The sequence below is a fragment of the Rhodococcus sp. BP-160 genome (assembly GCF_019836205.1).
In the GTDB taxonomy this organism is placed as follows: domain Bacteria; phylum Actinomycetota; class Actinomycetes; order Mycobacteriales; family Mycobacteriaceae; genus Rhodococcoides.
This window is the reverse complement of record NZ_JABUEK010000001.1, coordinates 1,024,669-1,253,836: the sequence shown is the minus strand read 5'-3', so window position 1 is coordinate 1,253,836 and position 229,168 is coordinate 1,024,669. Positions and strand designations below refer to the sequence as shown.

Here is a 229,168-nt window from a genome sequence, read left to right as displayed (position 1 = left end):
GTGATCTCGTAGATCCGGCCGGCGTGCGCCGCCGGATTCATCAGACACGCTGCCGCCGAGCGTGCGACGTCCTCCTTCGCGACGGGCGCAAGGTAGCCGTCACCGGTGGCCTGCGACAGGATGCCCGAGGGGACCGCGGGAGCGACGAGGATGTTGCTGACGATCTCTGCGTACAGCGCGTTGCGGAGGAATGTGTACGCGATGCCGGAGTCGCGCAGATCCTGCTCGGTCTGACAGTGATCGATGGCCGAGAGCGCAGGATTGCCCGGCTGCACCCCGCCGACCGAGGTGTAGACGATGTGTTCCACGCCGGCGTGCTGTGCTGCGGCGATCGCGCCGCGGTGCTCGGACACCCGGCGTCCGAGGTTGAGGCCACTGATCAGAAAGAGGACGTCGCCGCCCTCGTATGCCTGTCGGACGGTCTCGGGGTACGCGTAGTCGCTGTGCCTGATCTGCACGGTGTCCGAGGCCAGATCTGCCAGCTTCTCCGGGGTCCGGGTCGTCAGGATCAGTTCCCGGTCGGGGTCCTCGTCGAGGAGTAGACGCGTCACTCTCCGCCCCAGATCGCCCGATGCTCCGCTGATGATGGTTCGACTCATGTGTGCTCCTCGTGGTGTACGGCCCGCCGGCATCTCCGCGCCGACTGTGACGTGCGCTACATACCAACACCGTCACCGGCTGTGGTCCACAGCCAGAATCGTCGGGAAGGCCATGCGTCCGCGGCATCGCGCACTCGATGTGTCCGGTGTATGGACCCGGGTAACTTTGCGACATTGTGAGAACGTGACGGCCGTCTCATGATGGACGAGTCCGACGTGATCGAGGCCACCGAAGCCCGAACGACGTCCTCGAGGGAAAGAGACACGACCATGACTCAGCTTGCCGACACCGATTTCTCCGACCTGCACACCCTGCAGGTCTCCGACGCGGACCTGGTGGCGCGGGCGACCGCGCTGATTCCCCTCATCCGTGAACACGCGGCCGACGCGACGAAGAATCGCAAGGTCTCTCCCGAGGTGATCGACGCGATCGCCGCAGCAGGGCTCTTCCACGTGATGGTTCCCGAGCGACTCGGGGGCCACGGTTCCTCATTCAAGACGGCGTGCGACGTCGTCGCCGAACTGGCACGGGGCGACGGTTCGACAGGATGGGTCACGGCACTGACCCTGATCGCCACCGCGTATGCAAGCACCTTCACCGAGCAGACCCAGCAGGACATCTTCGGTCCGAATCCGGGTGCGCGAATCTGCGGGATCTTCTCCCCGGGCGACAAGAGCGAGAAGGTCGAGGGCGGCTACCTGGTCAGCGGACGCTGGCCCTACGCCTCGGGCTCGTTCGCCGCACAGTGGGCCAGCATCACCATCACCCTGGAGGGTGGTGTCCCCGGGATGGCGCTGATCCCTGCCGAGGCGTTCACCATCGAGCCGTCCTGGTTCGTGGCGGGAATGCAGGGAACGGGCAGCGACACGATCGTGGTCAAGGATCACTTCCTCCCCGAGTACCGGGTCCAGGCGGTTCCGGACATGTTCGCCTCGAAGTTCCGCTCGCCCTTCACCGAGGACACCATCGCGTCAATGCCGTTCAACGCCGTCGCGGCCGGAATCCTCGTCGCCCCCCAGATCGGCCTGGGCCGCCACGCCCTGGAACTGACCCGCGAGAAGCTGCCGAAGAAGCCGGTCGCCTACACCGCGTACGCGCAGGCCAAGGACTCGCCGACCCATCAGCTGAACGTCGCGCGTGCGGCCACCAAACTGCACCTCGCGGAGCTGTTGATCGACTCGATCGCCGCCGAGATCGACGGCGCGGCCGAGAAGGGTGTGCTGCCGGACCCCGAGGCCCTCGCGCGTGTGCGCAACGACACGGGTGTCGTCGCCGAGTTGATCAACGAGGAGATCGACTACCTGCTGACGGCCAACGGCGCGGGCTCGTTCGCCGACGCGAACGTCCTCGGGCGCATCTGGCGTGACAGCGAGACCGCTGCTCGCCACGCTCTGGTGACGCCCGAGATCGGCCGCGAGGCCTACGGCCGTCAACTCCTCGAGAACAACGATCGGACCATCGGGCTCTGAGATGACGGTCATGACGAACGACGACGCGTCGGTGACCCTCGGTCCGGAGGAATATCGCCGGGTCATGGGCCACATCCCGACATCCGTGTCGATCATCACCGCGCGGACACCTGCGGGGCCGGCGGGCATGACGGTGGGCACGTTCACCTCGGTCTCGCTGGAACCGCGTCTGGTCGCGTTCTACGTCGACCTCGCATCCACGACGTGGCCGGTCATCGCCGAGGCGGCACACTTCGGGATCAACGTCCTCGGTGCGCAGTCGCGGGAGATGTGCCGAGCGTTCTCGCGACGTGGCGAGGACAGGTTCGCCGGTGTGGACTGGCGATCCTCGACCCGCGGTGTGCCACTGCTCGAGGGCGCGACCGTCACGGTGGAGTGCGCGCCGTATCGAGTGGACAGGATCGGTGACCATCTGCACGTGGTCGGCAAGGTACTCGAGATCGTCAAGTGTGACTCGGCGGAACCGCTCATCTTCCTGCGCGGCGGTTTCGTCGACATGCCGGCGATCGCCGAGCGGGGGCTTCCGTGATCGCCGAGCACGTCACCCTGACCGTCCGGCCGGGCGCCGGCGACGACCTGAGGGCAGCATTCGAGAGCATCCGGAGCATCCTGCTCGCTGCGGAGGGGTGTTCGGAGGCCACGCTGTCCCGCAGCGTCGACCGCGACGACACGTTCCTTCTGCGCGCCGTCTGGAACCGCCTGGAGGATCACACCGACGTGTTCGCGGCCTCGTCCGCGGGCGCGCAGGTCCGCGAGCTGATCCAACCTCTGTGTGCCGCCGTGCCGGAGGTCGTTCACTACGAGACCTGACCCCCGCGCAAGTTTCACCATCTGGCACCCCTTCCATACTTCACAGCTATGGGAAGGGTGCCAGATTCATATTTGTCAGATGGCCGGACCAGGGAGACACTGTGAAGTACGACATAGTTCGCGCTCCGGCCCCGCCGGAGTCACCCGAACTCCGACCCGAGAAGAGGTATCCCATGATCGACGTCAAGGTCGACTTCGCGCGGTGCGACGCGAACGGCACGTGTGCCGCTCTGATGCCCGACGTGTTCCGGATCGCCGACAACGGGCTGCTCGAGCAGCTCGCCGACACGGTCCCGGACGACCGGGACCAGGACCTCGACGAGGTCATCCTCTGCTGCCCGATGGGAGCGATCTCGCGCGCATGAGTACTTTTCACGCCTTCGACCCCTTCGCTCCGGACTCCCCGGCGCACACCGGGGGAGCCACCGACAGCGGCGCTGTCGTGCACGGTGACTACGGCTATGCGGTCCTGGACTTCGCCACCGCCACCGAGGTGCTCCGCGACAGCCGCTTCGTCAACGCGGCCCTGACCCTCATGGAACAGTTCGGCATCACCGACGGCCCCGTGCACGACTTCCGCGCCAACAGCCTGATCATGGCGGACGGCCCGCGGCACATGCGATTGCGGACCCCGCTCGCGCGCTTCATGGGCCCGTCGACCGTCGAGGACATTCGCTCCGTACTGCGCGACATCATCGCCGAGATCGACCCCGCCACAGGCGCACCGGGTCCGATCGACTTCCATGCCGCCGTCGATCAGAAGATCCCGGCACGCGTGTACTGCCACCTGGCCGGCGCACCCGCAGCGGACGCTCCTCGAGTCGCGAGCCTGTCGGCACGCACTCTGGCTCTGCTGCAACGTGATCCGAGTCTGACATCCTCGATTCTCGAGGCGTACGACGAACTGTTCGACTATCTCCGGGAGCTCATCGCGCGCAAGCGGCGAGACGGCCTCGGAGACGACATGCTCTCGTTCCTCATCCGCCAGGAAGATCTCGGCAAGCTGACCTCGGAGGAGCTCCTGAGTGAGGCGACCGCGATGCTGGAGGCCAGTTCCGTCAACACCGCGCATCAGACGGGCCTCGTCGTGTGGACGCTGCTGCGCGACCGAGCCGCCTGGGCGAGGTTGATCGCGGACAGGTCACTGATCCCGGCCGCGGTCGTGGAGGCGTGCAGGCTCTATCCGCGTCCCGGCATCGTCAGCAAGATCGCCTCGGTCGACATCGATCTCGCGGGCACCACGATTCCCGCCGGCTCGGACGTACACGTGGCCGTCTGGTCCGCCAACCGGGACCCCGAGCGATTCGCCGATCCGAACACGCTCGACCTCGACCGCGAAGCGAGTCCGCCTCTCACGTTCAGCACGGGTCTCCACGGATGCCTGGGGCAGAGCCTCGCCAAGGTGGAGATGGAGGAGGTCGTGCGGTACCTCATCGAGCACCATCCCGACGCGGTGGTCGTGGACGAGGGAACCGAGATCGGCCACGGCGGTGGTCGGTGGTTGGTCGGCTCGCTGGCTGTGGATCTCGATCCGGTCACCGCGTCATGACCGACCACACGCGTTCACTCACCGAACGGCTCGCGGCCCACTGGGCCGGCACGAGCTTCGACGATCTCGCGGTCGATGTCGTGGCGGGGATCAAGGACCACATCCTCGACACACTCGCGATCGGACTCGTCGGCAGCGTCACCCCCGAGGTGCAGGGAGTGATCCGGGCGCTCGAACGATTCACCCCGACGAACGCCGGGTCGACGGTGTGGGGCACCGGCCTACGACTGACTCCCGCGCAGGCGGCGCTCGTGAACGGGACCTCGGCGCACGCTCGGGACTTCGACGACGGAGGCGGAGCCGGACACGCGGGATCGACCGTCCTCCCCGCGGCGATCGCGGCCGCCGAGAGCGCCGGAGCCGACGGACGTGCCCTCCTCACGGCCACCGTCGCGGGGTACGACGTGGGCTACCGCGCTCTGCAGGCCCTCGGCGGATTCGCGCTGCACACCGACCGCGGGTGGCACTCGAGCGGCACCATGGGTTCGCTCGCCGCCGCTGCCGCCGCGGCGACGTGTCTCGGCGCCGACGAGGCCGAGTACACGAACGCGCTCGGGATCGCCGGGTCGTTCACCGGAGGGGTGTGGGCGTTCATCGACGACGGCGCGATGAGCAAGCGGGTGCACCCCGGTAAGGCGGGGGAGACGGGCGTCGACGCGGCGATCCTCGCCGTGGGCGGCGTGACCGGCCCGCATCGACTCTTCGAAGCCCCGTGGGGCGGACTCTTCTCGCTGTACGCGGGAGGTGAGGACGGCACCGAGCGCGCACTGGCGGGGCTCGGAACGGACCTCAACGTCGCAACGTCCTACATCAAGCCGTACGCGTGCTGCCGAGGCTCCCACTCGGCGGTGGACACGGTGAAGGATCTCGTCGCCGCGCGGTCGCTGACCCCCGACGACGTCGAGGCCGTCGTGATCACGGCGGGCACCACGGCAGTGAACATGTTGTCCGTGTACCCGATCGACACGGTGTTCGACGCCCAGTTCAGCCTGCCCTATGCGGTGTCCCTCGCTCTGTGCGGACGTCCGCTGGGACTGGCAGATTACGACCCCCCACGACTGACCGATCCGCAGATCGCCGCGACTTTCGCGAAGATCTCGATGGTCGTCGACGACACGATCGAGATCGAGGACGGCCCTCGACTCGAGCTGCGGCTGCGCAGCGGCGAGGTCGTGACCGTCGACGCGGGCAATCCCACCTTCGCGTTCGGGTCGTCGAAGAACCCGATGAGTCACGCCGACGTCGTGGCGAAGGCCACACTCCTGCTCGAGCCCTTCGGCGGCGATGTCGCGGAACGTCTGGTCGACGCCGTGGAGTCGCTCGACGAGGCGCCCGATCTGTCCGAGCTCCTGTCCGTCCTGGCCGCCGAAAGGGTGCCCACATCATGACCTCGCCCGATTTCGAAGAGCGCACCGAAGTCATCTCGGCCGAACCGGTCGAGTCGATGGCCGCCCTGCTGGACATCGACGTACCGCACGGTCTCGGCGACACCGTGCCCCCCGTCTGGCACTGGCTGTACCTGCTGCCGCGCGACAACCAACGTGACCTGGGGGAGGACGGCCATCCGGTCACCGGGATACCGGCTCCCCCCGCCGGGGGGCGTCGCCGGATGTTCGGTGGCGGGCGGGTGACCACCTTCGGGAGTCTTCGCATCGGTGAGCCGGCGACCAAGGTGACTTCGATCGCGAAGTCCGTCGACAAGGTGGGTCGTACGGGCCCGCTAACGCTCACCACGGTGCTGCAGGAGATCTCGCAGGGAGGGCGCATCGTCGTCCGCGAGGAGCAGGACATCGTGTACCGGGCGGGTGGGTCCGCCCCGCTCCCCACGCCGGCGCCCGCGCAGGAGCCGGTCACCGGTCCGACTCTGTCGTTGGACGTGGACGCGACGCTGCTGTTCCGGTTCTCCGCCCTCACCTACAACGCCCACCGCATCCACTACGACCTCGACTGGTGTCGCCGTGAAGGCTACGACGGACTGGTGATTCACGGACCGCTCCTGGCCTTCATGATGGCCGAGCACATGCGTCGCAGTGGACTGTCGTTGCAGGACAGGACGTTCGGCTACCGGCTGGTGTCGCCCATGACCCGTCCACAGGCGTTCACGGTGGTACCCGGAGAGGACGGGCTCGACAAGGGTGCCGCCGCCCGCAGCGCGGCCGGCATCGTCTGCGCGACGAGCACGGTGACCGAGGTGGGTCCGCGATGAGTACCGACGTACTCGTGGTCGGCGGCTCGGTGGCCGCCGTCCGTGCCGCGGAGGCCATCGCACGGCACGCCCCCGACCTCGCGATCACCGTTCTGAGCGACGAGGAGCATCCGCCCTACGAACGCCCCCCGCTGTCCAAGGTCGGGTTGCGTGACGACCTGGATCTGGCCGCGCTGACCTACCCGTCGGTGGCGGATCTGCGAGGGCGGGGAGTGGAGTTCCGACTCGGCACACGCGCCACGGCCCTCGATGTCGGGGGACGCAGCGTGGAGGTCGTGGACGGGTCGGGGAGGGCGAGCGAGATCGAGTACGGTGCGGTCGTCGTCACGACCGGGTGTGAACCGATCGTCCCACCACTGTTCCGGGATCTGCCGGATGTGTACTCGCTGAGGCGATTCCAGGATGCGGCGGCCCTTCGGCACGCGGTGTCCGATCGCACCCGGTCGGTGGCGGTGATCGGTGCGGGCTTCATCGGTGGTGAGTTCGCCGCCACCCTGGCGAAGGACGGACGTGCTGTCACCATCGTCGATCTGGCCGAGAAGCCGCTCGGCCGCTTCGGTGATCGAGTCGCAGCGGACTACGCGGCGCTGCATCGTGATTCGGGTGTCGGCCTGCAGCTGGGCGACGGCGTGGTGGGGTTCGAGAACACCGCGGAGGGCCGCGTGCTGCGTCTCGGCAGCGGTGCCACCGTGCCCGCGGACGTCGTTCTGCTCGGGATCGGGGTACGGCCCTCGACGGAGTGGCTGGCGTCCTCTGGGGTCGTCCTGAACAACGGTATCGAATGCGATGCTCATCTGCGCGCTGCCGACCGCGTCTATGCGGCCGGTGACGTCGTACGGTGGCCCAACGCCCGGTTCGGCAGCACGATGCGCATCGAGCACTGGACGAACGCGGCCGAGCAGGGGCGCATCGCGGGCATCAATGCCGCCAACAGCGTGACGGGGGCCGATCCGGTGGTCTGCGCCACCGTTCCGTACTTCTGGTCCGATCAGCACGGCACGCGAATCCAGTTCTCCGGCTTCCTCTCCGGTGACGAGGAGATAGTGGAGAGCCCGGGACAGGACGGATCGCTCTACGTCTACCGGTCGGGCGACGTCGTTGCCGGAGTGCTGGCGTTCGAACGTCGAGCCGAGTTCGTCAAGATCCGTGCCCTGTTGAGACGGGAGACGTCATGGGAGACGGTTCAGTCCATGCTTCCGCTCGCGTCCAGTCCCGTGGCCTGACCGGACGCGGTGACACCGCCGCGTCCGTGGGCGACGAGGGTGTCGAGGAACCGGCCCGCGACCGGCGTGATCACGCCGTCGAGTCGCCGCACCACGCCGAGCGGGAGGTCCGGCCACCCGTCCTCGACAGCCACCGCACGCACGCCCGAATGCCGCTCGGCCATCTCCCGACTCAGCACGGACACACCGACACCCGCTGCGACGAGGGTCGCCGCGGTCTCCACCGTGGGCACGGACACCACGGACGTCGGGCTGCCGCCGGCTGTCGCGAAGCGGTCGTCGAGCAACCGGGACAGGCTCCGTGCACCCGGCACCCTGGTGGGCAGGATCCATCGTTCGTCGCGCAGGTCGGCGAGCGAGACCTCGCCGCGATCGGCCAGGCGCGAGGACGGCGGAACGACCAGGGTCAGGGTCGAACGTGCGATGACGGTCGTCGAGAACGCGACGTCGTTGACGGTGGGCAGCGGTTCCTCGGGCAGAACGGGGATCACGGCCAGGTCGAGATATCCGTCGGCGACGTTCTCGAGCAGCGTCCGAGGGTTGGCATCGGCCAATTCCAGTGTGATGCGCGGATGTTCGGCGAGGAAGTGCGCCACCGCAGCGCCGACGACGTGCGACAGGCCGAGGGGTTCGGCGCCGATGCGGAGTTCCCCGTCGAGACCGAGACCCATCGAGCGAAGTGCCGACGCGATGCGCCTCTCCTCGGCGACCAACCGTCTGCCCGCACTCTGGAGGTACCGGCCGGCGTCCGTGAGCGCGATTCCGCGGGCGTGCCGCTCGAACAGTCGGACGTCGAGCTCGGACTCAAGCTTGGTCATGGCGCTGCTCAGCGGCGGCTGCGACAGGTGCAGCGCCCTCGCGGCCTCGGTGATGGACCCGGCTTCGGCGACGGCAAGAAAATACTTGACACTCCGGATGTCCATGCGCCGAGTGTATGGCAACCACGAGGCAATGGCATTGGCCTTCCGAAGCCCCGTGCAGGATCGTGATGGGTGGAGCGACAACGGCATCTGCCGCACGCACAGGGGTCGGGTCGCGAACGAGTACGGAGGAATCGTGCAACATCAACAGCAGGTCATCGTCGCCGGAGCCGGACCCACCGGGCTGCTGACCGCCCTGGGTCTCGCCCAGCAGGGTGTCAGCGTGACCGTCGTCGAACGTGGCTCGGCTCTGCAGGACACCCCCCGCGCGATCGTCTACCACTGGTCGACGCTCGACGGGTTGTCTCGGCTCGGTCTGCTCGACAAGGCAAGTGCCGCAGGTTTCCTGAAGCAGGACTACGCCTACCGCGTGCGAGACACGGGCGAGATCATCCCGTACGGCCTGCAGGCACTGGAGGGAAAGGTGGCGAGGCCCTTCAATCTTCATCTCGGACAGGGAGCGCTCGCCGCGGTCGTCCTGCGCGAGTTGCAGAAGTTCGACAACGCGCGAGTGCTGTTCGATCACCCGATCTCCGGAGTGAAGCAGGACGACGCCGGTGTCACAGTGACGTTCTCCGGGCCCGGCGCGGAGACCGTCCTGTCGGCGCAGTGGCTCGTCGGCGCCGACGGCGCCGGATCGACCGTCCGCCGAGTTCTCGATCTGGGCTTCGACGGGATGACGTGGCCGGAACGCTTCGTCGCCACGAACATTCGCTTCCCGGACGATCGTGAGGGGTGGGCTCAGTCGACGTTCTACGTCGACGACGTCTACGGGGCCATCATCGCGAAGATCGACGAGGACGGCGACCACGGCACCTGGCGTTACACCTACATGGAGGATGCGGCTCTCCCGGCCGACTCCATCGACGACCGTATGCCTGCGTTCCTCTCGGCCGTCTTCGGTCCAGAGGTCGCGGTAGGTATCAAGATCGTCGCGACGTCGCCGTACCGCATGCACCAGCGCGCGGCGTCGTCGTTCCGCGCCGGTCGTGTGCTTCTCGCCGGTGACGCGGCACACGCCACCAACCCCACCGGCGGTCTCGGGCTGACCATGGGACTGTTCGACGCTTACGCACTCATCGAGACGCTCGGTGCCGTCGCACTCGGGCAGGCCGACGACTCGGTGCTCACCGCCTACGCCCGCGAGCGCCGTGCCGCGTTCGTCGAGAAGGCGAGCCCGCGCGCCTCGGCCAACAAGAGGCTGCTGTTCCACTCGTCAGATCCGGTCGCGCGTGATCGCGACCTCGAGATGTTCCGGCGGATGTCGCACGACCGCGAGTTCGCGGCCGAGGTTCTCCGCTTCACGAAGACCCTCGAGAGCCCCTCTCTACTGGCCGACCGGATCGGGCGGCCGGCCCGCGCCGACGAACGAGAGAACGTATTGTGAACGCACTCGACGGACTCACGATCGTGTCGTTGGAGCAGGCCGTGGCTGCCCCCTTCGCGACACGTCAACTCGCTGATCTCGGTGCACGCGTCATCAAGATCGAACGCCCGGGCGTCGGCGACTTCGCCCGCGCGTACGACGAGACGGTGAACGGACTGGCGAGTCACTTCGTCTGGCTCAACCGTTCCAAGGAATCGGTCGCACTCGACCTGAAGACGGACCACGGCCGGGAAGCGTTGCGCAAATTGGTCTCCGGGGCCGATGTCTTCGTCCAGAATCTGGCGCCCGGGGCTGCCGAACGGCTGGGGCTCGGCGCGGCGGAGCTGCGCGCGATCGATCCGCGGCTCATCCACGTCTCGATCTCCGGATACGGCGAAGGGGGTCCCTACTCGTCGAAGAAGGCGTACGACCTGCTCGTGCAGTGCGAGGCCGGTCTGGTGTCCATCACCGGAACCGAGGACGAACCGTCCAAGGTCGGAATCTCCATCGCCGACATCGCGTCCGGGATGTACGCCTACTCGGGTGTGCTGACCGCGGTGATCCGCCGTGAGCGCACCGGCGAGGGAGCCACCATCGAGATCTCGATGCTCGAGGCACTGGCGGAGTGGATGAGCTTCCCGCTCAACTACGCGATGTACGGCGGAACCGCGCCCGGCCGAACGGGTGCGCGGCACGCCGCGATCGCGCCGTACGGCCCGTTCACCTGTGGGGACCGCCACGAGGTCTTTCTCGGCATCCAGAACGAACGCGAGTGGGCCGTCTTCTGCGACCGCATCCTGGGGTTGCCGGGCCTGGCGACGGATCCACGATTCGTACGGAACTCACTCCGGGTCGAGCACAACGCGGAGCTGCGGTCCGAGATCGAGCGGGTGTTCACGGCCTGGTCCGCGGAAGATGTCGCCGAGCTCCTGGAGCGGGCCGGCATCGCCAACGCTCTCCTGCGCACGATGGACGGACTCGCGTCGCATCCTCAGCTCGAGTCGCGAAACCGTTGGCGCACCTACGGGTCCCCGGTCGGTGATCTGCGCGCTCTGATCCCACCGGTCACGATGTCGGGATCGTCGGCTGTGATGGGGCCCGTCCCCTCGGTGGGCCAGCACACCGAGGCGGTCCTCGAGGAGTTCGGGATCACGGCGGTCACCGCGGGCATGCACCGGTGACGACGCGGGTCGCCGCCACGAGCACCCCGGGGCTGATCCGGGACGCGACCACCTTCCTGTTCGTGCCGGGCGATCGCCCGGCACGGTTCGACAAGGCGGCTCGGTCCGGTGCGGACGTGGTGGTACTCGACCTCGAGGACGCCGTGGCACGCGAGAACAAGTCGGCAGCACGAGCAGACGTCGTGCGGTGGCTCGACGGCGGCGGTCGCGGATGTGTGCGGGTGAACTCGGTGGACGACGTCGAGCATGTCGACGACATCGACGGCTTGTCCGAGTCGGTCGGGCTGGTGGGCGTCATGGTGCCCAAGGCGGACGACACCGTCGATTACTGGGACCTCACGCGAAGGCTTCGGTGTCCCGTCGTCGCGCTCGTCGAGTCCGCGGTCGGACTCGACCGGGCACGCGTGATCGCCGCGGACCCGAGCGTGGCCCGCCTCGCGTTCGGGCACCTCGACTATGCGGTCGATCTCGGGTGCGAACCGACCCGCACGGCGATGCTCCACGCCCGGTCCGAACTCGTCCTCGCCTCCCGCATCGCCGGCAAGCCCGGACCCGTGGACGGAGTGACGACAGCACTGGACGACGGCGACGTGCTCGCAGACGATCTTCGCCACGCGGTCGAACTCGGGATGCGCGGGAAGCTCGCGATCCACCCGTCGCAGATCGAGCAGAGCACTCGAGCGTTCCGCCCGGGGGATCGCGAGATCGAGTCCGCTCGGGCGATCGTGCGTGCCGCCGCGGCCGGAGCCGCGGTGCGGGTCGACGGCCACATGGTGGATGCGCCGGTGCTGCTCCGGGCTCGCGCCGTGCTGCGCGCCGCCGGCGTCACCCCCGTCGACTGACCGGCCGACGGCTCCCATGTGCTGCATGTATGGAATCACCTGCGGTGATGCGTCGAGGACATGGGGGCAAGGAAGTTCCTGACCTTGCGACTCGGACCGGTCGAGCACAGGATCGACAGTGATCGGGGTCTCACCGCAATCGGTCACCCGCCCCGTCCTCGTACAAGGAGAGCTCATATGTCTGTCACCGTCGACCGGACCGTCAACCTCGACCGCACGAAGTTCTTCATCGACGGGGTCTGGGCCGACCCCGTTCACCTCGAGTTGCGCGACCAGATCGAGGCGTCCACGGGCGAGCGGATCGGAGTCGCGGCTCTCGGCGGCGAGGCCGACATCGACGTGGCGGTGCGCGCCGCGCGGCGAGCGCTCGACGACGGTCCGTGGGGCCGGACCACCGCTGCCGAGCGAGCGACCGTGATGCGCGCGTTCGCCGATGCGCTCGATGCCCGCGCCGGCGACACCGCGTCACTCGTGAGCCGCGAGAACGGCATGATCCTGGGACTGTCGCAGGCGTTGAACGGCGGAGCCCCCGGTGCCCTTCTGCGGATGTACGCGGACATCGTCGAGAGCCTGCCCCTCGAGGACGTGCGCCCCAGCCAGGCCGGGTCCACGATCGTCCGCCGCGTTCCCGTCGGTGTGGTCGGAGCGATCGCGCCGTGGAACTTCCCGCAGGCCCTCGCGATGTTCAAGATCGCGCCCGCACTCGCGGCCGGATGCACGGTGGTGCTCAAGCCGTCCCCCGAGACGGCCCTCGATTCCTACGTCTTCGCCGATGCCGCGATCGAGGCGGGCCTGCCCGCCGGCGTTCTCAACATCGTGCTCGGCGATCGTGATGCCGGTGCGTCGCTCGTCTCGCACCCGCTGGTGGACAAGATCGCGTTCACCGGGTCCACCGAGGCCGGTCGCTCCATCGCGGCCGAATGCGGACGCCTGCTGCGACGATCCACGCTCGAACTCGGCGGCAAGTCCGCCGCCCTCGTGTTGGACGACGTGAACATCGACACGTTGGTGGCGGGGCTGGACAACTCCTCCTTCCTCAACAACAGCCAGACCTGCACCACGCAGTCGCGCATTCTCATCGCTCGTTCGCGATACGAGGAGGTCGTCGACGCCGTCGCGAACTTTGCCGACTCGTACGTCCTCGGTGATCCTCTGGACCCGGCCGTGACCATGGGGCCGATGGCGACCAGCACACACCGGGACAAGGTGCTCGGGTACATCGACATCGCGAAGGACTCGAACGCACGCCTGGTGACCGGCGGCGGCCGGCCCGAGGGCCTCGACCGGGGCTGGTTCGTGCAGCCGACGGTCTTCGCCGACGTCGACAACTCCGACCGGTTGGCCCGCGAGGAGGTATTCGGTCCGGTGATGGCACTCATGCCGTTCGACGACGACGACGACGCGGTGCGCATCGCGAACGACAGCAACTACGGCCTCGGCGGATCCGTGTGGAGCGCCGACGAGGACCGCGCTCTCGCGGTCGCTCGTCGGGTCCGGACCGGCACGATCGGACTGAACTACTACACCCTCGACCTCGGGGCACCGTTCGGCGGATTCAAGGATTCCGGTCTCGGCCGGGAACTGGGCCCCGAGGGCATCAATGCCTACTTCGAGTACCAGTCCGTCTACGCCTCGACCCGCTACCTCGGCGCATGAGCGACACCGCAGCGACCCCGTCCGAGGTCGTCTCTGCCTACTTCGCGGGTGTCACGGCAGGCGACGCAGCGGCAGTGTCGGCTTTGTTCGCCTCGGATGCAGTGTTGCAGAACGCGACCGGGACGCTCGACGGTGCCGATGCGATCCGGCGGATGTACGAGGGTGGGTTGTCGTCCTCGACGATGGTGCCCTCGCCCCGGCAGTACGTCGTCGACGGCGAGCGCGTCGCGGTCGAGATCGACCTGAAGGCCGACGGCCACGACGTGATCCTCGGCGACTTCTTCACCGTGCGTGGCGGTCTCATCACTCGCCTCGCCATCTACAGCCTCACCCCCGACGGCGGGCGTCTCATGAAGGACGTGGGAGCCGACCCGGCTCGACGGGACACGACACGACAATCAGCACAGGGAGTCTCATGAAGATCGCAGTTTTCGGTCCGCACCGTCGAGTGGGTGTCGTCGTGGACGACGACGTCGTCGACGCCCACGGCGCGTACACCAAGTATCTGGCCGAGAGCACGGACACCCGTCGGCCGAGTGCGCGTGCCGCGCACGAGGTGCCGTCCGACCTGAACTCGTTCATCGAGCAGGGTGACTCCGCACTGGCCGCCGTCCGTGCCGCTCTCGATCATCTCTCGGACTCCGCCGTCCGCACCGGCGCTGCCGGCGAACAGCTCGTGTTCGCGCTCGACTCGGTGCGACTGCATGCACCGATCGAGACACCCTCTCGAATTTTCGCCGCCTTGGCGAACTTCGCCGACCATATGCAGGCCGCAGCGGACAACACGTCCAGCGACTCCGACAAGAGCACGCTGGGCCGGCTCGTGAGCGGTGGGCCCAAGTTCTTCGTCAAGGATCCGCGCGTGGTCTCCGCCGACGGTGACGACCTCCCGTTCCCGCGCCGCACCGACCTCCTCGACTACGAAGCAGAGGTCGCCGTGGTGCTCGGAAGACGAGGAAAGGACATCGCGGCCGACGACTTCGGCTCGTACATCTACGGATACACCCTGGTGAACGACTGGTCCATCCGCGACAACGTGTCGTTCGGTCCGGATTTCCAGTACTCGAAGAACTTCGACGGCTCGGCGACCGTCGGGCCGTGGATCGTCGTCGACGAAGGACTCGATGCTCAGGACATCGCGGTCGAGTCGCGGGTCAACGGTGAGGTCCGGCAGTCCGGCAGCACGAAGTCGATGATCCACTCGTTCGCCGCCCTGGGTGCGTATCTCTCGCGTGACTCCACGCTGTTCCCCGGCGATCTCATCAGCGGCGGAACGCCGAAGGGGACCGCTGTGGACTCCAGCCCCCGAGATGCCGAGGGCAAGTACGAGGACGACAGCGCGTTCCTGAGCCCGGGCGACGTCGTCGAGGTCTCCTCGGACGTGATCGGTTCCGTCACGAACACGATTTCCGGCACACGGACGGGAGTGCAGTGACCATGAGCGCGAAGAAGTACGCCGTCGGCGGGGTCGAGTACGACCGCCCGTTCAAGATCCGCAGGCTCAACCACTTCGGGATCAGCGTGGCCGACACGGGTGAGGCCGTGACCTTCTACCGCGACATCCTCGGATTCGTGGTGGCGGACATGCTGGATCTGAACAAGTACGACCCCGGTCCGTGGCTCGACGGTCTCGCGGACACCCGGATCTACTTCCTCCGCCACAACAGCGACCATCACACCCTGGTGCTCATGCCGCGCCCGTGGGTGGACAAGAACGAGAATTCCGCTCGCCCGGACATCACGGTCAACCAGATCACCTGGCAGGTCGGATCGCTGCGCGAGGTCGTCCAGGCACGCCTGTGGCTCCAGGAGCAGGGCTCGAAGATCGACCGTTACGGCCGCGATCCGGGATCGAACTGGCACACGTACTTTCCCGACCCGACCGGTCACACCAACGAGCTCGAGTACGGTATCGAGCAGGTCGGCTGGGACGGAGTCAGCAAGCCGGAGGCCATGTGGCCGTGGGCGAACGAGCATCCCGAGCTGCCCACACGGTCGGAGGGGACCGAGCTCGACGACGCCGAGGCCGACGGTATCGATCTGACGTCCGGTCACCGCTGGATCGACACACTCCCCAAGACGTACGACGTCGGCGGCGTGTTGCTGTCCCGTCCCTTCAAGCCGGTGCGTATCGGTCCCGTGAGCATCTTCGTCGCCGATATCGATGCGGCGGAGCGCTTCTACACTGAGACGCTCGGGCTCGTGAAGTCCGAGGAGACAGTCGTGGAGGGTCGGCGCGCCGTCTTCCTCCGCGCCAACACCGAGCATCACAGCATCGCTCTGTTCCCGATCGAGACCAGGAGTGAGCTGGGACTGAGCGAGAGCACCACCCTGCTCTCCTTCGGCGTGCAGCTCGGATCCTACGAGCAGCTCCGCGAGGCGAAGACGTTCCTGGAAGCTCGGGGAGCGAAGCTCATCGACCTTCCGCAGCAGATTCATCCGGGTGTCGACTACGCCATCCATGCCGTCGCACCGGACGGTCACGTCATGCAGCTCTACTACTACATGGAACAGGTCGGCTGGGACGGTGCGGTGCGCTCGCCGGAGAGTCGTCGAGTCGTGGAACCGGGCGTGTGGCCCGAGACTCTCGCGCCCATGTCGGACACGTACGGCGGCGAGACGTTCTGGGGACCGCTCGGGTGACCGGCGCCGGAAGTGCGACGTCGGACACCAGAGTCGCGGCCGTGACCGGGGCAGCTCAGGGACTCGGTGCGGAAATCGCGGAACAGCTTGCGCGTGACGGGTTCTCGCTCGTCCTGCTCGACATCCAGTACGAGGGTCTCGCGCAGTCAGCGAAGCACATCGAGACGGTCGTGCCCGGGATCGACATCCTGAGCTGTGCAGTCGACCTCGCCGACGAGGCCGCCGTGAGCGCAGCCTTCTCGGACATCGACGCTCACTTCGGTCGGCTCGACGCGTTGGTCAACACGGCCGGGGGCAGCGGCACTGCGCAGGTCCGCACGCTGGACGACCTCAGTGCGGACGTGTGGAGGAATGTGCTCGACAACAACTTGACCAGCGCATTCCTGTGCTGCCGGGAGGCGGTCCCGCTGATGATCCGTCATGGGTACGGCCGGATCGTCAATTTCTCGTCCGCCGTCGCCAACGGACTCGCCGGGCCGTCCGGCACCGTCGGCGCCCGGTTGCCCTACGCCGCGTCCAAGGCCGCGGTCAACGGTCTCACCAAGCAGCTCGCCAAGGATCTCGGGTCCACCGGAATCACCGTCAACTCCGTGTCGCCGGGTCTGGTGCTGCCCGACGCAGGACGAGTGCGCACGATCTTCGAGGCCTTGTCCGAGGACGCGCAGGCCGCCACCCGGGCCGCCATCCCGGTGGGGCGGACCGGGACAGGCACCGAGATCGCCGCAGCAGTGTCTTATCTGGTGTCCGAGCACGCCGGCTTCACCTCCGGATGCATCCTGGCAATCGACGGGGCGGCATCGTGAGCACCGCGGCACCGCTGGTGTTCGTTCCGGCTCTGGGGTCCGACGAGAGGCTGTGGCAGCCGGTCGCCGACCTCGTGTCCGCCACGACGGAGACCCTCGTCGTTCGGGGCGAGGGCTCGTCCATGGAGGAGATGGCCGACAGTGTCCTGGCTCAGGCACCGGACTCGTTCTACCTGGCCGGTAACTCCATGGGCGGGTACGTGTCACTCGAGATCGCTCTGCGCGGTACCCCCGCGGTGCTGGGACTCGCGTTGCTCAACTCCTCTGCCGTCGCGGCCGACGACGCCCGTCGGCAGAACTCGCTCGGGTTGATCGACATGGTGCGAGGCGGCGGCTTCGACGAGGCGGTCACGCTGATCTCCACCGCGGTGGGCCGGGGGCGTTCGGACGTGTCTGCGCTCGCGGCCGAGATGGCACGCGACCTCGGACCCGACGTGTTCATCGCGCAGCAGACCGCGGTGATGACCAGGCGCGACCGCCGTGCCGAACTCCCGTTCTTGACGGTGCCGACACTCGTGCTGGCGGGAACCGAGGACGCGATCACGCCGCAGGCATGGGGTGGGGAGATCGCCGCCGCCGTCCCCGGCGCCGAACTGACGGTGTTGGACGGAATCGGCCATCTCTCGACCGTGGAGGCGCCGAGCGCCGTGGCCGTTCGGCTCGGTCGGTGGCTGGACTCTCTGCGAACGTCGGCGAGATCGGCGGGGGCTCGATCGTGAAGGCCTTCGATCACCGGACGCCGGCACAACGCGTGTTGTTCGGCCGCGGCGGCGCCGTCGACAACGTCGCCACGGCACTCGACTCGCTGTCCGCGACCCGAGTGTTCGTGATCGCGGATTCGTTCGCGGCCGACCTGGCGGACGGCATCGCCGCTCGTGTGCCGGTGGTCGCGCGAATCGACGGGGTGACCCAGCACGTTCCCGTCGCGGACGGGAACGCCGCTGTCGCCCGAGCGCGGGACGAGGCGGTCGACGCGATCGTCAGCATCGGCGGAGGGTCCGCCACCGGCCTGGCGAAGTTCGTCGCCCGCGACACCTCGATCCCCGTCATCGCGGTCCCGACCACGTTCGCGGGATCCGAGGCGACCGATGTGTGGGGACAGACGGAGGGCGACCGGAAGACGACGGGGTCGGACCCCCGCGTGCTGCCTGTCGCCGTGGTGTACGACGCGATGCTCTTCGCCTCCCTGCCGCGATCGCTCACGTCGGCGTCCGGACTCAACGCCGTCGCCCACGCCGTGGACGGCTTCTGGGCACCGCGAGCCGATCCCATCAACGTCGCGTGGGGAACCGAGGGCCTGCGGGCACTGGTGACGGGACTGCGTGCCACGATCGCCGACGCCGACGATCTCGACGCGCGTGACTCGATGCTCTACGGCGCGTACCTCGCCGCAGTGGCGTTCGCGTCGGCAGGGAGCGGCCTCCATCACAAGATCTGTCACGTTCTCGGTGGTGCGTTCTCGTTGTCCCATGCGGACACCCACGGCGTCGTCCTGCCCTACGTCGTGGACTTCAACGCCGCGAGCGCCCTCGACGCGGCGCGGCGAGTGTCCGACGCACTGGGGGGAGCGCCTGCCGCGCGTGGTCTGTACGACCTGGGACGCGGTCTCGAGGCGGCCAAGTCCCTGCGTGAGTTGGGCATGCCCGAGAGCGGTATCGACCTCGCAGTGGAGAGGGTGCTCCCGTTGGCGCCGCCGTCGAACCCCCGCCCGGTGACCGGGCCGGACCTGCGAACACTGATCACCGCCGCGTGGGCCGGCGAGCCCGTGACACCGCACGACGAGGAGGAGCGGGGATGACCGACACCAGGAACGATCGGCAGAGTGTGTCGAGCGTGCAGGAGACGCGAGAGCAGGCACTCGTCGACACGGTGCTCGCCTCGTTCGACGGCACGCCCGACGACCGGCTCCGGTCGATCATGCACACCGTCGTCCGGCACGTACACGCCGCGGCGCGCGAGCTCCGCCTGACGGAGCCCGAGTGGGAGTCCATGATCAGCTTTCTCACCCGGACCGGGCAGACGTGTACGGACACCCGGCAGGAGTTCATCCTGCTCTCCGACGTGCTCGGCTTGTCCATGCAGGTGATCGGAATGAACAACCCCCCGGTCGCCGATGCCACGGAGGCCACCGTGTTCGGACCATTCTTCGTGGAGAACGCACCGCACATCGACCAGGGCGCGGACATGGCGTTCGGCGCGGAGGGGGAGCCTTGCTGGGTGACCGGCAGCGTGTCGGACACCGAGGGACACCCGATCGCGGGTGCGCGTATCGAGGTGTGGGAAGCCGACGAGGCCGGCAATTACGACGTCCAGTACGACGACGGCCGGACGGCGGCACGGGCACACCTGTTCGCCGACGAGGACGGCCGGTTCCGCTTCTGGGCGCTCACCCCGACTCCCTATCCCATTCCTCACGACGGGCCGGTGGGAGCCATGCTCACCGCGACGAATCGCTCGCCCATGCGAGCCAGCCACCTGCACTTCATGGTGACCGCCCCCGAGCACCGACGTCTGGTCACGCACATCTTCGTCGTCGGGGACGAGATCGGGTGGAAGGATGCCGTGTTCGGAGTCAAGGAGTCCTTGATCAAGTCCTTCGTCCGGCACACCTCCGAGCCGACTCCCGACGGGCGTGTCGTCCCGTCGTGGAGCGATGTGCGCTTCGACATCGTCCTGGCGCCGGCAGAGCAGTAGGAGCGCAGCGCGTCGACAGGCCGATACCCCCGGTTCCGCCGGTGGTATCGGCCTGTTGCGTCACGTACTAGGCGTCCACCTCGACGTCGGCCGTCGCGAAATGGCCGGAGACGTACTCGAGAAACGCTTTCGCCGCGCTCCCGGTGGGCCCGTGATTCCGCGTGACGGCTCCGTAGAAGCGGAAGGCGTTCGCATCGATGATGGGAATGGTGACCGTCGGACTCTCCTGGCCCGCAGGAGGAACCGGAACGATGGCTATCCCGCTCCCGTGTCGTACCAACGCGCGCAAGGTCGACAGTTCGGTCGCCTCGATGCTGATGATGGGGGTGACTCCCGCGTCGTCGAACAACCGGTCCACCACGTGCCGCAAGCCGTAGCTCGGACCCAGGGTGATCATGGGTCGAGTGGCGATCTCGGCGATGGAAATGAAGTCACGCGCGGCGAATTCGTCGTTCTGGGGCACCTCGAGGCACAGAAGCTCACGACCGAGTGGAACCCAGGCCAAGTCCTCGGCGACAGGGCGGGGTGCGACGAACCCGACGTCGATGCGACCGCTACGGACTGCCTCGACGATCGCATCGGCGGCACCACCTTCGAGCTCGAAGGTCGTCAGCGGCGACGCGACGTGGTACTTGTCCAGCAGAGAAGGGATGAGCCACGATCCGAACGAGTGCAGGAACCCCAGCGACACGACGCCACGTTCGGGATCGACGAGCGTTCTGATGCGCTCCTCACCCTGCGTCAACTCTCTCATGGCGCGGACGGCATGTGCGCGATAGATCTCGCCGTACTTGTTGAGGCGCAGTCGATTCTGGTTGCGGTCGAACAGTTTCACGCCGAGCTGTCGCTCGATGCGGGCCAGCGCCCGGGACAGCGTGGGCTGACTCACGTGAAGCTGAGTGGCCGCGTTGGTGACGTTCTCGGTGCGGGCCAGGACGACGAACCACTCGAGTTCACGGACCTCCATGTTCGACAAACCTTCCGTCAGGTATCTCGCCCGAAGGGAGCCAATGCTTGCGACAGCGATTCCGCAGTCCGCGCGTCGACCGTTCCGATACGCACCATGGCCGGAATGGCGTCGGACACCAAGAGGTGACTCGTCATCCGGTCGTCGAGCGGGATCAGGATAACCCCATCGGCCACTCCGGCAGCACCGATATCGGCAACGAGTCCGGAAAGGCCGGCCGGCGTTCCCACGTAGAGATAGTTGGACCGTGCGTCGCGAGGAGCGAGCGCGAGATCCCGGTACGTCACACGTGCTTCACGAGCAGTCGACGCCAGAACGACCTCCACCTCGAGAAGCACCGGGCCACCGTGACCACCCTGCGCGCGACTGTGCCGGTACGCCGCGGTCGCCATCGAGAGATCGACGGCACGCAGACGTCGTACGGAGGAGCCGTCGGCCGTACCGTCCACGGCGACCACGACGGTGCGGTCCCGGTGGGTCGCGGTGCCGTACATGTCGAACAGGGCCTCGTTCTGTGTGGTCGTCATATGTCGAGTGTTCCAGTGATCACAGTCGACGATGCCGTCGGAAATGCAGTACCGGTCATGCGTGAGCGTCATGGTTGTCGGTGTGGCGGGGCCCCATACTGTCTGTCCCCGTTCAGATGTCGAGAAGAAGGGATGTGCCGTTCGCGCGCGAGACACATACCATCATGCAATCGCCGGCGTCCTGTTCGGCACGCGTGAGGACGCTGTCCCGGTGCTGGGGCGCCCCGGCGAGAACCATGGTTTCGCATGTTCCGCACGTGCCCTGCCTGCAGGACGCGGGCACCACCACACCGGCATCCTCCATAACGTCGATCATGGCGCGATCGGCAGGTACGTGCAGGGACATACCGGAGCGAGCGAGCTGCACGTCGAACGGCAGGACCGGTTCGTCGATTTCACGGGGTGTGAACCGCTCCGTGTGAATCGAACCCTCCGGCCATGTCGATGTCACCGCCTCGACGGCGTCGAGGAGGCGACTCGGACCGCAGCAGTACACGAGGGTGTCCTGTCCGGGCGCGGCGAGCACGGCCTCGACGTCCAGGCGTCCGCCCTCGTCCGCGGCGGCGAGTCGGACTCTCGGATCGGGTTCCAGAACATCCGCATACGCCATCGCACATCGTGTGCGGCCGCAGTAGTCGAGTGTCCAGTCCGCTCCCTGCGCGTCGGCGGCCCTCATCATCGGTAGCAGTGGAGTGATGCCGATCCCGCCCGCGACGAAGACGTACCGCTCGGCTCGTGCGAGAGAGAAGTGGTTGCGCGGTGGCGAGATCTCGAGAATCGAGTTCTTCGCGACGCTGTCATGAAGGTGGAGCGAGCCGCCTCGGCCGTCCGACTCCCGCAGGATCGCGACCCGGTACACCTCGGCGTCGTCCGGGTCCCCGCACAACGAATACTGGCGCACCAGATCGGCCGGGAGATGGATGTCGATGTGGGAGCCCGGTGTCCACGTCGGGAGCGGACCGCGGCCGCCGAGCGTCAACTCGACGACGTCCTGCGCGACCGCGCGTCGATCGAGGACGTCGACCTTGATGGTGTCGGCCGACGCCGTAGTCGCCTCGGGCACCATCCAACTCGGGATGCCTGTGCTCATCGAGCGTCGTCCCGACGAGGGAAGCGAGCGGGCAGCGTGGTGACGTAGGCGTAGTCACCACCGGCGAACAGGTATTCGGAAGACCGGGTGTCCAACTCGAGGTCGGGTACTCGACGGAGCAGTTCCTCCAGACACACACGGAGTTCCATCCTGGCCAACGGGGCGCCCGGGCAGGTGTGCAGGCCGGACCCGAACGTCAGGTGCCGGTTCCGTCCGCGGTCGAGTCGGAACTCGGACGGGCACTCGAACATCGACGGATCCCGGTTCGCCGCAGCCCACCCCAGGTAGACGTCGTCGCCCGCCGCGATGTCGACACCGGCTACCGAGGAGTCGACAGTCGCCCGACGGAAGAACCCGAAGAACGGGGGCCGGAGCCGCAAGGCTTCCTCCACCGCGATCGGCACGAGGCTCGGATCCGCGAGGAGCTGCGCCCGCACGTCGGGCCGACCGAAGACCTCGAGAACGAGGCTGCTGATGCCCGACGTGGTCGTGTGGTGACCCGCACCGAGGAAGCCGGTCAGCACGGCGATGTACCCCTCGTCGTCGACGAGTTCTCCGTCCACCTTCGCTGTCGTCAGGTAGGTCAGGAAGTCGTCTCGGGGAGCTTCCTTGCGCTTACCGATCTCGGTCAGCGAGATCTCCGCGAATCGCTGGAGCTTCGCCGGGAACTCGGCGGGGTCACCCAGCGCGCCGAGCATCGCGACCGCACGGTCTCGTACCTCGGGAACCAACTCGTCGTCGATTCCCATCAACCGGCAGATGGCCTCTGCCGGCACCATCTCGGAGAGCCCTGTCACGAGATCTCCACCGTCCTCGGCCACGAGTGCGTCGATGTGTCGGTTCACGTCACGACGAACGAGTGGCTCCATGACCTTGACGACGTGCGGAGTCACCGCCTGATCGAACAGAGCGCGCCAGTCACCGTGTCGAGGCGGATCCATCTCCAACGCGGCGAGGGACTCCCGCGGGAGAATGGGCCGCAGGACCTGGGGCTCCGAGGAGAATCGGCGGTGGTCGGCCGCTGTCGCCCGCACCGTGGCGTGATCGAGCATCAGATGGAAGCCTCCGTGCTCTTCGCTGTGTGCGACGGGGCAGCGCGCTCGCGCGTCGTCGTACACCTTCAGCGCATGGTCCGGTGTCGTGGTGTGAGCGCTTAGGTGACGGACGTCGTTCTCCGACGGCGCAGGCGTGGTGGTCATGCGTTCCCCTCGAGTGAAATCTCTCCCAGCTATCACCGGAAAAGTGTGATCTGCGCTACATATGTCATCATCGGGCCGGGCTGGGGTCCACCACCGGCAATGTTCTGGTCGCTATGCACTGCACGCATCGACGAGGGTGCGAGTCGTGCGCTGCTGCTTCGTCACACTGACGAAGCAGCGTTGCTTCATCGCGCTGTCCTCGGAGACCCGAGTGCTTACGCAGGGGAACGCTTGCGCGACATGACGGAACGAATGAGTTCGACAACGGCCACGATTGCGGCTGTGGAGTCGCCGCTGCGCTGGACCAACGACAGTTGAACGGTCTCATCGACGGCCAGAGGTCTGTAGACCACTCCGTCGAGGCCGAGGTGTCGCACGGCTTCCGGCGCCAGAGCGACTCCGAGTCCTGCGGCGACGGAGACGACCTGAGTGGCCGTTTCGCTGACTTCCACTGTGTGAGGCACGAATCCGGCGCGTGCGCAGGCTGCCATCACACGGTGGTGCATGGTCGAGCGTGACTGGGACGGGTGGGTCAGGAACGTGTCGTCGGCGAGATCGGCGAGGCTCACCTCGGGTTCCTTCGCATGGGGAGACGATGCAGGAAGAACGGCCACCAGCTTCTCCGTCCGCAGTACTTCCAGCTCGACAGCGGGGGCGGGGCGATCGGTGAGTCCCGGACGTATCAGCACGAGGTCGTATGCACCCGTGCCGAGTCCGTCGAGCAATTGTGGTGTGAGCAGTTCCCCGCGCAGCTGCAGGTCGATGTCGGGGAGGTCCTCGCGGACGCGGTGCGCCAGCAGGGGGAGGACGTCGTAGGTGGCGGTCCCGACGAATCCGACGGACACCCGGCCGGTGAACCCGTTGGCGAACGCGCGCATGTCGGAGACCGCGTGGTCCACCGACGAGACGATGCGCTGCGCGTGTTCGGTGAACCGCCGGCCGGCCTCGGTGATCTCGACTCGCCGTGTCGAGCGGTCGAACAGGCGCACTCCCAACTCGGTTTCGAGACCGATGATTTTCTGGGACAACGCCGGCTGGGCTATCTGACTGCGCGCGGCGGCCCGGCCGAAGTGCCGCTCCTCGGCGAGGGTGAGGAACAGTCTCAGAACTCGTGAGTCCACCACCGCAGCATATATCGGTTCAGGCACTCAATCGATCGTGATCAGGTCTTGGACACGATCAGTACGGCGTCCTACGGTGAACCCATGACCACGTCGTCCTTCGTCTACTCCGCCGTCCGGACACCGTTCGGGCGCTTCGGAGGCTCGCTCTCCGGCCATCGCCCCGACGACCTCGCCGCCACCGCCCTGAAAGCCGTGATGGCGAAAGTCCCGTCTCTGCACACGGAGTCGATCGACGACGTCGTGTTCGGGTGCGCCAATCAGGCCGGCGAGGACAACAGGAACGTCGGTCGTATGGCCACGCTCCTGGCCGGGCTGCCGACCAGCGTGCCGGCCACCACGGTCAACAGGCTGTGTGGCTCGTCCCTGGACGCCGCGATCATCGGTTCCCGCGCCATCGACGCGGGCGATGCGGACATCGTCGTCGTCGGTGGCGTCGAGTCGATGACGCGCGCTCCCTGGGTCATGCCGAAGCCCTCGCGGGCGTTCCCCGCCCGCGACGTCACCGCGGTCTCGACCACTCTGGGGTGGCGGCTTATGAACGAGCGCATGCCCGCGGAGTGGACGATCTCGCTCGGCGAGTGCAACGAGCAGCTCGCCGACCGGTTCGGGATCTCGCGGAAGCGCCAGGATAAGTTCGCCGCCCGCTCCCACCGCCTGGCCCGTCAGGGTTGGGAGTCGGGCTTCTACGACGACATCGTGGTGCCTCTCGAGGGACTGGCCCGCGACGAGAGCATCCGCGACGATTCCACCGCCGACTCACTTGCAGGGCTGAAGCCTGCGTTCCGTGCCGACGGGACGATCACCGCCGGCAACGCGTCACCTCTCAACGACGGTGCGTCGGCGTTGCTCCTCGGTTCCGAGCACGCCGATCTGGGAGAACCCCTGGTGCGCATAGCCGGACGAGCGGCCCACGCCTGCGACCCGCAGGACTTCGGGTACGCCCCGGTTGCTGCGGCCGGCCGCGCCCTCGCCCGCGCCGGCATCGGATGGTCCGACGTGTCCGCGGTGGAACTCAACGAAGCCTTCGCGGTGCAGTCGATCGCGTGCGTCGACGCCTGGCTCGCTGACGGACTCACCGACCCGGAGATCGTCAACGCCAAGGGTGGAGCGATCGCCATCGGCCACCCGCTCGGCGCTTCCGGGGCACGCATTCTCGGCACGCTCGCTCACCGGTTGGTCGAGTCCCGTGAACGGTGGGGTGTCGCGGCCATCTGCATCGGCGTCGGCCAAGCCTTGGCTGTCGTCGTCGAGAACGTCCGGGAGGTTCACTGATGGTGCAGATCTGCGACTCCGCGTTGGACGCCGTCAGCGAGATCGCCGACGGAAGCACTGTGCTGGTAGGCGGTTTCGGTATGGCGGGGATGCCGGTCCGGTTGATCGACGCCCTCATCGAGCAAGGCGCCACGGACCTGACCGTAGTGTCGAACAATGCGGGTAACGGGGACACCGGCCTCGCGGCACTGCTGGCTGCCGGGCGCGTGCGGAAGGTGATCTGCTCGTTTCCGCGGCAGTCCGACTCGTGGGTGTTCGACGGTCTCTATCGTGCGGGCGCCATCACCCTGGAGGTCGTTCCCCAGGGGACATTGGCCGAGCGTCTTCGCGCCGCGGGCGCCGGCATCGGAGCCTTCTACTGCCCCACCGCCGTCGAAACTCCGCTCGCCGACGGCAAGGAACAGCGCGAGATCGACGGTCGGCAGTACATCCTGGAGTATCCGTTGGCAGGTGACGTGGCTCTTATCGGTGCGTACCGGTCCGATGGCATGGGCAACCTGGTCTACCGCAAGACCGCCCGAAACTTCGGTCCGGTGATGGCGACCGCAGCGCGGACCACTATCGCCCAGGTGAGCGAGATCGTCCCTACCGGTGACCTCGATCCCGAGAACGTCGTCACTCCCAGTATCTACATCGACAAGGTGGTCGCCGTATGACCGGTCCGCTCTCGACCTCCGCGATGGCCGCTCTGGTCGCCGCCGACATCGCACCCGGCTCGTTCGTCAACCTCGGAATCGGTCTGCCCACGTCCGTCGCCGATCACCTCGCCGGCGACTCGGGGGTGGTCCTGCACACCGAGAACGGGATGCTCAACATGGGCCCGGCGGCCACCGGCGACGACATCGACCCGGACCTCACCAACGCCGGCAAAGCGCCCGTCACCGAGCTCCCCGGCTCGGCGTACTTTCATCACGCCGATTCCTTCGCCATGATGCGCGGCGGGCACCTCGACGTGTGTGTGCTCGGTGCGTTCCAGGTGTCGGTGACCGGTGACCTCGCCAATTGGCACACCGGTGCGCCGGACGCCATCCCCGCGGTCGGTGGGGCGATGGATCTTGCGATCGGCGCCAAGCAGGTGTTCGTGATGATGTCCCTTTTTGCGAAGGACGGAACCTCGAAACTCGTCGAGCGGTGCAGCTACCCGCTGACCGGAGTCGGATGCGTCTCGCGCATCTACACCGACCTCGCTGTCTTCGACGTCGGTGCGTCCGGAGTGACTGTGCGCGAGACGTTTGGAATCACGAGTGACGAGTTGTCGCAACGTGTGGGTCTGGCACTGCGGCGTACGTGAGGGCGAGTCGAGCGCGGGTGCAGTTCGCGGCGGGCGCCGGGCACTCAGGTTCCTTCGGAAGGGCCCATCGCAAGCCTGCGACGACCGGTGCCGACGAACTATCGACTCCACGCACACCGACATTCGCGACGGCCGAGCATCTGTGGCGTCGAGTGCGTTCTGGTGTTTGCAGTGTCTTCAATTGCCGCTTGACGAGATAGCATGTGTCACAGTCAGATTAGAACTGACGCCGTGCCCAACGGAAGGTCTCGGTGTCACGAGAGTGTCACAAGTCGGGACGGACGGGGGTGGACCGCGGCGGACGCCGATGGACGAACGTGCAGTTCAGGGCGCATTTCGTGAGTCCAGGTGAATCCACCTGATCCGGTCGTCGAAGCCTTGTAAGCGAAAGGTCGTCAGTTCAATCCTGACAGGAGGCTCTCGAATGCCCTGACCAGTAGGAATGCTTCGATTCCTCGACGCCGGCTCTGCTGTGGCGGATGCCACCGCCGTCATCACCGACTTCGGCTTCACAGCAGCGGAGGCGGGCGTACTGATGCCACTGGCGATAAGTGGCTACTGCACCGAGCATCTGCCGACCTGAGCCGCGCCACGCTTCGACCGACCCGACACGGCCCTCGTGAACGCGGTCGAGCGCACGGCGCGACGCCGCCGGCGCACAACCTGCTCGTCACGTCCACTGATGCACCGAGCTCACAGGGTCACAGCACTGACTGCGGCGCCGGTCCAACTCCCGGCGTACCCGCGTTCGACACCGACATGACCTCGTCCGACGGGGCATTGCGCGCCACCGCTGATCGCCTGTCTCGCTGCAGTCGCTCGTACAGTTCGACGAGCAACTCCGAGGACATCTCTGCATAGTTCATGTGACCGCCGCACCTCTATCGAGAGGGCGACTGTCGATCGGTCGTGCAGTACTCCCGAGTACTCGCCCGGGATGCCGCCACGGCGGGCGGGTGCGGGTCGAATCTGCGCCGCAGCGCGCACGTCGTCGCCGGAGTGAGGTCCTCATTCACGTGTGGTGAATCCGGTGGCGTACCCGGCCTGTGTCACTGCCGTCTTCCGGCTGATCGTCGATACTGCGTGCGGACGTGTGACACTGTGTCGGTTCGAGGCGTGAAAACCGCGCGGCAGGTTCGCAAGTCCGGGGAGGAGATTTCTGTGCCCTGGGATTCGCACGACGAGGCGAAACCGTCGTACGTCATCGTGGTCGGCGGCTCGGCAGGCGGACTGGACGCGCTCACCGCGATGCTCGGCGCGGTCGAGGTGGGCCTGGGTTGGTGTGTCGTCGTCGCGCAACACTCGGCACCGACAGGCACGAGCGAGCTCGCCCACCTTCTGGACCGCGCGAGCGCACTGCACGTGGTCGAGGCGGCCGACGGTGACGACCTGCGCCCGGACACCGTGTTCGTCGCCCCACCGGGTCACGACATCGCGGTCCGCGAACGAAGCATCTCGATCGTCGTCCCCGATCTGAACACGCGTCCCTGGCCGAGCATCGACCGCTTGTTCGTGTCCGCGGCGCAGGCGTTCGAGGATCGATCGGTGGCGGTCGTGTTGTCCGGCACGGGGAGCGATGGAGCGTCGGGGGTCGAGGCCATCGAGTCGGCGGGTGGCGTCGTGGCGGTGCAGGAGCGGGCGAGCGCCGCGTTCGACTCGATGCCGTCGGCGTCGTTCGCCACCGGGTCGGTGGACATCGAGGAAGCAGCTGCGGACATCCCGGGCGCGCTCGAACGGTTTCTCCGCGGCACTCCGCCCGACTCCCCGCCGTCCGAGGTCATCGGCACGGGCGTGGTCGACGACGTCGTGGCCGCGTTGTACGAGCAGAGTGGCCTCGATTTCTCGGGTTACAAGACCTCGACGCTGCAACGGCAGATCACCCGCCGCCAGCGCTTGTCGGCCATTGCCGAGATCGCGCTCTATCTCCAGCATCTCCGGCAGTCGCCGACCGAGGCCTCGGCGCTGGCCCGCGCCCTGCTGGTCACGGTCACCGCGTTCTTCCGAGACCAGGGCGTGTGGGACGGGCTGCGCGAGCATCTGGACGCGGTCGTCTCCGCGTCGGAGGGTGGTCAGGTCCGGATGTGGGTACCTGGATGCGCCACCGGACAAGAGGCGTACACCCTCGCCGTACTCGTCGCGGAAGCCCTGGCCGTACCGGATGTCGAACTGCCGCAACGGTTGAAGATCTTCGCCACCGATCTGGACGAGCGCGCACTGACGATCGCTCGGGTCGGGCGATACCCGATCGGCGAGCGGAATGCGTTGCCGGAGTATGCACGAGTGCGATGGACCCGTGATCTCGAGGGGGAGTTCGAGATCTCCCCAGTCTTACGGGAGTGCATTGTCTTCGCTCGACACAACGTGGCTTTCGATCCCCCGTTTCCCGATCTGAACATGATCTCGTTGCGCAACACGTTGATCTACTTTCAACCCCGGTTGCAGGAGCGGGCTCTGCAGCTGTGTCAGTTCGCTCTCAATCCCGGGGGACTGCTGCTGCTCGGGCAGAGTGAACGCGTACCGCGCACCGACGACGCCTTCGTCTCCGTCGACGCCGAGCGCAGACTGTATCGGCGACGGCAGAGTCCACGTGCCCTCGGCCTGCCGCTGAGCGGCATCGGGCACCCGGCCCGCGGGGCGAAGGTCGTCGATCGTGGAGACGTCTCACCGCGCTCGACAGCCGTCGGCGACCACTTCTACAGCGACATCGTCAAGGCGGTGGCGCCGTCGGCGCTGATCGTCGACGACCGAGCGGTACTCGTGGAGGTCATCGGCGACGTCACACCGTGGGTCGCCGTGAGCGAGGGGGTCCACAGCGGGCACGTCGTCGATCTGGTGAAGGACGACTACCGCGCGGCGGTGCGCGCGATGCTCAGTCAGCTCCGTTTCAGTGCGCCGCGCACGGTGACTCGGTCGATACGCAGCGACCGGGAGTCCGTTCGGATCTCGGTCACTCGCATCGACACCGCTGAAGGGAGGTCCGGTGCGGGCGCGATAATCGCCTTCCAGGCCGAGGCCGAGGCCGATTCGCGGCCCGAGAACACACCCGATGCCGACGTCGATGCGCCACCGGTGGAGGTGCGCGTCGAGCTCGACACCGTGTACGACGCGCTGCAGGCGACTGTGGAGGACCTCAGCGCATCCAACGAGGAACTGCAGGCCCTCAACGAGGAGTTGCAAGCCTCCTCCGAGGAACTGCAGGCATCATCGGAGGAGGTTCAGGCCTCGAACGAGGAACTCGAGGCGACCAACGAGGAACTCGTCACCCTCAATCAGGAACTCGCTGTCCGCGGCGCGGAACTGACCCGCGCGAACACCGACCTGGAGAATATTCAGAGCTCTCTGACGAACGGGCTCGTGCTGCTCGACCGGGATCTCCGCGTCACCCGGTACACCGCCCTGGCGGTGCGCTTGTTCTCTCTGATCCCCTCGGACGTGGGGCGCGAGCTGTCCGCGATACCGACCACCATCGCGATGCCCGGTCTGACCGACCTGCTCCTGCAGACTCTGGCGGGGGACTCGAAGATTCTCGAGTCGGGCGGCGACGGACGGGATCTACTGGTCCAGACCCAGCCGTACCGTGGGGACCACGAGGAGATTCTCGGCGTGATCGTCGTGGTCATCGACGTCACCGACATCACCGCCGAGCGCCGCGCCCGCGAACGCGCGCTGGCCAACCTCCAAGTCATTACCGACTCGGTCCGCGAGACGGTGTGGCAACGGGACTCGTCCGGGGCGTTGACGTTGCTCACCCGCCGGGTCGAGGAGATGTACGGGCTCGATCGGGCCAGGGTCCTCGCCGACCCGTCGCTGTTGCTGATCGCCGTGCACCCCGCCGATCGCGACCGTGTGGCCGCCGTGTCCGCGTCCGCGTCCCCTGACTGGCAGCTTCGCTACCGCATCGTTCGCCCGGACGGCACCGTCCGATGGATCGACGAATCGGCCGCTCGAATACAACCACCGGACGGATCGCCTCCGCTGCGCGTGGGGACCGCACTCGACGTCACCGAACAGCACGAACTCACCGAACAACTCGAGCGCCGCACCGAACTCGTGTCCGCCATGTTCGACTCGAGCTCGCTCGGACTACTCCTCGTCGACAGCGACGGGCGAATCGAGCGGAGCAGCCCCGCGATCGAGGCGATGACCGGACATCCAGCAGACGCGCTGACCGGCCGCATGGTACTCAGCGTCCTTCCGCCGGACGACCGTGCGCTCGACGACGACGACACACAGAGCCGCCGGGTACTGCACGCGGACGGGCACAGCACACCGGCGACGATCGAGATCCTCCGGAAGGCCGGCAACGGCCGCACCGTGGTGGTCGTTCACGACAGTTCCCGGCTACGCCATCTGAGTGCAGAGTTGGCCGCACGCGAGCAGTTCGACCACCAGACCGGGCTGCTCAACCGAGCGTTCTTCCGGGCGCAGGCCATGGAGATGGTCACGGCGGAGGGTGCTGCGTCCGCTGTGCTGTGGATCGACCTCGACGGATTCAAGGAGGTCAACGACCGACTCGGCCACCGGAACGGTGACCTCGTTCTCGGTGTCATCGCGACCAGACTCCAGCGCGCCGCGCGCACCGATCAGCTCGTCGGCAGATTCGGTGGCGACGAGTTCGCGATGCTCGTGACCGGGGCCGACGACCTCGACACGCTGGACGGCCTCGTCCATCGAGTGCTCGCTGCCGTTCGTGAACCTGTCGTCATCGACGACGTCACCGCATTCGTCTCCGCCTCGATCGGAGTCGCCGTGCAGCCGGTCGACGGGACCACCGTCGACGACCTGCTCCACAACGCCGACGTCGCGATGTACTCGGCGAAACAGAACGGTCGAGATCGGGCGGTCTACTTCACGGCCGAGATGGACCACGACGCCGATGTCAGAGCGACCATCCGCCACCAGCTCGCATCCGCGGTCAGAGCGCACGAATTCGAACTGCACTATCAACCCATCCGGTCCATCTCCACGGGTGCGACAGTGATGGTCGAGGCCCTCATGCGGTGGCGGCGAGACGGTGAACTGGTCACCGCGAGCGAGTTCATCACCCTTGCGACCGAGACCGGTCAACTGCGCGCCCTCGGGCACCTCGCCCTCGACTGTCTCATCGACGACGTCGCGGCCCTGTACCGGCAATTCGGTGTCGACCACCCGCGAGTCGCGTTGAATCTCTCCGTCACCGAGCTCCGAGAACGCGCGCTGATGGACAGGCTGCTGTCCTGGCACCCGGACGCCGGCTTCGACAGGATCGTCATCGAGGTCACCGAGCACGTGACCCTGATACCCGGTGATCGCGCTTTCGGTGCGCTGACGTTGCTGCAGAGACTCGGAGCGACGATCAGCATCGACGACTTCGGTACCGGGTACTCGAACCTGGAGCTGCTCGGGCGACTGAGACCAGGAATCATCAAGATCGACCGCACCCTCACCGAACGTGCCGCCGAAGACGTTCGCGGCGAGCGGATCCTCGACGCAGCCGTGCGGCTCGCCCATGCACTCGAGGCCACCGCGGTCATCGAGGGCGTTGGTGATGCGAGGCTGTCCGCCGTCGCCGCCGCGACCGGTGCCGAGCTGGCGCAGGGGTACTACCACGGTCACCCCATGCCCTTGCTGGACCTGATCGAGACGATCCGTGACGGCGGATGAAAGATCGCATACAGCAGTCGCTTTCGGTCCAGCCGCATGTAGCACCAGCGAGGCGTCAGCCGGCCGTGTGACACCGGGGACTCAGAGGTCGTCGAGTGCTACTCAGGTGGGTTCTGGGCGCCCGACCGCGTGCTGCCGCATCCACCGCGGCGTTACCGGTGGTCGGCGACATCCTCTATTTGCACGTCACCGAGTCGAGCCAATGGGCGAAGCGTGATGCGCAGAAGTACGGCTCGGCTTTCGGACGGAACGTATCCGGCACCCGCGTGACGTACGTGTCGGGTCCCGTGGAGGTTGCGGCGGTGAACGACGAGACGATCTGGGCACAGTCGAAGGTACTGCCGATACCACCCGCGCGGGACCGGCCGATCGTGTGATCGTCCCCGCGTCAGCCCATCGACTCGGCGGATGCCGGGCCCCACGACGCCAACATCGGAAGTGCCCGAGCAGTAGACGACTCGGGCTCGACGGTGTAGATGATCAAGCGTTGCTCCGGATCGAGGGGCGACACAAGAGATTCGATGCCGAACGAGAGACGGCCGACCACGGGATGAGCGATCTTCTTGTCGACGGACGTGCGATCCGCTACGCCGTGATCATTCCACCACCGGGCGAAGTCTCCACTTGCCAGACGTAATTCGTCGACCAGAACCGTCAATCGGGCGTCCGCGACGTGGCGTCCGACCTCGTAACGCATCGCACCCACCGCGGCCGACGCGTAATCGGACCAGTTGACGATTCGTTCCCTCGCACGCTGATCCAAGAAGAGCCAGCGCACCAACACGGCGCCCGCGTCTATCTCTGCCCCCAGGACTGCCCGCGCCAGCGTGTTGCACGCCAGGATCTCCGAGCGGCGCCCGAGGACGAGCGCAGGAACGTGGTCCATGATGGTCAGCACCCGGAGAAGACCAGGATCGGGACGCTGCGCAGACTCCCACGCACTCGAGCGTTTCCGGCGAAGCGGAGCGGCGAGATTCCGGAGGTGTGCGTCCTCGATCTCGTCGAGGCGCAAGGCCCGGCTCAAGGCGTCGACGATGTCGTCGGTGACCGTGTGCTGGCGACCCTGCTCCAACCGGCTGTAGTGGTCGGGGCTCAGTCCCGCGAGCACCGCGAGCTCCTCCTTGCGCAGGCCCGGAACGCGCCGCGGACCGGGAAACGGCGCAATCCCCGCTGTTGCCGGCGTGAGTGCGTCACGTCGGGACCGGAGGAACGCTCCGAGTGCGGATCTGTCTGCTGGCACCCTGCCGAGACTACGGAGACATCCCGGACACTGCCTGGTCACGGCGTGACCAGGCAGTGCTCGCCCTGGTGCGTCACGTGATCGCACTGTGGACTGGCCGTCATGAGCAACCCATCGAATCTGTCCGACCGCACCGCCGTCGTCACCGGCTCGACGAGCGGAATAGGCGCCGCTACCGCCCGCGAACTCGCGGCCCGTGGCGCTCGCGTCGTGATCACCGGGCGCGACGCCGAACGTGGTGCGCATCTGGTCGCCGAGATCGAAGGCGCCGGCGGATCCGCCGCGTTCGTGAACGGCGATCTCGCCGCGTCACCTGCCGACCTGCGTGCGCTGGCCGCCGCGTGGACCACCGCTCTCGACGGGCGGGTCGACATCCTGGTGCACAACGCGGCACTCTGCCCCGCCGTCGACACCGTGTCCCTCACCGACGCCGATCTGGCAGCGACACTTGCCGTCAACGTCCGGGCACCGCATGTTCTCACCGCAGCCCTGGCGCCGGCAATGGCCGAACGAGGCACCGGCGCGATCGTGGTCATCGGGTCGTGGATGGCCACGGTGGGCCATGCATTCGTCGGCCTGTATTCCGCCACGAAAGCGGCCGAAGCGCAGCTCGCTCGAAGCTGGGCCGCCGAGTTCGGACCGCAAGGGGTGCGAGTGAACACTGTTGCGCCGGGCGCCACGCGCACTCCGATCAACGACTCGAGTAGCGACGTCATCAGTCAGATGACGGCCGGCATTCCGGCCCAACGTCCGGGTAGGCCGGAAGAGATCGCGTCGGCCATCGCGTGGATGGTCTCGGATGAGGCGGCTTACCTGCACGGGGCGACGATTCCGGTGGACGGTGGCATCACCGCAACCCGTTAGGCGGCGGTGGCTGAGGTTCTCGTGGAGTGCACCTTTGCAGTTCGCCGAGTGACCCGCCGCGCACGGCTACTGTCGGACCGGTGACCTCGACGTGGACGACCGCAGACATCCCGGATCAGACGGGGCGGCGTTTCGTCGTGACCGGCGCCAACAGTGGCTTGGGTGCGGCCACGGCCCGAGCCCTGGGTGCTCGTGGGGCGGAGGTGGTACTCGCGTGTCGCAATACCGACAGGGGAGAGGATGTCGCCCGCGAGATCGGGCCGACTGCGACCGTTCGCGAGCTCGATCTCGCCGATCTGGCCTCCGTGAGACGCTTCGCCGACGCAACCGAGCCCTTCGACGTCCTGATCAACAACGCCGGTGTGATGGCGCTGCCGCAGAAGAAGACGGCCGACGGTTTCGAGATGCAGTTCGGGACCAATCACCTCGGCCATTTCGCGTTGACCGGACTGCTCGTCGACCGCATCTCCGACCGGATAGTCACGCTCTCCAGTCTCGCGCACACGAGCGGACACATCTCGATCGACGACCCCAACTTCGAGCACCGCCGCTACAGTCGCTGGGCTGCCTACGGCCAGTCCAAGTTGGCGAATCTGTTGTTCGCGTACAAGCTTCAGCGGCGCCTGTCGGAAGCGCGCTCCTCGGTCGTCTCCGTCGCGGCGCATCCCGGTATCTCGTCCACGAACCTGGCGTCCCATACCGAATCCGCCCTGGACAAGATTTTCTCGTTGGGAGCGGGCGTCATCGGTCAGAGCTCGAACATGGGAGCATTGCCGCAGCTGTACGCGGCGACGGTCGCCGGCGTCGAGGGAGGCTCGTACATCGGACCCGACGGGTTCCGGGAGATGCGTGGACATCCGACAGTCGTCTCGTCCAGTAAACGTTCGCGCGACTTGAAGCTCGCGACCGCCCTGTGGAATCTGTCCGAGCAGCTGACCGGGGTGAGCTACACGAGCCTGCGCCGGGACCCGCCCATTGCCTGAGGGTTCCACTGCCTGGGGGAGCACGCTGCCGAGATGCTGTTCACAGGCAGTCGCGTCACAGCGGAGACCGGCTTCCCGTCGGACTGTCCACGGGCGCCCGGTCACCTGTGACAACTGCCGACATGCCGCTCGATGTGACGAGTTGTCACAACGTGTTCGTCACTCGTTCGATGGACTCGGGTGGTCAGGGGTGGACTGTGCGCATGAATATCCACGACGGTCGGTGGACCTCCGGAGACTTCCGTGGACGGACACCGCTCGCGTCACGTCGACGTCGGAGGCGTGGAGCGTGCTGACTGCGCCCCGCACAGTCCACCGCTCGCCTCGGGAATCCCGCCTCTTCACTCCTTCTGCATGTTGTCGTGTCGCTGGCGTTGTCTGGTTCCGTAGGCGGCTTCCTTGACTGCGTCGTCGTCTTCGAGGCCGGATCCGAGGGCGCCGCCGATGGTGGCGATCGAGGCGAGGAGCCAGCTGAGTTCGAGGTAGTCGGCGACGGTCGCGCTGTGCCCGAGGGTGGAGGACAGGACGTGCGCTCGGAGGGAGAGCCAGGCGGTGAAGAGCAGCAGACCGAACAGGGCGATGTGGAGGACGACGACGCCGATGGTCAGGGTGATGACGGTCGCAGTGTTGTAGAGCCTCGAGCGTTCGCGGTTCTGGTCGGATTCGGGCCGTTCCCACAGTTCGTGGTCGATGACGAGCCAGAGGATGAGCGCCACCGTCGACAGGATCGTCGCCGCACAGAGGCGCCATCCGCCCATGGTGTCGGCGAACGACCAGATGGTGCTGGTGGACAACGCGAATGCGCCGGTGGCGAAGGCGCCGACGAGCACCTTGGACAGGCCGGTGACCAGCCGCCAGGGCCGGTTGGCTCGCACCATTCCCGAGAGCAGCCGGAGCCTGCGCAGTCCCTTCGGTGCGAGGTACCGGGTGCCGGTCTCGTGCTGTTCGGAGGGGAATCGTCTCGTGCCGCTCGTCGGTGCGAGTTCGGGTTCGCCGAGGATGCGTGCGAGGGCGAGTTCGACGATGGTGGTGACGCGTCGAGCGAGGTCGATGGCGCCGACGGCGGCGATGGAGATCAGCGCGAACGCGTGATCGGCGCTGACCTCGCCGATCACGGGGACGGTGTTGTCGCGGCGGGGGAGGTCGGTGAGGTAGACGACGATGTCCTCGTGGTCGGAGTCGGTGTCGACGGTGTCGATCACGTCGTCGAGCGAGGCGTGTTCGTCGGATACGAGGGGTTGTCGGCGCACGGTGGTGGTCCATCGGCGGGGCGGTGATCCTCGTTCGGTGAGGCGTTGGGGTAGGTGGTCTGCGAGGTACTCGGCGAGATCGGCGGGTTTGCCGGGGTCGGCGATGAGCAGTACCGATACGCCGTCTCCCGGTGGACGGGTGGGTCCTTCTCGGTGTGGGTCGTGGTCTGTCATCGCCCGGTGCTACCCGGTCGATCGACCGATAAATGTGACGACTGGCCGTCCGTGGTGGCTTTTCGCCAAGGCCGAGGTGCACGTGCAAATATCGAGCGGGCGGAGAACGCCGACACGGTCGACCTTGGGTGAGAACGCAGATTTCCGGCGCCGGGGATCTCGGAGCGCCCGAGGTGACACTGCGCGTCACACTTGTCGTTCGCGATGCGATCCTGTGGTCGAGGGCTGACCGATCGCGAGATGCGCGGCGTGCAGTGCCGCCATCACCACCGTTTCGTGCGGGCCGACCGAGGGGATGCTCGGGAACATCGACGAGTCCATCACGTGGAGGCCGTCGATTCCGTGCACGGCGCAGTGGTCGTCGACCACGGAGAGCGGATCGGTGCCCATGCGGGCACTGCAGCACATGTGCGCCGACGTTCCGAGCCTGTCCACCAAGCGCTCCGCGCGAGCACTCTCGACCACGCCGAACGACGACGCGAGCGTTCGAGCCAGAGCGACGCCGGCCTGCAGTCCGGCTCTGTCTCGTGGTGAAGTGAGGTAGCGGTATTCGATTCGCGGCGCGGCGAATGGGTCGGCCGACACCGGCGAGATGCGTCCGCGCGAGTCGGGTCGCATGACAGCAACACCCAGCACCGGATTCATCGGCGGCAGCCCGGATATCAACTGGTCGAAAGATGCTGTGTAAGGGCGGATCTCCACATCGCCGACGTGCAGGACGACGTCGAGAGCGCGGGTTCGCCCGCCGGACGGAGGTCGAAGCGGAACGTACGGCACCGTCACCTCCGGGTGATCACGAAACCCCACTCCCACGCCGGGCAGCGCATGGTGCACGTCCACGCCCACGTTCCGGAGCACTGCGGGGTCGCCGATGCCTGAATGCATCAGAAGCAGTGGTGTTCTCACCGCACCCGCGGTCAGGATGATCGTGTCCGCCCGGAGGACGAAGTGCCCGTCGTCGTCGGTGCCCGTGACGCCGACCGCGCGTGTCCCCTCGAGAAGTACCCGCGCGACACGGGTGCGCGGTCGCACGTCGACGAGATGGCGTACTGGCGCCAGATACGCGTGTGCCGTGGTGACGCGGTAGCCGTCCCGAACATTCGAGGGCACGGCCATCCACGCATCGGTGCCTTTCTCGGCTCGGCTGACACACGAGAACCCGGCTGACGAGCATGCTCGGGCGAAGGCTCGGCCGATCTCCGAGTCGATACTCGCCGTGGGCACCATGTGCCGCTCGACGTCGTCGTAACGGCGCCGGACCATGGGCCAGGACCATGTCGTCCGCGGCCAGGCGTCGAAGTCGGCAGAGGGGGCGCGGACAAAGTACGCACCGTTGACGGCGCCGCTTCCCCCGAGGACTCTGCCTCTGGCCATGAATCCTGTCCGACCGGCGGAGAGCTCGACCTCGAACGTGTCCACCCGCTCCGATTCGGGCCCGATAGGCAGCTGCGTCGCAGAGCGCAGATCCTCGGCGTCGATGTCGGACTTCCCGGCTTCGAGAAGTGCGACGGTGGCCCCCGCCGCAGCGATTGTCGCTGCGACAACGCATCCCGCACTACCGCCCCCGACGACGACGACGTCGAACGAGTCACCGGTGGTCACAGTCGGCCGTGCGTGTCGGGAGCCCACGATCGAACGGCTGCGGCGAGGGAGTCCCGCATCGATGCCACGAGCGAAGCGCCCTCGGCGGCGCTCGCACCCCGAGGGTCGCCCAGAACACCGTTGCTGGTGATCGCGCTCATCCCCAGGGTGCGTAGGCGCGGAAGCAACGAGGCGATCGGGGCGGTGATTCCCACCTCCACAGCAGACTCGTCGACCAGGTTCGGTGCGAGATGCATCATGAGGGACGTTTCCGTACGACCGGCGTGGGCATCGCCGCCGGCGACCGCGCAGGGAAACCATGCGACATCTCGGCCCTCGTATCGCAGGAGACCGACCGCGGAGACGAGGGACGACAGGTTGCCACCGTGGCCATTGACGAACACCACTCGATCGGCCCATCGGCAGATGGATCGGCCGTACTCGACGAGGACAGCGGTCAGTGCTTCGACTCCGAGAGAGACCGTGCCGGCGTAGCCCTCATGTTCGCCGCTGGCCCCATAGGCCAGGGCAGGGGCGAGAAAGGCGTCATCGAGAGACCCCGCGACTGCTGCGGCGACGCGGGTGTCGGTGTCCAAGGGGAGATGCGGGCCGTGTTGCTCCAGCGACCCCACCGGCACCGCCACCAACCGAGCCCCGACTGTCTCGCGCGAGCGCATCGCTCCCAGGTTCGAGGACTGAGCGGGCCTCGACGACGACACGCTGAACCGCCCTACCGTCAGGACGACCGACGTGCGGAGGTCAGCACGGTGGTGGCAGCATCGGACACTGTCGGCGCGGGCACGCTCTCGCCCAGCCGGCGAGTGAAGCCGTCCGGAACGACGATGTCTTGCGGGGTCAGGTCGTGGATCGAACTCTTGCCCATGCCGAGCAGCGCGCTGTCTGTGCCCATACGCAGCACATCCAGAACGTTCTCCACACCGGCCTGCCCGTTCGCGGCGAGCCCCCACAGATAGGCGCGGCCGATCATCACTGCGCGGGCACCGAGGGCGACGGCTTTGACGACATCGCTGCCGCGGCGGATTCCGCCGTCGAGTAGTACCTCGATCTCGTCGCCCACGGCCTCGGCGACGGCGGGCAGCATACGGATGGTGGCCGGTGTGCCGTCGAGGTTGTTGCCGCCGTGGTTGGAGACGGAGATCGCGGAGAAACCGGCGTCGACGGCTCGGTGGGCGTCGTCGATGCGGGAGATGCCCTTGAGCATGAACGGGCCGTCCCACTGCGCACGGAGCCAGGCGATGTCGTCCCAGGACGGCGGTGGAGTCTGTTGCCACATGCCGTACGCGCCGAAGAACGTGGGTAGCTGAGGTGCGCCGGCGGGCAGGATGTTCGGCGTCGTCAGGTCTGGAACTCTGCCGGTTCGTGCGAACTTGTACAGCCAGGCGGGACGGAGAATGCCCTCGGGTGCGAACTTGACCATGGCCGCGAGATTCATCTTCTCCGGAATGGCGGGGCTGCCCCAGTCGCGCCCGTAGGAGAACGACCAGTCGAGGGTGAGGATCATCCCCACCGCCCCGGCAGCTTTCGCCCGTTCCATGCGGGCGACCATCTCATCGCGGGTGCCGAGCCAGTAGACCTGGAAGAGTGTCTGCGGGTTGGCCGCCGCCACGTCCTCGACCGACTTCGATGCGAACGAGGACAGGCCGATGGCGGTGCCACGTGCCGCCGCCGCACGAGCCACGGCAACCTCACCGTCGGGGTCGACCGCCTGAACTCCCGTCGGCGAGATGATGACAGGCATGGAGATGTGCTGCCCCATCACCGTTGTCGACTGATCACGCTCGTGACAATGTCCGGCGACACTGGGTGCGAATCCGAGTTCGCCGAAGGCCGCGAGATTGTCGTCGTAGGTGCTGCCGCGTTCGGAGCCGGCGATCAGTGCGGAGTACACCGATGCCGGGAGTCGCTTCTTCGCTCGTCTCTGAGCTTCGGCGACAGTCTCCATCCAGGCGGGTCGTGACCAGGGGGTGCGCATGGTGTCAGTCCTTCTCTCGGGGCATTCCCGCAAGGGGGCTCTCGTCACACAGTTTCGGAGCCGGTCGGCCTCCGCCCTCCACGAGGGCGGGTGCGCCGTCGCGGCGGGTGAGCAGCGTCAACGGAATCGACGCTTTCGGGGTGGACCGCTTCCCGGTGCGTGAGTGGTCGACGCTCGATTTCGGGACGGTGCCGCGGTCGGCGGCGAGCGCGGATTCGCCGTAGCCCTGGACGCATTCGGGGTCGGGGCCGTCCATGGGCAGTCCGGTGAAGAACTTCGCGGCCATGCATCCGCCGCGGCAGGCGTCGAAGTGCGCGCACTTGGTGCAGGCGCCGCTAGTCTGCGGTAAGCGCAGTTCCTGGAACAGTTCCGAGGTCTGCCAGACGGCCTGGAAGCCGCCCATGTCGGGGGTGGCGTCGCGGACGATGTTGCCGGCGAGGAACTGTTCGTGGATGGCGAAGGGGCAGGCGTAGACGTCGCCGATCGGGTCGATCAGGCACACCACTCGTCCTGCGCCGCACAGGTTGAGCCCCGGCAGGGCGTCGCCGAAGGCGGAGAGGTGGAAGAAGGAGTCGCCGGTGAGCACACCGTCGCCGTTGGCGACGAGCCAGTCGTAGAGTTCGCGCTGTTGTCCGGCGGTGGGGTGCAGGTCGTCCCAGACGTCGGCGCCGCGACCGGACGGGCGCAGGCGGGTGATGCGCAGGGTGGCGTCGTAGGCGTCGGCGAGGGCCTTGAACTCGTCGAGCTGGGAGACGTTGTGCCGGGTGACGACGACAGAGATCTTCGCGTCCCGGAACCCGGCGTCCTTCAGGTTCTTCAGGGCGCGGACGGCCATGTCGAACGAGCCGGGGCCGCGGACGGCGTCGTTGACCTCGGCGGTGGCGCCGTCGATGGAGATCTGCACGTCGACGTAGTCGGACGCGGCGAGCCTCGCGGCGACCTTCTCGTCGATCTTGACGCCGTTGGTGGAGAACTTCACGCCCACCTGGTGGGCGGTGGCGTAGTCGACGAGTTCCCAGAAGTCGGATCGGACGGTCGGTTCACCGCCGCCGATGTTGACGTAGAAAACCTGCATCTTCTGCAGTTCGTCGATGATCGACTTGCACTGCTCGGTGGACAGTTCCCGGGGGTCGCGCCGCCCGGAGGAGGACAGGCAGTGCACGCAGGAGAGGTTGCAGGCATAGGTGAGCTCCCACGTCAGGCAGATGGGGGCGTCGAGCCCGAGTTCGAATTGGTCGACCAGGCGGCCTACCGGTTGCTCGGGGCGGGCGAGAGTGGAGGTCATGCCGGGCCTTCCTTCACGTGAGTGGGAACGATCATCGTCGAGTCCGCGAGAGCGGCGAGTGCCTGCGCGTAGCGCGGCATCGCTGATTCCTCGATTCCCATGGCCGACATCGCGGATCGTGCATCCGGATGCGATGACAGCGAGGTGACCAGTGACACGATGACGGTGTTCTTGAGGAACGAGAGCTTGCGGGTCCCGAAGTGATACAGCAACGCCCCGAACGGTTCCGGGCGCAACGCGACCTGAGGATTGAGCTGCCACGCCAGGGCCAGGTCCACCGTTCGGGGCGATGCAGCGAGCACGTCGGTCACGGCCGACTCAGTAGACGCCGCACATGCCGTCGATGGAGACTTCCTCCACCAACGACTCCTGAACCAATGGCTCCTGCTGCGACGTGTCTGTCGTCTCGGTGGGATCGCTGTGAGTCATGACGTACCTCCGGTCTCGGGTGTCTCGAACGCGCATTCTCGGGTGAGGTGCGTGAATTCACTGTAGGACCGAGAGAGATTCAGGTGTCCGATGTTCCTCTGTGACAGGCCTGTTGGCGCCCGAGGACTGCCCGATCGGGCAGGTTCGGAACCGGCCGTCACGTCGCGGCGTTCGGCCCTAGGATCGATGCTGTCCCCGACAGATGTGGGAGAGGCCTGTGACCGCGACACTCCAACCATTCGATTCCCTCGCACCGTGTGCGCCCGGTGTGTGGAGGCACGGCAACGTGACCGTCACCCGCTCCGACGATCGGATCGCCGGTGGCATCCATATCGTGCGGAGCGGAGGCGTGCTGGAGGTGCGACACTCCCTGACCGCGGATCGCCTCAGCGATGCGCTGGTCGGCGAGGTCACCGACCGAGTCTCGGCCTCCGGCTCGAGCAGATCGGAGTTCGAAGCGATCATGGTCGGCCTCGTGAGGTCCACCGTCCCCGGCGCGGTCGCGGCCTGGGCCACTTTTTATCGTAATTCGTTGACAGAGTTGACATCCGGTACATCGGACTTTGCACCGATTCATGCCTGCGCTGACGACCTGGTCGACGGCGACAGCGTGCTCGACCTCGGTTCGTGCTTCGGATTCTTTCCCCTGCGGCTCGCTTCTCGTGGCGTGGACGTGATCGCTACGGATCTTCACGGGGGAACCGTGCGTCTGCTCGACGCCATGACGACTGCTCTGGGCCTCGACGTCGCCACCCTGGTGTGCGATGCCGCCTCCGTGCCTGTGCCCGACGCTCACGTCGACACCGTGACGGCGTTGCACCTTCTCGAACACGTCGACCTGAGATCGGGTGACGCGATCGTGCAGGAGGCGCTGCGCGTCGCACGCCGGCGAGTGGTGATCGCGGTGCCGTTCGAAGAGGAAGCCGAACGCTGTCACGGCCATGTCCGCACCTTCGATCTCGCCGCACTGGCATCCGCGGTCTCGCGCAGTGGCGCGCCCTTCGACGTGTTCGAGCACCACGGTGGCTGGGCCGTGCTCGACGCACGCTAGATCAAGCCGCCCTTGCTCGCAGCGTAGACGGCCTCTGCACGGCGACTGACGCCCAATTTGCGCATGATGTTGCTGACGTGGAACTTGACTGTGGTCGCCGAGATGAACAGTTCGGTGCCGATCCTGGTGTTGGACATGCCGTTCGCGAGCAGGCGCAAGACTTCGAGTTCGCGCTCGGTCAGTCTTCCGTCGGGTTCGCCTCCTCGGTTGAGCGACCGCACCACCGCGGAGGCACTGCGGGCGTCGAATGCGGACTCGCCGCGAGACACTGCACGGATGGCTCGCACGAGTTCCGTGGTGTCGACATCCTTGACCACGTAGCCGCGTGCTCCCGCATGAACGGCTTCGACGACGAGTCGCTCGTCGAGGAATGTGGTCAGCACGAGCAGGCCCATGGACGGATGCGACTTCGACAACTTCTTGCACAGGGTCAGACCCTCGTAATCCGAACTGGCAGAAAGCTTGAGATCCATCAGAACCACGTCAGGGGTGAGGTGAGCCGCCGTCGTGGTGGCTTCGTCGAGCGATGCCGCCTCGCCGACGATTCTCAGGTCGGGCTCGCGTTCGAGGACGGAACGCAGACCCTGGCGCAGGATCGCGTGGTCGTCGACGAGAAGGATGGAGGTCATCATGCTCCGATCGGAATCGTTGCGGCGATGCGTATTCCGCCCAGGCGCGACCGTCTGACGTCGAAGGTGCCGTCGAACTCTCTCACGCGCGCAGCCATGTTCACGAGACCGCGGTGTGAGCCGTCGAGGTCGTTGGTCTCCGCGAGTCGCATCACGACGCGGAGATCGCGGGGATCGCCGTCGCCGTCGTCGTCGACTGTCAGCAGTACCGAGTGGTCGCGATACGTGAGGCGGAGTGCGGCGCGGGAGGCGTTCGAATGCACCGCCGAATTGAACAACGCTTCACCGGCGATACGAAGGACCGCATGCTCGAGGTCGCTCGACAACTCGACAGCGTTACCGACGGTGTTGACCTTGACCTGCAATTCGTCCGGCATGTGAACGACAGCGAGTTGATCGAGCATCTCCGGGAGTGACGAGCGATTCGAGTCACCCGCGTGGTTCAGCGCGTAGATCGCAGATCGCAACTGTTCGACTGCACGCCTGGTCAGGTCTTTCGCCAGATCGAGGCGATCTCGACGCTCCGCGTCGGGGATCTCGCTGCGACACACCTCGATCTGCATACCGGCGGAGAGCACTGCCTGGGTGACACTGTCGTGTAGTTCACGGGCGATGCGGTGCCGCTCCTCGTCCACTACCTGGTGGCGCTGAGCCGCGCCGAGCTGTCTCTGCGTGGTCTCCAGTTCAGCGTTACGCACCGCGAGGTCCGCCGCGGTGCGGCGGGCGTTCTGGAACAGGGCCGAGTTCTGCAGCGCCACCGCAGTTTGCGAGGCGAGGATGCTCAGGACGGCCCCGTCGGTGGCATCGAGAGTTCGGTGCTCACCGGTCCACGCGGCGAACGCTCCCACAGCGCCGCCCACCGAATCGATGGGGACGAACGCGTAGTGGGGTTCTATGACGATGCCACCCTGCACCCGCGCTCGGCGGATGTCGTCGAGGCACTCCACCACGTCGTCGGGCAGAGGAGGGCCCTCGACGTCGTCCACGAGAAACGGTGTCGCATCGGGGCCGAGGACCAGTCGGCGAGGGCCGGCGTCCGGAAGTGCGCCGTCCGTGAGGGCGAAGACGACCCAGCGGGCGCTGAGGTGTGCGCGAGCGGCCTCGGCCACTGCACAGATCAAAGTTTCGGGTCCCTCGACCGTGCGGACGAGCGCACGAGACACCAGATCGAGGGCGTGGAAGATCCGTTCGGCCCGTTCGGCGGCTCCCCGGTATTGCGGGTAGTACGTGCTCTTCGACGAGCGCAGGCCGGTGAGGCGGGACAGGTCCGTCACCGGTTCGCGCTGAGTCACAGTGCTTTCCGGAACAGTGCTGCGATGTCGCTCTGAGTGGCCGGCCGCGGATTGGTGGCCATGCAGGCGTCGCGGAGCGAGAACTCCGCGAGGCGCTCGACATCGGCGTCGGTGACGCCGATGCTCCCGAGTGTGCGGGGAACTCCGACGGCCCGCGCCAGGGTCTCGACCCGATCCGCGACCGCGAACGCTGCTTCCGCGGCTGATCCGCGTGCCTCGGGGAGCCCGAGACTCGCGGCGACGGGCACGTACGGCCGACCGTCGGCGCCCGCGTTGAAGCGGATGACATGAGGCAGAAGTATCCCGTTGATGACGCCGTGGGGGAGGTCGAGAAGACCACCCACCTGGTGACTCATCGCGTGCGCGGCTCCGAGGATGGCATTGGTGAACGCGAGTCCACCCTCCAGGCTGGCCTGGGCCATCACGGTGCGCGCGGGAAGCCCGTCGGGGTCTGCGATCGTGTGGGCGAGAGTCTCGATGACGAGAGTGACCGCCCGGAGGGCATGGTGGTCCGTGAGGGGATTGTGGGCGAGCGAGACGAACGCCTCGATCCCGTGTGTCAGGGCATCCAGGCCGGTGGCCGCACTGAGCCATTCCGGCATGGTGGTGAGCAGTCGCGGATCGATGATCGTGATGTCCGGGACCAGTGCACGGCCGAGAATGGTGATCTTGGTGCCACGGTCGGTGTCCGTCACGATGCAGAACTGAGAGACGTCGGCTCCGGTGCCGGCGGTGCTGGGGACCATCACGACAGGCGGGATGGGTGATTCGACCGTGTCGACGCCCTCGTAGTCGAGGATGCGACCGCCGTTCGACGCCAGGATGGCCACGCCCTTCGCCGCGTCCATGACGCTGCCGCCACCGATCGCCACGAGGACGTCGCACCCGCGGTCGCGATAGACGACGTGGCCGGCCGCGATCTCGTGGTCTTTCGGGTTCGGGGTCGGGTCCGCCCACACCACCGGCGACATGCCGCGCTCTCGTAATTCGTTCTCGATCGCCGCGACCCACCCTGCCTCGAGCAGTCCCACGTCGGTCACCAGGAACGGGCGCACTCCTCCCAGTCTCGCGACCGCATGCGCGACCTCGCCGGTGGAACCCACCCCGAAGACGATCTCGGGGGCATGGAACTTGACGACCCGGCCGACGGCATTGACGTCACCCAGCGGCACGTCCAGCCCGGGAACAGTCGGGTCCGTCGATTGCGCCGAGGACGGTGCAGAGAATCCGGACATGTGATCCAGCTTACGGCGCAACGGACTGTCGATACCTGCCCGATCGGGCAGGACCGTCACCGCAGAGCGTTGCCGAGTTCTGGCGCTCGGTCGATGAGTTGCCGGGCATCGCGGGCCACCACGACGCCGTCGCACACGTCCGCGTACTCGCGCATGGAGCACGACGCCTGGTCCCAGTATCGCTCCGATTCCGGGGTGATCCATGCCAGTCGGTGAACCCGGCGTGCTATCTCCTGGAGTTTGTCCACTCCCGCCGGGAGACCGTTGCATCGGCCGTCGCCGACGACGATGACGGACGTCCGTGAGGTGATGAACGAGCCGTGGTGGGTGAGTACCTCGTCGAGCACGCGTCCGTAGTCGCTGCTGGCTTCGAGGTCCAGTTCCGGACTGGACAGCACCGTGGCGAGAGCATCGTCGCCAGTGCTTCGGGCCAACTCGTCCGTGACGTCGACTGGTCGGTCGACGAAGGCCAACACCGAGCATCTGTTGACTCGGTGGCGCATGCTCTGTGCGAGTCGCAGGGTGAATGCGGTGATGGGCCGTACCGACAGGGAGACGTCGGCGAGTACGAGCAGCCGAACCTGTTCCGGAACAGGGGTGCGCACGATCAGGTGGAACGGCACCCCATCGGTCCGCATCCCGGCGCGCACGGTCCTGCGCATGTCGAGTCGGCCGCGACCGTGTTCACGAGGTCGAGGTCTGGGCGCCCCCCTCATCCGGCGGAGTATCTCCCGGCACGCCCCGTCCACGTCGACGCGAGACAGGGCGTTCGGATCGGCCTCCGTCGCGGGTGTCGTACCCCCCGCGCTGTGCGCCAGCGCATCGACGAAGGCTTCGATGGCCTCCGCGAGTCGATCGAGCTGCGTCCGAGTCATCTCGCCCGCGTCGACTGCGTCGCCGTAGACCGCCGCGGGGTCGTAGGCGTCCAGCCAACCCAGAATTCCGTTCGGGTCGTCCCACCGAAGAGTTCCCCGCGACACGACCGCGTCATCGGACGACAACTCACCGACCGTCGCGCTGTCGGCACGGTCCACGTCCACGGTGAACGTGACTCCGCGGCGACCCGACGCGGAGTCGGCGTCCACGGACACCTGAGAGTCGCTGCTCGTGAGGCTCAGGTCGTCGTCGTCCTTGTGCGGATTGAATCCCTGCTCGGCATCGGGCGTGTCGAAGTGTTCGCCCACGTCCGCGGCGCGCTCGTTGAAGTCCGCGTAGCGGGCGGTGGTGTGCTCCTCGCCGGAGACCTCCAGGTCCGTGGGCATACCGCCGGCCACCACCGCCGCGCTCGTTGTGCGTCCCGGCTCGTCGATCGGGAGAACGGGATCGAACAGCGCCGAGAAGGCCAGGTCGAAGCCCTCCTGCTCGTGTGGGTACTTCGCGCACGTGGCGCGCAGTGCCGAGCGCAGAAGCGCTGTGTCGGAGGCTCCGATCAGGCCCAGGACACGCCTCACCTCGATCACCTCCGCGGGTGACGCCGCGACGCCGAATCGGCGGAGGAGCCGGCCGAACACGGCCGACAGAACGTCGAGTACCCGTGCCGGAGTGGCGGACGCGGTCGTCATGTCACGCCTTCTTCCCGACTCCACCACGGTCGCGTCCACCGTGCCCGCGGAAAGCAGCGGTGGTGCTGTTGGGTGGTCGACTGGCGATGCTGGGCGGTGGACCCGAACGGTCGACGGGGTCGTGCGGTGTGGATGGCTGGCGCTGTCGCCGAACGAGTTCGACGTCACTCACGTATTTCAGCAGTGCGGAGGACAGTAGATCCCTCGTGCGCTCGGTGTCGTGTTCTTTCAGGATCATCGCGGCTCGGGCTGCGTCGATGACCTCGGAGACCGACGGGCTCTTGCGCAGGGGGAGTTCCCGCATCGACCGAGCCAGCTCGACGACGTCAGCGACCACGGACTCCTCCACCTCCGGGGCGCGCGAGGAGACGATCTCGCGCTCGACCTCCGCGCTCGGGAAATCGACCGCGAAGTGCAGGCAGCGCCGCTTGAGCGCGGCGGACAGTTCACGAGTGTCGTTGGATGTCAGGATCACCCACGGATCTGTCCGCGCCCGGAATGTCCCGACTTCGGGAATGGTGATCTGCTTCTCCGCCAACACCTCGAGGAGCAGCGCTTCCATCGCTTCCTCTGTGCGGTCGACCTCGTCGATGAGCAGCACCACCGGCTGCTCCGAGAGGATCGCATCGAGGAGGGGTCGGACAGCGAGAAAGCCCTCGGAGTAGAGACCGAAATCCGTGTCGGACAATAAGGCTGACGCTGCGGCGAGATCCGGCGCATCGGCGAGTTCGGCGCCCATGCGGTCCCGCAACATCTGGACGTGCAGCAGTTGCTTCGCGTAGTCCCACTCGTACAGCGCGCGATTGTCGTCGAGACCCTCGTAGCACTGCAGGCGGACCAGCCGACGCCCTCCCGCGAGGGCGAGCGCCTTGGCCAGTTCCGTCTTACCGACGCCGGCCGGACCTTCGAGCAACAACGGTCGATCCAGCGCGATGGCGAGGTGCACCACCACCGACAGGTCGTCGGTCGCGATGTATCCGGTCTCCCGGAGCGATGCGCGCACGTCCGCGGGCGTCGCCAGATCCGAAGTGGTGTCCTGTTGTCGAACGAAGGGTCCGGCCGTGGTCATACTCGTGGTCCTTTCCGTGATCTCGCGAGTGTCAGTACGACTCGTTGATGGAGTGACCGACGACCGGAATCATCGACTCGACCGTGACCTCGCGGGGATTGCCCGGCGTGCACCAGTCGTCCTGGATGTGCTCGGAAATGGCGAGGACGGTCTTCTCGTCTCCGGTGATGACGTCTCCGCGGCCGGTGTACTTGCCCGTGTTCATCCGGTTCTTGTCGTACAGGCGGGTGTTCACCTCTCCGAAGTTGTCCGGGATGCCGACGTCCTTCGACAGTCGAATGGCCGCCTCGACAGCAGCGTCCGCGGCTTGCACGGTGGTGAGGTTGCGGGTGTCGACTCCCAGGGCGCCGGCCAGTTGCGCGTACCTCTCGTACCGGCTCGGCAGGTTGTACTCCCAGACCCGCGGAAGAGCGATGGCGTTGTTGAGTCCGTGGTGGCTGTCGAAGAAGGCGCTCACGGCATGCGAGATGGAGTGCACGATGCCGAGGCCGCCGGAGTTGAAGGCTTGCCCGGCGATGTACTGCGCGTTCATCATTCCTTCGCGGGCCTTCAGGTTCCGAGGCTCGTACACCGCTTCGCGGAGGTTCTTCGCGACCAGTTCGACGGAATACAACGCATTGCCCAGCGACGGCGCGAAGTCCAGCCGGGAGACGAAGGGCTCGCTTCCGTGGGCGAGGACGTCGAAGCCGCAGTACGCGGTGAAGTGCTGCGGGCAGGTGTAGTAGAGCAGCGGGTCGTCGATTGCGACGGTGACGATGGAGGCCTCGTCGAATGCCACCCATTTGTGGGGTTTGTCCATGTCGGAGGTGTCGGTGATGACGTAGGCCCACGAGGTCTCCGAGCCCGTACCCGCCGTCGTGGAGACGGCGATGTGCGGTGGGTTCTCTTTGTTGGTCGACTTGGAGAAGCCCTCGAACTCGTTGATGTTGCGTCCGTCGTGCGCGATGACGACACGTGCGCCCTTGGCTGCATCGTGACTCGAGCCGCCACCGACGGAGATGATGCTGTCGCACTTCTCCTTCTGGTAGAGCGCGGCGGCGTCCATGACGTTGTAGTCCTTGGGGTTGGACTCCACCTTGTCGAACAACACGACCTCGACGCCCTGGTATTCGATCTTCCCGATCAGTTCCTCGATGATCCCCGATCCCCGGAGGCCCGTCGTGACCAGAAGTGATCGCTTGAAGCCCAGGTTCTTGGCCTCGACGCCGATGATGTCGTGTGCGCCGACCCCGAGAAGGGCGCGAGGGAAGGGGTGGAACTCCTTGATCGGGAAGTCCCAGATCTGGTTGAGCTCGATGGCCATGGTCGTCTCCTGTGGTCGGCAACGGTTCGACAGTCGATGTGACTGCAATCACCATCCCTGGGGAGATCGAAGGGCGACGGACTTCCCGCTCGAACTGACCTGTTGCGCGGCGGGACTATCCCTTCGGAGAGGTGGCGATGCTGGCCGAAGCGAGTGCGCACGAGCAATGAAGGCCCTCGCGACGCTCCGCGTGCGCGCTGATGTGCGCTGTGTCAGCAGAACCATGGTGTGGGAGGCACACGCGCGCCCATGGGCCGGGGAAGTCACTCCACGGGCATCACTGGTTCCTGACGCGGTCACGGTGACACGCTGTCGTGTCACACCCGGCGTTTGCCGTATGTAGAGCCGAGTAGCTGAAGGGACTCTGGCTCACCGGCGCCAGTGGCCGAAACCGCCTCTGCCGCCTTGCCCGTCTTGGTCGATCCCCCGTGGACGAGATAGGCTGTCCAGCAAGCTGATACAGATCCAGTGAGAGTGACGCGAAGGTTTGTCGGTGTCACGAGAGTGTCACAAGTCGGGACGGACGGAGGTGGACCGGGGCGGACGCTGATGGACGAACGCACAGCTCAGGCCGATTTTCGTGAGTCCAGGTGAATCCACCTGATCGGGTCGTCGAAGCCTTGTAAGCGAAAGGTCGTCAGTTCAATCCTGACAGGAGGCTCTCGATATGCCTCTGAACTGGACAAACGTCACGAAGTAGCCCTATTGCGCTGCCCGCTTCGGGCCTGTCACTCCGCCCACCGACTCATCGCAGGGGGAGCACCAATGAGCGACAACACCGTGAGACCTGTACGAGCGTCCGATCGCGCGCTGCCGCATCCACCGCGGCGTTACCGGTGGTCGGCGACATCCTCGATTTGCACGTCACCGAGTCCAGCCAGTGGGCGAAGCGAGATGCGCAGGAGTACGGCTCGGCTTTCGGACGAAACGAATTCGGCACCCGCGTGACGTACGTGTCGGGACCCGTGGAGGTTGCGGCGGTGAACGACGAGACGACCTGGGCAAAGTCGAAGGTGCTGCAGATACCACCCGCGGGCGGACCGATCGATCGATCGATTCGTCGTCCGCGCGTCAGCCCATCGACTCGGCAGATGCCGGGCCCCACGACGCCAACATCGGAAGAGCCCGAGCAGTGGACGACTCGGGCTCGACGGTGTAGACGATCAAGCGTTGCTCCGGATCGTGGGGCGACACAAGAGATTCGATGCCGAACGCGAGTCGACCTACCACGGGGTGGGCGATCTTCTTGTCGACGGACGTGCGATCCGCTACGCCGTGATCATTCCACCAATGGGCGAAGTCTTCACTTGCCAGACGTAAATCGTCGATCAGACCCGTCAATCGGGCGTCCGCGACGTGGCGTCCGACCTCGTAGCGCATCGCCCCCACCGCGGCTGACGCGTAATCGGACCAGTTCACGATGCGTTCCCTCGCACGCGAGTCCAGGAAGAGCCAGCGCACCAGTACGGCACCCCTGTCGATCTCCTCGCCGAGGACTGCCCGCGCCAGCGAGTTGCACGCCAGGATTTCGGAGCGGCGCCCGAGGACGAGCGCGGGAACGTGATCCATCGTGGTCAGCACCCGGAGCAGACCAGGATTGGGTCGTTGTGGAGACTCCCACATGCTCGAGCGTTTCCGGCGCATCGGAGCGGCGAGATTTCGCAGGTGTGCGTCCTCGATCTCGTCGAGCCGCAAGGCCCGGCTCAAGGCGTCGACGATGTCGTCGGTGACTGTGTGCTGGCGACCCTGCTCGAGCCGGCTGTAGTGATCGGGGCTCAATCCTGCGAGCACCGCAAGTTCCTCCTTGCGCAGGCCCGGAACGCGCCGCGGTCCGGGGAACGGCGCAATCCCCGCCGTTGCTGGCGTGAGTGCGTCACGTCGTGACCGGAGGAATGCCCCGAGTGCGGATCTGTCTGCTGGCACCCTGCCGAGACTACGGAGACATCCCGGACACTGCCTGGTCACGGCGTGACCAGGCAGTGCTCGCCCTGGTGCGTTACGTGATCGCACTGTGGAGTGGTGGTCATGAGCAACCCATCGAATCTGTCCGACCGCACCGCCGTCGTCACCGGCTCGACGAGCGGAATAGGCGCCGCTACCGCCCGCGAACTCGCGGCCCGTGGCGCTCGCGTCGTGATCACCGGGCGCGACGCCGAACGTGGTGCGCACCTCGTCGCCGAGATCGAAGGCGCCGGCGGATCCGCCGCGTTCGTGAACGGCGATCTCGCCGCGTCACCTACCGATCTGCGTGCGCTGGCCGCCGCGTGGACCACCGCTCTCGACGGGCGGGTCGACATCCTGGTGCACAACGCGGCACTCTGCCCCGCCGTCGACACCGTGTCCCTCACCGACGCCGATCTCGAAGCGACACTTGCCGTCAACGTCCGGGCACCGCATGTTCTCACCGCAGCCCTGGCGCCGGCAATGGCCGAACGAGGCACCGGCGCGATCGTGGTAATCGGGTCGTGGATGGCCACGGTGGGCCATGCATTCGTCGGCCTGTATTCCGCCACGAAAGCTGCCGAAGCTCAGCTCGCTCGAAGCTGGGCCGCCGAGTTCGGACCCCGGGGGGTACGAGTGAACACCGTCGCGCCCGGCGCCACCCGAACCCCGATCAACGACTCCAGTAGCGACGTCATCAGTCAGATGACGGTCGGCATTCCGGCCGGACGTCCGGGTCGGCCGGAAGAGATCGCGTCGGCCATCGCGTGGGTGGTCTCGGATGAGGCGGCTTACCTGCACGGGGCGACGATCCCGGTGGACGGTGGCATCACCGGAACCCGTTAGGCGGCGGTGGCTGAGGTTCTCGGTGGAGTGCACCTTTGCAGTTCGCCGAGTGACCCGCCGCGCACGGCTACTGTCGGACCGGTGACCTCGACGTGGACGACCGCAGACATCCCGGATCAGACGGGGCGGCGTTTCGTCGTGACCGGCGCCAACAGTGGCTTGGGTGCGGCCACGGCCCGAGCCCTGGGTGCTCGTGGGGCGGAGGTGGTACTCGCGTGTCGCAATACCGACAGGGGAGAGGATGTCGCCCGCGAGATCGGGCCGACTGCGACCGTTCGTGAGCTCGATCTCGCCGATCTGGCCTCCGTGAGACGCTTCGCCGACGCGACCGAGCCCTTCGACGTCCTGGTCAACAACGCCGGTGTGATGGCGCTGCCGCAGAAGAGGACGGTCGACGGTTTCGAGATGCAGTTCGGGACCAATCACCTCGGGCATTTCGCGTTGACCGGACTGCTCGTCGACCGCATCTCCGACCGGATCGTCACGCTGTCCAGTCTCGCGCACACGAGCGGAGACATCTCGATCGACGACCCCAACTTCGAGCACCGCCGCTACAGTCGCTGGGCTGCCTACGGCCAGTCCAAGTTGGCGAATCTGTTGTTCGCGTACAAGCTCCAGCGGCGCCTGTCGGAAGCGCGCTCCTCGGTCGTCTCCGTCGCGGCGCATCCCGGTATCTCGTCCACGAACCTGGCGTCCCACACCGAATCTGCCCTCGACAAGATTTTCTCGTTCGGAGCGGGCGTCATCGGTCAGAGCTCGAACATGGGAGCGTTGTCGCAGCTGTACGCGGCGACGGTCGCCGGCGTCGAGGGAGGCTCATACATCGGACCCGACGGGTTCCGGGAGATGCGCGGCCATCCGACAGTCGTCTCGTCCAGTAAGCGTTCGCGCGACTTGAAGCTCGCGACCGCCCTCTGGAATCTGTCCGAGCAGGTGACCGGGGTGAGCTACACGAGCCTGCGCCGGGATCCGCCGATTGCCTGAGGGTTCCACTTCCCCGGGGGAGCACGCTGCCGAGATGCTGTTCACAGGCAGTCGCGTCACAGCGGAGACCGGCTTCGAATCGGACTCGTGAACCGCGTGGTTCCGGCGGACCAGCCAGCACTCCGTGCAGGTCCGCCACGGTCCAGGGGAGTCCAGGCACCTGCGACAACTGCCGAAATGCCGCTCGATGTCACGAGTTGTCACAACGTGTTCGTCACTCGTTCGATGGACTCGGGTGGTCATGGGTGGACTGTGCGCATGAATATCCACGACGGTCGGTGGACCTCCGGAGACTTCTGTGGACGGACACCGCTCGCTTCATGTCGACGTCGGAGGCGTGGAGCGTGCTGACTGCCGCCCCGCACAGTGCACCGCTCGCTTCGGAATTCTCACCTGTTCACTCTTTCTGCGTGTTGTCGTGTCGTTGGCGTTGTCTGGTTCCGTAGGCGGCTTCCTTGACTGCGTCGTCGTCTTCGAGGCCGGATCCGAGGGCGCCGCCGATGGTGGCGATCGAGGCGAGGAGCCAGCTGAGTTCGAGGTAGTCGGCGGTGGTCGCGCTGTGCCCGAGGGTCGAGGACAGGACGTGCGCTCGGAGGGAGAGCCAGGCGGTGAAGAGCAGCAGACCGAACAGGGCGATGTGGAGGACGACGACACCGATGGTCAAGGTGATGACGGTCGCGGTGTTGTACAGCCTGGAGCGTTCGCGTTCCTCGTCGGATTCGGGCCGTTCCCACAGTTCGTGGTCGATGACGAGCCAGAGGATGAGCGCCACCGTCGACAGGATCGTCGCCGCACAGAGGCGCCATCCGCCCATGGTGTCGGCGAACGACCAGATGGTGCTGGTGGACAATGCGAATGCGCCGGTGGCGAAGGCGCCGACGAGCACCTTGGACAGGCCGGTGACCAGCCGCCAGGGCCGGTTGGCTCGCACCATTCCCGAGAGCAGCCGAAGCCTGCGTAGTCCCTTCGGTGCCAGGTACCGGGTACCGTTCTCGTGCTGTTCGGAGGGGAATCGTTTCGCGGCGCTCGTCGGTGCGAGTTCGGGTTCGCCGAGGATGCGTGCAAGGGCGAGTTCGACGACGGTGGTGACGCGTCGCGCGAGGTCGATGCCGCCGACGGCGGCGATGGAGATCAGCGCGAACTTGCGATCGGCGCTGACCTCGCCGATGACGGGGACGGTGTTGTCGCGGCGGGGGAGGTCGGTGAGATAGACGACGATGTCCTCGTGGTCCGAGTCGGTGTCGACGGTGTCGATCACGTCGGTGAGCGAGGCGTGTTCGTCGGAGACGAGGGGTTGTCGGCGCACGGTGGTGGTCCATCGGCGGGGCGGTGATCCTCGTTCGGTGAGGCGTCGGGGTAGGTGGTCCGAGAGGTGCTCGGCGAGGTCTGCGGGTTTGCCGGGGTCGGCGATGAGCAGTACCGATACACCGTCTCCCGGTGGACGGGTGGGTCCTTCTCGGTGTGGGTCGTGGCCTGTCATCGCCCGGTGCTACCCGGTCGAGACAAGTCGAAACGTCCGAAAGACGAGCAGACCGTCAGCTGTCCGACCTCCGCCAGGGAGCTGACCGACGACGTGTGCGATCACCCGCGGGCGACCCGACTGCAGTGACGCCGATCGTCAGCTGACCCCAGGGTCGCAGAGGCTTCGGTGCGGCGAGAATGTTCACTACAGGGGGGTGGTTCCGTGAGCGGCGGGGGCGGGACGCCCGAGGTGATACCCCTGCAGGAGATGGGCGCCGAGACGGCGGACGGTGCGCAGTTCGGCATCGGACTCGACGCCCTCGAACACCACGGTCATGCCGAATTGCTCGGCAAGGGTCACGGTGCCGGCAGCGATGGCTGCACGCAAAGGATCGGTGTCGATGTCGTGGGTGACGAACGCGTCGATCTTGATCATCTCGGGTCGGACGGTGATCACCTGCCGGAGCCCGGACTGCCCGGCGCCGACGTCGTCGAGGGCGATGGCCACACCGGCGCCGCGTAGGTCGTTGACCCGTGTGAGGACGGTGTCGATCTCGTGGATGTGGGTGCGTTCGGAGACCTCGAGGATGATGCGGCGATGTCGGGCGGCGTGGCGCAGCGGCTCGGCGAGCAGAGGGTCGTCGGTGAGCGCGGCGGGGGAGAGGTTCACCGCGAGGAACATTCCCGGCGGGAACGATGCCGCTTCGTTCAGAGCGGAGAGCAGCGCGGCGCCTTCGAGTGCCCCGGACAGTCCGCTCTGCGCTGCGCTGTCGAACCACTCCGCGGGGCACGCGGTTCCGGTGGGGAACCGCGAGAGCGCTTCGTAGCCGACGACGTTCAGGTCTGCGGCGTCGACGATGGGTTGGAACACCATGGTGGGTCCGCCGCGACGTACAAGGTCGCAGATGTCATCAGCGGTGACCGGCCGCTGCTGGGCGCGGCCGGAGCGGCTTCCGTCCCCGTCGAAATCAGTCACCGGGAACGCTTGCTCGCACACGACGCCGCACCGGCCGGCGGAACGAGCACACGTGGACTGCAGCCGGCGGCGCATCGTGTCGGGTCTGAGAGATGAGGACGTGGTACCCCCCATTCGCAGAACGGATGCACCACCCCTGAAAGGGTGACAAGCACAAATTCTGCTGGCCATGCTCGCCGTAGGCATGACGTCCCGTCACGCCGGAAGCGGCACGACGGAACCGGCTACGCACCGGGACGGTGGGGACACGCGTGGTGATTGCCGAGGACGGCTCGGGAACCGACACCCTCCGAGTAGCACCGACGATGCGGCCCTGCTCACGATGCCCATTCCCGGGCAGCGTCGCGGCGACCTCGCCGCCGAGGACCGGGGCGACATATTCGGCCGGCCCCGACTCGTTCAGCATGTCAGCAGTGAAGCAGGCACCCGCGCCAGGCAATGCGCCGGGTCACGACCACTCCTGAGCCTCATGCCCGATTGCACGAAGATCGTCGACTCGCTCAGTTCGGGGGAATGCCGGAGGCGTGCTCATGTGCCACCTGTGAAGTCACCGGACGAGAGGAATGGCGGCCCTCCGGCCCTGCCCGCACGCCGCCTCCGATCTGATGTGCGGGCTCGTACGGATCCCCCAGTGGGACGCGCCGCGATCCTCCCGCGACACCGGGACAGTCGTCACCACGCAGCGAGTTCGCCGGGGGCCGGTCGAGGTCGCCGGCGAATGGTGACCCGCGATCGACATGCACTGGTCGGACCTTTGAGAATCATCCTCTCTCGGTGCGGTCGAGAATCAATCGAGTGGCTTCTCGAGGTGCGTCCCACTGCGGAAAGTGACCGCACCGCTCGAACCAGTGCAGAACGGCATCGGGGAACAGTTCCGATGCGCGTGTGGCTTGCCTCGGCACTGTCACCAGATCTCGTCGTCCCCAACCGATCGTGACCCGCCCGGGCACTGTGCCGGACGGTGCGCCTTCCTGCTTCGGCCCGTGGATGAGGGCGTTCAGAGCGGACCCGGTCGACGGGGAGTCGGCGAGCCCGCGTACGTCGGGCAACACGGTGTCGCGCGAGAGTGCCCATGGCCGCGCGGACAATTGAGCGAGCAGCAGGGTCCTTCCCGCAGGGTTGCCGAGAAGTGCAGGTAGGAAACGCCGCAATATGTTGACAAGGGCTATGGACGGCCGGAGTGTGGCGCCGAAGACAGCACGTTCGCGGTCGCTCCAGAAACCGCCGGGGTCGAGTGCCACGGTGTCGCCGCCGACTCCTCGCCGCGCGAGTTCGAGGACGATTCGACCGCCCATCGACTGACCGGCGGTGGAAATGCCACCTAGATCGTGTTCGCGAATGAAGTCCGCGACGGAGTCGGCGAGAGCAGCGATCGATACTTCGCCCATCAACGGCGGCGTGTCGCCGAACCCCGGTAGGTCAACCGCGATGACGTCACGGTGTTCCGCCAGTTCGTCGATGATCGGGGACCAGGATCGCCATCCGACGCCCAAGCCGTGCACCAGTAACAGCGGGCTGCCATTTCCGAATCTGACATAGTTGAGCGTCATATAGTTGACAGTACGCGAATGCCCGGTCGACGCAGGGGTTCCGGAAGACCGATGGCACCCGCTCGCCCAGTGTCCAATTCAACCTTTCGCCGGGTACCGACTGTTCGGGGCCACGTCACCGAGTTCGCGGCCGAGTCACCTTGGTACGACCGGGACAGCACCACGGTCGGATGGTGGGCGGGTGCGACGGGGTACGCGTTCGCTGATGACCTCGAGATGTCCCGGAGGCGACAGCGCGTCTTCGCGTTGCGGCTCGTCCCGCGGTGAGAACGCAGGTGCGCCGAGGCGGTCGTCATCGGGCTGTCCTGCTGATCGCGTGTGTGCAGCAAGTCCAATTGCAGGTACTTGTGTCGGTCGTCGAGACCGCGTGCGCGAAACAGTCGGTCGGCTTCCTGTGAGGCGGTTCAGACGATAGTCGTCCGGCCCATCACGTCGACGTCCCCGACCGGCCCCGAAATTCGACCACCGTGGACCCCCACCCCAGGCTTCCGACACGTGCGTCGGCACCGAGGGACTCGGCAATCAGCTCGCGCACTTCGGCTTCGGTGCGTCGCCCGGATCCGTACAGGCACAGTCGGACCAAGTCGTCTTCGGTGTCGTGATCGTCGGTGGTCGCCGGGTCGAGCACGTCGGTGACGAGGACGACCCTGCGCGCGGAGGTCGCCAGCATCGACAGCAGCATGAGGGCGTCAGCGTCCGGGTGAGCGTCGATCAGGTCGGCAGCAATCGCGAGGTCCACCGGGGACGCCGACGGGGTGACGTCCCTGGAGTCGATGCACCGCACCGCACCGCGCCGTTCATGGGCCACGTCTGCCAGGTTCCGGCGGTTGCGGTCGGGATGTCCGACGAGCGTGATCTCGAGGTCGGGACGTTCCCGTACGAGGGTGTCGGCGTAGACGCCTGCCCCGTCGCCGTGGAGTGCGACCGTCCGGACTCCGTCGAGATCGACCGCGTCGGGCAGTGCGGGAGCGCGGTAGACAGCGGAGAACGCCGCTTCCTCGTGGAACTCGTCCGCGACACCGGGCTCGGCCATCTTGTCGGCGAAACGATGTGTCGCAGGGGGTGTTCCGGTCCGGATCGTCTCGGTGAGTCCGAGGAGCGACAGTTCGAGACGGGTGTGGATCCTGTCGTCGTGCAGCGACTGGTTGAGAAACGCGTCCTGGTCGGCGAGCAGGGACCCCATCTCGGTGAGGGCGCAACGCTGACCGTCGGTGGTGAGAAAGTCGAGCAGCACGAGGTGCCGCACCAGCTTCGCCGTGGCGCCGGGGTGAGTGCTGCATGCTGCGGCGATCGCGTCGACGGTGTCGGCGCCGCCGTCGACAGCAGCGAACACCCCGAGCGTCACCGCGGTCCTGATCACCAGCGGGGTGGCCAGGTCCGCCATCTCGTGCAGGCGCGCCGCGGCGTCCCTCGCCTGGCCGCTCTCGGCCGGGGACGCGTCCGTTCGTTCCTCGCGTCTACGCCAGTACCCGGCGATCTCGACGAACTTTTTGTCGATCTGCTTGTCCTGCTTCGCCCATCGACGTAGTGGCGTGATGGTCTGTGCTTCGCCGGCCACCCACAGGTACGGCTGCCCGGGTCGCCACGGCGCCGCTCGGACCGCGTCGACGAGCCGGGAGTCGCCTCCGGCTTCGGACCGGTACAGCCAGGTGATGTCGACGTCGGCAGCCGAGCGCAGTTCCTGTCGGTGCGAGCGCTCGGCCACTTCGACGACCACCGTCGCCGGCAGATCAGCGGGCAGTATCTCGAGGCAGCGCGCGATGGCGGGCAGGGCGGTCTCGTCGCCGGCGACGAGCATCCAGTCCACCTCGCGCGGCAGGCTCGCGGAGTGTTTCGGTCCGGCGATCAGCACCGTGTCGCCGGGCTCCACCGTCCGGGACCACGTCGCTGCGAGTCCGCCCTCGTGGGCTGCGAAGTCCAGCACCATCTCTCGCTCGGCCTCGTCGAACCGGCGCACGGTGTAAGTCCGTGCGTACGGGAACGATCCAGCGGGCCAGTCGACGGTGCCGTCGTCCTTATTCCTGGGAACCGGGAATGGCAGGGTCCCGGTGACCGGGTCGACCGGAAGAATCTTGACGTCGTCGTCGAATCCGGTGGTCCGCAGCGGAGGCAGCTCGACACCGTCGCGCACGTGCCGGTCCATCGACGGCCCGCCCACCACGACCCGTCGCATCCCGGGGGTCACGTCCTCCACCCGCAGGACATCGAGTTCTCGCATGCAGATCGGAAAGACCTGAACGTCGCGCACTGTGCCCGCCATAGGAATGAGTACCTCCTGATCCGTTCTCACCGAGTAGCACTGCTACGCGGCGAACGTCTGCTGGATCTGGTCCAGCGTGGCCATGACCCCGTCGTAGTCGGGTCGGTAGCTCGTCGCCGGGAGTTCGTGGACAGTGCTCGCGGCGAAGGCCGGCAACACCGCGTAGGCCGGATCCTGCTTCAGCTGCTCGAGGGTGCGCCCGGCAACCGGGACGACGAACATCACCGGGGCGGTGGCGACGGAACCGAGCAATTCGGGGCTGACGATGAACGAGTCCCCGGAACCGTACAACTCCGGATTCCCGGCCTTGGTGAGAATGTCGTCGGCTTCGAACCGACTTCCGACAACAACGTCGGCAATGCCGCGGTCTGCGGAATGAAGGAGGGTTCATTGGTGCTCAGCGACAGGAAATAGGCGACGGGAGACCCGGGAACGGTGATGGAATCCCTGACATCGGCGACCTTGTCCTCGTATGCCTGCAGGAGAGAGTCGACCTTGTCGCTCTCCCCGGCGGCGTCGGCGACTGCCGCGAGTTCGCCTTGCCAGGTGGTGACCGTGGACGGGATCAGCACGGTGGGTGCGATCGCGGCGAGCTGATCGTAGGCATCATTGGCCAGGATGGCGGAGTAGCCCTGCCCGCCACCGATGATGAGATCAGGTTCGGCCTGCGCAATGGCTTCGATGTTCAGCGATTCCCCCGCCGGCAGTTCCACTGTGCCCCGGGCCTCAGCCTTGTCGGCCCACTGTGGAGGGAAGCCGCCGTCGAGGTTGGTCACACCGAGCAGTCGGGTGTCGGTGATGGCGACGGGCGCGTCGAGTGTGTAGAGGTATCCGGCGAATCCGGCGGAGAGGACCGCGATGCGCTGGGGGTCGGCGGGCACGGTCACCCCTCCTTTGTCGGTGGCGATCACGCGGGTCTCGCTCGGTGTCGGCTCGACAGTTGCAGCGGTGTCGTCGGCGGTCGAACTGCACGCGGACGCGCCGAGGACGACGAGCGCCATCGACGCAGCGGCGACGAGGCGGACGCCTCGCCGGCGAAGGGGGGAGTGCACCATGGCGAATACTTTCGAGAGCACTGTCGTGCGTGTCATGGTTGTGTCGAGGCCGCGATACGCACCTCGTTCCGAGGGCGGGCGTACACGGCGGTCCGCGCGCCGTCGATGTCGTGGACGCGCACCCGGGTATCGAACACGTCGCTCAGGATGTCGTCGTGCATGATCGCGCCGGCGGGCCCGCTGACGACTATCCGGCCGTCCCGCATCGCGACGATGTCGTCCGACCAGGCCGCCGCGAAGTTGATGTCGTGCACCACGAGCACGATCGTGCGCCCCAGTTCGTCGGCCGCGCGTCGGAGATGGCCCATCATCGCCACCGAGTGCTTCATGTCCAGATTGTTCAGCGGCTCGTCGAGCAGGACGTACGGAGTGTCCTGCGCGAGAACCATGGCGACGAACGCCCGCTGGCGTTGACCACCCGACACCTGGTCGAGGTGGCGCCCAGCGAGGGTGTCGAGGTGCAGGAAGTCGAGCGCACGGTCGACGTGTTCGTGATCGTGTGCGCGGAGTCGGCCGCCGCAGTGCGGGAACCGGCCGAACGAGACGAGCTCGCGGATGGTGAGCCGCGCGGTCAGGTGGTTGTCCTGGCGCAGCACCGAGACGATGCGGGCCAAGTCTCTCGTGGCCGTGTGCTGCACCACGGCGTCTCCGATGGTCACGGTTCCGGTGGTCGGCTCGAGCAGTCTGCCCATGATCGAGAGCAGGGTCGACTTGCCCGCTCCGTTGGGCCCGACGACCGAGGTGATGCCACCCTCTGCGATGGTGCCGCTGACCGGTCCGAGCACCGTCTCGCTCTGGTAGGTCTTGGAGACGTCCGAGAACGTGATCACAGTCTGCCTTTCCGGAGGACGACCACGAGGAAGAGCAGTCCACCCGCGAATTCGATGACGACCGTGAGGAAACCGGCCGCGTAGAAGATGTGCTGCATGACGAACTGTCCGACGACGAGCGTGAGCATGCCGAGCAGGAACGCCATCGGCAGCACGTACTGGTGCTTGTAGCTGCCGGTCACCTGATAGGCCATCGTCGCGACGATGAAGCCGAAGAAGGTCATCGGCCCTGCCAGCGCGGTGGAGAACGACACCAGCAGCGCCACCAGAACGAGCACGAGCGTCAGTTCACGCTTGTGGTCGACGCCGATGGTCGTCGCGGAGTCACGGCCGAGCAACAGCGCATCGAGCCGGAAACGTCTGCGCCACAACACTACTCCCACCGCGACGCACACCGTGAACGCGAGGGGAAGCATGTCCGGATCCACCCCGCTGAGGCGACCGAACAGGCGAACGGACAGCAGGTCGTACTCGGTGGGGGAGAGCAGTCGCTGCAGAAACGTCGAGAGGCTGTCGAAGGCCAGTCCCAGGACGACGCCGACGAGCAGCATCGTGAAGAGACTGCCGAGGCGACCGGAGAAGAGCCAGCGATAGAGGACCGTGGCGAACAGGACCATGGTGAGGGTCTGTGCGATCACTTTCGGGGTGCCGTCGGTCCGCGCGATGACGGAGCCGCCGAAGACGTACACCATGACGGTCTGCATCAGCACGTACAGCGAGTCGAAACCGACGATGGACGGAGTGAGCAATCGGTTGTCTGTGACGGTGTGGAAGACGACGGTGCCGAGCCCGTGGGCGAAGGCCGCGACGGCCATGGCGCCCAGCATCGTGGCGCGGCGTTCCACCGCGAACTCGAAGGAACCCCGGACGAACAGGAGAAGGAAGCAGGCGATCGCCCCCGCCAGCACCGCGGAGGCTACGAGAAGTCGTCGGCGCGGACGTGGTCCCGAGTCGGTGCGTACCAGCGTCGGCATCGAGGGTGATTCACGCAAGAACATGACGTCGCTGCCTCACCACGAGAAGGACGAAGACCGCGGCGCCGAGCGCGCCGAGAATCACCGAGGCCGGAATCTCCATGGGCGAGAGCACCGTGCGCCCGATCAGGTCGCAGGCCAGCAGCAGTCCGACGCCCAGCACCGCCACCCACGGGAGGTTCCTCCGTACGTCGTCTCCCAGGACCATGGACACGATGTTCGGCACGATGAGGCCCAGGAACGGGATGAAGCCGACCACCACGCTGGTGACACCGGTGCACACCGCCACCATCGCGACGCCGAGCACGACGGTCGCGTCGTAGTTCAGTCCGACCGTGGTGGCGAGGTCCTTCCCGAGGCCGGCGACGGTGAAGCGGTGCGCGAGCAGGTAGACGAGCACGGCGATGACGACGACGGCCCACAAGGGTTCGTAGAAACCGCGCACGATGCCGCTGAATCCGCCGGATCGCCACGCGGACATGGACTGCAGCAGGTCGAATGTGCCGGCGAGGAAGGTGGTGATCGCGCCGACGACGGCGCCGAGCATGATGCCGACCAGGGGGACCACCAGTTGTTGTTCCAACGAGATTCGACGCAGGACGCCCACGAACAGCATGGTGCCGACGAAGGCGAACGCGGTGGCGATCAGCATCTTCGGCATCGGCCCGAGATTCGGCGCCAGCAACAGGGCCGCGAGAATGCCCAGCCCCGCCCACTGGCTCGTGCCGGCGGTGGTGGGCTCGACGAACTTGTTCTGAGTGATCATCTGCATGACCACGCCGGACACCGCCATGGCGACGCCCGCGAAGATCAACGAGAGGGTCCGCGGGACGCGGGAGATGAGGAACATCTCCCGCGCCACGGGGTCGGTGAGCAGTGTGCCGAGCGATATGTCGAACTCGCCGACGAGCAGCGACGCCGCGACCAGGGCGGCGGTGACCACCGCCGAGCCCAGAAGTGCTGTCCTACGATGCATTCGAGAAGGCATCCGCGAGCTGCTCGTACGTCTCGGCGTACGCCTGGATGCTCTCGCGCGTGTAGAAGTAGGGATCGAGGTAGACGATCTGGTCCTCGGACGCGAACGTGGTGCGGGCGAACGCTTCCTGTGCATCGATCACCGACTTCGCCGGAGCTGCACCGGGTTCGCCGGCCGCGGCGTCGCGGTCCAGCACGATCATCCACTCCGGGTTCGCCGCGGCGACGGCCTCCGGCGCAAGGCCGGAGTCGCCGTGCACGTCGCCGGCCTCACCGGCGAAGACGTCGCGCAGGTTCAGCGGTTCGATGATCCGACCGATCCGTCCGGCACCGTTGTCGATCTTGCCGCCCGAGACGACGGACAGGAACACCGACTGGCCGGTGGTCCGCTCCGCCGCGTTCTCCTCCGCGGCGTCGAGAGCCGCGATGATCTCGGCCGCCTGCTCCTCGCGGTCGAAAACGACGCCGAGAGAGGCGGTCTGGCGCTTCAGCGACTCGACGTAACCACCCTCGGCATCGTCGGACGGCGCGATGTCCAGCGTGGGGGCGATGCGACCGAGTTCGTCGGTGTACTCCGAGAAGCGGTAGCCGCCGATGATGAGATCGGGTTCCGCTTCGTTCACGATCTCCAGGTTCGGCTCCCGGTGCGTCCCCACGTCGAGGATGGCGTCGTCGTCGATCCAGTCCTCGAACCCTTCGTACGGCATGATCGGCTTGGGCAGCGCCACCGGTTCGACGCCGAACGCGCGCAGGGTCTCCAGCGACGTGTTGTCGAGGGCGACGACACGCTGCGGGTTCTGGGGGACCTCGACAGGTCCGGTGGCGGTGTCGATCGAAACGGTGGTGGCGGAGCCCGCGGACGTGGTGTCGTCGGTGCTGCAACTCGCGAGCGCGCTCACCGTGATCACGGTGGCGAGGAGGGCGAGGATCGGGGTTTTCGGGGTCTTCACGAGGCTCCAGAGGGTGTGATGTCTTGACCGAACCTTTACTCGCTGGAGCGTAGCGACTTAGGTAAGGCTATGCAAAATATCTGACCGCGCGGCGACGACGGCCACTGCTTCCAACTCCGTGATCGCGCTGACGACGATCACTGCGTGGCTCCAGCCGTTTTTAACATTGCCGCAGAAGTTCGGTCGTACCCACTCGGCGTGACTCGATCATCGGGCGACGATCGGAACCGGGGCGGCGCCGGCTCACCTCGGCGAGGGGTTTTTGATGGCTCCACCTGCTTGATCCGACGATGTCGGAATCGGCACACTGCAGGAGACCACCTCGCCCCCGGTGCCACCTCCTGCATCCGGGCCACGTCGCACCAGTCCTTATCGCGGTGGCCGCGAGGTACCCCGACGCAGACAGGATCCTGACCATGACCCGAGGAGCGGACCGACGCATCGCACCGATGGCGCCGGAACTGATCGCAGCGTGTTGGACGTCGGCGGGCGATGTCCGCCCCGACGCGCCACACCCTGTGAGTCCGATTCCGATCGCGGACCGGATCACGGCGGTATCCGATGCCGGGTTCGCCGGCATGGGGATCGTCGCCGCGGACCTCGCGGCCATTCGCGACGACATCGGACTACCGGCCCTGCGGAGCATGCTCGACGATTCGCCGTTGAGGTATGTCGAGATCGAACTGCTGGAACGGTGGTGGATCCCCAGAGGAGAGAAGGGAAGCACCCACGACACTCGCGACCTGCTGCTGGAGGCCGCTGAGATCCTCCAGCCGACGCACATCAAGATCGGCTCGGAGAATGCGCCGCCTCGTGACCTGGAACCCGTGGTCGACGCGTTACGCGTATTGAGCCGCGAGGCCGTGGAGCGCGGCACCCGCATCGCCATCGAACCGATGCCGTTCTCGATCATCTCCACCATCCCGGACGGGGCCGACCTCGCCCGCGCCACAGGAGATCCCGCGTGCGGCGTGATCGTCGATGCCTGGCACGTCTTCCGCGCCGGCACCACCCTCGACGAACTGCGATCTTCCCTGACCGGCGACGTCGTGTTCGGTGTGGAACTCGATGATGCCGACGAGCACGTCGTCGGGTCATTGTTCGACGACACGATGGACAACCGTCGACTGTGCGGTGAGGGAGTGTTCGACCTGAACGGACTGATCAGTGTTCTGCGCGAGGTCGGATACGACGGAACCTGGGGTGTCGAGATCTTGTCCCACGACTTCCGGCGCATGCCACTCGATCTCGCCCTCACCCGAGCGCACGAGAGCGCAGTCGCACTGGTGCGTCCCCTGCCATGACGTCCGGTCGGCGAGGACGATCCACTGTCAGATGATCGTGGGGAGTGCACCGCCGTCGGCGCGAACGGCTGAGCCGTTGATGGCCGAGGAGCGAGGACTTGCCAGGAACGTCGTCGCCGAAACATCGGCCCAGCAGGACCGACCGCCGTACGACTGTTCGCGCCACCACGTCAGGCAGACCCGCGAAGCTTCCCCCGTACGACGATGACTCCGACCAGGATCACCAGTGCCGCGACGACGAGCGCCGACGGTCCGCCCCGAGGTAGCGAGGTCAGAACCGGTGTGGCTGCGAACAGCGCGAGACCGAGCGGGGGCAGTGTCATCAGCCCCACCCCCGTCCCGTACCAGAGGCCTTGTCGCTTGTCCCAGTCCGGTCTGGCCTGCACGGCTTCCTCGAAGCGGACGATCGCGATTCCGAGTGGCGTAGCGACGAGGAGCCACACCAGCGGCGACGTCGGTAGTCCCGGTCGACCGAGAAGTGCATCCGTGACCAGAGTGGCACCGAGATAGGCCGGCAGGAACATACTCACCGCCAGAACGACTCCGAGCGTGACATCTGATGGCTCGTCACTTGATGGCGACCCGACAGACGAGGTCGGGTCGGGACTCATGACTCGAGCGTATCGACACCGAGGAGATCGAGGGCGGTGTGCCGCCACCGCGCCGTGCACTGTTGTCAGGACCCAGCGCGGACACATCAGAGTTCTGCGCGAGTGGACCGTTCACCGCGATCCGATCGCCGAGCGTGGTCTGTCGCGCGACGATCGGCGGTCATTCCCCGGTGTCCCCGTCGATGCACTGGCGGAGGAGATCTGCGTGTCCGTTGTGTCGGGCGTACTCCTCGATCAGGTGCAGGTGAATCCAGCGCAGCGAGACCTGCAGGCCATCGACCGTGCCGATCGACAACGCTTCCAGGTCGGTGTTCGCGGCGAGGGCCCGACTCTCCTGGACGGCCCTGTCGTAGGCGGCGAACACCTCCGCGACAGGTGTCGAGTCGAGGCTGTCGAAGTCTCCGTCGGGCTCGGCGTCCGAGTAGTACAGAGGTGGGCGTTCACGGCCGGCGAGCCGTCTGGCGTACCAACTACGTTCGACTTCTGTCAGGTGTCTCACCAAGCCGAGAAGGGACAGAGTGGACGGCGGTATCGACCGCACTGTCAACTGCGTGTCGGTGAGACCGTGGCACTTCCACAGCAGAGTTGCTCGGTGGTAGTCCAACCACGATTCGAGCATGGTCACTTCGTCCGCGACGAACGGCGGTTCCACGCGGTTCACAGGGTCGGTCATGGTCGAACTGTATGTTCGGACACCGACAAGTGGGTTCGACCGACTGGACGCCGCGGATCCAGGTGAGCTGCGCGGGTGGGTCATCCCGAGCGTTCAGTCAGTGGAAAGCGGACTCCGGGTGCTGACGCGCCGTCGAGGACCATGTCGCGCGGACGGTGGTCCCCGTGCCCGAACGATCCACTGTCGACGATGTGCTCAGTGCCGTGATGAGCGGCAGGCCGTTACCCCGAAGAGCGTTGTGCACAGGCAGTTTCCACCGCCCGAGATCAGCGACGGTGACGTCCAGCGCGCCGAGGTCGACCGAGTAGGTGGCGCTGATCTGCATCGTGCCGACACCGTCCGTGTCGAGGTACGCGTGGTCGACGACATTGGCCATCGCTTCGTACACCGCCAGCACCACATCGGCTCTGCGGGCGTCGTCGAACGGCAGGATACGGAGCCATGCGGACAACGCTCTGCGTACGGCGCCGATGCACAGGGCGTCAGCGGGGACAGCTGACATGACGAGGCCCGGGTTCCGGACGCTCGGACCGAGAGTGCTGTCTGCGACACCGTCATGGGTCGCGTTCAGCACGCCCGCCGTGCGACCGTTCAGGACGACACCGCGGCCAGTGCCGCGTCGAGGTCTGGGTGGAGCGAGAGCATCTCGTCCATTCCGACGAGCGTGAGTGGACGGGTGGTCGCAGGCCCGTTCGACACGACAGCGAGCGCGACGAGTGCGCCGAGTCGGCGGTGCGTGTCGATGAGGGCCGTCATGCCGGTGGAAGAGAGAAAATCGACGTCGGTCAGGTCGACGATCACCGCAGAGGGCACGTTGTCAGACAGTGCTCGGTCGAGACCTGCCGTCAGCATGGGCGTGGACTCGAGGTCCAGATCGCCGCGGACCGACACGATGAGTACAGACCCGTTGCGGGCGGCGGTGACCTGGACGGATCGTCGGTCGACGTCCTGCTCGCGTGCGCGATCAAGGGTCACAGCGGTACCGCCACGACCGAGGTGACCGTGCGTTCCGCAAGCACCGACACACGCACGTTCTCTCGTTGCGATTGCTCGACCAGAGCGGCGAAGGCCGCTTCCGCGGTGATACCCCGAACTGCCATGACGATGCCCTTCGCCTGTTCGATGCAAGCCCGGGTCTCCATCGCTCTGCGGAGATTGCCTGACTCTTCCCGAGCGTCCGCGGTGTACCGCGATTCCCACACCGCGACCTCCACGGCGGTCACGAGCACCGTGACCAGCACCTCGTCGATGTCGCTGAAGCCGTGATCGCCGAAGCTGTAGATGTTCAGCGATCCAGCATGTTCGGAATCGACGTCCAGGGGTGCCGACAGGAAGCTGCGCACACCGGCCTCGGAGGCTGCAGCGGCGAAGAGCGGCCATCGCGCCGCAGCATCCTCGACGTGCACGCACACGATGCGCCCGGTCCGGGCGGCTTCGAGGCAAGGCCCCTCGTTCACGCGGTACTGGTCGGCATCGATGTCGCTGACTCGGGAATCCGACCGCGCCGCGGTCTCAGGGTTCGCCGCGTCGTGATGCAGGAGGGTCACCCCGGCCTGTCCGCTCCGGGGATCGCGGCGACCGCCTGTTCGCACAAGCCCTGGAGGAGGATCTCGAACCGACTGTGCGACAGCAGGAGTCCACGAAAGGCGTCCAATGCGTCGAAGGTGTCCGCGGCGAAGTACTGCATCGTGATCGCCGTGCGGACACCACTGGCCGTGCGGGACGACAACGCTCCCGCGATCTCGTCGTCGAAGGCGTTCGCGGCGGCCAGTGCTGCCGCCGTGCTGTGATCGTCCGGGGGCAGGCCGGGCGTGACCGAATCCGTCATGCGGAGTCCTCTGTGGTGCAGTCATGACACCTGTCGACGTGCGCGGAGGACGCTGCGCGGTGATGACTTCACCGGATGCGCCCAACCGTACGCCGCGTGTCGACCCCACACACGGTATGTCGCAACGCGCGACCACTGGACGTCCGGTCGATGCGCGTCCGACGCAGACCGACTAGTGACGTGTGGGTGCGCGGGAGGTGGCACGGCGCAGGAATGCGCGGTCATGACCACGGGACAGTGCGGCCGGTTTGTGAGACCGCCAGACAATGGTTCGGCCGCGCTCTCGGTGGAAGGCCCGAATCTAAAATTCAGGCATGGAGCACCCAGAAGTTCGCCGAAACGGCCTGTCATGACTGCCACAGTGGAGCAGAAAGGCTCTGTCTCCGTCGAGATCGACGGTGCGGTCGCATGGGCCGTGATCAGCAATCCGACCCGTCGCAACGCATTGAGCGCAGCGATGATGCGCGATCTGCACGCGCGACTGCAAGAGCTGGACAAACGCCCCGACATCCGCGCCATCGTGCTGCGCGGGGAAGGTTCGGAGGCATTCGTCTCCGGAGCCGACATCTCGGAGTTCGAATCGCAGCACGGTTCCACCGATGCCAAGCAGGCCGCCGACGACGCCATTGCCGCGTTGTTCTTCGGACTCGCCGCCATGCACACGCCGACCATCGCGATGGTGCACGGCTTCTGCATGGGCGCCGGCGTCGCCGTCGCGCTCACCGCGGACATCCGCATCGCCGATGAGGCGTGCGCGTTCGCGATTCCCGCCGCACGTCTGGGAATCGCATACCCGGTTCCGCCGACGCGCGTGCTGCAACGCATGGTCGGCTCCGGTCACGCCGCCGAGATGCTGTACACCGGCGGTCGCGTCACGGCAGAGACCGCTCTCTCCATCGGTCTCGTGAATCGGGTGGTCCCGAAAGACCAGTTGCACGAGGCCGTGCGCACACTCGCGACGACCATCGCGGCCAATTCACCCATGTCGGTGCGGGCTGCGAAGGTGGCCCTCGCGAGCGACCTCTACCCGGAGATGCTCTCCGAGGCCGAGGCTTTCGTGGCCATGTGCGCCGGCTCGGACGATGCCGTGGAAGGTGGGCGCGCCTTCATGGAGAAGCGGCGACCCAAGTTCACAGGCGTCGTGTCCTGACGCAGTCCTGCAACCACGTTCGGGTTGCGAGAATCATGTGGGCCGGTCGTACCGACTGAACGCATCGGGTCGAGGCGGTACTCGAGGTGCGCTCTGTGGTCACGTTCGCGCTGGCTGTCGGGGAGTCGACCACCGGTTCACTGGAGTTGTACCGCACCCCGCCGGGGGAGCTGACGGTCGTGCAGCACACCACAGCCGCGATGATCGGGTCGGCGTTGGTGGCGGAGGTCGCCGCCACCAGCCCGACCGACGAGGTAGCAGGGCTCGAACACGTCGCTGTGGAGGAGTTTCGCGCATGTAGGTGCACACGGCCATCGGGATGCTCGCTGCCCAGTTCGCTCGCGCGGCGATCGTCGACGTGCCATGGTGGTGAGCATCAGTCGTCGGGGTAGTCGAAGGGTCGTGCCGTTGCCTCCTCTGCCCCAGTTCCAGAGTGCGATCCGCGGTCCGTGGTTGACGTCGGTGTTCGGTGCCGTCCTTCTCGTGTCGCTGCCGGTGATCACCGTGACCGGTCTGCTGTCCTACATCGCGTACGGGCCGCAGTTCGGGCAGGCCCGCCCGGGCGACGTGGGGTGGCTGAGATTGCCCCAGTTCGACTGGCCGACCGATCCGTCATGGATCTACCGGGTGAACCAGGGCCTGCACGTCACGCTCGGCATCGTCATCATTCCGTTGGTGCTCGCGAAGCTGTGGTCGGTGATGCCGAAGCTGGTGCAGTGGCCGCCGGTCCGATCCCCGGCGCAGGCGCTGGAGCGGCTCAGCCTGTTGATGCTCGTCGGTGGTGTGCTGTTCGAGATCGTCACCGGTGTGCTCAACATCCAGTACGACTACGTCTTCGGTTTCGACTTCTACACGGCCCACTACTTTGGGGCATGGGTGTTCATTGCCGGATTCCTCGCGCACGTGGCCGTCAAGGTTAGGGTCATGTGGAGGACGTTGCGGCAGACGTCGCTGTCCGAGGTGCTCCGGGAGCGCAATCGAGCGGCCTGGGTGGAACCGGAGCACGAGCAGAAAGCGCCGGACGGCATCTCTCGGCGCGGGGCCCTTGCACTCGTGGCCGGCGGGAGCGGACTGCTGGCGGCACTCACTATCGGGCAGACCATCGACGGGCCATTGCGATCGACCGCTCTGCTGGTGCCCCGCGGCCGCTCCTACGGCGACGGGCCGAACGACTTCCAGATCAATCGCACGGCGGTCGCAGCGGGAATCGATCCGGCGTCCACCGGGGATTCATGGCGTGTGGAGTTGTCGGGAACGACGAGCGTGGTTCTCGACCGAGCAGCACTCGAGGCGATGGATCAGCACACCGCGGTATTGCCGATCGCGTGCGTCGAGGGGTGGTCGACGACGCAGGAGTGGACCGGGGTGCGCTTGCGGGACCTCGCCGGCCTCGCCGGCGTGACCGACGGCACCGCCACAGTGGCCTCGCTGGAACAGGGAGGTGCGTTCGCGCAGGCGAAGCTGGCGCAGAACCAGGTGTGGCATCCGGATTCGCTTCTCGCGTTGACCGTCAACGGTGCGGCGCTGTCGCTCGACCACGGCTATCCCGCGCGTGTGATCGTTCCGGGCCTTCCCGGTGTCCACAACACCAAGTGGGTGTCGCGTATCGACTTCGCAGGCGGGGCCGATCGATGAGGCGGCTGTACGGGGCAGGCGCGGCTCACGCGGCCGTCATGGTCGTGTCCTTCGTCCTCGCGGGTGCCGCCGTCCTGACTCTCGGGGTGGACGCACTGTGGAACCCGGACAGGTGGTGGCAGTCGATCGCCGTCTGGTTCATCGGCGCGGCGATCCTGCACGACCTGGTTCTGTACCCGCTGTACTCGCTGGCGGATCGGGCGACGCGCCCGACTCGCAACTGGACGGTTCGACAGGTTTCGGTGCGGCAGCACATCCGGGTGCCGGCCCTCGGCGCCGCGCTGACGCTGCTGGTGTTCTTCCCGGGCATCCTGAACACCGACGACACTGCCATCGTGGCGGCCACGGGCCTCAATCGTGACCCGTATCTCGAGCGGTGGCTGTGGGTCGTGGCGGCCATGATCGCGATCAGCGCCGCGGTGTTCGTGGTGCGGGTGCTCGCGGCGGTGAGGCGGCCGTCACCAGCGATGCCACGCGGCCACGATCGGACGGATACACAGGGCGCCTAGGGATCATGCGAAAAGATCTCCGCGAGAACGTTTCACGCCCGCTTCGGTGACGTTCCACCATCGCTGCCACGCAGGTGGCCGCGGGAACTATTGCAGTCGAACACCATCCATGGGCCGTGTCGCGGCGAATGTGGAGTAACCATTACCGACGACAAGGAGCTGCAATGTTCACCATTCGTAAGTCCGTGGCCGCTACCGCGATCGGCGTGATGTCCCTCGTCCCGCTGGCCGCCTGCTCGTCCAGCGACGACGGCGGATCGGCAGCGGCAACGACGTCCAGTTCGTCCTCCGCTGCCGCATCGACGTCCACTCAGCCCGAACCCGCCGCGCAGGTCGATGCTCTGACCGGCGTGGACACCGCCGTTGCGCTCGATACCGGCTTCACGGACGCTCTGACCACGCTCGGGTTGACCCCGGGAACCGTGGGCACGGCGACCCTGGCGGACGGATCACTTCGATTCCCGATCACCGGCGGCAACGTCAAGTACTGGACGCCGGGCACGGTCGATCCGTACGTGCAGGGCTCCATCGACCACGAAGGCAGCGGATTGTCCCTGACCGCCGGCGGCACCACGGTGGAGCTGACCAACTTCGTCATCGATCCGGGCACCTCACTGCTCATGGGTGATGTGACCGTCAACGGAGAGAGCGCCGCCACCGACGCCGTGCTGTTCGATCTCGACGGCCGCACCCTCGAGCCGCTGGCCACCGGCCCGAACAACACCGCGATTCTGCAGGGCACGACCGTGCATATCTCCGAGACCGCCGCCGGCCTGCTGAACGAGACGTTCAAGACCGACGCCGTCACCCCGGGACTGCTGGTGGGAGTCGCCACGATCACCGTCAACACGCAGTAACGAGGCACAGCCTCTTACCCGGCCCACATCGACACCGATGTGGGCCGGATCGTGTCGACGAGTCGGGCGATGGCCCCTGAACGTGGAAAACGACTGAACGCGACGTTTGTCGCCGACGTCCACCGGGAATGGACAATCATCCACATCGAGGAAGTGCCGGACCAGTCGGGGTCTGTAGAAGGGACAAGCGTGACAGCGACTTCGGCGGGCGAGGCCCCTGACAATTTCGATGTTCTGTTCGACACTGCCTCCACCGGTACCGCGTGGTGGGTGCGGCACCGGGACGGCCGACGGAACTTGTTGCCGGTCGGGCGTTGGCTCGGCGGCGAGCACGCAGACGCCGATGACCGCGCAGTGGACGAGACGTTGCTCGCCCTCTGCCGGGGGCGCACGATCGATCTCGCGTGCGGGCCGGGCCGGTTGGTCGAGGAACTGCGGCGACGGGGAGTATCGGCGATGGGTGTGGACACGTCCCCGGCAGCTGTCGCGCTGGTCCGCGAACGTGGTGCCAAAGCCGAGCTGGCCGACATCTTCGACATCGTTCCACACGAAGGGCATTGGGACACAGTGCTTCTCGTCGACGGGAACATCGGCATCGGTGGTGATCCCGGCCGTGTCATCGGTCGTGCGCACGACATCGCGTGCGAGAGCGGGACGGTGCACGTCGAAGTGGCAACGCCCGGAACGGGATTCGTCGCCGAATGTCTGCGTATCGAGAACGACGAGACTGCGGGGCCCTGGTACGACTGGGCGCGAATCGATGCGGACGCGCTGGCGCCACTCGCCGCGGCACGAGGGCTGGTACCGGTCGGTGTGACCGCGATCGCCGGTCGGCACTTCGCTCACTTCGTCAAACCCCCGTACGGTTCGGCCCCCGAGACTTCCGAGTGAGCGGCCCGACCGCGACCGATCGGCGGCGCGGGTGGGTTCCTCGAGTTCCGGAACTGATCGGCGCACTACTTGCGGCTGCATTGGTCGTCGCGGCAGTGGTCGTGGCGCGGCGGGAGAATGCCGTCGTCACTCCGCTGATCGGCGGCATGGGTTTCGACTTCGACGATTTCGCGTCGCTCGCGCCTCTGTTCGGGCGGTGGGGCGCTCATGTGGGGCCGGGGACTCCGGTCGCGGTGATCGTCGGCGTCCTGGTGGTGATCCTCGGCCCGTCCGTGGCGGCACGCATGTCGTGGCGTCCGCTGCTCCTTGTCACCTGGGCGACGACCCTTGTCTGGACCGTCGGTCTGGCTGCGGTCGACGGCTGGCAGAAAGGGTTCGTCGACAAGTTGACGTCCCGCGACGAGTATCTGTCCGAAGTAGGTGGTATCGACGACATCGGTGCCACACTGCGCGGCTTCTCCGACCGGATCATCGACGGCCAGGCGGACTCGTGGGCCACGCACGTCTCCGGGCATCCCCCCGGCGCCATCCTGACGTTCGTGTGGTTGGACCGCATCGGACTCGGGGGAGGCGCGGCCGCCGCATGGTTGTGTGTGATCGTCGGGTCATCGGCCGCCGTCGCCACCGCTGTCGCCGTGGCAGCGCTCGTCGGCCGCGACACCGCCCGACGGTTGATCCCGTTCGCCGTGATCGCCCCCAGCGCGATCTGGATCGGTGTCTCCGCGGACGGATTCTTCACCGGTGTGTCCGCCTGGGGCATCGCCCTCCTGACCGTCGCAGCAGCCGGTCGACGAGCGCGACACGACGTCGCGGCCGTCGCGGCGGGTCTCCTGCTCGGGTTCTCGGTCTACCTCAACTACGGCCTCGCCCTGATGGGACTGCCGGCCCTGGCGGTCCTGATCGCCTCTCGCCGCGTGCGGCCACTGGTACCGGCGATCGGCGGCGCCCTCGTCGTCGCCGGCCTCTTCACCGCGTCGGGCTTCTGGTGGTTCGACGGGTACGTCGCGGTCCAGGAACGGTATTGGCAGGGCATCGCGTCAGCGCGCCCGTTCCAGTACTGGAGTTGGGGCAACATCGCGGCTCTGGTGTGTGCGGTGGGACTCGCGGTGCCCGCTGCGCTGTCCCGCGTGGTGTCACTGCCGCGTGTGCGACGTGCCGAGCCTGTGACTCTGCTCGTGGTGGCCGCTCTGCTGGCGGTGGCTTTCGCGGACCTGAGCAGGCTGAGCAAGGCGGAGACGGAACGCATCTGGCTGCCGTTCCAAGTGTGGATGACGGTTGCCACTGTCGCGATCGGGGACCGCTCGGTGCGCTTCTGGCTGGCAGCGCAAGTCGTGCTGGCACTCGCGATCAACCATCTGACGTACACGAACTGGTGAGCGACCCGTCCCCCCCCCTCGATCGACACGACAAGGAGAAAACGATGCACGTGTTACTCACCGGCGCGGCCGGTTTCATCGGTGAACACATTCACGAAGCACTACTGGCGGCCGACCACGACGTGACGGCTGTCGACGCGTTCCTACCCTCGGCGCACGGCTCGACGCCACTGCACGCGCCGAACGTCACGACGGTCGACGTCCGCGACCCCGGCGCTCTGGACGATGTCATGGCGGGGGTCGATGTGGTGTGTCACCAGGCCGCCGTCGTCGGAGCCGGCGTCAGCACTGCGGACGCACCCGCATACGCCAGCCACAACGACCTGGGTACTGCCGAAGTACTTGCTGCGATGGCCCGAGCCGAGTGTCGGAAGCTGGTTCTGGCGTCATCGATGGTCGTCTACGGCGAAGGTCGCTACCGCTGCCCCGTGCACGGTGTCGTCCGTCCGCGCCCCCGGAACCCGTCGGATCTGCGGAACGGGGTCTTCGATGCGAAGTGCCCGGAGGGTGACGAGCCGGTGACGTGGGAGACGGTGGACGAGGACGCTCCGCTTGAGCCCCGAAGTCTCTATGCAGCAAGCAAACTCGCGCAGGAGAACTATGCACTCGCCTGGTCGCTGGCGACGGGCGGATCGGTCACGGCGCTGCGCTACCACAACGTCTACGGTGACCGAATGCCGCGTGACACACCGTATTCCGGTGTCGCCGCGATGTTCCGCTCATCGCTCGAGAAAGGTGAATCACCGACTGTGTACGAGGACGGTGGGCAGATGCGAGATTTCGTCGATGTCCGGGACGTCGCCGCCGCCAACCTTGCCGCCGTCGAGCACGACGGAGCGGGGTTCGTGGCCTGCAACGTCTGTTCGGGACACCCGATCTCGATCGGTGAGGTGGCCCGCATTCTGTGTCGTGCACACGGCGGCGGCATCGAGCCGAAGGTGACGGGTCAGTTCCGTCCCGGCGACGTGCGGCACATCGTTGCCGGTGCCGATCGGGCCGACGAGATTCTCGGATTCCGAGCTGCCGTCGGTCCGGACGAGGGGCTCACGCGGTTTGCGTCGGCACCGCTTCGGGCGGCATCCGATGGCTCGGCCCCGGTGGTGTGACGATGATCGATCCTTCCGATGTCACGGTCGTACTCCCGTGCCGCAACGAGGCGCAATCTCTTCCCGATGTTCTCGACGCCGTGCCCGACGGCTATCACCGCCTGGTCGTCGACAACGGCTCCACAGACGGCACCGCGGACGTGGCCCGTGCGCACGGGGCGGAGGTGGTCATCGAGGCGATACCCGGATACGGCTCAGCCGTGCACGCCGGAATCACCGCTGCTCGAACGACCGTCGTGGCTGTCATGGACGGGGACGGGTCGATGGACCCTCGCGAACTGCCCGGTCTCGTCGCAGCGCTGGACTCCGCCCAACTCGTCGTCGGTCGGCGCCGCCCGGTGCACCGCAGTGGCTCGCCGTGGCACGCCCGCCTCGGCAACACGGCCATCGCCTGGCGTCTACGCAGACGACTGAAGATCGACGTCCACGACATCGGCGCTCTTCGGGTGGCCCGCCGCGACGATCTGCTCTCGCTCGACGTCCCGGACCGACGCTCCGGCTACCCGCTGCAGCTGTTGGTTCTCGCCGCTCGGGCAGGGTGGACAGTGGTCGAGCACGACATCTCGTACCGCCCGCGGACCGGGGGAGTGTCGAAGGTGTCGGGGTCGGTTCGCGGCACGGTGGTGGCGGTCTGGGATTTTGCGAAGGTGATTCCATGATCGATGCGACGCTGCTCGTCATCGCGAAAGCGCCGGTACCCGGCTTTGCCAAGACTCGACTGATGGCCGCCATGACCGCCGAGGACGCCGCGTCGGTGGCGGCCGCGGCGCTGCTCGACACACTCGCCGCGGCGAGGCAGGCTCCTTTCGCCCGGCGGGTGGTCGCGATGACCGGCGACCTGGCCGAGGCGATGCGCAGCGACGACATTCAGAGGTCACTGGCTGACTTCGACGTCATCGATCAGCGCGGCGACGGCTTCTCGGAACGGTTGATCCACGCGCATCGCGACGCCGCCGGATGCGCTCCCGTCGTGCAGATCGGCATGGACACGCCGCAGGTCGACCCCGCGATGCTGGCCGACATCGGTCGAGCCTTGGAGCCGTCGTCGGCGATCCTGGGCCGTGCCGAGGACGGAGGATGGTGGGTGCTCGGACTGCACGACGCATCCGATGCCCGGGCCCTGCGGGCAGTGGAGATGTCCACCGACCGCACCGGGGACGACACCCGGGACGCCCTGCAGCGCTGCGGCCTCGTCGTCGGTGCAGCACCGACTCTGCGTGACGCCGACGAACTGGTCGATCTGGCCCCCATCTCCCGAGTGTGTCGCCCGGACAGTGAATTCGCCCGATGCGTGGATGCGCTGCCCGTTCCGAGGCCGACGGGGGAGACACTCTGACCGCGACCTCCGGCACCCGGAGTGTGCTGTTCCGCTTCTATCTGGTCGGCGGTGCGAGCGCCGCCGCGTACGTTCTGTTGTTTCTGGTGTTCCGAGTCGTCATGTCGTCCCAGGCCGCGAACGTGCTCGCGCTCCTGGTCTCTGCGCTCGCCAACACCGCGATCAACCGCCGGTTCACCTTCGGAATCCGTGGAACCGATGCGATCGTTCGCCAGTACGTGCAAGGGCTCGTCGTCTTCGCCCTCGGGCTGGCGGTCACCAGCGGCTCGTTGGTACTCCTCCACAGGTGGGTACCCGATGCATCGCGAGCAGTCGAGGTGTCCGTCCTGGTGGCCGCGAACCTCGTGGCCACGGTCGTGCGCTTCGTCGGGTTGCGCCGGGTGTTCACCGAACACCGATCGTGAACGTCGCACGAGCACGTGTCACGACACGTCGACACTGTCGGCCGGGATGATCTGCAGGCTAGAGTCCGCGCCGGGATCACTGCCTGTCACCAACACGTTTCCCGTTCGTGAATCCACGGCGACGGAATTGGCCTGACGAACCGTCGGCAAGTCGACCACGGTCCGCGGCGATGCCGGCTCGGCCACATCGACGACACGAAGGATGTTGCTCTCGGTCAGCGTGATCAGAAGGAGCTTCCGATCGGCGTCGTAGGCGAGCCCGTAAGGATTGCCGGGTGCGTCGATGCGAGCGACCTCGCTGATGTCGGGAGTGATGCGTTCGAGGTATACCGCGCCACCGTCGGTGTCGGCGAAGGCAGCGAGGTCGGCGCCGAGGGATGTCGCATGCGTCAGTTTGGTTCCCAGTGGGGCCTGTGCAACGAGTTCCTGGTCCGGCCCGCTGTAGATCCAGATCCCGTTGCCCTGCACATCTGCGACAGCTGCGTAATTGCCGACGGCTGCAACGCCGCCCGGTTGCACGGGACCGGCGGGGAGAGATGCGGTCACGACACCGTTGCGTACGAAGACGACTCCGCCGCCCATCTCGTTGGTCACGACGGTCGCGCCGTCGGCGGTCACCACGGCATCGTGCGGTTGCCGTCCGACGCCGCGGGTGGTGGAGAGCGTCGCTCCGTTCGCCGGATCGACCAGGAGCAGTTCGTCACTGGACTCGAGGGGCGCGAGTACCGGTCCGTCCGGGCCGGCGAGGGAGAGGTGTCGCGGCGCACCGACCGTCGGCACGAACGATCGCTCGACTCCGGTCGCCGCGTCGAGCAGCCTCAGGCCATCGGGTTCACGCACTGCGGCGACGGCGATGCCGGACGACGTGACGACGATTCCCTCGGGTGCGCCCGGAAGCGGAACGACGGTGCCGATCGGATCCTGCGCTGCGGGCGCCCTAGCCGGTTCGGCGGCGGGTGTCTGCGTCGGCCCGGGTGCAGTGTCGTCGGTGGAACAGCCGGCGACGAGAGCCAGTACCGACAGGGCGACGACGATGCGTTTCACGGTGAACCACCGAACTTGTCTAGTGCGTCCGGATGTTCATCGTGTGCGTACCCAGCACGTTCACGCGGGAAACCCGAGTCGAGCTCCCACGAGCACAGCCGAGCTGGAGTCTGTCGGAATCGGTGCACGGAGCCGGGCTGATAGCGTCGATCGTCTCCACGCTTCATCGCACGAGGGGAACGACGAGACGATGACGGGCACACTCACCTGGCACGACGACATCAGTCCGCAAGCACGCGTTCTGTCGGCGGCGATGAAGGCGGTCCTCAAGCCGACCCTGAGTATGTGGCCGCTCACCGACGGCGGCATCAAGGCCATCGGGCACCTCGATCGCGTCGTCGACCGACTGCCGAAGCCGCCTCGCGTCACTATCGACCAGGTGGTTCTCGGTGGTGTGCCCTGCGAGAAGACGACACATCCTCGGACGGCCACCGGCTCTCTGGCCGGTGCGACGGTTCTCTACTTTCACGGCGGCGGCTTCGTCTTCTGCGGACTGGCGACCCACCGCGGTGCGTGTGCCATGATCGCCGCCCGTGCGGGTGTTCCGGTGTACTCCGTGGAGTACCGGCAGATTCCGTACGGCGGCATCGGTACGTCGATCTTCGATGCCATGGCCGCCTACCGCGCCGCGTCGGCGACGGTGGCCGATCCGTCGAAGATCATCGTGGCGGGAGACTCGGCCGGCGGTTACCTCGCGATGAAGGTCGCCGAACTGGCTGCGCTGGAAGGGTTGACACCACCCGCGGCCGTTCTGGGATTCTCGCCGTTGCTCAATCTGGACCTGAGGAGCCATTCCCGTGCGTTCATGAAGCGGGACGCGTATCTGCCGATGAAACAGGTTCTCGCGCTGGAGGATCGTTGGATGAACGGGCCGGACGCCATCCCGGGCGCAGCGTCTCCGATCGATGCCGATCCATCGGTGTTTCCGCCGGTCTTCCTGTCCTCGGCGCAGTACGAGTTGATGCGCCCGGACGTGGAGGCGATGACGCGCAAGCTCGAGGACGCCGGCCGGATCGTCGAGACCCATGTGTGGCGCGGTCAGGTGCACGCATTTCCCGTGTTGGCAGGCGTACTTCCGGAAGGCCGCGAGACGCTGCGGAGCGCGGTGGACTTCGCTGCACGCCACCTCTGAGCCGTTCAGGCGACTGATTCGAGCGGGTCGTCGCTCCCGCGTGAGCGCACCTGCCCGGCTCGGTTGTCTAATGCCGGCGACGCATCACACGGAGACTGGCCACACTCATCGCGCGCGCCGCGAGCTGCGCGACGATCTCGACAGCGAGAACGTGGTGGATCAGTTGTGGCGTGCGTGTACCACCGGCTGCTGCTCCCTGATCAACCGATCACACCCGACTTCGCCGACCGCCTGATCGACAATCTCTTCGCCGGCATCGGACGCGGCCCGCCCTCGTGAGTACGTGACCCGTCGAGAACCGTTCTGCGCTCACACGGCGCTCACGCCCGCGACGCCAGGTAGTCGTCCACCGTCGTCGGGGCGCGGGAGTCGTCCCCCGTCGCGGCGACGCGTCCTGCAGAGAACGCGCGGTGCATCTCGACCTGCAATCTCGCTGCATCGTCGGAGAATCCGACCTGGAATAGCTGGGTGATCGTCTCCTCGTCGGGGAGCTGCTGGTAGGGGAGATGGCCGATGCCCTGTGCTCGGCCGACCGCGGCGGCGACGTCCATCAGGGTGAGATCGACTGCGGTCCTGATCTCGCGGATGGTGGTGCCCTGGTGGTCGGGTTCCTCGACTGCGTCGGCCGCGGCTGCGCCGACGTCTCCGGCCGCCACCATCGGCAGGGGCACGTCGGGGGCGATGGAGTCCTGGAGTGCCCCGATGTGGCGGAGGTGGGGCAGGACGGGGTCGAGATTGTCGAAGAAGTAGCCGGGTCGGAGAAGGACGAGATCGGTCTCGAGGGCGGTGAGTCGCTGCTCCTGAGCGTGCAGTGCGGTGAGGAATCCGGTCCCGTGCTCGAGTTCGGCGCCCAGGGAACTGAGTGCGACGACGCGTGGCACCCGTGCTCGTCGGAGTGCGTCGGTGATGGAGGACCCGATGTCGTTCATGTGTGCTCGGACGTCGGGTGCCGTGGGGTCGAATGGGACGAGGACGTAGGCCGCGTCCACGCCGGTGAACGCGGTGGTGATGAAGTCGGTGTCGGTCAGGTCGCCCGTGTGCGTGGTGGCAGCCGGGTGTGCGTGGGGCCGTGCGGTGCGCGCGACACGGCGTACTTTCCATCCGCGGCCGAGGAGCGTGTCGGTGAGGCGTCGTCCGGTTCGGCCGGTGGCGCCGAGAACAGTGATGGTTCGTTGTGTGGTCACGATGGTCACGGTGCCGGGTTCGTGGTGGACAATGAATACCGTGGAGTCCACCGTTGATGATCGATCGTCCAGGATGTGGCGCGGTGACGATGCGCTCGGCGACGCCCTGCACTCGCTGCGGATGCGTGGGGTGTTCTACGTTCGATCGGAACTGACGGCTCCCTGGGGTCTCGACATCCCCGCGATGGAGGACTGCCTGTGGTTTCACGCACCGGTGGTGGGATCGTGCCTGCTCGAGCTGCCGGGGACGAAACCTCGGCTGGTGGGCGAAGGTGAGTGCGTGCTGGTCCCGCACGGTCGAGGCCACCGAGTGGTGGACGATCCGTCATCCCCGTCGGTGTCGATGTACGACCCGGAGCCCGAGTGGATCTCGGACCGCTTCATCGTTCTGGAGCACGGCGGCGGGGGCGAGCGGGCCGTGTTGATCTGTGGCGCCGTGAAGTTCGATCATCCGACTGCCCGCTCACTCCTCGACGTGCTGCCCGATGTGCTGGTGGGTGATCGCGGGTCTGCGGTCTCGGCCGCGGTACTGGAACTGCTCGCGAACGAGGCCGCTGCCCGCCGGCCGGGTGGGGAGGCCGTGGTGACGCGGCTGGCCGACATCCTGATCATCGATCTCGTCCGAGCGTGGCTCCGAGAGGAGGGCGCTGAGATCGGCGGCTGGCTGGGGGCGTTGCGCGACAGACAGATCGGTGCCGCGGTCATCGCGATGCATCGGTATCCGGAGCGGCCGTGGACGGTGGCGGATCTGGCTCGGACGGCGGCGATGTCTCGATCCGCCTTCGCCGCGCGCTTCACCGCGCTGGTGGGTGAGGCCCCGGTGGTCCACCTGACCCGTCGGCGCATGCAGCTCGCGGCGGCGGAGCTCGCGAGATCGAACGCCACCATCTCCTCGGTCGCGGCCTCGTTCGGATACGGGTCCGACGCGGCGTTCTCGCGAGCGTTCACCCGCACCATGGGTCGGTCCCCGTCGTCGATGCGGCATTCAGGGTCGGCGTCGTAGGGGCATCCTGTTGTCCGACATCCCCTCACATCGGACGATGACTCGGAGCGGCACGAACGGAGGCTATGCCTCAGCCTTCCGCGCTGCCACACGGTGGGCGGCATCCTGCACGAACCAATAGGCCACCAGGCCGACGTACACGCCGACGAGCCCGCCGGTCACCCGTACGCCGCGCCGACGAGACAGAGACTCCCACGACACAGACATCGCACACCCTCTCACCGAACACGTCACCGATCCGGTGATTGTCCTCCGAACATGCCGATCAGCACAACGGCTGCGGGTGAGGGCGGAACGACCGGTCTGAGTCTCGCTGTCCTGGAGTGCCACCCTCGACCTTTGACGGGCGCCGTGGAGGCTACGCGAGAGTCAGCGCGTCGCGCACGGTCGCAGGCGACCTGCCGAGCAACTGTCCCAGCAGGGGATCGATGCCGGCGAACCAACCGCCGGCTGCAGCGTCGAACATCCCGAGTGTGAAGCGAGCCGCGAATTCCGGCTGTCCCGAAGCGACCCGGGCTGCGATCCAGTCCTCAGGGTCCATCAGGACTCGCCGTACCGTCCGCCCGGCCACGTCGGAAGCGATCGCCGCCACCTCCTCGAAGGTGGGTGCGGACTCGGCGGTCACCGTGACCGGTCCGTCGTACGCGCCGTTCGATGCGATGATCGCCGCCGCAGCCTCCGCCGAATCCGCTCGGGACGTCCACGACACCGGACCGTCGGCCGGAACGGTGATGACGCCGGACTCGCGCCAGGGGCCAGTCGACCAGGCCAGGCTGTGGGCGTAGAAGCCGTTGCGCAGCGAGGTCCACGGCAGGCCGGAACCCGCCAGCAGCCGCTCCGTCGCCGCGTGGTCTCGACCCGGACCGAATGGCGTGTCGTCCGCGGCCCCCTGATGACTCGTGTACAAGATTCGCCCCACGCCCGCGGTGACGGCCGCGTCGATCGCGTTGCGGTGCAGGGAGACTGCGTCGGCCCTCGGATCACTGGACGAGACGAGCAGCAGCTGATCGGCATTCGCGAACGCGTCCGGCAGCGACGCCGGGTCTGCGTAGTCGCCGTGGCGCACCTCGATGCCGAGATCGGCGAAGCGTCGGGCCCTGGACGCGTCTCTGACCGCCACCGCGATCTCCGAAGCGGGGCGATGTCTGAGCAGGTGGTCGACAGTGGCGCCGTTCAGCGCGCCGGTGGCGCCGGTGATGACGATCATGAGTGCCTCAGTTTCGTTGGCATCGCACCGGTGTTATCGATGGAAACATAACGGTATCACGAGACTGTTATCGTTGGAACGTGATCAAGCCGACCAGCACTCGAGACGACGTCCGGGCGCGGATCATCGAGGTCGCGGCCGCCCTGCTGCGCGATCACGGCGTGGCCGCAGTGACCACTCGTGGGGTTGCCGAGGGTGCCGACGTACAGCCCCCGACCATCTATCGACTGTTCGGTGACAAGGACGGTCTCCTGGAATCCGTCGCAGAAGATGTTCTGGCCGAGTTTGTCTCGATGAAGAGACGCATCACCGAGACGGCCGCGTCGCAGGGCGTGGATCCCCTCGTGGACCTGCACGACGGGTGGCTGACGCAGGTCGAGTTCGGCATCGCCAACCCGGAACTGTTCCGGATGATGAACGGCCCGCAGCACCTGACACGATCTCGCGCGGCGCAGGCCGGCATGGACGTCCTCCGGGCTCGGATACACAGGGTCGCCGAGACGGGCCGACTGCGGGTGAGCGAACAACGGGCGCTCGGACTCGTCCAGGCAGCGGGTGTGGGCACGATCTCGGTGCTTCTCGCGACTCCGGCCGAGGACCGCGACGACGAGTTGGCCGACGCGATGTTCGATGCCGTCATGCGGCAGATCCTCACCGACCCGCCCGACCGCGAGCAGGACGACCACGCCGCCGCCGCGGTCGCTTTTCGTGCGATCACGCCGGCGTTGGACACGTTGAGCGCCGCCGAGCGCGCGGTCATGGTCGAGTGGCTCGATCGGGTGATCGCCGGACTCTGACACTCGACTCGCCGTTCTCGTCGAGGTCGTTCACGGCGGACTGCACGGACCGCGTGGTTTGCGACAAAGTACGAACAACGACGAGTTCGAGGGGTATCCGTGACACCACTGTTGAACGCTCCTGCACATCGACATCGAGTACCGGTCGAACACCGTGTGCTGGGTCTCGACCGTCGAACGTGGCCGCCGGCGCTCGTCGTGCTCGCTGTGTTCCTGGTCTTCACCGTGGTGGTTCCGCGCATCGACGCTGCCCTCGACTGGGACGACCCCGTTCTGGCAGGGCAGCAGCTTGCACTCACCGACACCCTCGTCTTCACCCCCGTCGCCGGTTACGACGTCGAGTCCGGCTTCCGTGTCGGAGACGGAGGCACGTTCGGCGATGCCACCCTCGCCGGGGCCGGCATCACCTTCCAGGTGTCGACAGACTCGTACGACGGCACTCCCGATCAGCTGCTCGACCAGGTGCAGAAGGTCACGTCCCGGACGGACGACCCCACCTTCCGGGTCGACGGGAACAGGGCCACTCTCACCACGGCGGCCGGCGAGACCGGAGTCGCGCAGCCCTACAACAGCGTGCGAAGCGACGGGGTGATCGCGGCCTTCGTTCTCGGCGGCACAGGGGTCGACATCACTGCCTACGGGCCACCCACCCAGATGACCGCAGCCCTCGACGACGTCCGAGCGATGATCGCGAGCATCCGTACCGTGTACGGGGACGACGCATGAGCACTGTCGACCCCCGCACGTCTCCCGAGACGGTCGGCACGGAAGCTGGTCAGCGCCGAGCGGAAGCAGTCGAGATCTCCGGGTGGGGTGCGAGATTCCACTTCGTGCAGCCCCACAATCTGTCGTTCTGGGTCTACCTCGCGTTGACCGCCATCGGCGCGTTCCAGGCATGGGCCTACTTCGCGCCGAGCGCCGGGTTCTACGCCGAGGCACTCGCCGTCGCGGCGGCGCTGTGTGGGTTGTGCGGACTCGCGTGGTTCGCCTGGTTCCACCACATCGACCGGTGGGAGCGGCAACCAGGCGGGCTCGTGGTCGCTGCCCTCGTGTGGGGCGCTGTTCCGGCAACGTTCGCCTTTGCGATGACCGTCAACACGGCGATGCTCGGCATCTACCCCAAGCTGTTCGGTCAGGAATGGAGCGCGAACTGGGCGGCAGGTGCGACGGCACCGTTCACCGAGGAGGCGACCAAACTCTGTGGTTTCCTGCTCCTGATGAGCCTTGCCCCGCGTCTCATCCGCACCGCGAACGACGGCCTCATCGTCGGAGCGTTCATCGGGCTCGGATTTGCCGTGTTCGAGGACTTCCTCTACGCGGCGAGTTCCACTGCTCGGGCATTCGGCACCGATCCCGTGGGCAACGCGGTGCACATGTCCGTCGTACGCATCGCCGTCAGTTTCGCCTCCCACCCTCTGTTCAGTGCCCTCGTCTGCACCGGAGCCGTGTATCTGATCGGGACGGCAGCGCAACCCCGGCGGGTCGGGCGTGGTGCGGCATTCGTCGTCGCCGGCATGTTCCTCCACTTCACATGGGACGACGCCGGCGGTCTCGGTGGCGGCGGTCTGGGAAACTTCGTGGTGATCCTGGCGTCGGTCGTCATCGGGTTCACGGTGCTGACCATCGCGTTCCGCCGGGCCGCACCGCGTGAGTATCAGTTCGTCCGCGACATCCTCGCCCCGGAAGTCGAGGCCGGTGTCGTCACCGATGCCGAGGTCGACGGTGTGCTGGACACGAAGGCCCGCAAGGCATTCGTGAAGTCCGCGCCCACTCGGAAGGCCCGACGAGCCCGCAAGCATCTGCGTCGCGCCGTTCTGGACCTGGCGCACGACGTCGCCCGCGAGAAGGGGGGAGGACACCGAGTTCGTACGCCACTCTCGCAGCGAGGTCGAGCGGTTACGAGCAGCGGCCGGCTGATCGGCTCGGGCCGGGTGAGATCGGTCGAGTCACCGCAGCGAGCTGGTGAAGCGTCCGTCGAGGCCTGCACGTTTCATGGCGCGCCTGTGCAGAGCATGCGGTGTGGAGGTCTATGTCACCGCCGCGAATCACGTTCGTCGGGGGCCAGGTATCAGCAGGGGAACGCGGTCCACCAGGTCGAGTGCGACATCGGGAGAGGCGCCGTCGAACACGGCGGTGTGGATCCCGCGCATGGCGCCGGTCACGAGTTGCGCTGCCGCGGCCACGTCGGTGTGGCGTTCGATCTGACCGGCATCGGCCGCTCTGTGCAGCAGTTGTTCGATCGCGACGACGAAGTCGGTGTGCCACCCCTCGGCGGTTCCTTCGCTGCGGGGAACACCGATGTTGCGGAACAGCACGTGGGTCGCCGGAGTGTCGTAGATGGTGGCCGCGGCGATGTGCAGGAACGATCGCAGCTGTCCCAGAGGATCGTCCGGCCACGTCGCCTGCTCGGAACGCGTTGCCATGCGGTCGATCAGCGTGGTGGCGGCATCGTTGACGGCTGCGTGGAACAGGTCGCGTTTGGTGGGGAAGTGGTGGAATGCGGTCCGAGCCGCGAGTCCGCAGTGCTGCGCCACGGCCTCCACGGTGATGTCGCCGTAGTCGGAGTGTTCGAGCAGCGTCTGGGTGGCGTGGACGAGCCGAGTCGGCGCCGGCCCCGGGTCGTCCGTGGTGTCGGACGCGGCCCACCGATAGAGAGTGGTCGGGTGGACACCCAGATCAGATGCGACGGCGGTGGGACTCTCTGTTCCCTCGAAGGCACGCTCCACAGCGGCGCGACGGTCGGCCGCAGTGAACTTCGAGGCCCTGGCCATGATCGTGACACTACAGTCCGAGTCGGCCGAGCGGGGACGGCAACTCGGGAGATCAGCGCAGCAACCGCGCCACCGCCGGAAGTAGTACCCGAGGTGGCGTCAACGCTGCCGTGGCGGCCGCGATGGCGTTCCTCCGTCCTGAGATGGCCTGTGGACGTGAGGGTTCTGGCGTCGAGGGCGCGCATCGCGGTGGCGACGACCTCGGCCGGTGACTGGTACGAGCCGGTCGTCGCGGCGGACTCGCCGATGACATCGAAGAACTCGGTGCGCGTCGGCCCCGGGGCGAGTGCGAACACTCGGACACCGTGGCGCCTGGACTCGTACCACAGCGACTGCGTGAAGCTCAGGACGAACGCCTTGGCTGCGGCGTAGACGGCGAGGGTGGGGACGGGTTGGAACGCCGTCGTGCTGGCGACGTTGACGACGGATCCGGTGCCGCGGGAGATCATGTCGGGGAGGAAGGCAGAGCAGATGTCCACCACCGCGGCGACATCGACCGCCAGGAGCCGCGCGAGGTCGTCGGCATCGTTGTCGACGAACGGGCCCTGTACTGCGAAGCCGGCATTGTTGACGACGAGGTCCAGTCTCTCGGGAACCAGGGTCCGCAGTCGACGTCCGGCTGCGGGTTCCGACAGATCATGGGAGACCGTACGGCAGTGGATGCCGTGTGCACGTTCGAGTTCGGCTGCGAGAGCGGTCAACCGGTCCTCCCGTCGTGCCACCAACACCAGGTCGGAGCCGCGCGCGGCCAGGGCTCGGGCGAACTCGGCCCCGATGCCGGAACTCGCTCCGGTCACCATGGACCGCGCTGGTCGGAATGGATCCTGCGAGCGACTCATCCTCGGGAGTCCTTCGACCGATGCCCACGCTCGGAGGCGGACCGGCGGGCGAAATCCTCGTAGGAGGTGGGTTCGCGTCCGAGCAGTGCGGGAAGCACGGTCAGATCACCGGCGGGAAGTCCGTGCCGGTCGTAATGCGACATCATCGTGCGGTACGCCTCGCGCGCATCGTGCGGCCAGTCGTTCATGCCGCGGGGATTGGCGGCCGCGCCGACTCCCCGCACGAGGTGGCTCGCGGAGTGCATTCCGGTCGCCCGGACGGCCTCGACGAGGATCGGTCCCAGCGCGGGCAGGGCGGCTGTCCTGTGTCTGAGCGATGACGGCGGGATGCGGAGAGCAGTCACGCGATGGCCCAACACCGTCGACCAGATCGCCGCCATCTGGTGGCGAGTCAGTTCGACGGTGGACAGGTCGTAGGTACGCCCGGTGTGTGGGTCCGGATCGAGTGCGATGGTGGCGGCCACCTCGGCGACATCGGCGAGGTCGACCACTCCCATGACGCTGTCCGGTGAGACCGGGTACGGCATGACGCCCGCGTGCAGAAGGTCCCACACCTCGAGGTAGTTCTGCATGTAGTGCGACGGTCTCAGGACGGTGGTGGGGATCGCGCTGTCGAGCAGCATCCCCTCCGCGATGTCCTTCTGCCGATGATGGGTCAGCTGGTGCAGTTCGGGGTGGATCACCGAGTGGAACACGGTGTGCTGCAGACCATGTGATGGTCCTGAAGCGATGAGGTGATCGATGATGGGTCGCTCGTCGATGATCTGGGTCGGAGCCGCGTGGTACAGGACGGTCGTGCCGGCGAGGGCCGTGTCGAGTGTCTGCGGGGCTCTCAGATCGCCCACGACGACCTCGGTGGCCCCGTCCCGCCGAGTCGTACGGGCCTGGTCGTCGTTCTTCACCACCGCTCGTATCGGAACACCCCGTGATGCCACCTGTCGGACGAGCAACCGTCCGACACCGCCTGCGGCACTGGTCACTGTGATCATGGAACCCCCTCCGGTCTCCGCACCCGGACTCTCCCACGTGCGTACTGCGAATATTGCATATGCAATGCATATTCTGCAAGGAGTGCGGACTGCTCACGCGTCGCGAGCAACTCCGCTGCTGCTCTCGCTCGGACGTCGGGGCGGTCCCACCGACTTTGTCTGCACCGCGACGGTGCCTCCGCCGGTGGTCAGAGATCGCCGGTCGGCGCGGCGGCGCTGACGGACTCGACGAACTCGGTGGCGATGTCGCGCACCTTGCGATTGAGATGTTGGGAGCGGGTCGACAGCACAGTGAAGGCCGCATCCTCGTCGATGCCACGCAGTGCCATCAGAATGCCCTTGGCCTGTTCGATGGGAGCCCTGTGCACCAGCGCGTCCCGTAGTCCGGCGATGGTTCCGTGTAGTTCGCGGCGACGTCGAGCCCTCTCGAGAGCATCCGCTGTCACTCCCGTGAGCAGCTCGACGAGGCGGTGATCGAGATCGTCGAAACCCTGTGGTGTACGGGCGAACAGGGTCAGCGATCCGACCGGCCGATCGTCGCAGACGATCGGCGCACACAGCATGGTGTTGATGCCGACGCGGCGAGCAGCAGGTCCGAGATGCGGCCATCGATCGTCGTCGACCGTGCAATCGACGACGATGGTGGCGGCCGTGCGAGCCGCGTGCAGACAGGGACCGTCGTCGGCGGAGTACTGCTGGTCGTTGATCGGCGCGATCTCCGTGCTTGAGGCTGCGGCGGTGAAGGTGACATCGCCGATCGACAGCGTGATGCCGCAGTGGTCGGCGGCATCGACGAGGGTGCAGGCGACGTCGGTCAGTCGATCGAGCAGCTCGGCGACGTGGTCGTCGTCGGCGAGTGCGGCAACTGCCCGGACGGCCAGAGCGAGCCGCAGCTCGGGCGGTGTGGGGTCCGACGTGGTCACGGCGCTCTTTCCATCACTGTCTCAGGTCGCGCCGACCGGTGACGGGCCTCGCGAACACGGGAAGTCGGTGCCGACCGCCGTCGGTTTCGACAGTCGAGCACCGAACTCCGGGTGCAGCGGGGCACCTGCGGAGAATTGTGCCCGGTGGGGGACCACCCTGAAACACCGCTCGAAGATCACCATGGAGTCGAGAGAAAATCTCCCCTCACGGAAGGTTGAGTGGCACCGGACAGGGTACGGACACGCACAGACAGCGGCGTCCAGAGTGTGGCGGCTTCCTACTACCTACCTATACAACGGCAGATCGGCCCGTGCGGGGTCACCCTGCGTGGTCGTTCGTACGTGTGTCCGAGGAGCTCCGCGTGGTTCGCAAGGTTGACGTGACGCTGATCGACGACCTGGACGGGATGTCCGCGGACGACACCGTCGTGTTCGGTTACCGGGGAACATGGTTCGAGATCGACCTGTCGTCCGAGAACGCAGCGCAGATCCACGGCCTGCTCACGGAGTGGAGCACCCGAGGACGTCGGTCGGAGGACATCTCGACGGTGCGGCGTCGGACGGCAGCGGACCGCGGCGATCCGCACGTGGGCGCGTGGACATGGTTTCGCCATCGCCGACCGCGGGCGCATCGCCGATTCTGTCGTGGCGGCGTATCGGACGCGAGCACGTCCGCCGTCTCGTGAGGATGCGACCTGCCCCCGTCGTCGCGGACGGGAAAGCTGAACGAGGCGTGCGCGAGTCGATCTGCGAACGCCTGGTGGAGGGATGGACCATGAACGACCCCGGTGACGCGACCGCGTCCGACGTGCCTCGACTCGGCCCGGGGGAGCGGTTGTCGGATTTCGTCGACGTGTGTGTCGGGGTCGCCGGCGCGGACGGTGGCGCGGTGGTCGTGTCGTCCCCGCGTCACCCCGATACGCGACGCGTGCTGCACACCACCGACTCGTCGGCGGAGAGGATCGCCGACCTGCTGTACCTGCACGGCGCGGATGTCGATCTCGTGTCGAGTGACCGTGCGGTGGGCCGGACGATCATCGTGGACGACCGCCACGACGGGGCGCGGTGGCCGTTGCTGATCGACGACCTGGTGGCATTGGATGTCGGGTGGGTGAGGGTGCTCCCACTGGGCGCGGTGGACGCCCCCCTCGGGTGCGTGCAACTGCACCGGCGCTCGGTGTGGAGCGGGCCGTTGCCGGCAGGAACGGACGTCTTGATCGGACACCTGGTGCGGGTCATCGGGCCCGTGGTCGCAGGCGACGCCGCGCTGGCGACCGTGGACGGGGACGAGGCAACCGATCTCACGAGCGTGGCCATCGGCATCCTGGTCGCGCGGCATGCCGTGGCGGTCGATGTCGCGTCGGCGATGTTGCGGGCCGGAGCGGTCACTCGGGAGCATTCGTCGGTGGAGGAGGCGCAGCGCATCATCGCCACCCTCCACGGCCGCGAGGGGCCGTGACACGCGCAGCGCGGCGGCGGCATCATCCTTCCCGAGGGGTCACCCGGCAGTCTCCGCGGCGACGAGTCCGAGTACCAGAGCGGCCGCCAGACCGCCTGCGTACGCGCGGTTCCACAGGCCGCCCGTGTCGGAACCGGCTGCCAGCAGGCCCGGAATCGGCTCGCCGTTCGGTGTCAGAACACGGGCGTCGCCGTCGACTCTGACGCCGTGGAACGGGAAGGTGACGGCCGGGACGGCTTCGATGACGTAGTAAGGCGGTTCGTTCAGCGGGCTCGCATCCAGCGCTCGGCCCGGCACAGGGCCCTCCGCCGACGTGGTGGACTCGTTGAAGTCGGCGATCGCGGCCGCGATGGCGGCTCCGTCGTATCCCCAGTCCTCCGGTAGGTATTCGAGCTCCTCGAGCGTGTCCGCTCGTCCGACCCGACCCCCGCGCTTGCTCGCCAGTGCGAACTTGTCGACGGCCACGGCGCCCTCGACGTACGACGCCAGGACCCAGTCCCGGTGCACGCGAGCGTCCGCCACGAGAAGCCCGCGTGCCTCGCGCCGGTCGAGCAGAGCCATCGTCGTCAGGTGATCACCGAGTGTCTCGTCGACGAAGCGCGTCCCGTCGAGATCGAACAGGAGCGCGTGTTCGCTGTAGTACAGCGACATGTCGACGAAATCGGACGGGTCCGTCAGGGTCACCCCGCTGGGAATCAGGTGCCCGTAGAAGCCGGCGTTCATCGCACCGGCGGCAGCGCCGACGCTCTCGGCGAGTGTCAGGCCCACGCCCGTGCTGTGGGGGTTCGAGCGCAGTTGCATGCGCCCTGCATTCGGATGAACGTGCTTCTCGAGCAGCGCTGCGGACCCTTGGAAACCGCCCGTGGCGAGCACGGTGTGCGCCGCCCGCACGTCCTGTGGTTCCGCGGTGCCGGTCCGGATCACCGCGCCGGTGACGACGCCGTTCTCGAACGTCAGGCTCTCGGTGCACGTGTTCAGAAGGACCGATCCGCCGGACTCGAGGACGATCCGCCTGCACAGATCGACGTACTGGTTGGTGTCGAACTTGTGTCCTCGCCCGAAGGACAGGATTCGCTGCGCATCGCCCACCTCCACACCGGTGTCACGTAACCACTGCACGCCGTCCTGGAACCGGTCCACCAGCAGTCGCCTCAGGGCAGGGTTGCCGTGCGGGTTCTGTGCGTCCATGACGGTGTGATCCGGTGCCGTCCAGACGTATCCGGCATAGCGCGCGGATCCGCCGACATCCGCACCGACCTCCACCACGACGACGGATCTGCCTGCGGACGCGGCGCGGGCTCCGGCGGTCAGACCGGCCATCCCGCCGCCGATGACCAGTACGTCGCACTCGATGTCGTTCATTGCTGTCGGCCTCTCGATCAGAAGTGGTGTCTGCGGGTCACCGTGAGAACGCGCGCAGCCCGGCTGCGGCGAATTCGGCTGTGGCGTGGGCGGCTGCTGCGGCGGTGCCGTCCGTGTCGTCGGAGGTGGCGGCGCGGTGTGCGATGCCTTCGGCGATGACGGCGATCTTGAAGTCGGCGAGGGCGCGGTAGAAGTTCCAGTGGGCGAGGTCGCGTCCGGATACGGCGGCGTAGTGCTGGGCGAGGTCGTCGGCGTCGGGGTAGCGGGGGGAGGTCCAGGCGGCGTCGACGCCGAGGACGGTGTCGAACATGGGTTGCCGGTAGGCGCACATGAGGGCGATGTCGGTGAGGGGGTCGCCGAGGGTGGACATCTCCCAGTCGACGAGTGCGGCAACGGTTCCGGGTTCACCGTGGGTGAGGATGGTGTTGTCGACGCGGTAGTCGTTGTGCACGATGGCGGCGGCGCAGTGGGTGGGGACGGCGTCGGTGAGGGCCCGGTGGAGTCGGTCGATGTCGTTCAGGTCGCGGGTCTTGACGCGGTGCCATTGCCGTCCCCAGGTGGCGACCTGTCGGGCGGTGAATCCGTCGGGTCTGCCGAAGTCGGCGAGTCCGACCTCGTGGTGGTCGACGGCGTGCAGCGCGGCGAGGACACGGACGAGTTCGCTGGTGTTGGCGGCGATGTCGTCGTCGGTGAGGGCGTCGAGGTCGGTGCGGGTGCGCACGACCTGTCCGTGGACGAACTCGACGACGGTCATCGGAGCTCCGAGGGTGGCGCCGTCGGCGTCGAAGGCGACGGCGGTGGCGACGGGGACGTCGGTGCCGGCGAGGGCGCGGGTGACGGTCCACTCGCGGGCCATGTCGTGGGCGGAGGGGGTCAGTCCGCTGACCGGGGGGCGCCGCACGATCCACGAGGTGGTGTCGTCGTGGGCGCGGTAGGTGAGGTTGGACCGTCCTCCGGCGATGCGGTCGACGCGCAGGTGCCCGGTGATGTCGATGCCGTTGTCGCGCAGGAACGTCCCCGGGAGTCGCGCGCTCGCCACCCGATGCTGGACGTGCGGCTGTTCACGAACATGCGCTTCACGGCTGCCAGTGGGGCAGTCACCAGTGCGTTCTTCGCGCTGTTCGGGTTCATCTTCCTCGTCACCCAGTACTTCCAGTCCGTGCGCGGCTTCGGTGCCCTCGAGACCGGCGTGCGCATGCTGCCCGTCGCGGGATCGCTGGCAGTGTTCTCGCTGGTGGGTCCCCGCCTGGCGGTACTGGTCGGTTCCAAGATCGTGGTGGCCGCCGGCCTGGCATCGTTGACGGCTGCGTTCCTGTGGATCTCGCAGATCGACACGGGCACGTCCTACCTGCAGATCGCGGGTCAGATGGTGCTGCTGGGCGCAGGCCTGGGTCTGACGAGTGCCCCTGCGACGGAGGCGATCATGGGAGTCGTTCCGACCGACAAGGCCGGGATGGGATCAGCGGTCAACGATGCCACCCGCGAACTCGGCGGAGCACTCGGTGTCGCCGTGATCGGGTCGGTCGCACTGTCGGTGTACCGGGACGGTCTGAACACGACGCAGTTGCCGACCGTCCTGATGGAACCCGCGCAGGAGTCGGTGGGCGCCGCGCTCGAAGCCGCACGCCAGGCGGCGGACTCGTTGGGTTCCACCGGGGCACTGCTCGGGTCGCAACTGTCCGATCTCGCACGGGAACGCTTCGTCGACGGCTTCACCACCGGCAGTCTCGTCGCCGGGATGGTCACCGCCGTGGCCGGTGTGTTGACGCTGGTCTTTCTCCCCTCGCATCCCCTCCCTCCGCATTCCGACGACGTGTCGCACGATCACCCCGACGTGAGCGTGCGCCGCTGACATACGCTCCATCGGTGCCGACTCTGCGAGCCCTGGAATGCTTCGTGGCCGTCGTCGACGCCGGCTCTGTCACCGCGGGAGCAGCCCAGCTGCATCTGTCGCAGCCCGCGCTCTCCCATCACCTCGCGTCGTTGGAGACGGAGATCGGGAGTCCTCTGCTGGAGCGGCTTCCGCGAGGCGTGCTTCCCACGCCCACCGGCCGTGCCGTTCTCGTCGATGCGCGGATCGCGTTGGCAGCGGCCGAGCGCGTTCTGCGAACCGGACACGCTGCGGCACAGGGTGATGCGGGCCGGCTACGCCTGGGGTGCGCGGAGAGCATGACCGTCCCGATCCTGGCGCCGACGTTGCGCACCTGGACCCGGAAGCATCCGGACATCGGTCTGGATCTGACCGAGTACACCAGCGCCGACGCGATGGCGACGGCGATCACGGACGGCGACCTCGACATCGCAGTGGGGCCGGCGCCGTCGCGCGGGTCCGCAGCGATGACCGAGATCGGGACCGAGGAGATCCTGGTCGTGATTCCGGAAGGTCTCGATCTCGCCGACGAGGACGCCGTCTCCTGGCCGAACCTCGCCGGCAGGCCGATCGTGCACTATCACCCGTCGAACGGCCTTCGTGGATGGTTCGACACCGTGGCTGCGACGCACGGAGTCCAGCTCGACGCTGTCACGCACACTCGACATGCCACGACTGCAGCACAACTCGCTCACGCAGGGTTGGGGGTCGCGCTCGTGCCGGCCGCCGCCGTTCCCGCTCGCTTCGCCGGGATCGTCAAGTCGATGACACCCCCGCTGACGCGGTCGGTCGTCGTGATGGTCGGGGCGACGTCGGACACGCTGACACGGATGTTCGCGGCCGACCTGGTGTCCCGAGGCGTCGCTGCCCGCAGCTTCTGAGCACCTCGGCCCGGCGGCTGTGTTCCCGGACCGGTACCTTCCTCGACGTTCACACTGCCACAGGCGCGGCATCGTGCCATGCTGGACGCGTCATAAGCCGTGAATGTCGGGTTCGTCGCTCGTGACGTGCGCCCGTGGTCGAACCGACCATCGTCCCGCAGACGCCCGAACGGAGTGATGGTGACGATTCCCGCTCGTGTCCTCGCGGACGTCCTCGCGTCCCGCCGCTTCGCGCTGGCGCAGACCGCGTTGGCCAGGCTCAGCGGTCTCGCCGTCTCCGCGGACATGGAGGAGATGACGACGGCCGCGACGTCCACCGCGGCGACCCTGGTGGGGGTGGCGTCCGCGGCGCTCGCGCGGCACGAGAGTCCGGAGGATCCGTTTCTGCGCATCGACGCGGTCACCCATGTGCTGCGCACCGATGTCGAGGTGCGGTCCGGCGCGGGCTCCCTGGCCGGATTCGCTCTGGCGCAAGGTCGATTGACCGTCTGCTCGGACGGCGAGACAGAGACACGATTCGACACGTCCATCATGTCGTCGGTCGGCTTTCGCAGCGGCGCCGCAGTGCCGATCACGACGAGTGCCGGGGTGTGGGGCGCGCTGATCGTGTTCGGGGCGGAACCGAATCTGTTCGACGACACGGACATCGCGTTCCTGTCGGCGGTGGCCGGAGTGTTCTCCGCAGCGCTCGAACGCGTCGACCTCTCGCGGCTTCTCCGGGAACAGACCGATCACGATCCACTCACGGGACTTCCGGACCGCACGCGGGCCTACTCGGCGGTGGGCGATGCGTTGACTCGCGCGCGTGCGCAGGGCGACGAGGTGGCGTTGCTCCTCCTCGACGTCGACGATTTCGCGATCATCAACGACAGCCTCGGACACGACACCGGCGACCGCGCGTTGGTCCGGTTCGCCGAGCGTCTCGTCGCTGCGGTCCGAACGCGGGACGCGGTGTATCGCTTCGGAGGTGACGAGTTTCTCGTCGGCTGCGGGGGCTTCGACGACGCCCGGAACGCCGAGGATCTCGCGTTCCGTGTCACCGCTGCGCTGGCCGCGCCGCCGTCCGCGGCCGATGCCCCCATTCCGATGAGTGCCTCGATAGGTATCGCGGTGTCCGAGCCCGGCGTCACGGTGCGGGAGTTGCTACGGCGCGTCGATCTGGCGCTGCACCGCGCCAAGGACGGCGGCGGCGGAGCGCATGCCGTCTTCGACGCCGAGGACGATCACTACGACGCCGACCGCGTCCGCTCCCTGTCGGTCGACCTGCGGGCTGCCCTGGCCGAGGACGAGTTGACCCTCGCGTACCAACCCTTGGTGCACATCGCGACAGGGGAGGTGGTGTCCGTCGAAGCACTCGCACGCTGGAATCACCCGACGCTCGGGCAGATCGAGCCGTCCGAGTTCGTAGCGGTGGCCGAGCGCACCGGTCTGGCTGCGGTACTGGGGGATTGGGCGCTACGCACTGCGTGCCGCCAGGCGGCGAGATGGCGCATGGACTTCTCGATCACCGTGCGGGTGAACGTCAGCGCGCTTCAGTTGCGAGATCCGGCGTTCCCCGGCCGGGTCGCGTCGGTGCTCCGGGAGACCGGCCTACCGCCACAGGCCCTGGGGCTCGAGGTGACCGAGACGGTGTGGCTCGCCGACACCGGACGCGTCGCCCGGAACCTCACCGCGGTGACCGAGATGGGCGTCGCGCTGCTCCTCGACGACGTCGGCGCCGGTCACAGCAGCCTGGCCTACCTCGAACGGTTTCCGGTGTTCGAGTGCTTCAAGATCGACAAGGGATACATCGACGCACTCGACACCCGGCGGGGCCGCGCGGTCGTCACCGCCATCGTCGCGTTGGCCAAGGCGTACGAGATGACCGTCGTGGGGGAAGGCGTCGAGACCCGCGCGCAACTCGATGCACTCGCCGAGACGGGATGCGATCTGGCGCAGGGGTTCCTGCTCGGCAGACCCGTCGACGCCGAGCGCACCACCGCCGTGCTGGAGCTCCGTGCGCCACGGGCGGAGACGGTTCACGAGGTGTGAACCGTTCACCTCAGTCGTGCTCTGTCTCCGCGTCGGAGCGAGGGCGCGACAGATGCAGATCGTCCTCGCGAACGAGCGCCGTGGCGATGACGCTGATCACCGACGTGCCGACGAGGAAGCCGCACGCGAGCCAGGGTGACCCGCTCGCCGCGGCGATCAGTGCGGTGAGAACGAGAGGCGTCACGCCCGAGGCGTAGATCCCGGAGAACTGGTAGACCACGGACAGGCCGGTGTAGCGGATCTCGGTCGGATACAGGCTCGCGTACAGCGTGCCCTGTGCTCCGTAGAAGGTGGCGTGGACGATGCCGAACACCACGACCAGTCCGAGTCCGAAGAGCCACAGGCTGCCCGTGTCGAAGAGGGCGAACACGGGAAACACGGCCAGCCCGTAGGCCGCGATGCCGGTGATGTACACACGCTTGGCGCCCACCCTGTCCACGAGCACCCCGGACACCGGGATGAGCACCGCCATCACCACTGCCGCCACGGTGACCACGAGCAGGACCGAGACCTTGTCGAACTTCAGTTGTGTCGTCGCGTAGGTGATGGCGAAGACACCCCACGTGTTGAAGGCGGCACCCTCGCCCCATCGCGACAGCAGTCCGAGGACGGTGCTTCGCGCATGGCGCCGTGCGAACACCTCCTTGATCGGTGCGCTCGATCGCTGCTGGAGTTCCGACACCTCGCGGAACGCCGGCGTCTCCTCCACCTTCAGGCGCACGACCAGACCGACGATCACCAGAACGAGACTGACGAGGAACGCGATGCGCCAGCCGTAGGAGAGGAATTGCTCTTCGTCGAAGATCACCTGCAGCAGGGCGAACATTCCGGTGCCCAACGCGAGGCCGAGCGCGAGACCCACCTGCGGGATGCTTCCGAACAATCCACGCCGACGCGCCGGGCTGTGCTCGACGGCCAGAAGCACGGCCCCGGCCCACTCGCCGCCGAGAGCGAAACCCTGTGCGATGCGCAACAGCAACAACAGAATCGGAGCCAGCAGACCGACGTCCTCGGTCGTCGGCAGGACGCCCATCAGGGTGGTCGCCACACCCATGATCAGCATCGACAACGCCAGTGTCTTCTTGCGGCCGATACGGTCTCCGAAGTATCCGAAGACGACTCCACCGATGGGGCGCACCACGAATCCGACGGCGAAGGTGGCGAAAGACAGCATGGTGCCGACGAAGGACGACTGATCCGGGAAGAACAGGCGATTGAACACCACACTCGCCGCCGTGGCGTAGAGGAAGAAGTCGTACCACTCGACGGTGGTGCCGAGGAGGCTCGACGCCACGACCGTGCGAAGGCGCTTGCGCCGGTCGGCATCGGGTTCGTACAAGGCCGCGACGGTGAGGACAGTCATGTCTTCCGACATTGACGTACGTGGTGCCTCGCCGTCACCCCTTGCGCTCGAGGTGATCCGAACGTCTCCCGGGATACGGCACCGCGCGGTCAGTACACCGTCCGGAAACCGCCTATCAGGGTGATGACGTTGCCGTCGGGATCGGTGATCGGCGCGAGTCGAACTCCGTTGGTGGCGTCCGTGGTGTCGCCGACTGTGAGTCCGCGGCCCGCGAGCTCGGTGGTGTGAGCATCGAGGTCGTCGACGGCGAGGTTCGACCGCGTCCGGCCGGCCAGGTCGGCATCGAGGAACACCTGTATCCACGCCCCCGGCACGACCTGCCACTCGATCAGACCCGGCATGGGGTTGTTGTCGGTTCGCGTCCCAGCAGGCGCGTGTACCACTCGCGTGCGACATCGATGTCGTGCACGGGTACGACGGTCAGTACGTGGTCGATCATGGGCTCGTCCTCTCGTCGCGTGTCACTGATGTGGACCTTGGAAAGATCGAGAACTCATCGATGGTGTGGGCGTGACACGCGATCCGGTGCAGCCGGCAGTGCTGTACACGGTTCACTGCACCAGGTCGTGCCGGGTCGCGAGTACGGTCGAACGATCGATGACAGGGAGGCGAACCGGGGTGGCGGACGAATCCGACGTGGCGCAGGCGAGGGTGTTCCTGACGGCGCTCGGCGCCGAGATCGCTGCCGTCACGGTCCAGTTGGAGGATGCTCGTCGGCTCGCCGCCGAGGCCCGGTCTCGAGGGAACGCGCCCCTGGGGGCATGGCACGAGCAGCAGGTCGCGGCGCACAAGAAGATGTTGCGGGAGCTGCACCGTCAGACACACAATCTGCGCACCCGATTCGCAGTGACCTGACCCGCTCCGGCGCATCTGATCCATGCCGAACGGCCCGCAGATGTTCCCCCGCACCATTGATCAGTGGCATCGGCAGCGACAGACCGACATGGTGACGGGATGACGTACGGTCGAGGAGTGAGGACACAATTGGGACGTCTGGACCGTCGCACCCGCACAGCACTCGGCGGGCCCGGGCTCGCGGTGGTCGCGGTTGCAGCGCTCCTCGTCTTCGGCGCCGTGGTCGTCGCACAGACCGTGGACCCTGGTGCGACGGCCGTCGTGGCCGTCCTTGCGCTCGTTGCGCTGGTCATCAATCTCGCAGGGGCCCGTCGGCGATCACGACAGCGCTGACCCACAGGCGTGCGGTCCTCGTCGACCTGACAATGGCCGGGGTGCTACTCGTTCACGTCGACGATCTTGTTCTGGTAAGCCCACACCACTGCTTGCAGGCGTGACCGCACTCCCAACTTCGGAAGCATCCGTGCCAGATGCGATTTGACCGTCGACACCTCGACGAACAACGCCCGAGAGATGTCGTCGTTCGACATGCCCTGGGCGAGCAGGCGCAGGATGTCCTGCTCGCGGTCGGTGAGGATTCCGTCGGCGCGTGCCGTGGTGACGGGTCGTAGCGCTCGTCGGCGTGCGAACTCCTGCATGATCCGCCGCGTCAGCGCCTGGTCCAGGGTGCCCTGTCCGGCGGCGACTCGCCGCACTGCGTCGACGATCACCTCCGGGTCCGCGTCCTTGAGCAGGAAGCCTGAGGCGCCGGCCTCCAGTGCGCCGAACACGTAGTCGTCCAGGTCGAACGTCGTCAGAATCAGTACAGGAGTGGGGTTCTGGACATCCGGGCCGCACAACAACCGCGTCGCCTCGATGCCATCGGTACCTGGCATCCGGATATCGAGGCACGCGATGTCCGGCGCCAGATCTCGGGTCAGGCGTACCGCCTCGGCGCCGTCGGACGCGACTCCGACCACGTCGATGTCCGCTTCGGATCCGAGCAAGGCCGAGAGGCCGGCGCGGACGAGCGGCTGGTCGTCCGCGAGCACGAGTCGAATCACGTGTGCTCCCCATCGTTGTCGGGCTCGCGCGGAAGCTGGAGCGTCACGGTCCATCGCCCGTCGGCGGTAGGGCCGTGGTGCACGTGTCCGCCGACGAGCACGGCGCGTTCGCGCATGCCGATCAATCCGAATCCTTCCTGTCGTGGCGCGGTCCCCGCCGACTGTCGCATCGGGTTGGACACCGTCACCGTCACCGCACTCGGGTCCGCGGCACTGACCTCGACGACACAGGGCGACCCCGGGGCATGCCGCACTGCGTTGGTGAGGGATTCCTGCACCATGCGGAACGCGACCAGCTGAGCCAGTGGCCCGACACGCTCGCCCAGAGCCTCGAGATCCGTCAGACCGACCAGGCGCAGCTCGACGTCCAGACCCGAGGCGCGTCTGCGGCCGACGAGATGGTCGATCGAGCCCAGAGTCTCGACCGAACGCTCCGTGGAGGCAGTGTCCTCGCGCAGCAGGCCGACCAACTGACGCAGATCGTCCAGTACCGCCCGCGCCTGGACACGGATCTCGTCGGCCGATCTCCTGGCCGTGTCCGGATCACTCTCGATCTGGCGCCCGACAGCCGCCGCCATCACGGCTATCCCCGACAGGTGGTGCGCCGCGATGTCGTGGAGTTCCCGCGCCATCGCAGCACGCTCGCCCGCGATGGCGGCGCTCACTCGCGCATCCCGTTCCCCTTCGGCGGCGCGCAATACCCTGGCGTGTGCGACCCGGGCGTCTCGGCGGGCGGCCACCACCGATCCGACGAGAACGGGCAGCCCGATCACGGTGGCCGTCTGCAGTACCGATTGGATCAGCCCGGAGGCGAGGCCCGAACCGTCGAGGGACGTCCGGTTCACGACATCGCTCAGCAGAACCGCCGCGGCGGCCGACACCATCGCGGGCATCGATGTCCGTAGCGACGAGCGCGAGACCATGAGGTACACGGCCACCATCACGGCGAGCGAGGTGACGCTGAACAGTGCGGTCGGCGCGAGGCCCGCGACGAGCAGAGGTGTCACGGCGACGGTGGCGACCACCACCCGTGGATGCCGCGCAGTCCACGCCAGTGCGATCGCCTGACCCGTAAGCACGAGGGCGAGCACCCACCAGGCCCTGCCTCCGACCGGAGACAGGGCCATCGACGGGTCGAGTGGGACGAGGGTCGCCACACCCACGGCAACGGCCCAGCAGACCACACCGACCGCGATGTCCACGCCGCGTCGCGAGCGGGGGAGAGCGATCACGAAAGCGATTGTAGGTGGGCCGGGTTCGTGCGACTCGAGTCCACGCCGAGACGCCCGCGGGTGACGACGACCAGCGCGACCGCAGCCACGCTCGCGGTCACGGCCATCACCTCCATCGCGCGCTGGGTGTCGAGAGTCGGAAACATGTCCGTCCACATGACGGACGCGAACGTGTTGACGCTGACGTGCATGAGCATCGACACGGGCAGGCTCTGACCGGTGCTGTTGAACACCCACGACATGACGACGTTGAAGGCGCAGCAGAAGACGAGGAACACGAGGGGTTCGGTCCAGTGCGCGTCCGGCCACCCACCCCACTCGGTGAAGAACAGCGGAAGGTGCCACGCGCCCCAGAGGGGTCCGAGAATCATCGCTGCACCCAGCGGACCGAATCGTGTCTGCAGGCGAGGGAGTGCGAAATCGCGCCAGCCCGGTTCTTCGGCAAGCCCGGTGGTGATCATCTGCAGGAACAACATAGGTATGTAGGCCATGATCGCGACCGTGGAGGGCGCCGCGATCTGCCCCCCGGAGAACGCCGCGCCTGCGACGATCATGACCGCCGGCACGGAGAGCAGGGCGACCGCATACCAGCGCGCGCTCACACGCCACCGGAACAGACGACCGGCCCACACCCGCAGACCTGCCCGACCGTCCACGACCGCGGTGACCACGAGTGCCGAGAAGATGGGACCCAGGTAGGCGCCGGGCAACATGCCGGTCAGCTGACTGGATCCGAAGACGCTGGGAAATGTGTAGTGCCATACGCCGGTTCCGTTGTGGGACAGAATGTACGGAAGCCAGGCGAGCCAACTCAGCGCATTCGCGAGGGTGAAGAAGCTCAGAAGCGGATACCGGCGAATCAGTCCGCGGAGGCCGACGTGTCCTTCCGTCGGTGGAGAGGTCGTGAGGGTCATGGTGGTGGTCCTTTCGTCCGAGTGCTGTCACTCGAGAACGCTAGGGACCACGCAGTACGACATCGAGAGGCGAAAGGTGGCACCGCCGACATTCATCCGAAAGGTGCAACCGCCGGTTCAGGGTCGTCTCGTCGCCACCGCCGACTCGTTGGTCGCACCCGTAGCCGGCCGACCGGCCAGTGCGCGACCTCGACTCGCTCCGGTGGCTCGTCACCGCTCCGCTGCGTCGACCGCCGTCGCCAAGCCGTCGACGAGAGTCGGGAGGAAGTAGGGAATCGTCAGTGCCGTCGGGCCGATGGCGGCCCCGGCTTCCTGGCCGACGAATCCGGCGACGGCACCTGCCGCCACAGCGGGGATCTGCCGCGACACGTCGGATGACAGGAACTCCCGGAGTGCCGCGTCCGTGTCCACCTGTGTGAAGACGACAGAGGCATCGATTCGGGAGATCTCCTCGGACGACACCGCGGTCGAGAACGTGGAATCACCGGTCGCCAGTTCGGTGACGGACGGATCGGACGTGAATCCCAGGTTCTCGAGCAACTCGACGCGCGGGTCCGAGGGAAGCAGGAGGTAGTAGACGTCCTGCGCCTCGGACACGTAGGCGATGGTTCGGTCTCGGAACTCGGGGTGTCCTGCGCCGGCATCGACGACCTGCTGGTCCAGTTCTGACACGAGTTCCGTTGCCTCGACGCTTTTTCCGAGAACCTCACCGGTGACACCGATCGTGTCTCGCCACGGAGTCGACCAGAGCTCGGACGGCGGTGCGACCACGGGAATGCCGGCCGATGTGACCGCGTCGTACTCGCTCCGAGTGAGGCCGGAATGTGGTGCCAGCAGGACGTCGGGGTCGGCTGCGACGAGCTTCTCGACCGACAGGGGACCCAAAACGTCGTCCAGGAGAGCCGGTGCCTCACCGCCGTTCCGGGCGATCGACTCGGCGATCCACGGGTACGTCAGGTCGTCACCGCCGCCGTACGTGGTCGACGGCATGGCCACCGGCATCACCCCGAGAGCCAGCACGGCATCCGTGGCGCCGGCACCCCAGGTGGCCACGCGGGCGGGTGTCGAGTCGAGGACAGTCTCGCCGTACATGTGCCGCAACGTCTTCGGGAACGACGCATCGGCGGTCGTCGCCGAACCGGGGTCAGCGGGGTCCGACGAGCTGCAGCCGACGAGGTGCGCGGTCACCGCCACGGCGGCGATGAGAACTGTGATCGAGCGTCGCGTCCATCGTGGAACGCTGCCGGGAATACGCATCATGCCTTGATGCTAAGGGTAGGCTGCCCTTATGACGCAATCAACCAGGTCAGGTGCCGGTTCCCCGTCGCCCGACTGAATCGACGATGACCCGTGCCTGCGCCACCGACGAGCGCCCGTGAGAATCAGCGACCGCGCGCAGAAGTGCGGATGCGGCGGATACGGAAAGCTCGTGCCTGGCGGCCATCATTCCGATCGCCGTGTGCACCACGTCGGTGTCGGGGCCGGGCTGTGCACCGTTCTCGGCGGCGAAGTCGGTGGCGCACAGAGTGCCGAGAGAGTGCGCCAGTCGGCCGAGAGGGCCGTCGAGCTCCGTCGACCACCCTCGACCTCTCCAGGTGCGTCGGTGAAGTTGCAAGGTTCCCGACGGTCGGGCGCGGGGGCCCACAGGGAACACCCGTAGCCACCCGACGCCCAGGACGCTCAGGGCGCCGGTCACCTGCGGCCACCGCAGGCGATCGAGTGAATCCTCCACCGCGGCATTGTGGACCGCACCGTCGGCGAGAGCGTCGACGACCGGACCGAGCCCGATTGCCTGGAGTTCCCGTGCGACGCGGGCCGCCGTCGCGTCTGTCACGTGCGCGACATTCTGCACCGACCAGTCGCCGGGCGGGACCAGAACCAGGGCGGCGCCGTCGGCGCCCGTCAGATCGACACAGACATCCACGATGTCGGTGATAATCGACGTGCGAAGCCCGCCGTCGTGGTTCCCCGCGCTCACCATCGAGGGTGGTTGTCCCTTCTGGTTGCGCGAACGACTGCAACGCGCCCACTGGTCATGGTGAACGAGTGGCACCCGGGCCGCCGCGACTCCACACACCGTCCGGCAACTCGTCGACGCCCGAGGTGGCGGCGGATCCGGCCGTAGCCACCGTCACCCTCTCGACGCGTCGTCGGGCACGTCGTCTGTCGTCGTCGGCGCGAACGGCCCTGACGGGCCGAAGGCGATGTCCGCGAAACGCTGTCCCATGACGGCGTGGGCGTCGGTGTCGGGATGCAGGTTGTCCGGAAGTGGGTGGCGCCGTTCGTCGTCCTCGCCGAAGAGCAGCAGTCCGTCGAGGTGGTGGAGGTTCGGGTCGTCCGATCGACTGTCGACGATCTGAGCGAGCGCGTCACGGATCACGCGAAGTGTCAGGCGTCCGAGCGCGATGTCGCCCTCCGTGCCCGTCGCGCGAAATCTCGCGGAGCCGGCGGCGAACGAGTCGGGATCGATCGCCCCGGGTCCCGGAGTGTTCTCGTGGATCGCGCAGTGGATCGGCGAGATCAGCAGCAGCGGTGTGGTCGGGTGCCCGTCGCGGACGGTGTCGAGGAACCCGTGAACTGCGGGAACGAACGAACGAAGGCGCATTGCATCGAGGTTGACGACGTTGATGCCCAGCTTGACGCTGATGACGTCCGCGGGGGAGTCCCGCACGACGCGAGCCATGAACGGATCGACGAAGGCGCTGCCCCCGAAACCCAGGTTGCGCAGCCGAACGCCGGCACGACGGGCCGCGACGACAGGCCAGATGCGCGTGGGGCTCGCGGCGTTGGATCCCTGGCTGATCGAGCTGCCGTGGTGCAGCCACCTCGGTCCGCTCGTCGGCGCCGGGTGCAGAACGGCATCAGCGGACAGCGAGACCAGATCCACCTGTTCGTTGTGGGGGAGCCAGATCTCGACCGTCTTCTCCCCGGCCGGCAGATCGGTGAGGGTGATGCGTTCCGTCGTTCCCGGGTGGACCGTGCTCGTCCCGGTGGTCGGATCGATCTCGACGGTGTCACCGCCCGAGAGCACGTGCGACTGAAGAATCGAGTCGTTCACCACCACGTCGACGGCGCCCCGGTCGCGCATCACACCCCGGTAGGTCATGCGCGTGGTGTGGACCTCGAGGACCATCTGGACGGCGGTCGTGCGCGCGGCGATACGCACTCCGGACGGTTGCGCCTCCATCATCGCGAGCTGCGGGTCCGCATCGCGTTGCCGGACGGCACGGGGGAGCCGGTGTGGGCGCACGCCCCGATCCACGCGTTCGAGCTCGGCTGCACCGAGGACGATGTCGTCGTCGAGTGGTGCGGTGATCATACTTTCCGAGACTACCTAACGGTGTTCAGGGGCTACCTAACGGTGTTCAGGGGCTACCTAACGGTGTTCAGGGGCTACCGAACGGTGTTCAGGACGACCGCGGCGCTCTCGCTCACCGCGGCGTCCTCGTACGGTGCCGAGGCGTCGTTCTTCCGTGTCAGCACCGTCAGTACCAGCGGGGGACGGCCGGGTGGTGTGACGACGGCGATGTCGTTCCGCACGGCCCCGGCGCCACCCGACTTGTCGGCCACCGTCCATCCGCTCGGCGCCCCCGCGCGGACGAGTGCGTCGCCCGTGGCGTTCCCGCTCATCCACTCGGCCAGGGTCGCTGCGTCGGCATCGGTCGACGAGCCGGCACCCCGCAGTGCGGCCAGACTCGTCGTGAACGCGTCGGCGGTGGTGGTGTTTCCGGTGCTGTCGGGTCCGACCGTGTTGAGGCCCGGCTCCACGTCGACGATGTCCGTGACATCGTCGCCGAGTCGGGACAGAGCCGCATCGAGCTCTGCGGGACCGCCGATTTGGTCGAACACGAGGTTGGTCGCCGTGTTGTCGCTCTCCCGCACGGCCGCTTCAGCCAACTCGGCCGCCGTGAGTCCGGTGTCCAGACGTGCCGTGGTCACCGGTGAATATCCCGCGCGCTCGATGTCGGCCGCGGTCCACCTCACGAGGTCGTCCCGAGCGTCCTCAGGGGTTCGTCGCAGGAACTCGGCTGCCAGGAACACCTTCACTGTCGAAGCGAAACCGAAGCGTTCGGCTCCGCGATATCTGATCGTCTCGCCGGTCCCGGTGTTCAGGAGGCTGACACCCACTGTCACGTCGTAGCGCTCCTCGACAGCCTGCAGTCCGGTCGAGACGTCGTCGCGCTCTGCTCGACTCGACGTGGAAGCCGGCGAGACGGGCACACCGCCCGAGGGAGCGCACGCGGTGAGGGCCAGGGCGACGACAGCGAGCGCGACGCGCGGTCGGGCCGCCGTGTGCAGGAGTGCTCGTCTCGTCACGCGAGTGCGAGGAACAGCTTCTCGAGTTCCGCCTCGGTCATGGGTTCCTTGTTGTCGGCGGTGGCACCGGTCATACATTCGCGCAGGCCGGTGGCGACGATCTTGAACCCTGCCCTGTCGAGCGCGCGCGAGACGGCGGCGAGCTGGGTGACGACCTCCTTGCAGTCGCGGCCGTTCTCGATCATCGAGATGACCCCGGTGAGTTGGCCGTTGGCGCGCCGGAGTCGGTTGAGTACCAGTGCGATGCTGTCGTCGTCGCCGACCATGATGAACTCCTGTCAGAACTGCCGTGAGCTGTCGATGGTACCCCCGGGGGCATCAGAGCCTCAGTGTCCGGCTGCCGGTTCGGCGGCGAGCGTGGCGATGGCAGCGCGGAGCTTGATCGCTGCGTCGTGGGCGACGTCGCCGAGCGCCGGCACTCCGGTCGCCTGGACCATGATGTCGGGGTTCATGGCGTCGACGATGATCGCGTCCGCGTTGTCCGGGTCTTCGCGGACGACGACGTTGCAGGGGAGCAGCAGGCCGATCTGTCGCATGACGCCGACGGCGCGGTGGGCCAGGGGTGGGTTGCACGCGCCGAGGATCAGGTAGCGCTCCATGTCCTCACCGAGCTTGGCCTTCAGGGTGGCCTGCATGTCGATCTCGGTGAGCACACCGAAACCCTGCTCTGCCAGCGCGTCTCGCGTGCGCCGGACGGCGGTGTCGAAGTCTGTGTCGGTCAGGGTAGCGGTCAGAGCGATGGTCACGAGTGTCGTCCTTCGGTCGGGGGTGTCAGTGGGAGAAGCTGATGGACGGGAGGGCCTTGCGGAGCCAGGCCGGTGACCACCAGGCGGCGGAGCCGGTCAGGCGCAGCAGGACGGGTAGCAGGATCAACCGGATGAGCACCGCGTCGAGAAGCACGGCGACACCGAGGATGATGCCCATCTCCTTCGGCGGGAGCGGGTCTGCGAGGGCGAAGGTGAAGAACACCGCCACCATCACCGCGGCCGCGGCGAAGATGACCCGTCCGGAGTGGGCGAGACCGTCGATCATCGCCGTCGTCGCGTCGCCGGTGCGCTCGACGTGCTCCTTGGCGGTGGCGAGGAGGAACACGGTGTAGTCCATGGCGATGGCGAAGATCATCGCGAAGAAGAACACCGGTCCCCAGCCGTTCAGGAAGCCCTGCGGAGTGAAGCCGAGCAGCGAGGCGCCGTGCCCGTCCTGGAAGATCAGCTTCGCAACGCCGAACGCGGCGGCGGTGGAGAGCAGGCTGACCGCGGTGCCCAGGAACGCGATCAAGGGTGCCTGCAGTGCGACGAGGAGCAGCACGAACCCGAGGATCAGGATGATCGTGACGACGAGCGGCAGATAGTCGTTCAGGGCCTGCTGCAGGTCGAGGTTCTCCGCGGGTGCGCCGCCGACCAGCGCCGACTCCGGCAGTTCGCCGCGCAGGTCGGCGAGGATGGTGCCCATCGACTCGTCGGAGGGGTCGACCGCCGGAATCGCTTGCAGGAGTGCGTAGCCGGAGCCGTCGGCGGCGGGTTGCGGTGGGGTGACCATGGCGATGCCGGACACCTGCGCCGCGGCGGCGGCCGTGTCTGCGGAGTCGGTGTCAGAGACGACGATCTGCAGTGCGCCGGGGGCTCCGTCGCCGAACTGCTGCTGGACGAGGGCGTAGCCCTGCCGCACGGGCGCGTCCTCGGGGACGACGGAGATCGACGGCATCGCGACCTTCAGGCCGAGAACAGGCAGCGCCAGTGCGACGAGGACGCCGATCGAGGCGAGCGCGAACGGCCACGGGTGCTTGTGCAGGAGAGCGCCCCACGCGGCGAACACCGACGAGCGGTGCTGCTGGCGCTTGGCGTACGGGAGGGACGCGGCGTCGACCTTCGGTCCGAGCGCGCCGAGGGCCGCGGGGAGCAGGGTGAGGGTGGCGAGCAGGACGAAGGTGACGGCGAGCATGATGCCGACGGCCATGGTCCGCACTGCGGGGGCGGGGACGATCAGCACGGCGGACAGGCTGACGAGGACGGTGAGTCCGGACAGGACCACGGCTTTGCCGGCGGTGTCCATGGTCTCGGCGACGGCCGCGCGGGGATCGCGGGAGCGCAGGGCGTCGCGGAAGCGGGCGACGAGGAACAGTGCGTAGTCGATGCCGAGTGCGAGGGCGAACATCATGGCGAAGTTCATGGCCCACACCGAGATCGGGGTGATCTCGTTGAGCAGGACCAGCCCGCCGGCGGAGGCGACGAGACCGGCGATGGTCAAGAGCAGCGGGAGTCCGGCGGCGACGAGCGAGCCGAACGCGAGGACCATGATGGCGAGGGTGACGGGCCAGGAGATGAGTTCGGCCTGGATCATCGCGTCGTGGTTGGCCTTGTTGAAGTCCGACCACAGCGCCGACGCTCCGGTGGGGTAGACCTCGACACCGTCGCCGGAGAGTGCGGTGAGCTGGTCCTTGACGTCGTCGACGGCGGTGACCATCTCGTCGGTGGTGCCGTCGGCGCCGGCGATGAGGATGCCGGTGAGTCCGTCCGGGCTGATCGTCATCCCCGGCTGCGGGGGCACGATCTCACCGAAACGCGGGTCCGCGTTCAGGATGTCGGTCGCGCCGGTGAGCGCGGCGGTCGCTTCCGGGTCGCTCAGCGCACCGGAGTCGCTGTGGACGACGACCTGCACCGCGGCGGAAGAGTTGCCGCCGAAGTGTTCCTCGGCCAGCTCGCGGACCTGCACCGATTCCGATCCGTTCGCCTGCCACCCGGCGCCGGCGAGGGACGAGAACACCGACGGTGCAGCGGATCCGAGGGCGATCAGCAGAATCAGCCAAGTGCCGAAGACCCAGCGGCGGCGGGTGACCATGGCCGCGCCCCACCGGCCGAGGCGGCCGGGGGCGCTGTCGTGGTGGTCGCCGGGCCGGGATTCGGCGACGGTGTCGGACTGGGACACGATGGACTCCTATACGGGTGGGGGTATCTGAGCGGCCTGGATCGGCCATCGTCGAGAAGTGGTGTGAGGGTGTGCTCAGCGGTGGAACTGTGAGCATTCGGCAAGGGGGCCCACAGGACACCCCTTCCGCGTTCGATCCGCTGTACTGCGCACACCGTGTCACATACGAGGGGGGGTATGCAAGTACCCCCTGGGGTATCTGACCGAGGTTGCCGGGTTTCGGTGCGACGACCGCCCGACTTACCCCCAGGGGGTACTCGTCGGTACGCTGGGGCCCGTGTTGCACAGTCTTCGGCAGCGACGTTCGCTGACCCTCGCTGTGCCGATGGCCTGGTGGGCCGTCTCGATCGCACTGGGCGTGGTGCTGATGCACATGGTGGTGCCCGTCCAGACCGCCACGGCCCATGAAGCGATGCCGAACCACCACGCGTCGATGGACGCGGAGGTCCACGCTGACGCCGCCACGCACATCGCGGAGCCCGGTCCGGCGGCGGAGCGACTGCCGTGTCCCGGCGGTCACGACATGATGCATCCGTGCATCGGGACGGTCACCTTGTTCCCGCCGATGTCGGTCCCGATCGGGGCCGTCGAGTGCCTGCCGGCGCTCGATGACGCATCCGACCGTGTCGTCGTGATCGTCGCCCGCGCAGGTCGAGCTCCACCATGGGCGCTGTCCTCGCTGGACGACTCGGTACTTCTGCGGGTGTGACGGGGAGCCCGGGGCAGTGATGCCCCGGCGGATCGCACGTCGATTCAGACCCCTTTTCCGTTCGACACACCTCAGGAGTACGCCCATGCATGTCAAGAACACGACAGTCACCACACTCGCCGCTGCCGCGATCGGAGTCGCCCTCGTCGCCGGTTGTGGCGACGACGGGTCGTCCGCGTCGATGGAGGGCCACTCGATGGGTTCCTCGTCCATGGAGTCCGCGCCGTCTCAGGATCCCGCTGCGGACTTCGCCGACGCCGACGTCGCGTTCGCATCGATGATGTACCCGCACCATGCTCAGGCTGTCGAGATGGCCTCCATGGTCGACGGGCGTTCCACGAACCCGGACGTGGTCACGCTCGCCGACGAGATCGCGGACGCGCAGGGACCCGAGATGGACCAGTTGGCCTCATGGCTGGCGGAGTGGGGTCAGCCGTCTCCGTCGGCAACGCCCGACGACATGCAGGGCATGGACCACGGGTCAGGGAGCGGAATGATGAGTTCGCAGGACATGGCCTCCCTGACGGCCTTGTCCGGCGACGAGTTCGACCAGCGGTGGCTGACGATGATGATCGACCATCATCGAGGTGCGGTCGCCATGGCGGAGACGGAGATCGAAGAGGGCTCGAACGACGACGCGGTCGCGATGGCTCGCACGATCGTCGACACGCAGAACGCCGAGATCGCCAGGATGGAACAACTTCTCGGTTGACCTCCGGCCGACGGCCGCCACTCCGACGGGAGTGCCGGCCGTCGGGTGCGGCCCGTGTCAGATCCGCAGTCGCGCCGCGAGTTCGTCGACGCGCGTGGCGATGTCGTCGCGCACCAGGCGCATCCGCTCGATGCCCTCGATACCTCGCGTCGACGGCTCGTCGGTGTCCCAGTTCAGGTAGGTCGGTCCCTCGACCGGGTCGACGGTCGCCTCGGTGCCGAGGGTGACGACGAAGTCCATCCGGGACATCAGATCCGGATCGATCGGCTTGGGGTGCTCACCGGTGAGATCGACTCCGACCTCACGCAGCGACTCGGCCGACAGAGCATTGACTGCACTGCCGGGGGCAGTCCCGGCGGAATGCACCTCGACATCGTCACCGGCGACCGTGCGCATCAGCCCTGCGGCCATCTGCGACTTGCCGCCGTTCTTCACGCAGACGAACAACACACTCGGCTTGCGGTACATCAGGATTCCTTCGTCTGTCGGGCGGGTGAAAATCGTCTGCGCAGTGCCAGCGAGACGTAGACGAGTCCCACGAGGACGGGGACTTCGATCAGGGGTCCGACGACGCCGGCGAGGGCTTGGCCGGAGGTGGCTCCGTAGGTGGCGATCGCGACGGCAATGGCGAGTTCGAAGTTGTTGCCCGCCGCGGTGAACGCCAGGGTCGTCGTGCGTTCGTAGCCCAGGCCCATGGCGGCGCCGAGGGCGTATCCGCCGCCCCACATCACGGCGAAGTACACCAGCAGCGGGAGCGCGATGCGGACGACGTCCAGGGGCTGGGAGGTGATGCGGTCGCCCTGCAGGGCGAACAGGACGACGATGGTGAACAGCAGTCCGTAGAGCGCCCACGGCCCGATCTTGGGGATGAACGAGGTCTCGTACCAGTCGCGGCCCTTGGCGCGTTCGCCGAAGTACCGGGAGGCGAATCCGGCGATCAACGGGATGCCCAGGAAGATCAGCACGGACTTCGCGATCTGCCACGGTGATGCCTCGATGGTGGTCTGGTCGAGGCCGAGCCAGCCGGGGAGCACGGAGAGGTAGAACCAGCCGAGGACGGCGAACATGATCACCTGGAACACAGAATTGATCGCCACGAGTACGGCTGCGGCTTCGCGGTCGCCGCAGGCGAGGTCGTTCCAGATGATGACCATCGCGATGCAGCGGGCGAGTCCGACGATGATCAGTCCGGTGCGGTACTCCGGTAGGTCGGGGAGGAACAGCCAGGCCAGAGCGAACATCAAGGCGGGGCCCAGGATCCAATTCAGAGCGAGAGAACCGAGCAGGAGCTTCTTGTCACCGGTGACGGTGTCGAGCCGGTCGTAACGCACCTTGGCCAGCACCGGGTACATCATGATCAGCAGGCCGATCGCGATCGGCAGGGAGACGCCGTCGACGGAGATGGACGACAGGGCGTCGTTCATCCCGGGGATCAGTCGTCCGAGCAGGAGCCCGACGACCATCGCGACGCCGATCCACACCGGCAGGAAGCGGTCGAGGGTGGAGAGCTTGCCGACGACGGCGGGGTGGTCGCTGGTGTTCGCCGCGGTGCTCATGCGGTCACCAGCGTCGGGTCGACGGTGGCCATGACGGCCGACAACTGCTGCAGCGCATCGGGAACCACGCGGTAGTAGACCCAGGTTCCACGCCGCTCGGAGCCGAGCAGGCCGGCCTGGCGAAGCACCTTGAGGTGGTGGGAGATGGTCGGCTGCGACAGGTCGAAGGATCCGGAGATGTCGCACACGCACGCCTCACCACCGTCATGACTCGCGATGAGACTGAGCAGGCGCAACCGGACCGGGTCGCCCAGCGCCTTGAACATCGACGCGAGGATGTGCGACTGCTGCTCGGTCAGAGGTTCACGAACCAGGGGCGAGCATCGGACGCCCGTGTCGGGCTCTGACTGATTCGACATTCTTCTATATTGACGGTTGTCGATGGTCTCGGTCAATTCGCACTCTACTCTCCGGTGAGAGTAGAGTTCCGCCCCAGCGGAGGGCCGTGCTCGGCCTCCGGCAGTCCCGCACCGTGAAAGAGGCTCGTCATGTCCCACGCCGGCTCGACCGTCGCCCCACCCGAGGACACCTCGGTGCTGGCCGCGCTGCGCTCACCTCGTCGTCTGAAGACCGAGGTGCTGGCGGGCCTGGTCGTCGCGCTGGCGCTGATCCCGGAGGCGATCTCGTTCTCCATCATCGCCAGTGTCGATCCCCGCGTCGGACTGTTCGCGTCCTTCACGATGGCGGTCACCATCTCGATCGTCGGCGGTCGTCCGGCCATGATCTCCGCCGCCACCGGAGCGATCGCCCTCGTCGTCGCGCCACTGTCACGCGAGTACGGCCTCGACTACCTCATCGCCGCCGTGATCCTCGGTGGCGTCCTGCAGATCGTGCTCAGCGTCGTCGGAGTGGCGAAGCTGATGCGCTTCATTCCGCGCAGCGTGATGGTCGGGTTCGTCAACGCGCTCGCCATCCTCATCTTCACGTCGCAGTTGCCCTACCTCATCGGCGTGCCCGCCCTGGTGTATCCCCTCGTGGCAGTGGGTCTCGTGGTCATGGTGTTCCTTCCCAAGCTGACGACCGTCGTGCCCGCACCGTTGATCGCCATCGTGATGCTCACCGCCGCCACCCTCGTGTTCGCGCTGCAGGTTCCCGATGTCGGCGACGAGGGCGAGCTGCCGTCCTCGCTTCCGACGCTGCTGCTCCCGAACGTGCCGTTCACCCTCGACACCCTGTCGATCATCGCGCCGTTCTCGCTCGCCATCGCACTGGTGGGTCTGCTCGAATCACTCATGACCGCGAAGCTGGTGGACGACATCACCGATTCGCGCTCGAACAAGACCCGCGAGGGTTGGGGCCAGGGTGTCGCCAACCTCGTCACGGGCTTCACCGGCGGCATGGGCGGCTGCGCGATGATCGGCCAGACCATGATCAACGTGAAGGTCTCCGGCGCACGTACCCGGATCTCGACCTTCCTCGCCGGAACGTTCCTGCTGATCCTCGTGGTGGGACTCGGCGACATCGTGGCACTCATCCCGATGGCCGCGTTGGTCGCGGTCATGATCATGGTCTCGGTGGGCACGTTCGACTGGCACAGCATCCGTCCGTCGACCCTGCGGCGCATGCCCAAGAGCGAGACGCTGGTCATGATCGCCACGGTGGCCGTGACCGTCGCGACCCACAACCTGGCCTACGGCGTCGTCGTCGGTGTCGTCACCGCGATGGTGCTCTTCGCGCGGCGGGTCGCGCACCTCACCGAGGTGGTCGACGTGGCACATCCGGACGAGAACACGCGCGTCTACAAGGTGCTGGGAGAGCTGTTCTTCGCCTCCAGCAACGATCTGATCCACCAGTTCGACTACGTCGGTGACCCCGAGAACATCGTCATCGACATGTCGGAGTCCCACATCTGGGACGCCTCCACGGTCGCGACGCTCGATGCCGTCACCACGAAGTACGCGGCGAGGGGCAAGAAGGTCGAGATCGTGGGTCTGAACGCGTCGTCCGTGGAACGACGGGACCGGCTCAGCGGAAACCTCGGCGCAGGACACTGATCGGGCCCGGTCTCCGGGTCGGAACTAGAGTCGACGCACACTCGACGTACGACGAAGGAGCGGGACAGTGGGCGAGAGCATGCAGATCGGTGAGGTCGCCGAGCGCACGGCACTGTCCATTCGCACACTGCGCCACTACGACTCGGTGGGTCTCGTCGTCCCGTCGGCGCGATCGGCCGGCGGATTCCGGCTCTACACCGAGGCCGACGTCGAGCGGTTGTTGGTGATCCGGCGAATGAAGCCGCTGGAGTTCACGCTGGCCGAGATGGGCGAGCTGCTCGCAGCCCTCGACGTCCTCGGGAACGGCGATGCCGACGACGAGGACCGCGCTGCCGCAACACAGTTCGTCGACGAGTGCCACGACAAGGCGCTGGACCGATGCGAGACGTTGCGACGCCATCTTGCCTACGGCGAGGAGTTCGCAGCTCTGCTCGCGGCCCGCAGGCCGGTCACCGAACTCTGAGTCAGCTCTCCTCGCGGCGCTGATACACGTCGGGGATGCCGTCGTGATCGTCGTCGCGAGTCTCCTCCTCGTGGATCAGCTTGTACGCGCGGTTGCGGCTGCGCAGAATCGCGGCGGCGATGCACGCCGAGATCACCGATCCGGTCAGAACTCCGACCTTGACGTGATCGTCTCGCTCGGTGCTCTCACCGAAGGCGAGGTCGCCGATCAACAGCGAGACGGTGAAACCGATGCCGGCGAGAACGGCGACGCCGAACACGTCACGCCACGCGAGTCCGGCATCGAGAGTGGCACGGGTGAAGCGGGACACGAGATACGTGGTGCCCAGCACGCCGATGGTCTTGCCGACCACCAGTCCCGCGACGATGCCGATGGCGATCGGGTCGCCGAGCGCCTCGAAGAAGCCCGACACGCCGCCGACGGTTACGCCGGCGGCGCAGAATGCGAAGAGCGGCACCGCGACACCGGCAGAGAGAGGTCGGATGCGATGTTCGAAGTGTTCGGCCATACCGGGTCCGGCCTCCGGACCGCCGGCGGCGCGGCTGCGGATCACCGGCACCGCGAATCCGAGCAGCACGCCGGCGACCGTGGCGTGAACGCCGGACTCGTGCATGAGAACCCAGGTGACGACCGCGAGGGGAACGAGAATCCACCACGACCGGATCCGTCGCTGCACGGCGACGGCGAAGAGGGCGAGCGGGATCATCGCGGCGCCGAGCGCCACGAAGTTCAGGTCGGCGGTGTAGAAGATCGCGATCACCGTCACCGCGAGGAGATCGTCGACGACGGCCAGCGTGAGCAGAAAGGTGCGCAGGGCGAGCGGTAGGTGCGTGCTGACGACGGCGAGAACGGCGACCGCGAAGGCGATGTCGGTCGCGGTGGGAATAGCCCACCCCAGCAGTGCGCCGTCACCGGTGCGCAGATTGACGACGACGAAGATCAGTGCGGGTACGGCCATGCCGCCGATCGCGGCCGCGATGGGCAGTGCCGCACGCGCCGGGTCGCGGAGGTCGCCGGCGACGAATTCGCGCTTGAGTTCGAGGCCCACGACGAAGAAGAAGATCGCGAGCAGGCCGTCCGCGGCCCATGTGGAGAGAGTGAGATCGAGGTGGAGCGCGGACGGGCCCACTTGTGTCGCCATGAGCGTGTCGTAGGCGGCCGACCACGGGGAGTTGGCCCAGACGAGAGCGATCACCGTGGCGACCAGCAACAGGGCACCCCCGACGGTCTCCTTGCGCAGCACGTCGGTGATGCGCGAGGCTTCGGACCACGACCCCCGCGAGAGCAGACTGCGACGCGTGGGAGGTGGCGAGGATGACGTCATGGGGTGCCCTTCGGTGCTCTGACGATCAGGAGTTGTCGTACGCGGTGGCGTCGGTACGGCGTTGGTGGGCTTCGCCTTCGGCGGAGTCCGCGAACTCGGGGGTGTCGAAGACCTCGCCGCCGAGCGGATCGACCGGCTCGTCGTGCTCCGAGTACTGGACGGCGCCGGTGTCCGGGTCGATCTGAAGTCGGCTCTGCGGTACCGACTGGACCGCGAGCAGCCCGGACGGAGTGGACAGGCCGTCCTTCGACGGGGACAGACCGGCGAACGTGGTGGAGATACCGCCGCGCTCCGGCCGTCTCGCCGGTGTCGTGCCGTCCACGGGCGGTGCATCTCCGGCAGGGGTGATCCGGACATAGGACGGCGTGGTGGCCACCTCGTAGCGGAAGGCCTTGAGGAGTGACACGCACGCCAGCACCATGATGATCGAGAACGGCACCGCGGTCGCGATCGACGCCGTCTGCAAGGCCGTGAGTGATCCGGATCCACCGATCAGCAGCAGAACAGCGGCAGCGACGCCCTCGAGCACGGTCCAGTAGACGCGGGTGATCTTGGGTGTGTCGAGATCACCACCGGTGGAGAGGATGTCGATGACCAGCGAGCCGGAGTCCGAGGAGGTGACGAAGAAGAACACGATCACCGCGATGGCGAGAACGCTCGTGACGGTCGCGAGCGGAAGACCGTCGAGAAGCTGGAACAGGCTCGTGTCCGTGCCGACCGTTCCGTCGTCGGCGAGCATGGTGCCCTCGTTGCGCTGACGGAGGATTCCGGAGTCACCGAAGATGGTGAACCACAGCGAGCCGACGAGAGTCGGTGCGAGCAGCACGCCGAAGACGAATTCGCGGATCGTGCGGCCGCGCGAGATCCGTGCGATGAACATGCCGACGAACGGTGCCCAGCTCATCCACCATCCCCAGTAGAAGATGGTCCAGGCGCCGGCCCACCCGTCCTCGGCGAAAGGTGATGTACGGAGCATCAATTCCGGCAGCGCCTGGACGTACCCACCGAGGTTCTGCACCCACGACTGCATGAGGAACAGCGTCGGTCCGGCGATCAGGACGAACACAGCCAAGCCGGCGGCGAGTGCCATGTTGATGTTGGAGAGCCATTTCAGGCCCTTCGACACACCCGAGACGACGGAATACGTGGCGAGCAACGTGACGAAGGCAATGAGGGCGATGGTCAGCCAATTGTTCGTCTCCACCCAGCCGAGGTAGGACAGACCGGCGGAGATCTGCTGAACACCGAAACCGAGTGAGGTCGCGACGCCGAACAGCGTTCCGATGATGGCGATCGCGTCGATGGCGTGACCGATACCGCCCTCGATCCGTTGCCGTCCGAGCAGTGGCTCGAGGAGCCAGCGAACCGACAGGGGGCGGCCCTTGCGGTAGGTCATGTACGCGAGTCCGAGACCGACGACGACGTAGATCGCCCATGCGTGCAGACCCCAGTGGTACAGGGTGAGCTCCATGGCCTGGTTGGCGGCCGCGTCGGTCGATCCGTCGACACCCCCGGCAACTGGGGGAGTGATGTAGTGCGACAACGGTTCTGCGACGCCGTAGAACACCAGTCCGATGCCCATACCGGCGCTGAAGAGCATCGCGAACCAGGAGAGGACGCCGAATTCGGGGCTCTCGTCGTCGCGGCCAAGGCGGATGTTGCCGATACGGCTGGCGCCACAGTAGAGGGCGAAGACGACGAATCCCGTCGCCGTCAGGATGTACCACCATCCGACACCGTCGGTGATGGCCCCGTTCAGGGCCTCGAATGCGTCGGCCGCGGTACCCGCGAAAATGACGGAGAAAACGATCATGGCGACGATGATCGCGGACGCGGGAATGAATACCGGTTTGCGTATTCCGCGCCAGGCGGATCGTACTGAATTCACTTGTTCACATCCTGAGAAATAGACGATCGGTCAGTCGATCATGGCGGTGAGGCCGGGGTGGACGCGAATCCGCTACGTCCGGACCCGTCGATCGACCCGCTCGATCGCGGCGGTGAGCGCCCGCGGGCATTCGTGTTCCGGGAGGTGACCGCAGTCGTCGAGCACCGTCGTGTCCCGACCGGTGATCTCCCACACCTGGTCGTCCAGTCGACGGTGGTCGAGTACCGGATCACACGATCCCGCCACCACTTCGAGCGGCACCGCGCGGCTCCATTCCGCGAGCCGCCGCTCCGAGATGTGGCGATCCGCGCGCGTTCCGGCGCAGTGCGTCGACACCAGAAGTCGCCATTCCACCAGTTCGTCGTCCGGACGGAAATGTTGTCCGCAGAGTGCGGCCACCGCCCTGGAGGTGCTGTGCGCGGACGTGCGGCGTCGCAGGAACCGCCCATCGGGGCGAGAGACCGGGACGATGCCTTCGGGACGGACCAGCACCATCGCGCCGACCGACGATCGGCAGGTGGCGGAGAGGGCCGCCGCGGCGCCGCTCCCGATGCCCAGCAGAACCGGCCGCGGGGCGCCGATCTGCGTCAGGGTGTCCTCCAGCCAGCGACCGTAGTCGGCCGAGGCCCGGCCCCGGCGCGGGCGCACCCCCGAACTGAGCCCGGGCTGGCCGGGCATGTCGGCGACGTGCACCGTGGCGTCGGGCATCGCATCGATCAGCGGCGTCAGAAGTGCCGCGCAGGACAGCTCGCCGGGCACCACCACGACGGTGCGCTGCGCGTCGGGTCGAACGACGGACGTGACGACGGTCGAGCCGAGCGAGGTGTCGATCCGGCGAACGGTGTGCGGCGTGGACCAGTCGGCGAGTCTGCGTCGGCACCATTCCTGCACGGCGTCTCGGCCTGCTGTGGTCCGGTACGTGCCCGTGTCGACGGCGAGCATCATGTCGAGGTGCCTCTTCCTGCTGGACGTCGTTCGGGGTCGCGGAAGCGACCGCCGACCAGACTTCCCGGCACACCGTGGGAGGACACTACTCGTGCGGTCGGCGGGTTGCCACTCGGCGACAGAGGTCCCGCGGAAGGACACGCGCCGGGCGTGCTCGACCGGCATGATCGGGCAATGGCGACGACCAGGCACCACCGCATCGACTACATCGAGCTGTCGGTCACCGACCTGACGGTCGCTCGGGCCTTCTACGCGGGTGCCTTCGGATGGACGTTCGTCGACTACGGCCCGACGTACGCCGGCATCGTGGGAGCCGACGGCGCCGAGGTCGGTGGGCTGGCCGTGGTCGAGACCCCCGCGCCGGCGGGAGGACCACTCGTGCTGCTCTACTCCGACGACCTGGACGCATCGGCCGAGGCGGTCGAGGCCGCAGGCGGATCGGTGGTGTCCGGCCCCTACGACTTCCCGGGTGGACGACGCTTCCACTTCGCCGATCCGAGCGGCACCGTGCTGGGTGTGTGGGCGGCGTCCTGAACCACGCGATGACGACAGTGGAATCGAGACCCCGGATTCCGGGGTCGGGAGTACACGATCAACGGGCTGCTTCAGTCGACCAGGACCCCAGCAGTCGCAGTCGATCCGCGCTCGGGGATCCGGGCTCCGCTGTGTAGACCATGAGGACGGAACCGGGGTCCGCGGTGATCACCAGTTCCTCGTAGGCGAGGTGGACCTCGCCGACGACGGGATGGTGGAAGCGTTTGGTCCCGGCGCCGTGAGTGCGGACGTCGTGTGCTCCCCACAGCCTGCGAAACGTCTCGTCGCGTGTGGACAATTCACCGACGAGGTCCTGCAGGCCCTTGTCGTGTGGGTCCCGGCCGGCCTCCGCACGCATGATGGAGACGCACATCTGCGCGAACAGGTCCCAGTCGGGATAGAACTCCCGCGACAGCGGATCGAGGAACTGGAACCGAGCCAGGTTGGGCACCCGGCCGCCGTCACCGATGACGGGCGCGTAGAACGCTTTTCCCAGTTCGTTGGTGGCCAGCAGATCCTGCCGTCGATTGCGCACGAAAGCGACGCCGTCGGTGATGGAGTCGAGTGCCCACTGCAGGCTGATGCGAGGTGGGGTGATGCGCTCCGCCCTGCGACGGGGGCGTCCCGACGTGGGGACACCGTCGGCCGCGCGAGCCAGATCGAGCAGATGCGCATGTTCGGTGTCGGTGAGCTGCAGGGCGCGCGAGAGCGCGTCGAGCACGGACGACGATGCACCGCCGATGGCGCCGCGCTCGATGCGGGCGTAGTACTCGACCGACAGGCCGGCCAGCGACGCCACTTCGCTGCGACGCAGGCCGGCCACCCGACGGGTACCACTGGTCGTGATGCCCGCTGCCTCCGGTGTCAACCTCGCGCGGCGGGTCATGAGGAACTCGCGAACCTCGGCCTTGGTGTCCATGAATTCAGCGTAGGACGACCGGAGGCGATGAGGGAGGCCCTGTCATGACACCCCTCGCGCGGTCAGGCCAGCGTCGCCGTGTCGATGACGAACCGGTAGCGGACATCGGAGGCGAGCACCCGTTCCCACGCATCGTTGATCTTGTCTGCGGAGATGACCTCGATCTCGGCTCCGAGACGATGCTCGGCGCAGAAGTCGAGCATCTCCTGAGTCTCCGCGATCGAGCCGATGGCGGATCCTGCGAAGGTACGGCGGTGCGGGATGAGCGAGAAGACGTGCAGGGGGAGTGGTTCCGCCGGCGCGCCGACGTTGACCATGGCACCGTCGACGGCCAACAGTGACAGATGTGCGTTCAGATCGATCGACGCGCTGACGGTGTTGATGATCAGGTCGAACGTGGAGGCGAGCTCGGTGAACGTGTCCGGATCGCCGGTGGCGAAGTAGTGGTCCGCGCCGAGACGTAGTCCGTCTTCCTGCTTCGCCAGCGACTGCGACAGGACCGTGACCTCGGCTCCCATGGCGTGCGCGAGCTTCACGGCCATGTGCCCGAGTCCACCCATCCCCACAACGGCGACCTTCTTGCCGGGTCCTGCGCCCCAGTGGCGGAGCGGTGAGTACGTGGTGATGCCGGCGCACAGCAGCGGCGCCGCAGCGTCGAGCTCGATGCCCTCGGGGATCGTGACGACGAAGTGCTCGGTGACGACGACCTGCTGCGAGTAGCCACCCTGAGTGACCGTGCCGTCACGGTCGGTGCTGCCGTAGGTCTGAATGTTGCCGACGAGGCAGTACTGCTCGAGGCCCCTCACGCACTGGGCGCACTCGCCGCACGAGCCGACCATGCAGCCGACGCCGACGCGGTCGCCGACCGCGTGTTTCGTGACCTCGGAGCCGATCTCGGCCACGATTCCCGCGATCTCGTGACCGACGACGAGGGGGTACGGAACGGGGCCCCATTCGCCGCGGGCGGTGTGAATGTCGGAATGGCAGATTCCGGCGAACGCGATGTCGATCCGGACGTCGTGAGGTCCGACATCGCGGCGGTCGATGGTGTAGGGGGACAGTGGCTCGTCTGCTGCGGTGGCGGCGTACGCCTTCACGGAAGTGGTCATGTCTCCAGTCGACACCCGCATCAGCGGTCGAGGGAGTCCCTGACGGAGGGTGTACCCGCAGGGCACCTCTCGTCGAGAAGGTCAGTCCAGAGGTGCTGCGAACGTGCGGAATTCGCCGCGCTCGGTGTGCATGGTCCACAATAGTTCCGCGAGCGCGTCCGGTTCGTGCGACGGCTCACCCGCGCCGATGCCCCGCGGAATGATCAGCTGGCCGACGTGCAGCCCCTCCGGTGCGAGTGCGTCGTGCAGCAGTTGGGCGTAGGCACTCTCGCCGGCGAAGGCGACCGAGGTCCCGGCGACGGTCGCGCCGGGACGAACTGCACTGCCTCCGTTCACGAACAGCACGGTGCCGCGTCCCAGCGACCGCATTCCCGGCAGTGCCCAGTTCACCGCGGTGACGGGTCCGTAGATGGAGAACTCGACCGGACCGACGAGATCGGCCACGCGTGTCTCGAGGACCGGCTTCATGAATTCCCTTGCCGGGACAGGGCTGTACTGCAGCACCTCGATCGGTCCGAGTCGCTCGGCCGCCGAGTCCAGCGCGGTGGTCAGGGACTCGGGGTTGCGGACGTCGGCCGGGAAGCCCGCGGCGGTGATCCCGGCATCGCCCAGCGAGTCGGCGATGCGGTCGACATTGCCCTGCTCTCGTGAGATCAGGGCGACCGAGAGCCCCTCGCGGCCGAAGCGGCGAGCGACGGCGGCTCCGAGTCCCTCACCCGCACCGATGATGGCGATCGTGGTCATGGTCGTACTCCTCTGATCGAGTGGAAGTCAGGACACCAGCGCGTCGTGCTGCGGGGTGGCGCCGGCGCGGTGGCCGTGTCCGGGCCTGGCCATGATCACGAGGGTAGCCAGCGGAACGAGCAGCGCGGCGGCGAACGCTGCGCCGACGACCGGGATCGAGGCCGGGCCGAACACACCGATGGCCCGCGCGGTGACCGCACTCCCCATCGCGGTGCCGAGGTTGAACATGGACGTGCACAGCGAAGTGGCCAGGGTGGGTGCGCCCTCGGCGAACCTGACGGCCATCGACATGAGGACCGGGTTCATGCCGAGACCGGCGAGACCGGCGATCGCGAGAAGTGCGATCGCCGGTGCGGCGTGGTCCGACACCGCGCCGAGCAGGGCGAGTGCTGCCACGACGGCGATGCCACCGCCCAGAGCAGTCCCGTACGGCGCGCGGCCTGCGAGCCGGCCACTGCCGAGTGTGCCGGTGACGGCACCGACGCCGAAGATCGCGAGACCCACCGGGAGGAGTTCGGCGGACAGGCCCGCACGCTCCGTCAGCAGCGGGGCGATGAACGAGTAGGTGGACATCACGGCCGAGGTGACGAGGACGCAGGCAGCCATGACCACCCACAGGCGCCGCGACATCAGCGCCGCCGTCTGCTCTCGCAGCGGGACGGTGGTCGAGGCGGAGCGACCGCCGGGAACGATGCGAGCGACCGGAACAGTCGCGAGCAGCGCCAGCCCGGCGAGGATCCAGAACGGGCCACGCCACCCGACGAGCTGACCGGCGACGGACCCGAGGGGCACGCCGATGACGGTCGCCAGGATGCCCCCGCTGAGGACCATGCCGATGGCACGCGCGGCGTCGTCCGGGCCGGACACTCGAGCACCGACGGACGCTGCGATCGACCAGAACGCCCCCGTGACCAGCGCGGTCACGAAGCGGGCGACGAGGACGACGGAGAGCTCGTCGGTGAGTGCCACGACGACATGTCCGGCGGCGAACACGGCGAGCGAGAGCAGCAGCGTCGTGCGCTCGGGAACTCGCAGCACCGCCACCGCCACCGCCGGCGTGGCGATCATGCCGATCGCGAATGCCGTGACCAGGAGACCCGCCTCGGAGATCCCGATGGCCAGGTCGCCGGCGATGTCGGGCAGCAACCCGGCCACGACGAACTCGGACGTGCCCATGAGGAACGTGCCCATCGCCAGGACGGAGACGAGGAAGGGCAGCGGTCGACGTTCGGTGGTGGAAGGCACGGTCGTCGACGCTATCGACGTCCTCGCGGCGCAACGAGACCCTGACAGGGAACCTCTCGCTCCCGAGTCACCTGTGTGCAGTGATCCGCGGATACCGCGGATCACTGCACACGAGTCAGCGCTCGAGCACCGTGCTTCCCACTCGAACACCACCTTGTGATGATTTCATCAGAAAGTCTTGACGGGCGATCCGATCATGAGTGACGATGTGATCATCTACTTCAGGAGCGGCCATGACGATCGATCACGCGTACCGAACTCGCGACGTCGACGGGCATCAGGGGATGCACGTCGATCAGGGTGCGTTGCCGGGTGAGCATCCCGGTCGTGCGGTGAACCCGGTGATCAAGGTCCAGGACATCGCCTGGCTCGAGTTCCGCAAGCCCGACCTGGACCGCGCGCAGACGTTCGCGGAAGCATTCGGCTTCGGAGTCACCGTGCGGACCGACGACGAGTTGCATCTGCGCGGGCTGGCTGACGGAGCGCCGTGCGTCATCATCCGCAAGGGGCGCCGGACGTCCTACGTCGGTGCAGCCTTCCGTGCCGCCGAGTCCGCCGACGTGCTGCGCCTCGCCCGCGCGACGGGTCATCGCGTCGAGCGGCTGCCCGAGTCGATCGGGGGGATCGGGGTGACCGTGACGGATCCGAGCGGCCAGCCGGTGCGGGTGGTCGCCGATCTCGACGACGGTCGCCCACTGCCGGGTCAGCGCACCCACGACTACAACTTCGGGGCGCTCGACGACGCGGGAATCACGCGCACCAATGCCACGCAGCGGCCACCGCACGAGCCCGCCCTCGTGGAACGGCTCGGTCACGTGGTGCTGCAGCGCACGCGCTATCTGGAGAACCTGACCTGGTATCTCGAACACCTGGGGCTGATCGTCAGCGACTTCCTCTACTACGACGGGCAACGTCACCGCGGACCGGTCATGAGTTTCATCCGCTGCGACCGGGGGTCCGAACCGACCGACCACCACACGCTCGCGATGACGCTGGGGCCGTCGGACCGCTACGTCCACTCGGCGTACCAGGTGTGCGATCTCGACGCCATCGGTGCGGGGAGTCGCTATCTCACCGAGCGCGGCTACCGGCATTCGTGGGGGATCGGTCGGCACATCCAGGGCAGTCAGATCTTCGACTACTGGCGCGACCCGGACGGCTTCCTCGTCGAGCACTTCAGCGACGGTGACCGCTTCGACGCCACGCTCGAACCTGGCTGGGCGCCGATGACGGCGTCCGGTCTCGCGCAGTGGGGACCACCCGCGAGCAAGGACTTCCTGGGGATCGCACCGAACAAGCGGTCCCTGTCGGAACTGCGATCGATCCTCACCGGACTGCGCAGCGACAACGAATTCGACTCCGAACGCCTTCTCGGCCTGATGAAAGTAGCCTCGACATGAGCATCGCCGTTCTCCGCACCGCCGACGGATGGTGGGTGCAGACCCGCGAGGGTGCCGTTCGGGTGGACACCACAGCGACCACCACCGCGGACCTGCTCGCAGACCGGTCGGCCGTCGATGCTGCCGCTGCCGGTGGCGAGACCGTCCCCGTGGCATCGCTCGAGCTCGTCTCGCCCGTCACCGCGCCGTGCCGAGTGGTGGCACAGATGACCAATTACGTGTCGCACGTGAAGGATTCCGGTATGAATCCGGAGACGGTGCCACTGACCTTCTTCCGGAAGTCGTCGGGGTCGATCAGCGGACCGACCGCCGACATCGTCCGGCCGGCCCATGTCACCCTGCTCGACTACGAGGTGGAGATCGGGCTCGTGGTGGGGACGACCCTTCCCGTCGGATCGACGATCGACGACACGACGGTCGCCCGCCACATCGCGGCACTGGTGATCACCAACGACGTGTCGGCCCGCGACGTCCAGCTGCCCAAGACCCAGTTCTACGAGGCGAAGTCCTACCCGACCTTCACCCCCGTCGGCCCCGTCCTCCTGGTTCTCGAGGACGGCGACCTCGATCGTTTCGAGCAACTGCGGTTGATGCTGCGCGTCAACGGGGAGATCCGGCAGAACAGTACGGTGCGAGACATGATCTACCGACCCACGGAAGCGTTGCGGACCCTGACGGGATTCCAGCGTGTCGACCCGGGCGACCTGATCCTGACCGGCACTCCGGGAGGCACGGCCCTGAAGGCGCCACCGAAGCCCATCGAGATCATCGGCGCTCTGCTGCCGCCGGCCGTGAAGTGGAAGACCTTCTTCAAGCGTCAGGCGAGCAACCCGGCCTACCTGCAGGACGGTGACGTGGTGGAGGTGACCATCGCCACCGACGACGCGATGCTCGACCTGGGGATGCAGCGCACGACGGTGCGGTACGCGTGACGCACCACCCGGCCGTCGTCGTCGGCGCGGGACCCACCGGAATGGTGGCGGCCTCACTGCTCGGTCGGCACGGCATCGAGTGCCTCGTACTCGACCGGTGGGAGGACATCTTCCCGCAGCCGCGTGCCGTCCACCTCGACGACGAGGTCCACCGCATCCTCGGTGACCTCGGCGTCGCGGAGGCGTTCACCGAGATCTCCCGCCCCGGACGCGGCCTGCGCCTGGTGGACCCCGCCATGGACACCATCGCCGAGTTCGAGCGTGATCCCGATTCCCGTCCTCACGGCTTCCCTCCGGCCAACATGTTCGACCAGCCGGAGCTCGAGCGCATCCTGCGATCGGCGATGACGCGGAATCCTCACGTGCAGTTTCGCGGCGGCGTGGAGATCACCGACGTGGCCACGATGAGGGACCACGTGCAGGTGATCGTCCGGGACGTCGCCACGGGCGAACGCAGCGCCGTCACGGCGGACGTGGTGCTCGGGTGCGACGGTGCGAACAGCGCGGTGCGGGCCGCGCTCGGAACGACGATGCGGACTCTCGCGCCCGAACAGCGGTGGCTGGTGGTCGACGCGTCGAGTCCCGTCGACCCCGGCCTGTGGGACGGGGTGCATCAGCTGTGCGATCCGCACCGCGCGGGCACGTTCATGCGCATCGGCGAGACTCGCTATCGGTGGGAATTCGAACTTCTCGAACACGAGACCGTCGACGACTTCCCGGATCTGGATGCACTCGCACCGCTGCTCGACCCGTGGCTGCGCCGAGCACCGCGCACCGATCTCGAGCTGGTCCGGGTCACCGAGTACACGTTCCGGGCCCAGCTCGCAGACCGGTGGCGTGATCGACGGGTGTTCCTGCTGGGCGACGCGGCGCATCTGACACCGCCGTTCATCGGCCAGGGGATGGGCGCCGGTCTGCGTGACGCCTACAACCTGACCTGGAAGGTGGCCGGGGTATTGGGCGGATCTCTGCCCGAGGCGGCTCTCGACAGCTACGAGCAGGAACGAGTACCGCACGCGCGCGCCATGATCCGCCAGGCAGTTGCCGTCGGATGGGCCATGAACGGCGGCGGTGAGAGGGTCGCGGGTCTGCGTCGCCGGGTGTTCCCGGTGGTGACACGTGTTCCCGGACTGAGTTCCGTCGTCACGGACAGCGCGACTCCGCGTCTGCACCCGTCGATGTTCGTGCGACGTGGATCGATATCGCCGCGCCGGCTCGAGGGAACGCTGTGCCCCAACGCGCCGACCGAGCGCGGTGTTCGCTTCGATGCCGTGGCACCACACCGGTTCACAGTGGTCACCACCGTGAAACCCGAACCAGCGCAACGTCAGGAGATCGCCCGCCGCGGCGCGGAGGTCCTTCTGGTCAGCCCCGGCTCCGACCACGGCAGATGGTTACGCCGCGGACGAGTGTCCGCCGCTCTGGTCCGCCCCGACCGGACGGTGATGGCGACAGCGCGGTCACTGTCCGCACTCCACACCCTTGTACCGCCGTCGCCGAGCCCGTTGCCCCCGAACACGATCGGACGCACCGATGAGAACTGACACGGCACTTCCTCGCTACACCGAGGACATCTACTCCACCGCGGCCATTCTCGATCCGTACCCGCACTACGCGGAGATGCGGGCTCTGGGTCCGGTGGTGTGGCTGACTCGCCAGAAGGTTCACGCGATCACGCGCTACGCGGAATGCAAGTCGACGCTGCTCGACGACGGCACGTTCGTCTCCGGCGACGGTGTCGCGCTGAATCCCGTCGCCAACAGACTCGGTCGTGGAACGACGCTCAACAGTGACGGCGACGAGCACGCGTTGAAGCGATCCGTGCTCGCACATCGTCTCACTCCGAAGGCCGTCCGGAAGATGGCGTCGGCGGTGCAGGACAAGGCCGAGCAGATCGTCGACGCGGCGCTGACGCAGCAGTGCATCGACGGAGTCGACGACCTGGCCACCGCGCTCCCGACGTCGATCGTTCCCGATCTCGTCGGGTGGCCGGAGGACGGCCGTGACGACCTGCTGCGCTGGGCCGGAGCGACATTCGATGCGCTCGGTCCCCTGAACCGGCACGCGGTGACGGCGACCCGAGCAGCGTCGGAGATGATGGCCTACTCCCGTCGGGTGGTCCGTGAACGCTCGGTGCTGCCGGGCAGCATGGGTGCGGACGTTCTCGCCGCGGCCGACGAGGGGCGCATCGAGAGATCGCAGTGCCCGGCGTTGATGATCGACTACCTCGGACCGTCGCTGGACACGACCATCGGCGCCATCTCCGGTGCACTGCACCTGTTCGCGACCCATCCGGACCAGTGGCAGGCGGTCCGCGAGGATCCGACCCTGATTCCCAACGCGGTCAACGAGGTCGTGCGATACGAGTCGCCGATCCGTGCGTTCTCCCGCCGGGCGGTGCGCCAGGAGACCATCGGCGACGTGGTCGTTCCTCGGGGCGCGCGAGTGCTGGTGCTCTACGCGTCGGCGAACCGTGACCCCCGCGAGTGGCACGACCCGGACTCCTTCGACATCACCCGCGATGCGACCCGTCAACTCGGCTTCGGATCGGGCGTGCACGGATGCGCGGGTCAGGGGCTCGCTCGTCTCGAGGCGTCCACGATGCTGCGAGTGCTGGCCGAGCGCGTCGAGCGCATCGAACTCACAGGCACACCGTCGCGTGCGGTGAACAACGTCATCCACCGATTCGACCGCCTCCCACTGAGGTTGGTCGCAGCAGAGAGGAGATCGTCATGATCGTCGATGTCGACTGGGATCGATGCGAGGGACACGGCATCTGCGCAGAGCAGGCGCCGGAGGTGTTCAGCCTCGACGACGAGGGCGAGCTGCACCATGCCTACGACGGCGCGGACGTCCCGGACGAGTTGGTGCCCGGTGCTCGATCCGCCGTGAGTGTCTGTCCGGTCGCGGCGCTGCGTGAGCGCGCGTGAGCGGTGCCGCACGCCGGGTGGTGATCGTCGGTGATTCCATCGCCGGATGTACCGCCGCACGTGAACTCCGAGCGCTGGGTCACGACGGTCCGATCACCATGATCGGATGCGATCCCGACGGCTGCTATGCCCGGCCGCGGCTGTCCAAACGCGTTCTCGCGGAGGGCATCGGTGCGTCCGATGTCTGGGACCTGTCCGATCTCGACCTGACCGCCGTCACCGCGCTGGCGACCGGAGTCGATGTCGGGCGACGAGTGATCACTCTCGCGGAGGGTGACGACGTTCCGTACGACGCTCTCATCGTGGCGACGGGGGCGGACGCTCGCAGACTGGCTGCACCCGACCAGAGCGGTGAGCTGGTGGTGCGCAGCCTTGCCGATGCTCGTCTGCTGCGGGAGCGGCTGGAGAATGCGACGTCCGCGATCGTCGTCGGCGCAGGGTTCCTGGGGATGGAAGTGGTGAGTGCCTGTGCGGCACGCGATGTTCCGGTCACGGTCATCGACGTGGATCCGCCGTTGCAGCGGATACTCGGCCCGTTCCTGTCCGAGGCGATCACCGCACGGGCGGCTGCACGCTCGGTCGACGTCCGCCGGGTGGACCGGCCCGTCGAGTTGATCGGCGATCCGGTGGGTGGGGTCCGGATCGACGGCATCGAGTCGACGGCCGATCTCGTGGTCAGCTGTGTCGGTGAGGTCCCCGGCACGCACTGGCTCGACGGCAGCGGGATCGGTGACGGCGGCGGCGTGGACATCGACGACCGCTGTGCGACCGCGGTGCCGGGAGTGTTCGCTGCGGGAGACGTCACTCGTGGCTCGGACGAGAACGGCCGGGTTCGCCGTACCCCGTTCTGGTCCACTGCGATCGCGCAGGGCAGGGTCGCCGCGGCATCGGTGTTGGATGTGCCGGCCCGGTGCGCACCGACGGACGACTACTTCTGGACCGAGGTACTGGGATTGTCCATCAAGGTCGTCGGTCCGCTGCCTCTCGTCGGTGCACCCACCGTGTTGGAGGGATCGGTGAAGGACGGCTCGGCTCTCCTCGAGTGGACGCACGACGACGGTCGCAGGACCGTCGTGGCCTACGGGATGAAGAAGGCTGTCGGGTTGTTGCGACGCATGGTGTCGTGATCACCGATGCGGCACTGCGCGAACGAGAGTCACGCAGTGCCGCATCGGTGAACTGTCAGATCACTTCCCGAGTTCGCCGAACGTGGCGTCGATGTCGGCCATCTCCATCTCTGCGGTCTGCTGGATCAGCTCCATGAGCTCCGGATCGAGCCCGGGTGCGAACTCCTCCGGTCGCTCGGGCGCGATGTCGAGGGGTGCACCCGCCGGCGCCTGTTCGCTCGCGTCGAGATCCGTTCCGTCCTTCGACGGCGACATGCCCTGGTAGATACGGCCCGCCTCGGACGCGCCGGTGAGGTCGAAGGTGTACTGCTTGCTCTGCAGGCCCATCTCCACGAGCTTCTTCACCTCGGGGAACTGCTCGGCGTTCGTCTTCGGAATGGGCAGCGTCTTCTTCCAGTCGACACCCAGTGTCTCGAGTGCCTTCGCGTAGCCGTTCTCGTGCGCCTGGTCCCGAACGATGAGGTAGGAGATGGTGGACCGGGCGGTCTTGTTGTCGGTCATCTCGTACATGCGGCACTTCTGCAGGCGGCCCGTCGATTCGAGCATCAGGTTGTACAGCAGATCGAGCACGAGGTTGCCCGAGTTGTAGACGTAACTGCCGCTCCATGGGTTGCCCACCGAGTCGACGGGCATCGCGCCCTGAGCACCGACGAGGTAGTGGTGGATGTTGCCCTCGGACAGGGCGATGTTCAGCGGCACGCCGCCGCCCGCGCCCGGTGTGTCGAGCGGATCGTTCTGCTTGCCCTGGTATCGCGGCGACCCGTCGAGCAGGCGAGAAATGGTGGTGCCGATGAGTTCGACGTGACTGATCTCCTCGGTACCGATGCCCTGGATCAGGTCCCGGTAGGGCTTGGCCGCGGCGCCGCGGAAGTTCATCGACTGGAACAGGTACTGCATCATCGTGCGCATCTCGCCGAACTGGCCACCGAGGCCCTCCTGCAGCGCGTTCGCTGCGGCGGGATCGGGCTCGTCGGGAACGATGTCGTGGATCAGCTTCTGTACGTGCAGATACATGGGGCCTCCTCAGGCGTGGGGCGGAACTGCCGCCCACGCAGCACGGGTGCCCCGAGTCTGACCACCCTCAATCCTTCGGTGTTGTTCCAGCCTTCGGAGAACGCTGTTGTGACCCACCACATTTCACTGGTGTTAAGCATCTTTATTGTTCTGTGATACACGCCTCACGGAGCCGTCCGAGCACATTCCGTCCGGAGAATGACAGGTATGACCTCATCTGTGGCGATCAGCCGCGACACAGCAGTCGGCCCGGAAGCCCGGTTGTCCTGGATTCTGTCGGGCCTCGCCGGGATGGTCGGCGCCGTCGCATTTCTGCATTCCGCCGGATACTTCGTCACCTTCATGACGGGAAATACCGAACGCGCGGTCGTGGGACATTTCGGTGAGCCCGCCGGCAAGGAGGTGGCTCCGGGCGCATCTCCCTGGGCCGCACTGGCTCTGATGGGATCGTTCCTGCTCGGCGTGGTCATCGCGTCGATCTGCCGACGGAAGTACTGGTCGAACCATCCGCACGGTGCCACCGTGGTGACGACGATCGCGCTCGCGGTGGCGGGGTCGATCGACATCGCACTGTCCGGGTGGTCGTCCGCCGACGTGAACTTCTATCCGATCCTTCTCATCGCTTTCGCGCTCGGCGCGTTGAACACCGCCTTCACCAAGAAGGAGGAGACCTACATTCCGCTGAGTTATGTCACCGGAACGCTGGTCAAGCTGGGGCAGGGAATCGAACGCCACCTCTGCGGTGGCGGAACCCGCTACGACTGGCTCTGCTACCTCATGCTGCTGGGGTCGTTCTCGCTCGGCGGTGCGATCGGCGCTTTCATCGGCGTCGTCATCACCGGTCCCCAGGTGCTCCTGCTCGCCGCGCTGTTCAGCTTCGGTGCCACGATCTTCACCTTCACCCACACCGACCGGCAGACGGTCTTCGGCTGACAGGCGCCTCGTCGGCTCAGATCGCCTGGAACGCCCTCCGCGCTGTCGCTGCCAGTGCCGCTCGTCGGCGATCGTGGTCGGACGCGCTCTCACCCGCGTGCGCGGTGTGGACGATCGCGGACTGCGCCCACGTGGCGGCGAGCGACACCAGCATCGACCAGAGATCCTCCGCCGCGACGTCGTCGACGAGAGTGCCCCGCTTCTGTGCGTCGCGGATGGCGTCCAACTCGGCGCGACCGGCATCCTCGCGGTGCGCGAAGAGGGGGCCGATCGGAGTCCGCTCCAACCGCGCCCAGGTCACCAGGCGCACCAGCTCGGGATCGCCGATATACATGTCGTAGAGGGCCGCGACGTATCCGGGCAGGTCGTCCGCGTCGAGCGGGACGTCCGCCATGTCGACGTCCACCCGGTTGTCGAAGACCGCGTCGAACAGTGCCTGTTTGCTGCCGAAGTACGCATAGATCTGCGACTTGTTGATGGCGGCGTTCGCAGCGATGCGGTCGACGCGCGCCCCCGCGATGCCGTGCTCGGCGAACTCGGCCGTCCCTGCACGGAGTATTCGTCGTCTCGTCTCGGCGGCGTCACCCATGGGTCGAGCCTACGCAGTGACCAACTGGTTGGTCACTGCGATCGTTCTCGGTTACGCTTCCAACTAACCAGTTGGTTGCCACCGACCGGTCCACTTCGAAGGGACATCCAGTGAGAACCGTGGCCGCCTACAGCGCATCCGCACCCGGAGCCCCGTTGATCCGGGACTCGGTGGAGCGACGGGACCTGCGGGCCGACGACGTCGCCGTGCTCGTGAGCCACTGCGGTGTGTGCCATTCCGATCTGCACGTGCTCCGGGACGACGCGGGGTCCTTCCCGCTCACCCCGGGCCACGAGTTCGTCGGAACGGTGCTCGACGTGGGCAGCGGCGTCACGGACTTCGCCCCTGGGGACCCCGTGGCCGTCGGCAACATCGTCGACTCGTGCGACGTGTGCGACATGTGCGCTGCGGGGCAGGAGAACTACTGCCGTGAGTTCCCCACCCTCACCTACGGCGGGCGGGACCGCGTCGACGGATCGACGACGGCAGGAGCCTTCTCGGCGGAGTACGTCGTGCGGGATCGGTTCGTCTACCACCGGCCGAAAGGCCTCGATGCGGCCGCGGTCGCTCCCCTGATGTGCGCGGGCATCACGGTCTGGGAGCCGTTGCGCCGCTGGGGCGTCGGTCCAGGGTCGCGCGTCGGTGTGGCCGGAATCGGTGGCCTCGGTCATCTCGCCGTGCGATTCGCGGCGGCGCTGGGCGCCGAGGTCACCGTGTTCACCACCTCGTCGGCCAAGGCGGAGGAGGCGCGGGAACTGGGTGCTCACCACACCGTGCTGTCGACCGACGACGCCGCGATGGTGGCGGTGCAGGGCGGACTGGATCTCGTCGTCGACTGCATCCCGGTCGCTCACGATCCGCACCCGTACCTCGCGAGCCTGGCGCTCGACGGAACCCTCTGTCTGGTGGGCCACCTCGGCTCGGTCTCGATCGAGACGGTGGATCTCCTGGTCGGTCGCAAATCGGTGAGCTCGTCCGGCAGTGGTGGTCGCCGGCACACGCAGGAGATGCTCGACTTCTGCGGCGACCACGGCATCACCGCGCAGGTGGAGGTGCTGCCGTCGGCCCTCGTCGGCACCGCTCTCGATCGTCTCGAGGCCGGAGACGTGCGCTACCGGTTCGTGCTCGACATGGGTGATCTGGTCGGCGACGGCACACCTGCCTGAGGGTTGCGGAATCGGGGCGCGGGGCATTCAGGGCGTGACCCGACCACCGATCAGAGAGCAGGACCCCGCGATGACGATGCCCAGTGATGCTGCGGACGCCGTGCCCGCCGCCGGAAGCAACGACGGACCGCGCGAGCACGAGCAGGACACCGAGCACACCGCCTACGTCGACGAGGAGAACGTGCCGCACCCCGGGGATGCGAACACCGACTCCTGATCGGCGACCGTGGGTATCGACACCAGCGGGAAGACACTGACACTCACCATCGGACACGACGAGTTGATCGTCCGTCAGCGATGGGAAGTGGTCAGCATCGTCAACGACATCGCGATCGCGGTGTGGTTCATTGCGGGCAGTGTGCTGTTCTTCAGTGAGTCGACCACCGAGCTCGGAACAGTCCTCTTCCTTGTCGGGAGCATCGAGTTGCTCGTCCGGCCTGTCATCCGCCTCGTTCGACGGGTGCACATTCGGCGAGTACGTGGTGGCTCCGACGGAGTGGACAGCCTCGACTTCTGAGTGTCGTCGGGAGACCGCAAAGGGTGCCCTCGTAGGGACTCCCTCGCGTGCGATCACGTCTCTAGCGTTGGTGGGGCCAGACCAACCCTCCGACGTGACGAGGTACCAACCGTGAAGAGACCGTTCGTGATTGCCGCGCCGGCGGTCGCTGTGCCCGCACTGGGCGCGGCGTGGACGGCGTCGGAGGAGGCGAGCCCGCTGGTCGGGGAGTGGCGCATGACCGGGCTCGGCGTTCGATCCTGCAGGGGTACGAGTCGTTCCACGGTGATCTCGTGACCGAGTCCGACGGAACCTCGGGGACCTTCACGATCTCGGTGGAGTCGGCTCTGGCGCGCGATCTCATCGGGCAGACCCTTCATCGTGCTCACGAGGTGGACGGTGACACTCTCGTTCCGACACCGAGCGATCCTGCCGACGGCTTCCGGGCCACCTACGAGCGTGGATGACGCGCCGCGGAGCGATTGCCCTCGCGTCCGCAGTCTCTCTGCTCGCCGGCTGCTCGGCTGAGAGCGACACCGTCGGTGCGGCTGCCTCGTCACCGACGACCACGCGGCCGACCGCCGCAGAACGGAACGGAGAGACGATGCGCATCGCGATCGACGTCGAGGGCACCACGGTGATCGGAACGCTGAACGACAGTGTGGCGGCCCGCGATCTCGCGGCACTTCTGCCCGTGACGGTGGAGATGTCGGATCACGGCGGCGTGGAGAAGACGGGTCCGCTGCCGGCGGTGCTGAGCACGGACGGGTCTCCCTCAGGGGCGGATCCCGATCCCGGCGACATCGGGTACTACGCGCCGTCGAACGACGTCGTTCTGTACTACGGCGATCAGAGCTACTTCCCCGGCATCGTCGTACTCGGGACCATGGACCCGTCGGGAGTCGGCGTGGTCGGTGCGCTCGGTGGCACGGTGACGGTGACCATCACGTCGGCCGACTGATCGCGCCTGGCCTCACCACGGGCCCATGTCTTCGGAGCCGAGCGTGAGTGCGGACGGTCCCGGGGCGCATACTTACCGGATGCCCCCCAACGCGAAGCGCACGATTCTGAGCAACGGCGCCGACCGCGTCACCGTCTTCCACGACGGGAGGGTGAAGGTCACCTCGAGTTCGCACGTCTGGGACATCGTCGATCGCGGACGCCACAGTGCCCTCGGCCAGTACGTCACCCTCGCGCCCGCACCGGCCCGCCACGCGGACGTACGAGCGGACGACCGCGAGGCCGCGCCGGGCACCCCCGACTTCGTCGCCGAACTGAACCCGGAGTTGGGGTCGGCCGTCGCCGGAACCGCAGCGGCCACGAACGGCACCTTCGTCCAGTTCGTGCACGACGGGACCATCATCGTCGGCAACGACGGTCGCGACCTCGCCGAGACGTTCAACACCGGTCGCGAGGCCACCGAGGAGGCCGCTGCGGAACGCGGTGGCGCGGTGACCGTGACGTTCAAGGGATCGTATCGGCCGCGTGACATCCGTGAGCACGACTGGCTCATCGAGATCCCCGTGAACGAGAAGCCGTTCAGCAATCGCCTCTACCGGGGGGACTACGAGAACTCGGAGAACAAGGTGGGTCCGCACCGCAGGTAGTTCACAGTCCACCGGCCACCCGGAGCACCGCGCCCGTCACGTAACTCGCGTCCTCGGACATGAGCCAGACGACGGCTCCCGCGATGTCGTCGACGGTGCCCGCTCGACCGAGCGGCACCGTCGGGGCGACCTGCGCGGGCCGGTCCGGCTCCTGGTGGAAGTCGGTCCAGATCGTGCCGGGCGACACGGCGTTCACGCGAATCGCGGGGGCAAGTTCTTTCGACAGTCCGAGTGTCAGTGCGTCGACTCCGGCTTTCGCTGCCGCGTAGTGGACGTACCTCGACGGACTTCCGAGCGTCGCGGCCGCGGACGAGATCGAGACGATCGATCCACCGCCCTGTCTCATGAGTGCTGCCTGCGCGAACTTGCAGCAGACGATCACTCCGAAGAGGTCGACGTCGAGGTCCCGGTGGATCGCCGCGAGGTCGTTGTCCTCGAGCCGCCCCACTGCGGTGGCCGCGCCGGCGTTGTTCACCACCCCGGTCACCGGCCCGAACGTCTCCGCTGCCGCGAAGAACGCGGCGACGGAATCCTCGTCGACGATGTCGACCGCGCCGCACACCGCGCGGCGACCGAGGGCTGTGACGTCAGCTGCGACGGCGTCGGCCGAGTCCGCGTCGGAGTGGTAGCCGATCACCACGTCCCACCCGGCGCGGGCCAGGGCCAGGCTGATGGCCCGTCCGATCCCGCGTCCACCGCCGGTCACGATGGCGACCCTCGTGTCAGTCATGGGCACAGTCAACCCCGTCGGTTCCGGTGTTGCCGAAGGAATCGGAGCGCGGAACCCTCGACATGCCGCTGTCACCGCATCGGATAGTGCTGGCGCCAGCGTTCGAGGAATCTCGTCAACTCGGCCACACCCGACGACGCCGGCGAGGTCGTACGCCAGGCCACGTGCCCGTCCGGGCGGACGAGCACGGCTCCCTTCTCACCGACCTCCAGCAGGTCGATCAGTCGACGCCGGTCTGCGGGGTCCGGTGCGTCGACGGGGACCACCACGACGCCCGGGCCCGCGATGCGGTGAGTGCCGAGCTCGTTCTCCCACCCGTCGTCGTTGAGGGCGAGGAGGGTCAACGAGGTCCGGTGGAGTACGTCGTGGATGCCCGTGGTGAGCCCGCGCGTCGAGATCATCGCGTGGGGAAGCCGGGCGCCGGGGTAGGTGGTGGGGAGATAGTCGACCACGTCCTCGGGCGGCCGCACTGCAGGGTCGTCGTCGGCGACGAGGTCGCTCGTGTGCAGATAGCCGAACTGCAGACCGGTGGAGACGAAGTGTTCGATCTGACCGGGCAACGCCTCCGCGATCTGCCCGCGCAGTGCCGTCGAACCCGGAGCCCGAGGATGCAGTCGCCGCGCTCGACGCATCTGCCGACGCATCATCGCCGTGGCCATCGGCGCGACGAGCCGGTCGGGGAGCGACGCGAGCGGTGCACGCGCCGCGACACGGGTCGCGACCGCGAGCATCCTGTTGGTGATGCCGATGCGTCCACCGATGTCGTCGAGCCGGAAATGGTTGGCCACACTCTGTTCCGCGAACTTCTCCACCACCGGTCGGCGCTCCGTCTCGTAGGTGTCGAGCAGAGTGGGAGATGCAGTGCCGGACAGCGCCGCGTCGAGCTTCCACGCGAGATTGTGCGCGTCCTGCACCCCGGAGTTCAGGCCGAAGCCGCCGGTGTGCGGGAACCGATGCGCAGCGTCACCGAGGAGCAGGAGCCGCCCGCGGCGGAACGAGTCCGCGGTCTGCGAGGTCATCACCCAGGTGCCGGTCGACTCCAGCTCGAAGTCTCTGTCACCGAGCACCTTCGGCAACATGTCGGCCCAGAACTGGCGGCTGTTCGCGGCGATCTCCTGGGCCGGGTGCAGGTAGGCCGTCATGAGGATGTACCGGTGATCGGCGTGCGAGATCAGGACGCCGCACAGATCCGGCGTGTAGATCCAGCTCAGAAGTGGACGAGCGTCGTCCGGGAACAGCGTGTGCGAGGTGAAGAACGCGCTGCCCATGTTCGCCAGGACCGGCCCGTCGAGGTCGATTCCACTGGCATCGCGAACAGGACTGTTGGCCCCGTCGCACCCCAAGACGTACCGAGCGGTCAGCTCTCCGTCGTCATCTCCACTGCGCGTTCGCACTCGGGCGACCTCGGGTGTGGACTCGACATCCAGAACCGTGACGCCGCGGCGGAAGTCGATGAGCGGGTCCTCGTCCAGCGCGTTCCACAGCACGGGCATGAGCAGGTGCTGTCCGATGTGCGAGACCATGTACGGGCTCTGGCTCTCGACGACTGCTTTCCGCTCGGGATCGGACAGCAGGTCGATGGACCCGATGGGGCCGTCGCCGATGCCGCCGAACCAACTGATGAGGTTCACCTCGTCGTGCGGAGGCGACATCGACGCGATGGCCGACGCGAGATCGGGGCTGTACTCGTGCCAGATCTCGAGCGTGCGGGCATTGATCACGTGTGCGGCCGGATGGAAGAGCGGCGTGGCTCGACGCTCGAGGACAGTGGTGCGGATGCCCCTGCGAGCCAACAGCAGTGCGGCTGTGGCGCCTGCCGGACCCGCGCCGACGATCACCACCGGAGTCGTCATCGGACGACGGTCCGCTGAGTACCGAGGTCGATGGTGCCGTCGGCCGTGCGGATGGTGGCGGTCACGACGTCGTCGACGGAGAGGTAATGCGGATTGCGCGCCTGTCGAGCGAAGAAGATCTTCCACTTGACCGCCGGCGGAAGGAGTTCGCCGATCTTCTGCACGATCTTCGGTGGGGCGGAGATGGCGGTTCCGACGGGCGTGCCCGTCAGGAGAACGTCTCCTGCGGAGAGGGACTGGAAACGAGACAGGCGGGTGAGTGCCTCGGCGGGTGGCGTGATCAGGTCATCGCCGATGGTCTGATCCTGACGGACGTCGCCGTTGACGGACAGGGTCATGTGCAACTCGGGGAGCCGCGCCCAGTCCGCTGCGTCGAACAGGACGAGTCGCGGGCCGAGTGGCGTGAAGGTGGGATAGGACTTGCTCTCGTAGACCTGGACGCGGGTCAGCTGAATCTCGCGCGCCGACACGTCGTCGGCCACGACCACCCCCGCGGCGTAGTGCGGCATGGTGTCCTGCGTGACCGTGGTCCCGACAGGGACGTCCGCCCCGATGACGATGCCCAGCTCGATCTCGTGATCCAGCAGGGCGACCTCGGCGGGTTGGCGGATCGGATCGTTGGGGCCGCTGATGGAGGCCGACGATTTCCGGAAGAACGTGGGGTACAGCGTTGCCGGGTCGGCTCCGATGTCCAGCGCGTGCGACCGGTAGTTGAGCAACTGAGCCACGACACGGCACGGTGCGGTGATCGGCGAGAGGACGTCGAGATCCGCCGCGACGGCGTCCTCACCGTGTGCGCTCTCGACGGCCGCACGATCGGCGAGCAGATCACGGGTGGTGTCGGCCGTGGTGTCGATGCGGGCCGCGGTCTCACCGTGCAGGCGCCACCATCCCTCGGCAGTGCGAACAATGTTCACGGGCATGGTGATTCGCTTTCTCGAGAAGGGATCACAAGGTACGGAACGAGATGGTCTTCTTGTTCGCCACGACCGGCCGGCCCGGCCTGGTCCCGGCCTCCCGCCGCCGCAGCTCCTTCGGCGACTCGCCGTTGCGCAGTCGGCTCAGCAGGTAGTCGGGATCGATGTTCACGCCGATCGGATTGCGGGCGAACTCGTCGCTGTAGAAGAACGCCGCGGTGTGATCCGGGTCGAAGTTCTCCACCTGGAACTCGAGTCGGATGCCGTCGGGATCCTCGTAGTAGAGGGAGATGGTCGGGCCGTGGTTGATGGACCAGACCGGGCGGATGCCCTGGCGCTTCAACCGCACGTAGTTCTCGAGCAGCCGTTCGAGGGACGTGAAGGTCAGCGCGATGTGGTCGATTCCGTAGACCTTGCGCTTGAGCCTCGCGAGCGGGAAGAGAAGCCGCAGAACCGGGGGCACGGCGATGATCGCCAGGCGGTGCGACTCGTCGTCCCAGGTCAGGAACGTGATCTCGTCGTCCTGATACGCGACCTGCGCCCCGAAGACGGTGCCGTACCGCCGCACCATCTCGTCGGTGCGAGTCGATTTCACCACCCAGTGGGCGATGCGATCCGGTCCGTGCCTGCCGAGACCGGCCGAGCCGGTGTGGTCACCCGTCGCGTTCATCGTCGCCTCTCGTCGTGGGGAAGTGACCGCGACGCTACGAGCACTTTGACTGTCAGTCAAGAAATTGACTTGTGCTCGAGGTGGAGGGCGGGGTGCACTACCCTCGGTGCCATGTCCGCGAACCCCCCCGACGGCGCGCGTCGTCCGCGACGGGATCGTCGACAGGCACTCATCGATGCGGCCATCGCCCTCATGAGCGAGGGCGGCGACGCGGACATCAGCGCGGCCGCCATCTCCCGGCGGGCCGACGTGGCACACGGGTTGCTGTTCTACTACTTCACCGACAAGCAGGGCCTGGTGGCTGCGGCGCTCGCAGACGTGTTGTCGCGCTTGGTGCATCACCAGAGTCCGAGGGCGGACGAGCAGACTCCGGAGCAACGCCTCGACGGTTTCGTCCGACGGCACATCGAGTTCCTGGAGAATCATCGGACGCTGTACGTCCGCGTCGTCGTCGAGGGCGTGCTGGGCGATCCGGCCGTCGAACGGGCGCTCCGCGAGGCACGTGCGGCAGGCGCGCGTCAGGTGGCGGACATCGTCGGACTGGGGCAGCCCCTGACTCCGGTGATGCAGACGGCGGTCGTCGCCTGGACGGGATTCCTCGACCGGGCGGCCGACGAGTACGTCGAGCGCGACGACCTGTCGCTCGACGACGTCGTGGACCTCGTGGTGAGAGCCTTCGGCGTGGTCACCGGGCACTGACGCCGCGCATCCCTCGTGGCGGTGGGCACGTGCACAACGCATCGTGCGGCGCCGTGTCGCGACAGCCATCGTGCGCGACGCTCCCGAAGGCCACACTCGAGTGATCGATACCGTCGTCCGGCGAGGAGTGGCCCGTGATCATGATGCTGCGCTGGGTCCTCCGCATGCACTCGTTCGGACGGACGGCGCGAGTGGGTGATCCTCTCGAGACACGGTTCCGCGTACTCCCGGCGGATCTCGACATCCTGATGCACATGACCAACGGCCGGTACCTGTCCGTTCTGGACGCGGCCCGCATCGCGTACTACGCGAGAACCGGTCTGTGGCACCAGTTCCGCGTGCGGGGCTGGAGTCCCGTCGTCACGGCGCAGAGCATCACCTACCGGCGCTCGCTGACCTTCCCGCGTGCGTATCGCGTGCGGACCCGTCTGATCGGTACCGATGCCAAGAACCTGTACTTCGAGCAGGTCTTCCACATTCGCGACGTCGACCATGCCACCGCGGTGGTGTCCGTCCGACTGACCGATCGGGGCGGCGGGTCGGTGCCGCCGGCGCGGATCCTCGCTCTCGACGGCACGTTCGTGCTGCCCGACCGCATCCCGACAGCAGTCGCGGAATGGTCGGAGTTCGCCCGTCACCACCACGCAGGGAAAGAGGGTCAGTGATGACATCGTCCGGGACCACCACGAGTTCCGACCACCACACGCTGGCGGTCATCGGCTCGGGTTTCGCGGGAGTCGGAGCAGCGATCGGGCTGGCACCGTTGCACCAGGGAAGCGTCGTCATCTTCGAACGGGCGGCGACGCTCGGCGGGGTGTGGCGCGACAACGACTATCCGGGTGCTGCGTGCGATGTCCAGAGCCTCCTCTATTCGTTCTCGTTCGCTCCCAGCCACCGGTGGCGTCACACCTACGCACGGCAGCCCGAGATCCGCGAGTACCTCGACCGGGTGGCGCGGGACCACGGGTTGCTCCCGCGACTCCGGACGCAGTGCCCGGTCACGTCCCTCACCTGGGACGCGAGCGCGGCGCGATGGACTCTCGAGACGCCGCGCGGGACGTCGACCGCGGATCACGTCGTTCTCGCCACGGGGTCCCTCGCCGACCCCTCTCTTCCCGCCGTCGACGGCATCGAGACCTTCGCGGGTCCGATGTTCCACTCGTCGCAGTGGGACCACGACACGGATCTGACGGGTATGCGCGTCGCCGTCGTCGGTACCGGTGCCTCCGCGATCCAGTTCGTCCCGAGAATCCAACCGCTGGTGGAGTCCCTGACCCTGTTCCAGCGCACGGCACCGTGGGTGATGCCGCGCGACGACAAGCCCATCTCCGCACGCACGCGGACCCTGCTGAAGTCGGTTCCCGGATACCAGCGTGCTGCGCGCGCGGCCATCTACCTCGAGCGGGAGGTGAAGCTCCTGGCCTTCCGGCACCCTGCGTTGATGGCGATCGGGGAGCGCGAGGGTCGTGCGCACCTCGCACATGCCGTGAGCGATCCTGTTCTGCGGCAGAAACTCACACCGGACTATCGGATGGGCTGCAAGCGGATCCTGTTGTCCGACGAGTACTACCCGGCCCTGGCGCAACCCAACGTGTCCGTCGAGACGGCGGGCGTGGCGACCGTGACTCCCACCGGAGTGATCGACACGAACGGCACCGCGCACGAGGTGGACGCCGTCATCTTCGGCACCGGGTTCGACACCAGTCGACTTCCGCTGACGGACAGTGTCTTCGACGGGTCGGGTCGATCGATGGCGGACACGTGGGGCGACAGTCCGCGGGCCTACCTGGGAACGACCGTCGCGGGATTCCCGAATCTCTATCTGATGCACGGACCGAACATCGCACTCGGCCACACGTCGGTGATCCTGATGTTCGAGTCTCAGATCGCATACATCGAGAAGGCGATGCGTCGTGCGATGACCGCACGCGGTTCCATCGAGCCGACCGCCCGGGCGCAGGCCGAGTACTCGACCGACATCGACGACCTCACCGACGGGACGGTGTGGACGAGCGGTGGGTGCTCGAGTTGGTACCTCGACCCCGCCGGCCGCAACAGCAACCTCTGGCCGGGCAGCATCCTCGGGTATCGACGCCGTGCCGCGCGATTCGACGAGAAGCACCACGCGGTCCACACGAACGCGGTGCCGCGATGAGCGAGCCCGTCGTCCTCCTGCACGGACTCGGCGGGTCGCCTGCGATCTGGAATCGCGTTCGACCGCTGCTCACCGGTACGGTGCTCGCGCCCGAGATCGCGGGTACCGCGTCGATCGAGCAGGACGCCCTCGACATTGCCCGGGCGGTTCGGGCCGCCGGCATCGGTCCCGCTGTCGTGGTGGGGCACTCGCGCGGCGGACTCGTCGCCACGTCCCTGGCGGAGCAGTTCCCGGGCCTCGTGACCCGTCTGGTGCTGGTTGCGACTCCGCCGACCACGGCGAGTCGGCTGACGGCCAGAGGTGTCTCCGAGATGGTTCTCGGTGTGCCGGTCCTCGGCGCCGCGGTGTGGACGATGCTGCCCGAGCGCAGGCTCCGGTCCGGTCTCGCGTCGGCGTTCGCTCCCGGTGGTCCGGTTCCCGAGTTCGCGGTGCGGGACCTCGTCGCGACGGGACTGCGTCGGTTCCGCGCGTCCTCGACGGCGATCGACCACTACGTGACCGAAGCGCCGCTGAGAGAACGACTGTCGAGACTGTCCGTCCCGGTCTCACTGGTGTACGGCCTGAACGACCGACGTGTGGATCCGGCCGCGATGGCCGACAGTGCAGGCGGCCCGCGCACCACCGCGTATCCGCTGCGGCGCGAGGGGCACGGTGCCCCGTGGAGTTCGGCCGGTGCCGTGGCCGCCGTGATCGCCGGCGACGCGCACCCGAGCGAGGCCGTTCGACCCACTTCCACGGTGGCTCCGCGACTACGCCCGGTCCGGTGGACTCCACCGAGCGCGCCGGCCCGAGCACGGCAGGTGACGAGCAGGGAGCCGGTGGCGTCGATCCGGCGTCTCGAACTACCGGGCCGCGGGCCGGAGGACGTCAGGCTGGACTCGCGGGGGCGAGTACTCACCGGCCTGGAGGACGGGCGCATCGTCCGGGTCACCATCGACGACACCGGTCACGGCGTCGAGACTCTCGCGCACACGGGAGGTCGACCGCTCGGCATCACCGTCGTCGACGACGCCACGTTGCTGGTGTGCGATGCCGAACGAGGTGTTCTCCGCGTGGATCTCGGCACCGGGGTGGTCGACGTCCTTCTCGACCGACTCGACGGCGAATCGATCACCTTCGCGTCGAACATCGTCCAGGGGCGGTCGGGCAATATCTACTTCACGGTGTCCACCCGGCGGTTCGGGTTCCACGACTTCCTCGCCGATCTCCTCGAGCACTCCGGCACGGGCCGGCTGGCGGTGGTGTCGCCCGACGGCGCCGCGCGCACGCTCGTCGACGGTGTCCAGTTCGCCAACGGGCTGGCGGTCTCGCACGACGAGGATTCCGTCACCGTGATCTCGACAGGCGACTTCGCCGTACTGCGGTACCCCCTCGTCGACGGTCACGCCGGACCGCCGCATGTCGTCGCCGACAACCTGCCCGCCTTCCCCGACAACGTCTCGGTCGACGGTGACCTTCTGTGGGTGGCCCTGGCGACGCCGCGCAGCACACTGCACGATCGGGTCGCGCAGCTCCCCGGCATCGTCCGGAGGTTCGCGTACCGCCTCCCCGAGAGTGTGCGCCAGGGCGAGTCCACGACGTGGGTGATCGCTCTCGACTCCGGCGGCACGGTCGTGCACGACCTGCAGTCGGCATCTCCCGAGTACTCGATGGTGACCAGCGTGGTACGACGCGGCACGCAGCTGATTCTCGGAAGCATCACCGAATCCGCGCTGGCGGTCGTCGACCTCCCGCCCACGTCACAGGGGAGAGTCGAATGGTGAGCAGCCTCGACGGCCAGGTCCTCGTCGTCACGGGCGCGGCCGGAGGCATCGGTTCCGCGACGGCGCGGCGGTGCTCGGACCTCGGTGCGATCGTCGTCCTGCTCGACGTGGACGAGGGCGGTCTGACCCGCACCGCGCGGTCGCTGACGGGCCCGTGCGACACCCACGTGCTCGACGTCCGGGACGCCGATGCCTGCCGCCGAGTGATCGACACCGTCGTCGCCGAGCGGGGGCGGGTCGACATCGTGTGGGCCAATGCCGGTGTGTCGGAGTACGGTCCGCTCGACCTTCTGCCCGACGGAGCGTGGAAGCGCATGATCGACATCAACCTGGTCGGTGCCCACAACATCGTGCGGGCCGCGCTCCCGGCTGTCCTGGTCTCGCGCGGCCACATCGCCTTCACGTGTTCCTGGGCGTCCTTCGCTCATCAGCCCGGCCACTCGGGCTACGCCGCGGCGAAGGCCGGGCTGGAAGCGTTCGCGAACGCCCTTCGACTGGAACTCAGCGGCACCGGAGTGCGCGTCGGATCCCTGCACCCGGGATGGATCGACACGTCGATGGTCACGGGAAAGATGGCGCAGCCCGCGTTCGCGGCCCTGCTCGCCGCCCTTCCCGGCCCGTTCGGTGCGGTCAGCCCCGTCGACGACATCGTTCCGCACATCGTCCGCGCGCTGGAGCGGCGGTCGTCGCGCATGGTGTACCCGAGAGCCGGCCGCGTCCTCCTCGTCCTCCGTGCCGCGCTCCCGACGGCACCGTTCACTGCCCGGAGTCGAGCAGCAGCTCCGCGGATTCGTGCGCTCGCTGCTCGGGATGTGCGACGCTCGTGAACCGGACAGGCAGGGTGGTGGAAGAGGAGGCGCGATGAGCGACCGGACGGGTACTCCGCGGGAGCGGGAGATCGCCGCGCGCATCGCCTCCCTCGTCACCGACGCCGAGCAGCAACTCGATGCCATCGCGTCGGACCTGACGTCGTTGTACCGCAGAAGCATTCCGGTGTACGACTCGGTGGCGCACGAGGAGGTGCAGCGCAACACGCGCGCCGTCCTGGACATCGTTCTGTGGCGAGTGCGTAGCGATGCACCTGCCGTGAACGAGCGGGACGTCGCCGACCTGGTCCGGCGGTGGGCCGATCAGCGGATCCCCCTCGAACTCGTCGCACACAGCATCCAGCTCGGTGCCCGCGAGCTGTTCAAGATGATTCGGCGCAACGCCGTCGAGCAGCAGTTGTCGACCGATGTCATCGACGACATGCAGGACATGATGTGGGAGTGGGCCACGTCGTACTCGGCCGCCGTGAACACGGTGATGCAGGAACGAGCGGTCACGGGTGCCACCCGGCGTGCGGATCTCATCCGGCAGCTCGTCGACGGGTCGTACGTGCCCGCGTCCGTCGAGCGGGACGCCCGTGAGCACGGTATCGCGCTCGATCACCACTACAGCGTCGCCTGTGTGACCTGGAACGACTCGTCGATCGTGTCGGACATCCGGTCGATGCTGCGACTACGTTGCGGCACCGATGATCTCGGCGTGGTGGACGCGGTCATCGACGGCTGTCTCGTCGCCCTTCTGCCCGTGGTTCCGGACCGCCTCGCGGCCTCGGTGGCGGTCGGTCTGGGCGATGCTCGACCGGCCACGGACGCGCGCGCGTCGTACGGGCAGGCGCGGCACGCACTCGACCTCGCCACCCGCTTCGCGAGGACAGGGGTGGTCGACCTGGCCGCACTCGGACCGCTTCCTCTCCTCGCGCTGGGGGAGGAGGCCGCGGATCGACTCGCATCCGCGCATCTGACCACGGTGGCCGAACGCGGCGAGGCGGGTCGCGAGATTCTGGACACCGTCGCGGCGTACCTCGACCATGATCGGCGCGTCGACGACACCGCCGCCGCCCTCTACGTGCATCGCAACACCGTGCGCAACAGGGTGGCGCGTTTCGGTGATCTGACGGGCCTCGACATCGACCGGACAGCCGATCTCGTCCTCGCGTGGTGGCTACTGACGCGTGAGCGCAGCGCGCGCTCGGCTCTCCAGGATCCCCCGCTCCAGTAGTGGAACCGTCTTCCGCATCTTCGGACGGAGAATCGCGTCCCACAGCGAGCCGGTGAACACACCGCGGATCTTGTCGACGCCGCGCAGAGCGCCCGGCACGTACACCTTCCGGCGGCGCCGGACGATGGCGTCGACGAACGCGTCGGCGCAGTCCTCGACGTCGGTGACGACATGGAACGGCCAGGGCAGTTCCTCGATGCTCGCCCGCACCGACTCGATGCTGTGCTGCGACTCGAACATCGGAGTCCGGACGAATGCGGGATGCGCGACCCCGACGCCGACGCCCTTGTGTGCCACCTCGAGGCGCAGTCCGCCGCCGAATGCCTCGACACCCGTCTTGGCGGCCGCGTAGGCGGACTGGCCCGGCACGGTCTTCAGGGCGGCCGCGGACGAGACCAACAGATAGAAGCCGCGCTGTGCGGTCACGGCGGGCAACGTGGCGTGCACGGTGCGGATGACGCCGTTCAGATTGATGTCGACGATGCGGGTCAGTGTCTCGACGTCGCTGATGGCGACGGTGCCGGCCTCGGCGATGCCCGCATTGGCCACCACCACGTCGAGGCACCCGTACTCCGAGAGGATCTGTGCAACAGCTGATTCGAGTGACGCGGTGTCCGTGACGTCGGCGGTCACGGCCAGGTGCCGGCCGTGAGCGCTGGTGTCCAGGCTCCCGATCACCGATGCGGGTATGTCGGATCGGTCCACGAGCACCACGTGCGCGCCCTGCGACGCGAGTCGGCGTCCGGTCTCGAGACCGATCCCGGACGCACCGCCGGTGATGAGTACGACCTTGCCTGCCATCGATGCCATGCGCTGTCCTTCACGGGTCGTCGTTCGCGGTCCCCTCAGCGTCGCCCGGCGAGCAGCCCCGCGACAGGTGCGTGACTCCACGTCGGGTCGGCCTGCGCTGTGCAGCCGCACAGCGAGCGATCGACCGGTCTGCGTAGGCCTGACGCCGATCGGGTACCCCGCGGAACGACGACAGGAGCAACTCACGTGAGTACGGACGATCTCGACCCCGGTGTCGCCGCGGCCGTACGGTCCCGCATCGCGTCCGCTGGTGAGATCCCGCTACCGGGGTCCGGTGCGACCAGGCGACGCTGGGATCTGCTGGCCGCGTGGTGCCGCGACGACGCGGTGGTCGGCCGGTTGCTCGAAGCCCACTTCGACGCCGTCGCCATCTGCGCGGAGCTGGGTGGTCCCGCGACCTCGTCCGAGCAGATGTGGGGAGTGTGGGCCGCAGAGACGCCGCCGCCGGTGGACGCGGTCTCCGACTCGCACGGTTCCTGGTCGCTGACCGGCCGGAAGATGTGGTGCTCGGGCGCCCACAGTTGCTCGCACGCGCTGGTGACCGCACGGGCGGGGGAGGACTCCGCCTTGTTCGCCGTGGCGCTGGACAGCGGCACCGTGACCCCTGAACCGAACACGTGGCACGCGACGGGAATGCGCGAGAGCGATTCCGGTGCAGTGTCTCTCGCGGGAACGTCCGCGGTCGCAGTGGGGCAACCGGGTGACTACACCGCGCGTGCCGGATTCTGGCACGGGGCGATCGGAGTGGCCGCCTGCTGGTTCGGGGTGGCACTCGCCGTCGCCGACCCGCTCTACCGCCGGGCCGCTGCGGACCGGGCCGGACCGCATGCGCTCGCGCACCTCGGAGCAGTGGACGCGGCACTGACGGCCTGTGTCAACACCTTCGACGTCGCTGCCGGCGAGGTGGACCGAGACCCTCTGGCTCTGGACGAGGCGAGAGTCCGCGCCATGCGGGTTCGCGCCATCGTGGAGCGGGCCTGCACCGAAGTTCTCGACCGGGTCGGCCGCGCGCTGGGTGCGGCACCCCTCGGTCTGGACGCGGAGCACTCCCGCCGGGTGGCAGACCTGACGACGTATCTTCGCCAGAGCCACGCCGAGGTCGATCTGGAGAACCTGGGCCGGGCGGTCGCGGCGTCGGGTTCCGCATCGTGAGTGTGGACAGGTTCGCGGAACGCCCGGTGGCACAGCGTGGAACGCCGGAGTCCGTGTGGCGCGAGAACGGTCCGACGTACCCCGACCTGGTCCACGACGGGCTGGCGCATCTGGTCCTCGTCGCTCCGCACCCTGACGACGAGGTCCTCGGTCTGGGCGGCTGGGCATCGATGCTGGCCGCATCCGGTGTTCCGGTGACGGTGGTCGCCGTCACCGACGGGGGCGCGTCTCACACCCCCACGCCCGCGCGGTCGCGCGCCGACCTGGAAGCGGTGCGCAGAGCCGAGAGTGCCTCGGCGCTCGTGGATCTCGGTATCGTCGACATCCGTCGGCTGAGCTTGCCCGACGGACAGGTGGCCGAGCACGAGCGCGCTCTCGTCGACGCTCTCGTCGACGTGCTCGACACCGTGGGGCGCGGTACGACGGTGTGGTGCGCGACGACGCTGCGCGGCGACGGCCACCCCGATCACGAAGCGGTCGGGCGCGCGTCGGCCGCGGCGGCGAGCCGGAACGGGTGCACGCTCGTCGAGTACCCGGTGTGGATGTGGCACTGGGCAGAACCGGGGGACGAGGCCGTGGACTGGGAGTCGGCCCGCACGATCACGCTCGACGCGGACGCGATCGCGCGCAAGGAGGTAGCGGTGAGCAGATTCGTCAGCCAGACGACTCGGGACGGGAACGAGGACGAGATCCTCCCGCCGTGGGTTCTGGAGCGGCTCCTGCGTTCTCACGAGACGGTGTTCGTGTGAGCGGGCAGGCCGGAGGCCGGTCGGGATCGGGCGGGCAGGCCGGAGGTGTCCCGGCGAGTTATTTCGAGCGCATGTACGAGGCCGATCCGGACCCGTGGGGGTTCGAGAGCCGGTGGTACGAGCGACGCAAGTACGCCCTCACGATGGCAATGCTTCCGAACGAGCGGTACCGCTCGGCCTTCGAGCCGGGGTGTTCCGTCGGAGTTCTGTCCGAACTCATCGCGGGCCGAGCCGATCGCCTGCTCTCCACAGACATCGCGGAGGCACCGTTGCGTCGCGCGCGGGAGCGTGGGATTCCGAACGTGGAGTTCCGCCGAGAGTCGCTGCACGACGGGTGGCCGGACGAGCAGTTCGATCTCGTCGTGCTGAGCGAGATGTGTTACTACGTCCACCGGACGGAGCTCGACGCTCTGGTGTCGAAGGCGGTCGATGCGGCAGAGCCCGGCGGAACCGTGTGCGTCGCGCACTGGCGCCACGACGTTCCGGAGTACCCGAGCACTGCGGCCGAGGTGCACACCGCGTTCCGCGCGTCACCGCACCTGCTCCTCCGGGCGGAGTACCGCGACGACGACGTTCTCGTCGACGTCTTCACGCGGGGTACCGGCGCACACTGATCAGGCGGTGACGGGAGTCGCCATCTCGTCGAGGAACGTGGCGAAACCACCTGTGGTGCGCGTACTGGTGCGGGCCGACGTGGTCACGCACGGAGCCCCGGTGCGGCGTATGCGGTACCCCCGGCGTCCGAGTCGCTCGACCAGATCGACGTCCTCGTGGACGGCGAGCGCACGGAATCCGCCGACCGCACGGTAGGCGTCGGCGCGCACCGCGAGGTTGGCTCCGTGGACCTGCAGGAGACCGCGTCGTTCACGGTCCGCGTAGTCGCGCCGGAATCGCCGGAGCACGACGGGATCGCGCAGGCCCTCGTCGACGCGCACCGGTCCGGGGACGACGTGTGCCTGCGCAGCGCACGCCACGATCGATCGGAAGTGGCCGGGGTCGACCAGCGAATCGGCGTCGGTGTTGACGTACCAGGTGGACGATCCGGCGCTCGACGTCTCGGACCGGAACCCCAGGGCCCGTGCAGCTCCCACGTTCGCGACGTCCGTCGTGACGCACCGGACGCCCCCACCCACCACCTCCGCGGTGCGGTCACTGCAGGCGTCCAGCACCACCACCAGTCGGACGGGGACCGGCGACAGCGTGCGAGCGGTGCGCAGGGCATCGAGGCACGCCGACAGCGATGCGTCCTCGTTGTGGGCGGGCACCACTGCGACGATGCGCTCGACCCGGGCCGGCGTGAAATGCACACCTGTGAAATGCCCGATTCCCGTCGTCGCCAATCATGCGCGGCGCGCGGTGCTGTGCGCGCTACGCCGCGCGGCGCCGCATGGCGGGGCGTACCGCCTCCAGAACTGCGATACCCACTGCCGCGGAGACGAAGGCGAGCACGGTGTAGGACACGTTGCCCGCATCGAGCTCGAAGAAGCGGGCGAGCGGCGCCACGGTGAAGATGACCGCGTAGGCCGCCACGGACACGGTCAGCAGCGTCACCTTCCACCACTGCATGGGCCGGGCCACCGTCCCGAGGACCCACATCGCGACGACGATGAGAGTGATGAGCGCCGAGGTGCTGGACTGGATCCGGTCCACCCGCGAGGCATCGGGTCCGTCGTAGGTGGCGAGATAGGTCGCGAACGTGGCGACACCCACCACCAGTCCGGCGGGGACCGCCTTGCGCAGTACCCGAGGGACGAAGCCGGAGCGGGCCCGTTCGTTGTTCGGCGCCAGCGACAGCAGGAACGCGGGAATGCCGATGGTGAACCACGCCGCGATGGTGACGTGGCGGGGAAGAAACGGGTAGGGCAGCGGGTCGACGTTCACGACCAGGGACAGCAGGCCGGACAGCCCGACGAGGACCGCGAGCACCACCGAGTAGACCGTCTTGGTGAGGAACAGCGTGGAGACCCGTTCGATGTTGCCGATGACTCGTCGACCCTCGGCCACCACGTGGGGCAGCGTCGAGAAGGCGTTGTCCAGCAACACGATCTGCGCCACGGACCGCGCCGCGGGACTCCCCGCGCCCATGGCGACACCGATGTCGGCCTTCTTCAGTGCGAGAACGTCGTTGACGCCGTCACCCGTCATGGCCACCGTGTGACCACGGCTCTGCAAGGCGGTGACCATGTCCCGCTTCTGTTCCGGGCGTACCCGTCCGAACACGGCGTGACGCTCCATGGTGTCCGCGAGATCGTCCGTGTTCGACGGGAGACTGCGAGCGTCGACCGCATCGCCCGACGGCAGAGCATCGAGCGACCCGGCCACCGCGCCCACGGACACCGCGTTGTCGCCGGAGATGATCTTGACCTGGACGGACTGATCCGCGAAGTAGTTCAGTGTGTCGCCGGCGTCCGCCCGGATCTTCTGCTCGAGCACGACGAGGGCTCGGGGCGTCACGACACCCGGCGCGTCGGCGTGATCCATCGGGAGGTCGCTGGTGGCGAAGAGCAGCACCCTCTTTCCGGCCGCACCCAGCTCGGTGGCGCGTGCGGAGGCCTCCGATACCGGGTCCAGCAGCACGTCCGGAGCACCGATCAGGAAGTTGCCCGCGTCGGGGAAGGAGACTCCGCTCCACTTCTTCTCCGACGAGAACGGAGCCCGCGCGGACGCCGTCCGGGCAGGCGCGGTCGGAAGCGCGTCGGCGACGGCGATCATGCTGGCGTTCGGTCGATCGTCGTCGGCGACGACGGCGGACAGGTCGCGCCGGACGTCCTCGTCGGACTCGGCCGACAGCACGAGGAGGTCCGACATGACCATCGCGTTCTCGGTCAGCGTTCCGGTCTTGTCGGCGCACACCACGTCGATACGGGCCAGCCCCTCGACCGCCGGAAGCTCCTGCACGAGGCACTGTCGACGTCCGAGGCGGACCACGCCGACGGCGAAGGCCAGTGAGGTGAGCAGGACCAGTCCTTCCGGCACCATCGGGACCAGCGCCGCCACCATGCCGTTGAGCGCGGGGCCGAGCGGCTGGCCCGTGACGACGAGCTGGTTGACGACGATGACGATGCCGGCCGGGACCATCACCCGGGTGATGTGGCGGAGGATGCGGTCGATACCGGACCGGAGTTCGGAGTCGATGAGCGTGAACTTGCCTGCCTCCTCGGCCAACTGGGCCGCGTACGCTTCCCTCCCCACCTTGGTGACGCGGTAGGCCCCGCGGCCGGCGACGACGAACGACCCGGAGAACACGGAGTCGCTCGGGGTCTTGGTCATCGAGTCGGACTCACCCGTCAGCAGTGATTCGTCGACGTCGAGCGAGTCCGCCTCGATCACGTCGCCGTCGACGATGATCTGATCGCCCGGACCGAGTTCCACGACGTCGCCGAGCACCACCTCGTGGGGAGCGAGGTCCCGTGCACGGCCGTCTCGTCGCACGAGGGGCCGACTCTGGCCCACGATGGCGAGCGCGTCGAGGGTGCGCTTCGCGCGCAGTTCCTGGATGATGCCGATCCCGCTGTTGGCGACGATGAGCAGACCGAACATCGCGTCGATGATCGATCCGGTCGACAGAACGATGACGAGAAGTACCGCCAGAATCGCGTTGATGCGCGTGAAGATGTTGCCGCGCAGGATGTCTGCGACCGACCTCGAGGAGCGGGCCGGCACGTCGTTGGACCGACCCTGCGATGCGAGGGTCTCCGCTTCCGCTGTGGTGAGTCCGACTGCGGTGGGGACGTCGCTCGACAGCATGAAGGGGAGCCTAGTGGGTGTCGGCGACGACGGTCGTCAGCCTCGTTGGTCGTCCAGCACCCGTCGAGCCTGCTCGGTGACCGTGGTCCCAGCGCTGTAGGCCTGTGCTCGAAGCAGTGCCGACGCTGCCTGGACGCCGAGGTGGTGCCGCGCGACCACCACGCCGATCGCCAGGTGCACGGTCGACAGGTCGAAGCCGTGGTCGGGCCCGCCGTCGACGGCCGTGAGGACAGTGTCTCCGTCCAGGTCGTCGCACAGGGGAACTCGCGGCGCCAGCAACTCCGGGCGACGTTCCACGAGCGCTGCGATGGCGGCGTCGGAGTGCGTGCTGCTGCGGCGTCGACCACGCCAGTACATCTGGAGCGTTCCCAGGGGGGTGGCGGGTGCACCGATGGGGAACGTCGCGACCTCGACGACTCCGAGGGTCGCCAATTCGTCGACGAGAGTGGTCCAGCGGACGCCGTGGTCAGGGTCCTCGACATCGAGTCGGCTGTGTCCCGCTCCCGCCATCGACTCGGTGTGCGGTCCGCAGCCGAGCAGGTACTGGAGGTCGGCCAGCCGCTCCGCCAGGTCGTCCGTCGCGTACGTGACGAGCCGGACGTCGGCATCGGCCGCAGATTCCGCCACCACGGCGGCTCCGTCCGCCCGGCACCACTGCACGCACGCGGCCAGCCATGTCTCCGCAGTGCGTCCGGACCGCAGGGCGCCCATGACGCGTTCGTCTGGTGGATGGGGCTCGCGGGCCGAGTTCGATGCCATGGGGCGTCCTTCGCTGCGTTCGTGTAACCGGTTCGTGGACCGCAGCTGAGGGTGTGTCTCGCCGTTCATCGTGTACCCGTCCGTCGGCTCCGCACACCACATCCGGCCGGTGTCCTCGAACACGGGCGCCCACTCACCGGGTGTCGCCGGTCACCCGAGTGGTCGACACGCTCGGAACACCCACGACGACATGCGGTGCTGTGCGCAGAATGCTCGGTCGCGGAGCCGGATCTTGCGCAGTCGGCAAGACCGTGGTCACCTGGGGATCTCCGCGAAGCATCGAGCCGGAGATGACGTCCTGAGGGGGAAGCGCCATGACCAGCAACGAGCATGTCGACGATCGAGCGCCACAGGCGGTGGAGACCCTGGAGGAGATCGCACAGCGTGTGTTGTGGCTGTCGACCTCGATGATCCACTACGCCAATCGAATTCGGCCCAACCCCAGCGGACTCAAAGTCGGAGGCCACCAAGCCTCGTGCGCGTCGATGGTGTCGATCATGACCTCCCTGTGGTTCGAACAGTTGCAGCCCGGGGACCGGGTGTCGGTCAAGCCGCACGCGTCTCCGGTGCTGCACGCGATCAACTACCTCCTCGGTGAGTTGGACGAGAAGTACCTGACGACGCTGCGGTCCTACGGCGGGCTGCAGTCCTACCCCTCGCGCGCCAAGGACCCCGACACCGTCGACTACTCCACCGGGTCCGTGGGAATCGGAGCGACCGCACCGATCTGGGGCGCGATGTCGCGCCGCTACGTCGACGCCGCCTTCGGTGACGCGCACGACGACGCCCGGACAGCGACCGGATTCCGGGGGCGGCAGTACTCGCTCGTCGGCGACGCCGAACTGGACGAGGGCGCGGTGTGGGAAGCGGTGATCGACCCGGGAATCGCCGACCTCGGCGAGATCGTGTGGATCGTCGACCTGAACCGCCAATCGCTGGATCGAGTGGTGCCGAACTTCGCTGCGCGGCGGCTGGAGAAGATGTTCGACGCCGCCGGCTGGCAGGTCGTCACGGTCTCGTTCGGCACCCTTCTCGACGCATTGTTCGCCCGTCCCGGCGGCGAGGCCCTGCGCGAACGCATCGTCGACATGCCCAACCCGGAGTACCAACGCCTCCTGCGCTGCACGGCGGACGAACTGCGCACCCGACTGCCCGGCGCCGGGCCCGGTGCCGAACGGATTCGTGCCCTCGTCGCCGATCTGGACGATGCCGCTCTGACGGAGGCCGTCCGCAACCTGGGCGGACACGACCTCGCCGCACTGCGCGCCGCGTTCGCCCGTATCGACGACACCCGTCCCACCGTGATCATCGCGTACACCGTCAAGGGCTTCGGGTTGCCGACGCAGGGTCATCCGCAGAATCACTCGTCGTTGCTGACGGTCGAGGAGTACGCCGAACTCGCGGGCGCGCTGGGCACCGACCCCGACGCGCCCTGGCACGATTCTCGGACGACAGTCCGGCCGGGCGGGTGTGCGCGGACACCGCGGACCGGCTGCGCCGGGAACCGATACACACGGCCGAGCCTCCCTCGGTGCCCACCGACATCGGGCGCACGCCCAAGGGAACGGCGACGACACAGGCCGCGCTCGGTCGCGTCCTGCTCGACCTCACCAGAGCGGCTCCGGACGCCGCGCGGCGGGTCGTCACCGTCAGTCCCGACGTCAGCTCCACCACCAACCTCGGCGGCTGGGTGAACAAGGTCGGCGTCTGGTCGTCCTCGGAACGCCACGACTGGTTCGGTGACGACGCCGAGACGATCATGCACTGGCGCGAGAGCCCCACGGGGCAACACATGGAACTGGGCATCGCCGAGACCAACCTCGTCGGACTGATGGGTGAGCTCGGTGCGACGTGGAGCCGGTGGGGAGAGCCGCTGTTCCCGATCGGAGTCATGTACGACCCGTTCGTCGAGCGCGCGCTCGAGCCGTGGTCGTACGGCATCTACGCAGGCGGACAGTCCATCCTCGTCGGCACCCCCTCGGGAGTGACCCTGGCGGCGGAAGGTGGTGCGCACCAGTCGATCAAGACCCCGTCGATCGGTCTGGAGCAGCCCGGGTGCGTGAGCTGGGAACCGGCGTTCGCGATCGACGTCGAGTGGACGCTGCTGGCGGCGATCGGACGGTTGGGGCGCCCGGGCGGCACGTCGGCGTATCTGCGCCTGTCGACCAGGCCGGTCGATCAGTCGCTGGCGAACGTTCCGGCGGATCCGGCGGCGCGGGAGCGCCGACGGCGGCTGGTGGTCGCCGGGGGATACCCGCTGGTGCGGCGGGACGGTGCGGTGGTGACCATCGCGGCGATGGGCGCGATGGTCACCGAGGCCCTCGCCGCGGCGGAGCGGCTCGAACAGATCGGGCTCGCTGCCGACGTCCTGTGCGTCACGAGTCCGGGGGAGCTGTATCGGGCGGTGCAGGCACGGCAGGGGCATCTCGAGGCGGAGTCGTGGATTCTCGATCATCTGCTGCCGGCAGAGCGGGCGACGCCGATGGTGACGGTCCTCGACGGTCATCCCCACACGCTCGCGTTCCTGGCGACGGTGAACCGGGTGCCGTCCACGTCTCTCGGGGTGAGTGAGTTCGGTCAGGTCGGCGCACTCGACGAGGTGTACCGCCACCATCAGATCGACACCGACTCGATCGTCCGGGCCGCACTCGACGTCACCGGTCACTGACTGCTCGGCAGGTTCATCGAGCGGCCGCGGCACCGAGTTCGATGAGCAGGACGCCGATGACGATGCATGCGATCCCGCCGAGCATGCGGCGGGTCAGGGGTTCTCGAAAGAGGTACCGGGAGGCCACGGCGGTGAGGGCGACTCCGGACGCGGCCCAGATGCCGTAGGCCACTCCCAGGGCCAGACCCGAACGGAGCGCACCGAGCAGGGCGACGAACGCGAGGAGATAGCCGAGAGCGACGACCCCGTAGAACGCGGGGTGTCCGGTGGCCGCCACGCGGAGCGACAGCGTGGCCGACACCTCGAGGAGGATGGCGCCGAGGAGGAAGAGGTACTGCATCACGGTTCCCGCTCTGCGGGGTGGGACCCGGTCTCGACGAGGAGTACACCGACGATGACCAGTCCGATTCCGAGACCCATCACGATGGTCAGCGGTTCACCGAAGAGCGCTGACGCGAGAAGGGCGGTGAGAGCGACACCGCTTGCTCCCCAGATACCGTAGGCGACACCGAGGGCCAAACCGCGGCGCAGTACGGACGCGAGTCCGACGAAGGCCAGCAGATAACCGAAGATCACCACGACATAGAGGACGGGACGGGTCTCGGAACCTTTGAGCGACAGGGTGGCGGACACTTCGGCCACCACGGCCGCCGCCAGAACGAACCACACCATGCGGTAGTTCTACCGCGGGCGGGACTAGCGAGCGATCTGTCCGCGGCCCATGCGCAGGAGGAGCATGCCGAGGGTGCGGCCCTCGCGGCCGAGATCACCGAAGTGCTGGAGCACCGACATCTCGCGTGCGGACGATGCGGCCGAGCGGGGCTCCATCATGCCGACAGTGCGAGTGAGCTCGGTGCGTCGTGCCACTGCGGTCAGGATCTGGGCGTCGAGACGCTCGATCTCGTCGTGCATGGAGTCGATGTCGTGGGCGGTGTCGGCACCGTGGTTGCGCGTGACGTCTGCGGTGGCGAAGTCGGTTGCAATGCTCATGTCTACTGAATCGCGCCCATCCCGAATTTCATTACCGATCTGCCGAGATATTTTTCGGCGACCAGTCGAGAACGGGTCTCACCTGCGGTGATGCAGATTGTGAGCTGGATCGCAGTGCGCCCGTGGGCCTCAGGTGAGGTTAGGCTAACGCAATGTTTCTCACCGTGTGTGCGCCCGTGAGGCGACTGATCCCTGTACTCGTCGCGACGGTGGCCCTCACCGTGTCGTGCTCGTCGGCCGCCACCGAGGACGGCCGCGACGCGGCGCAGACGGCGGCCGGCGGCGTCTATCCAGCGACGGTCGACACCGCGTTCGGCGCCGTCGACCTCGAGTCGGCGCCGACGCGCGTCGTGGCGCTGGGGTGGGGGGACGCGGAGACGGCATTGGCCCTCGGGGTCCAGCCGGTCGGTGCCAGCGACTGGCTCGACTTCGGCGGAGAGGGCGTCGGTCCGTGGGCGGAGGGTCTCTACGACACACCACCCGAGATCATCGGAACCCTGGAACCGTCCTACGAAGCCGTGGCGGCACTCGAGCCGGATTTGATCCTCGACACCAAGAGCTCGGGCGACGTCGGCCGGCACGACCGGCTGGCGGCCATCGCGCCGACCGTCGGCATCCCGGAGGGTGCGGAGAACTACACGACGTCCTACGAGGATCAGGTCACCATGGTGGCCGCGGCGCTCGGTGTGCCCGAGAAGGGCGCCGAGCTGATCGCCGGGCTGGACGACGGCTTCCGCACGGCCGCTGCGGACCATCCGGAGTTCGCAGAGAAGACCGTGACGGTGGGCGCCCTCAGCGGAACCGGCTACGGCGCCTACATAGAGGACAGCGAGCGGGTGCAGTTCCTGATGCGGCTCGGGTTCCGGCAGAACCCGACCATCGCATCGATGACCCCGGTGCGGTTCTCCGTACCGATCGCGGACGAGCAGCTGGGTCTGCTCGACGCGGATCTCGTCGTCATGTTTCCGATCGGCAAGACTGCGCAGGACATCGAGCAGAACCCGCTGTTCCGCAGCATCCCGGCCGTGGCGCAGGGACATGCGATCGTGTTCGACGACCCGGCGGTGGCGAAGTCCTACTCCACCAACTCGGCGCTCTCGCTGCAGTACGCACTCGACACCGTGGTGCCCATGCTGGCGGAGGCGCTCCGGTCGTGATGCTCGGAGGCGATCGCTCACGCGTGCCTTCACCAGCGGCGCGACCTCGGTGCCGAGCAACTCGATGCCCCGCAGCATGGTCCGTCCAAGAGATGCGCCACCCGCTCGCGAGCGGTGACGCGGTGGCCGGTGTCGTACTCGACGACGGCCGACACGAAGTTGCCGATCCCGATCTGCATTGGTGCCGTTCTGCCGATGTAGTGAAGTGTCAACACTCTGTGGTGTCGTCGAGTTGAACCTTCAAGTGAGGGTAGCGAAGGTTCACGACACCTAGGCTGGGTGCGTGAACGACGACGTCGAGTGGCTGCGACCCGACGAGGTACGCGCGTGGCTCGCGGTCGCAGGCCTCCTCGAGGCGCTCCCCGCAGTACTGAACTCGCAATTGAAGAACGACGCGGGGGTCAACCACTTCGAATACATGCTTCTGGCCGGTCTGTCCGAGTCGCCTGGTCGGAGTTCGCCGACGAGTGAGATCGCTGCCTTCGCCGCAGGATCACTTTCTCGGGTCTCCCACGCACTCACGCGTATGGAGTCGCGGGGGTGGGTCGAACGGGGGCCACGCGGAGGCCCCGGTGGGCAGACCGCGGTGACGTTGACCGACGACCACATGGAGATCGTTCGTCGCGCGGCTCCCGGTCACGTCGCGCAGGTGCGAGAACTGGTCGTCGACCGCCTCGGTCGTGAGGACGCACTCGAGCTCGGGCGACTCGCGGGCCGGGTGCTCGAGGGTGCGAACCCGGCGGTCCACAGGATGCTGATGGACCGGTATCCCGAGCAGGACGTGCGCCCGGACGACCGGGACTGACGGAGAGGACCCCATGTCGCTACCGCTGACCGGCATTCGAGTGCTGGAGCTCGGCAACTACATCGCCGCGCCGACCGCGGGACGCATGCTCGCGGACTTCGGCGCGGAGGTGATCAAGGTCGAGCGACCCGGCACCGGCGACGAGATCCGGAACTGGCGTCTCTATTCCGGTACCACGTCGATGTTGTACCGGACGATCAACCGCAACAAGAAGTCGATCGTGCTCGATCTGCGCACCGAGCAGGGGCGGCAGGACGTGCTGGATCTCGCCGCGCAGTGCGACATCGTGCTCGAGAACTTTCGGCCCGGCACTCTCGAGAAATGGGGACTCTCGCCGGAGCGGTTGAGCGAGAGGAACCCCGATCTCATCATCACCCGCATCTCCGCTTTCGGGCAGACCGGTCCGATGGCCGAGCGTCCGGGCTTCGCCGCCGTCGCGGAGGCCTACGGGGGATTTCGCAACCTCGTCGGCGACCCCGACCGACCACCGGTTCGCGTCGGAGTGTCGATCGGTGACTCCATCGCCGGCCTCTACGCCGCCTTCGGTTGTGTCATGGCTCTGTTCCGACGCCAGACCGCGTCGAGCGAGCTCTCGCTCGAGCAACGCTCGATCGACGTCGCGCTCAACGAGTCGATTCTGTCGATGATGGAATCGCTGGTACCCGACTACCTCGCCTACGGAGTGGAACGCGAACGCACCGGTGGGCGGATGGAAGGCATCGCGCCCTCGAATGCGTACCCGTGCAACGACGGTCACTCGATCATCATCGCCGGCAACGGCGACGCCATCTTCCAGCGCTACATGGAGACGATCGGTCGGCCGGATCTCGGCGCGGATCCCGAGCTGTCCGCCAACGCCGGCCGCTGGCGACGTCGGGACGAACTGGACGCGGCCATCTCCGCCTGGACCATGCTGCACTCCCGCGACGAGGCGTTGGCGGTGCTCGATCGGGCCGGTGTGCCGTCGGGGCCCATCTACACGGCCGCCGACATCGTGCGGGATCCACAGTACCGAGCGCGCAACATGATTCAGACGTTCCCCGTGGACGTCGGTGGTGAGACTCCGGTGGACGTGGGTTTCGTCGGTGTGGTGCCCGTCATCGGCGACGCGTCCGTTCCCATCCGATCGCTCGGACCGGACCTCGGCGAGCACACCGCCGAAGTACTGCGGGAACTGTTGGGACGCAACGAGAGCGAGCACGACGCATGACACGGATTCTGGTCACCCTGCCGATTCCCGAACCAGGTATGGAGATTCTGCGCCGCGCCGCCGACGTCGACGTGATCGCGCTCGATCACGTCGCGCTGGCGGAGCGATGCGCCTCCGGCGACTACGACGTGGTGGTGGCCCAGCTCCGGGACCGGTTCGACAGCGCACTGCTCGCCGGTGCGCGGCTGCGTGGGATCTCCAACTACGCGGTGGGTGTCGACAACATCGACGTCGGCGCCGCCACCGTCCGAGGCATCGTCGTCGGGAACACTCCGGGCGTCCTGACGGACTCCACGGCGGACATCGCTCTCCTGCTGATGCTGGCCACCGCGCGTCGGGCGCTCGAGGCGGACCGGACGGTGCGCGCCGGTGAGTTCACCGGATGGGCACCGGACCTGATGCTCGGCACGGACGTGTCCGGACGGGTGCTGGGACTGGCCGGATTCGGGCGCATCGCTCGCGCGACGGCGCGGCGCGCTCTCGGATTCGGTATGACGGTGCGGTTCTGCCCACGGCCCCCGTCCGACAGGCCCGTCGACGATGCGGAGCTCGACGAGTTCGGCGGTCGCGTCGAGCACGTCTCGTGGGACGAGTTGGTGGCGACGAGCGACTTCCTGTCCCTGCACGTTCCGCTGACCGAGGCGACGTACCACCTCGTCGATGCTCGGGTTCTCGGCGCGATGAAGACCTCCGCGATTCTGGTGAACACCGCGCGCGGGCCGGTGGTCGACGAGTCCGCTCTGGTGGAGGCGTTGCGGGACGGCGTGATCGCCGGTGCGGGGCTCGACGTCTACGAGGACGAACCGGCCACGGCACCCGGCCTGTCGGAGCTGGCCAACACCGTGCTGCTGCCGCACGTCGGGAGCGCGACGGTGTCGGTGCGGAGCGAGATGGCGCGTCTGTGCGCGGAGAACGCCGTCGCGATGGCCGCCGGCACGATGCCGCCCCACGCCGTCAATCCGGAGGCATGGGCGGACCTGTGAGAACTAGGTCGCGAGTGCGGCGTTGACCGCGTTCTCCGTTCGGGTCGGATCGTCCACCGTCAGGACGAGTCGATCGAACCGTCCGGTGCCGTCGAGCTCGATCACAATGTTGCGCACCGGGTCCCCGACGTTCCAGAACACTTTCTCGCCGTCACGATGGAAGGTGCCGGCGTACTTTCCCGGTATCGAGAGGCCCGGAGCCCTGATGCCCCTGGGCTCACTCCGTACACCGGTGTCGACGGTGGCGCCCTTCACCTCGGACAGCGGAATGTCGAGTCGGCGCGTGAAGCTCCAGAGCTTGTCGAGGCCGCGTGGTTCGACGACCAGTCGGCCGTCGACGATGGTCACGGTGTTCATGCTGTGCCCTTTCTCTCGATGCAGGCGCGCGTGAGTATCGCGTCGCCCAGTGCCCGTGCGTCGATGTTCTCGGCAACCAACTTCTCGCGGATCTCCTGCCTCACCGAGGGATCGGAGGGGGCCAGATCCATGAGAGCGACGAGAAGCAGAGGCATCGTGGAGTGCGTCGAGCGCAGTGCGGTGAGGAACAGTCCGCGCTTGCTTCCGAACGCGTTGTAGAGGCTCGCCCGTCGGATGCCGACGGCGTCGAGGATCTGATCGACGGACGCGCCGGCGTAACCGTGACGGACGAACGTGTCGACGGCGGCCGCGAGCACAGTGTCCGTGTCGAACTCGCGCGGTCTCGGCATGCACCCATTCTAGACTGATCAGTCAATAATGGCGAGCGCCCGCACGGCATCGACGAACGCGTCCACGTCGCGCGCAGTGTGCGCGAACGACGTCACGAGACGCACGACCCCCGGCTCCCACCGGTCGTCGTAGAACGTGAATCCGCGGTCGTGCAGTGCCTGTGTCAGAGCAGCGGGGAAGCGGAAGTAGGACATGTTCGCCGACGCGTCGCCCACGACCTCGATGCCCCCGATCTGTCGGAGCCCGTCTCGGAGCCGCGCGGCCATCGCGTTGGCGTTCCGCGCATGACGCATCCAGAGGTCGTTCTCCAGGTACGCGACCAGTTGCGCGCTCTGGAACCGCATCTTGGACGTCAGCTGGCCACCGCGCTTGTGTCGGAACGCCAGTTCGGTGGACAACGAGGGATCGAACGACACGATGGCCTCGGCGGTCATCGTGCCGTTCTTCGTCGCGCCGAAGGACAGGATGTCCACGCCTGCTCGCCAGGTCATCTCGGCCGGCGTGCACTCGAGGGCCACGAGCGCGTTGGCGAACCGGGCGCCGTCCATGTGCACGCGGAGTCCGGCATCGTGCGCGATGGTCGACACCTCACGCACCTCGTCGAGGGTGTGGACGCTGCCCGTCTCGGTGACCTGCGTGAGGCTCACCACCGACGGCTGGACACTGTGGACGTCGCCGCGTCGTCGCACGACCGCGGCGCGCAGTGCGGTGGGATCCATCGTCGAACGGGGGCCGTCCACGAGGACGATCTTGGCGCCGTCGGTGAAGAACTCCGGAGCGCCGGCCTCGTCGTTGGTGATGTGGCCGTCGGGATGAGTGAGGATGCTGCCCCACGGCGGTGTACACGCGGCCAGCGCCAGTCCGTTGGCCGCCGAACCGGTTCCGACGACGAACACGTCGACGGGACGCTCGAAGACGTCGGCCATCAGCGTCGTGAGACGAGCGGACGTCGGATCGTTGCCGTACGGGGCTGCGAGCCCGGTCGATGCCTCCGCCATGGCCGCGAGGATCTCCGGGGCGGTGCCCGCGGCGTTGTCGCTGAGATATCCGGTGAGTGGGGCAGTGGTGCTCGTGGCCATACCCCCATGGTGGCAGAACCTCGACCGGCTACCGCAGCTCCGCCGCCAGCCGAGGGAGCAGCGCGAGGGGATTGGCGCGTTCCACCCGTGCCCGGCCGTCGCCGTCGAACACGTCGGACAGGCCGGGGGCCGGGTCGTCCGTGTCCGAGGCGGAGTAGGTGAGTCCGCTGAAGGGCCAGTCGGTTCCGAAGACGATGTGGTCGATGTCGGTCACTTCGAGCACCGATCGCAGCGACGACGCCGAGGCGGACAGTGCGGTGTCGTAATGGAAGCGTCGCAGTGCACCCTCGAGGCCGAGCAGCGACACGGACGGGATCTGATCCGGTGCGACGGCGCGGGGCGCATTCAGCCGCGTGGCGAGGTACGGCAGGCAACCACCCGCGTGAGCGAGGACGAAGCGGATGTTCGGATACCGGTCGAGGGTGCCGGCCGCGATCATCTCGACCGCGGTCCGTGTGGTCTCGAAGGGGAACTCCAGGAGGAAGCTCGGAAGCGGCAGTGGGGGAGCCGAACCCGCGGGGAGCTCGCCGGGGTGCACGAAGACGAGGGCGGACCGCGCGTCGAGCAACGCCATGATCGGCTCGAAGCGTGGGTCACCGAGGTAGATGCCGTCGTACGACGACAGCAGTGCCACCCCGTCCATTCCCAGCACGTTCAGGCCGTACGCGATCTCGGCGAGGGACGCCGGCACGTCCGGAAGTGGCACGGTGACCAGGGAGCCGAAACGAGTGGGATGCAGTCGAACCTGGTCGGCCGCGTAGTCGTTGCAGGAGCGCGCGAGGCGCACCGCCTCGAGGCCGCGCACGAACCGCACTCCGGGGTCGGAGATCGAGAGCACCTGGGCCGCGATGCCGAACTCGTCCATGAACGCGAGAGCGGACTCCGGCGACCACGCGGGCAGCGGTAGGCCGCCCGGAACCAGAAGCCCGGCGCGCAGCACGGCCTCCCGATACATCGGCGGGATCATGTGCGCGTGTAGGTCCACTCGATACGCGCCTGTGGGAGCGGCCGAGGCCGTCGGTCCCGTGGCCGCGAGCAGCCCCGTGCCGAGCACGCCTCCGCCGATCAGAGTCTGCAGAGCCTGTCGTCGTGTCGCCATCGTCGTTCCCCCCGTGTGCGGAAGCCGTCCCCCCGGCTCCGCAGCAACGTAACAGGCGTCGGTGCCACTCCTGATGTTTTCATCGGAATTCGGGACCGGTCACGAGTCGACGTGGTCCTGCGTGTCGTCCAGTCGGCCGGCAGCTGCGCGTCGACGAAGGACCTCGCGGTGTCCGAACGTCGCACGGAGAATCTGCTCCCGGTCGGCCACGGTGCTGCCGACGGCGCCCGCCACGGTGCCGAGTGATGCCGAGAGCCAGGCCAGGCGAACGTAATCGGAGAGGTTCGCCGCACGCCCGATCTGTTCGGACAGGAACGACGGAGAGATCACCACCGCGGCCGCCGCGCCGACCACCGCGAACAGGACCGCGTACATGACGGCCACCCCGGACACGACCGTACCGAGGGTGGCGAGGTTGTACATCGTGCGATCGAACCCACGCTCGCGTCGAGCGCGCCTCTCCCACAGTCCGTTCGGCACGATGAGCCATGTCGTCACGGCCACGAGGGCGGTGGCGGACACCGCTGACAGACGCACGATCGACATCGAGGCCGCCATCTGCCAGATGCTCGAGTAAAAGAGGCCGAACGCGGACGTCGCGGTCGCCGCGGCGAGTGCGCCGGACAACGTCGGCATCAACCGCCACGGGCGGTTGGTGCGGATCATGCCCGCGACCACTCGCGCTCGTCCCGCCAGGGCGGGCGCCACCAGGGCGTCGTGGCCGGAGACGGTGGACCAGCGCGCGAGACCCGTGGCGGGATCGGGCCTGTCGACACCGGTGGCGTCGCGTAGCGCTTCCAGCGCGGCCAGCGTGACGGCGCGCGCCCGCGGCGCGACTCGGTGGGTCCCGAACGACGGAACGTAGACGACCACCATCGACGGCCCGACGATCTCGGCGAGTACGGGGCGGGACCGCACGCGCCGCGGTATCTCGGACACGCACACGGTGAGGATGTCCTCGCTGCCCCCGGTATGGCCGAGCAGGGACGCCCAGGTGTCCAGGTCGGGGCTGCCGCTCTGTACCGGTGGCAACGGGATCGCGACCTGGTCGACGGTGAGCACGTCGCCGTCGCGCGTGGCCGATCCGTCGAGATCGGCCGCGACGGAGTCGGCGACGGCGGCGGCGAAGCCGGGATCGGACGCGACTCTGACGACGGGCATCCTGGTCGGCTACCCGTGTCGGTCGTTCGGAAACGGCGCGGCGGCGACTCCAGCCCTTGCGTCGCGGCCTCTCTCGCGCGAGACCGCGCTCGCTAGCGTTCGGCCCGAAGTAGTTCCACGTCGGAGACCAGGCGGATGTGATCGGCCATCGCACGTCCGGCTTCCACGGTGTCCTCGCGCCGGATGGCCTCGGCGATACGCCGATGACCTTCGAGAGACGATCGTGGGCGATCCGATTGCGACAGCGACTCGATGCGGGTCTCGCGAATCAGTTCGGCGATCTCGCCCATCAACCGGGCGAGGAGCGGGGAATGCGCCGCGGCCGTCACGGCCCGGTGGAACAGTTCGTCCCCCGACACTCCTCGCTCACCGCCGGAGATCTCCGCCTCCATGACGTCCAGGGCGTGGTCGATGGCGCGCATCTCGTCGTCACTGCGCCGGGCCGCGGCCAGTTCGGCCAGTTTGACCTCGAGTGCCTCACGCGCCTCGATGACCTCGGGAAGGCGATCGGCGTGCTCGCGGAGCGCCCGAATGGCCATGTCGCCCACCGGTCTACGAACCAGTACTGCTCCGTCGCCGTGCCGCACGGACAGGATGCCCTGCACCTCGAGAGCCACCAGGGCCTGGCTGAGGGACGCGCGACTGACGCCGAGCTGGCCGGCGAGTTCGCGCTCGGCCGGCAATCGTTCGCCGACCTGCATGTCGCGCGCCGCGATGTGGTCGCACAACTGCTCGACGATCACCTCGTACAACCGCGGGCGGTTCACCGGACGGATCTGGTCGGCCACTGGGTCACCCGTTCTCTGCGTCACTCGTGCTCTGCTCCACTCACCCACAGAGTAGCGCCACCACGGCGTCGTTACTCCGCCCACAGTGAGGGTTGACAGTGACTCAGTTCACTGCCAGAGTCATCGGTGTCTCAGTGGCTAGTCCACTTCGCCACTGACGCTCTCGGGCAGACGCCCGCGAGACACTCACACGGACCGGAGACCATCGATGTCGACCGAGTTGATACCCATTCTCGCGCTGGTCGTCATGTTCCTCGCAGCCACGGTGCTGCCGGTGAACATGGGCGCCCTGGGCTTCGTCGCAGCGTTCCTCGTCGGCACGCTCGCCGTCGGCATGGACACGGACCAGATCATCGGGGGATTCCCGAGCAGTCTCTTCCTCACCCTCGTCGGCATCACGTATCTCTTCGCGATCGCCCAGAACAACGGCACCGTCGACCTCCTGGTCCGTGGCGCCGTACGACTCGTCGGGGGGAGGGTCGCGCTCATTCCGTGGGTGATGTTCGGTATCACCGGCGTTCTCACGGCGATCGGGGCACTGGGCCCCGCCGCCGTGGCGATCGTGGCACCCATCGCCCTCGGCTTCGCGGCGCGCTACAAGATCAATGCGCTGCTCATGGGCATGATGGTCATCCACGGTGCCCAGGCGGGCGGGTTCTCGCCGATCAGCATCTACGGCGTCACCGTCAACCGCATCGCGGCCGACGCCGGGCTCACCAACAGTCCGCTGACTCTGTTCCTCGGAAGTCTGCTGTTCAACGCGGCCATCGGAGCACTGCTCTTCACGTTCCTGGGCGGACGGTCGCTCATCGGGCGCAGCGTCCACGACGACGACGGTCTCAGGCCGGACGGCGATCCGGGTTCCGTGGGCGGCGGCACCACGCGGACGACCGTGATGCGCGGTTTCGGTGCGACGACGACCAAGCGTCCGTCCCAGACTGTCACCGTGGAGAACGCGCCTCCGCTGGCCACGGCGGTCAAGGCGATCACGCCCGATCAGATTCTCACCCTCGTGGGACTCGTGTCGCTGGCAGTCCTGTCGCTGATCCTCGATCTCGACGTGGGCTTCGTGTCCATGACGGTCGCGGTGGTGCTGGCACTGGCGTCGCCGAAGGCACAGAAGGGTGCGATCAACCAGATCAGTTGGTCCACCGTCCTTCTGATCGGAGGAATTTTGACCTTCGTCGGGGTGCTGCAGGAAGCGGGCACGGTCGAGTACGTCGGTAACGCCGTCGCCGGCATCGGCATCCCGCTGCTCGTCGCCGTCCTGCTCTGCTACATCGGTGCGATCGTGTCCGCCTTCGCATCCTCCACCGCGATCCTGGGCGTCACCATTCCGCTGGCAGTGCCGTTCTTGCTGGCAGGTGAGGTGGGTGCCGTCGGCGTGATCGTCGCGCTCGCCATCTCGTCCACCATCGTCGACGTCAGCCCGTTCTCGACGAACGGCGCGTTGGTGCTCGCCAACGCGCAGGGCGTCGATCGCGACGTCTTCTACCGGCAGATTCTGAAGTACAGCGCGCTGGTCGTGGCCATCGGACCACTGGTGGCCTGGGCCGTGCTCGTCGTCCCCGGCTGGATGTAACCGCTCCGCCGACGCTCCGTTGACATCACGTGGGCGTCGTGGTCTCCTTAATTGGCTAGGCCACTAGGTCACCGAACCAAAGCCACGCTCTCCGACAGGATCGAGAAACGCCATGCCTCTCAACACCACGGGCAGGACCGGCCCCCTCGACGGCACCGTCGTCGTCGATCTCACCCGCGCCCTCGCAGGACCGCACGCCGCGATGATGCTCGGCGATCTCGGTGCGGACGTCATCAAGATCGAATCGCCCAAGGGTGGTGACGACACCCGCGTGTGGGGCCCGCCCTTCGTCACACCGGAGCCGGGTGACGGTCACGCCGACCGCGAATCGACCTACTTCCTCTCCGCCAATCGGAACAAGCGGTCGATCGCCCTCGACCTCAAGACGGACGACGGTCGCGACGCCCTCGAGGCGATGATCGCCAAGGCCGACGTCCTGCTCGAGAACTTCCGCACCGGTGTTCTCGACCGGTTGGGATTCACGACCGAGCGACTGGCCGAGCTCAATCCCGGCCTGGTCGTGTTGTCCATCAGTGGTTTCGGCCACGACGGTCCGGAGGGCGGCCGCTCCGGCTACGACCAGATCGCACAGGGGGAGGCCGGCCTCATGTCCTTCACGGGCTCCGGGCCGGACGACGTCCAACGCGTGGGCGTTCCCATCGCCGACCTCCTGGCGGGCATGTACGGAGCTTTCGGAGTGCTCGCCGCACTTCGGGAACGAGATCGCACGGGGCGCGGAAAGGTGGTGCGCACCTCGCTTCTCGCGAGCGTCGTGGGAGTGCACGCCTTCCAGGGCACGAAGTGGACCGTCGCGGGGGAGATCGGACAGGCACAGGGCAATCACCACCCCTCCATCTGCCCGTACGGGCTGTTCCCGACCTCCGACGGCGCGGTGCAGATCTCGGTGGGCAGCGAGGGTCTGTGGCATCGCTTCTGCGACGGCTTCGGCATCGATCCGGACCTCGAGGGCATGGCCACCAACCCGCAGCGCGTCGGTAGCCGGGACGACGTCGTCGAGCTGGTGTCGAAGATCTTCCGCACGTACGAGACCGAGCCGCTGCTCGCTCTTCTCGACGAGATCGGCGTCCCGGCCGGCAAGGTGCGCAACGTCCAGGAAGTCTACGAATGGGAGCAGACCCGGTCGCAGGGTCTTCTCGTCGACGTCGAGCACGAGACGCTCGGGAAGGTGACGCTCCCCGGACCGCCGTTGCGCTTCTTCGACGCCGACGGAGCGGAGACCACCGAGACCCGGCACCTCGCTCCGCCCGTTCTGGGCGCCGACGAGGATCTGGTCCGCGCATGGTTGGCGGAGAGCGTCTGATGGCCGGCGTCGGTGCCCTCGCTCTGCTCGACATCGTGGTCGACGCGGGAAGTTTCGAGTCGTGGGACTCCACCCCGCACGATCATCCGGTCGACGAGGCGTACACCGCGGAACTCGCGGCGGCGCGGGAGAAGACCGGACTCGACGAGTCGGTGATCACCGGTGTCGCCACCATCTCCGGTCGGCGGGTGGCGATCCTGTTGTGCGAGTTCCGTTTCCTCGGCGGTTCCATCGGGGTCGCGGCCGGGGAACGTCTGACGACGGCAGTACGCCGGGCGACCGCCGAGCGGCTTCCGCTGTTGGCGCTCCCGACGTCGGGCGGCACGCGAATGCAGGAGGGCACGGTGGCGTTCCTGCAGATGGTCAAGATCACGGCTGCGGTCACCGCCCACAAAGCGGCACATCTTCCGTACATCGTCTACCTCCGGCACCCCACCACCGGCGGAGTGTTCGCGTCCTGGGGATCGCTCGGTCACGTCACCATCGCCGAACCCGGTGCGCTGGTGGGGTTCCTCGGCCCGCGGGTGTACGAGGCCCTCTACGACACGCCGTTCCCGACGGGGGTGCAGACATCGGAGAACCTGCAGGCGCACGGACTCGTGGACGCGGTGAAGCGACCGGATCAACTCGGCGAGGTGGTGGATCGCGCTCTGCGCATCATGACGCTTCCGGCGGGGACACGCCCGCGGCCGGCGCCGGCGCCGGAGTGGTCGATCGACGACGTCCCGGCCTGGGACTCCATCGTGGCGTCCCGGCGGGCCGACCGCCCGGGTGTCCGCGAGCTGCTCTACAACGCGGCCTCGGACGTGCTGCCGCTCAACGGGACCGGGCAGGGTGAGACGGACCCCGGACTGATTCTCGCGCTGGTGCGTTTCGGCGACATGCCCTGTGTGCTGCTGGGGCAGGATCGCCGGGGCCAGACGCCGTTGACCCCGCTGGGTCCGGCAGCACTGCGTGAGGCGAGGCGGGGAATGCGCCTGGCTGCGGAACTACGACTGCCGTTGGTGACCGTGATCGACACCGCGGGCGCCGCGCTGTCGAAGGAGGCCGAGGAAGGTGGGCTCGGCGCGGAGATCGCGCGCTCCATCGCGGACATGGTCGATCTGGACACGCCGACCATCTCGGTGCTGCTCGGCCAGGGCACCGGTGGTGGCGCCCTCGCGCTGGTTCCGGCGGACCGCGTCCTGGCTGCACAGCACGCGTGGCTCTCTCCGTTGCCACCCGAAGGTGCGAGCGCCATCGTGCATCGCGACACCGCTCATGCCCCCGACATGGCTGTGCGCCAGGGTGTCCGGTCGCTCGACCTCCGTGGCGCCGGCATCGTGGATCTGATCGTGCCGGAGTACCCCGACGCCGCCGACGAGGTCCAGCCGTTCTGCGATCGCGTGGGTTCGGTGCTGCACCGGGAGCTGGCCGATCTGCTGGCAGAAGATCCGGACATGCGCAGGATCGCCCGGGAGAAGCGCTTCGACCGGATCGGTTCCGCCATGACGGCGGTGTGACGAGGAACCCTGTCAGCGCCTCCGGAGGGAGCGCACGATCGTGGTGGCCGCCACGCCCGCCAGAACCCACGGACCGCCGACGATGATCGGATCGATCCACGCGTGGTGCATGTCGACGCGGGTGGTTCCCCGCCTCGACCGCACCCCGTGGTGGGTGATCTCGGTGCGGATCCCGGTCTGCGTGATCGGGTTGTCGGGGTGCACGGTGGTCAGCGAATGCAGGTGGGATTCGACGGCGTCCACGCGGTCGCCCGCCAGGAGTAGCAGCCAGTGCGCCGCCCGGCCCTCGCTGTAGCGATAAGCGAACCGGCGCACGGCGCCGGACACCCCGCGCAGAGGTGCCGTCGTGCCGAAGACCGGCGGAAGAGTTCCGTGTTCGATGGATCGTTCGCGGGGACGCAGTTCGGGTTGACGCTCCGGGAAGTCCCAGTGCGCACCGGTCGCGCCGGGGTCGAATCGTTCTCGCGGCACGGACGGACGGTCTGCGGGATCGAGGTCGACACCCCATCCGGGAATTCGTGCGCGCAACTCGTCGTGGTCGGGTACGGGTGGGTGATCGGCACGGTAGACCATGGGTGGTCCTCTCAGCTCGCGTTCGGCAGCACGATCGGCTTGATGCAGCCGTCGAGCTTGGACGAGAAGATGTGGTAACCGTCGGCGATGTGCTCCAACGGAATTCGATGGGTGATGATCTCGCTGGGCTTGATGTAGCCGTTACGAATGTGCGAGAACAAGCGTGGCCATTGGCGCTTGACGGGGCACTGGTTCATGCGCAGGGTCAGCCCCTTGTTCATCGCGTCGCCGAACTTGACCGCACTGAACATGGGCCCGTACGCGCCCACGACCGAGACCGTCCCGCCCTTGCGGACACTGTCGATGGCCCAATTGAGGGCGATGGGGGACCCGCCCTGGAGTGTGAACTTCGCGGCGGTGACGTGCTGGAGGAAGTTCCCGTCGGCTTCGGCGCCCACCGCGTCGATCACGCGGTCCGCACCGAGATGGTCGGTGGCCCTCTTCATGGTCACCACGAGGTCGTCGTGCTCCGCGAAGTTGATCGTCTCGGCGTGGGCGAAGGTGCGGGCCTTGGCGAGACGGTTCTCGAGGTGGTCGACGACGATCACCCTGCCGGCGCCCATCAGCCACGCAGACGTGGCGGCGAACAGCCCGACGGGACCGGCTCCGAACACCGCCACGGTGTCACCCTCGACGATGTCCGCGAGCTGCGCGCCGAAGTATCCGGTGGCGAGGGCATCGGTGCACAGGAGCGCGTCCTCGTCGTCCATCCAGTCCGGGATGATCGAGGGCCCGACGTCGGCGAACGGTACCCGGACGTACTGTGCCTGACCTCCGTCGTACCCGCCGCACGTGTGGGAGTACCCGTAGATGCCGCCAACGGCCGTCGCATTCGGATTGACGTTGTGGCAGTTGGAGTACAGGCCGCGTGCGCAGAAGAAACACGACCCGCAGTACACGTTGAACGGCACCATGACCCGATCGCCCGGTGTCAGGTTCCGGACCGACGGCCCGACCTCCTCGACCACGCCGATGAACTCGTGACCGAACGTCGTCCCGACCCTGGTGTCCGGCATCATGCCGTGATATAGGTGGAGATCGGATCCACAGATGGCCGCCATCTCGACCCGGACGACGGCGTCGTTCGGATGCTCGATGGTCGGCATGTCCTTGTTCTGCACTCGGACCTTGTACGGGCCTCGATAAGTCATGGCTTTCACGCGGTGCGATCTACCCGGCCCGCGTGCGGGGAAACACCGAACAGGTGGGTGAATCTCGATTCGGTGCCCGCCGATCACTCAGTCGTCGAGTTTGAAGCCGACCTTCAGCGTCACCTGGAAGTGCGCGACCGCGCCGTTCTCGATGTGTCCGCGGGTCTCGGTGACCTCGAACCAGTCGAGCTCCCGCAGTGTGCTGCTCGCGCGGGAGATGGCCTTGCGGATGGCGTCGTCGACACCCTCCGTCGAGGTTCCGACGATCTCGGTGACGCGGTAGACGTTGTCGCTCATGGTGTGCCCTTCACTCGGTGACAGTTCCCCGTCATCGTGCGTCCTCGGGTGTCGTCCGGTCCAGGGTTCCGATCATCGCGGTTCGACGCGGTCGAGCACCTGTGTCCGTTTCGGAAGTGGGTGGCTCGGGTAGAAGACGTGCGGCGGCAGCGGCGGCGCGTGCGTCGGCGTGGACGCCCGGTGAGGTTGAGACCACAGCCTGCCGATGGAACGGCCTTCCCGCACGGACCACGCGGGCGGGGAGGCCGTGTCCGTCTTCTATTCGGAGTCGGGCGGAGGTCGGATCTACTCAGTCCGAGACGGTGAGACCGTGCGCGTGCACGTAGGCGAGTGCCTGGACCGTGTCGATGCGGGCTCCGTCGAGCACGGCCGACGTCCAGAACGTGGCATCGGCGATGCTGCCCCGCAGATCCGCATCGTTCAACCGGAGCCCGGAGGTGCGGGCACCGCCGAAGTCGACACCGCGCAGAGTGGCCTTGCGGAGATCGGTCCCGACGAGGTTGGCGTCACGCAGGCGCGCCCCGGTGAGGTCGAGTCCGCGGAGGTCGAGACCGCCGAGCGAGGTGAGCATGAGGTCGACCTCGTCGAAGACCGCGGGCGTGATGCGCGAGTCCGCGATGGCGGAACCGAGGAACGATGTGCTGCGAAAAGTGCTGTGCCACAATCGGCTCCGCCGGAACTCGCAGTTGCGGAAGGCCGACCCGATGTGCGTCGAGTCCGTCAGATCCACGCCGGAGAAGTCGCAGTCGGTGAAGACGACACCGTGGGTGGTCAGACCGCCGAGGTCCGCGTCGATGAAGCTGCAGGACGTGTACGAACGCCTGTCCCACCGCTGGCCGTGTGCGTCGCTCTCGTTGTAGTTCTCGTCCTCGAACGACCGGTCGGCGAATTCGTCCTCCACACGGGGGACTCTAGCGGGAAGGCCGGAGGCCGGTCGGGGTGTGGCGGGAAGGCCGGAGGCCGGTCGGGGTGTGGCGGGAAGGCCGGGGTCGGTCGGAATGCAGGCGGTCAGGCGGTCAGGCGGTCGGGCGGGCGGTGGGGCCCATCCGCGGCACGCTGGCGGGGAGCACGGCGTCGACGAGAGCCGCCGCTCGCGGGTCCACGTCGGCATCGGTCCGGGCGATGAACGTCGTGGTGCTGGTGCACACGTCCTCGCCGTGCGACGTCAGATGGTTCTGGACCACCAGGATGTCGTTGCCCGCGAACTGGCGGATCGACAGCACCTGGAGAGTGGACACCAGCTGATCTCCCTGCATGACCGGGCGATGCAGAACGAAGCTCTGATCGGTCTGCATGACTGCCGTGATCTCGTACTCCACGAGGATGTGCGCGAAGAGATAGTCGATGGCGATGGATCCGACGACGCTCACGAAGGTCGCGGGCGCGACGAGTCCCTCGTATCCCAACTCGGCCGCAGCGGCCTCCTTGTGGTGCGCCGGATGTTCGTTCTGGATGGCGCGGGAGAGTTCGCGGATCTTCTCGCGGCCGACCTCGTAGTAGTCGGGGATGACGTAGGCGTGTCCGACCAGGCGGGAGCTGCGTTCGAACCGGTGATCGGGCTCGTGCGGAACGAGCGGGCGAGTCTCGTGAGCACCTGTCACGGAGTCGTCGGTCACCGAATTGCTGGTCACGTGGAGCCTTCCCCTGGGACGCGCCCACCCCCATCGGCACACGCGTATGTGAACAAATCCTACTTCGCGTGTGAATATCCACAAATGCGGCAGTCGAACCCCGTCGGTCGGGTGCGCGGGTGCGTGGTCGCCGCCGGCGTGCACGGGTTTCGTGAGGGGCACACCCTGTGCCGCGTGTCGACAGGGGTGTGGCGCGCTGAGTGGGGTGTGGGCGCGAGATCGGTCAGGGAACCTGAGTCGGTCGCATTCCGGTCAGGTGTCGGACCGGCCGCGTCGACTGTCGAGGTAGGCCCTCGCCCTGAGGGACCGCAGCCATTCCGGACCGGGCCGGACACTGTCGGGAGTGCGCCGGATCGGGTCGAACGACAGGTCGCCACCGGACTGGTCGACCGAGCCGAGCGTCAGTTCGGCCAGCGGGACGTACGCCCCGGTGCCCTCGGCCTGCTCGAACTCGAAGACCAGCGGACGCGCACGCACGGCGTCGACGATGGAGTCCAGGGTGGGCAGCGGCGGCGCGGCGACGGCCCGCGCGCGGACCCACCACTGACCACCCTCGAACTGCAGCGGCATCAGCGTCGAGAAGGAGGCCGTCTCGAACGCGAGCACCGGGAGCGGAACGCACCGCGTCACGACGTCCCGCCCGGCGCTGGCAAGGAGGATGTCCCAGGCACCGTCGGCCCGGTCGGTCTGCGGAAGACGCAACGCGAGACCCGCGACGTCGGGAACTCGTCGGGGCAGCCCGAGCGCGGTGGACAGGCGCACCGTCACCTCGCACGTGCCCACGGGCAGTCCGGCGTCGCCCTCGGCGGTACGGCGCAGTGTGCCCATCAGAACCTTCCCGTGGGGATGGAACAGCTTGGCGTGGCGCAGCGCCGACCCCAGCCCGAACGGCAGGGCGAGCACGCGCACGGGCATCGACGTCTCGTTCACGCTCGGGGATTGCCCGGTGTGTGACGTGAGGAAACGTCGCCGCTCAGGCTCCGTCGTGCGCCTTCTGCAGGTCGGCGACCACGATCTTCGACATCGACAGCATGGCCTGCACGACGCGCTGGGACGCCGCCGGATCCGGGGTGCTCATCAGCTGCATCAGCTGGACCGGGACGATCTGCCAGGAGACCCCGAACTTGTCCTTGCACCAGGCGCACCGGCCCTCGGATCCACCGTCGGACGTGAGCGCGTTCCAGTAGCGGTCGACCTCTTCCTGCCCGTCGCAGCTGACAGCCATGGAGATGGCCTCGGTGAACGGGAACTGTGGTCCCCCGTTCAGGGCGTTGAATCGCTGACCGAAGAGCTCGAAGTCGACCATCATCGCGCGGCCCGGGGCGCCGGGTCCACCGTCGCCGTAGCGGCTGACGTTCAGTATCGCTCCCGTGCCGAACGTCGAGAGGTAGAACTCCGCGGCCTCCTCGGCCCGGTCGTCGAACCACAGTGTGGGGGTGATCTTCTGCATCGTGAGGTCCTTCGTCTTCGGATGGCGGAGCGAACTCGACCCGTCAGCCGTGTCGACTCCGGCCGACGGCGAAAGTCATCGCGCGATGCCGGCGGTCAGCAGTGTGGCCAGCTCCCGGTAGGCGGCGGCGTCGTCCAGACCCGTGCGACGGGCGAGGGCACGGCTCTGGATCGAGACCATCACGGACGCGGCGACGTCGGCGACGAACGCGGCGTGGACGTCCCGCACGTCGCCGGCGCGGACCCCGTCGTCGATGATGCCGCGGACTCGCTCGGCCGCGATGGCGGTGTTGCGTTCGTAGACGAGCCTCGACGGCTCGAAGTCGGCGAGGTCGGTCATGAACCGTTCCGACGCCGGCGCGAGTGCTTCACCGACCGCGCCCAGATACGCCGCGAGGCGCTCGCGGGTGCCCGTCGCGGCGTCGGAGGCCGCGTCCACGCGGACCGCTGCCGAGGTGAAGAAGTGCACCGCGGCGGAGCGGACGAGGTCGTCCTTGCTCGCGGCGAGGGTGTACAGCGTGCTCTTCGAGCACCGAAGGCGGGCGGCGATGTCGTCGAGAGTGAGGTGCGCGAAGCCTTCGGCCAGGAACAGGGCCACCACGGAATCGAAGAGCTGCGCGCGCCGCGCCGTCGCGTGAGCTGCTGTCATGGTGAGCGACAGTACTGCAGAACGCCATGCAGTACTGTCGTAGTACTGAGGGGCCCGCTGCAGTACTGGTGCCGCCTCATCCGATCCGCGACCGAGACGAGGACCCATGGCTGTCGAACGACTGCTGCCGAACGACGACGCACGTGACCTTCTCCAGTTGACCCGCGACATCGCGGACAAGGTCCTCGACCCCATCGTCGACGAACACGAGAAGGCCGAGACCTATCCCGACGGCGTCTTCGCCACGCTCGGCGAGGCGGGGCTGCTCAGCCTGCCGTATCCGGAGGAGTGGGGCGGCGGCGGTCAGTCCTACGAGGTCTATCTGCAGGTGCTCGAGGAACTGGCGTCGCGCTGGGCCGCGGTGGCCGTCGCCGTGAGCGTGCACGGGCTCTCCTGCCACCCGCTGATGTCCTTCGGGTCGGAGGACCAGAAGTCGCGCTGGCTGCCGGACATGCTCGGTGGGCGCACGATCGGCGCCTACAGCCTCTCGGAGCCACAGGCCGGCAGCGACGCGGCCGCCCTCTCCTGCAAGGCCGTGGCCGGTCCGGACGGGTACACCGTCACCGGGTCGAAGGCCTGGATCACGCACGGCGGCAAGGCGGACTTCTACACGCTCTTCGCGCGCACCGGCGAGGGCTCGCGGGGCATCTCCTGCTTCCTCGTGCCCGCCGACCTCGAGGGGCTCTCCTTCGGAGCTCCGGAGGAGAAGATGGGGCTGCACGCGATACCCACGACGGCCGCCCACTACGACGGCGCGGTGCTGTCGGCCGATCGCCGCATCGGCGAGGAGGGGCAGGGGCTCGGCATCGCGTTCAGTGCCCTCGACGCCGGGAGGCTGGGCATCGCCGCCGTCGCCGTCGGCATCGCCCAGGCCGCGCTCGACGATGCCGTGGCCTATGCGCAGGAGCGAACGACGTTCGGCCGCAAGATCATCGATCATCAAGGGCTCGGGTTCGTGCTGGCCGACATGGCAGCGGCGGTGGACTCGGCCCGGGCGACGTACATCGACGCGGCACGCCGCAAGGATGCCGGACTGCCGTTCTCACGTCAGGCCTCCGTGGCCAAGCTCGTGGCGACGGACGCGGCGATGAAGGTGACGACCGACGGCGTGCAGGTGTTCGGAGGCTACGGGTACACCCGAGACTTCCGGGTCGAGCGGTACATGCGCGACGCCAAGATCACGCAGATCTTCGAGGGCACCAACCAGATCCAGCGTCTGGTGATCAGCCGGTCGCTGGCCTGACCCCCGTGCGCACTATGCGCATCCAGCGGTACGCACAGGGCGCACGGGGCGATAGCCTCCCGCTATGAGCTCGTTCACCGGAATCCCGGAGGCCGCCCTCGATTTCTACGAGGATCTCGAGGTCGACAACAGCAAGACCTGGTGGGCCGAACACAAGCACGTCTACGACGAATCGGTCCGCGCGCCCATGACCGCGCTCACGGAGGTACTGGCCGAGGAGTTCGGAACGGCCAAGCTCTTCCGGCCGCACCGCGACGTCCGCTTCTCCAAGGACAAGGTGCCGTACAAGACGCACCAGGGTGCCTACGTGCAGGTGGCCCCGTCCACGGGGTGGTACGTGCAGGTCGACGCCTCCGGCCTCATGGTCGCCGGCGGGTTCTACGCGTCCACGTCCGACTCCATCGCCCAGTTCCGCGCCGTCGTCGACGACGAGGTCCGCGGGTCGGAGCTCGCGCGAATCGTGGCCGATCTCGAGAGCCGCGGCTACGACCGCGGCGGTGACCGGCTGAAGACCTCTCCGCGCGGCTACGACGCGGATCATCCCCGCATCGATCTGCTGCGCCACAAGTCCCTGACGGCAGGACGGTCCTTCGGCTGCCCGCCGTGGCTCGACACAGCAGAGTGCGCCGATCACATCCGTGGCGCCTGGCGTGATCTCACACCACTTCTCGAATGGTGCCGTCAGGTACTGGCCTGACGTGCCAGCACGGCCAACTGGAGTTCCATCAGCAGTCGCGCGGCGGGATCGGACAGGTCCGTCCCGGTGATCTCCTCGGCCCGTCGGACCCGATAGCGCAACGTGTTCGGGTGCACGTGCAGGTCGGCCGCGGCCCGGCGCACGTCGGACGGGTGCCGCAGATACGTCGCGATGCTCTCGCGTAGCGACGAGGACGTGCGTGCGTCGTACTCGACGAGCGCCGCCATGCGCGGATCGTGCAGCGAGGGGTGCGCGAGGAGCAGATCGACGATCTCACCGAGCAGCACGGACGTCCGCGAATCGGCGAGTGTGGTCACCCTGTCGTCTGCTCCGGCGGTCCCGTCCAGGACGCGATCGACCTCGCGGCGAGCGGCGGCGACCTCGGACAGGGCGGCCACCGGCGATGCCACCGCGGCCCGCAACCGGATCCCCGTGCGTCCCTCGATGCCCTCGAGCAACCGGCGAGTCCACGACGGCACCGAGGTCTCCGCGCGGGTCCGTGGAACGAGGACGTAGATGCGGTCGCCGAGAGTGGTGACCAGGGACAGTCGGTGAAAGGAACTGGCGTGCAGTCGGATCGCGCCGGACAGATCGGCCATCGTGGCCGACGAGGGGGCATCGGGCGCGGCGCCGTCCACCGCGGCGAGACCGATCACCGCCGCCGGCCCGTCCGTCGGGATGGACAGCGCCGCGGCGAGTGAGGGCACGTCGACCCCACCGCCACGAGCGCCGAGCAGTCGCTGGATCTGCACCGCCTCGTTAGTGGGTGCCTCGAGGATGCGCGTGATCAACCGTGCCGCCACCGCGGCCGCGCCCTGCAGCACGCTCGGAGCATCGTCGGTGAGCCGGCGACGACCTTCCTGGATCCACAGCGTGCCGACCAGTCGTGGTGTGCCCGAACCATCCTGCGTGGCAGTCGTTCTGATGCCGGCGACCAGTCGCCGTCGGATACCCAGATCGGAGTGCGCCGGCACCTCGACGACCTCGTCGGAACGGCGGACCGCGTCGTAGACACCCCACTGCTCGAGTCGCCGGAGATACTCCGCGGGGCCTTCTCGTCCGAGAATGGACAGGGTCCGCAGCTCGTCCGCCTGATCGTCCGACGCCGAGTATGCCAACACGTGCGACCGCTGGTCCTCGATGCTCACCATCCCGCGCGTGAGCACCGCGACGGTGTGCGCCAGCCCGAAGAGATCGGTGTCCGCGCCCACCAGTCCCGCCAGTTCGGACGGTTCCGCGGACGACGGTGGAGGTGTGGTGATCGACGGCGAGGAATGGTCGAGCACGCCGCGCACCATCGACAGGAGGCGGTCCCAGCGGGTCTGCGTGTGCACCGCGACGAGAGCGACACCGGCCGCGCGAGCCGCGTGCTGCATCAGCGTCGACGAGGCGGCGATCTTCGACATCACCGCGGTGGGTCGAAGGTCGCTGCTCCGCGTCGCCAGGTCGTCGAACCACGCAACGGCGTCCGCTTCCCGCACACCCGCCAGCAGATAGAGGTCGGCCGCGGCGGCGGTCGTGTAGAGCTCGGCGGCCAGATCGTCGGCGTCGACGAGCGTCACCGACCCGATCGGCACGTCCGACCCTGCCGGTGCCACGAGCACCTCGACGAAGGCGGAGTGCAGCACACGCACGATCGAGTCGAGGGTCGACGAGGTGCGGGTCATGCCGTGCACTCTAAATGTCCTTCGTCCGATCGGACAGGGATCGGTGTGTTTCTTTGGACGCTGGGCCGAATATCGAGGATGCCGCGTCCGCTTGGCTGAACCCACCGACCCGGCACGAAGACCCGACACCGAGGACCGACATGGACGCCGTCACCGCAGTACCCACCCCCCTGAACGAGCCGGTGCACACGTACGCACCCGGCAGCGCCGAGCGAGCGCGGCTCACGCACCATCTGGACCGACTCGCTGCCACGCCCACCGAGATCACCCAGGTCATCGGCGGAGACCACCGCGACGCGACGGGCCCACGCGAGAACGTCGTGCAACCGCATCGGCACGCGTCCGTCATCGGATCGTTCGCGAATGCCACCCACCAGGACGTACGCGACGCCATCGACGCGGCGACCGCCGCCGCACCTGCGTGGCGATCGCTGCCCTTCGACGAGCGCGCCGCAGTCTTCCTCCGCGCCGCCGATCTCCTCGCCGGGCCGTGGCGCGAGACCATCGCGGCTGCCACCATGCTGGGGCAGTCGAAGAGCGCGTACCAGGCCGAGATCGACGCACCCTGCGAGCTGATCGACTTCTGGCGCTTCAACGTCTCGTTCGCCCGACAGATCATGGCCGAACAACCGATCTCCGCGCCCGGCGTCTGGAACCGCGTCGAATACCGCCCCCTCGAGGGCTTCGTCTACGCCATCACCCCGTTCAACTTCACCGCCATCGCGGGAAACCTCCCCACGGCGCCGGCGCTCATGGGCAACACCGTGCTGTGGAAGCCGTCGCCCACCCAGGCCGTCGCCGCGTACCTGACGATGCAGCTTCTCGAGGCCGCCGGACTGCCCCCCGGCGTCATCAACCTCGTGCTCGGTGACGGACCCCTCGTCTCCGAGGTCGCACTCGCCGATCGTCGTCTCGCCGGCATCCACTTCACCGGCTCCACACCGACGTTCCAGCGGCTGTGGCGCGAGGTGGGCGAGAACATCGCCGGCTACGACACCTACCCGCGACTGGTCGGTGAGACCGGTGGCAAGGACTTCGTCGTCGCCCACAGTTCCGCCGACCCGGACGTGCTCACCACGGCGCTGATCCGCGGTGCCTTCGACTTCCAGGGTCAGAAGTGCTCCGCGGCGTCGAGGGCCTTCGTGCCGTCGTCGGTGTGGAAGAGGATGGGGGACAAGCTCGTCGACACCGCGTCGTCGCTGCGTTACGGCGACGTCACCGATCTGTCGAACTTCGGTGGGGCGGTCATCGACCGGAAGGCCTTCGACCGCAACGCGGCTGCACTCGAGCGCGCGAAGTCCACCCCGGGCATCACCATCGCCGCCGGCGGCACCTGCGACGATTCCGTCGGCTACTTCGTGGACCCGACGATCCTGCTCGGTGACGACGCGGGCGACGAGGCGTTCCACACCGAGTACTTCGGCCCGATCCTCGCCGTGCACGTCTACGACGACTCGAAGCCCGGTGCGTTCGAGAACACGCTCGCCATGGTCGACAGCGGGTCGAAGTACGCCCTGACCGGATCGATCATCGCCGACGATCGCGCCGCCGTCACGCAGGCCACCGAGGCCCTGCGCTTCGCCGCCGGCAACTTCTACGTCAACGACAAACCGACCGGCGCCGTCGTCGGGCAGCAGCCGTTCGGCGGTGCTCGCGCGTCGGGCACCAACGACAAGGCCGGATCACCGCAGAACCTGCTCCGGTGGGCCTCCGCGCGCACCATCAAGGAGACTTTCGTGCCGGCCGTGGACCACACCTACCCTCACCAGGGAGTCTGACCGATGGCCACCAACCCGCTCCGCCCCGTCCTGCTCGCCGCCGGGCGATCGCGCCGCCTCGAACGCGTCGTCGCGCGGTCCGTCCTGACCAGGTCGCTCGTCGAACGCTTCATCGCCGGGAGCACCGAACCGGAGGTGGTCGGTGCCGTCGCCGACCTGCTCGGGTCCGGCCGCGTCGTCAGCGTCGATCACCTGGGTGAGGACACCACCGACGCGGCGCAGGCCACCGCGACCGTCGACGCGTATCTGTCCCTACTGCAGGCATACTCACGCCTCCACACCCCACAGCCTCCAGCTTCCCCGTCCACTTCCGGCCGGCCTCCGGCCTTTTCGTCCAATTCCGGCCGGCCTCCGGCCTTCCCGCTGGAGATCTCGCTGAAGCTCTCGGCGCTCGGACAGTCGCTCCCCGACGACGGCCACGCCGTGGCCCTCGCCAACGCCCACAAGGTGTGCGCCGCCGCGGACGCCGCGGGAGTGTGGGTGACCGTCGACGCCGAGGACCACACGACCACCGACTCGACTCTCGCGGTCGTGCGGGAGCTCCGCAAGGACTTCCCGACTCTCGGCACCGTCCTGCAGGCGTACCTGCACCGCACCGAACAGGACTGCCGCGATCTCTCCGGTCCCGGATCGCGAATCCGGTTGTGCAAGGGCGCATATCGCGAACCGGCCAGTGTGGCCTTCCAGAAGAAGGCGGACGTGGACGCCTCGTACGAGCGGTGCCTGCGGGTGCTCATGGAGGGGGAGGGCTACCCCATGGTGGCGTCCCACGATCCCCGCATGATCGAGGCGGCGCGACGAGACGCGGCCGAACTGGGACGTGGACCGGACGACATGGAGTACCAGATGCTCTACGGCATCCGGGACGGTGAGCAGACACGCCTGGTGTCGGAGGGGTACCGCGTCCGCGTGTACGTGCCCTTCGGTACGCAGTGGTACGGATACTTCATGCGGCGGTTGGCGGAGCGTCCGGCGAACCTGACGTTCTTCCTCCGGTCACTGCTGACCCGCTCCTGACCCCTCGCCGCGCGCGCGATTCGCGCGTCCGTCGAAACTCCCGTCCCGGCACCCCTCGCCGAGGGCGGGAGTGAAGACGGTGTCACCGCAGGTGCGGCAGTGGTGCGTGCGATGGTGACCGATGCCGCACGAGCACGACCTGGCTCCCACGAGAACCGAACGCGCTTGCAGCACATGACCGTTGCCGCAGGTGGCCGGCGCCTCCTCGTGCCAGACACCGTTCATCAGGTGCAGTCGGCGCCGACGGTTCATCACGGACGTCTCCTCGGGAATCACACGTCACGAGGGAAGGTCTGACGTCGGGTGGTGCAGTGTCACCCACCCTACACGGGTGTCGAACACATGTTCGACTTCGAGTGGATCCGATCCGGGACGGAATCAGACGAGCGCGACGCGGGCCACGGCGCCCGAAGTGGGGAACGGTGATCCGCCCGCGGGTTCCACGGTCACCGAGAGTGCGGTGGCGCCGTCGACGGGCACGGATGCAGGCTGGGAGAGGTCGTCGGCATCCATCGTCCCGACGGACACGGGCGAGCCCTCGATGAGCCAGACCTGGTAGACCGATCCGGCGGGAGGCGCTGCGACATCCGTCATGCGGAGCACGGCGCGCTCGTCACCGGGGGTGTACTGCACGCTCATGGTGCCGCCTCCGGCCACCGGGGATTCGAGCGGTGCCGCGACGGTCGCGGTGGGAGCCGACGGAGTCGCGTTCTGCTGCACGGCCACCGCCCCGCCCACACCGACGACCACCGCAGCGGCGGCCGCCATCGCGGCGATGCGCCATCCGCGTCGGCGGCTGGGACGAAGGGGGAGGACTGTCGCGCCGTCGGGGTCGACCTGCGCCGTGTCCTCCACGGCCCCCAGGATGCGGACCCGGAGATCGGCGGGGGCGGGAGTGCGTGTCGCGTCCGACGTCACGGCCATCGTCTCGCGGACGTCACGCACGATCGCGTCGAACCTCCGCCTGGTGTGGGCGTCCGTGTCGTCGAGGCGAGTCATGGTCTCGTACTGCTCCGAGGCTGCCATGGCGTCGAGGGCACACAGGTACGCGAGCTCGAGAAGGTCCCGATCCGGCAGCTGCACGGGTCGTTCGGGCGAACCGTGATCGCTCATCTCGGGCTGCCTCCATGCGTGTGGTCGGTGGGTCAGTAAGAGTGGGCGAAAAGTACCCCCGTCACATCCACGGCCGTGCTCTCCTGGCTGATACACCGGGTATTCGGTGCGCTCGCCGCACCGGATGGGCGGAGGGCGTCAGCTCGGTCCGCCCTCGTCGACCAGTCGCGGCCGCAGGTGCTCGAAGATCAGTGTGGTCTCGGTCGCGGCCACCGACGGATGAGCACTGAGGTTCTGGACGACGAAGTCCCTCAGGTGCGCAGAGTCCGTCATCGCGACGTGGATCAGGTAGTCGTCGGCACCGGCGATGAAGTAGACGTCGAGCACCTCGGGGAACGTCGTGAAGGACTCCGCGAACTCGCCCAGGTGGCGCCGGGCACCCGCCAGCAGCCGCACCGCGATCATGGCCTGCAGGCCCTGCCCCAGTGCCGCCGGATCGATGTCGGCGTGGAAACCGCGGACGACCCCGCGCTCGACCAGTGAACGGACGCGTCCCAGACACGTCGACGGGGCGATCCCGGCGCGGGCGGCCAGGGTGTTGTTGGGGATGCGGGCGTCGTTCGCCAGTTCACGCAGGATGACGCGATCGATGCGGTCCAGAGATGCCGCCCGAAGATTGTTCGGTCGCACCGGGGCGGACAGACCTGTGTTCGACGATTCGATGTCCATGAGGCCAGTCTACGAAATTATCGTCACTTCGATTGCGGCTCGGTCGAACGAAGTTCACGATTATCGGACATGACGAGTCATCCGGTAGAGGCGAAGGGCGCACCATGAGAATCGGCATACCTCGGGAACTGAAGAATCACGAGTACCGGGTGGCGGCGAGCCCGGCGGGAGTGCACGACATGGTCGTGCACGGTCATCGCGTCGTCGTCGAGACCGAGGCGGGCGCGGGATCGTCCTTCTCGGACAACGACTTCAAGGCTGCCGGCGCGGAGATCTCGAACTCGGCCGACGAGGTGTGGGCGCGGGCCGAGTTGCTGCTCAAGGTGAAGGAGCCGATCGAGGCCGAATACCACCGGCTGCGGTCGGGCCAGGTCCTGTTCACCTATCTCCATCTCGCCGCGTCGGCCGCATGCACCGATGCCCTCGTCGCGTCCGGCACCACGGCGATCGCCTACGAGACGGTGACCGGCGCGGGCGGCAGTCTGCCGTTGCTCGCACCGATGAGCGAGGTCGCCGGCCGGCTCGCGACCCAGGCCGGGGCGTATCACCTGATGGCGCAGACGGGCGGCCGCGGCGTGCTGATGGGCGGCGTTCCGGGAGTGAGTCCGGCCAAGGTGGTGGTGATCGGCGGTGGGGTGTCGGGATCCAACGCCGTGGCGATGGCACACGGGCTCGGTGCGGACGTGACGGTGTTCGACCTCGACATCGCCAAGCTGCGAACCATCGACGCGCAGTACCGCGGCCAGGTCAAGACCGTGGTGTCGAACAGGTGGGAGCTCGAGCAGGCCGTCGTGGCCGCCGACCTCGTCATCGGGGCGGTCCTCGTCCCGGGTGCCAAGGCCCCGACGGTGGTGTCCAACGCACTGGTCGCACGGATGAAGGCGGGGTCCGTGCTCGTCGACATCGCCATCGATCAGGGCGGGTGTTTCGAGGACTCGCGTCCCACCACGCACGACGATCCCACCTTCCCGGTGCACGATTCGATCTTCTACTGCGTGGCCAACATGCCGGGCTCGGTTCCCCGCACGTCGACGCAGGCGCTGACCAACGCGACGCTCCCGTTCGTTCTCGCTCTCGCCGACCAGGGCTGGGAGCAGGCGTGCGCCACCGTTCCCGGGCTCGCAGACGGTCTCAGCGTGCACGCCGGCAACCTGCTGTCGGACACCGTGAGAACGGCGCTGGGTCGCTAGAGTCGGCCGGTATGACTGTCATCGAGGTCGACACCGGAACAGATCGCATCGAGGCGACACTCGAGATCCCCTCAGGGGAGGGACCCTGGCCCGCCGTCGTGATCGTGCACGACGTGTTCGGCATGACCGACGACATCAGGTCCATCGCCCGGCGCTTCGCCGACCAGGGCTACGTCGCGTTGGTGCCGGATCTCTACGCCCGCGGTGGTCGCGCCAAGTGTGTGACAGGAGTGTTCCGGTCGCTTCTCGCGCGCTCGGGCCGGGCGGTGGACGACCTGCTGGCGTGCCGCGACACCCTCACCGCGCGCGCCGACACCACCGGCGCGGTGGGCATCGTCGGGTTCTGCATGGGTGGAGGCTTCGCTCTGGCGCTGGCGCCCCGGGGGTTCGAGGCGAGCGCGCCGTTCTACGGCATCCTGCCCCGGCACATCGAGTCGGCCCTCGACGGCACGTGCCCGATGGTCGCGAGTTTCGGCAAGCGCGATCCGATGCTGCCGGGCGCGGGCCCGAAGCTCGAGAAGGTGTTGCAGGACAAGGGCGTTGCCCACGACGTCGTGACCTATCCCGGTGCCGGCCACAGTTTCGCGAACGACTTCGGATCGGGTCCGGGTGCACTGGTCATGCGCGTCACCGGATTCGGCTATCAGCACGAGCAGGCCGAGGACGCCTTCGCTCGGGTCTTCACCTTCTTCGGCGAGCACGTCCGGTCGCGCTGACGCCCACGAGGCTCAGCGGCCGACGGCCGGACCCTGCAGCGCCCCGCGCACCTCGCCCGTGTTGGGCTCGACCGCGCCGCGACTCTTGACCCAGCGGCTCGGCAGCTTGCCCACCAGTTCGCCGAGCGGGTTCACCGCCGCGGCGAGGACGTCCACGGTGTCCTGCAGAATCTCCACGCTGACGCTCATGCGCTCGAGGTTGGGCGCCAGCGAACTGAGCGACTCGGCGACGGTCACGAGCTGATCCAGCGGACCGTTGCGTGCCGTCAGCCGCTGGATCGCGCCTTCCTCACCGAGCAGCGTCTCGACGAGCCCGCCCTTGGCGAGGGCGTTGTCGATGACCCCGTTCTCACGGGTCAGCGCCTCGATCACGCCGCCCTCCTTGGTCAGGAGTTCGACAGGGCCGTCCTTCGCGGTGAGGCGCTCGATGGGTCCGTCGACGGCCGTGAGTCGATCGAGCAGACCGCCCTCGGCGAGGAGGCGATCCAGCGCACCGTCCTCCGCGAGGACTCGGGTGAGGGGGCCGTCGTCCGCCAGGATGCGTTCGAGAGGACCGCCGGGCTCGAGCAGTCGATCGAGGGTGCCGCCCTTGCTCGTCAACCTGTCGACGGCGCCACCGGGCTCGAGCAGTCGGTCCAGCGGGCCACCGGGCCGCAGCGCGTGACCCAGTGCGCGGTCGTCGGAGGTGAGCTCGGCCAACTGTCCGAGAAGCTGCAGCGGGCCGCTCCGAGGATTGGCCAGGGTGATGGCGTCGAGTGACCCGGAAGCGCCTGCGGCCAGCGCCATCCGGGTGGTCGCGACGGCCGACTCGGCCACCCCGACCGCCGACTCGGCGACAGCCAATCCGACACGCACCGGCAGTGTGACCGCGGACACCCAGTTCATGGGGTCACTCTAACCCGCGGCGGGAAGGCCGGAGGCCGGTCGGGATGGGACGGCGGGACGGCCGGGGGCGCGGTCAGTGGGCGAGCTTGAGTCCGATGACGCACCCGACGAGCCCTGCGATGAGGGCGATGCGGATCGGCGTCGCGGACTCGGTGCCGGACACCATCGCGTAGACGACGGTGAGCGAGGCGCCGATGCCCACCCACACCGCGTAGGCGGTGCCGGTCGGGATGGTCCGCATGGCGAAGGCGAGACCGCCCATGCTGACGACGAGCGCCGTACCGAAGACGATGGTGGCGACGGGCTTGGTGAAGCCCTCGGACTTGCCGAGTGCGGTGGCCCAGACGGCCTCGAACACGCCCGACAACACCAGAATGATCCATGCCATGAGTAGTCGACTCTCCTGGCACCGTCTTGTCGCTGGCCGGGTACGGTGCGCTCGTCCGGGTCTGTGTCGCAGTCTGTCCTCCACGGTAGCAAAGCGGACACGACGCCGGATCGGGGCTCACAGGAACCTCACAGCGACACCCCGGGCAGGAACCAGCAACGCCGGACACCATGGCATTCGTGAGCGAGAATTCCGTCATGACGACTCCCCGACCGCAGGCCACCGCCGAGGCGAAGGTACTGGTGGTCGACGACGAGCCGACCATCGTCGAACTGCTGTCGGTCAGTCTGAAGTTCCAGGGTTTCGAGGTCCGCACGGCGCTGGGTGGGCCCGCGGCTCTGGACGTCGCCCGGACCTTCCGGCCGGACGCGTTGATCCTGGACGTGATGATGCCCGACATGGACGGCTTCGGGCTGCTCCGCCGACTGCGCGCCGACGGTATCGACGCGCCCGCACTGTTCCTCACGGCACGGGACTCGTTGGAGGACAAGGTGACCGGTCTGACCATGGGTGCGGACGACTATGTCACCAAGCCGTTCAGCCTCGAGGAGGTGGTGGCGCGCCTGCGCGTGATCCTGCGCCGGTCGGTGCGCGGTCCGGAGGCGCAGCCGTCACGCCTGACGTTCGCCGACATCGAGCTCGACGACGACACCCACGAGGTGTGGAAGGCGGGCGAACCCGTCTCGTTGTCCCCGACGGAGTTCACGCTCCTGCGCTACCTCATGGTCAATTCCGGGACGGTGCTGTCCAAGCCCCGGATCCTGGACCACGTGTGGCACTACGACTTCGGGGGTGAGGTCGGTGTCGTGGAGTCCTACGTGTCGTACCTGCGCAGGAAGGTCGACACGACGGAACCCCGGCTGATCCACACACTGCGAGGCGTCGGCTACGTCCTGCGGGAACCGCGACGGTGAAGCGGCACCTACGTGCCGTCCCGCTCCGCGTCACCCTGGTGTCGGTGCTGCTGCTTCTCGTCGCCCTCGGTCTCGTCGGTTCGGGTGTGGCCGTGACCTCGGCACTGCAGAACACGCTGACCCAACGTGTCGACGAACAGCTCATGGAGGCGGCGTCCGGCTGGGCCAGGCCTCGTGGGGAGCGGTTCCTCGGACCTCCCCCGGAGGAGGCGAACCCACAGCGTCCGCCCACGGCGTTCTACGTCCGCTCGGTGGCGGCGGACGGCACCGTGCGTACTCCCGTGAACGATGTCGGGGACGATCAGCCGGATCTGACCGGCGTCCTGACCGCCACGCCGACCACTGTCGGATCGGTCGGCGATCCCGACGATTCGTGGCGCACGGTGACCGTCTCGAACGGGGACGGCCAGACGACGGTCGCGATTCCGCTGGCGGGCAACGAGGCCATCGTCTCCAGGCTCGTGACTCTGCAACTGTCCATCGGTCTCGGAGTGCTGGCGGTGCTGGGTGTCGCCGCGTACTTCCTGGTACGCCGGAGCCTGCGGCCGCTGCAGGAGGTGGAGGTGACGGCCGCGGCCATCGCGTCCGGGGATCTGCATCGACGCGTTCCCGAGCGGAACGAACGCACCGAGGTGGGGCGACTGTCCGCGGCACTCAACGGAATGCTCGCCCAGATCCAGCACGCCTTCGCTGCGACGGAGGCGTCCGAGAACGCGGCGCGCGAGTCCGAGAACGCGGCACGTGCGTCGGAGGACCGGATGCGCCGTTTCGTGGCCGACGCCTCCCACGAGCTCCGGACCCCGCTGACGACGATCCGCGGCTTCGCCGAGCTCTACCGGCAGGGGGCCATGACCGACACCGAGTTGCTGATGACCCGTATCGGGGGAGAGTCGGCGCGGATGGGTCTGCTCGTCGAAGATCTGCTGATGTTGGCGCGGCTGGACGCCCAGCGTCCGCTCGATCGGAGCCCCGTGGACCTCCTCGTGATCGCAGCGGACGCGGTGCACGATGCGGCCGCCACGGCTCCGGAACGAGCCGTGAGTCTGCAGGTGCTCGAGGGCAGCGGCGTGCCGGAGGTGCTGGGGGACGATGCGCGTCTGCGCCAGGTTCTCGGCAACCTGGTGGGCAACGCGCTCCGGCACACCCCGCCGACGGCGTCGATCACCGTGGCGGTCGGAACCGTCCGTGAGACAGCTGTTCTGGAGGTTCGTGACACCGGGCCGGGACTCACCGAGGACGATGCCGAGCGCGTCTTCGAGCGGTTCTATCGGGCGGATCGTTCGCGCACGAGAGAGAGCGGCGGGAGTGGTCTGGGTCTGTCGATCGTGTCCGCGCTGGTCGCGGCCCACAGCGGTCGGGTCTCGGTGGCGAGCGCGCCCGGCCGGGGTGCGACGTTCCGCGTGGAGCTGCCCCTGGCGGGCCGGCGTCCGGGTGGACGGGTGGAGTCAGCCGGAGACGAGCCCCTCGACCAGGACGACGGCGATGAGGAGCATGACCACACCGATCAGGACGTCGAGCACACGCCACGCGACGGGTCTGGCGAAGATCGGCGTCATGAATCGCGCGCCGAATCCGAGGGCCGTGAACCAGACGATGCTGCCCAGTGTCGCGCCGAGGGCGAACCACCAGCGCGCTGACCCGGTCTCGCGATTGGCGACGGAGCCGAGGAAGACGACGGTGTCGAGGTAGACGTGCGGGTTGAGCCACGTCAGTGCCAGGCAGGTGAGGACCGCGGACCGCAGCGACACACTCGCTCCGTTCCCGCCGACGGTCAGACTCGTCGGGCGCAGTGCCCGTCGGAAGGCCATGAGTCCGTACACGGTGAGGAAGACGGCGCCGGCGACCGTGACGACGGTGACAGCCGTGGGGTAGGTCTCGACGACCACGCCGATGCCCGAGACTCCCGCGAGGATGAGGACCGCGTCGGACAGAGCGCACACCAGGACGACGGCGAGCACGTGCTGTCGTGCTATGCCCTGACGGAGAACGAAGGCGTTCTGTGCGCCGATCGCGACGATGAGGGAGAGGCCGACACCGAAGCCGACGAACAGGGAGGACATGACCGGAACGCTAGGTCGAACCAGAAGATGTAGTCCAGCTCATGTTTTTCAGGACTGATGAGCGTAGCTTCACATCATGCAGTCGGACCAGCTCGAGGCTCTGCGTGCCGTCGTCGACGACGGCACGTTCGAAGCGGCTGCGCGGTCGCTGCACATCACACCGTCGGCGGTGAGTCAGCGCATCAAAGCGCTGGAACTGCGGGTCGGTGCCGTTCTCGTCTCGCGCACGAAGCCCGTGATGCCGACCGAGTCCGGCGTCGTGCTGCTCCGGCTCGCCCGGCAGATCCAGACTCTGACCGACGGCGCCGTGCGGGAGTTGCGCACCGCGGACGACGTCGCTCGGGTGTCGCTGGCCGTCAACTCGGATTCCCTGGCCACGTGGGTGTTGCCGGCGCTCGCGCCACTGGCGGGCTCCGTGATCCTCGACATCCATCGAGAGGATCAGGACCACACCGCCGAACTCCTCCGCGGTGGAACGGTGACGGCGGCGATCACGTCCATGGACACACCTGTCCGCGGCTGTACCTCGACCAGGCTCGGCTCGATGCGGTACCGCCCCTGCGCGTCTCCGTCGTTCGTGACTCGATTCCTGGACGACGGCGTCACTCCGGACGCCCTGGCCCGAGCCCACGTCGTGGTGTTCGACGAGAAGGACGCGCTGCAGGATCGCTACCTCTCGCGACACGGCGTGTCCGCGTCGGTGCCGCCGCGACACCTGGTGCCGTCGTCCACCGAGTACGCGCGTGCCGTGCATCTGGGCTTCGGCTGGGGCATGCTGCCGGACCAGCAGCGCGGCGGACTCGACGTCGTCGAACTCGACGACACCGTGATCGACGTGGCGCTTCACTGGCAGCAATGGACGCTGTCGTCGCCGGCGCTCGACACGGTGGCCGCGGCGATCGTCGGAGCCGCGCGGGCGGTTCTCGGACGACCGATCAGCGACGGGGGACGTGCTGCTCGTGGCCGAGTGCCGTGAGCGCTGCGGTGATCTTCTCCTGCGCCTCGTCCAACGACTCGGGCGACGGGGAGGTGTCGGCGCCGGAGATGTCGAAGTCCGCCATGTCGAAGGCCGGGAACACGTGCAGATGCAGGTGCGGCACCTCGAGACCGGCGATCAGCAGACCCGCCCGAGGGGCGTCGAACGCCGACCGGACGGCCTTGCCGACGGTCTGAGCGACAGACGTGAGCGAGCCGAAGGTCGTGGGATCGACGTCCTGCCACTGATCGATCTCGGCTCGCGGGACGATCAGGGTGTGACCCTGCGTGACCGGGGCGATGGTGAGGAACCCGACGACGTCGTCGTCCTCCCACACGAAGCGGCCCGGGATGTCGCCGGCGATGATTGCGCTGAACACGGATGCCATGGGCCGACTCTATTCGTCGGCTCCGCATCGGCTCCCGGGTACTTCCCGGGTTCGCCCCGGGTCGGTCCCGGGGCGGCGCACGAGTGTTCGGTGCATGACAACCAACTCAGTGGTGGAGCGGGAAGGCCGGAGGCCGGCCGGTGACGGGCGGGAAGGCCGGAGGCCGGCCGGTGACGGGCGGGAAGGCCGTGGGCCCGGGCGCGGGCGGGAGCCGGGGCCGGGTGGGGGTGCGGCGCGGACGGTGACCGTCGAGCTCGTGGTGCCCGTGTACAACGAGGAGGCCGCGCTCGAAGCCTGTGTCCGCAGGCTGCACGCCTTCCTGCGGGCCGACGTTCCCTGGTCGACGGTGATCACCGTCGCCGACAACGCGAGCACGGACGCGACACGGTCGATCGCCGAGCGCCTCGCCCGGGAGCTCGACGGTGTCTCGGTGCGACATCTGGACGACAAGGGTCGCGGCCGCGCGCTCAAGGCGGTGTGGACGGAGTCGGAGGCCGACATCGTCGCGTACATGGACGTCGACCTGTCGACGGATCTCGGTGCACTCGTGCCCCTCCTGGCTCCGCTGGCATCGGGCCATTCCGATCTCGCGATCGGGTCCCGGCTCGCCTCGTCCTCGCGGGTGGTGCGAGGGGCGAAGCGAGAGTTCATCTCCCGCACCTACAACGTCCTCCTTCGCACGGGTCTGCGGACCAGATTCTCCGACGCTCAGTGCGGGTTCAAGGCCGCGCGCACCGAGATCGTCCGGGAACTGCTTCCGCTGATCGAGGACACCGGGTGGTTCTTCGACACCGAACTGCTCGTCCTCGCGGAGCGGGTCGGTCTCCGCATTCACGAGGTGCCCGTCGACTGGGTCGACGATCCCGACTCGAGCGTGGACATCGTCGACACCGCACTGGCCGATCTGAAGGGCTGCTGGCGCGTCGGGCGTGCGCTCGCGACCGGCGCCCTCCCGATCGCGGACCTGCGTCTCAGCCTGGGTCGTGGACCCCTGTCGTCCACCGCCTCCACCACCGAGGTCTCCGAACTGAGGGGAGTGCCCGTCGGCATGATCGGTCAACTGGTGCGGTTCGCGCTCGTCGGCGTCGCCAGCACTGTCGCCTACGCGGTGCTGTACCTGATCCTGCACACGATCCTCGGCGCGCAGGGCGCCAACTTCGTCGCGCTCCTCGTCACCGCAGTGCTGAACACCGCCGCCAACAGAGCCTTCACATTCGGGGTCCGAGGCTCCGACGGGGCTGCGGCGCATCATCTTCAGGGTCTCGCGGTGTTCGCCTTCGGGTGGCTCGTCACCGCCGGTTCTCTCGTCGCCCTGCACGAGTGGGCTCCGGGTGCGTCCAAGCACGTCGAGCTCCTCGTTCTCGTTCTCGCCAACCTGGTCGCCACCGTGACGCGCTTCGTCGCGCTGCGCTGGGTCTTCCGGGCCGCATCCTCCGCCCGCACTCGTCAGATGGAGTCCACCTCGTGACCACCCTCCTCACCGCCCCGGAAGATCACGTGCACGACGGGGCTCCGCGCCCGGTCCGTACTCGTTGGGAACCATGGGCCGCTGCGGCCCTGATCCTGGGAACTGCTGTCGCCTACCTCGTGAACCTGAGCAGCAACGGATGGGCCAACTCCTTCTACTCCGCTGCGGTGCAGGCGGGTTCGCAGTCCTGGGAGGCGTTCTTCTTCGGCTCCTCCGATGCCGCGAACTCCATCACCGTCGACAAGCCGCCGATGTCGCTGTGGCTCATGGAACTGTCCGTCCGGGTGTTCGGGCTGAACTCGTGGGCGATCCTCGTGCCGCAGGTCCTGCTGGGTGTCGCCTCCGTGACGCTGCTGTGGCGCACCGTACGGCGACAGTGGGGACCGGCCGCCGGACTGCTCGCAGGACTGGTTCTCGCGCTGACTCCCGTGGCGGCACTGATGTTCCGTTTCAACAACCCCGATGCGCTGCTGGTGCTGCTCATGATCGCGGCGGTGTGGGCGATGATGCGGGCTGTCGAGACCGGTCGCACCCGGTGGCTCGTGGTCGTCGGCACGATGGTCGGACTCGGCTTCCTGACCAAGCAGCTGCAGGTCATGCTGGTGGTTCCCCCTCTGGCGCTGACGTACCTCCTGGCCGGGCCTGTGTCGCTGCGACGGCGCATCCTGCAGTTGTGTGCCGCGCTGGGCGCGATGATCGTGTCGGCCGGATGGTGGATCGCCGTCGTGGAACTCTGGCCGGCGTCGTCGCGGCCGTGGATCGGTGGGTCGCAGAACAACTCGATCCTCGAACTGACGCTGGGATACAACGGTCTCGGTCGGCTCAACGGTGAGGAGACCGGTTCGGTCACGCCCGGCGGCGGCGGTGGTGGTGGCGGCGGAATGTGGGGGGAGACGGGCATCCTGCGGATGTTCGACGCCTCGCAGGGCGGTCAGATCGCCTGGCTCGTTCCCGCTGCGCTGATTCTGGGAATCGCGGCGATCGTGCTGCGCGGCAGGGCTCCTCGTACCGACCAGCGGCGCGCTGCGCTGATCGTCTGGGGACTGTGGCTCCTGGTCACCGGGCTGACGTTCAGCTTCATGGCCGGCATCTTCCACTCGTACTACACCGTGGCGCTGGCGCCGGCGGTCGCGGCGCTGGTGGGCATGGGCAGCGTGGCGCTCTGGCGGGCCCGCGAGCGCCTCGTCGCACGCATCGTTCTCGCCGCGACGGTGGTCGCGACCGTGGTGACGTCCTGGATCCTGTTGTCCCGCAGCGCATCCTTTGTTCCGTGGCTGAAGGTCGTCGTCGTGCTGGTCGGTGTGCTCGCGGTCGTGGGGCTGCTCGTTCCGCGGCTGACTCGCGGCAGGCTCGCCGCGGTCACGGTTCTGGCGGCGGTGATCGCGGGTCTCGCAGGACCGACCGCCTACGCCGCGAACACCATCGCGACACCGCATCAGGGCTCCATCGTCACGGCCGGGCCGAACACCGGTGGCGGCTTCGGGCGTGGCGGCATGGACGGCGGGCGCGGCATGCGCGACGGCGGTGCCGGCCGGATGCCCGCCGGGGGACAGGCGCCGACGGGTGCGCCCGGTCAGCTCCCGGGTGGCGCCGCGCAGATGCCGGGTGGCGCGGACGGTGGCGGCGGCATGGGCGGGTTGCTCGATGGCAGTACTCCGAGCGCCGAGATGGTCGCCCTGCTCGAGGAGAACTCGGACTCGTACACCTGGGTCGCCGCGGCGATCGGGTCCAATGCCGCGTCGGGCTACCAGTTGGCGACCGAGGACCCGGTCATGCCGATCGGTGGTTTCAACGGCAGCGATCCCTCCCCGACGCTGGCCGAGTTCCAGCAGCACGTCGCCGACGGTGAGATCCACTGGTTCATCGCGGGCGGCGGTATGGGAGGCGGTGCGTCCGGTACCTCGGCGGAGATCAGCGAGTGGGTCACCGCGACCTTCACCGCCCAGACCGTGGACGGCGTGACACTGTACGACCTCACCGCCTGACCCGGATCCGGTGCAGTGAACCGTGCTGACCACGGTCCACTGCACCGGGATCTCACATCAGCGAAGTTCTCCGGCGATGTCGGCCGAGGCGAGCATCAGCACCAGCGCGGGCACGACGGTGCGTGCGGCGAGCCGGTAGTCGCCCCGGCCGTGCTGCTCGACGATCCGCGCCGAGGTGAGGGTCTTCAGATGGTGATAGAGCTGACCGACGGACGACAGTCCCACCGCCGCCTGGAGATCGGCGGCGACTGCTGGACCGCGCAACAGTGCGCGGACCACGGCGAGCCTCACGGGGTGGCCGAGCGCCGCCAGCACCTCGACCGCCCGGTCGGGGGGAAGATCGAGCACGGCGTCGGGCACGTACTCGATGGACCAGGTGACGTCGCCGGCCAGATGGACGTCACCCGAGTAGGACACGAGGCCCCCGGTGGACGCCGCCGTCTGTCGGGGGTCCCCCTCGAGCGCCGCGACCCGAGCCTCCAGGGCCGCGACGCGTGCCTCCAGCTCGCTCACGAGATGCAGGCTAGCCGCCCCACTGTCGCCGGATCCGCCGCGGCCTCGAGGAGCAGCGTCTGATGCTGGGTCAGGTTCGTCGTCGCGGACTCGTACTCGGCTGCGGTCAGACCATGGTTCAGCCACACCACCACGGCGGGGGCGCCGTCCGCGCGGCGGAACTCGAAGCCGTGCGTGAGAACTCCGGGCAGATTCCCGCCCTTGAACCCCATGGCCACGAACCCGGCGTCCGCAGGCGGGTCCTGCCATTCGAGGTGGCGCCTGACGGTGCCGACCCCCGAGCCGTAGGAACCGTCGGCGACGGCGGTGTGGAATCGCGCGAGCTCGGCGGCCGTCCCGGTCGGGCCGAACCGATCGAAGTACGTGAGGAGTTCCGTCTCGTCGCGCGGTCGCGCGGTCGTTCCGTACGTCGCGCGGAAGTCGGCGTCGAAGGCGAACCGCTGTGCGAGCGACCACAGATCGTCCGTGTCGACGGTCGCGTCGAGGGCGCCGAGCGTGACGCCGACGAGGGTGGGTGGTGTGAAGTCGCTCCACCCGCCCGCTGCGGCGGCGTCCCGCAACGCGTCGTCGCCCAGGCGGTACCGGAGGTAGTCGGGCACTCCGTTGTCGCTCTCACGCACCATCGCGGTGACCATGTCGTCGAGCCGCACCGTCGCGGCCGGATCCGTCGGCGATGTTCCGTCGTTCGCGATGCCGAGGCGATTCAGAGCAGCGATGTGGGCGCCGCCGTCCGTGCCGGGTGCGTACCACCGCTGCCAGTCGGCGACAGGGATGCGTTCGTCCGGGTCCAGCGTGCCGTCGGCCACGGCGCGGGCGTAGGCACCGAGGTGTACGACCTTCACGGCGGAGGCGAGGGGGTGCGGCGTGTCCGCGTCGTGCTCGGCGGTGTGTCCGAGCCCGTCGTCCACCGCGAAGGACACCGATTCCGGGTGCTCGGCGGCGAAGCCGATCCAGCCGTCGGGTGTGGTCATGTCCGCAACGGGGGCCGGTGCGCACGTCGTGGTGGACGTCGGCTCGGCCGTGCTCGGCGGTGCGGACGAGCACCCGGCCAGCAGAATCGACGCCGCGGTCACGGCGGTGAGAATGCGCATCATCGGTTCTCCTCGAGTCGCATCGTTCGGCTATTCCGTAATTCCGGAATTACCATAGCGCGAACGGGTGCGCTGGTCCAGAGGTCGTGGCCAGTACGCTGCTCTCGTGCGAGTACTCGTCATCGGTTCCGGAGCCCGTGAACATGCCCTGCTGATCGCCCTGGCGGCGGACCCCGAGGTGAGCGCGGTGATGTGCGCCCCCGGCAACGCCGGCATCGAGACCGTCGCCCAGACGTACCCCGTCGACGTCGCCTCCGGGGAGGCCGTCGTGTCGCTCGCTCGCGAGCGCGGCGCCGATCTGGTCGTCATCGGCCCCGAGGTACCGCTGGTGCTCGGCGTCGCCGACGCGGTGCGCGAGGCCGGGATCGCCTGCTTCGGTCCGTCCGCCGCCGCCGCCCGGATCGAGGGTTCCAAGGCGTTCGCGAAGGACGTCATGGCGTCGGCCGGGGTCCGCACCGCGACCAGCGAGGTGGTGGACACGCCGGCACTGCTCGATGCCGCCCTCAACCGCTTCGGGCCGACGTGGGTGGTGAAGGACGACGGACTGGCCGCGGGCAAGGGAGTCGTCGTCACGCAGGACCGCCTCACCGCGCGCGCTCACGCCGCCGAGCTCCTCGAACTCGGCCATCCTGTGTTGCTCGAATCGTTCCTGTCCGGCCCGGAGGTGTCGCTGTTCTGTCTCGTCGACGGCGAGACCGTGGTGCCGCTGCTGCCCGCTCAGGACCACAAGCGCGTCGGAGAAGGCGACACCGGGCCCAACACCGGCGGGATGGGCGCCTACACACCGTTGCCGTGGTTGCCCGACTCGATGGTCCAGCGCATCGTCGACGAGGTGGTCGCGCCCGTGGCAGCGGAGATGGTGGCACGGGGTTGCCCGTTCACCGGCCTGCTCTACGCGGGCCTCGCGGTGGACGGTGAGGGCCCCGCGGTCATCGAATTCAACTGTCGCTTCGGTGATCCCGAGACCCAGGCCGTGCTCGCACTGCTCGACTCACCGCTCGGTGCGGCGCTGTACGCGGCATCCACCGGAACATTGGCGGACCTGCCGCCGCTGCAGTGGAAGCAGGGTTCGGCGGTCACCGTCGTGCTCGCCGCCGAGAACTATCCCGGCCGACCGCGCACCGGAGACGCCATCACCGGCGCCGAGAACCCCGGCGTGCTGCACGCGGGGACGGCGCACGGCAGGAACGGTGGCCTCGTGTCGGCCGGGGGCCGCGTGCTCAGCGTCGTCGGCACCGGGGCGGATCTCGCCGCCGCCCGCACCGAGGCGTACGACATCATGGCGCGAGTGTCGTTGACCGGCGGCCACTTCCGCACCGACATCGGACTCTCGGCCGTCGAGGGCCGGATCTCGATCCCCTCCTGACGATGGTCGAGGAATCCGCGCGCTCGCGTATCGAGCCGTTCCGCGTCATGGACGTGTTCGCCGCTGCGGCGCGCCGCCAGGAGACTCACGGCGACGTAGTGTCCCTCGCGGCCGGACAGCCGTCCACGCGTGCGCCCGGGCCGGTCCTCGCTGCCATGCGCACGGCGCTCGACGACGACGTGATCGGCTACTCCGAGACGTTGGGTACCGCGCGGCTGAGGGCGATGATCGCCGCCTACCTGTCGAGGCGATCGCAGGTCGTCATCGAGGCCGAGGACGTCGTGGTGACCACCGGGTCGTCGGGTGCGTTCACGTTGCTGTTCCTCGCGGCGTTCGACGCCGGCGACACCGTGGTGATGGCGCGACCCGGTTATCCCGCGTATCGCAACACGTTGTCCGCGTTGGGGTGTCGCGTGGTCGAGCTGGACTGCGGCGAGGACGTGCGCTTCCAGCCGACGGTCGCGATGCTCGATGCGCTCCCCAAACCTCCGAAGGGACTGATCATCGCCAGTCCGGCCAATCCGACCGGCACGATCATCGATCCCGACGAGTTGGCCGCGCTCGCGCGATGGTGCGACGAGCACGGCACGCTGCTGATCTCCGACGAGATCTACCACGGCATCTCCTACGGCGACGTCGAGTGCCGGAGCGCTCGGGAGTTCTCGGACGGCGCCGTCTCGATCGGGTCGGTCTCGAAGTACTTCTCCATGACCGGCTGGCGTCTCGGCTGGATGGTGCTCCCGCGTTCGCTCACCCGAGCGGTCCAGCGGCTGGCCTCGAACATGACGGTGTGTCCGCCGACCGTCTCGCAGCTCGCCGCGGTCGCCGCTTTCACGGACGAGTCCCTCGCCGAGTTGGACGGTCACGTGCGGCGGTACGCCCGCAACCGCGAGGAACTGCTCGGCGGTCTCCGTGACGCCGGCATCACCCGGCTCGCTCCCGCGGACGGCGCCTTCTACGCGTACGCCGACATCGGGCACCTGACGGACGATTCGTTCCGATGGTGCGCCGACACCCTGAACGAGACCGGCGTGGCCGTCGTCCCGGGTGCGGACTTCGACACGGTGCACGGTCACCACACGGTGCGCTTCTCCTTCGCCGGTGCGACCGAGGACATCACCGAGGCGCTGCGTCGGCTCGCCCCGCGACTGCGGTAGTGGGCTGCGCCCCCGTGCGCCCTTTGCGCATCCAGGGATACGCAAAAGGCGCACGGGGGAGAAGCGCCGGTGGCAGCATGTGTACGCATGTCGACCGGCTCCGCTCCCCGCTCGACGCCCAAGGGTCGGCGTCGGCGCGAGGCCCTCATCTCGGCCGCAGCGGATCTTCTGCTGGCCGGAGGGTACGACGCCGTGCGGCACCGGAGCGTCGCGGCGAGGGCCAGGCTTCCGCTGGCGTCGACGACCTACTACTTCGACTCCCTGGACGACCTCGTCACGCACGCCGCGGAACTGAACGGGGTCCGTGAGATCGCGATGATCCGCGACCGGATGACCGCATTCGCGCCGGCTGCGTTGGACACCGCGGACACGGTGGACCTGGTGGTGGACCTGCTCGTGGGTCCGGACGACGGCGACGAGGTCCGGCGGGACCTGATGGTGGCGCGCTACGAGCGGGTGCTGGCCGCGGCGCGGCATCCGCAGCTGCAGGAACTGCACTGCCGGCTGCGTGGTGAGTTGGAGGACATGCTGTCCGACGTGCTGTCCGCCGCGGGTCGGCCCACCGACCGTGACCACGTCCGCCCGCTCCTGGCTCTCGTCGACGGTGTCGTGATGGGCGCGTTGGGTGAGAATGGGGCAGACCTGCGGTCACGCGTGCGGGACGTGCTGCTGGATGCGGTGGACCGTCACGCGCCGTTGTCGCGGGAAGTCCGGAGGACGGTCGCGCAGTAGAGGCGCAGTCCGGGGGACGGCCGCGCAGTGAGGGGACCGTAAACTGGCCGCTCGTGAGCCGTATCCCGAATGTCCTCGCCCACCGTTACGCCAGTCCCGACATGGCCCGTCTGTGGTCACCCGAGCACAAGATCGTGCTCGAGCGTCAGCTGTGGATCGCCGTGCTGCGAGCGCAGGCCGATCTCGGTGTCGACGTTCCGGCGGAGGCCATCGCGGACTACGAGCGAGTGGCCGACCGGGTCGATCTCGAGTCGATCGCGGATCGCGAGCGGGTCACTCGTCACGACGTGAAGGCGCGGATCGAGGAGTTCAACGCCCTCGCGGGCCACGAGCACGTGCACAAGGGTCTGACCAGCCGCGATCTGACGGAGAACGTCGAGCAGCTGCAGATTCTGCGGTCGATGGAACACGTGTACGGGCACGGCGTGGCTGTCGCGGCGCGTCTGGCCGAGCGCGCGGCCGAGTACACCGAGGTGGTCATGGCCGGCCGCAGCCACAACGTCGCGGCGCAGGCCACGACGCTGGGCAAGCGGTTCGCGTCGGCTGCCGACGAGCTGATGGTGGCGTTGACCCGGCTCCGGGAGCTGATCGACCGGTACCCGCTGCGCGGCATCAAGGGTCCGATGGGGACGGCCCAGGACATGCTCGATCTGCTCGGCGGCGATGCCGACAAGCTCGAGACCCTCGAACGCGCGGTGGCGCAGCATCTCGGTTTCGCCCACGTCTTCACGAGTGTCGGCCAGGTCTACCCTCGTTCCCTCGACCACGACGTGGTGTCGGCGCTGGTGCAGGTGGGTGCGGCGCAGTCCTCCTTCGCCCACACGGTGCGCCTGATGGCCGGACACGAACTGGTGACCGAGGGTTTCCAGCCGGGTCAGGTGGGCTCGTCGGCCATGCCGCACAAGATGAACACCCGGTCCTGCGAACGCGTCAACGGCCTGCAGGTGATCCTGCGCGGGTATGGGTCCATGGCCGCGGAGCTGGCCGGCGCACAGTGGAACGAGGGCGACGTCTTCTGTTCCGTCGTGCGTCGTGTCGCGCTGCCGGACGCATTCTTCGCCATCGACGGGATGATGGAGACCTTCCTGACCGTGCTCGCAGAGTTCGGTGCCTATCCCGCGGTGATCGCCCGCGAGCTGGATCGCTATCTGCCCTTCCTGGCGACGACCAAGGTGCTCATGGCCGCTGTCCGCGCAGGCGTCGGTCGGGAGACCGCCCACGAGGCCATCAAGGAGCATGCCGTGGCCGTCGCTCTCGCGATGCGGGAGCAGGGGAGGGAACCGGACCTCCTCGACCGACTCGCGGCCGACGAGCGGTTGCCGCTCGACCGCGCGGCACTCGACACGGCGCTGGCGGATCGGTCGGCGTTCATCGGCGCCGCGCACGCGCAGGTCGCTGCGGTCGTCGCCGCGGTGCAGACACTGGTCGACGCGAACCCGGAGGCGGCTCGGTACACACCGGCTCCCATTCTGTGATGTGAACCGTGACGACGGGGCGGTCTCCCGGTGGAAGTGACGGCCGTCAGACCCTACGGTTCGTCATGTGAGCAAAGTTGTCGTCATCGGAACGGGTTATCTGGGCGCCACGCACGCTGCGTGCATGGCCGAGATCGGACACGACGTCCTCGGGGTCGATGTCGACCCGAGCAAGCTGGCCAAGCTCGAGGCGGGGGAGGTGCCCTTCTGGGAGCCCGGCCTCGAGGACGTGTTGCAGCGCAACATCGCAGCGGGCCGCCTGCGCTTCACCGCGTCGTACGCGGACGCTGCAGCGTTCGGTGACATCTTCTTCCTCGCGGTGGGCACGCCGCAGAAGAAGGGCGAGTACGCCGCTGACGTGACGTACGTGAACTCGGTGGTGGAGAACCTCGCACCGCTGATCACCGGACCCGCTGTCCTCTTCGGCAAGTCCACGGTCCCCGTGGGCACGGCGGAGCGACTCGGCACGATGGCCCACGCGCTCTCGCCGGCAGGCGAGGACCTCGAGGTGGCCTGGAACCCGGAGTTCCTGCGCGAGGGTCACGCCGTGGAGGACACGCTGCACCCGGACCGGCTGGTGCTCGGGGTCGACCGGAACCGTCCTCGGCGCGCGGAGGAGGTCGCCCGCGAGGTCTACGCGCCCCTGCTCGCCGAGGGGATCCCCTTCATCGTGACCGATCTGGCCACCGCCGAATTGGTCAAGACCTCGGCCAACGCATTTCTCGCGACGAAGATCTCTTTCATCAATGCTATTTCCGAGGTCTGTGACGCGGCAGGCGCCGATATCACCGTTCTGGCCGACGCAATCGGTCACGACGATCGAATCGGGCGCAAGTTTCTGAACGCCGGGATCGGTTTCGGCGGCGGTTGCCTACCGAAGGACATCCGCGCATTCATGGCTCGTGCCGGTGAGCTGGGAGCCGATCAGGCGCTGACGTTCCTGCGCGAGGTCGACAACATCAACATGCGTCGCCGCACCGGCATGGTCGAGGTCGTGCGCGACACCGTGGGAACTCTGCTGGGAGCTCAGGTCGCGGTGCTGGGTGCAGCCTTCAAGCCCGACTCCGACGACGTCCGCGATTCACCGGCACTCAATGTCGCTGGCCAACTGCAACTTCAGGGTGCCGGTGTGACCGTGTACGACCCGAAGGCCAACGACAACTCCCGAGCGTTGTTCCCCACTCTCGGGTACGCGAGCTCGGCACTCGAGGCGTGCGCGAAGGCCGACGTCGTGCTCGTGCTCACGGAATGGCGCGAATTCCGCGAGCTGGTTCCCGACGATCTGGAGGGCGTGGTGCGGGAACGCAGAATCATCGACGGACGCAATTGCCTCGACGTGAATGCATGGCGATCCGCGGGTTGGCTGTATCGGGGACTCGGCAGGCCGTAGTGGGGTGAATGCGTGCCGAGTGACGCGACGCACGACCCGAAGACGATTGATACACTTCCGCCGAATCCCGATCCGTGTACGAGCAGAGGAATTTCGTGTCGACTGAGCTCGAGGAAACCGCGGCGGCACGCCGTCGGCGACGTGTACCGATCTGGGTATGGGTTGTCGTCATCGTGCTGCTCGGGCTCGTCGCATGGTTCGGATGGACCGTCTTCACTGCGTACAAGGGACTGAGCTCGGCGCGCGACGACGCGCTGGCGGCGCGGTCGGCGATCCTGGCGGGCAACGCGGACGAGGGCCGCGAGCACGTCGCGGACGCCACCGCGGCGTCGTCGGATGCGCTGGACGCCACCGAGTCGCCCATCTGGAAAGCCGTCGCCGCGATTCCGGGCGTCGGCTCCCCGCTCGACGTCGTGGGGCCTCTCACCGGGCTCGTCCACGACCTCACGACCGAGGTCCTGCAGCCCGCCGTCGAAGTCGGTGCCGTCCTGAACCCGAGTGAACTGCGCGCAGACGACGGCACGATCGACCTGGGCGCCCTTCGCGATGCATCGCCGACGCTGGAGCAGGTGTCGGTGTCGGCCGGCGAGTTGAACGATCGTGCCGAGTCCATCGACACCGAGAGCTACCTGCCCCAGGTCACCGAGGCCGGCGACTCGTTGAAGGCACAGCTGGACGACCTGTCCGGGCTGCTCACCAATACCAGCCTCGCGTCGAAGATCCTCCCGGACATGCTCGGCGAGAATGCGCCCAAGAGTTACTTCTTGGCCTTCCAGACGAATGCGGAATCGCGTGGTACCGGCGGGCTGATGGGCGGATTCGCCATCATCGATGCTGACCGGGGAAAAATAGAGCTGGACGAACTGGCGAAGAACAGCGAATTACGCCGCAACTACGACCCGATCGACCTGGGCGCGGACTTCGCAAAGAATTACGGGAACCAGTACAACGCGACGGCCAACTGGCAGAACGCCAACGTGAGCTCTCACTTTCCGTATGCCGGCGAGATTCTTCGGTCGATCTGGCAGCAGGAATCGGGTCAGTCTGTCGACGGCGTACTGGCGACGGACCCGGTGGCCCTGAGCTACATCCTCGGTGTCGTCGGACCCGTGACGCTCGCCGACGGGGAACAGGTCACCGAGGACAACGTCGTGAACCTGACCCAGTCTGAGGCGTACTTCCGCTTCGCGGACGACAACGCCGCGCGCAAGGACTACCTCCAGCAGATCGCCGCGCGTGTCTTCTCCAAAGTGGAGGGCAAGATCAAGAACCCGGCGAAGTTGCTGGACGCGATCGGACGTGGCGTGAGCGAGGGTCACACCGCTGTCTGGAGTGCCGATTCGGCTGTGCAGAGCGTGCTGTCGGGAACCAAGATCGCGCACGAGGTTCCGGACGATCCGGCGCCGTACGCATCGGTGATCGTGAACAACGGCGCCGGCGGCAAACTCGACTACTACCTGAAGCGTGACGTCACCTACACCGCTTCGTCGTGTGTTGGAGACACGCGAACGTCGCAGATCACGGCCACCGTCACCAACACTGCACCTGCGCAGGACTATCCGAGATACATCGCCGGCCGTCAGAACGAGACCACCGCCTACGAGGGGCCGCCAGGAACGAACCGCTCAGTGGTGTCCGTCCTGACCACGACTGGATCCACGCTGTCCAAGGCGACGATCGACGGCCAGCAGGTCTTCCTCCTGACCGGTCAGGAACGCAATCACCCGGTGTTCTACACACCGCTGGTCGTGGAGCCGGGGCAGACGAAGACTCTGGTGCTCGACCTGGTCGAGCCGACAGCTGCCGGGGCCGCTCGCGCGCCCGTTCAACCCCAGACATTGGACGGCACTGCGACGATCGACGTTCCGGACTGCTCCGGATCGTGAGGGTGCCTGTCCTCGCACGACGGTCACGCCGCAGCACCCGACCGGGGCGACTCGTGGCTCTGCATGCGTTGTCCGCACCCGACGGGACCACCGGGTTCATCGATCTGATGATGGCCTCCAGCGGAGATGACGTCGTCGTGTTGCCTTTCTCGTGGCGGACAGCACTTTTCGGCCACTACGATGTGCTGCACGTGCACTGGCCAGAGTTCTTGATGCGGGGAAGTACCCCGACTCGAACGGCTCTCAAGCGAGTAGGAACGGCAGCACTGGCTTCTCGTATCGCGCTGACACGCACTCCCGTGTTTCGAACCGTGCACAACATCGCACCGCATGAAGGCGTCAGGACACTCGAGCGGTTCCTCGTCGCTACGTTGGCATCGTTGACACGTGCGAATATCGTTCTGAACTCGGCGACGCCCGTCGACGGCTCACTGCCGACCTTCGTCATTCCGCACAACCACTATCGCGACTTCCCGAACTTCTCGCCCGTGGATGGTCAGGGCAACGGGGTTCTGCTCTACTTCGGCCTCATCAGGGACTACAAGGGCCTCGACGATCTCACGTCCGCGTTCGACGGATTGACCCGACGCGATGCGTCACTTCGGATAGTAGGTAAGCCGAAGAGCGTCGACGTGGTCGCTCGGGTGAGCGCCTTCGCCGAATCGAGGTCGAACGTGACGACGAAGTTCGGGTATCTCTCCGACGAAGACCTCGCAGCGGAAGTACGACAGTCGTCCGTGGTGGTCCTGCCGTATCGGGCGATGCACAACTCTGGCGCCCTGCTGCTGGCGCTGAGCATGGCACGGACGGTCGTCGCGCCTCGCTCGCCGAGCACCGAGCTGATACGCGACGAAGTCGGCGCGGAGTGGCTTCATCTCTACGAAGGGCCGAGCGTGACACCCGGAGACCTGTCCGATGCCCTCGACGCCTCTGTCGCACGTGCCGCGGGAGCTCGCCCTCGTTTCGTCGGGCGGGATCTGGCCGACGTGGGTGCCGGACATTCGGCCGCGTATCGACGCGTTCTGGGAGGTCACGACAGCAAGGATCGGACGATGCTTCACTATCTTGTCGGCGGCGTGCGAATCTCGCTCGGCAGCCCCTCCAACACGCCGGGGCCGAGAACTCACATTTTGAACTTCCTGCGCGCCGCGGGGGAACGGAACATCGGAACGCGGTTGTTCCTCGCGTCCGAATTCCCATTGCTCGGGCGGTTTTCCCGTGTCGAGCAGACCCAGTATCAGAACATCGGTAGTGCGCGAACAGTGACTGTCGATGTCGTCAGATGCGTCATCATGGTGTGGTCGGGTCTGGTGATGTTGGCACTCAGCTGTATTCGGGAGCGTCCGGCCGTCATCTATGAGCGGTTGTCCGTATTCCAATCTTTGACATCGTTCCACCGCTACAAACGCAGTGCCGTTCGAGTCGTCGAAGCCAACGGCATTCTCTCGCGGGAGACCTCACGTGATCGGAACATATCGAAGGCGGAGTGGCTGACCCGAGCTATCGAGCGTCACGTTCTACGGCGCGCTGATGTTGTTGTCGCTGTCAGCGATTCGCTCGCTTCGGAGTTGGTCGACTTTGCGCGACTTGATCGTTCCAGGATTCTCGTGGTGCCGAACGGGCTGGATTCGTCGCTTCTGACGGTGCCCCGGACCACGGCGACGCACTTCACCTTCGGCTTCGTCGGGTCCGTGGTGGCATGGCACGATCTGAACACGGTGGTGGCGTCGATCTGCAAACACCTGTGCGAGAAGAAGGTACTCGTCGACGGCCGACCGGTAGCCGTCGAGATCATCGGCGACGGCCCGGCGCTGGCCGATCTCCGCGGACTGGTCGAGACCGCCGGGTGGACCGAATTCGTGTCGTTCGCCGGCCGACTCCCACAGGTAGATGCGATCAAGCGCATGGCGGGTTGGGATGTAGGAATCGCCGGGCACCGAGCGTCGTCGAGTTCTACCATGTATCACAGCCCGCTCAAGCTCTACGAGTACGCAGGACTCGGTCTCGAGATCGTGTGTACCCCCTCCGCCGATGCGCGCGCGTTGCAATCGTCCGGAGCCGCCGTCCATCTCTACCGAACCGAGCAGGACCTCGTCGCCATCCTCAAGCACCCGGAAGGATTCGGGCGTTCCCCGCGCGACATTCAGGCATCCCGGCAGTCGGTGGCAGATGACCACACGTGGGAGCGCCGGGTCGACGCGGTAGTCGATGCTGCAGAGGCGGTGCGCGCATGAAAAATGCACCTGCCGTCGTCGGGCTTCTCCTGGGAACAGCCTCTGCGGCCGTGGGCGTGCGTTCGATCGTCCCAGGAATTCCGTTGCGCCCGTGGCACGTTCTCGTCTTCGCGGCTCTCGTCCTGGCCTGGACGGCGCACAGTCGACGCACCGCGCCCCGCATCCGCCCGCTCTTGTCGGACGTCGCTCTTCTCGCGTTCGTGGGGCTGTCCGTCGCTGTCGAGTTGTGGAACGTAGCGACATCCGACATCCAGGCGAGCGTCACCAACGCGATCTATCCGCTCTACTTCCTCGTCGGATACGCAGCGGTGCGGCTCGTCGTACGCCACCGCACCGACGCGATGGCTCTGCTGGTGGCCTTCACCATTCCGGTCGTTCCGAGCGCGGTAGCCGCACTGGCTCAGCTCGCATCGAGGGATCTCGCACGACTGGTGCTGACCGTTGCGCCTGCGGGCGGATTGTCGGATCGGATCGACGACGGTCGCACCTTGCGTTCGACCGCTTTCATCGGTCACTGGACCGGTGCCGGAATGTATTTCTGCGCGGTTCTCGCGGCCGTGGGTTGCGTTCTGCTCATGCGGCCGCGCCGCCGGAGTGCTCTGGTAATGGTGTGGACGGCCGCCGTAGCAGCGATCGCGGGCGCGCTGGCGTCAGCCACCATCTCGGTGATCGCAACCGCGGCCGCCCTGTGTCTCGTCACGGCCGTGGTCGGCGGGTGGCGCCCACTCGTTTTCCTGAGTACCTCGGGCATCGTGGCCGGCGCACTATCGTTCGTTCTCACCAGGCCGGTCTTGCAGGCCCGAGTCGATCAGCAGACGACTCCGGCCCGGACGAGTAGCGGACCGCCCACAGGGCCCGTCGCCGATCCGGGAAGTTCGTGGATCCCTAGTACGCTCGCGTACCGCTACCGGGTCTGGACTGAGCAAACGTTACCCGCGATCGCGGACCGACCGGTCACAGGTTGGGGGGCTGACGTCTTCGGGTCGTCGGCGAGGCCTCCGGTTCTCGCCTGGGGCTCGGCGGAGTCGCAGTGGCTGGGTGTCGCGTTGTCGTTCGGGGTCCCGGCCATGGTGGTGTTCGTCCTCGTCATCGCAGCGATCGCGTCGGTCCTGTACCGCTCGGCGTCGCGTATGTCTGCACCGGTGATGACCCTGTTCGCGTGCAGTGTCGCGTCGGCCTTCATCGTTCCGGTCTTCACCAATCGGGGGTTGCCGGTGCCCTTCTGGATCCTGCTGGGCGTGGTCGTCGCGCTGTCACCGGTGCGGCATGCACAGCGTGAACGGAGCGTGCGGACGAACGAGTACACGGGTACATGACAGAACCCACGAATATCTCGGAAACATCGTTGGGACGAACGGCGGCTCGCGGTGCCGCGTTGTCGTTCGGTGGACAGGTATCGAAGATCGTGGTCCAGCTTCTCGGTCTGATCGTGTTGTCCCGGTTGCTCGGACCCGAGCAATACGGGCTCATCGCCATGGTCACCGCCATCATCGGAGTGGGCGAGCTGCTTCGAGACTTCGGCCTCTCCTCGGCAGCTCTGCAAGCGAAGGTGCTCACCCATCGGCAGCAGTCCAACCTGTTCTGGATCAACACCGGGATCGGTCTTGCCCTGGGAGCGGTGGTTGCTGCCTGTTCCGGCGTGATCTCGGCGTTCTACGACCGGCCTGAACTGCGGGTGATAGCGCTCAGTTTGTCGGTGACTTTCCTGATGAGCGGATTCTCGACACAGTTTCGCGTCCGTCTGAACAGAAACCTGAGATTCGGTTCGCTCGCGTTGATCGACGTCGCCGCACAACTGATGGGCATCGGTGTCGCGGTTGTGGGTGCGCTGGCGGGCTGGGAGTATCACGCGCTGATCGCCCAGGTCATAGTGCAGTCGGCAACCGTGGCTGTTGCTGGACCGGTGGTGTCTCGGTGGTGGCCCGGTCTCCCGCGGCGTGGCCACGACATGGGGCACCTGCTCCGTTTCGGCGGGAACGTGGTGGCCACGCAACTGGTCGCATACGTCAGTCGTAACGTCGACTCGGTCTTGATCGGAGCCCGATTCGGTTCGGTCAGCCTCGGGCTGTACGACCGGGCATTCCAGATCTTCACGTCCCCTCTGAACCAGATCCAGGCTCCGGCGACGAGTGTCGCGCTCCCGGTTCTTCGACGCTTGGAAGAGGACGACGACCGATATTCGGCGTTCCTTCTCCGTGGCCAGGCCATCCTGATGCACGTTCTTCTTGCTGCATTCGCTCTCGCATGGGCCAATGCGACGTGGTTGATGAACACGGTCTTCGGTGCGCAGTGGGTGCCGGCCGTTCCGTACCTCCAGGTCCTGCTGATCGCGGGCGCGGCGCAGGTCGCGTCCTACGCGACGTATTGGGTGTTTCTGTCCAAGGGGCTGCCGGGATCGAATCTCCGGTTCACTCTCGTCAGTCGAGCATTCACCGTCGCGTTCATCGTGGCGGGATCGCTGGTGTCACCTATCGCGGTGGCGTGGGGTTTCGCACTCGGTTCGATCGTCAGTTGGCCCTTGGGACTGTGGTGGATATCGCGTGTGACATCGGCGCCGACCGGTGCCATGTTCTGGTCCGGATTCCGTGCCGTCGTGACCTATTCGATCTGTGCGGCCACCGCGTACCTCATACCCCTCGAGGACCTGATCGATAACGGAGCCCTCGTGGCTGTCTGTCGGGCCGGCGTCTTCGCCGTCTGTCTCGCCGTCGTGTGCGGGTTGTCTGCGCGGGTGCGATCCGACATCCGTTCGGTGATCTCCACCGTGCATCTCGTGCGTGCGAAGCGCGCCGGGACGGTCGGATAATCAGGCGGCCAGTGCGATTCGCTGAGCTGATCTGTCCAAGGTGACGCGATCGGGGGCCGACAGGTCGAGTTCGAAAGCCAACCCTCGTCTGGTCATCTCGTCTGCGATCTGACGCTGGTGATCGTCGACATGTTCCGAGGCTTCTCGCTCGCGCACGACTATCGACGGGGTGATGCCCATGTCGAGCAACTGCATGATGCTCCCGACTCCGGCGTGCGTGACCGTGATGTCGGATGTGGCGGCGTAGTGATGGAATGCTGCCGGTGAGATCTCGTTGTGGACTGTGCCCGGTAGGTCGTGCCGCGTCGTGCAACCGAGTTGCCAGACCACGTCGTCGTCCGGTCGCGTCACGCCCAGCACTGCGTCGATCGCTCTGTCGAAGCGATACGGCTTGATCGTCCCCAGTGTCACGAAGATCTTCCGCGGAGTCACCACGTCGTGACGAGGATGCGATGTCCAGGTGTCGAGCACCGATCCGATCCATTCCCAATTTTTTCCGGCCCATGACCGGTGCTGTGTGTAGGTGTTGATGCGGGGCACGCGATGCAGAAGTCGGCCGGTCACGGAGGGGCCGGCCACTCGTGAGACCGATTCGATGTAATGCGTGGAAATTCCGCGTGCTGCCGCCACCGGCAATACCCCGAGGGCCAGAGCGGCCCCGGTGCTGATGCACATGTCGAAGTGCTCACGATCGAGGAGGGATTTGGTGAGCGCGGCCGCGCGCCCGACACCCCGCCAGTCGCGCGGGGCAACATAGGGGAAGTACGTCTTCTCGAATCGTGTTACAGCACCCTGTGTCTGAGGTGTATCGAAGGTTACCCAGCGGGAATCGGCGTGTGCGGCCGACGCATCCGCGAAGCGAGACAATTGTGCGAAGTGGCCTCCGGAAGACGCAACCCACAGAACCTTTGATCCCGGCGGAACTACCGTCGACAGTATGTCGTCTTTCATCGAACATCCTTCGTACTGCGGACGTGAGTCCGTCGAGTGATCGAATTCTCGCGCCCCGACGGCACATTTCAACGTTGCCTTTGCTTACAGTAAAGGGATGGCACTACGGAGGACAACCGCGACGGATCGCCGATCGAGTAACGGCTGCGGCTCGAACCGTGCAATGGATTGTTTTGGTCGGAAGAACGAAACGGACTGATTGGTTGGTGTCCGTTTCACCCTAGTTACGCCTCGCTCGACGACGTCGACCGGAATCCTTGCCACGATCGGGCCGCGCGAACAAATTCCAATTTTGTTACTGCCTCAGTGAGCGCTGTCGAGCCCGTGCAGATTGTCGAGCGCGGACCGCCGAATGCGGGGAAGTCGGGCCCGCAGGTCGTACGAGACCGACTCGCGGTCGGCGAGGACCGCGTCGAGGGCAGCTGTTATGCGTTCTGCCGCACCGGGTCCGGCGTCGAGGCAGAGTTCGTCGCGATCGAACAGTCGCGCCAAGCCCTCCACCTTTCCCTGCGAGGCGAGTATCACCGCTGGGACTCCGCTGAAGAGCGCATTTATCGCCAGGTGCATTCGTCCGGTAACGACCACGGTCGCTCCTTCCGCGATGCCACGGATCTCGGCGGGTGACACGACGTCGCCCTCCCATAGAGCGACGGAGTCCGAGCGGGCGGGGTCGATGGCACGTAGGACGGCTTTGCACGCCTCGCGGTCGCCCGTGAGTGGGCGAATCACATGAGGCAGTAGAAGGACCGGGAGTCCGCCCTCGATCAGGTGCACTACGACACGCGCGAGATCGTCGGCCTGGTCGGGCGATGTGAGAAGGCCGCTGGCGTTGACCACTGCGTATGCGCCGGCGAAGGGGACCAGAGTGGAGCGTGCGCTCGAGGACACCGAGGTCGCCGCGAACACGATGTCGGCAGTCTCCACCACGCCGCTCACCCCGTCGACGCGAGCGCGTTCGGCCGACAGTGGATCGCGAACGCACAGTCGGACGCCCGCGTCCCCTGCAGTGCGCAGCGAACGTAGAGCCGACCGCGTTGGATGACTGCTCCAGCTGAATCCGATCACTCGTGTGTCGAACCCGGCCCTTCGAGCACACGTGGCTATGTCCGAACGGCGCACAGAGGTTCTGGGGTTGTACGCCCCGTCCATGATGTCAGCGCCGATCACGGAAACTGTCCGTGCGTCCTCGAGCAGCGCGGTGAATTGCCGAACTGCCTTTGCGTGTAGCCGTCCACGCCCGTTGAGGAGTCCGTCGATGGGAACGATGCTGACGCGATTCGCCAGATCGGCGGGCACGGACAGATCGTCGGCGTACCGAGTGACCAGAACGACCGGGTGGACGGAATTTTCGCAGAACGCTTCGACCATGCTCTGATCTCCCACGTTGCCCTGTCCGGGCGGCGCAACGAGCACATGGTTGCGTCGGGAGCTGGACGCCGAGGTGACCCCGTCGCGACCGAAATGTCGGCGGGTGATTCGACTGTCTACTCCGGTGGTGACATCCAGAGTGCGAAGCATTCGTCGGGCACGCGCAAGCCCAGCGAGAGGCAGTTGTCTCAGCTCCATCGTCTTCGAAGACTAGGTCCGGCTGATGCCGCTGACCGGCCGCGCACCGCCTTCTGGGACAACTCACATACATGGATCGATGTGATGGGACCATTGCGATCTCGCTCAACGATGGTTAGGCTCGCCTTACAGATCGATTCCGCAAGGATCGACGTCCAGGCGAGGGGGTTGCGATGTCCACGGCGTTCGAGATCGACGCGGACTCCATCGTCGAGCCGGGCTTCTACGCCGCGACTGTCCAGTCCGTGAGCAGGTTGTCACCGAACCTCGTGCGCGTGGTGTTCGGCGGGTCTTCGCTCCGCTACTACGTCGGCGTCGAGGCACCGGACGAGTGCGTGACCGTGTACTTCCCGCCCGCCGTCGACGACGTCCTGCCGCCGATGACCTGCTGTAAGGGCGTGTGGGGCTACCACGACGCGGCGACGCGGCCGGAGTGCCGCAACTACACCGTCCGCATGCGCGACGACGACACGCTGACCATCGACTTCGTCCTCCACGAGAGCGGCGTCGCGTCGAACTGGGCGCGGCTGGCGCGCCCGGGCCACAGCGTCGTCCTCTCGCGCCCCCGCTCCTGGTACCGGTGTCCCGAGGACGCCGCGTGGCAACTGCTCGTGGCGGACCAGACGGGTCTGCCGGCCATCGCCCGAGCACTCGAACAGGCACCGGCCGGGCTGCGGACCCACGTCGTGCTCGAGGTCCTCGACCCCGCCGACATCCAGTCGTTCGACACGGCGGCGGACGTCACCGTCGACTGGCGCGTGGGTACCGGCAACGGTGTGATGCCGAGTGTTCTCCCCGATGCGGTCGCGTCGTACGAGCGTCCCGCGGGCTCCGGATACGTGTGGTTCGCCGGTGAGGCGGGCGCGTCCCGCGCGGTGCGCTCCCACGTGCGCAAGCAGTGGGGCATGAGCACCCGTGAGTGCTCGGTCATCGGGTACTGGCGCGAGCGCGCCGAGGAGTGGCTGGCCTCCTACAAGCGGTACGAAGCGATGGCGCTCGCGGGCTACAAGCGCGCTCTGCGCGAGGGCAAGTCGGAAGCGCAGGCGCAGGAGGAGTTCGAGGCACTCCTCGAGCGCGTCGGCCTCTAGCTCTTCTCGGGATCGGCGATACGGCCACCGGGCATCGCGAGTGCGGCGATCAGGAGCAGGACTGCTCCGCCGATCACCGTGTAGAACACGATGTGCAGACCGTCGCCGAGCTCGGCCGGCGATGCGTCGTCCCCGACAGTGGCATTGACGATGGCCCCGCACACCGCGATGCCGACGGCGCTGCCGAGGTTGCGGGCGAACGTGTTGGTGGAGGTGACCACTCCGCGCTCGGACCAGTCGACACTCGACTGCGCCGCGATGAGCGCAGGGCCCGCGATCAGCCCCATCCCGGCTCCGATCACGAGGCACCCGACGCAGATCTCCCACACCGACGACGTCGTGGTCCATCCCAGTGTGAGCAGAGAACCGGCCGTGACGATCGACCCACCGATGACCGCGGTGCGCCGGAACCCGATGCGCAGATACACCCGACCCGACTGTGACGACATCAGCGGCCACGACAACAGGAGCGGTGCGAGGGTGAAGCCGCCCGCCAGTGCGCTCAGCCCCAGTACGCCCTGGACGAACGTCGGGACGTACGTGGTGAGCGTGAGCACGACGGCGCCGATGACGGCGCCCACGGCGCTCGTGGCGACCAGGACGCGACGCGTCAGCACCCACAGTGGCAGCACGGGGGACGCGACGCGTCTCTCGACGAGCACGAAGGCGGCGAGCCCGGCCACTCCGACGGCGAAGACCGCGACACTCGCTCCCGACGTCCACGCCCACGATTGACCACCCTCGAGCAGCCCGAGGATGAGGGCGCCCGCGCCGACGGTGAGCAGCGCGGCGCCCACGTAGTCGATGCTCTGCCGCGTCGACGGCCTCGCCGTCTCGTCGAACTTGCGGATCAGCATCACCGCCGCGACCAGGCACAGCGGGATGTTGACGAAGAAGATCCAGCGCCACGAGAGGAACTCGGAGAAGATGCCGCCGAGACTGGGACCCACGATGGACGACATCGCCCACACGCTGGCCAGATAGCCCTGCGCCTTCGCGCGCTCGCGCACGGTGTAGATGTCGCCGGCGATCGTCTGCACCATCGGTTGGATCGCGCCCGCGCCGATGCCCTGGATCGCCCGGGCGACGATGAGGGCGGGCATACTCCAGGCGATCCCGCACAGCACCGAGCCGATCGCGAAGACGGCGATGCCGAACAGGACGAGACGCTTGCGGCCGAAGAGATCCGCCAGCTTGCCGTAGACCGGCACGGTGACGGCCTGTGCGAGCAGGTAGATCGAGAAGAGCCACGGGAACTGGGAGAAGCCGCCCAAATCGTCGACGATGGTGAGGACGGACGTGGCGATGATCGTCGAGTCGAGGGCGACGAGCGAGTTGCAGAGCATCAGCGCCGCCAGGATCGGGCCTCGTTCGGACCGGAATCCGACCTGCACCCTGTCCGTCGTCGTCACCCGCCACGCTCCTTCGTTCGCCTCGGTACCGAGGGTCCCTCCGAACACTGCCAGACACCGCCACCACCGCGATGCGCGGCACGACTACGCTCGAACGTCGTGCGCCCCTCTCTCTCGCAGTATCCCCATCTGGCGGCCGGCAAGGTCCGCGACCTGTATCGCATCGACGACGACCATCTGCTCCTGGTGGCGAGCGACCGCATCTCCGCGTACGACCACGTGCTGTCGACGCCCATTCCTGACAAGGGTCGCGTGCTCACCGCGATGAGCGTGTTCTTCTTCGACACTCTCGGCGTGCGCGATCACCTCGCCGGAGACGCGGAGGATCCGCGGATCCCGCAGGAGGTGCTCGGCCGCGCGCTGGTGGTGCGCGCGCTGCGCATGGCACCGGTCGAGTGTGTCGCCCGTGGCTACCTCACCGGGTCCGGGCTGCTCGACTATCGGGAGACGGGTGCGGTGTGCGGCGTTCCGCTCCCGGACGGTCTCACCGAGGCGAGCAAGCTCCCGGAGCCGATCTTCACCCCCGCCAGCAAGGCGGCGATCGGCGATCACGACGAGAACATCGACTTCGATTCCGTGGTCGCCCTGGTCGGAGCCGACACGGCGGACAAGCTGCGCTCGGCGACGCTCGACATCTACGCGCGCGCCGCGGAGTTCGCCGCCGGACGCGGAATCATCCTCGCCGACACCAAGTTCGAGTTCGGTGTCGACGACGACGGCGAGGTGGTCCTTGCCGACGAGGTGCTGACTCCCGACTCGTCCCGGTACTGGACGCTCGACGGCTACACCGAGGGGCAGGCGCAGCCGAGTTTCGACAAGCAGTTCGTCCGGGACTGGCTGACCGGTGAGTCCGGATGGGACCGCCACGGCGACGCACCGCCCCCGCCGCTGCCCGACGACATCGCCGACCGCACCCGGTCGCGTTACGTCGAGGCGTACGAACGACTCTCGGGTCTCTCCTTCGACGATTGGGTACGACCGTGACCGACATGCAGACGCACGACGCACAGCAGACGACACCACCGATCGCCAAGACCGTTCCGCACACGCGCACCCACCACGGTGACGTCGTCGTCGACCCGTACGAGTGGTTGCGGGAGAAGTCGGATCCCGAGGTCGTCGCGTACCTCGAGGCGGAGAACGCCTACACCGAGGCACAGACGGCCCACCTGGAGCCGCTGCGCACGGCGATCTTCGACGAGATCAAGTCGCGCACACAGGAGACCGATCTGTCGGTGCCCACGCGCCGCGGACTCTGGTGGTACTACGGGCGCACGCTGGAGGGCAAGAGTTACGGCATGCAGTGCCGCTGCCCGGTCGCCTCGGTGGACGACTGGACGCCGCCCGCGCTCGAACCGGGTGTCGAGGTCCCCGGCGAGGAGATCGTCCTCGACGCCAACGTGCTGGCAGAAGGACACGATTTCTTCTCGCTCGGCGCATTCTCCCTGAGCGACGACGGACACCTGCTCGCGTACTCCGTCGACACCGCCGGCGACGAGCGGTACACGTTGCGCATCAAGGATCTTCGTACCGGAGAGCTGTTCCCGGACGAGATCGAGCAGACCGCTCCCGGAGCGACCTGGTCCGCCGATCAGCAGTACCTCTTTTATCAGACCGTGGACGACTCGTGGCGTCCGGACAAGGTGTGGCGACACCGGATCGGGTCGCCCACGTCCGAGGACGTGGTGGTCTTCCACGAGCCGGACGAGTCCTACTGGGTCAGTTTCGGATCCACGCGCAGCGAGAAGTACCTCGTGATCTGGGTGGGGTCGAAGGTCACCACCGAGGGCTGGTACCTCGACGCGCAGGATCCGACGGGCGAATTCCACGTGATCCTGCCGCGCAGGGACGGCGTCGAGTACAGCGCGGAGCACGCCGTGGTCGCGGGCCGCGACCGGTTCCTGATCCTGCACAACGACGTCGTCGACGGAGTGAAGGCGGAGAACTTCGTCCTGGCCGACGCGCCGGTGGAGGACCCGTCGGACATGACGATTCTCCTGGAGCACGCCGACGACGTGCGGCTCGAGGACGTCGACGCGTTCGCGCACCACCTGGTGCTGTCGTACCGCCGGGAAGCCGTGCCGCGCATGGCCTTGTGGCCACTGCTCGACAACGGCTACGGCGAGCGTCACGAGCTCGAGTTCGACGAGGAACTGTTCTCGGTGGGTCTCGGCTCGAATCCGGAGTGGGACGCACCGCTGCTGCGTTTCGGTTACACCTCGTTCATCACGCCCTCGCGCGTCTACGACTACGACCTGGCCTCTGGCGAGCGCATCCTGCGCAAGTCGCAGCCGGTGCTCGGCGATTTCGACCCGACGCGGTACACCCAGACCAGGGAGTGGGCGACGGCGGAGGACGGCACGCGAGTGCCGCTCTCGGTGATCAAGCGCGTCGACGTCGAGGTGTCCGAGGGCGGCGCGCCGACGTTGCTGTACGGGTACGGCTCGTACGAGGCGAGCATGGACCCGGGCTTCTCGGTGTCGAGACTGTCCCTGCTCGATCGGGGCATCGTGTTCGTCATCGCGCACGTGCGCGGCGGCGGGGAGATGGGCCGCCTCTGGTACGAGGACGGCAAGATGCTGCACAAGAAGAACACGTTCACCGACTTCGTCTCGTGCGCACGGCATCTGATCGACACCGGGGTGACGTCTCCCGATCGTCTGGTGGCCGACGGTGGCAGTGCGGGCGGCCTCCTCATGGGAGCGGTGGCCAACCTCGCACCCGAACTGTTCGCGGGCATCCTCGCCAACGTGCCGTTCGTGGATCCGCTCACGTCCATTCTCGACCCATCGCTGCCGCTCACGGTGATCGAGTGGGACGAGTGGGGAAACCCGCTGGAGGACAAGGACGTCTACGACTACATGAAGTCGTACAGCCCGTACGAGAACGTGGCGGAGAAGGACTACCCGGCCGTCCTGGCCATCACCTCGATCAACGACACGCGCGTGCTCTACGTCGAACCCGCGAAGTGGATCGCCGCTCTGCGGGTGAAGAACACCGGCAGCGAGCCGATTCTGCTGAAGACCGAGATGAGTGCCGGGCACGGCGGGGTCAGCGGGCGATACGAGAAGTGGAAGGAGATCGCCTTCGAGTACGCGTGGGTGATCGAACGCACGGGTGCGATTGCCACGGGTGGCCGCGATACGGCAAGCTGACGGCGTTCGCCGGGGGGTGGACTGCAGCGAATGACGGTCGGGGGCCGCAGTGAGTGAACGTCGTGATGTCGAGTTCGTGTCCGGGGACGCCACCTGTGCGGCGTGGCTGTACCGTCCGGCCACACCGAGCGAGCGGCAGCCGATCGTCGTCCTCGCTCACGGTCTCGGCGGTGTCCGCGAGATGCGGCTCGACGCGTACGCCGAGCGCTTCACTGCTGCCGGCTACGCGTGCCTGGTGTTCGACTACCGCCACTTCGGCGCCAGTGGCGGCGAGCCACGGCAGCTCCTCGACATCAGGCTCCAACTCGAGGACTGGGCGTCGGCCATCGCGCACGCCCGCACGATCGACGGGATCGATCCGACCCGAGTGGTGCTGTGGGGGTCCTCGTTCGGTGGTGGCCACGTCCTCGAGGCCGCCGCTCGGGACGGCCGGGTCGCCGCGGTGATCTCCCAGTGCCCGTTCACCGACGGGCTCGCGTCGGCCCTGGCCACGCCGCTGAGCACGACGCTCAGGATCACCCCGCTCGCCGTCCGGGACATCGTCGGATCGCTCCGGGGCAGGCCCCCCGTGATGGTGCCGCTCGCCGCGGAACACCGTGGTGTCGCACTGATGGCCAGCACCGATGCGCTCGACGGGTACCTCGGTCTGCAGCCGCCCGGTTCCGCCTTCTCCAACGAGGTGGCGGCTCGGTTCGCACTCGCCATCACCCGGTACTTCCCCGGCCGGGCGGCGAAGAAGATCACCGCGCCGGTGCTGTTCTGCGTGTGCGATCCGGACACCGTCGCACCGACGAAGGCGACCCTGCGCCATGCGGCGAAGGCGCCTCGCGGACAGATCGAGGTGTACCCGTACGGCCACTTCGAGATCTATGTCGGCGACCCGTTCGAGCACGTGGTGGCCGATCAGATCGCGTTCCTGGAGCGCACGGTCCCGCTGGGCTGACTCACCGCCAGCGGTACCGCACCTGGGGCCGTCCGGCCCTGCCGTATTCGGTGTGCCGCTCGACGAGCCCGTCGTCGGCGAGCCGTTCGAGATAGCGCCACGCCGTCACCCGGGAGACGCCGACGGCCTTGGCTGCCTCGGAGGCCCCGAGTCCTTCGGGCTGTGCCCGCACGCTGTTCGAGATCTCGGTGAGTGTCGCCGGAGCGATGCCCTTGGGGGAGGCGGCGCGCTCGTCCGCGGTGCGCAGAGAGGCCATGGCGCGGTCGATGTCGCGTTGACTCACCGCCGACTCGCCGTCGCGCAGGGCACTGCGAAACTCGCCGTACCGTTCCAGCTTGTCCCGGAACGCCGCGAAGGTGAAGGGCTTGAGCAGGTACAGCACCACTCCGTGCGCGACGGCGTTGCGCACGACGGCGAGGTCGCGCTCGGAGGTGATGGCGATGACGTCGGGTCCGGGGCGCAGTCCACCGAGTGCGGCGGCGACGTCGATGCCGTTGGCGTCCGGCAGCCCGATGTCGAGCAGGACCAGATCGAACGGCGACCCGTCGGCGATGGCCTTGGACGCCGCGCGCATGGCGCCCGACGCGGTGTGCACCATCGCACCCACGGTGAAGCCGGGAACACGACCGACATAGCTCGAATGGGCCTCCGCGATCAGGGGTTCGTCCTCGACGATCAGCACGCGGATGGCGGTGTCGCCGGGACCGGGTGCCTCACTCATGCGGGATGCTCGCGGTGACGACCGATCCGTAGGTCGTCTCCGACGTCAGGGTCCCGTGATGGCGTTCGACCACCTGGGTGACCAACGCGAGACCGAGGCCCCGCGAGCCGGACTTGGTGGAGTAACCGCGGGTCCGTGCTCTCGCCAGGGCGTCCGCGTCCATTCCCGGTCCACTGTCCGCCACCTGGATCACGAGGTCCGTCTCGCTCTCGCGCACGGTCACCTCCACCCACGGCTCGTCCGACTGCTTCGCTGCATCGATCGCATTGTCTATCAAATTTCCGGCGAGAGTGACCAATTCGCGTCGGTCGAAGGACTCGGTGTCGGTGAGGGCGGTGTCCTCGGTGACCGTGAGCTCGACGCCCTGCTCGGCGGCCTGGCTCACCTTGCCCAGCAACAGTGCTGCGACCGCGGGTTCCTGCACCGTGCTCATGAGCCGGTCGATGAGGTTCTGCGACAGCTCGAGTTCCTGGGTGGCGAACTCGACCGCCTGCTCGGTGCGGCCGAGTTCGACCATCGTGATGACGGTGTGGAGACGGTTCGCCGACTCGTGCGCCTGCGAGCGCAGCGACTCGGCGAAGGACGTCATCGAGTCGAGTTCGCCCATGACACGCTGCAATTCGGTGTGATCGCGCAGCACGGTCACCGTGCCGAGCCGGCGGGACCCGTGCAGGACGGGGTCCTGGGTCACCACGAGGACACGCGTCGTCGTCAGGTGCATCTCGTCGCGAACGGCGTTGTCGCCCAGTCCGCGCAGCGATTCCGGAAGGCGCTCGCGCGTCACGGGACCCTCGGGCAGGTCCAGCAGCCGCCGCGCCTCGTCGTTGACCAGCTCCGCCTCCGAGTCGTCGCCCCACACCACCAGCCCCTCGCCGATGGAGTGCAGGACGGCGTCGTGGTGCTCGTACATGCTGCGCAGCTCGTCGGGCGCGAGCCCGAGGGTCTGACGACTGAGCCGCCGATTGAGTAAGTACGACGCCGCGAGGGCCACGCCGAGTGCCGCCGCGATGATGCCGAGGACTGCCGGGAGCCCGGCGACGAATTGACTGGAGATCTTCTGGCGGGTGACCCCGGCGGAGACGAGCCCCACGACGCGGCCGTCGTCGAGCACGGGCGTGACGGCGCGGATCGACGGTCCCAGAGACCCGCGGTATGTCTCGGTGAACGTCTCGCCGGCGAGCGCCCGGTCGATCGTGCCCGTGAACTGCCCGCCGATCAGCTCGGTGGTGGTGTGGGTGAAACGCGTGCGGTCGGGCGACATGACGACGATGAAGTCCATCCCCGTCGCGATGCGCACGCGCTCGGTCACCGGTTGCAGCGCGGCTGTGGGATCCGCACTCGCGAGTGCGGTCACCGTGGACGGGGCAGTCGCGATCGAGACGGCGATGTCGACGACCTCCCGGCGGATGCTCTCGTCGCTGTCCCGGCGGGCGTCGACGAGGGCGAGAGCGCCGCCGAGCGTCACGAGGAGAACCACGACCGCGAGCTGGCCGACGAGGAGCTGCCGCGCCACACTGCGGCGTCGCCGGGTGTTCGTGCTGCTCACGGGGTTCCTCCGGGTTCGACTGTTTCGCTCACGACGTGCGCGTGACCGCTGTACACATGAACGAAATGAACTCATTGGTGACTCGGGTCACGCTCATGGACCACCATTCCATTCAGACAAGCGTGATCCACCTCACGCCACGATCGTAAGGACAACCATGACCGCCAGCACCGACGCCGTACCGTACGACGCGACCCCGCCGCCCAAGAAGAAGCGGGACAAGACCCACTGGCTCTACAGCGCCGTCATCGTCGCCGTGATCGGTGGTGTGGTCCTCGGACTGGCGGCTCCCGACCTCGCGTCCGAGTTCGGAGTCCTGGGAACGATGTTCGTATCCCTCATCAAGATGATGATCAGCCCGGTCATCTTCTGCACCATCGTGCTGGGCATCGGGTCGGTCAAGGCCGCGGCCAGCGTCGGCAAGGTCGGCGGCCTCGCCCTCGGCTACTTCATCGCGATGTCGACCTTCGCCCTCGCCATCGGCATGATCGTCGGCAACCTGATCCAGCCCGGTTCGGGCCTGAACATCCAGGCGGATCCGGAAGCCGGTGCGGAGCTCGCCGGAACAGCCGCAGAGGCCGGAGGGACCCTCGAGTTCTTCCAGGGCATCATCCCGACGTCGCTGCTGTCGTCGCTCACCGAGGGCAGCGTGCTGCAGACCCTCTTCGTCGCACTGCTCGTCGGCTTCGGCCTGCAGGCCATGGGCAAGCAGGGTGAGGGCATCCTCCGCGGCATCGGCTCGATCCAGAAGCTCGTCTTCCGCATCCTGGCCGGCATCCTGTGGCTCGCCCCGATCGGTGCCTTCGGCGCCATCGCCAAGGTCGTCGGTGACACCGGCTTCGAGGCCGTGGTCCAGCTGGCCACCCTCATGCTCGCCTTCTACCTGACCTGCACCATCTTCGTCTTCGGCATCCTCGGCACGATCCTGCGTTTCGTGTCCGGCGTCTCGATCTTCAAGTTGGTCAAGTACCTGGCCCGTGAGTACCTGCTCATCGTCGCCACCTCGTCCTCCGAGTCGGCGCTGCCGCGCCTCATCGCCAAGATGGAGCACGTCGGAGTGCAGCGCACCACGGTCGGCGTCGTCGTCCCCACCGGCTACTCGTTCAACCTCGACGGCACCGCGATCTACCTGACGATGGCCTCGATCTTCATCGCCGACGCCATGGGCAACCCGCTCGGCATCGGCGAGCAGGTCTCGCTGCTGCTGTTCATGATCATCGCCAGCAAGGGCGCGGCCGGCGTCTCCGGCGCCGGACTGGCCACGCTCGCCGGTGGTCTGCAGAGCCACCGCCCCGAGCTCCTCGACGGCATCGGCCTCATCGTCGGCATCGACCGGTTCATGTCCGAGGCTCGCGCCGTCACCAACTTCTCGGGTAACGCCGTCGCCACGATGCTGGTCGGCACCTGGACGAAGACCATCGACAACGAGCGCGTCAAGGACGTCCTCGGTGGCAAGCTCCCGTTCGACGAGACCACGATGGTGGACGACGGACACGGAGAGGCCCGCGATCCGGAAGCCAAGCCCGACCTCGTGAAGAACTAGTACCGCACGCACCGACCGAGAGCGGGCGCATCCTCCACACAGGGAGGGTGCGCCCGCTCTCGTGCTCACGGGTTACCGGCCGGTACTGTGAGCCCATGACAGAACTGCAGAACGTCGGCATCAGCACTCTCGGCGGCGCTCCCACCTCGCTCGAGGAGTACAGCGGCCGCGCGGTGCTCGTGGTCAACGTCGCCTCGAAGTGTGGCCTGACCCCGCAGTACACGACGCTGGAGAAGCTGGCCCGCGAGTACGCGGACCGCGGACTCTCGGTCGTGGGCGTTCCCTGCAACCAGTTCGGTGGCCAGGAGCCCGGCTCGGCCGAGGAGATCGAGACGTTCTGCTCCACGACGTACGACGTCACCTTCCCGCTGATGGAGAAGGTCGACGTCAACGGCGAGAACCGGCACCCGCTCTACGAGATCCTGACGCAGACCGCGGACTCCGAGGGGAACGCGGGAGACGTGCAGTGGAACTTCGAGAAGTTCCTCGTCTCGCCGGACGGCGAGGTCGTGGGCCGATTCCGCCCCCGCACCGAACCGGACGCCCCCGAGGTTCTCGCGGCGATCGACAAGGTGCTGCCCGTTCCGACTCTCTGACGTCGCCCGGCGTTCACGCGGGACGAGACCGTCGTACACCTCGGTGTGCGACGGTTTCGTCATGAGTGCACGTCTGATCGTGTCCGTGTCCGGTATCCGCGACGAGACCCGCGACGCCGCCGCCGAGTTCGCCGCGGAGATGGATCGCCGCGACATCGAGTTGTCGCTTCTCGTGGCCCCGCGGTTGAAGGACAAGTACCGCCTCACGCGCGACACCGAGACGCAGGACTGGCTGCGCATGCGCCGCGATCACGGAGACGCACTGGTCCTGCACGGATACGACCAGGCGGCCACCAAGCGGCGTCGTGCCGAGTTCGCGACCCTCCCCGCTCACGAGGCGCAGCTGCGGTTGCGCGCCGCGGACCGGGTCATGGAGGAGATCGGCATGCGCACCCGCGTGTTCGCACCGCCCCGCTGGGTCGCCTCACCGGGTGCGGTGTCCGCCCTTCCCACGGTCGGGTTCCGCGTCTTCGCCGGGCTCGCCGGCATCCAGGACCTCGAGCGGGGAACCACGGTGCGCGGTCGGGTCCACGGTATCGGTGAGGGCTTCGGCACCGGATCCGGTGGCTACGTCTGGGAGCCCGGGTCCACGGAACCGTGGTGGTGCCGCGCGCTCGTCATGGGTGCCGGCCGTACGGCTCGCCGCGGCGGCGTGGTGCGACTGTCGGTGAGCGCCAAGCAGCTCGGCCGTCCGGGCCCCCGTGCCGCCATGCTCGACGCGGTGGACCTGGCGCGCTTCCACGGTGCGACGTCGGCCCGCTACGAGTGGGTTCCGCGCTCACGCACCGCTGTCGCCTGACCCGGCCGCGACCTGCGCGTCGTACAGGTCGTAGGGATCCGCGATCGGCATCCCGAGGGCCTCGGACAGGGACTCCGCCGACCAGCTCGTTCCCTCGGCATCGGTGTCCACGGCGCCGTCCGAGGTGAGGTTCGACCGGAAGATGCCCGCGGCAGACGCGGGCAGGAAGTCCTCGTAGACAACGGGTTCGAGCCCGTCCGGCGTGCGAAGGTAGTAGGCCAGTCCGCGCTCCGCCATCTCCTGATCGGTGCCGGGGAAGTGCTGCGCCCACTCCCGGGCAGCGGCCTCGTCGGAGAGGCCGTCCACCCGCGCCATCGCGGTGTCGTACACCTGCCGGCCGCGGCGGGTGAGGGCGACGCCCCGCGCCTCCACCTCACCGAAGCGCACGCGGAGCCGATCGGAGAACGTGGCACCGGACGCGTCGCGAAAGAGTCGAGGTTCGGCGAGAGCTCGGAACGACGTCTGGCGCAGCAGCACCGGCGGTCCGGCCCACAGAGGGGGTCCTTGGATCCCGTCGATCATCTCGATACCGCGCTCGGCCATGCGGCGGTACAGGTCGTCGATGTCGAGCACGCGCGGCGTCAGGTGGTTGATGTGCGTCGACGGCACCCCGCCGATGTCCGCGGCCACCGACGACACGGCTTCGAGCTCGTCGTACCAGGCGCGATCGACCGGCTCCGTGCCGAGTTCGAAGACGGCGACGGCACCGTCGACGAGCGTGGTGGCCTCCGGTTCCGGTAACCCGCCGTCCTCGGCGGCTCGGACCGCGAGGCGCACCAGGTCGGGCGGGACGAGCGTGCGCGCCTCGAGTACGTTCGTGAGTCGCCGCTCCAGATCGGCGGTGAAGAATCTGCGGTCGTCGACGACGAGCATGGAGCAGAACACCCGGAACGGGTTGCGGGCCAACTCGATCGAGTCCACGGGCCGGAACGCCGTGGACACCACCGGTATCGGGGTGGCGGCGTCACGCAGATCGTAGAAGCCGACGGGGTGCATGCCGAATCCCCCGAACAGTCGTGCCACGTCGCGCAACTCGGCGACGGTCCCCACCCGGACGGCTCCGTGCCGTTCCGCCGTGACGCGGTGGAGGGTGCCGAGGCGCTCGGCCTCGGCACCCTCGCGGGCCACCACGTCCGCGTTCACTGCGGTCGCCACCTCCACCAGCGTCGTGTACGCCGGGACCTCACGGCCGTACATCGCCGAGAGGGCGACTGCGAAACGAGCGCGGAGATCGGACGCCGGGATCATGCGACGACGCTATCGCTGTCCGACCCGTTCCGGCACCCGGACGGCCACCAGGATGTCGTCGGAGACGTGGGGGGTTCCGGGTGCTGCCTCCACCAGTCGTGGACGCGTCTCGTCGACCGTGACGGTCCACTCGGCGGGGTCGAGGGACTCGGCGACGGAGTGGGGGCTGTGGAAGTCCGACGGATCGAATCCGGCCCATCGATGGCCCGGCGAGGGGGTGTGGCCGACCATGAGCAGCGTGCCGCCGGGCGCGACGGTGTCGACCAGTCGCGCGAGTCCGTCGGTCGAGTCGTCCTGCAGGATGCCGAAGTAGTGCAGCGTCAGCAGATCCGTGGAGTGCGGCGGCAGCGGGTCGGTCAGCAGGTCCCTGGCCAGCCACGTCACACCGTCGTGCAGTCCGCGTGCCCGCTCGACGGCCACCTCGGAGATGTCGACGCCGGTGACGGTCCAGCCGCGTTCCGCCAGCCACACGGCGTCGGCGCCCTCACCCGATCCGACGTCGACGGCGCGCCCGGGGGAGAGGTGCTCCGCGTACTGGACCAGTGTCGGGTTGGGATTGCCGCTCCACCGCTTGTCCGACTCCCGGTACAACTCGTCCCAGAAGTGCCCGTCCAACGCCGGACGGGGGCGCCCTGCCTGGACCGCCTGGTCGAACTCCTCGGCGATGAGGTTCGCGTTGACGTGAGCGCCGGCGAGGGCTCCCTGCGCGGTGGAGGCGATGACCGTGGCCGACGGGTCGGTGACGTTGCCCGCCGCCCACACTCCCGCCACGGTGGTGGCACCGAAGGAGTCGACCTCGACGACGTCGCCGAGTCCGGTCGCGTGCGGCACTGTGGTGAGGCCGAGCGATCCGAGAAGTTCACTGCGAGCGGTGAAGCGCAGTCCCACGGCGAGAGCGTCGACCGCGACCTCGGTCCCGTCGGCCAACCCGACCGCACGGAGGCGATCCTCCCCGGTGAGCACCGAGGT

224 protein-coding genes, 5 pseudogenes and 1 riboswitch (2 of these 230 running past the window's edge) are annotated in these 229,168 nt (G+C 67.5%); of the genes and pseudogenes, 116 read left to right on the top strand and 113 right to left on the bottom strand.

Going from position 1 to position 229,168, the window contains the following annotated elements; translation table 11 throughout:
• Positions 1-599 carry the 5' portion of an SDR family oxidoreductase gene (locus HQ306_RS05970; protein ID WP_222628226.1) on the bottom strand. Its footprint begins 343 nt before the window's first position, so the window shows 599 of its 942 coding nt (coding positions 1-599); it begins with the start codon at positions 597-599; its stop codon lies off the left edge, out of view.
• Positions 600-869: 270 nt separating this feature from the next.
• On the opposite strand from HQ306_RS05970, the gene HQ306_RS05965 reads away from it, so the two are divergent.
• The 8 genes from HQ306_RS05965 (at position 870) to HQ306_RS05930 (ending at position 7,857) form a co-directional block, all read left to right on the top strand.
• The gene (locus HQ306_RS05965) at positions 870-2,069 is read left to right on the top strand and encodes an acyl-CoA dehydrogenase family protein (RefSeq protein ID WP_222628224.1); all 1,200 of its coding nucleotides are present in this window, start codon (positions 870-872) and stop codon (positions 2,067-2,069) included.
• Positions 2,070-2,079: 10 nt separating this feature from the next.
• Positions 2,080-2,598, top strand: coding sequence for a flavin reductase family protein (locus HQ306_RS05960; protein ID WP_261770265.1), 519 nt, complete (start codon positions 2,080-2,082; stop codon positions 2,596-2,598).
• Complete coding sequence (locus HQ306_RS05955; RefSeq protein WP_222628220.1) at positions 2,595-2,879, top strand: antibiotic biosynthesis monooxygenase family protein; 285 nt, start codon at positions 2,595-2,597, stop codon at positions 2,877-2,879. The genes HQ306_RS05960 and HQ306_RS05955 overlap by 4 nt, the downstream gene beginning before the upstream one ends.
• Before the next feature lie 173 nt (positions 2,880-3,052).
• On the top strand, positions 3,053-3,244 hold the full coding sequence (locus HQ306_RS05950) for a ferredoxin (protein WP_222628219.1): 192 nt from the start codon (positions 3,053-3,055) through the stop codon (positions 3,242-3,244).
• Positions 3,241-4,428, top strand: a complete 1,188-nt coding sequence (locus HQ306_RS05945; RefSeq protein ID WP_222628217.1) for a cytochrome P450 — start codon at positions 3,241-3,243, stop codon at positions 4,426-4,428. The genes HQ306_RS05950 and HQ306_RS05945 overlap by 4 nt, the downstream gene beginning before the upstream one ends.
• A complete protein-coding gene (locus HQ306_RS05940; RefSeq protein WP_222628215.1) occupies positions 4,425-5,816 on the top strand; it encodes an MmgE/PrpD family protein in 1,392 nt (463 codons plus the stop codon). The genes HQ306_RS05945 and HQ306_RS05940 overlap by 4 nt, the downstream gene beginning before the upstream one ends.
• Positions 5,813-6,634: a mesaconyl-C4 CoA hydratase gene (locus HQ306_RS05935; protein ID WP_222628213.1), complete on the top strand. Its 822-nt coding sequence runs from the start codon at positions 5,813-5,815 to the stop codon at positions 6,632-6,634. The genes HQ306_RS05940 and HQ306_RS05935 overlap by 4 nt, the downstream gene beginning before the upstream one ends.
• Complete coding sequence (locus HQ306_RS05930; protein ID WP_222628211.1) at positions 6,631-7,857, top strand: NAD(P)/FAD-dependent oxidoreductase; 1,227 nt, start codon at positions 6,631-6,633, stop codon at positions 7,855-7,857. Before HQ306_RS05935 ends, HQ306_RS05930 begins: the two co-directional genes overlap by 4 nt.
• On the opposite strand, the gene HQ306_RS05925 is transcribed toward HQ306_RS05930, so the two are convergent.
• Positions 7,818-8,780, bottom strand: a complete 963-nt coding sequence (locus HQ306_RS05925) for a LysR family transcriptional regulator (RefSeq protein WP_222628210.1) — start codon at positions 8,778-8,780, stop codon at positions 7,818-7,820. The genes HQ306_RS05930 and HQ306_RS05925 overlap by 40 nt on opposite strands.
• A 133-nt stretch (positions 8,781-8,913) precedes the next feature.
• Between HQ306_RS05925 and HQ306_RS05920 the strand changes: the two genes are divergently transcribed.
• The 11 genes from HQ306_RS05920 (at position 8,914) to HQ306_RS05870 (ending at position 19,962) form a co-directional block, all read left to right on the top strand.
• Positions 8,914-10,164, top strand: a complete 1,251-nt coding sequence (locus tag HQ306_RS05920) for an NAD(P)/FAD-dependent oxidoreductase (RefSeq protein WP_308115483.1) — start codon at positions 8,914-8,916, stop codon at positions 10,162-10,164.
• Positions 10,161-11,324, top strand: a complete 1,164-nt coding sequence (locus tag HQ306_RS05915) for a CaiB/BaiF CoA-transferase family protein (protein WP_222628208.1) — start codon at positions 10,161-10,163, stop codon at positions 11,322-11,324. The genes HQ306_RS05920 and HQ306_RS05915 overlap by 4 nt, the downstream gene beginning before the upstream one ends.
• Positions 11,321-12,166, top strand: coding sequence for a CoA ester lyase (locus HQ306_RS05910; RefSeq protein ID WP_222628206.1), 846 nt, complete (start codon positions 11,321-11,323; stop codon positions 12,164-12,166). The genes HQ306_RS05915 and HQ306_RS05910 overlap by 4 nt, the downstream gene beginning before the upstream one ends.
• A gap of 177 nt (positions 12,167-12,343) precedes the next feature.
• Positions 12,344-13,822, top strand: a complete 1,479-nt coding sequence (locus HQ306_RS05905; RefSeq protein ID WP_222628203.1) for an aldehyde dehydrogenase — start codon at positions 12,344-12,346, stop codon at positions 13,820-13,822.
• Positions 13,819-14,241 carry a nuclear transport factor 2 family protein gene (locus HQ306_RS05900; RefSeq protein ID WP_222628201.1) on the top strand — a complete coding sequence of 141 codons (423 nt, stop codon included), beginning with the start codon at positions 13,819-13,821 and terminating at the stop codon, positions 14,239-14,241. Before HQ306_RS05905 ends, HQ306_RS05900 begins: the two co-directional genes overlap by 4 nt.
• Positions 14,238-15,257, top strand: a complete 1,020-nt coding sequence (locus tag HQ306_RS05895; RefSeq protein ID WP_222628199.1) for a fumarylacetoacetate hydrolase family protein — start codon at positions 14,238-14,240, stop codon at positions 15,255-15,257. The genes HQ306_RS05900 and HQ306_RS05895 overlap by 4 nt, the downstream gene beginning before the upstream one ends.
• Before the next feature lie 2 nt (positions 15,258-15,259).
• Positions 15,260-16,465: a VOC family protein gene (locus HQ306_RS05890; protein WP_222628196.1), complete on the top strand. Its 1,206-nt coding sequence runs from the start codon at positions 15,260-15,262 to the stop codon at positions 16,463-16,465.
• 41 nt (positions 16,466-16,506) lie between these two features.
• Entirely contained in the window at positions 16,507-17,268 is a 762-nt protein-coding gene (locus HQ306_RS05885) for an SDR family NAD(P)-dependent oxidoreductase (RefSeq protein WP_308115484.1), read from the top strand.
• A complete protein-coding gene (locus HQ306_RS05880; RefSeq protein ID WP_308115485.1) occupies positions 17,265-17,987 on the top strand; it encodes an alpha/beta fold hydrolase in 723 nt (240 codons plus the stop codon). Before HQ306_RS05885 ends, HQ306_RS05880 begins: the two co-directional genes overlap by 4 nt.
• Entirely contained in the window at positions 17,936-19,066 is a 1,131-nt protein-coding gene (locus HQ306_RS05875) for a maleylacetate reductase (RefSeq protein WP_374197701.1), read from the top strand. The genes HQ306_RS05880 and HQ306_RS05875 overlap by 52 nt, the downstream gene beginning before the upstream one ends.
• Positions 19,063-19,962, top strand: a complete 900-nt coding sequence (locus HQ306_RS05870) for a dioxygenase (RefSeq protein ID WP_222628191.1) — start codon at positions 19,063-19,065, stop codon at positions 19,960-19,962. Before HQ306_RS05875 ends, HQ306_RS05870 begins: the two co-directional genes overlap by 4 nt.
• A gap of 67 nt (positions 19,963-20,029) precedes the next feature.
• On the opposite strand, the gene HQ306_RS05865 is transcribed toward HQ306_RS05870, so the two are convergent.
• The 5 genes from HQ306_RS05865 to HQ306_RS05845 form a co-directional block, all read right to left on the bottom strand.
• Positions 20,030-20,929 carry a LysR family transcriptional regulator gene (locus HQ306_RS05865; protein ID WP_222628189.1) on the bottom strand — a complete coding sequence of 300 codons (900 nt, stop codon included), beginning with the start codon at positions 20,927-20,929 and terminating at the stop codon, positions 20,030-20,032.
• A 17-nt stretch (positions 20,930-20,946) separates the two neighbouring features.
• Positions 20,947-21,456, bottom strand: a complete 510-nt coding sequence (locus tag HQ306_RS05860; protein ID WP_222628187.1) for a hypothetical protein — start codon at positions 21,454-21,456, stop codon at positions 20,947-20,949.
• A gap of 112 nt (positions 21,457-21,568) precedes the next feature.
• Positions 21,569-22,546, bottom strand: a complete 978-nt coding sequence (locus tag HQ306_RS05855; RefSeq protein WP_261770264.1) for a PDR/VanB family oxidoreductase — start codon at positions 22,544-22,546, stop codon at positions 21,569-21,571.
• Positions 22,543-23,745, bottom strand: coding sequence for a cytochrome P450 (locus HQ306_RS05850; RefSeq protein ID WP_222628185.1), 1,203 nt, complete (start codon positions 23,743-23,745; stop codon positions 22,543-22,545). The genes HQ306_RS05855 and HQ306_RS05850 overlap by 4 nt, the downstream gene beginning before the upstream one ends.
• Positions 23,746-23,960: 215 nt before the next feature.
• A complete protein-coding gene (locus tag HQ306_RS05845; protein ID WP_222628183.1) occupies positions 23,961-24,866 on the bottom strand; it encodes a LysR family transcriptional regulator in 906 nt (301 codons plus the stop codon).
• Between the two features lie 84 nt (positions 24,867-24,950).
• Between HQ306_RS05845 and HQ306_RS05840 the strand changes: the two genes are divergently transcribed.
• The 4 genes from HQ306_RS05840 (at position 24,951) to HQ306_RS05825 (ending at position 28,015) form a co-directional block, all read left to right on the top strand.
• Positions 24,951-26,141, top strand: a complete 1,191-nt coding sequence (locus tag HQ306_RS05840; RefSeq protein ID WP_222628181.1) for a thiolase family protein — start codon at positions 24,951-24,953, stop codon at positions 26,139-26,141.
• Entirely contained in the window at positions 26,141-26,797 is a 657-nt protein-coding gene (locus HQ306_RS05835) for a 3-oxoacid CoA-transferase subunit A (protein WP_222628180.1), read from the top strand. Before HQ306_RS05840 ends, HQ306_RS05835 begins: the two co-directional genes overlap by 1 nt.
• A complete protein-coding gene (locus HQ306_RS05830) occupies positions 26,794-27,432 on the top strand; it encodes a 3-oxoacid CoA-transferase subunit B (protein WP_222628178.1) in 639 nt (212 codons plus the stop codon). Before HQ306_RS05835 ends, HQ306_RS05830 begins: the two co-directional genes overlap by 4 nt.
• A gap of 442 nt (positions 27,433-27,874) precedes the next feature.
• A complete protein-coding gene (locus HQ306_RS05825) occupies positions 27,875-28,015 on the top strand; it encodes a hypothetical protein (protein WP_222628176.1) in 141 nt (46 codons plus the stop codon).
• 118 nt (positions 28,016-28,133) lie between these two features.
• Here HQ306_RS05825 and HQ306_RS05820 read toward each other — a convergent pair whose 3' ends face one another.
• Complete coding sequence (locus HQ306_RS05820; RefSeq protein WP_222628174.1) at positions 28,134-28,298, bottom strand: hypothetical protein; 165 nt, start codon at positions 28,296-28,298, stop codon at positions 28,134-28,136.
• 295 nt (positions 28,299-28,593) lie between these two features.
• On the opposite strand from HQ306_RS05820, the gene HQ306_RS05815 reads away from it, so the two are divergent.
• Together HQ306_RS05815 and HQ306_RS05810 are read left to right on the top strand one after the other, a co-directional pair.
• On the top strand, positions 28,594-33,075 hold the full coding sequence (locus HQ306_RS05815) for an EAL domain-containing protein (protein ID WP_308115486.1): 4,482 nt from the start codon (positions 28,594-28,596) through the stop codon (positions 33,073-33,075).
• A 158-nt stretch (positions 33,076-33,233) separates the two neighbouring features.
• Positions 33,234-33,452 carry a cytochrome P450 gene (locus tag HQ306_RS05810; RefSeq protein WP_222628172.1) on the top strand — a complete coding sequence of 73 codons (219 nt, stop codon included), beginning with the start codon at positions 33,234-33,236 and terminating at the stop codon, positions 33,450-33,452.
• A gap of 11 nt (positions 33,453-33,463) precedes the next feature.
• Here HQ306_RS05810 and HQ306_RS05805 read toward each other — a convergent pair whose 3' ends face one another.
• Complete coding sequence (locus HQ306_RS05805) at positions 33,464-34,315, bottom strand: helix-turn-helix transcriptional regulator (protein WP_222628170.1); 852 nt, start codon at positions 34,313-34,315, stop codon at positions 33,464-33,466.
• A 102-nt stretch (positions 34,316-34,417) separates the two neighbouring features.
• On the opposite strand from HQ306_RS05805, the gene HQ306_RS05800 reads away from it, so the two are divergent.
• Together HQ306_RS05800 and HQ306_RS05795 are read left to right on the top strand one after the other, a co-directional pair.
• Entirely contained in the window at positions 34,418-35,179 is a 762-nt protein-coding gene (locus tag HQ306_RS05800) for an SDR family NAD(P)-dependent oxidoreductase (protein ID WP_222628168.1), read from the top strand.
• Positions 35,180-35,259: 80 nt separating this feature from the next.
• Positions 35,260-36,162, top strand: coding sequence for an oxidoreductase (locus tag HQ306_RS05795; protein WP_222628166.1), 903 nt, complete (start codon positions 35,260-35,262; stop codon positions 36,160-36,162).
• Between the two features lie 341 nt (positions 36,163-36,503).
• Here HQ306_RS05795 and HQ306_RS05790 read toward each other — a convergent pair whose 3' ends face one another.
• The 7 genes from HQ306_RS05790 to mftA form a co-directional block, all read right to left on the bottom strand.
• Complete coding sequence (locus HQ306_RS05790; RefSeq protein ID WP_222628164.1) at positions 36,504-37,586, bottom strand: hypothetical protein; 1,083 nt, start codon at positions 37,584-37,586, stop codon at positions 36,504-36,506.
• Positions 37,587-37,772: 186 nt separating this feature from the next.
• Entirely contained in the window at positions 37,773-39,188 is a 1,416-nt protein-coding gene (mftG, locus tag HQ306_RS05785) for a mycofactocin system GMC family oxidoreductase MftG (protein WP_222628162.1), read from the bottom strand.
• Positions 39,185-39,844, bottom strand: coding sequence for a mycofactocin biosynthesis peptidyl-dipeptidase MftE (gene mftE, locus HQ306_RS05780; protein ID WP_222628160.1), 660 nt, complete (start codon positions 39,842-39,844; stop codon positions 39,185-39,187). Before mftE ends, mftG begins: the two co-directional genes overlap by 4 nt.
• 59 nt (positions 39,845-39,903) lie before the next feature.
• Positions 39,904-41,160, bottom strand: coding sequence for a pre-mycofactocin synthase MftD (gene mftD / locus HQ306_RS05775; RefSeq protein ID WP_222628158.1), 1,257 nt, complete (start codon positions 41,158-41,160; stop codon positions 39,904-39,906).
• A gap of 4 nt (positions 41,161-41,164) precedes the next feature.
• Positions 41,165-42,445 (bottom strand): mycofactocin radical SAM maturase, encoded by a 1,281-nt coding sequence (gene mftC / locus HQ306_RS05770; protein WP_222628156.1) that lies wholly within the window; start codon positions 42,443-42,445, stop codon positions 41,165-41,167.
• Entirely contained in the window at positions 42,442-42,756 is a 315-nt protein-coding gene (gene mftB, locus HQ306_RS05765; RefSeq protein ID WP_308115586.1) for a mycofactocin biosynthesis chaperone MftB, read from the bottom strand. Before mftB ends, mftC begins: the two co-directional genes overlap by 4 nt.
• Before the next feature lie 7 nt (positions 42,757-42,763).
• Complete coding sequence (gene mftA / locus HQ306_RS05760; protein ID WP_155957132.1) at positions 42,764-42,874, bottom strand: mycofactocin precursor MftA; 111 nt, start codon at positions 42,872-42,874, stop codon at positions 42,764-42,766.
• Positions 42,875-43,076: 202 nt separating this feature from the next.
• Between mftA and mftM the strand changes: the two genes are divergently transcribed.
• On the top strand, positions 43,077-43,925 hold the full coding sequence (mftM, locus tag HQ306_RS05755; protein WP_222628154.1) for a mycofactocin oligosaccharide methyltransferase MftM: 849 nt from the start codon (positions 43,077-43,079) through the stop codon (positions 43,923-43,925).
• Here the strand turns inward: mftM and HQ306_RS05750 are convergent.
• The 7 genes from HQ306_RS05750 to HQ306_RS05720 form a co-directional block, all read right to left on the bottom strand.
• The gene (locus HQ306_RS05750) at positions 43,922-44,554 is read right to left on the bottom strand and encodes a response regulator transcription factor (RefSeq protein WP_027507086.1); all 633 of its coding nucleotides are present in this window, start codon (positions 44,552-44,554) and stop codon (positions 43,922-43,924) included. The two genes, mftM and HQ306_RS05750, sit on opposite strands and share 4 nt — an antisense overlap.
• Positions 44,554-45,846 (bottom strand): histidine kinase, encoded by a 1,293-nt coding sequence (locus HQ306_RS05745; protein ID WP_308115587.1) that lies wholly within the window; start codon positions 45,844-45,846, stop codon positions 44,554-44,556. The genes HQ306_RS05750 and HQ306_RS05745 overlap by 1 nt, the downstream gene beginning before the upstream one ends.
• Entirely contained in the window at positions 45,843-47,081 is a 1,239-nt protein-coding gene (locus HQ306_RS05740; protein WP_222628152.1) for an iron-containing alcohol dehydrogenase, read from the bottom strand. Before HQ306_RS05740 ends, HQ306_RS05745 begins: the two co-directional genes overlap by 4 nt.
• A gap of 56 nt (positions 47,082-47,137) precedes the next feature.
• The gene (locus HQ306_RS05735) at positions 47,138-48,643 is read right to left on the bottom strand and encodes a VWA domain-containing protein (protein WP_222628150.1); all 1,506 of its coding nucleotides are present in this window, start codon (positions 48,641-48,643) and stop codon (positions 47,138-47,140) included.
• A 1-nt stretch (position 48,644) separates the two neighbouring features.
• Positions 48,645-49,712, bottom strand: a complete 1,068-nt coding sequence (locus tag HQ306_RS05730) for a MoxR family ATPase (protein WP_222628148.1) — start codon at positions 49,710-49,712, stop codon at positions 48,645-48,647.
• A gap of 31 nt (positions 49,713-49,743) precedes the next feature.
• On the bottom strand, positions 49,744-51,015 hold the full coding sequence (mdo, locus tag HQ306_RS05725) for an NDMA-dependent methanol dehydrogenase (RefSeq protein WP_027507091.1): 1,272 nt from the start codon (positions 51,013-51,015) through the stop codon (positions 49,744-49,746).
• A gap of 1,071 nt (positions 51,016-52,086) precedes the next feature.
• On the bottom strand, positions 52,087-52,938 hold the full coding sequence (locus HQ306_RS05720) for a helix-turn-helix transcriptional regulator (RefSeq protein ID WP_222628147.1): 852 nt from the start codon (positions 52,936-52,938) through the stop codon (positions 52,087-52,089).
• A 102-nt stretch (positions 52,939-53,040) separates the two neighbouring features.
• Between HQ306_RS05720 and HQ306_RS05715 the strand changes: the two genes are divergently transcribed.
• A complete protein-coding gene (locus tag HQ306_RS05715; RefSeq protein WP_222628145.1) occupies positions 53,041-53,802 on the top strand; it encodes an SDR family NAD(P)-dependent oxidoreductase in 762 nt (253 codons plus the stop codon).
• An 81-nt stretch (positions 53,803-53,883) separates the two neighbouring features.
• Positions 53,884-54,786, top strand: coding sequence for an oxidoreductase (locus HQ306_RS05710; protein WP_222628143.1), 903 nt, complete (start codon positions 53,884-53,886; stop codon positions 54,784-54,786).
• A 397-nt stretch (positions 54,787-55,183) separates the two neighbouring features.
• Here HQ306_RS05710 and HQ306_RS05705 read toward each other — a convergent pair whose 3' ends face one another.
• From HQ306_RS05705 to HQ306_RS05665, 10 genes are all read right to left on the bottom strand, one after another.
• Positions 55,184-56,266 (bottom strand): hypothetical protein, encoded by a 1,083-nt coding sequence (locus HQ306_RS05705; protein WP_222628141.1) that lies wholly within the window; start codon positions 56,264-56,266, stop codon positions 55,184-55,186.
• Between the two features lie 186 nt (positions 56,267-56,452).
• Positions 56,453-57,298 carry an EAL domain-containing protein gene (locus HQ306_RS05700; RefSeq protein WP_261770263.1) on the bottom strand — a complete coding sequence of 282 codons (846 nt, stop codon included), beginning with the start codon at positions 57,296-57,298 and terminating at the stop codon, positions 56,453-56,455.
• A 686-nt stretch (positions 57,299-57,984) separates the two neighbouring features.
• Positions 57,985-58,773, bottom strand: a complete 789-nt coding sequence (locus HQ306_RS05695; RefSeq protein ID WP_222628137.1) for an alpha/beta fold hydrolase — start codon at positions 58,771-58,773, stop codon at positions 57,985-57,987.
• A gap of 427 nt (positions 58,774-59,200) precedes the next feature.
• Positions 59,201-60,991, bottom strand: coding sequence for a siderophore-interacting protein (locus tag HQ306_RS05690; RefSeq protein ID WP_261770262.1), 1,791 nt, complete (start codon positions 60,989-60,991; stop codon positions 59,201-59,203).
• An 84-nt stretch (positions 60,992-61,075) separates the two neighbouring features.
• Complete coding sequence (locus tag HQ306_RS22090) at positions 61,076-61,255, bottom strand: hypothetical protein (RefSeq protein WP_261770261.1); 180 nt, start codon at positions 61,253-61,255, stop codon at positions 61,076-61,078.
• Positions 61,255-62,034, bottom strand: coding sequence for an ABC transporter substrate-binding protein (locus tag HQ306_RS05685; protein WP_261770260.1), 780 nt, complete (start codon positions 62,032-62,034; stop codon positions 61,255-61,257). Before HQ306_RS05685 ends, HQ306_RS22090 begins: the two co-directional genes overlap by 1 nt.
• An 86-nt stretch (positions 62,035-62,120) precedes the next feature.
• A complete protein-coding gene (locus HQ306_RS05680; RefSeq protein WP_056449125.1) occupies positions 62,121-62,918 on the bottom strand; it encodes an ABC transporter ATP-binding protein in 798 nt (265 codons plus the stop codon).
• A complete protein-coding gene (locus HQ306_RS05675) occupies positions 62,915-63,892 on the bottom strand; it encodes an iron chelate uptake ABC transporter family permease subunit (RefSeq protein ID WP_261770259.1) in 978 nt (325 codons plus the stop codon). Before HQ306_RS05675 ends, HQ306_RS05680 begins: the two co-directional genes overlap by 4 nt.
• 10 nt (positions 63,893-63,902) lie before the next feature.
• Entirely contained in the window at positions 63,903-64,868 is a 966-nt protein-coding gene (locus HQ306_RS05670; protein WP_222628132.1) for an ABC transporter permease, read from the bottom strand.
• Positions 64,858-65,817 (bottom strand): ABC transporter substrate-binding protein, encoded by a 960-nt coding sequence (locus tag HQ306_RS05665; RefSeq protein WP_222628130.1) that lies wholly within the window; start codon positions 65,815-65,817, stop codon positions 64,858-64,860. The genes HQ306_RS05670 and HQ306_RS05665 overlap by 11 nt, the downstream gene beginning before the upstream one ends.
• Positions 65,818-66,233: 416 nt before the next feature.
• On the opposite strand from HQ306_RS05665, the gene HQ306_RS05660 reads away from it, so the two are divergent.
• A complete protein-coding gene (locus HQ306_RS05660; RefSeq protein WP_222628127.1) occupies positions 66,234-67,121 on the top strand; it encodes a sugar phosphate isomerase/epimerase in 888 nt (295 codons plus the stop codon).
• Positions 67,122-67,291: 170 nt separating this feature from the next.
• On the opposite strand, the gene HQ306_RS05655 is transcribed toward HQ306_RS05660, so the two are convergent.
• The 6 genes from HQ306_RS05655 to HQ306_RS05630 all read right to left on the bottom strand — a co-directional run bounded on the left by HQ306_RS05655 (position 67,292) and on the right by HQ306_RS05630 (position 70,233).
• A complete protein-coding gene (locus HQ306_RS05655; protein ID WP_222628125.1) occupies positions 67,292-67,651 on the bottom strand; it encodes a hypothetical protein in 360 nt (119 codons plus the stop codon).
• 241 nt (positions 67,652-67,892) lie between these two features.
• Positions 67,893-68,405, bottom strand: a complete 513-nt coding sequence (locus tag HQ306_RS05650) for a DinB family protein (RefSeq protein WP_056449311.1) — start codon at positions 68,403-68,405, stop codon at positions 67,893-67,895.
• A gap of 97 nt (positions 68,406-68,502) precedes the next feature.
• On the bottom strand, positions 68,503-68,907 hold the full coding sequence (locus HQ306_RS05645; protein WP_222628123.1) for an ATP-binding protein: 405 nt from the start codon (positions 68,905-68,907) through the stop codon (positions 68,503-68,505).
• Positions 68,908-68,996: 89 nt separating this feature from the next.
• Positions 68,997-69,380 (bottom strand): STAS domain-containing protein, encoded by a 384-nt coding sequence (locus HQ306_RS05640; protein ID WP_222628122.1) that lies wholly within the window; start codon positions 69,378-69,380, stop codon positions 68,997-68,999.
• The gene (locus tag HQ306_RS05635; RefSeq protein ID WP_222628120.1) at positions 69,377-69,952 is read right to left on the bottom strand and encodes a GAF and ANTAR domain-containing protein; all 576 of its coding nucleotides are present in this window, start codon (positions 69,950-69,952) and stop codon (positions 69,377-69,379) included. Before HQ306_RS05635 ends, HQ306_RS05640 begins: the two co-directional genes overlap by 4 nt.
• On the bottom strand, positions 69,949-70,233 hold the full coding sequence (locus tag HQ306_RS05630; RefSeq protein ID WP_222628118.1) for a hypothetical protein: 285 nt from the start codon (positions 70,231-70,233) through the stop codon (positions 69,949-69,951). The genes HQ306_RS05635 and HQ306_RS05630 overlap by 4 nt, the downstream gene beginning before the upstream one ends.
• A gap of 349 nt (positions 70,234-70,582) precedes the next feature.
• Between HQ306_RS05630 and HQ306_RS05625 the strand changes: the two genes are divergently transcribed.
• From HQ306_RS05625 to HQ306_RS05580, 10 genes are all read left to right on the top strand, one after another.
• On the top strand, positions 70,583-71,383 hold the full coding sequence (locus tag HQ306_RS05625) for an enoyl-CoA hydratase-related protein (RefSeq protein WP_056449321.1): 801 nt from the start codon (positions 70,583-70,585) through the stop codon (positions 71,381-71,383).
• A 363-nt stretch (positions 71,384-71,746) separates the two neighbouring features.
• Positions 71,747-73,018 carry a molybdopterin-dependent oxidoreductase gene (locus tag HQ306_RS05620; protein ID WP_222628116.1) on the top strand — a complete coding sequence of 424 codons (1,272 nt, stop codon included), beginning with the start codon at positions 71,747-71,749 and terminating at the stop codon, positions 73,016-73,018.
• Positions 73,015-73,527, top strand: coding sequence for a hypothetical protein (locus tag HQ306_RS05615; protein ID WP_222628114.1), 513 nt, complete (start codon positions 73,015-73,017; stop codon positions 73,525-73,527). The genes HQ306_RS05620 and HQ306_RS05615 overlap by 4 nt, the downstream gene beginning before the upstream one ends.
• Before the next feature lie 164 nt (positions 73,528-73,691).
• Positions 73,692-74,384, top strand: coding sequence for a hypothetical protein (locus HQ306_RS05610; protein WP_222628112.1), 693 nt, complete (start codon positions 73,692-73,694; stop codon positions 74,382-74,384).
• Between the two features lie 189 nt (positions 74,385-74,573).
• Complete coding sequence (locus HQ306_RS05605; protein WP_308115487.1) at positions 74,574-75,275, top strand: class I SAM-dependent methyltransferase; 702 nt, start codon at positions 74,574-74,576, stop codon at positions 75,273-75,275.
• On the top strand, positions 75,272-76,651 hold the full coding sequence (locus HQ306_RS05600; protein ID WP_374197692.1) for a hypothetical protein: 1,380 nt from the start codon (positions 75,272-75,274) through the stop codon (positions 76,649-76,651). Before HQ306_RS05605 ends, HQ306_RS05600 begins: the two co-directional genes overlap by 4 nt.
• A gap of 44 nt (positions 76,652-76,695) precedes the next feature.
• The gene (locus tag HQ306_RS05595) at positions 76,696-77,757 is read left to right on the top strand and encodes an NAD(P)-dependent oxidoreductase (RefSeq protein WP_222628108.1); all 1,062 of its coding nucleotides are present in this window, start codon (positions 76,696-76,698) and stop codon (positions 77,755-77,757) included.
• Between the two features lie 2 nt (positions 77,758-77,759).
• A complete protein-coding gene (locus HQ306_RS05590) occupies positions 77,760-78,416 on the top strand; it encodes a glycosyltransferase family 2 protein (protein ID WP_222628106.1) in 657 nt (218 codons plus the stop codon).
• Positions 78,413-79,093, top strand: a complete 681-nt coding sequence (locus HQ306_RS05585; protein WP_222628099.1) for a DUF2064 domain-containing protein — start codon at positions 78,413-78,415, stop codon at positions 79,091-79,093. The genes HQ306_RS05590 and HQ306_RS05585 overlap by 4 nt, the downstream gene beginning before the upstream one ends.
• A complete protein-coding gene (locus tag HQ306_RS05580; protein WP_222628097.1) occupies positions 79,045-79,497 on the top strand; it encodes a GtrA family protein in 453 nt (150 codons plus the stop codon). The genes HQ306_RS05585 and HQ306_RS05580 overlap by 49 nt, the downstream gene beginning before the upstream one ends.
• Positions 79,498-79,515: 18 nt before the next feature.
• Here HQ306_RS05580 and HQ306_RS05575 read toward each other — a convergent pair whose 3' ends face one another.
• Complete coding sequence (locus HQ306_RS05575; RefSeq protein WP_222628095.1) at positions 79,516-80,541, bottom strand: hypothetical protein; 1,026 nt, start codon at positions 80,539-80,541, stop codon at positions 79,516-79,518.
• A 190-nt stretch (positions 80,542-80,731) separates the two neighbouring features.
• Between HQ306_RS05575 and HQ306_RS05570 the strand changes: the two genes are divergently transcribed.
• Positions 80,732-81,673: an alpha/beta hydrolase gene (locus HQ306_RS05570; protein ID WP_222628093.1), complete on the top strand. Its 942-nt coding sequence runs from the start codon at positions 80,732-80,734 to the stop codon at positions 81,671-81,673.
• 320 nt (positions 81,674-81,993) lie between these two features.
• Here the strand turns inward: HQ306_RS05570 and HQ306_RS05565 are convergent, their stop codons facing one another.
• Positions 81,994-82,857, bottom strand: a complete 864-nt coding sequence (locus tag HQ306_RS05565; protein WP_222628091.1) for an NAD(P)H-binding protein — start codon at positions 82,855-82,857, stop codon at positions 81,994-81,996.
• A gap of 31 nt (positions 82,858-82,888) precedes the next feature.
• Between HQ306_RS05565 and HQ306_RS05560 the strand changes: the two genes are divergently transcribed.
• The gene (locus tag HQ306_RS05560; RefSeq protein WP_374197693.1) at positions 82,889-83,860 is read left to right on the top strand and encodes an AraC family transcriptional regulator; all 972 of its coding nucleotides are present in this window, start codon (positions 82,889-82,891) and stop codon (positions 83,858-83,860) included.
• 358 nt (positions 83,861-84,218) lie between these two features.
• Here HQ306_RS05560 and HQ306_RS05555 read toward each other — a convergent pair whose 3' ends face one another.
• Positions 84,219-85,067: an NAD(P)H-binding protein gene (locus HQ306_RS05555; protein ID WP_222628089.1), complete on the bottom strand. Its 849-nt coding sequence runs from the start codon at positions 85,065-85,067 to the stop codon at positions 84,219-84,221.
• 80 nt (positions 85,068-85,147) lie between these two features.
• On the opposite strand from HQ306_RS05555, the gene HQ306_RS05550 reads away from it, so the two are divergent.
• From HQ306_RS05550 to HQ306_RS22740, 3 genes and pseudogenes are all read left to right on the top strand, one after another.
• Complete coding sequence (locus HQ306_RS05550) at positions 85,148-85,864, top strand: TetR/AcrR family transcriptional regulator (protein WP_222628087.1); 717 nt, start codon at positions 85,148-85,150, stop codon at positions 85,862-85,864.
• Positions 85,865-86,020: 156 nt separating this feature from the next.
• Positions 86,021-86,590 carry a hypothetical protein gene (locus tag HQ306_RS05545; RefSeq protein ID WP_222628085.1) on the top strand — a complete coding sequence of 190 codons (570 nt, stop codon included), beginning with the start codon at positions 86,021-86,023 and terminating at the stop codon, positions 86,588-86,590.
• Positions 86,587-87,393: pseudogene (locus HQ306_RS22740) on the top strand (PrsW family intramembrane metalloprotease); the annotation flags it as partial. The gene HQ306_RS05545 and the pseudogene HQ306_RS22740, both read left to right, overlap by 4 nt.
• 516 nt (positions 87,394-87,909) lie before the next feature.
• On the opposite strand, the gene HQ306_RS05535 reads toward HQ306_RS22740, so the two are convergent.
• From HQ306_RS05535 to HQ306_RS05520, 4 genes and pseudogenes are all read right to left on the bottom strand, one after another.
• The gene (locus tag HQ306_RS05535) at positions 87,910-88,635 is read right to left on the bottom strand and encodes a TetR family transcriptional regulator (protein WP_222628083.1); all 726 of its coding nucleotides are present in this window, start codon (positions 88,633-88,635) and stop codon (positions 87,910-87,912) included.
• 290 nt (positions 88,636-88,925) lie between these two features.
• Positions 88,926-89,435 (bottom strand): annotated as a pseudogene (locus HQ306_RS22080) (SDR family NAD(P)-dependent oxidoreductase); the annotation flags it as partial.
• A gap of 35 nt (positions 89,436-89,470) precedes the next feature.
• Positions 89,471-90,463: an SDR family oxidoreductase gene (locus HQ306_RS05525; RefSeq protein ID WP_222628081.1), complete on the bottom strand. Its 993-nt coding sequence runs from the start codon at positions 90,461-90,463 to the stop codon at positions 89,471-89,473.
• 188 nt (positions 90,464-90,651) lie between these two features.
• Entirely contained in the window at positions 90,652-91,386 is a 735-nt protein-coding gene (locus HQ306_RS05520) for a GAF and ANTAR domain-containing protein (protein WP_222628079.1), read from the bottom strand.
• Positions 91,387-91,793: 407 nt separating this feature from the next.
• Between HQ306_RS05520 and HQ306_RS22735 the strand changes: the two are divergent.
• Both HQ306_RS22735 and HQ306_RS05510 read left to right on the top strand, forming a co-directional pair.
• Positions 91,794-92,112 (top strand): annotated as a pseudogene (locus HQ306_RS22735) (histone-like nucleoid-structuring protein Lsr2).
• A 49-nt stretch (positions 92,113-92,161) separates the two neighbouring features.
• Positions 92,162-92,845 (top strand): hypothetical protein, encoded by a 684-nt coding sequence (locus tag HQ306_RS05510; protein WP_222628077.1) that lies wholly within the window; start codon positions 92,162-92,164, stop codon positions 92,843-92,845.
• 39 nt (positions 92,846-92,884) lie between these two features.
• Here the strand turns inward: HQ306_RS05510 and HQ306_RS05505 are convergent, their stop codons facing one another.
• Both HQ306_RS05505 and HQ306_RS05500 read right to left on the bottom strand, forming a co-directional pair.
• Positions 92,885-94,207 (bottom strand): FAD-binding protein, encoded by a 1,323-nt coding sequence (locus tag HQ306_RS05505; protein ID WP_222628075.1) that lies wholly within the window; start codon positions 94,205-94,207, stop codon positions 92,885-92,887.
• A 37-nt stretch (positions 94,208-94,244) separates the two neighbouring features.
• A complete protein-coding gene (locus tag HQ306_RS05500) occupies positions 94,245-95,246 on the bottom strand; it encodes a phosphotransferase family protein (RefSeq protein WP_222628073.1) in 1,002 nt (333 codons plus the stop codon).
• Positions 95,247-95,258: 12 nt separating this feature from the next.
• Here HQ306_RS05500 and HQ306_RS05495 point away from each other — a divergent pair, with 12 nt between their 5' ends.
• From HQ306_RS05495 to HQ306_RS05485, 3 genes are all read left to right on the top strand, one after another.
• Complete coding sequence (locus HQ306_RS05495; protein ID WP_308115489.1) at positions 95,259-96,059, top strand: MFS transporter; 801 nt, start codon at positions 95,259-95,261, stop codon at positions 96,057-96,059.
• A 14-nt stretch (positions 96,060-96,073) separates the two neighbouring features.
• Positions 96,074-96,958 (top strand): LysR family transcriptional regulator, encoded by an 885-nt coding sequence (locus HQ306_RS05490; RefSeq protein ID WP_222628070.1) that lies wholly within the window; start codon positions 96,074-96,076, stop codon positions 96,956-96,958.
• A 180-nt stretch (positions 96,959-97,138) separates the two neighbouring features.
• Entirely contained in the window at positions 97,139-98,989 is a 1,851-nt protein-coding gene (locus HQ306_RS05485; protein ID WP_222628068.1) for a bifunctional diguanylate cyclase/phosphodiesterase, read from the top strand.
• Between the two features lie 10 nt (positions 98,990-98,999).
• On the opposite strand, the gene HQ306_RS05480 is transcribed toward HQ306_RS05485, so the two are convergent.
• Both HQ306_RS05480 and HQ306_RS05475 read right to left on the bottom strand, forming a co-directional pair.
• The gene (locus HQ306_RS05480; RefSeq protein ID WP_222628066.1) at positions 99,000-100,352 is read right to left on the bottom strand and encodes an MFS transporter; all 1,353 of its coding nucleotides are present in this window, start codon (positions 100,350-100,352) and stop codon (positions 99,000-99,002) included.
• Positions 100,353-100,441: 89 nt separating this feature from the next.
• The gene (locus tag HQ306_RS05475; protein ID WP_308115490.1) at positions 100,442-100,693 is read right to left on the bottom strand and encodes a VOC family protein; all 252 of its coding nucleotides are present in this window, start codon (positions 100,691-100,693) and stop codon (positions 100,442-100,444) included.
• Between the two features lie 256 nt (positions 100,694-100,949).
• Between HQ306_RS05475 and HQ306_RS05470 the strand changes: the two genes are divergently transcribed.
• Both HQ306_RS05470 and HQ306_RS05465 read left to right on the top strand, forming a co-directional pair.
• The gene (locus HQ306_RS05470) at positions 100,950-101,207 is read left to right on the top strand and encodes a hypothetical protein (protein WP_222626951.1); all 258 of its coding nucleotides are present in this window, start codon (positions 100,950-100,952) and stop codon (positions 101,205-101,207) included.
• Between the two features lie 117 nt (positions 101,208-101,324).
• Positions 101,325-101,540 (top strand): hypothetical protein, encoded by a 216-nt coding sequence (locus HQ306_RS05465; RefSeq protein ID WP_222628064.1) that lies wholly within the window; start codon positions 101,325-101,327, stop codon positions 101,538-101,540.
• A 44-nt stretch (positions 101,541-101,584) separates the two neighbouring features.
• Here the strand turns inward: HQ306_RS05465 and HQ306_RS05460 are convergent, their stop codons facing one another.
• From HQ306_RS05460 to HQ306_RS05415, 10 genes are all read right to left on the bottom strand, one after another.
• Positions 101,585-102,250 (bottom strand): response regulator transcription factor, encoded by a 666-nt coding sequence (locus tag HQ306_RS05460; protein WP_308014254.1) that lies wholly within the window; start codon positions 102,248-102,250, stop codon positions 101,585-101,587.
• Positions 102,247-103,482, bottom strand: coding sequence for a histidine kinase (locus tag HQ306_RS22540; RefSeq protein WP_222628056.1), 1,236 nt, complete (start codon positions 103,480-103,482; stop codon positions 102,247-102,249). Before HQ306_RS22540 ends, HQ306_RS05460 begins: the two co-directional genes overlap by 4 nt.
• Positions 103,479-104,396 carry a CPBP family intramembrane glutamic endopeptidase gene (locus tag HQ306_RS05450; protein ID WP_222628054.1) on the bottom strand — a complete coding sequence of 306 codons (918 nt, stop codon included), beginning with the start codon at positions 104,394-104,396 and terminating at the stop codon, positions 103,479-103,481. The genes HQ306_RS22540 and HQ306_RS05450 overlap by 4 nt, the downstream gene beginning before the upstream one ends.
• 210 nt (positions 104,397-104,606) lie before the next feature.
• Positions 104,607-105,656, bottom strand: a complete 1,050-nt coding sequence (locus HQ306_RS05445) for an ABC transporter substrate-binding protein (RefSeq protein WP_261770258.1) — start codon at positions 105,654-105,656, stop codon at positions 104,607-104,609.
• Positions 105,657-105,702: 46 nt separating this feature from the next.
• Complete coding sequence (locus tag HQ306_RS05440; RefSeq protein ID WP_222628052.1) at positions 105,703-106,377, bottom strand: hypothetical protein; 675 nt, start codon at positions 106,375-106,377, stop codon at positions 105,703-105,705.
• A 150-nt stretch (positions 106,378-106,527) separates the two neighbouring features.
• Complete coding sequence (locus tag HQ306_RS05435) at positions 106,528-107,715, bottom strand: SGNH/GDSL hydrolase family protein (protein WP_222628050.1); 1,188 nt, start codon at positions 107,713-107,715, stop codon at positions 106,528-106,530.
• 74 nt (positions 107,716-107,789) lie between these two features.
• Positions 107,790-108,713: a class A beta-lactamase gene (gene bla / locus HQ306_RS05430; RefSeq protein WP_222628048.1), complete on the bottom strand. Its 924-nt coding sequence runs from the start codon at positions 108,711-108,713 to the stop codon at positions 107,790-107,792.
• A complete protein-coding gene (locus HQ306_RS05425; protein WP_027504397.1) occupies positions 108,710-108,979 on the bottom strand; it encodes a metal-sensitive transcriptional regulator in 270 nt (89 codons plus the stop codon). The genes bla and HQ306_RS05425 overlap by 4 nt, the downstream gene beginning before the upstream one ends.
• Positions 108,980-109,039: 60 nt before the next feature.
• Entirely contained in the window at positions 109,040-109,459 is a 420-nt protein-coding gene (locus HQ306_RS05420) for a DUF302 domain-containing protein (RefSeq protein WP_222628046.1), read from the bottom strand.
• Between the two features lie 25 nt (positions 109,460-109,484).
• Complete coding sequence (locus tag HQ306_RS05415; protein ID WP_374197694.1) at positions 109,485-111,638, bottom strand: MMPL family transporter; 2,154 nt, start codon at positions 111,636-111,638, stop codon at positions 109,485-109,487.
• Between the two features lie 277 nt (positions 111,639-111,915).
• On the opposite strand from HQ306_RS05415, the gene HQ306_RS05410 reads away from it, so the two are divergent.
• Both HQ306_RS05410 and HQ306_RS05405 read left to right on the top strand, forming a co-directional pair.
• Positions 111,916-112,347 (top strand): DUF6153 family protein, encoded by a 432-nt coding sequence (locus tag HQ306_RS05410; RefSeq protein WP_222628044.1) that lies wholly within the window; start codon positions 111,916-111,918, stop codon positions 112,345-112,347.
• 85 nt (positions 112,348-112,432) lie between these two features.
• A complete protein-coding gene (locus HQ306_RS05405; protein WP_027504393.1) occupies positions 112,433-113,059 on the top strand; it encodes a DUF305 domain-containing protein in 627 nt (208 codons plus the stop codon).
• 57 nt (positions 113,060-113,116) lie between these two features.
• On the opposite strand, the gene HQ306_RS05400 is transcribed toward HQ306_RS05405, so the two are convergent.
• The 3 genes from HQ306_RS05400 to HQ306_RS05390 are packed head-to-tail and all read right to left on the bottom strand — an operon-like array spanning position 113,117 to position 114,974.
• Positions 113,117-113,527, bottom strand: coding sequence for a low molecular weight phosphatase family protein (locus tag HQ306_RS05400; protein WP_027504392.1), 411 nt, complete (start codon positions 113,525-113,527; stop codon positions 113,117-113,119).
• Complete coding sequence (gene arsB, locus HQ306_RS05395; RefSeq protein WP_222628042.1) at positions 113,527-114,615, bottom strand: ACR3 family arsenite efflux transporter; 1,089 nt, start codon at positions 114,613-114,615, stop codon at positions 113,527-113,529. The genes HQ306_RS05400 and arsB overlap by 1 nt, the downstream gene beginning before the upstream one ends.
• Positions 114,612-114,974, bottom strand: coding sequence for a helix-turn-helix transcriptional regulator (locus HQ306_RS05390; protein WP_056446484.1), 363 nt, complete (start codon positions 114,972-114,974; stop codon positions 114,612-114,614). Before HQ306_RS05390 ends, arsB begins: the two co-directional genes overlap by 4 nt.
• Before the next feature lie 129 nt (positions 114,975-115,103).
• On the opposite strand from HQ306_RS05390, the gene HQ306_RS05385 reads away from it, so the two are divergent.
• Positions 115,104-116,609 carry a SulP family inorganic anion transporter gene (locus HQ306_RS05385; protein WP_222628041.1) on the top strand — a complete coding sequence of 502 codons (1,506 nt, stop codon included), beginning with the start codon at positions 115,104-115,106 and terminating at the stop codon, positions 116,607-116,609.
• Between the two features lie 79 nt (positions 116,610-116,688).
• Complete coding sequence (locus HQ306_RS05380; protein WP_056447472.1) at positions 116,689-117,072, top strand: MerR family transcriptional regulator; 384 nt, start codon at positions 116,689-116,691, stop codon at positions 117,070-117,072.
• A 1-nt stretch (position 117,073) separates the two neighbouring features.
• On the opposite strand, the gene nhaA is transcribed toward HQ306_RS05380, so the two are convergent.
• From nhaA to HQ306_RS05365, 3 genes are all read right to left on the bottom strand, one after another.
• Positions 117,074-118,396, bottom strand: coding sequence for a Na+/H+ antiporter NhaA (nhaA, locus tag HQ306_RS05375; protein WP_222628039.1), 1,323 nt, complete (start codon positions 118,394-118,396; stop codon positions 117,074-117,076).
• A 25-nt stretch (positions 118,397-118,421) separates the two neighbouring features.
• On the bottom strand, positions 118,422-120,209 hold the full coding sequence (locus tag HQ306_RS05370; RefSeq protein WP_374197695.1) for a BCCT family transporter: 1,788 nt from the start codon (positions 120,207-120,209) through the stop codon (positions 118,422-118,424).
• 147 nt (positions 120,210-120,356) lie between these two features.
• Entirely contained in the window at positions 120,357-121,229 is an 873-nt protein-coding gene (locus tag HQ306_RS05365; protein WP_222628035.1) for an alpha/beta fold hydrolase, read from the bottom strand.
• Between the two features lie 174 nt (positions 121,230-121,403).
• Here HQ306_RS05365 and HQ306_RS05360 point away from each other — a divergent pair, with 174 nt between their 5' ends.
• Positions 121,404-121,763, top strand: coding sequence for a VOC family protein (locus HQ306_RS05360; protein WP_222628033.1), 360 nt, complete (start codon positions 121,404-121,406; stop codon positions 121,761-121,763).
• Between the two features lie 58 nt (positions 121,764-121,821).
• Here the strand turns inward: HQ306_RS05360 and HQ306_RS05355 are convergent, their stop codons facing one another.
• From HQ306_RS05355 to HQ306_RS05340, 4 genes are all read right to left on the bottom strand, one after another.
• Complete coding sequence (locus HQ306_RS05355; RefSeq protein ID WP_056446493.1) at positions 121,822-122,682, bottom strand: helix-turn-helix transcriptional regulator; 861 nt, start codon at positions 122,680-122,682, stop codon at positions 121,822-121,824.
• A gap of 62 nt (positions 122,683-122,744) precedes the next feature.
• On the bottom strand, positions 122,745-123,791 hold the full coding sequence (locus HQ306_RS05350; protein WP_222628031.1) for an NAD(P)-dependent alcohol dehydrogenase: 1,047 nt from the start codon (positions 123,789-123,791) through the stop codon (positions 122,745-122,747).
• Positions 123,792-123,872: 81 nt separating this feature from the next.
• Positions 123,873-124,535 (bottom strand): SDR family NAD(P)-dependent oxidoreductase, encoded by a 663-nt coding sequence (locus tag HQ306_RS05345; protein ID WP_222628030.1) that lies wholly within the window; start codon positions 124,533-124,535, stop codon positions 123,873-123,875.
• Between the two features lie 27 nt (positions 124,536-124,562).
• A complete protein-coding gene (locus HQ306_RS05340; protein WP_308115491.1) occupies positions 124,563-125,780 on the bottom strand; it encodes an MFS transporter in 1,218 nt (405 codons plus the stop codon).
• A gap of 233 nt (positions 125,781-126,013) precedes the next feature.
• Here HQ306_RS05340 and HQ306_RS05335 point away from each other — a divergent pair, with 233 nt between their 5' ends.
• From HQ306_RS05335 to HQ306_RS05310, 6 genes are read left to right on the top strand one after another with little or no spacing between them, the layout of a single operon-like run.
• Entirely contained in the window at positions 126,014-127,180 is a 1,167-nt protein-coding gene (locus tag HQ306_RS05335) for a VOC family protein (protein WP_222628028.1), read from the top strand.
• Positions 127,177-128,112, top strand: a complete 936-nt coding sequence (locus tag HQ306_RS05330) for a fumarylacetoacetate hydrolase family protein (protein ID WP_027504379.1) — start codon at positions 127,177-127,179, stop codon at positions 128,110-128,112. The genes HQ306_RS05335 and HQ306_RS05330 overlap by 4 nt, the downstream gene beginning before the upstream one ends.
• Positions 128,109-129,656, top strand: a complete 1,548-nt coding sequence (locus HQ306_RS05325) for a bifunctional 3-(3-hydroxy-phenyl)propionate/3-hydroxycinnamic acid hydroxylase (protein ID WP_308115492.1) — start codon at positions 128,109-128,111, stop codon at positions 129,654-129,656. Before HQ306_RS05330 ends, HQ306_RS05325 begins: the two co-directional genes overlap by 4 nt.
• Positions 129,646-130,848, top strand: a complete 1,203-nt coding sequence (locus HQ306_RS05320; RefSeq protein WP_222628026.1) for a cytochrome P450 — start codon at positions 129,646-129,648, stop codon at positions 130,846-130,848. The genes HQ306_RS05325 and HQ306_RS05320 overlap by 11 nt, the downstream gene beginning before the upstream one ends.
• Complete coding sequence (locus HQ306_RS05315; RefSeq protein ID WP_027504376.1) at positions 130,845-131,042, top strand: ferredoxin; 198 nt, start codon at positions 130,845-130,847, stop codon at positions 131,040-131,042. Before HQ306_RS05320 ends, HQ306_RS05315 begins: the two co-directional genes overlap by 4 nt.
• Positions 131,039-132,169, top strand: coding sequence for an NAD(P)/FAD-dependent oxidoreductase (locus tag HQ306_RS05310; RefSeq protein WP_222628023.1), 1,131 nt, complete (start codon positions 131,039-131,041; stop codon positions 132,167-132,169). The genes HQ306_RS05315 and HQ306_RS05310 overlap by 4 nt, the downstream gene beginning before the upstream one ends.
• Positions 132,170-132,229: 60 nt before the next feature.
• On the opposite strand, the gene HQ306_RS05305 is transcribed toward HQ306_RS05310, so the two are convergent.
• Positions 132,230-133,183 carry a manganese catalase family protein gene (locus HQ306_RS05305; RefSeq protein ID WP_222628021.1) on the bottom strand — a complete coding sequence of 318 codons (954 nt, stop codon included), beginning with the start codon at positions 133,181-133,183 and terminating at the stop codon, positions 132,230-132,232.
• 207 nt (positions 133,184-133,390) lie between these two features.
• Here HQ306_RS05305 and HQ306_RS05300 point away from each other — a divergent pair, with 207 nt between their 5' ends.
• Positions 133,391-134,116, top strand: coding sequence for a YoaK family protein (locus tag HQ306_RS05300; RefSeq protein ID WP_222628018.1), 726 nt, complete (start codon positions 133,391-133,393; stop codon positions 134,114-134,116).
• 16 nt (positions 134,117-134,132) lie between these two features.
• Here the strand turns inward: HQ306_RS05300 and HQ306_RS05295 are convergent, their stop codons facing one another.
• Positions 134,133-134,705, bottom strand: coding sequence for a TetR family transcriptional regulator (locus HQ306_RS05295; RefSeq protein WP_222628016.1), 573 nt, complete (start codon positions 134,703-134,705; stop codon positions 134,133-134,135).
• A 110-nt stretch (positions 134,706-134,815) separates the two neighbouring features.
• On the opposite strand from HQ306_RS05295, the gene HQ306_RS05290 reads away from it, so the two are divergent.
• From HQ306_RS05290 to HQ306_RS05265, 7 genes are all read left to right on the top strand, one after another.
• The gene (locus tag HQ306_RS05290) at positions 134,816-135,871 is read left to right on the top strand and encodes an NAD(P)-dependent alcohol dehydrogenase (RefSeq protein WP_222628014.1); all 1,056 of its coding nucleotides are present in this window, start codon (positions 134,816-134,818) and stop codon (positions 135,869-135,871) included.
• A 70-nt stretch (positions 135,872-135,941) separates the two neighbouring features.
• The gene (locus HQ306_RS05285) at positions 135,942-136,088 is read left to right on the top strand and encodes a hypothetical protein (RefSeq protein WP_197027715.1); all 147 of its coding nucleotides are present in this window, start codon (positions 135,942-135,944) and stop codon (positions 136,086-136,088) included.
• A 9-nt stretch (positions 136,089-136,097) separates the two neighbouring features.
• On the top strand, positions 136,098-136,388 hold the full coding sequence (locus HQ306_RS05280; RefSeq protein WP_308115493.1) for a YrhK family protein: 291 nt from the start codon (positions 136,098-136,100) through the stop codon (positions 136,386-136,388).
• Positions 136,389-136,499: 111 nt separating this feature from the next.
• Positions 136,500-136,664 (top strand): hypothetical protein, encoded by a 165-nt coding sequence (locus HQ306_RS22060; RefSeq protein WP_235578791.1) that lies wholly within the window; start codon positions 136,500-136,502, stop codon positions 136,662-136,664.
• Complete coding sequence (locus HQ306_RS22055) at positions 136,661-136,834, top strand: hypothetical protein (RefSeq protein ID WP_235578792.1); 174 nt, start codon at positions 136,661-136,663, stop codon at positions 136,832-136,834. Before HQ306_RS22060 ends, HQ306_RS22055 begins: the two co-directional genes overlap by 4 nt.
• 137 nt (positions 136,835-136,971) lie before the next feature.
• The gene (locus HQ306_RS05270) at positions 136,972-137,328 is read left to right on the top strand and encodes a cyclophilin-like fold protein (RefSeq protein ID WP_231476168.1); all 357 of its coding nucleotides are present in this window, start codon (positions 136,972-136,974) and stop codon (positions 137,326-137,328) included.
• A 79-nt stretch (positions 137,329-137,407) separates the two neighbouring features.
• Positions 137,408-137,974 (top strand): hypothetical protein, encoded by a 567-nt coding sequence (locus HQ306_RS05265; RefSeq protein ID WP_027504369.1) that lies wholly within the window; start codon positions 137,408-137,410, stop codon positions 137,972-137,974.
• A gap of 1 nt (position 137,975) precedes the next feature.
• Here the strand turns inward: HQ306_RS05265 and HQ306_RS05260 are convergent, their stop codons facing one another.
• The 4 genes from HQ306_RS05260 to HQ306_RS05245 form a co-directional block, all read right to left on the bottom strand.
• Positions 137,976-138,704 carry an SDR family NAD(P)-dependent oxidoreductase gene (locus HQ306_RS05260; RefSeq protein ID WP_222628010.1) on the bottom strand — a complete coding sequence of 243 codons (729 nt, stop codon included), beginning with the start codon at positions 138,702-138,704 and terminating at the stop codon, positions 137,976-137,978.
• A 71-nt stretch (positions 138,705-138,775) separates the two neighbouring features.
• Positions 138,776-140,557 (bottom strand): FAD-dependent oxidoreductase, encoded by a 1,782-nt coding sequence (locus HQ306_RS05255; RefSeq protein WP_222628008.1) that lies wholly within the window; start codon positions 140,555-140,557, stop codon positions 138,776-138,778.
• The gene (locus HQ306_RS05250; protein WP_222628005.1) at positions 140,554-141,480 is read right to left on the bottom strand and encodes a fumarylacetoacetate hydrolase family protein; all 927 of its coding nucleotides are present in this window, start codon (positions 141,478-141,480) and stop codon (positions 140,554-140,556) included. The genes HQ306_RS05255 and HQ306_RS05250 overlap by 4 nt, the downstream gene beginning before the upstream one ends.
• A gap of 25 nt (positions 141,481-141,505) precedes the next feature.
• Positions 141,506-142,144, bottom strand: coding sequence for a VOC family protein (locus tag HQ306_RS05245; protein WP_222628003.1), 639 nt, complete (start codon positions 142,142-142,144; stop codon positions 141,506-141,508).
• Between the two features lie 111 nt (positions 142,145-142,255).
• On the opposite strand from HQ306_RS05245, the gene HQ306_RS05240 reads away from it, so the two are divergent.
• The 6 genes from HQ306_RS05240 to HQ306_RS05215 all read left to right on the top strand — a co-directional run bounded on the left by HQ306_RS05240 (position 142,256) and on the right by HQ306_RS05215 (position 148,807).
• The gene (locus HQ306_RS05240) at positions 142,256-142,843 is read left to right on the top strand and encodes a TetR/AcrR family transcriptional regulator (protein WP_222628002.1); all 588 of its coding nucleotides are present in this window, start codon (positions 142,256-142,258) and stop codon (positions 142,841-142,843) included.
• Positions 142,844-142,983: 140 nt separating this feature from the next.
• Positions 142,984-143,508 (top strand): thioesterase family protein, encoded by a 525-nt coding sequence (locus HQ306_RS05235; protein WP_235578830.1) that lies wholly within the window; start codon positions 142,984-142,986, stop codon positions 143,506-143,508.
• Positions 143,508-144,998: an NAD(P)/FAD-dependent oxidoreductase gene (locus HQ306_RS05230; RefSeq protein WP_222628000.1), complete on the top strand. Its 1,491-nt coding sequence runs from the start codon at positions 143,508-143,510 to the stop codon at positions 144,996-144,998. Before HQ306_RS05235 ends, HQ306_RS05230 begins: the two co-directional genes overlap by 1 nt.
• Positions 144,995-146,761 (top strand): alpha/beta fold hydrolase, encoded by a 1,767-nt coding sequence (locus HQ306_RS05225; protein ID WP_222627998.1) that lies wholly within the window; start codon positions 144,995-144,997, stop codon positions 146,759-146,761. The genes HQ306_RS05230 and HQ306_RS05225 overlap by 4 nt, the downstream gene beginning before the upstream one ends.
• Positions 146,755-147,588, top strand: coding sequence for an SDR family NAD(P)-dependent oxidoreductase (locus HQ306_RS05220; RefSeq protein WP_222627996.1), 834 nt, complete (start codon positions 146,755-146,757; stop codon positions 147,586-147,588). Before HQ306_RS05225 ends, HQ306_RS05220 begins: the two co-directional genes overlap by 7 nt.
• A gap of 34 nt (positions 147,589-147,622) precedes the next feature.
• Complete coding sequence (locus HQ306_RS05215; RefSeq protein ID WP_222627994.1) at positions 147,623-148,807, top strand: CdaR family transcriptional regulator; 1,185 nt, start codon at positions 147,623-147,625, stop codon at positions 148,805-148,807.
• On the opposite strand, the gene HQ306_RS05210 is transcribed toward HQ306_RS05215, so the two are convergent.
• Positions 148,751-149,617: a short-chain dehydrogenase/reductase gene (locus HQ306_RS05210; protein ID WP_222627992.1), complete on the bottom strand. Its 867-nt coding sequence runs from the start codon at positions 149,615-149,617 to the stop codon at positions 148,751-148,753. The two genes, HQ306_RS05215 and HQ306_RS05210, sit on opposite strands and share 57 nt — an antisense overlap.
• Before the next feature lie 186 nt (positions 149,618-149,803).
• Between HQ306_RS05210 and HQ306_RS05205 the strand changes: the two genes are divergently transcribed.
• The 3 genes from HQ306_RS05205 to HQ306_RS05195 all read left to right on the top strand — a co-directional run bounded on the left by HQ306_RS05205 (position 149,804) and on the right by HQ306_RS05195 (position 152,132).
• The gene (locus tag HQ306_RS05205) at positions 149,804-150,769 is read left to right on the top strand and encodes an acyl-CoA dehydrogenase (RefSeq protein WP_374197696.1); all 966 of its coding nucleotides are present in this window, start codon (positions 149,804-149,806) and stop codon (positions 150,767-150,769) included.
• Positions 150,766-151,518: a PIG-L family deacetylase gene (locus tag HQ306_RS05200; protein WP_308115494.1), complete on the top strand. Its 753-nt coding sequence runs from the start codon at positions 150,766-150,768 to the stop codon at positions 151,516-151,518. The genes HQ306_RS05205 and HQ306_RS05200 overlap by 4 nt, the downstream gene beginning before the upstream one ends.
• Before the next feature lie 71 nt (positions 151,519-151,589).
• On the top strand, positions 151,590-152,132 hold the full coding sequence (locus tag HQ306_RS05195) for a trans-aconitate 2-methyltransferase (RefSeq protein ID WP_222629241.1): 543 nt from the start codon (positions 151,590-151,592) through the stop codon (positions 152,130-152,132).
• Here HQ306_RS05195 and HQ306_RS05190 read toward each other — a convergent pair whose 3' ends face one another.
• The 3 genes from HQ306_RS05190 to HQ306_RS05180 form a co-directional block, all read right to left on the bottom strand.
• Positions 152,133-152,825 (bottom strand): glycosyltransferase family 2 protein, encoded by a 693-nt coding sequence (locus HQ306_RS05190; protein ID WP_222627990.1) that lies wholly within the window; start codon positions 152,823-152,825, stop codon positions 152,133-152,135.
• 61 nt (positions 152,826-152,886) lie between these two features.
• A complete protein-coding gene (locus HQ306_RS05185; RefSeq protein ID WP_222627988.1) occupies positions 152,887-155,265 on the bottom strand; it encodes an HAD-IC family P-type ATPase in 2,379 nt (792 codons plus the stop codon).
• Between the two features lie 36 nt (positions 155,266-155,301).
• Positions 155,302-156,024 (bottom strand): ANTAR domain-containing protein, encoded by a 723-nt coding sequence (locus tag HQ306_RS05180; RefSeq protein WP_222627986.1) that lies wholly within the window; start codon positions 156,022-156,024, stop codon positions 155,302-155,304.
• A gap of 314 nt (positions 156,025-156,338) precedes the next feature.
• On the opposite strand from HQ306_RS05180, the pseudogene HQ306_RS05175 reads away from it, so the two are divergent.
• Positions 156,339-158,692 (top strand): annotated as a pseudogene (locus HQ306_RS05175) (pyruvate dehydrogenase).
• A gap of 13 nt (positions 158,693-158,705) precedes the next feature.
• Here the strand turns inward: HQ306_RS05175 and HQ306_RS05170 are convergent.
• Genes HQ306_RS05170 through HQ306_RS05160 form a run of 3 tightly spaced genes read right to left on the bottom strand, consistent with a single transcriptional unit; the run spans position 158,706 to position 159,682 of the window.
• On the bottom strand, positions 158,706-159,032 hold the full coding sequence (locus HQ306_RS05170; protein WP_222627984.1) for a multidrug efflux SMR transporter: 327 nt from the start codon (positions 159,030-159,032) through the stop codon (positions 158,706-158,708).
• Positions 159,032-159,364, bottom strand: a complete 333-nt coding sequence (locus HQ306_RS05165) for a multidrug efflux SMR transporter (protein WP_222627982.1) — start codon at positions 159,362-159,364, stop codon at positions 159,032-159,034. The genes HQ306_RS05170 and HQ306_RS05165 overlap by 1 nt, the downstream gene beginning before the upstream one ends.
• A 24-nt stretch (positions 159,365-159,388) precedes the next feature.
• Positions 159,389-159,682: a chorismate mutase gene (locus tag HQ306_RS05160; protein ID WP_222627980.1), complete on the bottom strand. Its 294-nt coding sequence runs from the start codon at positions 159,680-159,682 to the stop codon at positions 159,389-159,391.
• Positions 159,683-159,858: 176 nt separating this feature from the next.
• Here HQ306_RS05160 and HQ306_RS05155 point away from each other — a divergent pair, with 176 nt between their 5' ends.
• The 4 genes from HQ306_RS05155 to HQ306_RS05140 all read left to right on the top strand — a co-directional run bounded on the left by HQ306_RS05155 (position 159,859) and on the right by HQ306_RS05140 (position 163,837).
• Positions 159,859-160,839 (top strand): iron-siderophore ABC transporter substrate-binding protein, encoded by a 981-nt coding sequence (locus tag HQ306_RS05155; RefSeq protein ID WP_308115495.1) that lies wholly within the window; start codon positions 159,859-159,861, stop codon positions 160,837-160,839.
• 283 nt (positions 160,840-161,122) lie between these two features.
• Positions 161,123-161,644, top strand: a complete 522-nt coding sequence (locus HQ306_RS05150; RefSeq protein WP_222627976.1) for a MarR family winged helix-turn-helix transcriptional regulator — start codon at positions 161,123-161,125, stop codon at positions 161,642-161,644.
• Positions 161,645-161,657: 13 nt separating this feature from the next.
• Complete coding sequence (locus HQ306_RS05145; RefSeq protein WP_222627974.1) at positions 161,658-162,854, top strand: CaiB/BaiF CoA-transferase family protein; 1,197 nt, start codon at positions 161,658-161,660, stop codon at positions 162,852-162,854.
• Complete coding sequence (locus tag HQ306_RS05140; protein ID WP_222627972.1) at positions 162,851-163,837, top strand: D-glycerate dehydrogenase; 987 nt, start codon at positions 162,851-162,853, stop codon at positions 163,835-163,837. Before HQ306_RS05145 ends, HQ306_RS05140 begins: the two co-directional genes overlap by 4 nt.
• 3 nt (positions 163,838-163,840) lie before the next feature.
• Here the strand turns inward: HQ306_RS05140 and HQ306_RS05135 are convergent, their stop codons facing one another.
• The 6 genes from HQ306_RS05135 to HQ306_RS05110 form a co-directional block, all read right to left on the bottom strand.
• On the bottom strand, positions 163,841-164,194 hold the full coding sequence (locus tag HQ306_RS05135) for a hypothetical protein (RefSeq protein ID WP_222627970.1): 354 nt from the start codon (positions 164,192-164,194) through the stop codon (positions 163,841-163,843).
• Positions 164,191-164,544, bottom strand: coding sequence for a TetR/AcrR family transcriptional regulator (locus tag HQ306_RS05130; protein ID WP_222627968.1), 354 nt, complete (start codon positions 164,542-164,544; stop codon positions 164,191-164,193). Before HQ306_RS05130 ends, HQ306_RS05135 begins: the two co-directional genes overlap by 4 nt.
• 18 nt (positions 164,545-164,562) lie before the next feature.
• Positions 164,563-165,624 (bottom strand): low specificity L-threonine aldolase, encoded by a 1,062-nt coding sequence (locus HQ306_RS05125; protein WP_056446597.1) that lies wholly within the window; start codon positions 165,622-165,624, stop codon positions 164,563-164,565.
• Between the two features lie 28 nt (positions 165,625-165,652).
• Entirely contained in the window at positions 165,653-166,723 is a 1,071-nt protein-coding gene (locus HQ306_RS05120; RefSeq protein ID WP_222627966.1) for an amidohydrolase family protein, read from the bottom strand.
• A gap of 99 nt (positions 166,724-166,822) precedes the next feature.
• Positions 166,823-167,884, bottom strand: a complete 1,062-nt coding sequence (locus HQ306_RS05115) for a hypothetical protein (protein ID WP_222627964.1) — start codon at positions 167,882-167,884, stop codon at positions 166,823-166,825.
• Between the two features lie 92 nt (positions 167,885-167,976).
• Complete coding sequence (locus HQ306_RS05110; protein WP_222627962.1) at positions 167,977-168,672, bottom strand: FadR/GntR family transcriptional regulator; 696 nt, start codon at positions 168,670-168,672, stop codon at positions 167,977-167,979.
• A gap of 208 nt (positions 168,673-168,880) precedes the next feature.
• Here HQ306_RS05110 and HQ306_RS05105 point away from each other — a divergent pair, with 208 nt between their 5' ends.
• The 3 genes from HQ306_RS05105 to HQ306_RS05095 all read left to right on the top strand — a co-directional run bounded on the left by HQ306_RS05105 (position 168,881) and on the right by HQ306_RS05095 (position 173,077).
• Positions 168,881-170,254: an SLC13 family permease gene (locus HQ306_RS05105; RefSeq protein WP_222627960.1), complete on the top strand. Its 1,374-nt coding sequence runs from the start codon at positions 168,881-168,883 to the stop codon at positions 170,252-170,254.
• Between the two features lie 112 nt (positions 170,255-170,366).
• Complete coding sequence (locus HQ306_RS05100) at positions 170,367-171,575, top strand: CaiB/BaiF CoA-transferase family protein (protein ID WP_222627958.1); 1,209 nt, start codon at positions 170,367-170,369, stop codon at positions 171,573-171,575.
• Positions 171,575-173,077 carry a carboxyl transferase domain-containing protein gene (locus tag HQ306_RS05095; protein WP_222629238.1) on the top strand — a complete coding sequence of 501 codons (1,503 nt, stop codon included), beginning with the start codon at positions 171,575-171,577 and terminating at the stop codon, positions 173,075-173,077. The genes HQ306_RS05100 and HQ306_RS05095 overlap by 1 nt, the downstream gene beginning before the upstream one ends.
• Positions 173,078-173,089: 12 nt before the next feature.
• On the opposite strand, the gene HQ306_RS05090 is transcribed toward HQ306_RS05095, so the two are convergent.
• The 8 genes from HQ306_RS05090 to HQ306_RS05055 all read right to left on the bottom strand — a co-directional run bounded on the left by HQ306_RS05090 (position 173,090) and on the right by HQ306_RS05055 (position 178,827).
• Positions 173,090-173,650 carry a hypothetical protein gene (locus tag HQ306_RS05090; protein ID WP_222627956.1) on the bottom strand — a complete coding sequence of 187 codons (561 nt, stop codon included), beginning with the start codon at positions 173,648-173,650 and terminating at the stop codon, positions 173,090-173,092.
• Between the two features lie 11 nt (positions 173,651-173,661).
• Complete coding sequence (locus HQ306_RS05085) at positions 173,662-174,810, bottom strand: zinc-dependent alcohol dehydrogenase (RefSeq protein ID WP_222627954.1); 1,149 nt, start codon at positions 174,808-174,810, stop codon at positions 173,662-173,664.
• A 78-nt stretch (positions 174,811-174,888) separates the two neighbouring features.
• On the bottom strand, positions 174,889-175,098 hold the full coding sequence (locus HQ306_RS05080; protein ID WP_027504346.1) for a dodecin: 210 nt from the start codon (positions 175,096-175,098) through the stop codon (positions 174,889-174,891).
• Between the two features lie 289 nt (positions 175,099-175,387).
• Positions 175,388-175,999 (bottom strand): pentapeptide repeat-containing protein, encoded by a 612-nt coding sequence (locus tag HQ306_RS05075; protein ID WP_222648033.1) that lies wholly within the window; start codon positions 175,997-175,999, stop codon positions 175,388-175,390.
• A gap of 115 nt (positions 176,000-176,114) precedes the next feature.
• Complete coding sequence (locus tag HQ306_RS05070) at positions 176,115-176,729, bottom strand: MaoC family dehydratase N-terminal domain-containing protein (protein ID WP_051612996.1); 615 nt, start codon at positions 176,727-176,729, stop codon at positions 176,115-176,117.
• A gap of 252 nt (positions 176,730-176,981) precedes the next feature.
• A complete protein-coding gene (locus HQ306_RS05065; RefSeq protein WP_222627950.1) occupies positions 176,982-177,659 on the bottom strand; it encodes a phosphodiesterase in 678 nt (225 codons plus the stop codon).
• Between the two features lie 43 nt (positions 177,660-177,702).
• Positions 177,703-178,179 (bottom strand): VOC family protein, encoded by a 477-nt coding sequence (locus HQ306_RS05060; protein WP_027504343.1) that lies wholly within the window; start codon positions 178,177-178,179, stop codon positions 177,703-177,705.
• 75 nt (positions 178,180-178,254) lie between these two features.
• Complete coding sequence (locus HQ306_RS05055; protein WP_056447480.1) at positions 178,255-178,827, bottom strand: TetR/AcrR family transcriptional regulator; 573 nt, start codon at positions 178,825-178,827, stop codon at positions 178,255-178,257.
• A 106-nt stretch (positions 178,828-178,933) separates the two neighbouring features.
• Here HQ306_RS05055 and HQ306_RS05050 point away from each other — a divergent pair, with 106 nt between their 5' ends.
• Both HQ306_RS05050 and HQ306_RS05045 read left to right on the top strand, forming a co-directional pair.
• Complete coding sequence (locus tag HQ306_RS05050; protein ID WP_222627948.1) at positions 178,934-180,070, top strand: acyl-CoA dehydrogenase family protein; 1,137 nt, start codon at positions 178,934-178,936, stop codon at positions 180,068-180,070.
• A gap of 64 nt (positions 180,071-180,134) precedes the next feature.
• Positions 180,135-180,767, top strand: coding sequence for a DUF2461 domain-containing protein (locus HQ306_RS05045; RefSeq protein ID WP_222627946.1), 633 nt, complete (start codon positions 180,135-180,137; stop codon positions 180,765-180,767).
• Here HQ306_RS05045 and HQ306_RS05040 read toward each other — a convergent pair.
• On the bottom strand, positions 180,752-182,434 hold the full coding sequence (locus HQ306_RS05040; RefSeq protein ID WP_222627944.1) for a CdaR family transcriptional regulator: 1,683 nt from the start codon (positions 182,432-182,434) through the stop codon (positions 180,752-180,754). The genes HQ306_RS05045 and HQ306_RS05040 overlap by 16 nt on opposite strands.
• 140 nt (positions 182,435-182,574) lie before the next feature.
• Between HQ306_RS05040 and pruA the strand changes: the two genes are divergently transcribed.
• Both pruA and HQ306_RS05030 read left to right on the top strand, forming a co-directional pair.
• Entirely contained in the window at positions 182,575-184,212 is a 1,638-nt protein-coding gene (pruA, locus tag HQ306_RS05035; RefSeq protein WP_222627942.1) for an L-glutamate gamma-semialdehyde dehydrogenase, read from the top strand.
• 3 nt (positions 184,213-184,215) lie between these two features.
• A complete protein-coding gene (locus tag HQ306_RS05030; RefSeq protein WP_222627940.1) occupies positions 184,216-185,229 on the top strand; it encodes a proline dehydrogenase family protein in 1,014 nt (337 codons plus the stop codon).
• A 378-nt stretch (positions 185,230-185,607) separates the two neighbouring features.
• Here HQ306_RS05030 and HQ306_RS05025 read toward each other — a convergent pair whose 3' ends face one another.
• Positions 185,608-186,342, bottom strand: a complete 735-nt coding sequence (locus HQ306_RS05025) for an anti-sigma factor (RefSeq protein WP_051612994.1) — start codon at positions 186,340-186,342, stop codon at positions 185,608-185,610.
• 138 nt (positions 186,343-186,480) lie between these two features.
• Positions 186,481-187,011, bottom strand: a complete 531-nt coding sequence (locus HQ306_RS05020; protein ID WP_027504334.1) for an Lrp/AsnC family transcriptional regulator — start codon at positions 187,009-187,011, stop codon at positions 186,481-186,483.
• Between the two features lie 104 nt (positions 187,012-187,115).
• Between HQ306_RS05020 and ald the strand changes: the two genes are divergently transcribed.
• Together ald and HQ306_RS05010 are read left to right on the top strand one after the other, a co-directional pair.
• Complete coding sequence (gene ald, locus HQ306_RS05015) at positions 187,116-188,201, top strand: alanine dehydrogenase (protein WP_027504333.1); 1,086 nt, start codon at positions 187,116-187,118, stop codon at positions 188,199-188,201.
• An 11-nt stretch (positions 188,202-188,212) separates the two neighbouring features.
• Entirely contained in the window at positions 188,213-188,917 is a 705-nt protein-coding gene (locus tag HQ306_RS05010; protein ID WP_056446635.1) for a dienelactone hydrolase family protein, read from the top strand.
• 12 nt (positions 188,918-188,929) lie between these two features.
• Here HQ306_RS05010 and HQ306_RS05005 read toward each other — a convergent pair whose 3' ends face one another.
• Both HQ306_RS05005 and HQ306_RS05000 read right to left on the bottom strand, forming a co-directional pair.
• The gene (locus HQ306_RS05005) at positions 188,930-189,802 is read right to left on the bottom strand and encodes an ABC transporter (RefSeq protein WP_222627938.1); all 873 of its coding nucleotides are present in this window, start codon (positions 189,800-189,802) and stop codon (positions 188,930-188,932) included.
• A gap of 73 nt (positions 189,803-189,875) precedes the next feature.
• Positions 189,876-190,190: a multidrug efflux SMR transporter gene (locus HQ306_RS05000; RefSeq protein ID WP_027504331.1), complete on the bottom strand. Its 315-nt coding sequence runs from the start codon at positions 190,188-190,190 to the stop codon at positions 189,876-189,878.
• A gap of 15 nt (positions 190,191-190,205) precedes the next feature.
• Positions 190,206-190,267, bottom strand: a riboswitch (guanidine-III (ykkC-III) riboswitch).
• A 120-nt stretch (positions 190,268-190,387) separates the two neighbouring features.
• On the opposite strand from HQ306_RS05000, the gene HQ306_RS04995 reads away from it, so the two are divergent.
• Positions 190,388-191,104 carry a response regulator transcription factor gene (locus HQ306_RS04995; RefSeq protein ID WP_261770253.1) on the top strand — a complete coding sequence of 239 codons (717 nt, stop codon included), beginning with the start codon at positions 190,388-190,390 and terminating at the stop codon, positions 191,102-191,104.
• On the top strand, positions 191,101-192,741 hold the full coding sequence (locus HQ306_RS04990; RefSeq protein ID WP_308115585.1) for a HAMP domain-containing sensor histidine kinase: 1,641 nt from the start codon (positions 191,101-191,103) through the stop codon (positions 192,739-192,741). The genes HQ306_RS04995 and HQ306_RS04990 overlap by 4 nt, the downstream gene beginning before the upstream one ends.
• On the opposite strand, the pseudogene HQ306_RS04985 reads toward HQ306_RS04990, so the two are convergent.
• Positions 192,631-193,164, bottom strand: a pseudogene (locus tag HQ306_RS04985) (LysE/ArgO family amino acid transporter); the annotation flags it as partial. The gene HQ306_RS04990 and the pseudogene HQ306_RS04985 sit on opposite strands and share 111 nt — an antisense overlap.
• A gap of 76 nt (positions 193,165-193,240) precedes the next feature.
• On the opposite strand from HQ306_RS04985, the gene HQ306_RS04980 reads away from it, so the two are divergent.
• Positions 193,241-194,140, top strand: a complete 900-nt coding sequence (locus tag HQ306_RS04980; protein WP_222627934.1) for a LysR family transcriptional regulator ArgP — start codon at positions 193,241-193,243, stop codon at positions 194,138-194,140.
• On the opposite strand, the gene HQ306_RS04975 is transcribed toward HQ306_RS04980, so the two are convergent.
• On the bottom strand, positions 194,100-194,528 hold the full coding sequence (locus tag HQ306_RS04975; protein ID WP_222627931.1) for an HIT family protein: 429 nt from the start codon (positions 194,526-194,528) through the stop codon (positions 194,100-194,102). The genes HQ306_RS04980 and HQ306_RS04975 overlap by 41 nt on opposite strands.
• Positions 194,529-194,622: 94 nt before the next feature.
• Here HQ306_RS04975 and HQ306_RS04970 point away from each other — a divergent pair, with 94 nt between their 5' ends.
• Positions 194,623-195,996 carry a bifunctional glycosyltransferase family 2/GtrA family protein gene (locus HQ306_RS04970; protein ID WP_222627930.1) on the top strand — a complete coding sequence of 458 codons (1,374 nt, stop codon included), beginning with the start codon at positions 194,623-194,625 and terminating at the stop codon, positions 195,994-195,996.
• Positions 195,993-197,981 (top strand): glycosyltransferase family 39 protein, encoded by a 1,989-nt coding sequence (locus tag HQ306_RS04965; RefSeq protein ID WP_374197740.1) that lies wholly within the window; start codon positions 195,993-195,995, stop codon positions 197,979-197,981. Before HQ306_RS04970 ends, HQ306_RS04965 begins: the two co-directional genes overlap by 4 nt.
• Before the next feature lie 57 nt (positions 197,982-198,038).
• Here the strand turns inward: HQ306_RS04965 and HQ306_RS04960 are convergent, their stop codons facing one another.
• Both HQ306_RS04960 and HQ306_RS22050 read right to left on the bottom strand, forming a co-directional pair.
• On the bottom strand, positions 198,039-198,494 hold the full coding sequence (locus HQ306_RS04960) for a helix-turn-helix transcriptional regulator (RefSeq protein WP_056446646.1): 456 nt from the start codon (positions 198,492-198,494) through the stop codon (positions 198,039-198,041).
• A complete protein-coding gene (locus HQ306_RS22050; protein WP_308115565.1) occupies positions 198,491-199,588 on the bottom strand; it encodes a serine hydrolase in 1,098 nt (365 codons plus the stop codon). The genes HQ306_RS04960 and HQ306_RS22050 overlap by 4 nt, the downstream gene beginning before the upstream one ends.
• Positions 199,589-199,691: 103 nt before the next feature.
• Between HQ306_RS22050 and purD the strand changes: the two genes are divergently transcribed.
• The 9 genes from purD (at position 199,692) to HQ306_RS04915 (ending at position 212,631) form a co-directional block, all read left to right on the top strand.
• A complete protein-coding gene (gene purD / locus HQ306_RS04955) occupies positions 199,692-200,951 on the top strand; it encodes a phosphoribosylamine--glycine ligase (protein ID WP_222627926.1) in 1,260 nt (419 codons plus the stop codon).
• A 2-nt stretch (positions 200,952-200,953) separates the two neighbouring features.
• The gene (locus HQ306_RS04950; RefSeq protein WP_222627924.1) at positions 200,954-202,108 is read left to right on the top strand and encodes a pyridoxal phosphate-dependent aminotransferase; all 1,155 of its coding nucleotides are present in this window, start codon (positions 200,954-200,956) and stop codon (positions 202,106-202,108) included.
• Between the two features lie 87 nt (positions 202,109-202,195).
• Positions 202,196-202,840, top strand: coding sequence for a TetR/AcrR family transcriptional regulator (locus HQ306_RS04945; RefSeq protein ID WP_027504321.1), 645 nt, complete (start codon positions 202,196-202,198; stop codon positions 202,838-202,840).
• 53 nt (positions 202,841-202,893) lie between these two features.
• Positions 202,894-204,315 (top strand): adenylosuccinate lyase, encoded by a 1,422-nt coding sequence (gene purB, locus HQ306_RS04940; RefSeq protein ID WP_027504320.1) that lies wholly within the window; start codon positions 202,894-202,896, stop codon positions 204,313-204,315.
• A 67-nt stretch (positions 204,316-204,382) separates the two neighbouring features.
• Entirely contained in the window at positions 204,383-205,705 is a 1,323-nt protein-coding gene (locus HQ306_RS04935) for a UDP-glucose/GDP-mannose dehydrogenase family protein (protein WP_222627922.1), read from the top strand.
• A gap of 95 nt (positions 205,706-205,800) precedes the next feature.
• Positions 205,801-207,591 (top strand): DUF4012 domain-containing protein, encoded by a 1,791-nt coding sequence (locus HQ306_RS22535; protein WP_222627920.1) that lies wholly within the window; start codon positions 205,801-205,803, stop codon positions 207,589-207,591.
• Between the two features lie 53 nt (positions 207,592-207,644).
• Positions 207,645-209,825, top strand: coding sequence for a glycosyltransferase (locus HQ306_RS04925; protein WP_222627918.1), 2,181 nt, complete (start codon positions 207,645-207,647; stop codon positions 209,823-209,825).
• Positions 209,822-211,141 (top strand): O-antigen ligase, encoded by a 1,320-nt coding sequence (locus tag HQ306_RS04920; RefSeq protein ID WP_222627916.1) that lies wholly within the window; start codon positions 209,822-209,824, stop codon positions 211,139-211,141. Before HQ306_RS04925 ends, HQ306_RS04920 begins: the two co-directional genes overlap by 4 nt.
• A complete protein-coding gene (locus HQ306_RS04915) occupies positions 211,138-212,631 on the top strand; it encodes a lipopolysaccharide biosynthesis protein (RefSeq protein ID WP_222627914.1) in 1,494 nt (497 codons plus the stop codon). The genes HQ306_RS04920 and HQ306_RS04915 overlap by 4 nt, the downstream gene beginning before the upstream one ends.
• On the opposite strand, the gene HQ306_RS04910 is transcribed toward HQ306_RS04915, so the two are convergent.
• On the bottom strand, positions 212,632-213,306 hold the full coding sequence (locus HQ306_RS04910) for a glycosyltransferase (RefSeq protein WP_222627912.1): 675 nt from the start codon (positions 213,304-213,306) through the stop codon (positions 212,632-212,634). It abuts the gene before it with no gap.
• A gap of 579 nt (positions 213,307-213,885) precedes the next feature.
• On the bottom strand, positions 213,886-214,731 hold the full coding sequence (locus tag HQ306_RS04905; protein WP_261770280.1) for a polysaccharide pyruvyl transferase family protein: 846 nt from the start codon (positions 214,729-214,731) through the stop codon (positions 213,886-213,888).
• 590 nt (positions 214,732-215,321) lie between these two features.
• Here HQ306_RS04905 and HQ306_RS04900 point away from each other — a divergent pair.
• Entirely contained in the window at positions 215,322-216,236 is a 915-nt protein-coding gene (locus HQ306_RS04900; protein WP_222627907.1) for a siderophore-interacting protein, read from the top strand.
• Here the strand turns inward: HQ306_RS04900 and HQ306_RS04895 are convergent.
• Positions 216,233-217,648 (bottom strand): MDR family MFS transporter, encoded by a 1,416-nt coding sequence (locus HQ306_RS04895; protein ID WP_308115567.1) that lies wholly within the window; start codon positions 217,646-217,648, stop codon positions 216,233-216,235. The two genes, HQ306_RS04900 and HQ306_RS04895, sit on opposite strands and share 4 nt — an antisense overlap.
• 99 nt (positions 217,649-217,747) lie before the next feature.
• Between HQ306_RS04895 and HQ306_RS04890 the strand changes: the two genes are divergently transcribed.
• From HQ306_RS04890 to HQ306_RS04880, 3 genes are read left to right on the top strand one after another with little or no spacing between them, the layout of a single operon-like run.
• Positions 217,748-218,632 carry a phosphoribosylaminoimidazolesuccinocarboxamide synthase gene (locus HQ306_RS04890; RefSeq protein WP_222627905.1) on the top strand — a complete coding sequence of 295 codons (885 nt, stop codon included), beginning with the start codon at positions 217,748-217,750 and terminating at the stop codon, positions 218,630-218,632.
• A 5-nt stretch (positions 218,633-218,637) separates the two neighbouring features.
• On the top strand, positions 218,638-220,803 hold the full coding sequence (locus HQ306_RS04885; protein WP_222627903.1) for a S9 family peptidase: 2,166 nt from the start codon (positions 218,638-218,640) through the stop codon (positions 220,801-220,803).
• Between the two features lie 49 nt (positions 220,804-220,852).
• Entirely contained in the window at positions 220,853-221,746 is an 894-nt protein-coding gene (locus tag HQ306_RS04880) for an alpha/beta hydrolase (protein ID WP_222627901.1), read from the top strand.
• A 1-nt stretch (position 221,747) separates the two neighbouring features.
• Here HQ306_RS04880 and HQ306_RS04875 read toward each other — a convergent pair whose 3' ends face one another.
• Positions 221,748-222,467 carry a response regulator gene (locus HQ306_RS04875; RefSeq protein ID WP_222627899.1) on the bottom strand — a complete coding sequence of 240 codons (720 nt, stop codon included), beginning with the start codon at positions 222,465-222,467 and terminating at the stop codon, positions 221,748-221,750.
• Positions 222,460-224,013: a sensor histidine kinase gene (locus HQ306_RS04870; RefSeq protein WP_308115568.1), complete on the bottom strand. Its 1,554-nt coding sequence runs from the start codon at positions 224,011-224,013 to the stop codon at positions 222,460-222,462. The genes HQ306_RS04875 and HQ306_RS04870 overlap by 8 nt, the downstream gene beginning before the upstream one ends.
• Before the next feature lie 157 nt (positions 224,014-224,170).
• Between HQ306_RS04870 and HQ306_RS04865 the strand changes: the two genes are divergently transcribed.
• The 3 genes from HQ306_RS04865 (at position 224,171) to HQ306_RS04855 (ending at position 226,951) form a co-directional block, all read left to right on the top strand.
• A complete protein-coding gene (locus HQ306_RS04865; RefSeq protein WP_204866173.1) occupies positions 224,171-225,556 on the top strand; it encodes a cation:dicarboxylate symporter family transporter in 1,386 nt (461 codons plus the stop codon).
• Between the two features lie 95 nt (positions 225,557-225,651).
• Positions 225,652-226,152: a glutathione peroxidase gene (locus tag HQ306_RS04860; RefSeq protein ID WP_027504309.1), complete on the top strand. Its 501-nt coding sequence runs from the start codon at positions 225,652-225,654 to the stop codon at positions 226,150-226,152.
• A 61-nt stretch (positions 226,153-226,213) separates the two neighbouring features.
• Positions 226,214-226,951, top strand: a complete 738-nt coding sequence (locus tag HQ306_RS04855; protein ID WP_027504308.1) for a DUF2334 domain-containing protein — start codon at positions 226,214-226,216, stop codon at positions 226,949-226,951.
• Here the strand turns inward: HQ306_RS04855 and HQ306_RS04850 are convergent.
• Both HQ306_RS04850 and HQ306_RS04845 read right to left on the bottom strand, forming a co-directional pair.
• Positions 226,931-228,199 (bottom strand): VOC family protein, encoded by a 1,269-nt coding sequence (locus tag HQ306_RS04850; protein ID WP_222627895.1) that lies wholly within the window; start codon positions 228,197-228,199, stop codon positions 226,931-226,933. The two genes, HQ306_RS04855 and HQ306_RS04850, sit on opposite strands and share 21 nt — an antisense overlap.
• A gap of 9 nt (positions 228,200-228,208) precedes the next feature.
• Positions 228,209-229,168, bottom strand: partial view of a bifunctional NAD(P)/FAD-dependent oxidoreductase/class I SAM-dependent methyltransferase gene (locus HQ306_RS04845; RefSeq protein ID WP_056446684.1) — the 3' portion only. The gene runs 603 nt beyond the window's last position; 960 of the gene's 1,563 nt are visible here — the last part of the coding sequence; its start codon lies beyond the right edge, outside the window; the stop codon is at positions 228,209-228,211.

Coding starts and splice junctions, on each gene's coding strand:
- HQ306_RS05095 (WP_222629238.1), top strand. CDS start 171,575: ATGGCCGGCGTCGGTGCCCTCGCTCTGCTCGACATCGTGGTCGACGCG.
- HQ306_RS05010 (WP_056446635.1), top strand. CDS start 188,213: ATGACTGTCATCGAGGTCGACACCGGAACAGATCGCATCGAGGCGACA.
- HQ306_RS05535 (WP_222628083.1), bottom strand. CDS start 88,635: ATGGCCAGGGCCTCGAAGTTCACTGCGGCCGACCGTCGCGCCGCTGTG.
- HQ306_RS04850 (WP_222627895.1), bottom strand. CDS start 228,199: ATGATCCCGGCGTCCGATCTCCGCGCTCGTTTCGCAGTCGCCCTCTCG.
- HQ306_RS05830 (WP_222628178.1), top strand. CDS start 26,794: ATGACCGGTCCGCTCTCGACCTCCGCGATGGCCGCTCTGGTCGCCGCC.
- HQ306_RS05030 (WP_222627940.1), top strand. CDS start 184,216: ATGGCCACCAACCCGCTCCGCCCCGTCCTGCTCGCCGCCGGGCGATCG.
- HQ306_RS05705 (WP_222628141.1), bottom strand. CDS start 56,266: ATGACAGGCCACGACCCACACCGAGAAGGACCCACCCGTCCACCGGGA.
- HQ306_RS05435 (WP_222628050.1), bottom strand. CDS start 107,715: ATGATCACCGCACCACTCGACGACGACATCGTCCTCGGTGCAGCCGAG.
- HQ306_RS05850 (WP_222628185.1), bottom strand. CDS start 23,745: ATGACCACCACGCCTGCGCCGTCGGAGAACGACGTCCGTCACCTAAGC.
- HQ306_RS05060 (WP_027504343.1), bottom strand. CDS start 178,179: ATGCAGAAGATCACCCCCACACTGTGGTTCGACGACCGGGCCGAGGAG.
- HQ306_RS04920 (WP_222627916.1), top strand. CDS start 209,822: ATGAAAAATGCACCTGCCGTCGTCGGGCTTCTCCTGGGAACAGCCTCT.
- HQ306_RS05125 (WP_056446597.1), bottom strand. CDS start 165,624: ATGGCCACGAGCACCACTGCCCCACTCACCGGATATCTCAGCGACAAC.
- HQ306_RS04900 (WP_222627907.1), top strand. CDS start 215,322: ATGTCCACGGCGTTCGAGATCGACGCGGACTCCATCGTCGAGCCGGGC.
- HQ306_RS05400 (WP_027504392.1), bottom strand. CDS start 113,527: ATGTACCGCAAGCCGAGTGTGTTGTTCGTCTGCGTGAAGAACGGCGGC.
- HQ306_RS05450 (WP_222628054.1), bottom strand. CDS start 104,396: ATGACCCTCACGACCTCTCCACCGACGGAAGGACACGTCGGCCTCCGC.
- HQ306_RS05840 (WP_222628181.1), top strand. CDS start 24,951: ATGACCACGTCGTCCTTCGTCTACTCCGCCGTCCGGACACCGTTCGGG.
- HQ306_RS05050 (WP_222627948.1), top strand. CDS start 178,934: ATGGCTGTCGAACGACTGCTGCCGAACGACGACGCACGTGACCTTCTC.
- HQ306_RS05505 (WP_222628075.1), bottom strand. CDS start 94,207: ATGAACGACATCGAGTGCGACGTACTGGTCATCGGCGGCGGGATGGCC.
- HQ306_RS05000 (WP_027504331.1), bottom strand. CDS start 190,190: ATGGCATGGATCATTCTGGTGTTGTCGGGCGTGTTCGAGGCCGTCTGG.
- HQ306_RS05675 (WP_261770259.1), bottom strand. CDS start 63,892: ATGCCGACGCTGGTACGCACCGACTCGGGACCACGTCCGCGCCGACGA.
- HQ306_RS05625 (WP_056449321.1), top strand. CDS start 70,583: ATGACTGCCACAGTGGAGCAGAAAGGCTCTGTCTCCGTCGAGATCGAC.
- HQ306_RS05860 (WP_222628187.1), bottom strand. CDS start 21,456: ATGACGACCACACAGAACGAGGCCCTGTTCGACATGTACGGCACCGCG.
- HQ306_RS05195 (WP_222629241.1), top strand. CDS start 151,590: ATGTACGAGGCCGATCCGGACCCGTGGGGGTTCGAGAGCCGGTGGTAC.
- HQ306_RS05120 (WP_222627966.1), bottom strand. CDS start 166,723: ATGGCGACACGACGACAGGCTCTGCAGACTCTGATCGGCGGAGGCGTG.
- HQ306_RS05440 (WP_222628052.1), bottom strand. CDS start 106,377: ATGGTGAGCGCGGGGAACCACGACGGCGGGCTTCGCACGTCGATTATC.
- HQ306_RS05555 (WP_222628089.1), bottom strand. CDS start 85,067: ATGATCGTCATCACCGGCGCCACCGGCGCGCTGAACGGCGCCACTGTC.
- HQ306_RS05940 (WP_222628215.1), top strand. CDS start 4,425: ATGACCGACCACACGCGTTCACTCACCGAACGGCTCGCGGCCCACTGG.
- HQ306_RS04915 (WP_222627914.1), top strand. CDS start 211,138: ATGACAGAACCCACGAATATCTCGGAAACATCGTTGGGACGAACGGCG.
- HQ306_RS05480 (WP_222628066.1), bottom strand. CDS start 100,352: ATGACTGTCCTCACCGTCGCGGCCTTGTACGAACCCGATGCCGACCGG.
- nhaA (WP_222628039.1), bottom strand. CDS start 118,396: ATGACGTCATCCTCGCCACCTCCCACGCGTCGCAGTCTGCTCTCGCGG.
- HQ306_RS05590 (WP_222628106.1), top strand. CDS start 77,760: ATGATCGATCCTTCCGATGTCACGGTCGTACTCCCGTGCCGCAACGAG.
- mftE (WP_222628160.1), bottom strand. CDS start 39,844: ATGCGCTCGCGCGAGACAGTCGGGGCTCGGTTGGTGGCGGTGCCGGTG.
- HQ306_RS05090 (WP_222627956.1), bottom strand. CDS start 173,650: ATGGTCTACCGTGCCGATCACCCACCCGTACCCGACCACGACGAGTTG.
- HQ306_RS05730 (WP_222628148.1), bottom strand. CDS start 49,712: ATGACCACGGCCGGACCCTTCGTTCGACAACAGGACACCACTTCGGAT.
- HQ306_RS05790 (WP_222628164.1), bottom strand. CDS start 37,586: ATGACAGACCACGACCCACACCGAGAAGGACCCACCCGTCCACCGGGA.
- HQ306_RS05240 (WP_222628002.1), top strand. CDS start 142,256: ATGTCCGCGAACCCCCCCGACGGCGCGCGTCGTCCGCGACGGGATCGT.
- HQ306_RS05660 (WP_222628127.1), top strand. CDS start 66,234: ATGACCCGAGGAGCGGACCGACGCATCGCACCGATGGCGCCGGAACTG.
- HQ306_RS22090 (WP_261770261.1), bottom strand. CDS start 61,255: ATGTTCGTCGTCCCGGTTGCCGGGCGCACCCTCGAGCAGCTGAAGCAG.
- mftM (WP_222628154.1), top strand. CDS start 43,077: ATGTGGGAGAGGCCTGTGACCGCGACACTCCAACCATTCGATTCCCTC.
- HQ306_RS05330 (WP_027504379.1), top strand. CDS start 127,177: ATGAGCATCGCCGTTCTCCGCACCGCCGACGGATGGTGGGTGCAGACC.
- HQ306_RS05595 (WP_222628108.1), top strand. CDS start 76,696: ATGCACGTGTTACTCACCGGCGCGGCCGGTTTCATCGGTGAACACATT.
- HQ306_RS04995 (WP_261770253.1), top strand. CDS start 190,388: ATGACGACTCCCCGACCGCAGGCCACCGCCGAGGCGAAGGTACTGGTG.
- HQ306_RS05225 (WP_222627998.1), top strand. CDS start 144,995: ATGAGCGAGCCCGTCGTCCTCCTGCACGGACTCGGCGGGTCGCCTGCG.
- HQ306_RS05685 (WP_261770260.1), bottom strand. CDS start 62,034: ATGGCGCTCGTCGTCCTCGGCGCGTCCGCGTGCAGTTCGACCGCCGAC.
- HQ306_RS05525 (WP_222628081.1), bottom strand. CDS start 90,463: ATGATCACAGTGACCAGTGCCGCAGGCGGTGTCGGACGGTTGCTCGTC.
- HQ306_RS05100 (WP_222627958.1), top strand. CDS start 170,367: ATGCCTCTCAACACCACGGGCAGGACCGGCCCCCTCGACGGCACCGTC.
- HQ306_RS05335 (WP_222628028.1), top strand. CDS start 126,014: ATGACGATCGATCACGCGTACCGAACTCGCGACGTCGACGGGCATCAG.
- mftD (WP_222628158.1), bottom strand. CDS start 41,160: ATGCGCACCCCCTGGTCACGACCCGCCTGGATGGAGACTGTCGCCGAA.
- HQ306_RS05220 (WP_222627996.1), top strand. CDS start 146,755: ATGGTGAGCAGCCTCGACGGCCAGGTCCTCGTCGTCACGGGCGCGGCC.
- pruA (WP_222627942.1), top strand. CDS start 182,575: ATGGACGCCGTCACCGCAGTACCCACCCCCCTGAACGAGCCGGTGCAC.
- HQ306_RS04885 (WP_222627903.1), top strand. CDS start 218,638: ATGCAGACGCACGACGCACAGCAGACGACACCACCGATCGCCAAGACC.
- HQ306_RS05365 (WP_222628035.1), bottom strand. CDS start 121,229: ATGATGCTCGCCGTCGACACGGGCACGTACCGGACCACAGCAGGCCGA.
- HQ306_RS05245 (WP_222628003.1), bottom strand. CDS start 142,144: ATGAACGCGACGGGTGACCACACCGGCTCGGCCGGTCTCGGCAGGCAC.
- HQ306_RS05475 (WP_308115490.1), bottom strand. CDS start 100,693: ATGCCGGGTCTGATCGAGTGGCAGGTCGTGCCGGGGGCGTGGATACAG.
- HQ306_RS04950 (WP_222627924.1), top strand. CDS start 200,954: ATGGTCGAGGAATCCGCGCGCTCGCGTATCGAGCCGTTCCGCGTCATG.
- mftA (WP_155957132.1), bottom strand. CDS start 42,874: ATGACTCACAGCGATCCCACCGAGACGACAGACACGTCGCAGCAGGAG.
- HQ306_RS05895 (WP_222628199.1), top strand. CDS start 14,238: ATGAAGATCGCAGTTTTCGGTCCGCACCGTCGAGTGGGTGTCGTCGTG.
- HQ306_RS04980 (WP_222627934.1), top strand. CDS start 193,241: ATGCAGTCGGACCAGCTCGAGGCTCTGCGTGCCGTCGTCGACGACGGC.
- HQ306_RS05350 (WP_222628031.1), bottom strand. CDS start 123,791: ATGACCACTTCCGTGAAGGCGTACGCCGCCACCGCAGCAGACGAGCCA.
- HQ306_RS05210 (WP_222627992.1), bottom strand. CDS start 149,617: ATGGCATCGATGGCAGGCAAGGTCGTACTCATCACCGGCGGTGCGTCC.
- HQ306_RS05445 (WP_261770258.1), bottom strand. CDS start 105,656: ATGATGCGTATTCCCGGCAGCGTTCCACGATGGACGCGACGCTCGATC.
- HQ306_RS05180 (WP_222627986.1), bottom strand. CDS start 156,024: ATGGCATCGAACTCGGCCCGCGAGCCCCATCCACCAGACGAACGCGTC.
- HQ306_RS05165 (WP_222627982.1), bottom strand. CDS start 159,364: ATGGTGTGGTTCGTTCTGGCGGCGGCCGTGGTGGCCGAAGTGTCCGCC.
- HQ306_RS05005 (WP_222627938.1), bottom strand. CDS start 189,802: ATGAACTGGGTGTCCGCGGTCACACTGCCGGTGCGTGTCGGATTGGCT.
- HQ306_RS05265 (WP_027504369.1), top strand. CDS start 137,408: ATGCCCCCCAACGCGAAGCGCACGATTCTGAGCAACGGCGCCGACCGC.
- HQ306_RS05570 (WP_222628093.1), top strand. CDS start 80,732: ATGACGGGCACACTCACCTGGCACGACGACATCAGTCCGCAAGCACGC.
- HQ306_RS05345 (WP_222628030.1), bottom strand. CDS start 124,535: ATGACCACGATCGCCATCATCGGTGCGGGTGAGGGACTCGGAGCCGCC.
- arsB (WP_222628042.1), bottom strand. CDS start 114,615: ATGAGCACCGCGGCGAACACCAGCGACCACCCCGCCGTCGTCGGCAAG.
- HQ306_RS05865 (WP_222628189.1), bottom strand. CDS start 20,929: ATGGAGGTCCGTGAACTCGAGTGGTTCGTCGTCCTGGCCCGCACCGAG.
- HQ306_RS05170 (WP_222627984.1), bottom strand. CDS start 159,032: ATGCAGTACCTCTTCCTCCTCGGCGCCATCCTCCTCGAGGTGTCGGCC.
- HQ306_RS04910 (WP_222627912.1), bottom strand. CDS start 213,306: ATGTGCATCAGCACCGGGGCCGCTCTGGCCCTCGGGGTATTGCCGGTG.
- HQ306_RS05925 (WP_222628210.1), bottom strand. CDS start 8,780: ATGGACATCCGGAGTGTCAAGTATTTTCTTGCCGTCGCCGAAGCCGGG.
- HQ306_RS05235 (WP_235578830.1), top strand. CDS start 142,984: ATGATGCTGCGCTGGGTCCTCCGCATGCACTCGTTCGGACGGACGGCG.
- HQ306_RS05355 (WP_056446493.1), bottom strand. CDS start 122,682: ATGGACACCAAGGCCGAGGTTCGCGAGTTCCTCATGACCCGCCGCGCG.
- HQ306_RS05250 (WP_222628005.1), bottom strand. CDS start 141,480: ATGCCCGTGAACATTGTTCGCACTGCCGAGGGATGGTGGCGCCTGCAC.
- HQ306_RS05560 (WP_374197693.1), top strand. CDS start 82,889: ATGAATACCGTGGAGTCCACCGTTGATGATCGATCGTCCAGGATGTGG.
- HQ306_RS04865 (WP_204866173.1), top strand. CDS start 224,171: ATGACCGCCAGCACCGACGCCGTACCGTACGACGCGACCCCGCCGCCC.
- HQ306_RS05215 (WP_222627994.1), top strand. CDS start 147,623: ATGAGCGACCGGACGGGTACTCCGCGGGAGCGGGAGATCGCCGCGCGC.
- HQ306_RS04945 (WP_027504321.1), top strand. CDS start 202,196: ATGTCGACCGGCTCCGCTCCCCGCTCGACGCCCAAGGGTCGGCGTCGG.
- HQ306_RS05610 (WP_222628112.1), top strand. CDS start 73,692: ATGTTCACCATTCGTAAGTCCGTGGCCGCTACCGCGATCGGCGTGATG.
- HQ306_RS05080 (WP_027504346.1), bottom strand. CDS start 175,098: ATGAGCGACAACGTCTACCGCGTCACCGAGATCGTCGGAACCTCGACG.
- HQ306_RS05580 (WP_222628097.1), top strand. CDS start 79,045: ATGCGTGGATGCGCTGCCCGTTCCGAGGCCGACGGGGGAGACACTCTG.
- HQ306_RS05145 (WP_222627974.1), top strand. CDS start 161,658: ATGTCGCTACCGCTGACCGGCATTCGAGTGCTGGAGCTCGGCAACTAC.
- HQ306_RS05905 (WP_222628203.1), top strand. CDS start 12,344: ATGTCTGTCACCGTCGACCGGACCGTCAACCTCGACCGCACGAAGTTC.
- HQ306_RS05025 (WP_051612994.1), bottom strand. CDS start 186,342: ATGAGCGATCACGGTTCGCCCGAACGACCCGTGCAGCTGCCGGATCGG.
- HQ306_RS05425 (WP_027504397.1), bottom strand. CDS start 108,979: ATGGTCGGCGACGACGACAGCATCGCACTGGTACTCAACCGACTCCGG.
- HQ306_RS05160 (WP_222627980.1), bottom strand. CDS start 159,682: ATGAGCATTGCAACCGACTTCGCCACCGCAGACGTCACGCGCAACCAC.
- HQ306_RS04860 (WP_027504309.1), top strand. CDS start 225,652: ATGACAGAACTGCAGAACGTCGGCATCAGCACTCTCGGCGGCGCTCCC.
- HQ306_RS05055 (WP_056447480.1), bottom strand. CDS start 178,827: ATGACAGCAGCTCACGCGACGGCGCGGCGCGCGCAGCTCTTCGATTCC.
- HQ306_RS04975 (WP_222627931.1), bottom strand. CDS start 194,528: ATGGCATCCGTGTTCAGCGCAATCATCGCCGGCGACATCCCGGGCCGC.
- HQ306_RS04875 (WP_222627899.1), bottom strand. CDS start 222,467: ATGAGTGAGGCACCCGGTCCCGGCGACACCGCCATCCGCGTGCTGATC.
- HQ306_RS05405 (WP_027504393.1), top strand. CDS start 112,433: ATGCATGTCAAGAACACGACAGTCACCACACTCGCCGCTGCCGCGATC.
- HQ306_RS05900 (WP_222628201.1), top strand. CDS start 13,819: ATGAGCGACACCGCAGCGACCCCGTCCGAGGTCGTCTCTGCCTACTTC.
- HQ306_RS05360 (WP_222628033.1), top strand. CDS start 121,404: ATGGCGACGACCAGGCACCACCGCATCGACTACATCGAGCTGTCGGTC.
- HQ306_RS05960 (WP_261770265.1), top strand. CDS start 2,080: ATGACGAACGACGACGCGTCGGTGACCCTCGGTCCGGAGGAATATCGC.
- HQ306_RS05615 (WP_222628114.1), top strand. CDS start 73,015: ATGAGGCGGCTGTACGGGGCAGGCGCGGCTCACGCGGCCGTCATGGTC.
- HQ306_RS05255 (WP_222628008.1), bottom strand. CDS start 140,557: ATGACGACTCCGGTGGTGATCGTCGGCGCGGGTCCGGCAGGCGCCACA.
- HQ306_RS05185 (WP_222627988.1), bottom strand. CDS start 155,265: ATGCTGTCGAGCGACGTCCCCACCGCAGTCGGACTCACCACAGCGGAA.
- HQ306_RS22050 (WP_308115565.1), bottom strand. CDS start 199,588: ATGATGCGCATTCTCACCGCCGTGACCGCGGCGTCGATTCTGCTGGCC.
- HQ306_RS05620 (WP_222628116.1), top strand. CDS start 71,747: ATGGTGGTGAGCATCAGTCGTCGGGGTAGTCGAAGGGTCGTGCCGTTG.
- HQ306_RS05950 (WP_222628219.1), top strand. CDS start 3,053: ATGATCGACGTCAAGGTCGACTTCGCGCGGTGCGACGCGAACGGCACG.
- HQ306_RS05040 (WP_222627944.1), bottom strand. CDS start 182,434: ATGACCCGCACCTCGTCGACCCTCGACTCGATCGTGCGTGTGCTGCAC.
- HQ306_RS04905 (WP_261770280.1), bottom strand. CDS start 214,731: ATGGACGGGGCGTACAACCCCAGAACCTCTGTGCGCCGTTCGGACATA.
- HQ306_RS05650 (WP_056449311.1), bottom strand. CDS start 68,405: ATGACCGACCCTGTGAACCGCGTGGAACCGCCGTTCGTCGCGGACGAA.
- HQ306_RS05945 (WP_222628217.1), top strand. CDS start 3,241: ATGAGTACTTTTCACGCCTTCGACCCCTTCGCTCCGGACTCCCCGGCG.
- HQ306_RS05295 (WP_222628016.1), bottom strand. CDS start 134,705: ATGGGTGACGCCGCCGAGACGAGACGACGAATACTCCGTGCAGGGACG.
- HQ306_RS05380 (WP_056447472.1), top strand. CDS start 116,689: ATGCAGATCGGTGAGGTCGCCGAGCGCACGGCACTGTCCATTCGCACA.
- HQ306_RS05315 (WP_027504376.1), top strand. CDS start 130,845: ATGATCGTCGATGTCGACTGGGATCGATGCGAGGGACACGGCATCTGC.
- HQ306_RS05470 (WP_222626951.1), top strand. CDS start 100,950: ATGACAGGGAGGCGAACCGGGGTGGCGGACGAATCCGACGTGGCGCAG.
- HQ306_RS05285 (WP_197027715.1), top strand. CDS start 135,942: ATGACGATGCCCAGTGATGCTGCGGACGCCGTGCCCGCCGCCGGAAGC.
- HQ306_RS05270 (WP_231476168.1), top strand. CDS start 136,972: ATGCGCATCGCGATCGACGTCGAGGGCACCACGGTGATCGGAACGCTG.
- HQ306_RS05700 (WP_261770263.1), bottom strand. CDS start 57,298: ATGCGCCGCCGGCTGCAGTCCACGTGTGCTCGTTCCGCCGGCCGGTGC.
- HQ306_RS05390 (WP_056446484.1), bottom strand. CDS start 114,974: ATGTCGAATCAGTCAGAGCCCGACACGGGCGTCCGATGCTCGCCCCTG.
- HQ306_RS05800 (WP_222628168.1), top strand. CDS start 34,418: ATGAGCAACCCATCGAATCTGTCCGACCGCACCGCCGTCGTCACCGGC.
- HQ306_RS05140 (WP_222627972.1), top strand. CDS start 162,851: ATGACACGGATTCTGGTCACCCTGCCGATTCCCGAACCAGGTATGGAG.
- HQ306_RS05670 (WP_222628132.1), bottom strand. CDS start 64,868: ATGCATCGTAGGACAGCACTTCTGGGCTCGGCGGTGGTCACCGCCGCC.
- HQ306_RS05385 (WP_222628041.1), top strand. CDS start 115,104: ATGTCCCACGCCGGCTCGACCGTCGCCCCACCCGAGGACACCTCGGTG.
- HQ306_RS05130 (WP_222627968.1), bottom strand. CDS start 164,544: ATGCCGAGACCGCGCGAGTTCGACACGGACACTGTGCTCGCGGCCGCC.
- HQ306_RS05645 (WP_222628123.1), bottom strand. CDS start 68,907: ATGTCAGCTGTCCCCGCTGACGCCCTGTGCATCGGCGCCGTACGCAGA.
- HQ306_RS05750 (WP_027507086.1), bottom strand. CDS start 44,554: ATGACCTCCATCCTTCTCGTCGACGACCACGCGATCCTGCGCCAGGGT.
- HQ306_RS05630 (WP_222628118.1), bottom strand. CDS start 70,233: ATGACGGATTCGGTCACGCCCGGCCTGCCCCCGGACGATCACAGCACG.
- HQ306_RS05835 (WP_222628180.1), top strand. CDS start 26,141: ATGGTGCAGATCTGCGACTCCGCGTTGGACGCCGTCAGCGAGATCGCC.
- HQ306_RS05230 (WP_222628000.1), top strand. CDS start 143,508: ATGACATCGTCCGGGACCACCACGAGTTCCGACCACCACACGCTGGCG.
- HQ306_RS05855 (WP_261770264.1), bottom strand. CDS start 22,546: ATGAGCACAGGCATCCCGAGTTGGATGGTGCCCGAGGCGACTACGGCG.
- HQ306_RS05300 (WP_222628018.1), top strand. CDS start 133,391: ATGACCTCATCTGTGGCGATCAGCCGCGACACAGCAGTCGGCCCGGAA.
- HQ306_RS05930 (WP_222628211.1), top strand. CDS start 6,631: ATGAGTACCGACGTACTCGTGGTCGGCGGCTCGGTGGCCGCCGTCCGT.
- HQ306_RS05585 (WP_222628099.1), top strand. CDS start 78,413: ATGATCGATGCGACGCTGCTCGTCATCGCGAAAGCGCCGGTACCCGGC.
- HQ306_RS05715 (WP_222628145.1), top strand. CDS start 53,041: ATGAGCAACCCATCGAATCTGTCCGACCGCACCGCCGTCGTCACCGGC.
- HQ306_RS05935 (WP_222628213.1), top strand. CDS start 5,813: ATGACCTCGCCCGATTTCGAAGAGCGCACCGAAGTCATCTCGGCCGAA.
- HQ306_RS05370 (WP_374197695.1), bottom strand. CDS start 120,209: ATGATCGTTTTCTCCGTCATTTTCGCGGGTACCGCGGCCGACGCATTC.
- HQ306_RS05825 (WP_222628176.1), top strand. CDS start 27,875: ATGCTTCGATTCCTCGACGCCGGCTCTGCTGTGGCGGATGCCACCGCC.
- mdo (WP_027507091.1), bottom strand. CDS start 51,015: ATGGCCATCGAGCTCAACCAGATCTGGGACTTCCCGATCAAGGAGTTC.
- HQ306_RS05510 (WP_222628077.1), top strand. CDS start 92,162: ATGAACGACCCCGGTGACGCGACCGCGTCCGACGTGCCTCGACTCGGC.
- HQ306_RS05115 (WP_222627964.1), bottom strand. CDS start 167,884: ATGCCCGTCGTCAGAGTCGCGTCCGATCCCGGCTTCGCCGCCGCCGTC.
- HQ306_RS05020 (WP_027504334.1), bottom strand. CDS start 187,011: ATGGACATCGAATCGTCGAACACAGGTCTGTCCGCCCCGGTGCGACCG.
- HQ306_RS05740 (WP_222628152.1), bottom strand. CDS start 47,081: ATGTCCGGATTCTCTGCACCGTCCTCGGCGCAATCGACGGACCCGACT.
- HQ306_RS05870 (WP_222628191.1), top strand. CDS start 19,063: ATGACCGACACCAGGAACGATCGGCAGAGTGTGTCGAGCGTGCAGGAG.
- ald (WP_027504333.1), top strand. CDS start 187,116: ATGAGAATCGGCATACCTCGGGAACTGAAGAATCACGAGTACCGGGTG.
- HQ306_RS05320 (WP_222628026.1), top strand. CDS start 129,646: ATGAGAACTGACACGGCACTTCCTCGCTACACCGAGGACATCTACTCC.
- HQ306_RS05045 (WP_222627946.1), top strand. CDS start 180,135: ATGAGCTCGTTCACCGGAATCCCGGAGGCCGCCCTCGATTTCTACGAG.
- mftC (WP_222628156.1), bottom strand. CDS start 42,445: ATGACCTCCACTCTCGCCCGCCCCGAGCAACCGGTAGGCCGCCTGGTC.
- HQ306_RS05965 (WP_222628224.1), top strand. CDS start 870: ATGACTCAGCTTGCCGACACCGATTTCTCCGACCTGCACACCCTGCAG.
- HQ306_RS05695 (WP_222628137.1), bottom strand. CDS start 58,773: ATGACGCTCAACTATGTCAGATTCGGAAATGGCAGCCCGCTGTTACTG.
- HQ306_RS05135 (WP_222627970.1), bottom strand. CDS start 164,194: ATGAACACCGTGACCATCGTCGACGGCCGACTGGTCGTCGAACCACGC.
- HQ306_RS05305 (WP_222628021.1), bottom strand. CDS start 133,183: ATGTATCTGCACGTACAGAAGCTGATCCACGACATCGTTCCCGACGAG.
- HQ306_RS05260 (WP_222628010.1), bottom strand. CDS start 138,704: ATGACTGACACGAGGGTCGCCATCGTGACCGGCGGTGGACGCGGGATC.
- HQ306_RS05890 (WP_222628196.1), top strand. CDS start 15,260: ATGAGCGCGAAGAAGTACGCCGTCGGCGGGGTCGAGTACGACCGCCCG.
- HQ306_RS05820 (WP_222628174.1), bottom strand. CDS start 28,298: ATGAACTATGCAGAGATGTCCTCGGAGTTGCTCGTCGAACTGTACGAG.
- HQ306_RS05735 (WP_222628150.1), bottom strand. CDS start 48,643: ATGACGACCGCGTCCGCCACTCCGGCACGGGTACTCGACGTTCTGTCG.
- HQ306_RS05105 (WP_222627960.1), top strand. CDS start 168,881: ATGTCGACCGAGTTGATACCCATTCTCGCGCTGGTCGTCATGTTCCTC.
- HQ306_RS04970 (WP_222627930.1), top strand. CDS start 194,623: ATGACAACCAACTCAGTGGTGGAGCGGGAAGGCCGGAGGCCGGCCGGT.
- HQ306_RS04855 (WP_027504308.1), top strand. CDS start 226,214: ATGAGTGCACGTCTGATCGTGTCCGTGTCCGGTATCCGCGACGAGACC.
- HQ306_RS05690 (WP_261770262.1), bottom strand. CDS start 60,991: ATGCGAGAACTCGATGTCCTGCGGGTGGAGGACGTGACCCCCGGGATG.